Raw genomic sequence first — 226,066 nt, 5'->3', positions numbered from 1 at the left:
GGCATCTGCCGAACGCCGACGAGGCTGCCGCGCTCGACGGTGCCCCGAACTCGGTGGGGCCGACGGTCGACGAGGCGGTGGCGCTGTGGCGGGAGATGACCGGTCACGGCTACGAGGAGTCCGCGCCGTTGCTGCGCGCCGCCTTCATCGACTATCTGTTGAAGCACTGACCGGGGGCTGCTGACCGCGACATCCGCTTGTCCCGGCATACCGTCACAAAACGCGCCCTCGCGTTTGTTCATGTCGATCCGCTGGGAACTAGCGGGCCATGGCTCTCACCAACCGATACAAGTCCGCACCTGGAGCCGGCACCCTCGCCGCGCTCCTGCTGGTCCTGGTCTTCGGCAGCCCCTGGTACGCCGACTGGGCCGCAGACAACACCGATCCCGACAGCGCCGGCGGGTGGTTCCTCAGACTGCTCGCCTGGCCCGCCTGGCGGTTCGACTCGTCCGACTCCATTCAGGAGATCATCGCGGCGGACCTGAAGGCGATCCTCCTGGTCGTCCTGACCTTCGTCTTCCTCTACCTGCTTCCGGGTTCCCAGCTGGCCCGCGCCCGGGGCACGCTCAGCCAGTTCTTTGCCGGCTGGGCCGCGTACGTCTTCGCAGCGGCCCTGGCGGCCCTGCTCACCGCATTGATCCGGACCAACCCCTCGCTGCTCGGCGCGTTGCAGGCCGCCGGCGACGGTGCGGAGTACGGGCTGTTCACCGGCTGGATCATCGGCATCGCCACGCTGGGCGGTTGGCGGGGACGTCGTTGACGCCGTGGCCGGCCCCGTGACCTGTTCAGGTGGCCGGCCCGGTGCCAGTCACATCAGCCGGTCGGCTCCGCGAGCGCCAGGACACGTTCCCGGCTGAGCAGACCGACCGGCTGGCCCTGCTCGGTCACCACGGCCTGTCCACCGGCCGAGGTGAGCAGCACGGCCAGCGCGTCGTACGCCGAGCCGCCCAGTGCCACCGCCGGCAGGTCCGCCACACCGTCGCTGGGCAGCGGCGCGAGCACCTCCCGGGTGACCGGGGTGACCACCAGCCGGCGGATGCCCCGATCGGCGCCGACGAACTCGCGGACGAACGGGGTGGCGGGCGCGCCGAGCAGCGTCGCCGGGGTGTCGTACTGCTCCAGCCGACCCCCCTCGGAGAGCACCGCGATCCGGTCACCGAGCCGGACGGCCTCGTCCAGGTCGTGGGTCACCAGGACGATGGTCTTGCGCACCTCGGCCTGCAGGCGCAGGAACTCCTCCTGCAGCCGGGTACGCACGATCGGGTCGACGGCGGAGAACGGCTCGTCCATCAGCAGGACCACCGGGTCGGCGGCGAGCGCTCGAGCCACGCCGACCCGCTGTCGCTGACCACCGGAGAGCTCGTGCGGGTAGCGCCGGCCGAACTGCGTCGGGTCCAGCCCGACCAACTCCAGCAACTCGTCGACCCGCCGCCGGGCACGGTCCTTGGACCAGCCGAGCAGCCGGGGCACGGTGGCCACGTTCGCCGCCACCGTCTGGTGGGGGAAGAGCCCGACGTTCTGGATCACGTAACCGATCTGTCGACGCAGCCGCACCGGATCGGTCCGGGTGACGTCGGCGTCGCCGAGCATGATCCGCCCGCTGGTCGGCTCGATCAGCCGGTTGATCATCCGCAGCACTGTCGACTTGCCGCAACCCGACGGCCCGATCAGGACCACCAGCTCACCCGCGTCGACGTGCAGACTGAGGTCGCGGACCGCCTCGGTGCCGTCCGGATAACGCTTTCCGATGCCGTCGAGAGTGATCGACGCCGCGCGCTGGCCGTCGTCGGCGACCGGGGTACCGTCCACGTATGTCCTTCCGCCTGAGCTACCGGGCCGACCCGGGTAACCCGTGGTTCTCCTGGCAGTACGTGCGGGACAACTCTGACACGGTACTGGCCGCCCTGCGGGACCACACCACCCTTACCCTGCGCGCGGTGCTGATCGCCACGCTGATCGCCGTCCCGCTGGCCGTGGTGGCGTACTGGTTCCGACCGCTCACCGGGCCGATTGTCGCACTCACCGGGGTGCTCTACACCGTCCCGTCGTTGGCCCTGTTCGCGTTCGTCGCGCCCTATCTGGGCATCGGCGTCGCGACGGTGCTCAGCGTGGTGGTGCTGTACGCGCTGCTGGTGATCGTCCGCAACACCGTGGCCGGGCTCAACCAGGTGCCGGCGGAGGTGCGGGAGGCCGCCGAGGGCATGGGGTACGGCCGTTGGGGTCGCCTGCTACGGGTCGAACTGCCGCTGGCCCTGCCCGGCATCCTCACCGGCCTGCGGCTGGCCACGGTCTCCACGGTCGCCCTGATCACCGTGGGCGTGGTGATCGGGCGGGGCGGGCTCGGGCAGATCATCTTCGCCGGTTTCAACAACAACTTCTACAAGGCCCAGATCATGACCGGGACGCTGCTCTGCGTACTGCTGGCCCTGGTGCTCGATCTGCTCCTGGTGGGCGTCGGCCGGCTGCTCACCCCGTGGCTGCGCGGGCGGGTCGGATGAGGGTCGCCAGCCCGGCGGGCGTGATGCGGAGGTGCCGATGAATCCCGTACAGCAGGCGGTGGTCTGGCTCAACGACCCGCTGAACTGGACGAACCCGGGTGGCGTCCTGGACCGGCTCGGCGAGCACGTCACCATCTCGGCCGCTGCGGTGCTGCTGGGCTGCCTGGTGGCCTGGCCGCTGGGGCTGTGGCTGGGCCATGCCGGCCGGGGCGGCGGGCTGGTCGTGCTCGTCTCCAACGTGACCCTGGCGGTGCCCACCCTGGCCCTGCTCACCATCCTCCCGTTGACCTTCCTCGGCTTCGGTCGACCGGCCGTGGTCGTCGCCCTGGCGGTGTTCGCGGTGCCACCGCTGCTGGCCAACGCCTACACCGGCGTCCGGCAGGTCGATCCGCAGACCCGGGAGGCGGCCCGGGGCATGGGGATGACCGGGCCGCAGGTGCTGCGCCAGGTGGAGTTGCCGCTGGCGATCCCGTACCTGGCGGCCGGGTTCCGGACCGCCGCGGTCCAGGTGGTCGCCACGGCCGCCCTGGCGACCTTCGTCAACGGTGGGGGCCTTGGCGAGATCATCCGGCTCGGATTCGGTCTGAGCATCGCGGTGGGCGGCGGCCAGATCCTCGCCGGTGGCCTGCTGGTCGCCGGGCTCGCGGTCAGCGCGGAGCTGATCTTCGGGCTCGTCGAGCGGCTGGTCACCCCACGTCCGCTGCGCCGCGCCCGGCGCCGCGCCGCACGTCGCGCCGCCGACGCGGTCACCGGCGGCTGACCTGATCTCCCGCACTGCGGGCCTGATCTCCGACTGACCGCCGCCGCGCCTCGGTGGTTCCGCCATGGTGGTGACGGGCGCCACGATGCAAGGTCGTAGTTGCGGCGGAATGGCGGTCACCGGGGTGCCTGGTAACCACCATTCCGCCGCAACGGTGTCAAGCAAGGACGGGACGCCGGGCGCCGCCGGCGGATGGTGACGTTCCGGTGACGAACGCGGCGCAGAAGTTGTCGGTGGCGCTCGGCAGGATGTTGGGTGGATCAGCGGGCGGCCGGAAGGCGGGATCGGCGGGATGATCCGCCGCAAGATCGCCGCCCGTCGGACACGCGGCCGGCCCGAACGGGCCGCGCCGGGACACGGAAGGCGGGTCCATGCGCGCAGGTAGAAGACTGTCCATCGCCGTTGTCGGCGCCGTCGCGGCGGCAGGCGTGCTGGCGGGCTGCGGCGAGGCAGGTTCGTCCGGCACCGAGGCGCCACAGCAGTCCGCCTCGGGCGAAGGCTGCGCCCCGGTCGCCGGGGAGCAGTTGATCGCGCTGACGGACGACAAAGCCCTGCAGAACGCTGACAACATCATCCCGGCGATCAACACCAAGGTCGCCACCCCGCAGCTCGTCGCGGCGCTCGACAAGGTCTCGGCGGTGCTCGACACCCCGAAGCTGGTGCAGCTCAACAAGGCGGTCGACGTGGACCGCAAGAGCGCACAGGCGGCGGCGCAGGAGTTCAGCGCCGCCAACGGGCTCGCCGACGGGGTGGAGAAGGGCTCGGGCGGGAAGATCACGGTCGGCGCGGGCAATTTCACCGAAAGCGAGATCATCGCCGAGCTTTACAAGATCCAGCTGACTGCGGCCGGTTACCAGGTGACCGTGCAGCAGATCGGCAACCGGGAGCTGTACGAGCCGGCGCTGGAGAAGGGTGAGATCCAGGTCGTCCCGGAGTACGCGGCGACGATGGCCGAGTTCCTCAAGGGCAAGACCGGCGGGGGCAGTGACCCCGTCTCCTCGCCCGACGTGGAGAAGACCGTCACCGCCCTGCGCGGTCTCGGCGAGCAGGTGGGGCTCAGCTTCGGCCAGCCGGCACCGGCGCAGAACCAGAACGCCTTCGCGGTGACCAAGGAGTTCGCCGAGAAGTACGGCGTACGGACGCTGTCCGAGCTGGCCGCGAAGTGCTCGGGTACCGCCACGGTGCTGGGTGGCCCGCCGGAGTGCCAGGAGCGCCCGTTCTGCAAGCCGGGTCTGGAGCAGACCTACGGGCTCTCGGTCGGCTCGTTCTCCTCGCTGGACCAGGGTGGTCCGCTGACCAAGACCGGGTTGCGTAACGGCACGATCAGCGTCGGCCTGGTCTTCTCCACCGACGCGGCGTACGCCACGAGCTGAACCGACACCGCCCCCGGCCGGCCTGGTCGGGGGCGGCCCGTCGTTGCTGCTCACGGGTCGATCAGCGATCGGCGTCGAACTTCGGTAGCGATCCCTGCCACTGGCCCCGTTCCCAGCCAACGCAACTCTCGGTAGGCTCCGGACCCATGCCCGCAACGGTGCCCACCGATCCGCGCAGCAAGCAGTTGCTCACCGCCCTCTTCTGGGGTGGAGTGGCGTTGGCCCCGGTCGCGGCGCTGATTCTGCTGGTCGCCGACGGGAACGGTCCACTGCGGTTCGCCGCGCTGTTGGCCATCCTGGCGGTGGTGCTGATCGGGCTCTCCATCACGCTGCGCGGCGACAACGGTCACGAGCAATACACCGAGGAACTGCGCGAGGAACTCGACGAGCTGCGGCGGGAACTGCGTAGCGAGATCGTGGCGGCCGCGCAGCGGGGCAATCAGGCGTTGGACGAGCTCCAACGGGTCCAGCAGACGCTGGCCGGGTTGCGTCGCACTGCGGACGCTGCCGGTTCCTCAGCCGGTGATGCTGCGCCCGCCAGTGCGGAACCAGTCGGCGGAGGCCGCGCCCGGGTCGCGGCACCGGAACCCCCACCGCCCGCACCCTTCGCGGACCGGCCCACGTCGACCCCTTTCGGAGAGCGACCCGAACCGGCCCCTTTCGGAGACCGACCTGAATCGGCCCCTTTCGGAGACCGGCCCGCGCCAGCACCCTTCGGGGAGCGGCCTGCACCGGCTGGTGTGGGGGAGCGACAGACCCGCCCCGGCGGGGTCTACGGCTCGGCCCAACCGGCAGGCCAGGGCGTCGTCCGCCACACCGAAACGGTGCACGTCACCACCCGGCACACCATTGTGGACGGTGGTGGGATGGGTGAGGTGCCCCGGTATGGCGGCTACGCCGCCCCATGGTCGGCGGGTGAGCGACCACGCGGCGGACCCGGCGTGGACCCTGCCGAACGACACTGGCCCGACGGCGACGAGCGCCCTCGCCGCGATGACGACAGAGCCTGGTCGGGACCGGCCCGCGACGAGCATGCCGCCTGGTCGGAGCCCCGGGACGAGCGTCCCTGGTCCGGGCCTCGTGACGACCGGTCCACCCACCGCGACGACCGCTCCGCACACCAGGACGGCTCCGCTTACCAGGACCGCTCTGCTTACCAGGACCACTCTGCGTATCGGGACGGCCCCGCACGCCACGACGCCTCTGCACACCAGGGCGGCTCGACATTCCAGGACGGCTCCGGGTACCGGGACGAGCGGGACTGGGCAGCCCCGCGCGACGAGCGGGGCTGGGGTGACGGTGGGCAGCAGTGGGCGGCTGCCGCCGAGGTGGCACCTGGACCGTCGCGTCCGGACGACACCGGCGAGTACTGGGCGCAGCTACGTGCCGGGGACCGCTGGGCCGCCGTACGCGACGACGAGCGGGGGCGCGAACTGCGGGTCGGTGAACGCCACGCCGAGGTGAACGCGGACCACACCGGCACCGAGTACCGGATGGCGGACCGCTGGGCCAGCGTGCGCCACGGCGAACCACGTCGTGCCGCCGACGGCGACGAGGGATGGCGGGACGGCCGAGGTGAACCGGAGCGGCGGCCCGGCCTGCCCGCCGGCGGCGTGCCGGTCCCGGACGAGTGGCGTCCTCCACGACAACGCGGACACCAGCCCGAGCCGTCCCGGGCGTACCAGCCCGAACCAGCACGCGGATACCTGGCCGAACCAGCGCGCGGATACCAGCCGGAACCGGCGCACGGCTACCAGCCGGAACCGGAGCCGTACGGCCGGCGGCACGGGGCCGAGGACACCGGCTACGGGCAGCCGGTCCAGGAACCGAACAACCGCTGGCGCTGATCGGATCTCCGCGCCACCGGCCCCCGGATCACTTGTCGATGTCGCCGACCACGAAGAACATCGAGCCGAGGATGGCGATCAGATCCGGCACCAGGCAGCCGGGCAGCAGGGTGGCCAGCGCCTGCACGTTCGCGTACGACGCGGTGCGCAGCTTGAGCCGCCACGGCGTCTTCTCGCCCCGGGACACCAGGTAATAACCGTTGATGCCGAGCGGGTTCTCGGTCCAGGCGTAGGTGTGGCCCTCGGGGGCCTTCAGCACCTTCGGCAGCCGGGTGTTGATCGGCCCGGTCAGCCGGTCGACCCGGTCCAGACACTGCTCGGCCAGATCCAGTGAGGCGTACACCTGGTCGAGCAGCACCTCGAAGCGGGCGTGGCAGTCTCCGGTGGTGCGGGTGACCACCGGCACGTCGAGCTGGTCGTAGGCCAGGTACGGCTCGTCGCGGCGCAGGTCCAGGTCCAGCCCGGAGGCGCGGGCGACCGGGCCGGAGGCACCGAAGGCGGCAGCGTCGGCCGCGGAGAGCACCCCGATGCCGACCGTACGGGCCAGGAAGATCTCGTTGCGCCGGATCAGATTGTCCAGATCGGGCATCCGGCGGCGAACCTCACCGATGGCGGCCCGGGCCCGACCGGTCCACCCGGACGGGACCTCCTCCTTGAGCCCACCGACCCGGTTGAACATGTAGTGGATGCGCCCACCGGAGACCTCCTCCATCACCGCCTGGAGCGTCTCCCGTTCCCGGAAGGCGTAGAACATCGGCGTGATCGCGCCCATCTCCAACGGGTACGAGCCGAGGAACATCAGGTGGTTGAGCACCCGGTTCAACTCGGCCAGCGCCATCCGCAACCAGGTCGCCCGCTCCGGCACCTCCATGCCCATCAGCCGTTCCACGGCCAGCACCACGCCCAGCTCGTTGGCGAACGCCGAGAGCCAGTCGTGCCGGTTGGCCAGCACGATGATCTGCCGGTAGTCGCGTACCTCGAACAGCTTCTCCGCGCCCCGGTGCATGTACCCGACGATCGGCTCGGCGGCGACCACCCGTTCGCCGTCCAGGGTCAGCTTCAGGCGCAGCACACCGTGCGTGGACGGGTGCTGCGGTCCGATGTTGAGCACCATGTCCGTGCCGAGTTGCTCCCCGCCGGTGCCCGCCACCAGCCCGGCGCCGGTACCGACGGTCAGCTCACGCAGGTCGCCCGTGGTCATGCCCGCCATCGTGCCATGACCGGCCGGTCACGACGGCGCAGCGGTGTCGATCGGTCCGGCACACCCCGCCGGTAGCCGGTCCGCGGACAGGCCGACGGGCTGCCACAACCACCAGTGCCCGCCGAGCCCGGCCGCATCGGTCAGCTCGGCCGCCGCCGATGCCGCGGCCAACGCCCGCACATACCCGGCCGGGTCACTGACAGCCAGGCTCAGCGGCGGTCGCCCTCCGTCGGCCCCGAGCGCCCGCAGCCCGTCCCGCTGCGACCCCAGGAGGTACGCACACCGGGCGACCCGCTCACCGGCGGAGGCGACCGAGTCCATGGCCACGTGCGCGGTGACGTCACACGATCCGTCCGGCACCGGCGGCACCTGCCGCCCGGCCCGGTACCCGGTCAACGTCCCGTCGACCGGCCGCTCCGCACGCAGGTGCCCGTAGTCCACCGCCAACGCCAGCCCTCGTTCGACGTTGCCAACCGCGTCCGCCCAGGCTTCGTCCCTGTTCCTGCCGATCTCCACTCGTGCGTGCTCCGTGGGGGTTGCCCGGAAACCCGACTCGGTCGAGCTGTCACTGTCAGGTACGAGAGAGCTGGGCCACCAGGTGGAGAGCCAGTCGAGGTCTGCTCGGCTGAGCGGGTCGCCGATCGTCTCCTCGCCCGAGGTGGGGTCGACGAGGAGGTAGTGCCAGCCGTGCTGGGTGTGCACGGCGATGTCCAGGGGGACGTTGTCGAGCCACTCGGTGGCCAGCAGCAAGCCCGTGACGCCGGCGGGAATCCGGTCGGTCCAGGCGATCTCTTCGGGCAGGTCGTCGGGGCGTGCAGCCAGCTCGACGGCAGTGAACCGTACCCGCTGGGCCAACGGCACCCACCCGCCCACGGTGAGATCCGACGCGCAACTGTCGTCGCCGTACCCCGTCGTGGTTGTCAAAGGGTTGACGGGTGAGGGGCGGACGGTGGCCGTGGTGGTCGGGGTTTCCGGGGAGCCCACCCGCGCAGGGATCAAGCCTGACCGCCCGGAGCGGGTGGGCTCCCCGGAAACCCCCACCCCGACGAACAGCGCCCGAAGCAACTCACCTCGCCCCGCTCCCACATCCACCACGTCGAAGACGGAAGGATGACCGAGAACCCCGTCAAGGTGATGGATCAACCGGAGCAGCGCGTCAGCGAAGACCGGGGAAGCGTGCACGCTGGTGCGGAAGTGCGCCGCCGGCCCCGCACCCGAGACGAAGAAACCGTCGGTGCCGTAGAGCGCCCGCTCCATGGCCTGATGCCAGCGCATTGCCATCAGCTCAGCCCCCGCTTTCAGCGCTTCCACCGCACCGATTCAACGGCGGTGAACGATTTCACACATCCTTGTTTCGGATCCCCGTCGGCGACGCATACTTGCCTCGACCGGTACCCATCTCGAGGACTGGATCGTGACATGAGCGCACCGCTGCGCACGCGCCCGGCCGCCCGTCGACGGCCCGCGACCGTGCCATTCGCCACCATTCCCGCCGTGCTCACCGTCGGCATCGTCGGCGCTGGACGCGTCGGTGCCACGCTGGGGGCCGCACTCGCGGCCGTGGGTCACCGGGTGGTCGCCACCACCGGCAGTTCCGGGGCCTCGCAGGCGCGGGTGGCGCTGCTGCTGCCCACCGTCTCCCGCCGCGCGGCCGCCGAGGTCGCCCGGGCGGCCACCGATCTGCTGCTGATCGCGGTACCCGATGACGCCCTGGCCGGGGTGGTCGCCGGGCTCGCCGCCGAGGGGGCGTTGCGACCCGGCCAGGTGGTAGCGCACACGTCGGGGGCGCACGGCCTCGCGGTGCTGGCCCCGGCCGTCGCGGTCGGCGTCCGCCCGCTGGCGCTGCACCCGGCGATGACGTTCACCGGTACGCCCGACGACCTCAGCCGGCTGTCCGGCATCTCGTACGGGGTGACCGCGCCGGCCGAACTGCGCCCGTTGGCAGCCCGGTTGGTGGCGGATCTCGGCGGGGTGCCCGAGTGGATCGGGGAGGCCGACCGGCCGCTCTACCACGCGGCGCTGGCGCACGGCGCGAACCACCTGGTGACGCTGGTCAACGAGGCGGCCGACCGGCTGCGCGACGCCGGTGTGGCGCAGCCCGAGAAGGTGCTCGCCCCGCTGCTGCGGGCCGCGCTGGAGAACGCGCTGCGCCTCGGCGACGACGCGTTGACCGGCCCGGTCGCCCGGGGTGACGCGGGTACGGTCGCCCGGCACCTGACGCAGTTGACGGCCACCGCACCCGAATCGGTCCCCGCCTACCTGGCGTTGGCCCGGCGTACCGCCGACCGGGCGATGGCCGCCGGCCGACTGCGGCCGGTGGATGCCGAGCCGCTGCTCGGGGTACTCGACCGGGACCAGAGCGGGGTGGCGGCGTGAGCGGATTGGTGGACCAGATGGATCGCGTGACGAGGCTTGTGCACACCCGTGCCGAGTTGGCCGAGGCCCGGTCCGCCCTCACCGGAACGGTGGGGGTGGTGATGACCATGGGTGCTCTGCACGAGGGGCACGAGTCGTTGCTGCGGGCGGCCCGGGAGCGCGCCGATCACGTGATCGTGACGATCTTCGTGAACCCGCTCCAGTTCGGCCCGACCGAGGACTTCGACCGCTATCCCCGGACCCTCGACGCTGATCTCGAGGTGTGCCGACGGGCCGGTGCCGACCTGGTCTTCGCCCCGGCGGTGCCGGACATGTATCCCGGCGGCGCACCGCAGGTACGGCTCAACCCGGGTCCGCTCGGCGAGGACCTGGAAGGGCTGAGCCGCCCCGGCTTCTTCCACGGTGTGCTCACCGTGGTGCTGAAACTGCTCCAGCTCACCCGCCCCGACCTGACGTTCTTCGGGGAGAAGGACTACCAGCAGCTGACCCTGGTCCGGCGGATGTGCCGGGACCTGGACGTGCCGGTCGAGGTGGTCGGCGTACCCACCGTCCGGGAGTCCGACGGGTTGGCGCTGTCCAGCCGCAACCGCTACCTCTCCAGCGAGGAGCGGCAGGTGGCGCTCAGCCTGTCGCGGGCGCTGCGGGCCGGTGCCGAGGCCGCCGAGGCGGGCCGCGACGCCGGGGCGGTGCTGAGCGCCGCGCACGCCGCCTTCGGAGCCGGCGAGCCCGGTGCCCGGCTCGACTACCTGGTCCTCACCGACCCCGACCTGGAACCGGGGCCGGTGCAGGGGCCGGCCCGGCTGCTCGTCGCCGCCTGGGTGGGCCAGACCCGGCTGATCGACAACGCGCCCGTCCTGCTGCACCCGGCCTCCTGACCAGACACATCAGCGCGAAAGGCGTCCCGATGTACCGCACCATGCTCAAATCCAAGATCCACCGGGCCACGGTGACCCAGGCGGATCTGCACTACGTCGGGTCGGTGACCGTCGACGAGGACCTGCTCGACGCCGCCGACCTGCTGCCCGGCGAACAGGTGGCGATCGTCGACATCACCAACGGTGCCCGACTGGAGACGTACGTGATCCCGGGCCGGCGGGGCAGTGGCGTGATCGGCATCAACGGGGCGGCGGCGCACCTGGTGCACCCGGGTGACCTGGTCATCCTGATCTCGTACGGGCAGATGGACGACGCCGAGGCCCGCACGTACCGCCCCCGGGTGGTGCACGTCGACGCCGACAACAAGGTCGTCGACCTGGGTGCCGACCCGTCGACCGCCGCGCCCGGCACCGCCGGCAGCCCCCTCCCCAACCCGCTGGCGGTGTAAGGAAGGGCCCCTTCTTAACGCCTCGTGAGGTGAAAGGGCCCCTTGTTAACGCCTGCCTCCCGCAGTGCCCCGGAATCCGGTCTGTCACCGGAAGGTCATTTCTGGTTACGCTGTGACCGCCGTCGGGGGACGGCCGCTGGCTGGGGGAGGCGGCGTCATGCAGCGTGCGACGAGAACCCTGACCGCGGCCCTGGCCGTCGCGGCGGTGCTGGCGGGCTGCGGTGCGTCGCACGGGCTCGACGGCGACCTGACCGACGACTGGCCGGCCATGGCCGCGCCCGGCGCGTTCACCCCGGCGGCCGAGGTCTGCCACGAGGCGGACTTCGCCGACGCGGTGCCGGTGGCGGCGTACGCGCCGGTGGACTGCGCCACACCGCACCGGGTGGAGACGGTGCACGTCGGGGTCTTCACCGCCGAACGCAACGAACCGCCGCCGATCGCCTCACCCGAACTGCGTACCGCCTTCGCCGACTGTGACCAGCGGACCAACGGCTACGTCGGGGACAACTGGCGGGCCGGCCGGCTGCGACTGGCGGTGGCGGTGCCCTCCGGGGCCGGCTGGGCCGCCGGGTCGCGCTGGTACCGCTGCGACCTGATGGAGGTGACCACCGCCGAGGCGGGAGCCAAGGTGGTGACCCGCAGCGGCTCGCTGCGCAACGCCCTGCGGCCACCGTCACCGCTCTGGTTGGGGTGTCAACAGGCCCGTACCAATCGCTCCGGGGTGGTGCAGGCCCTGGTGCAGGTGGACTGCGCCGAGCGCCACAACGCCGAGTTCGCCGGGGTGTGGCAGGCACCTGACCGCCCGTACCCGGCGAACGGCGCGGAGTGGGCGCCGTTCTACGCCGGCTGTCGTACGGTCCTCGCCCGCTACGCCGGTCTGCCGGACAGCACCGACCTGCTCTACCGCACCGACCTGGTGGTCCGCCCGCCCAGCGCCGGTCGGTGGCGGGCCGGTGACCGGGGGGTGCGGTGCTACCTCTGGCTCAGTGACCGGCAGGTGACCGGCTCGCTCAAGGGGGCCGGTCCGGCCGGTCTGCCGGTTCGGACGAAGTAGCGGGAACCACTCGTCCCGCCCCCGCCGCCCGAGCCGAGTGACGTTCGGGTTGACTGAGGGGATGGAGCTACCGACCGTCGGCCTGCCGGCGCTGCCCCGCCTGCTGTCCGCTCCAGCGCCGGGTTGGGTGGAGACGACCGACGTGATCGTGGTCGGCTCCGGGGTGGCCGGGCTGACCGCCGCGTTGCACCTGCGCGAGGCCGGCCTGCACGTCACCGTGGTCACCAAGGTGAACATCGACGAGGGCTCGACCCGCTGGGCTCAGGGCGGCATCGCAGCGGTGCTCGACCCGGCGGACACCCCGGCGATGCACGCCTCCGACACCGAGATCGCCGGCGTCGGGCTCTGCGACCCGGCGGCGGTCGGTGTACTGGTGGAGGAGGGGCCGACCCGGCTGCGGGAACTCATCCGCATCGGCGCCGCCTTCGACCGCAACCCCGACGGCTCGTTGATGCTGACCCGGGAAGGCGGGCACCGGGCGGACCGGATCGTGCACGCCGGCGGCGACGCGACCGGCGCTGAGGTCCAGCGGGCCCTGCACGAGGCGGTCCGCCGCGACCCGTGGATCCGGTTGGTCGAGCACGCGCTGGTCTTGGATCTGCTCCGCGCCCCCGGTGACGGCCCCGACGGGCTCGGCAGGGCCTGCGGCATCACCCTGCACGTGCTCGGTGAGGGCAGCGAGGACGGCGTGGGCGCCATCCTGAGCCGGGCCGTGGTGCTGGCCACCGGCGGGATGGGGCAGGTCTTCGCGGCGACCACCAACCCCGCGGTCTCCACCGGTGACGGGGTGGCCCTGGCCATGCGGGCCGGTGCCGCGGTCACCGACGTGGAGTTCGTGCAGTTCCACCCGACCGCGCTGATCGTGCCCGAGCAGGCCCGTACGCCCGGCGACGGCCACGCCCAGCAGCCGCTGGTCTCCGAGGCGCTGCGGGGCGAGGGCGCGCACCTGGTGGACGCCGACGGCAAGCGGTTCATGCTCGGTCAGCACGAACTGGCGGAGCTGGCCCCCCGGGACGTGGTGGCCAAGGGCATCCACCGGGTGCTGCTGGCCACCGGTGCCGACCACGTCTACCTCGACGCCCGCCATCTCGGCGGCGACTTCCTGGCTCGCCGGTTTCCCACCATCGTCGCCTCCTGCCTGGCCATCGGCGTGGATCCGGGCGTGGATCTGATCCCGGTGGCGCCCGCCGCCCACTACGCCTCGGGCGGCGTCCGTACCGATCTGCACGGTCGCACCTCCATCCCCGGCCTGTACGCCTGCGGCGAGGTCGCCTGCACCGGCGTGCACGGCGCGAACCGGCTGGCCAGCAACTCACTGCTGGAAGGGCTGGTCTTCTCCCGGCGGATCGCCGACCACATCGCCGCCGGACTGCCCGAGCAGGCCCGCCCGGCGGAGACCGGGGCCTGGCGCGGTGGCGACGGCTGGGTGCTGCCGGCTGCGGCCACACCCGTCCTGCAACGGGCGATGACCCGGGGCGCGGGCGTGCTCCGCTCGTCGGCGACGCTCGCCGGGACCGCCGCCGAACTGGTCGAGCTGGGTGCGGGTCGCGGTACGCCTCGTACCGCCGACTGGGAGGCGACGAACCTGCTGACGGTGGCGACGATGCTTGTCGCTGCGGCGTACGCCCGGCAGGAGACCCGGGGCTGTCACTGGCGGGAGGACCACCCGTCGGCCGATGCGCGGTGGCACGGCCACCTGGTCGGCGCGATCGGGACGCAGAACCGGCTGGCCATGCGGTGGGAGGAGACACGATGAACGACAACGGTGCCGCGGGGGTGGGCATGAGCGCGGCGACTCAGACACTGCTGCGCGCGGCCGGGCTGGCGCCCGAGCAGGTGCGCCGGATCATCGAGACCGCGCTGGTCGAGGATCTCGGCCCGGACCTGCTCGACGTCACAAGCGTGGCGACCATCCCGGCGACGCAGACCGACACCGTCGACGTGGTGGCTCGGGCCGACGGGGTGGTGGCCGGGCTGGCCGTGGCCGCCGCCGTCTTCGAGCTGGCCGACGAGCTGACCGGCGGTGGTCGTACCGTCGAGGTGTCCGTGGTGGCCCGCGACGGCGATCGGGTGGCCCGCGGCGACGTGCTGGCGACGGTGACCGGCCCCACCCGGGTGCTGCTCACCGCCGAACGCACCGCGCTCAACCTGCTCAGCCGGATGTCCGGGGTGGCCACCCACACCCGGGCCTGGGCGGACGCCCTGGCCGGCAGCAAGGCGATGGTCCTGGACACCCGCAAGACCACGCCGGGCCTGCGGATGCTGGAGAAGTACGCGGTCCGCGCGGGCGGCGGCACGAACAAGCGGATGGGCCTGTACGACGTCGCCATGATCAAGGACAACCACAAGTACGCCGCCGGCGGGATCACGGCGGCCTACCGGCGGGTCCGCGATACCTTCCCGGACGTACCGGTGCAGGTGGAGGTGGACACCCTCGCCGAGGCGGTGGAGGCGGTCGAGGCCGGCGCGAAGTTCCTGCTGCTGGACAACATGTCCCCGCAGCTGCTCACCGAGGTGGTGGCGGCCGTCGGTGACCGCGCCGAGCTGGAGGCGACCGGCGGGCTGACCCTCGCCGACGCCGCCGAGGTCGGGGCGACCGGCGTGGACTTCCTCTCCGTCGGCGCGCTCACCCACTCCTCGCCGATCCTGGACATCGCTCTGGACCTGCGTACGGAGTGAGCCCCGCAGGACCGGCCGTCTAGGCTGCGTGGCGTGCTGCTCTGCATCGACATCGGGAACACCAACACCGTGCTGGCGACCTTCGACGGCGACCAGTTGGTGCACTCCTGGCGGATCAAGACCGACGCCCGCTCGACCGCCGACGAGCTGGGGCTGATGTTCCGAGGGTTGCTCGCCGGAGACGCCGTCGAGATCACCGGGGTGGCGGCCTGCTCGACCGTGCCGGCCGCGCTGCGGTCGCTGCGGACCATGCTGACCCGCTACTACGGGGAACTGCCGAGCGTGATCGTGGAGCCGGGGGTACGCACCGGCGTGCAACTGGCCATCGACAACCCGAAGGAGGTCGGCTCCGACCGGGTGGTGAACACGCTGGCCGCGTACACCCTCTACGGCGGCCCGTCGATCGTGGTCGACTTCGGCACCACCACCAACTTCGACGTGATCAGCGGTCGTGGTGAGTTCCTCGGCGGCGCGTTCGCGCCGGGCATCGAGATCTCCTTCGACGCGCTGGCGGCCCGCGCCGCCCAACTCCGCAAGGTCGAGGCGACCAAGCCGCGGTCGGTGATCGGCAAGAACACCGTGGAGTGTTTGCAGGCCGGGCTCTACTTCGGCTTCGCCGGGCAGGTGGACCGGATCGTCGAGCGGATGGCCGAGGAGATGGGCGAGCTGAAGGCGGTGATCGCCACGGGTGGGCTGGCGCCGTTGGTGCTCAACGAGTGCCGGACGATCACCCATCACGAGCCGATGATCACGTTGATGGGGTTGCGCATGGTCTATGAGCGGAACGTCTGATCTGTTGTGGGTGGGGTTTCCGGGCAGCCCGACCGGCTCCGGGCGGTCAGGCTTGATCCCTGCGCCGGTCGGGCTGCCCGGAAACCCCTCGGTGCGTGGGGTTCAGCCGTTCCTTGCGGGCTTCTCCAAGGGGTGGTGGTGGGGTTGGTCATGGGGGCGGGTTATCCGGTAACGGGGGTTCGGGGGCTTGAGTACGCTCTGGGCTTGACCCCGTCCGAATTCTCCCTCTGAGGAAGCGTGCCGTGACCCAGCAGAGCCCCGTGCCAGTCGACCCCGCCGACGACCTTCCCGAGCAGATGAAGGTCCGCCGGGAGAAGCGGGAGCGGATGCTCGCCGACGGGGTCGAGCCCTACCCGGTCAGCTTCCCGCGCACCAGCAGCCTCGCCGAGGTGCGGGAGCGCTACGCGGAACTGCCCACCGACACGGCGACCGGCGACCGGGTCTCGGTCACCGGCCGGGTGATCTTCGTACGGAACACCGGCAAGCTCTGCTTCGCCACTCTGCGGGACGGCGACGGCACGGAACTGCAGGCCATGCTGTCGCTGGACCGGGTCGGCGCGGAGCGGCTGGACGACTGGAAGCGCCTGATCGACCTCGGGGACCTGGTCGGCATCACCGGCGAGGTGATCACCAGCCGGCGGGGTGAGCTGTCGGTGCTCGCCGAGGAGTGGGCGGTCACCGCCAAGGCCCTGCGCCCGCTGCCGGTGGCGCACAAGCCACTCAGTGAGGAAGCCCGGGTACGGCAGCGTTACGTCGACCTGATCGTCCGCCCTCAGGCGCGCCAGATGGTGCGTACCCGGGCGGCTGCGGTGCGCAGTCTGCGCGATTTGCTGCACGACAAGGGATTCATCGAGGTCGAGACCCCGATGCTTCAGTTGCTGCACGGCGGTGCGGCGGCCCGGCCTTTCGTGACCCACAGCAATGCACTCGACACCGACCTGTATCTACGAATCGCGCCGGAACTTTTTCTCAAGCGCGCTGTGGTGGGTGGCGTCGAGCGGGTGTTCGAGATCAACCGTAACTTCCGTAATGAGGGCATCGACTCTTCGCACTCACCGGAGTTCGCGATGCTCGAGGCGTACCAGGCGTACGGCGACTACAACACGATGGCCGAGTTGACCCGGAATCTCATACAGCAGGCGGCGATCGCGGCAACCGGGTCGACCGTGGTGACGCACGCCGACGGTCAGGAGTTCGACCTGGGCGGCGAGTGGCGTTCGGTGAGCCTCTTCGGTGTGCTTTCCGATGCGCTCGGCGAGGAGGTCACGGTCCGCACCGAACGGGCCCGTCTCGTCGAGTACGCGGACAAGGTCGGCGTAAGCGTCGACCCCAAGTGGGGGCCGGGCAAGTTGGCCGAGGAGTTGTTCGAGGAGTTGGTCGTGCCCGGGCTTCAGGCACCCACTTTCGTGCGCGACTATCCGGAGGAGACCAGCCCGCTGACCCGTGGACATCGCAGTGAGCCGGGCGTGGCCGAGAAGTGGGACCTGTATGTGTTCGGGTTCGAGTTGGCCACCGCGTACTCGGAGTTGGTCGATCCGGTGGTGCAGCGGGAACGGCTGCTCGCCCAGGCGCAACTGGCCGCTCGTGGCGACGATGAGGCGATGCGGCTGGACGAGGACTTTCTCCGGGCCATGGAGTATGGAATGCCGCCGGCCGGTGGCATGGGAATGGGAATCGATCGACTCCTGATGGCGCTGACCGGCCTGGGAATTCGGGAAACCATCCTGTTCCCGTTGGTTCGCCCGGAGTAGTCGTACGGAACTCGTCGGCTCGTTACCGCGTCCTATTGACGTGACAAGCATCTGACAGGTTATTGTTGCTGTCGCAGATGGCAGTATCAGCCCTGCTCGAAAGGAATGTGGGACGTGGCCAAGCAGATCATTCACAAGCTGGTCGATGACCTGGACGGCGGGGACGCGGACGAGACCGTCAAGTTCGCCCTCGACGGCGTTCAGTACGAGATCGACCTGTCGAGTTCCAACGCCGACAAATTGCGTGATGCATTCGCGCAGTACATCGCGCACGGCACCAAGGTGGGCCGTGGCGGTGTGGTCGTCGGTGGGCGCGCCGCCCGTGGTCGGGGTGGAGCCACCGCCGACCGCGAGCAGAACAAGGCCATCCGGGCCTGGGCGCGCAAGGCCGGCAAGGACATCTCCGACCGGGGTCGCATCCCGCAGGAGATCGTCGACGAGTACCACGCCAAGGCGGGGCACTGAGACGACTCCTGCGAAGGTCATCGGCCGACGCCGGCCCGGAGGAACATTCCGGGCCGGCGTCGGCGTCGTTTCCGGCCCGGCCGCGGGGACTAAAGCCGACGGGTCGGGCGTTGTCCACAGCCGGTGGATGTGTTGTCCACACCCTGTGGATGGCGTCGGAAGGGATGCCGTCCGGTCTCCGGGGCCCCTCCGTGCATGGTTCCGGTGGCTTGCGGCTGTCCGCCGAATTTCGCTCTGCGCGTACAGACCCCCCGCCCGGAACACCCGCTGAGCGCGGAGGGTTGTGCAAAACGACGCGTACCGGGCCCACCGCGCAGACACACGAGGTCAGCCGAGCCGGTTCGCGGCGATAGAGTAATGAGGCGCGGACGCCCGTCCCGGGCGCTCGCGCACCGGCCCCGCCGAGAGTCTTGACCACCAAGATCGAGTGCGCACGGCACGTGAGGAGCACGAGGGCATGTTCGAGCGGTTCACCGACCGAGCGCGACGGGTTGTCGTCCTGGCCCAAGAAGAGGCCCGGATGCTCAACCACAACTACATCGGTACGGAACACATCCTGTTGGGCCTGATCCACGAGGGTGAGGGCGTCGCGGCCAAGGCCCTGGAGAGCCTCGGGATCTCCCTGGAGGGCGTCCGCCAGCAGGTGGAGGAGATCATCGGCCAGGGCCAGCAGGCACCGAGCGGGCACATCCCGTTCACGCCGCGGGCCAAGAAGGTGCTGGAGCTGTCGCTGCGCGAGGCGCTGCAGCTCGGCCACAACTACATCGGCACCGAGCACATCCTGCTCGGCCTGATCCGCGAGGGCGAGGGTGTCGCCGCCCAGGTGCTGGTCAAGCTCGGCGCCGACCTGAACCGGGTCCGCCAGCAGGTCATCCAGCTGCTCTCCGGCTACCAGGGCAAGGAGCCGGCCGCGGCAGGCACCGCGCCGGGTGAGGCCGCGCCGTCGACCAGCCTGGTGCTGGACCAGTTCGGCCGGAACCTGACCCAGGCGGCCCGCGAGGGCAAGCTCGACCCGGTGATCGGGCGCGAGAAGGAAATCGAGCGGGTGATGCAGGTGCTCTCCCGCCGTACCAAGAACAACCCGGTCCTGATCGGTGAGCCCGGCGTCGGCAAGACCGCCGTGGTCGAGGGGCTGTCCCAGAAGATCATCAAGGGCGAGGTGCCCGAGACGCTCAAGGACAAGCAGCTCTACACGCTCGACCTGGGCGCGCTGGTGGCCGGCTCCCGTTACCGCGGTGACTTCGAGGAGCGCCTGAAGAAGGTACTCAAGGAGATCCGCACCCGCGGCGACATCATCCTGTTCATCGACGAGATCCACACCCTGGTGGGTGCGGGTGCCGCCGAGGGCGCGATCGACGCGGCGAGCATCCTCAAGCCGATGCTGGCCCGTGGCGAGCTGCAGACCATCGGCGCGACCACCCTCGACGAGTACCGCAAGCACCTGGAGAAGGACGCGGCGCTGGAGCGCCGGTTCCAGCCGATCCAGGTGGGTGAGCCGTCGCTGGCGCACACCATCGAGATCCTCAAGGGCCTGCGCGACCGCTACGAGGCGCACCACCGGGTCAGCATCACCGACGCCGCGCTGGTGGCTGCCGCGACGCTTGCCGACCGGTACATCTCCGACCGGTTCCTGCCGGACAAGGCGATCGACCTCATCGACGAGGCGGGTGCCCGGATGCGGATCCGCCGGATGACCGCGCCGCCAGACCTGCGTGACTTCGACGAGCGCATCGCCCAGGTGCGTCGCGACAAGGAGTCCGCGATCGACGCGCAGGACTTCGAGCGCGCCGCCCAGCTGCGCGACAAGGAGAAGCAGCTGCTGGGCCAGAAGGCGCAGCGGGAGAAGGAGTGGAAGGCCGGTGACCTGGACGTCGTCAGCGAGGTCGACGACGAGCAGATCGCCGAGGTGCTGGGCAACTGGACGGGCATCCCGGTCTACAAGCTGACCGAGGAGGAGACCTCGCGCCTGCTGCGCATGGAGGACGAGCTGCACAAGCGCGTCATCGGCCAGGAGGACGCGGTCAAGGCGGTCTCGAAGGCGATCCGGCGTACCCGCGCCGGTCTGAAGGACCCGAAGCGCCCGTCGGGCTCGTTCATCTTCGCCGGCCCGTCCGGTGTGGGTAAGACCGAGCTGTCCAAGGCGCTCGCCGAGTTCCTGTTCGGCAGCGAGGACGCCCTCATCCAGCTGGACATGTCGGAGTTCCACGACCGCTACACGGTCTCCCGGCTCGTCGGCGCCCCGCCCGGGTACGTCGGCTACGACGAGGGTGGCCAGCTGACCGAGAAGGTGCGGCGTCGGCCGTTCTCGGTGGTGCTCTTCGACGAGATCGAGAAGGCCCACCCGGACGTGTTCAACACGCTGCTCCAGATCCTGGAGGACGGTCGGCTCACCGACGGTCAGGGTCGGATCGTGGACTTCAAGAACACGGTCATCATCCTGACCACCAACCTGGGCACCCGGGACGTGGCCAAGGCGGTCTCGCTCGGGTTCCAGGCCTCGGAGGACTCCGAGTCGAACTACGACCGGATGAAGCAGAAGGTCAACGACGAGCTCAAGCAGCACTTCCGGCCTGAGTTCCTCAACCGGATCGACGACACCATCGTCTTCCACCAGCTGCGTCAGCAGGAGATCCTGTCGATCGTCGACATCATGATCGCCCGCATCGAGACCCAGCTGCGGAACAAGGACATGGGTCTTGAGCTGACCGACAACGCCAAGAAGTACCTGGCTGCCAAGGGCTTCGACCCGGTGCTGGGCGCGCGGCCGCTGCGCCGCACGATCCAGCGCGACATCGAGGACAACCTCTCCGAGCGGATCCTGTTCAACGAGCTGATCCCGGGTCAGATCGTGGTGGTGGACTGCGAGGGCGACCCGAACGACATCGACAAGTCCAAGCTCGTCTTCAAGGGCTCCGAGCGCCCGGTCGACGTGCCGGACGCCGTCCCGGCTGATCTCGGTGGCACCGCTACCACCGGTGCGGACGAGACAGCAGCCTGAGTCCTACCAGCTCACATCGACGCCGGCCCGGTGGCATCTGCCACCGGGCCGGCGTGTTTCTGCGGCGCGGCATCGAAACCGGATTCTGATCCGGCACCCGTCTCATACCGGACAAAATGACAGGCCGGCCCCATGGGCGGGCAGACGTTCCGAGGCGTCGGGCAGAGCCGCCAATGTTGTGGTGGCGGTCACGGTTTGCCAGGGCATGTGCGCCCACCAACAGCGGTTGTACGAGGGGTACGCGACGGCACCCACCGGGTGAGGCCGTTGCCGTCCGACAGCCGCCTTGCCGAATCACGCCGAGGCATGCTGCTACTTCCCTCCGACGCGATTCCGCACCCCTCCCCTTTCCGGGTGTCGTGTCGATCCCCGAGATGGAAGGCGATGACCATGACGACTCTGATCTACAAGGCCGCCCTGACCGTCGCCGGTGCCGTTGTCGCTGGTGGAGTGGTCGCCGGTCCGACCGGCGCAGTCGCCGCTTCCCCGAACCCCAGCCAGCAGGCCGCCGACCGCGGTCACGCCAAGGGTGAGCGGCAGCTCAAGGTGCGCTATCAGGCGCAACCCAACTACTACTACTGTGGCCCGGCCGCAGTGCGCAACGCGCTGACGGCCATGGACAAGGACGTCCCGCAGGACGAGTTGGCCCGGGAGATGGGCACCACCGAGCGGGGCACCGACTCCGCGTACGACATCACCAAGGCGCTCAACGAGCGGGTCGGTAAGGACGTCTACCGCACGGTGGAGATCCCCGGCCGGGCCGCTGACGGTGCCGAGACCGATCGGTTGCGGGCCGACATCGTCCGCGCGGTCGACGAGGGGCGCAGCGTGGTGGCCAACGTCGCCGGCACGGCGCTCGACCTCGACGGCGGGACGCACTCCTTCGAGGGCGGGCATTACGTCTCGGTGACCGGCTACCGGGACGGCGGCGCCCAGGCGAAGATCGCTGACTCCGCCGACCCGGCGAAGGCCGAGTACTGGATCGGCATCGAGGCGTTGGCCGACTGGGTCGCCACCCGCGGCTACTCCGCCTGACCCGTCAGCCACCTGATCCGCTAGCCGTCTGATCCGCCAGACATTCAGGGCCGGCCTCCATCCGGAGGCCGGCCCCGACGCGTCGGATCCGGGCTCAGCTCGGGACGGGTGCCGGTGGGCCGTCGCCGATCAGGCGGAAGGACGCCTCGCCGACCGGCTCGACCAGGCCGTCGGTGACCAGGCCGGCCAGCGCCCGAGCCCGTTGCACGTCGTCGTCCCAGACCTGGTCCAGGCGTTGGTGCGGCACCGGGCCGGTCGCCTCCCGGAGCACCCCGAGCAGCAGGCCGCGTACCTGGCGGTCGGTGCCCGCGTACCGCTGCGGTCGCCGGGTCGGCCCGGCCGGGGCGACCCGGCCCGAGGCACGCCAGGCGCAGATCGACTCCACCGGGCAGGCCGGGCAGCGGGGTGACCGGGCGGTGCAGATCAGCGCTCCCAGCTCCATGATCGCGGCGCTGGCCAGAGCGGCGGCAGCCGGCTCGACGGGCAGCAGTTCCTCGGTGGCGACCAGGTCGGCGGGGCGGGTCGCCGGGCCGGCGTCCGGCTCGCCGGCCACCGCGCGGCAGACCACCCGGCGTACGTTGGTGTCGACCACCGGATGCCGCTGACCGTACGCGAAGGCAGCCACCGCCCGGGCCGTGTACGTGCCGACGCCCGGCAGGGCGAGCAGTTGGTCCAGTCGGTCCGGCACCGCGCCACCGTGCCGCTCCACGATCGCCACCGCGCAGTCGCGCAGCCGGACGGCGCGCCGCGGATAGCCGAGCCGTCCCCACATCCGGATCGCCTCGGCCGGACTGTCCTGCGCCAGGGCGGCCGGGGTGGGCCAGCGATCCAGCCACGCGTGCCAGGCGGGCAGCACCCGGACCACCGGGGTCTGCTGGAGCATCACCTCGCTGACCAGGATCGCCCAGGGGCTGACGTCGGGTTTGCGCCAGGGCAGGTCCCGGGCGTTGTGTTCGTACCACCGGCTCACCAGTCCGGCGAATGTCGATTCCGTCATCGCGTCGCTGATGATGTCACGCGCGCCGGTTCCCACGATTGGACACCTCCGGGCGGGCCGTGGCCAGTGGCGACTGACGATCGGGGAGAATGCCCGGATGAACGAGCTCGCGATCACCGTCATCGGCCGGGACCGGCCCGGCATCGTGGCCGACGTCGCCGAGGTGCTCGCTCGGCTCGGGGCCAACCTCACCGACAGCACGATGACCCGGCTACGGGGGCACTTCGCGATGACCCTCATCTGCGTCGGTCCGTCGGCCGCGGAGGTCGAGGACGCCCTGGGCCCACTGACCGCCGACGGCCAGCTGCTGGCGACCGTACGGCAGGTGCGGCCGGACGGGGAGACCGTGCCCACCGGTGAGCGCTATGTCATGTCGGTGCACGGCGCGGACCGGATGGGCATCGTGGCCGCGATGACCCGCGCGGTGACCGTGGCCGGCGGCAACGTCACCGACCTGAGCACCCGGCTGGTCGGATCGCTCTACGTGGTCGTCGCCGAGGTCGATCTGCCGGCCGACGTCACCGGCACGCTTCCGGGCCAGCTGGCGGAGGTCGCCGCCGGCCTGGGCGTGGAAGTCACTCTCCGTCCCGCTGACCCGGATCTGCTGTGAGCGGGCAGGTGGGCGGGCCGGATCTGGACCCGCAGACACCGACGGGCCTCGGTGACTGGACACCGGAGCTGCTCGGCCCGGGTCAGGTGTTGCCGGTGGTCTCCGCGCCGCACCCGGTGCTCAGCCGGGCCGGTGCGCAGGTCGACCCGACCGCCGAGGAGACCGTACGGCTGGCGGCCGACTTGGTCGCCACGATGCGGGTGTCGCCGGGCTGCGTCGGGCTGGCCGCGCCTCAGGTGGGTGTGGGTGCGCAGGTGTTCGCGGTGGACGTGACGGGGCACGCCAAGGCGGTCACCGTGCACGGCACGTTCGTGCTCTGCAACGCCCGAGTGGTCGAGGCGACCCGATGGAAGGCGGGCCGGGAGGGGTGCATGTCGGTTCCCGATCTCACCGGGGACGTCAAGCGCGCCAGCCGGCTCGTGGTCGAAGGGGCGTTGCCCGGCAGCGGCGAGCAGGTCCGCCTGGTGACGGACGGTTTCGAGGCGCGCGCCCTGCAACACGAGATCGACCACTGCGCCGGGCTGCTCTTCCTGGACCGGGTGGCCGGCGCACACGCGATCTACCAGCGCAAGGTCTACCTCTGAACCGGCCGCGCCGGTACGAAGAGTGACGACCCCGGGTCGGGTCTGTCGACAGTGGAGGATGTGTTCCGATGGCTCCGGTCTGCCTCGGCGCGTCGTTACCGTCCGTCGCGCACGACGCCGCTACGGTGGGGGCATCATGCGTCTGACGGTCGGCCCCCTGCCTCCCGCCGTGTACTGGCGGCGTCGCGCCGTCGTGCTCGGCGCGGTCCTGCTTTTCCTGATTGTGCTGCTCTACTCGTGCAACGGCCCGCGTGGCGGCAACGATGCGACCGGAGGCAATCAGCCCGATCCGGGCGTCTCCGGCACTCCGGAGCCCACCGGTTCGGTGCTGACTCCGCAGACCGGTTCGCCGCCGCCATCGTCGGGTGACGCCGGTGCCGGTCCGGCCACACCGACCGAGACCCCCGGCCCCGGGTCGAGCCTGACCAACAACCCGCCGGCCGTCGCACCCGTGGCCGACGAGGGCACCTGCACGGACGCGGAACTCTCGGTGACCGCCGTGGCGCTGCCGGCGAAGGTGGTCCGGGGTGCCTCGGTGGACCTGCACCTGAAGGTCCGCAACCGGGCGGACCGGACGTGCAATCGGGATGTCGGTGCGACCGCGCAGGAGATCTACATCAAGTCCGGTGCCGAGGTGGTCTGGTCGTCGGACACCTGCGGCACCGCCGCCGGGTCGGACGTGCAGTCCTTCACCTCGGGCTTTGAGCGTTCGTACCAGGTGGGCTGGAACGGCAAGGACAGCAGCCGGTGCGCCAACGGGCTGGCGAGCGGGGAAACCCCGCCCGCCGGGACGTACGAGGTCTTCGCTCGGGTGGGCACCAAGCTGAGCCAGCCGGTCAAGCTCGTCCTCACCGACTGAGCGAGCGTCAGACGTACCGCTCCAGGATGGACGCCTCGGCGAGGCGGGACAGCCCTTCGCGTACGCCTCGGGCCCGGGCGTCGCCGACGCCCTCGACGGCCTGCAGGTCCTCCACGGTGGCGCCGAGCAGCCGCTGGAGGCTGCCGAAGTGCACCACCAGCCGGTCCACCACGGCCACCGGCAGTCGGGGCACCTTGGCCAGCAGTCGGAAGCCGCGAGGGCTGACCGCCGCGTCCAGCGCGTCGGAGGCGGCCGGGTAGCCGATGGCCTTGGCGACCGAGACCAGGTCGATCAGCTCGGTGGCGGTGAGCAGGTCCAGCTCGACCAGGGCCTCGTCGAGCGTGCGGGGCTTCCGACCGGTCGGCAGGTAGTCCCGGATGACAAGCGTACGGTCGGCGTCCACCCCGGCCATCAACTCGTCGAGCTGGAGGGCGAGCAACCGGCCGTCGGTGCCCAGCTCCACCACGTAGCCGGCGATCTCGTCGGCGATCCGGCGGACCATCTCCAGCCGCTGCACCACGGCCACCGCGTCACGTACGGTGACCAGGTCCTCGATCTCCAGCGCCGAGAGCGTGCCGGAGACCTCGTCCAGCCGGAGCTTGTAGCGCTCCAGGGTGGCCAACGCCTGGTTGGCGCGGGACAGGATCGCCGCCGAATCGTCGAGCACGTGCCGTTGCCCGTTGACGTAGAGGCTGATGATCCGCATCGACTGGCTGACCGAGATCACCGGGTAGCCGGTCTGCCGGGCGACCCGCTCGGCGGTGCGGTGCCGGGTGCCGGACTCCTCCGTCGGGATGGTCGGATCGGGCATCAGGTGCACCGCGGCGCGGACGATCCGGGTGCCGTCACTGGACAGCACCACCGCGCCATCCATCTTGCACAGCTCGCGGACCCGGGTGGCGGAGAACTCGACGTCGAGCGGAAAACCGCCGGTGCACAGCCCTTCGACCACCTTGTCGTAGCCGAGCACGATCAGCGCGCCCGTCCGCCCGCGCAGGATGCGTTCCAGACCGTCGCGCAGTGCGGTGCCGGGTGCCATCAGGGCCAGATTGGCGCGCAGCGGATCGCCGGCGCTGCCACCCCCGGTCACGCTGATGCTGATCGGACGGGCGGGCGAGCCCACGGCGCCGGTGCGGGCGTGGGGCGTCGCGCCGGCAGGCTTGGTGGTATCGCGGTCGACTGGCACGGGCACAGTCTACGGACTGCCGTGCGGTGGGTGCTCCTGTGGTTACTGTGATGTGTCACGATCCGTCCCTCCGTCCGGGCCGGGCGGAATCACCCGGGACGTGGCTTTCATTCCGCCGATGCCCGGGCTGCCGCCTGAAGCGCCGAACGGACGTTGTCGACCTCGATCACCCGCATCTGGTCGGGACCGGCACCGGTGCTGGTCGGCCCGCAGCCCGGTGGCACCAGGGCCAGCCGGAAGCCGAGCCGGGCCGCCTCGGTCAGCCGGCGGGGCACCGCGCCGACCCGGCGTACCTCACCGGTCAGACCGACCTCGCCGATCGCCACGAGGTGGGGTGCGATGGCCAGGTTGAGGCCGCCGGAGGCGACGGCGAGCGCGACCGCCAGGTCTGCCGCCGGCTCCACCACCCGGATGCCCCCGACGGTGGCCGCGAAGACCTCCCGGTCGTGCAGGGTGAGCCGTTCGGTGCGGCGTTGCAGCACCGCCAGCACCATCGCCAGACGGGCCGAGTCCAGACCGGAGACCGTACGCCGGGGGGAGCCGGCCACCGTGGCACCGATCAGCGCCTGCACCTCGGTGACCAGAGCCCGCCGCCCCTCCATCGCCACCGTCACGCAGGTGCCCGGCACCGGCTCGGCGTAGCGGGTGAGGAACAGCCCGGACGGGTCGGCGAGGCTGCTGATGCCGCCCTCGTGCATCTCGAAGCAGCCCACCTCGTCGGCCGCGCCGAAACGGTTCTTGACCCCGCGCACCATCCGCAGCGACGAGTGCTTGTCGCCCTCGAAGTGCAGCACCACGTCGACCAGGTGCTCCAGCACGCGAGGGCCGGCCACCTGACCGTCCTTGGTGACGTGGCCGACCAGCACGGTGGCGATGCCGCGCTCCTTGGCGACCGAGACCAGCGCGGCGGTGACCGCCCGCACCTGGGTGACCCCGCCGGGCACCCCCTCGGTGCCGGTGGTGGAGATGGTCTGCACCGAGTCGAGCACCAGCAGGCCGGGCTTGACGGCGTCGAGGTGACCGAGCACCGCCGCCAGGTCGCTCTCGGCGGCCAGGTAGAGCTGGTCGTGCAGGGTGCCCATCCGTTCGGCCCGCAGCCGCACCTGGCTGACCGACTCCTCGCCGCTGACCACCAGCGACGGGCTGCCCGCGCCCGCCGCCCACTGCTGGGCGACGTCGAGCAGCAGGGTCGACTTGCCGACACCGGGCTCACCGGCGAGCAGCACCACCGCCCCCGGCACCAACCCGCCGCCGAGCACCCGGTCGAGCTCGCTGACGCCGGTGGGCCGGGCCCGGGCGGGTGCCGCGCTGATGGTGGCGATCGGCCGGGCCGGCTCGGCGGGCATCCGAGAGCTGACCACCCGTCCCGACACGGTGGGACCGGTGATCGTGCACTCGATCACCGAACCCCATTCGCCGCATTCGGGGCAGCGTCCCACCCACTTCGGTGGCTGGTGGCCGCAGGCGTCGCACTCGTACGCGGGCCGGGGCTCGCGGCCGGCAGCCTTGCTGCGCCCACCGGCGGTGCCTCGGGCCGGAGTCGATCGGGAGATGCTCACCCCAGCGACGCTAACCCCCGGGTACGACGACGGCGCCGCCGGCATGGGGTCACCACGCCGGCGGCGCCGAAATTCGGTCGGGCGGGACCTGCCGCCCGGTGGGTCAGTGGCCGCCTTCGCCCTCGAACTCGGTGTGCCGCTCGATGATGGGCGAGGGCGGCGGCGGCGGGGTGAGCGGCACGGCCACCGGGGCCGGGCTGGTGATCTGGTCGCCGCCACCGAAGTCGAAGTTGACTGTGACGTTCTGGCCCGCGAGCAGGGCCCCGTTCAGCCCGATGAGCTGGAGCACCCGGTCACCCTCGGTGTTCAGCTGCACGTAGCTCAGCGGCGGGATCTCGATCCGGGCCGGCTGGGTGTCCGGCGACGAGGTCGGGTCCGGCGAGGGCGAGCCGTCGGGCGACGGGGAGCCGGTCGGCGAGGGCGAGCCGGTCGGCGACGGGCTGGCGGTGGGCGACGGGCTGGTCGCCGCGCGGACCGTGGTGAGCACGACCTCGCGGGCGTCCGGCGAGGTGACAGTCACGGTGACCGGGTTGTGCGTGTCGTTGTAGAAGACCGCGTTCAGCACCGCGTTGTCGCCGGCCTGGTAGCCCTCGACGCCGGGGTACGCGACCAGCACGCCCAGCACGCCGTACTTGCCCTCGGCGCCCTCAAGGTTGACGCCCTGGACCGACGGCACCTTGTTGGCCGTCTCGGAGATCTGGCCGGCGCCGCACCCGGACAGCAGCAGCGCCGCTGCCGCCGCGATTCCGGGCAGCAGTACGGCAGCTCGCCGGGATCCCCTGATCGAGCGCGTCACGTCGGTCCTCCTCGTCACGATCACTACCCGGCTAACCCGCCGGACCCGCTGGCCATGCCCGCGCAGACCGCGCTCCAGGGTAGTTGGAGCTGATCGTGGCCCGCACGCCGACCCGGCGCAGCCACCTGCCAGGGTGAGGCTCAGACCAGCCGACCGCTCGTGACCAGCAGCACGACATCGATCAGCGCTACCAACATCATCGCCCGGAAGGCGGCCACCGGGCGGACACCCGCTCGTTCGGCGCTGCGACCGGCGTACCAGGCGCTTGCGGTGATCATCAGGGCGGCGGCGACGGTCGCGAGGCCCACGCCCGACGGCGGGCCGGGCGGGCCGAGCACCAGCGTGCCGGTCGCCGCGACCAGCAGCCCGACGGCCGCCAACCGGCTCCCCGCCGGACCCAGCCGGTGTGGCAGTCCGCGCACTCCGGTCCGGGCGTCGTCGGCGAAGTCGGGCAGCACGTTGGCGAAGTGTGCGCCCGCGCCGAGCAGAGCTGCGGCGGCGACCAGCCAGAGGGGCGGGGCGGGTGCGCCGGGCAGGGCCAGGACCACGAAGGCGGGCAACGCGCCGAAGGAGATCGCGTACGGCAGCACCGAGACCGCCGTCGACTTCAGCGGCCAGTCGTAGAGCAGGGCCGAGACCAGCCCGATGGTGGCGCAGAGCGCGGCCACCGGGTTCGTGGTCAGCGCCAGCGCGACGGTGGTGGTGGCGGCCACCGCCGCGGCCACCGCCACCAGCCGGCGGCTGACCAGCCCGGCCGCGACAGGTTTGTCGGCGCGGCCGACCAATGCGTCCCGGTCGGCGTCGACCAGATCGTTGGTCCAGCCGACGGCGAACTGACTGGCCGCCACGGTGATCGCCACCGTGGCGATGCCCTGGGGCGGGTGACCGATGCCGACGGCGAGCAGGGCGGCCACTGTGGTGACTGCCGCCGTCGGCTCCGGATGGCTCGCCCTGACCAGCCCTAACACCGTCGACGACATAACGGAAGTCTGGTCGTTACCCGTCAGTCGTGCCACGCTCGATGTCATGCGTGATGCCGGCCTGAGCCTGCCCCGCAACGATCCGCGCCAGTACGACGACCTGGCCGGGGAATGGTGGCGGCCGGACGGCGCCTTCGCCATGCTGCACTGGCTGGCCCAGGCTCGGGCGGCCCTGGTGCCCCCGGCGGCGCGTCCCGGCGCGCTCCTGGTCGACCTCGGTTGCGGTGCCGGACTGCTCGCCCCGCACCTGGTCGGCAAGGGTTACCGGCATGTCGGGGTGGACCTGACCCGCTCGGCGCTGATCCAGGCGGCCGACCACGGTGTGACAGTGGTCAACGGTGACGCCACGGCGGTGCCGCTCGCCGACGGCTGCGCCGACGTGGTCGCCGCCGGTGAGCTGCTGGAACACGTCCCGGACTGGCGCGCCGCGGTCGCGCAGGCGTGCCGGTTGCTGCGACCGGGCGGCCTGCTCGTGCTCGACACGCTCAACGACACCGCCCTGAGTCGGCTGGTCGCGGTCCGGATCGCCGAGCGGCTGCCGACCGTGCCGCGTGGCATCCACGACCCACGGTTGTTCGTGGACGATCGTGAGTTGGTCGCCGAGTGCGCCCGACACGGGGTGGACCTGCGGGTGCGTGGCGTCCGCCCGGCCGTGCCCGGCCTGCTGCGCTGGTTGCTCCGCCGGGCTCGCGGCATCGAGACGCCGTCCGGCCAGGTGCCGCGCATCGTGCCGACCGCGTCGGCCGCCGTGCTCTACCAGGGGCACGGGGTACGCGACGGATAGCGGAACTCGACGGGGGTATGGGGATGGCCGAGGAGGGTTCCATGAACGAGCGTCATCGGGTGGGTGATCGGCGGGGCGCGGTGGTCCGCGCCGGTGCGGAGCGCCGGCATGGGTGAAGCGGGGGCGGCTGCGGCTCGCAGGTTGGCGCCCCGGTTGGCGGCTCGGGCCGCCGAGCATGACCAGGCCGGCTCGTTCCCGGCCGATGACTTCGCCGATCTGCGCGCGGCCGGGCTGTTCGGGTTGATGGTCCCCGCCGAGCTGGGTGGTGCGGGCGCCACCTTCGCCGAGTACGCGGCCGTTGCCACCGAGTTGGCCCGGGGCAACGGTGCGACGGCACTGGTGTTCAACATGCACGCCTCGGTCACCGGCGCGCTGGGGGCGGTCACCGAGGAACTGGCCGAGGCGCTCGGCGTACCGCCGGAGGCACTTGCCGCCCGGGACCGGTTGCTGCGGGCGGCGGCCGACGGGGCGTGGTACGCCGTCGCGATGAGCGAACGCGGCGCCGGCGCCCGACTGTCCCAGCTCAGCACGGTGTACGAGCCGGTCGACGGCGGCTGGCGGATCAAGGGCAGCAAGACGTTCTGTTCCGGTGCCGGTCACGCCGACGGCTACCTGGTGGCCGCCCGGAGCGCGACCGACCCGTCGATCGTCTCGCAGTTCCTGGTCCCGGCGGGGGAGGGTCTCACCGTCGAACCGACCTGGGATTCCCTGGGCATGCGGGCCACCGCCTCGCACGACCTGCACCTGGACGTCACGGTGCCGGCCGATCGGCTGCTCGGCGGGGTGGAGGGTCTGGCCCTGGTGGTCGCCCAGCTCATGCCGCACTGGCTGGTGGCCAGCTACGCCGCCGTCTACGTCGGGGTGGCCCGGGCGGCGATCGACGCGGCGGCGGAGCACCTCAACGCCCGCAACCTCGCCGGCCTGCCGGCGGTACGCGCCCGCCTCGGTCGGGCCGACGCCGCCGTGGCGGCGGCACAGTTGACGGTGGCCGAGGCGGCCCGCCGGGTCGACGAGGCACCCGGTGACGCGGAGACCAACCGCTGGGTGTGGCGGGCCAAGCTGCTGGCCGGTACGACCGCCGCCGACGTGGCGGCATCCGTGCTGGAGGCGGCGGGCACCTCCGCCACCCGACGTGGCCATCCGCTGGAGCGCCTCTACCGGGACGCCCGGTGCGGGTCGCTGCATCCGGCCACCTCTGACGTCTGTGCCGACTGGCTCGGTGTCGCCGCCCTCGGTGGTGACCCGGACCGTGAGGGCTCGGCCCCTCGTTGGTGAGGGTGGTAAGTCCGACCAGAAGGAGGGTGAAGCCGTGTCGGTACCGGTGATCGCGGGCCTGGGCACGGCTTCGCCGCCGTCGGCGGACCAGGACGAGTTGTGGGAGCGGTTCTTCTCCCGGCACTACTCCGGCAGCACCCGGGCGCTCGCCGAGCGGATCTTCGCGAACTCGGGGGTCGACCGGCGACAGGCCGCGGTCAACCCGTTGATCGAGGACGTCTCCGACTGGCCGACCGAGCGGCGGATGCGTCGTTACCAGGTCGAGGCGCTGCCGCTGGGCAAGGAGGCGGTCGGCCGGGCGTTGACCAGCGCCGGGCTGGCGGCCGGTGACATCGGGCTGTTCGTCGTCTGTTCCTGCACCGGGTACGCGACGCCGGGGCTGGACATCCTGCTCGCCCGGGACCTGGGCATGGCGCCGTCGACCCAGCGGATGTTCGTGGGTCACATGGGTTGCTACGCGGCGTTGCCCGGGCTGGGCGCGGCGAGTGACTTCGTGACCGCGCGGGGACGGCCGGCGCTGCTGCTCTGCGCCGAGCTGACCAGCCTGCATCTGCAACCGTCGTCGGCGAGGGTGGACACCCAGCAGATCATCTCGCACGCGCTCTTCTCGGATGCCGCCGTCGCCGCCGTGGTGGTTCCCGGCGGCCGTGGGTACGCGGTGCGCTCGGTCACCTCGGTCACCGACTCGTCCACCGCCGACCACATGACCTGGGACGTGACCGACACCGGCTTCCGGATGGGGCTGTCCCCCAAGGTGCCGCAGGTGCTCTCGGCACACGTCCGGGGGCTGGTCGACGAGCTGCTGACCAGCCACGGCAGCCAGCTGTCCGACGTCGACGGCTGGGCGGTGCACCCGGGGGGGCCGCGCATCCTCAACGTGGTCGAGCGGGAGCTGGCCCTGGCCCCTGCCGCCTTGGCCGCCTCGCGGCAGACCCTCGCGGAGCACGGCAACTGCTCGTCCCCCACCGTGCTGCTGATCCTCGACCGGCTGTTGCGGTACGCGCCGTCGCCCCGTCGAGTGGTGATGCTCGCCTTTGGACCCGGGTTGACCCTTTACGCAGCGTTGCTGGAGCGTCACGTCTGAGCGGTACGACGGCGGCTACCCTTTAGGCGTGGACGTCGATGCCATCTACCGCTTGCGCGGCGCCTTGCTGGTCGGCGTCGGCGTCGTCGCGTTGGCCCTGGGCGGCTGGTGGTGGCGGGTGGAAGCCCCGGCGTCGCCGCCGGCGGGGGAGCGCATCGAGGCCGCGTCGGAGGATTCCTTCTGGCAGGAGGATCGGATCGACCGGAGCAGGTTCCGACAGGAGCCGGGCGCATCCTCGTCGATCGTGATCGAGTCCACCACCGGCACGGTACTTGTGGACCCGCACACCGGGCAGGTGATCGGGACGGTCTCCGAGAGCGACGCCGGCCCCGGTGCGGGACGGGGCACCGGTCGACAAGCGGCGGTGTGGACCGAGCGGGCATCGCTGGACGCGGGCACGGCGCTGGCCCGGGAGTCCCGGCTCGATCGCGGCGAGCGGAACGTGTTGATCTTCAGTTGCACCGGTCCCGGCGAGTTGCTGGTCACCGTCGTCGGCGCCAGAGCGGGCGATCCGATGACGGTGGGCTGCGACGGCACGGTGATCACGACGGAGATGGTCGGCACGGGCGCGAACGTGACAGTGCTGTTCTCCACCGCCGGTGCGGCGTCGCTGCAACTGGTGGCCCGCCTGGTCGACCCGTCCTGAGCGGGCGGGCTTCAGCCGGCCAGGGCGGTCAGTTCCCGCTGGTAGTCGGCGATCGAACCGACCTCGGGGACCACCAGCACGATTCGACCGGTGCGGTCGGCGAGCAGGGCGGTGACCGTGTCCGGGCGGGCCGGCAGGTGCAGGAAGGCGCGCAGTCCCCCGGCCGGGTCGCCGAGGGCGCGTGCGTCGCTGCCCGCAGGCGCTGCTCGGGGGCGTTGTGCCCCGACGGTGACGACGGTGACGCCGACGGGTGCCGCTGCGGCCGCCTCGGTGACCCGGTGCGGGCAGGCGCACCCGTCCACCAGCAGCACCACCGCCGGCAGCAGCCCACGCAGCGGCACCGGCGACTGTTCGGCGTCGACGAGGTCCAGCGCGGGCAACGCCCTGCCGTTGAACTGGGCGGGTGTGGGTTCGGGCCCGGCCGTGGTCGGTTCGGGAGTGCCCCGGCCGGCCCGGGGCCAGGTGACGGTGATCAGGCCGGCGACGGTGGCGATGACCGCGACGAGCAGCACCAGCACGGGCACCGTCGGGGGTCGCCACCGACGGGATCGGCTCACCACCTGCGTACGCAGCTCACGGCGGACCTGTTCGGCCTCGGCGGCCAGCGCGGAGGCGTCGTCCGGCACGACCACCCGACCCCACTCGGGAGGCAGGTCGGGCAGCCCGGGACCGTCGGCGTCAGCCTTGCCCATCACGACCCCCTGGTGCTTCCTGGGTACGCGGACAGTGGCCTCTCCAGCGTCCCGTACTGTGCCCGGTCCCGCTACCGCTGCCCACACTTGGGTACGGCGGGATATCATGGGGTGGGTGCGTAGCCTTTGATCTCTGGTTACTTGATCTTTGAGTGCCTGATCATTGGGTGTCTGAGCAATGAGGTACTTGATCTCTGGCGTGGGCGAAATCGCTGACGTAGAGGTATTGGTCTGCAGACGTATTGATCATTGGTGGGTTGATCATTGACGGGCACGCCGAGGTTCACGGCTTTTTCGTCAGCCATGCCCGATCGGTCATGTTCAGATTACAGAGCGTGCTCGAATCATCGGATCGGTCATATGTCAAGCCGAAGAAAGACCTCTCACAGGGCCCCTGAGCTGCGCCAACGGTCAGGACAGCGGTGAGACATCGGTGCCTGAGCGTGTTACCCTAGACACAGCGAAAGGGGTTTCGAACCTATGGTTTTCAGTGTCGGCGAGACCGTTGTTTACCCCCACCACGGGGCCGCACTCATCGAGGCAATCGAGACTCGGGTCATCAAGGGCGAGCCCAAGCAGTACCTCGTCCTGAGGGTCGCGCAGGGTGACCTGACGGTCCGGGTGCCTGCCGAGAACGCCGAGATCGTGGGTGTGCGCGAGGTGGTGGGCGAAGAGGGCCTCGGCAAGGTCTTCGACGTTCTCCGGGCTCCGCACACCGAGGAGCCGACCAACTGGTCGCGACGTTACAAGGCGAATCTGGAGAAGCTGGCCTCCGGCAATCCGCTGAAGGTGGCCGAGGTCGTCCGCGACCTGTGGCGCCGGGAGCGGGAGCGGGGCCTTTCCGCAGGTGAGAAGCGCATGCTCGCCAAGGCCCGGGACATTCTCGTCGGCGAGGTCGCGTTGGCCGAGAAGAGCACCAAGGACGAGGCGGAGACGCTGCTCGACAAGGTGCTGACCGAGGCCTAGTCCGCACAGCATCGTCGTACCCACTTCGTAGCGAAGAAACCATCGAGGACCGCGACGTGACCGCGCAGCTGAATCCGCGCGGTGACGTCGCGGTCCTCGTGCCTGCGGCCGGTGCCGGCGTACGCCTCGGCCCCGGTCGACCCAAGGCGCTGCGGCTGTTGGCCGGGGAACCGCTGCTGGTGCACGCGGTCCGCCGGCTGGCCGCCGCCGCGTCGGTGCACACCATCGTGGTGGCCGCCCCGATCGCCGAGGTCGCGGCCGTACGTGAGCTGCTCGCCCCGATCGCCCCGGTCACGGTGGTGCCCGGTGGGGCCGAACGGCAGGAGTCCGTGGCCGCCGCCCTTGCCGCCGTGCCCGTCGGGCCCGACATCGTCCTGGTGCACGACGCGGCCCGCGCCCTGACCCCGCCCGCCCTGGTGGAGTCGGTGGCCGCCGCGGTGCGCTCGGGCCACGACGCGGTCATCCCGGTGCTGCCGGTGGTCGACACGATCAAGGAAGTCGACGCGGACGAGCTGGTGCTCGGCACCGTCGACCGGCGAGCGCTGCGGGCGGTGCAGACCCCGCAGGGGTTCCGCAGGTCGGTCCTGGCCGCCGCGCACGCCGCCGCCGGTGACGCGTTGACCGACGACGCCGGGTTGGTGGAGAAGCAGGGCGTACCGGTGTTCTGTGTGCCCGGCTCGGATCACGCCCTGAAGATCACCCGCCCCTTCGACCTCGCGCTGGCTGAGCACCTGCTGGCGACCGGTCTCCGGACGCGTACCCTCAATTCATGATCGTTCCTCGGGTGGCCATCGGCACGGACGTGCACGCTTTCGAGGCCGGCCGACCCTGTTGGGTGGCCGGCCTGCACTGGCCGGGCCAGGACGGTCTGGCCGGGCACTCCGACGCGGACGTGGCCGCCCATGCCGCCTGCAACGCGCTGCTCTCCGCCGCCGGGCTGGGCGATCTAGGCGCGAACTTCGGGGTGGACCAGCCGGAGTGGTCCGGGGCGAGCGGGGTACGTCTGCTGGCCGAGTCCGCGCGCCGGGTCCGCGCCGCCGGCTTCGCCATCGGCAACGTGTCCGTGCAGGTGGTGGGGGTACGACCCAAGATCGGCCCACGTCGGCAGGAGGCCGAGCAGGTGCTGTCGGAGGCGGTCGGCGCCCCGGTCACCCTCTCCGCCGCGACCACCGACGGGCTGGGTTTCACCGGGCGCGGCGAGGGACTCGCCGGCATCGCGGTGGCCTTGGTGTACGCCCAGCCGAGCGCCTAGGCTCGCGCGATGTCCGCCGACGTCCCCGCCGACCCGCCCGCCGCCGACGGCTACCTGCAGCGCGCCACCCTCCTCGCCGAGTTGGGCCGCTATGACGAAGCGGTCGGTGAGCTCGGGTTCGCGCTCGCCCTCGACCCCGTCCACGTGGAAACGCTTGTCATGCTCGCCCGGGTGCACCTGGCCGCGGACCGGCCCGTCGAGGCGTTGGCCGCCGCCGAATCCGCCGCTGCCGCCGCACCGGGGCAGGTTCCCCCGCTCGTCCTGCGTGGCCTGGCTCTCGGCGACCTGGAACGGTACGGCGAGGCCGCGCGTACCGCCGACGAGATCCTGGCCCTGGGCCCGCAGGACGCGTACGCCCAACGCAGCGCGGCGGCGATCCTGGCGGGTTCCCGCAATGGCCAGCCGGCCCTGAACGCCGCCTGGCACGCGGTGGAGTTGGCACCCGAGGAACCGCAGGGACACCTGGTGCTGGGCCTGGTGGCGGCGAACATGCGAATGTTCGATCTCGCCGAGCGGGCCTACCGGGAGGCGTTGCGACTGGATCCGCGACTTGCCGAGGTGAGCGAGGACGTCGGCGTGCTGCGGTTGGAGCAGCGACGCTGGAGCGCCACGCTGGAGCGACTGGCCGAGGCCGCCGTGCCGACGCTGCCGCCGACCGATCCCCGCCGGACCGAGGTGAACCGTCCGGAACAGGCTCCCGACGATCTGCCCCGGCAGGGCCCGCACCCGTCCAGCGGTCCGGGCACCGACCAGCAGCCCGGCCGGCCGACCGAGGGTCGTACCGGGCCGGGCGGGTCGGCCGACGGGGGTACCTGGCCGAGTGGGTCGGCCGACGGGGGTACCTGGCCGAGTGGGTCGGCCGACGGGGGTACCTGGCCGGGCGGGACACCTGCGGGGTGGGACACGCCCAGCGGCGAGCGCCGCCCGGGGCCCGGTCCTCAGGACGGTGGGGAGCAGCCGAGCCACGGTGGGGCCGAGTTCCCCGAGCCGGGCCGGTTCGGCGGGCCGGTGGATGCGGGCCGGGCCGGCACCGGTCCGTTCGTCGCGCGTCGTCCGGTGCCGGCGGCGCTGCGGCAGTTCGTGCTCTGGGGGGCCGGCTGGTCGATGGTGGCCGCCCTCGTGATCGCCTGTTCGGCGACCACCGGTTCCGGGTTCTCCCGGTTCATGGCGGTACTGGCGGCCGTCGGCGGGGGCATCGTGCTCTGGCGGCACGCGTCCCGGCTGCCCGGCCTGACCCGGACGGTGCTGCCCGTACTGCAGCGAACCGACCGTCCGCTGGTCCTGGCCGTGTACGCGGCAGCCGCCGCGCCCGCGCTGATCCTGCTCTACGCCCTGGTCGGCACGCCCTGGCCGCTGGTGCTCTCCATCGGCATCGCCACCGTCGCCCAGTTGACGATCGTCTCGCGTCCGGTGGCCTGAGCCCCGCCGTCGCCGTGCGGCAGGCAGCGGGGCTGCGTTGGTGCGACGTGCGCAGCCCAACGCCGGCGACCTGGCGCGTTAACAAGGGGCCCCTTCACCTCGCGAGGCGTTAACAAGGGGCCCTTCCTTCGTCAGCGGCGGGACCAGGTCCAGGCGTAGGCGTCGTCCTCGCAGTCGGCTGCCGCGTCGCACAGGTCGAGCGGGCGGAAGGTGTCGACCATGACGGCCAACTCGTCGAAGAACTCGACGCCGATCGAGCGTTCCGCGGCACCGGGCTGGGGGCCGTGGGTGAAGCCGGACGGGTGCAGCGAGATGGAACCCTGCTCGATGCCGGATCCGCGCCGCGCCTCGTAGTTGCCGCCGGTGTAGAAGAGCATCTCGTCGGAGTCGACGTTGTGGTGGTGGTACGGCACCGGGATGGCGTCCGGGTGGTAGTCGACCTTGCGGGGGACGAACGAGCAGATCACGAAGTTCGGGCCCTGGAAGGTCTGGTGCACCGGTGGCGGCTGGTGGATCCGGCCGGTGATCGGCTCGAAGTCGTGGATGGAGAAGGCCCACGGGTACATGTGACCGTCCCAGCCGACCACGTCGAACGGGTGGTTGGCGTAGACGTGGCGGGTCCAACCGCGCCGGTGGCGGACCAGCACCTCGACGTCGGTGCCGTCGACCAGCAGCGGCGCGTCCGGCCCCCGGACGTCCCGCTCGCAGTACGGCGAGTGTTCCAGGAACTGGCCGCGTACGGAGAGGTAGCGCTTGGGCGGGCCGATGTGACCGGTCGCCTCGACGGCCAGCAGCCGGGTGGGGGTGTCGCCGGTGGGCACCAGTCGGTGCACCGTCGAGGTTGGAATGATCACGTAGTCGCCGGCCACCGCGTCCAGTACGCCGAAGGTCGACTCGACCCGCAGGGTGCCCGCCTCGACGTACAGGCAGTGGTCGCCGGTGGCGTCGCGGAACAGCGGGGACGGCTGGTCGGCGAGCACGTAGGCGATGCGTACGTCGTCGTTGGCGAGCAGGTAACGCCGACCCAGGATCGGGTCGGCCCCGGTGCCGTCGAGCTTGTGGGTGCGCAGGTGCCGGGGCTTGAGCGGCAGGTTGGGCACCCGGGTCACGGCCGGCGGGGTGAACTCCTCGGCGGCGACGATCGCGGTCGGGGCGTACCGGTGGTAGAGCAGGGAGGAGTCGGAGGAGAAGCCCTCCTGGCCCATCAGCTCCTCGGTGTAGAGGCTGCCGTCGGGCTGCCGGAACTGGGTGTGGCGCTTGCGCGGCAGTTCGCCGACGCTGCGGTAGTACGGCATGTCGCCTCCCGGTCACCAGCTCGATGCGTCCGATTATCGGACGCTGTTGTCCGCTCCTTGTAGCGTCCCGTACATTCTTGTCTCGTGTCAACGCAACTGCCCGCACTCGTCGCCGGCCTGGTCGACGATGCCGCCGTCTTCCCGCCGGGCAGCGCGTCGCTGCCCGACGCCGTCGCCGCCCACAGGCGACACCGCGCCGACTGGTACGCCGATCTCGTCGGCCCGTTGCTGCTGCCTGCCTCGAAGGTCGCGGCGGGCGAACTGAGCGGGCTGGTCGACCCGGCCGAGGGCTTCGTGATCGGGCTGATCGGCGACACCGGCCTCGACCGGCTGCCCCTCGCGCTGTCGTTCCTGCCGCCGCTCGGAGTGGCCGTCCGGCAGGTGGAGGCCCCGGTCGCCAAGCGGGGCGAGGACCCGCAGCCCGGCCTGGCCGAGCTGTTCAAGCTCACCGAGCGGCTGGCCGACGTCGCCGTCTTCGCGGAGATCCCGTTGACGTTCGGGCTGACGGCCGCCCTGGACACGCTGGCCGAGGCGCGCTCCCGTGGGCTGCCGGTCGCCGCCAAGTTCCGTACCGGCGGGTTGGCCGCCGAGCTGTTCCCCACTCCCGCCGAGCTGGCCGCGGTCATCTGCGCCTGCCGGGACCGGCAGCTGCCGTTCAAGCTGACCGCCGGGCTGCACCACGCGGTGCGCCACCTCGACCCGGAAACCGGCATCACCCATCACGGCTTCGCCAACGTGCTGGCCGCGACGCTGGCCGCCGCCGAGGGGGCCGGGGTGGGGACGGTGACCGAGCTGCTCACCGTCCGTGACGAGCGGCCGCTGGTGCAGCAGTTCGAGGGCCGGCACGACCTGGCGCGTCCGCTGTGGGTGGGCTTCGGCTCGTGCAGCATCGTGGAACCACTTACCGATCTGATCCGGCTGGGGCTGGTGAACGGGAGAAATCAGGCATGAGCGAGCGAGTGAGCTGGGTGGCGGGCGCGGAAGGGTCCGGTTTCGGCATCCAGCACCTGCCGTACGGGGTGTTCCGGGTCGGCGACGGGGAACCGCGCATCGGCGTACGCATCGCAGACGTGGTCCTGGACCTGGCCGCCGCGGAGGCCGCCGGTCTGGTGCTGGCCGGCGGGGCGCTGCGCGAGCCGACGCTCAACACGTTCCTGGCGCTGGGGCGTCCGCAGTGGACAGCGGTACGGCAGCGGATCACCGAACTGCTCACCGACCCGGCCCACCGGGCCGCCGTGGAGCCGCTGCTGGTGTCGCTGGAGCAGGTACGGATGGAACTGCCCATCGAGGTCGCCGACTACGTGGACTTCTACTCCTCCGAGCAGCACGCCTCGAACGTCGGCCAGATCTTCCGGCCCGGCCAGCCGGCCCTGCTGCCCAACTGGAAGCACCTGCCGATCGGCTACCACGGGCGGGCCGGCACCGTGGTGGTCTCCGGCACCCCGGTGGTACGCCCGCAGGGCCAGCGCCCGAGCAACGACGGGCCGGTCTTCGGCCCGTCGGTACGCCTCGACATCGAGGCCGAGGTCGGGTTCGTGGTCGGCGTACCGAGTCCGCTCGGCGCCCGGGTGGCCGTCGCCGACTTCGCCGAGCACGTCTTCGGCGTGGTGCTGGTCAACGACTGGTCGGCCCGGGACATCCAGGCGTGGGAGTACCAGCCGCTGGGCCCGTTCCTGGGCAAGTCGTTCGCCACCTCGATCGCCGCCTGGGTGACCCCGCTGGACGCGCTGCGGAGCGCGTACGTCGCCGCGCCGGAGCAGGACCCGTCGGTCCTCGACTACCTGCGCGACGAGCCGCACGTCGGGCTGGACCTGCGGTTGACCGTGCACTGGAACGGCGAGACGGTCAGCGAGCCGCCGTTCGCCGGGATGTACTGGACACCGGCCCAGCAGTTGGCCCACCTGACCGTCAACGGCGCCGCACTGCGTACCGGTGACCTCTACGCCTCCGGCACCGTCTCCGGTGACCGGCGCGACCAGGTCGGCTCGTTCCTGGAGCTCACCTGGGGCGGCGCCGAGCCGGTGACCGTGGGTGGGGCGGAACGCACCTTCCTGCTCGACGGCGACACCGTGACCATCACCGCCACCGCACCCGGACCGGACGGCTCCACCATCACGTTGGCCGAGGTTACGGGCACGATCGTGCCGGCTCGCTGACCCCTTTCCGACAGGTCTCCCGCTATCGCACCGGCTGTGCGAACGAGTCCCGTCACCGCTCGTTGATCGCCTCGGAATTCCGTCGCCACGTCGCGCCGGGCCGCCCGGCGCCCCCCCGTTCCGGTCGGTCCGGTCGCGGCGGGGCGGCATGTCGAAGCCGAGGGAGATGACGACGATGCACGATCTCGTGGGCGCGGTCTGGCGTACCAGCAGCCGCTCCAATGACCAGGGGCTCTGCGTGGAGGTGGCCGACAACCTGGCCCGCCGCCGCGGTGTGGTGGGTATACGTGACTCCAAGGACCAGGCCGGGCCGGTGCTGATGGTCAGCCCTCGGGGCTGGAGCGCGTTCGTCGGTGCGATCCGCGACGGCGACTTCGCCCGCTGACCGCCCAGGGTCTCCGGGGCGGACGATCTGCCCCGGGGCCCCGCATCATGATCTCGCCGGGTCGGCTGCCGCCCTCCGCCGTAGCGCAGCCTGACCGCAGCATCCGGGCCGTTCCGACTGGTGGGTAGGGTGCCGGGCGGGGAGGTACGGCATGGGGTGGACGACGGGGCAGCGGCGGATCGTGGCAGCGGTGGCGGCGACCGGGGTCGCGGCGGCACTCGCGCTCGTCGCGTACCGCGTCCTGGCGCCGGCCGAGGTCAGCACCGCTGCCCGAGGCGACCACCCCGCGCGCAGCCAGCCGGCACCCGGGGTGGTGGGCCGGCTGCCGGCCGCCCCGCTGATCGTGGACGGCCGGCTGCGGGTGTACGCGGCACAGCGCCAGGTCTACGCCGATCAGCCGGCCGACGGTCGGCACCGGAGCACGCCGTACTGGTCGTACCGCCGGTGGCCGGCGACGGTGGACGCGGTGGTGGCGAGCGGTACGACTGTGGTGAGCCGGTGGTCCGACGGCAAGCTGGTGGCCCTCGACGCGCGTACCGGGCAGGTCATCTGGCGCGCGGACGGCCCCGAGCCGGACCGGGAACGGGTCACCCGACGGACCGGGTCGGCGATCGTCTGGCAGCCGCGTGGCGTCTCCGTGGTCCGGACGGCCGACGGCCGGGATACGGTGGTGACCTCCGGTTCCGGCGAGGTGCGGGCTGTGGACCTGGCCGGCGGCGCGCAGCTGTGGCAGGCCGAGGTGGGGCGTGGTTGCCGGGAGCCGGTCGGTGGCAGCGCCGACGGCCAACTGCTCACCCTGGACCGCTGTGCCGGGCCGACGGTTGTCGAGTTCCGGGACGTGGCGACCGGGAAGGTGGGCGACCGGTGGCGTCCTCCGGCCGCCGGTGACGAGCTGACGGCGACCCTGATCGGCTGCGCTCCGACGGGCTGCGCGGCCTTGCGTACCGCCGGTCCGGACGACATGTCGGCCCGGGGTTGGTTGCTCGGCTCCGGTGAGCCGGTTGCGGCTCCGGTGCTCGACGCAGCGGACGCCGAACTGCTCGACGGGACGGCCGTCACCTTGACGGACGGGCTACTCGTCGGCCGCGCGGTGCGTAACGGCACTGAGCGCTGGCGGGCGTCGGTCGGGCCGGGCCGGTTGATCGCCGTTCAGTCCGACCGGGTGCATGTGTTGACCGCAGGGAACGAGCTGGTCACGTTGGATGCGGCCAGCGGCCGTGAGCTGTCCCGGTTCATCCTGAACGTGGGCTCCGACGGCACCGGGTGGCTGCCCGGGGCGGTGCACGCAGCCGACGGATACGTCGCGGTGGAGCGGCTGCGGCGGCCGGTCGACCTCGATGGGGACGATCACACTTATTACTTCACCGCAGAACCGGTGATCATCGCCGCGACCTGATCAGCGCGCAAATATCCGCAAAGCGGACAAAGAAGACATAAGCTGCTGGTGGTGGGTTTCCGGGCCGGTCCGCTGGGGGATGGCGGACCGGCCCGGTACGGCCTCGGGAGCCGGGCTCAGCCCAGCGCGGCCTCGGCGGCGGCCAGGAAGGCGTCGTTCTCGGCCGGGGTGCCGATGGTGACCCGGACTCCGTCACCCGGGAACGGCCGGACGATCACACCCCGAGCCTCGCACGCCTTGCCGAACTCCAGCGCCCGCTCGCCCAGCGGCAGCCAGACGAAGTTCGCCTGGCTGGCGGGCACGTCCGGGATCAGCTTGCGCAGCGCCTCGGTGACCCGCTCCCGCTCGGCCACCACGAGGGCGCACCTCCGCTCCATCTCGTCGGCCTGAGCCAGCGCGGCCAACGCCCCGGCCTGCGCCGCCATGCTGCTGGAGAAGGGGGTGACGACCTTGCGTACCGCCGCTGCCACCTGCGGCTGGGCGACCAGGAAACCGATCCGCAGACCGGCCAGCCCCCAGGCCTTGGACAGCGTGCGCAGCACCGCCACGTTGGGCCGGTCGGCGTAGGTGAGCCCGTCGGGCACCTCCGGGTCGGTGACGAACTCCCGGTACGCCTCGTCGATCACCACCAGCACGTCGTCCGGCACGTCGTCCAGGAAGCGGTCCAACTCCGCCCGACGGAGAGCGGTGCCGGTCGGGTTGTTGGGGTTGCAGACCAGGATCATCCGCGTCTGGTCGGTCACCGCCGCGGCCATCGCCGCCAGGTCGTGCCCGTGCCCGGCGTCGTTGGGCACCTTCACGCTTGTCGCGCCGCTTGTCGCCGCGATGATCGGGTACGCCTCGAACGACCGCCACGCGTAGACCAGCTCGTCACCGGGCAGGCAGGTGGCGCGTACCAGGTGCTCGGCCAGCGCCACCGAGCCGCAGCCGGTGGCGATCCGGTCGGGGTCCACGCCGTACCGGTCGGCCAGCGCCTGGCGCAGTGCCACCACGCCCATGTCCGGGTAACGGTGCACCCCGGCGGCGGCCTCGGCGACCGCCTCCACCACACCGGGCAGCGGGCCGTACGGCACCTCGTTGCTGGCCAGCTTGATGGCCTCCGGCAGACCCAGTTCGCGAGCCAGGTCGGCCGGGCTGCGGCCGGGCACGTAGTTGGGCAGCGCGTCGAGGTCGGCACGGGTCAGCCGCACTGTCGGCTGGCGTCCGGTGTCGGTCATGGGGCATCTCCGGGTGGGTTGGCGCCGTCGGCGGGGGTACGGGGAACCTTGACCACCACGGTCTGCGCCCGCTTGTCGTGCAGCGCCTGTCGCAGCGGGTGGTCGAAGAGCGGGGAGAGTGCGTCGATCAACTGGAGCAGCAGACCGAGGCCGCAGCAGTACCAGAGCAGGGTGGGCAGACCGAGGGTGTTCCACCGACGCAGCGCGCGGCCGAAGCCGAGCGGGGCGTCCGCCTCGACCGGTACCGCCCGGATGCCCATCAGCCGCTTGCCGAAGCTCTGCCCGCTGGCCGCCATCGACGGCACCTCGTACGCCAGCCAGAGCATCGTGGCGATCAGCAGGATCACCACGATCAACGACCCGGTCTGGTCGCCGGCCTGCGGCAGCGGTTCGGTGTTGCGTTCCGGGTTCTGCAGGCGGCGGCCGAACTCGTTGAGCGGCACCGAGATCTCGTCCAGCAGGCGTGCGACGAACCAGCCGTTGACCAGCACGTTGAGCAGGAACACGATGCCGAAGTCGATGAGTCTGGCGCCGAGTCGAGCGCCGAAGCCGGCCAGCGGCATACCGTGCGGCCGGGGCTCCGGTGGACGTCCGGGCCAGGTCGGGTACGGCCAGCCGGGCGGTGGGCCGTGCCGCGGATCGCTGGCCGGCGGCCACTGTTGCCAGCCAGCGGGTGGGGGATGTCCCGGGGGTGGGCCGCCGACCGGTGTGCCGGGCGGGGTGGTCGGTGTGCCGGGCGGGGTGCCTGGTGTGCTCGACGGGGTGGCCGATGTCACCGGCTCGGGTTCCGGTGTCGGTTCGGGCTCGGGCGGGGGTGGGCCCTCGGGTGGGGTGGCGTCGACCGGGATGGGCGCGCCGATCCAGCCCTCGCCGTCCCAGTATCTGCGGGTTTGCGGGTCGGCGGGGTCGACGTACCAGCCGGGTGCCACGCTCACGTCGCGGCCTTGCTGTGCTCGGTCACCTCGACACCTTAACGACGACGGTCCCGGCGAACTTGTCGTGGAGGCACTGCTGCCAGGGCTTGTCCCACAGTTGCCATAGACCGTCGAGGTAGCTGCCGCCCGGCACCAGCGACCCGCCCACGAACTCCACGAGGTACCGCTTCCCGGCCATCCGTCGATCGAGGGTGGCGGTCGGATCGAGCGGAACGACCCGCAGGTTCATCACCTTCTTGCCGATGGTCTGCCCGGTCCGCTTGAGGTACTCGACGTGGTACAGCCAGTAGAACGCGAACATGACCGCGAACAGCGCGACCTGGAGCAGCAGCATCGGCAGCAGGATCTCCGTGATGACGTCGGCGGGGGTGGGGTCCGCCAACGTGCCGTCCGGGTTCGTTTCCGGCAGGTTGGCGAGGAGTCCGACCATGAAGATCAGGAAGATCGGCGCGAACAGCACCAGCAGCACGGCGGTGGCGATCGCCGTGTCGATCAGGTACGCCAGCAGCCGGTCACCGAAGCTGGCCAGCGGCTGCCCACCCGGCCCCAGCACCGGCGGTGGCGGCCCGCCCGCCCACTTCGGTGGTGGCTGACCCGGATGCCAGCCGGGCGGCGGCTGACCTGGGGACCAGCCCGGGGGCGGCTGACCCGGCGGCGGGCCACCGGGGGACGCCCGGTGGGGGTGGCGAGTTGGCCCAACCTGCGGGGGGCGGGGCGTACTGCGGCGGGAGACCGGCGGGCGGCGGGGCGTCACCGGCGGCCGGTGGCGGCCCACCGATCGGTGCGCCGCCACCGGCCGGTGACGTGGGGTGGGGTGAGGGCTGGGTCACGCTCGACAGTGTTACAGGTTGCCGCGCTTCTCCTGCTCGCGCTCGATCGCCTCGAAGAGGGCCTTGAAGTTGCCCTTGCCGAAGCCGAGCGAGCCGTGCCGCTCGATGAGCTCGAAGAAGACGGTCGGGCGGTCCTGCACCGGCTTGGTGAAGATCTGGAGCAGGTAGCCGTCCTCGTCCCGGTCCACCAGGATCTTGCGGGCCTTCAGCTCCTCGATCGGCACCCGCACCTCGCCGATGCGGGCCCGCAACTCCGGGTCGTCGTAGTACGAGTCCGGGGTGTCCAGGAAGTCGACGCCGGCCGCCCGCATCGCGTCGACACTTGCCAGGATGTCGTTGGTGGCCACGGCGATGTGCTGCGCGCCCGGGCCCTGGTAGAACTCCAGGTACTCGTCGATCTGCGACTTCTTGCGGGCGATTGCCGGCTCGTTGAGCGGGAACTTCACCTTGCGGGTGCCGTTCGCGACCACCTTGCTCATCAGCGCCGAGTAGTCGGTGGCGATGTCGTCACCGATGAACTCGGCCATGTTGGTGAAGCCCATGACTCGCTTGTAGAACTCGACCCACTCGTCCATCCTGCCGAGTTCCACGTTGCCGACCACGTGGTCGACGGCCTGGAAGAAGCGCTTCGGCTGGATGCCGGCGTCGATCATCGGCTGCCGGTCCACGATCGGGCCGCGGGCGACGAAGCCGGGCAGGAACGGGCCGGTGTAGCGGGACCGGTCGACCAGGGTGTGCCGGGTGTCGCCGTACGCGGCGATGGCGGCCATCCGGACGGTGCCGTGCTCGTCGCTGACGTCGTGCGGCTCCAGCAGGCCGGTCGCGCCCTGCGCGGTGGCGTGCGCGTACGCGGCGTCCACGTCCGGCACCTCCAGCGCGATGTCGGAGACACCGTCGCTGTGCTTGGCCACGTGCTCGGCGCCGTCGGCGTCGGGGCGTACCACGCCGGTGAGCACGAACCGGGCCGAGCCGCTGGTCAACACGTACTGGGCGTGGTCGCGGTGGCCCTGCTCCGGGCCCCGGTACGCCACGCAGGTCATGCCGAAGGCGGTGGAGTAGTAGTGCGCGGCCTGCTTCGCGTTGCCGACCAGGAAGTGCACGTGGTCGAGGCCCTTGACCGGGAACGGGTCACGGGCGATGTCGTGGTCGACGGCGCCGACGAGGGCATCGACGTCGACGTCGTCGGTCGACTGGGGTCGGTCGATCGCCTGGGTCATGGTGGCCTCCCTTGCGTACCGGCCGGCCTGCTCGGCCGACGCTGTGCTCGTTCCCCGGACTATCACCGTGACCCCGCTCACTGAGCAACTGTCAGCTCTATCGCTGGTCAGGTTGCACAACAAGTAGGGTGGTCAGCCGTGAACCCTGGACAGGATGTACAGCTCGACGCGCTCGATGTCAGCCTGATCGAACTGCTCGCCGCGGAACCGCGGATCGGTGTGCTGGAGTGCTCCCGTCGCCTGGGGGTGGCTCGCGGCACCGTCCAGGCGCGGCTCGACAAACTCGTCGACCGGAAGGTGATCGGCGGATTCGGGCCGGAGGTGTCGCCCGCCGCGATCGGGTTCACGGTGACCAGTTTCGTCACCCTGGAGATCAGTCAACGGCACGGGCACGTCCCGGTGGCCAACCACCTGGCCGGGATTCCCGAGGTGCTGGAGGCGCACACCATCACCGGCTCCAGCGACCTGCTCTGCCGGATCGTGGCCCGCTCCAACGCCGACCTGCAACGGGTGATCGACCAGATCGTCGCGTACGAGGGCATCCGCCGCGCCTCCACCATAATCGCCCTGGACGAGCAGATCCCGTACCGCGTCCTTCCCCTCGTCCGCTCCGCCGTCCGGGGGGAAGGAAGGGCACCTTCTTAACGTCTCCGGTAGAGCAGGGGTCCCCTCTTAACACGGCTCAGTCCGGCTGAGACGGATCAGTCGGCGCACAGCGCGTCACCGAGCGGGGTGCGCCGGTAGCGCACGGCCCGACCGGTGCGGATCCGGCTGACCAGCCCGGCCTCCCGCAGCACCGTGAGGTGGTCGCCGACGCCGCCGAGGCTGAGCCCGAGTTGAGCGACGAGTTGACTGGTGGTGGCGGGCAGGGCGAGCGCCCGCAGCACCGCCGCCCGCGAGCGGCCGACCAGCCGATCCAGGGCGTCGTCGGGGCGGGCCGGGTCGGGCGGCCCGAGCAACTCGGCCACCCCGGAGGCCCGGTAGACGATCGCGTACGGCCAGGGCTGCTCGACGTACGCGATCAGGGTGCCGAAGACGGTGGGCACGAAGAGCAGGCCCCGACCGGCAAGCGAGTGGGTGTCGGGGTCGTTGCTGTCGATCTCGATGACGCCGACGTCACCGGGGATCCAGCGCAGCCGGGGATCCAGGTCCGCGACGGCCGCACCCCAGCCGTAGGCGAGCAGGCGACCCGCCCGACGGACCAGGTCGCGCTCCAGGATCGCGCGCAGACGCGGCCAGTCCGGCTCGACCAGCGCCTTCCACGACTCCTCGATCGCGTCCGCGATCAGGTCGACCACGTTCGGAGCGGCGTAGATCCGGCGGGCGTACGCCGGTGGAGTGGCGCGGGGCCCGGCGAGGTTGCGGGCCAACTCGTCGCGGGCCTGCGCCAACGGGGTCGCCCGGACCGCAGCCAGTTCGCCGTGGAAGTCCCGGGCCGTGCCGTCCGGCGGAGGCTGGATGAAGTCGGCGTTGTAGCCGCCGCGACGCAGCAGCGCCAGCAGCGCCCCGACCGCCGGCACCTCCCGGCGCAGCCGCTCGTACGCTGGCCTGGTCCGGGCCACCCACGGCCCCAGCCCGTCGGAGGCCCGTTGACCGGCGTGCAGCCGCAACGCGGACACCGTCTCGCCCAGCGGGGAGACGGCGTACCGACTGGCGGCCACGTCGGCCGGGGTGACCTCGATCCGCATGCCGCACCTTTCGCTTGACAGCGAAAGGATAGAGCGGACCGGGGCCTTCGACCACGCTGATCACCGTGACCGACACGCGTACGCCCACCGTCGAGCGGCCGGCGACCTTCGGCGACGTCTTCGCCGTGGCCGAGTTCCGGGTGATCTTCGGCAGCTTCGGGATCTTCATGATCGGCGAGACGGTGAAGATGCTGGCCCTCTCCGTGCTTGTCTACGAGCGCACCGGCTCCGGGCTGCTGGCCGCACTGGCGTACGTGACCGGGTTCCTGCCGCACGCGCTCGGCGGGGTGTTCCTGCTGGCCCTGGCGGACCGGATGCCGGCCCGCGCGCTGATCGTCGGGTACGACCTGTTGCGGCTGGCGGTGGTCGTGGTGCTCGCCACCGGGGCGCTGTCGCCGCCGCTGATGCTCGGCCTGGTCGCCGTCGTGGCACTGTTCGGCCCGGTCAGCAGTGCCGCGCGGACCGCGCTGCTGCCCGAGGTGCTGCACGGCGACTCGTACGTGTTGGGACGGTCGCTGCTCTCGGTGGCCGCCGGGGGCACCCAGGTGGCCGGCTTCGCCGTCGGTGGCCTGTTGCTCGGGCTGGTCGGGCCCTACGGCGCGCTCTGGCTGACCGCGCTGACCTGCGGCCTGTCCGCCCTGCTGGTGCGCCTCGGCCTCACTCGCCGTCCCGCTCGCGTCCGCACCTCCCCTGCCACCGATGCCGTAAGCACTGGCGCTGTAGGCCCGGCTACCGGTGCCGTGGGCACAGCCGCGGGCCGGGGCAGGGGTGGTGCCGTTCGGGAGACGCTGCGGGTCAACCGGGAACTGCTCGCCGATCGACGGATCCGGGGACTGCTGCTCGCCCAGTGGCTGCCCGGCTCGCTGCTCGTCGGTGCCGAAGGCGTGGCGGTGCCGTACGCGGCGGAGTTGGGACCGGGTGCCAGCGCCGGCGTGCTGCTGATGGCCGGTGCGGGCGGAATGCTGGTCGGTGACCTGCTGGTGGGTCGGTTCGTGGCACCGGCGCGCCGGGAGCGGTGGACGCCCTGGCTCGCGCTGCTGCTCGGCGTACCGATGCTGGCGTTTCTGGCCGGTCCGGGGTTGCTGCCGGCGGCGGCGCTCTTCGCGGTGGCCACCGCGGGCTTCGCCTACCAGCTCGGGCTGGCCCGGCGCTTCCTCGACGCGGTGCCCGAGTTGCGCCGTGGGCAGGCGTTCGGGCTGGTCAGCACGGGGATGATGGCGATGCAGGGGCTGGCGGCGGCGGGTGCGGGCGGGCTGAGCGAGTGGCTCGCCCCGGGCGTGGTGATGGCGGTGGCCGGTGCCGCGTCGATCGCCGCGACGCTGGCGCTGTGGCCGGTGCTGAAGCCTGCCGCTCACCCGCGTTAACAAGGGGCCCTTCTACTACCGGAGGCGTTAATAAGGTGCCCTTCCTTTCACGACACGCGGTGTGGTGCGCGCGGTGCGAGGGGCGGGTGGCTACCGTGTTCCGGTGGCGAAGGGCAGCGGCCTCGGCGTGCGTGGCTGGCTGCTGCTTGGCCTGACCACTGTCGTGGCGCTGGCCGCGACCGGAGTCTGGAACCCGTTTCCTGGCATGTGGGACTGGGTGAACAGGCGGTCGCCCATCTCCGAGCCGGACCTCGTCTGGCAGCAGCGCATCGGTGGCACCCCGCGCAGCGTCACCATCGCCGGGGAGACGGTGGTGGTCGAACAACGCACCCGGGTCGAGGCCCGCAGCCTGGCCACCGGCAGCCAACTCTGGGAGCGCAAGGCCGACTGGAGCGCGGTGGCCGGCGGCGGTGCCGAAGCCGTGGTCGCCGTCGGTCGCCTGCTGGTCAAGGGGTACGAGGTCCTCGACCCGACCACCGGTGTGACCCGTCGGCGCGACAACGACGCGGTGGCCGTGTGGACCTACCGCAACCTGCTGCTCGACGCGCGTTGCGTGGAGGCGACCGACTGCACCCTGAGCGCCTGGGAACCGCGCGGGGTCGCGCCGCTGTGGACCGCCTTCCTGCCCGGGGTCAGCAGCGGCCTGCTCGCCGACAACCCGAACCTGCTCGACAGCCGTCGGCTGTCCAGCCCTCGGATCCACGGTGAGGTGGCGGGCCCGGAGACCGTACCGGCGCTGCTCGGCTTCCCGGTCGACGGGCGGGTGCACGTGGTGGACACCGCGACCGGTCGGGTGTTGCAGGACGTGGAACCGGGACGCGACGAGCGGCTCGCGGTGATCGGTGGCCGGCTGCTGCGCATCGTCGCCCGCTCCCAGGACGGCAACTGCTACTTCACGATCTCCGGCCGGGACGCGGCCACCGGGCAGGAGACCTGGCAGCGTTCCGGGCTCAACCTGCGTACCGCCGACAGTGCCGGGTGCGTGCAGCGGGAGGATCCGTACGGTGCCCGCAACGTGCTGGTCGGGGTCGCCCCGGACGGCCGTGAGGCGATCCTCGACGGGTACGACGGGCGACTGCTGCTGGCCACCGAGAACTCCGAACGGGTGCTCGCCGTGGACGACCGGTACGCGGTGGTGCGCACCGCCGGCCGGGACGGGATCTCCGGCCGGGAACTCAGCTCCGGTCAGGTGCGGTGGAACCGGCCGAGCGGCGAGAAGGCGGGTGCGGCACTGACCCCGTACGCGGCCGTCGTCGCCGACGAGAAGCCGAACCGGCTGGTGGCTCTGGATCCGCGTACCGGCCGGGAACTGGTCGCGCTGCGGACCTCGGCCAACGCGCTGGCGGTCGGCCCGGCCGGCATGGTGATCGGTGAGGGCCGTGAGATCGGGTACATCCGCTTCGGAGCGGCGAGCGGCGACCCGGCCCGCAACGGTGATCCAGGTCGCAACGGCGACGGGAGTGTGCCGGGGCCGGCGGGCAGTCCCGGCGCGCCGGGCCCGCAGGGCACCTGCGGGCCGAAGAACGAGCTGTGCGACGCCCCTGATTCCGGCAAGTGACGCCGTCCGCCGGGTCGGACGAGGGTGAGCGGCACCACCCCACCCGGTGGGTAGGAGTGATCGAACCTTCTGCCCTAGGCTTTGCCGTCATGAGCGAGCGTCAGCGAGCGAATCACGGGTGTAGTGCGGTGGTGCCCCACGGCGGCACGGAGCGCAGTGGAGTGGCGGCATGAGCACGGAATTCTCGTACGCCCCGCTGTTGCCGACCGGGCCGGACCAGACGGAGTACCGCCTGGTCACCGACGAGGGCGTCGACGTGGTGAACGGTCCGGGTGGGCGCCGGTTCCTCACCGTCGACCCGGCCGCGTTGACCGCGTTGACCGCCGAGGCGATGCATGACATCGCTCACTTCCTGCGGCCGGCGCACCTGGCCCAGCTGCGGTCGATCATCGACGACCCGGCGGCCTCGCCTAACGACCGGTTCGTCGCGCTGGACCTGCTGCGCAACGCCAACATCGCCGCCGGCGGAGTGCTGCCGATGTGCCAGGACACCGGCACCGCGATCGTGATGGGCAAGCGTGGGCGGCACGTGCTCACCGACGGCAGCGACGCCGAGGCGATCTCCCGCGGCGTCTGGCAGGCGTACACCAGGCTGAACCTGCGCTACTCCCAGCTCGCCCCGCTGACCATGTGGGAGGAGCGCAACACCGGCAGCAACCTGCCCGCCCAGGTGGAGCTGTACGCCGAGGACCCGGACGGGCACCCGGACGCGTACAAGTTCCTCTTCATGGCCAAGGGGGGCGGCTCGGCCAACAAGTCGTACCTCTACCAGGAGACCAAGGCGCTGCTGAACCCGACGCGGATGATGCAGTTCCTGGAGGAGAAGCTGCGGCTGATCGGCACCTCGGCCTGCCCGCCGTACCACCTGGCCGTGGTGATCGGCGGCACCAGTGCCGAGTACGCCCTGAAGACCGCCAAGTACGCCTCCGCCAAGTACCTCGACGCGCTGCCGACCTCCGGCTCGATGACCGCGCACGGCTTCCGGGACCTGGAGCTGGAGGCGGAGGTGCTGGAGTTGACCCGCAACTTCGGCATCGGCGCGCAGTTCGGTGGGCGGTACTTCTGCCACGACGTACGGGTGGTCCGGCTGCCCCGACACGGCGCGTCCTGCCCGGTGGCCATCGCGGTCTCCTGCTCGGCCGACCGCCAGGCGGTTGCCAAGATCACCCCGTCGGGTGTGTGGCTGGAGCGACTCGAAACCGACCCGGCCCGCTACCTGCCCGAGGTCACCGACGCGCAGCTGGACACCACCGAGGTGGTACGCGTCGACCTGAACCGGCCGATGGACGAGATCCGCGCCGAGCTGTCGAAGTACCCGGTCAAGACCCGACTGTCCCTGACCGGCCCGCTGGTGGTCGCCCGGGACATCGCCCACGCCAAGATCGCCGAGCGGTTGGACGCGGGCGAGCCGATGCCGCAGTACCTGCGCGACCACGCCGTCTACTACGCCGGCCCGGCGAAGACCCCGGAGGGCTACGCCTCCGGCTCGTTCGGCCCGACCACCGCCGGCCGGATGGACGCGTACGTGGAGAAGTTCCAGGCTGCCGGCGGCTCGATGGTGATGCTGGCCAAGGGCAACCGCTCCGCTCAGGTGACCCGCTCCTGCGAGCAGCACGGCGGCTTCTACCTCGGTTCGATCGGCGGCCCGGCCGCCCGGCTCGCCCAGGACTGCATCAAGCACGTCGAGGTCCTGGAGTACGCGGAGCTGGGCATGGAGGCGGTCTGGAAGATCGAGGTGGAGGACTTCCCGGCCTTCATCGTCGTCGACGACAAGGGCAACGACTTCTTCGCCGAGGTCACCAAGCCGGTGCTTACGATCGGCCGCCGCTAAGAGAACTGAGGATCCTGAGTTCCCCTTGATTTTGAGGGGACGGCTGTTGCGCTGAAGATTCTGATGGCGTACTCTCCTGTGTGAGCAGGGGGGTGTGCACATGCCGCAGATCGAAGTTGACGACGCGACTGATAGGTACCTGACCTTCGCGGCGGGCATCACCGGCATGACGAAGGGGCAGTTGGTGGCTCGCCTTGTGGAGCAAGCCCAAGCGGCTGCAGCGCCGGAGCCGGCTACGCCAGATGGTGATGAGCCGGCTTCGGTGCGGGTCTACGCGGACTATGCAGGCCACCGCACCTATGGGATGTTCGTGCCCGGGCCAGGACGAATCGAGATCACATCGGGTCCGCTGGCCGGCCGTTCCTTCCGGACTCCCAGCCAGGCTGCGCGGGAAATCGTCCAGCACTACAACCCGGCCGTAAGCCCGCACCGCAACGGCTGGAGCTTTTTCTTCGTCGCCGCGACCGGCGCCCCGTTGCAGAGCCTCCGGCACCGGTCGGTCTGAGCGGCCGTCCTGCTGTTTCTGACAAGGCAATGCCCCGGGTTGCTTGCAAGCAGAGGCAACATCCGGGGCGTACGCATGAACTTTACCCCAGAACGACAAGAAGGGCGACTGTGATGGCCGACATCGTGGCGCTGGAGAGGGCTCTCTCGGCAGGTCGGCTTGAGCCGTACGTCAAGGCGGCCGGAGGCGGGCTCGCCGAAGGAATCCAACTCTACGAGTGGAACACGGCTGTGTCCGCTGCGTTCTTCGAGGTGCTGGGGCACTTCGAAGTGGTGCTGCGTAACGCGCTCCATGAACAACTCAGGGTGCTGGGCGGGCGGGAGGACTGGTGGTTGGCGCCGCGGTTCGACTTCACCCCTCCTGCCAACGACATGATCGCCAAGGCATGTGCCGAGATGGGGCGCAGAGGCGCCAGCGGCAGCCCGGGCCATGTGGTGGCAGCCTTGCCGTTTGGCTTCTGGGTCGCACTGCTGAGCGCCGGTGGCGACTGCAACTACGAGATGTCGCTCTGGCGGCCGGGTCTCCGCCAAGCCTTCCCTGGATACAGCGGAACCAGAGCGAGGCTGCACCCCCGCTTGAACACTCTTCGACTGCTCCGGAACCGGATCGCCCACCACGAACCGATCTACCGGCGGCACCTGGCGGCTGACCACGACACCGTGCTTGAGGTGGTGGGGTGGATCGTCCCCGGATTTGCCAATTGGATGCGGCAGCGGAGCCGGGTGCCCAACTTCCTCGCCCAGCGCCCGTTTTCTGCCGAGCCGCCCTGCGATTAGCTCTTGGTCCCGGCAGGATGGTAGGCGTGACGACTCCAGAGGCGACGGGTTACCGGATCGAACGCGACTCGATGGGCGAGGTGGAGGTGCCCGCCGATGCGTTGTGGCGGGCCCAGACCCAGCGGGCGGTGCAGAACTTCCCGATCTCGGGTCGGGGGATCGAGCCCGCCCAGATCCGGGCACTGGCCCAGATCAAGGGAGCGGCGGCCGAGGTCAACGGCGATCTGGGCGTGATCGATGCGAACGTGGCTGCGTCGATCGCCGCAGCCGCCGCGCACGTGGCCGACGGCGGGTACGACGACCAGTTCCCGATCGACGTGTTCCAGACCGGCTCCGGCACCTCGTCGAACATGAACACCAACGAGGTGATCGCCACGCTGGCCAGCCGGGAGCTGGGCCGCGACGTGCACCCCAACGACGACGTCAACGCCTCCCAGTCCAGCAACGACGTCTTCCCGTCCTCGATCCACCTGGCCGCCACCGAGGCCGTCGCCCGTGACCTGCTGCCGGCGCTGGACCACCTGGCCGGCGCGCTGGAAGCCAAGGCCACGGAGTTCGAGACAGTGGTCAAGGCGGGACGTACCCACCTGATGGACGCCACGCCGGTGACTCTGGGGCAGGAGTTCGGCGGGTACGCCGCCCAGGTCCGCTACGGCATCGAGCGGCTGGACGGGGTGCTGCCCCGGCTGGCCGAACTGCCGTTGGGCGGCACCGCGGTGGGTACCGGCATCAACACCCCCCTGGGCTTCGCCGCCCGGGTGATCGAGAAGCTGCGCGACTCCACCGGGCTGCCGTTGACCGAGGCACGTAACCACTTCGAGGCGCAGGGCGCACGGGACGCGCTGGTGGAGGCGTCGGGTCAGCTGCGTACCGTCGCGGTTGGTCTTTACAAGATCGCCAACGACATCCGGTGGATGGGCTCGGGCCCCCGCGCCGGCCTACGTGAGCTGCGCATCCCCGACCTCCAACCCGGCTCGTCGATCATGCCCGGCAAGGTCAACCCGGTGGTCTGCGAGGCGGTCCGGCAGGTCTGCGCGCAGGTGATCGGCAACGACGCGACGGTGGCCTTCGCCGGCTCGCAGGGCGACTTCGAACTCAACGTGATGCTCCCGGTGATGGGCCGCAACCTGCTCGAATCCATCCGGCTGCTGGCCGCGTCGAGCCGCCTGCTCGCCGACCGCTGCGTGGTCGGCCTGGTCGCGGACGCCGAGGTCTGCCTGTCGTACGCCGAAGGCTCGCCGTCGATCGTCACCCCCCTCAACCGCTACCTGGGGTACGACGAGGCCGCCTCGATCGCCAAGGAGGCGTTGGCCAAGCAGACCTCCATCAGGGAGGTGGTGATCTCCCGTGGCCATGTCGACTCCGGCAAGCTCACCGAGGTCCAGTTGGACGAGGCCCTGGACCTGCTCCGGATGACCCACCCCTGACCGACGTCACGGGCGCGCCCCGGGGCGGGGTACCCAGGCCAGGAACCGAGCGAAGAGGGCGGCCGGGGTAGGACCCTCGTCCGGGTCCAGGCGGTAGAGGTCGGCTGCCGCCTCGTGCAGTACGGCGCAGAGGTAGACGCTGAGGGCGATCCGGTCGTGGGCGTACTCGGCGATCAGCGTCAGTCGTGCCGTCGCGCAGGGCCAGGGTGCCGCGCAGGCCCGACACAGCCACAGTGGGCGCAAGGGCAGGTGGGGGCGCGTCACCGGTCCCTCGGCGGATGGGGGCATGGCGCAGCCTTCCGGTAGAGCTGACTCGTCACGGCCCCCGGCGATGGGACCGCCCGGCCGGGGGAGCGGGGCGGTCCCACCTCGACGCCGCCTCTCGGGGGAATGAGCGGCGAGCGTCGCTGCGCACAGTCTGCTGAGCACACCGTTACGGTCGGAAGGGTTTGGCCGTGCTGTCCGAGGCCCACTGTGGCCGGGCCGGGTTGCCGGTGGCGGTGCGCTGTAGTCGATCGACCGGTTCCTGGAGGGCGGCTGGAAATGGCGAGTGGACAGCTGACAGCGGCGGCCTTCCTGGTCGCGGAGCTGCGTCGGGCGCGGGTGCGGCAAGGCTGGAGTCAGGAGGATCTGGCCAAGGCCGTGAACTACTCGCCGTCGATGGTCAGCGCGGTGGAGTTGGGTCAACAGCCGCCCACCCCGAAGTACCTGGAACAGTTCGACAAGGCCCTGGACACCGGCGGCCTCTACGGCCGTATGCTCACCCACCTGGTAGCCCTCGACAAAGCCCAGGTCTGGCTTCGAGGATGGCGTGCCATCCTCGAAGGTGCCGACGAATTGCGGTGGTTTGAACCGCTGCACGTGCCCGGTCTACTTCAGACCGAGCCCTATGCTCGCGCGGTCTTCGAGGCCGACGACTCGTTGGCCCGTGCGGAGCGCGAGGAACGCCTTGCTGACCGCCTGGCGAGCCAGGGTGTTGTCTGCCAGGAGGACCCGCCCCGCATGGTGGTGGTGATAGACGAGGCTGCTCTGCGGCGGCGAGTCGGTGGCCGCAAAATCATGTTGGAGCAGATGCAACACCTGGTCCGGCTGGCCAATGATCATCCGTCGCTTCGGCTGCTTGTGGTGCCGCAGTCCGCCGATGAGTATCCGGGGCTCAACGGACCGTTCATGCTCGCCACCCTGAAAGACCGGACGGTCGTGGCCTACCTGGGTGGCCAGATCGGTGGCCGTGAACTTGATCGGCCGTCGGATCTGTCGATGCTGCAACGGGTTTGGGAGGCTACCCTTGGCGCGGCCCTACCAGCACAGGAGTCGATCGAATTGCTGAAGGAGATTGCCGAGTCATGGAGTTGAGCGGTGCGCGGTGGCGCAAAAGCAGCCGCAGCGGCTCCAGCGACCAGTGTGTCGAGGTGGCTACGAATGTGCCTGGGGTGGTGGGGGTGCGGGACAGCAAGGACGCTGCGGGGGCGGTGCTGACCTTTGAGGCGTACGCCTGGCGGGTTTTTGTCGCCGCACCGCCGCGCTGAGGTGATCACCGCGCCCGGCGCGGAGGCGGTGGAGCGGCTGGATCGGGAGCGCGTGGTCTGGCTCTGCACATTGCGGCCGGACGGGTCGCCGCACCTGACGCCGGTCTGGTTCCTGTATCTCGATGGTGAGTGGTGGATCGGCACCGCCGAGCGCAACCGGAAGGTCCGCAACATCGCCGCCGATCCCCGGGTGTCGCTGGCGTTGCCGGACGGGGATGCGCCGGTCGTCGCCGAGGGCGTGGCGAGCATCGTGCGCCAGCCGTTCCCGGCCGCCGTCGTCGACGGCCTGCGGCACCGGTACGACGGGTGGGACGTCACAGTGGACGGCCCGGACGGACGGTACGTGCTGCTCCGGGTCGCGGTGACCCGCTGGCTGATGGCCGGACGCGCCCATTGATCGCCCAATGCGGGGCCTCTGGGTGCGATTCCTGTTGCTCTGGCGGACAACGAACGCACCCAGAGGCGAGGGCTCAGCTGCGGGCGGCGGCCTTGCGGGCGCGGTAGGCGTTGACTGCTGCGCGGTTGCCGCAGCCGGCTTCGCAGAATCGGCGGGAGCGGTTCTTCGACAGGTCGACAAGCACGTTGTCGCAGTCGGGGTACTCGCAGGTGCGTAGCCTGCGCAGTTCGCCGCCGCGCACCACGTCGGCGATCGCCATCGCCGCCTCGACCGCCATCCTGGTGGCCAGCGGGGCATCCCGAGGCACGGCGTGCAGGTGGTACGGCTCGTCGTCGTGGGTGATGAGCTGGGGCAGGGCACGGTGTTCGCGGAGCAGTCCGTTGACGATCGAGACGATCTCGTCGACGTCGGCGTGCCAGATGCGGCGCAGCCGGGGGCGCAGGGCGCGTACGGCCCGCAGTTCCGCTTCGGTGTGTTCGTGGCGTCCGGAGTAGGAGTGGACGGTGAAGAAGTCGTTCAGAGCAGCCACGTCGGGCAGCCCTTCGTCGCCCTGGCCGGCGGTGTTGACCAACGCGGCGGTGGCGATCAGGGAGCTCTCGGTGTCATGAGCGAAGGGCAACTTGACTCCTGTCCTGGCCTGACTCTAGCGTCATCGGCGTAACCATAGTTTGCCTATGTCAAGGCGCCGTGCCAAGGAGAGCCATGCGTCAATCACCCGTCGCCGGTGCCGGCCTCGCGCTGGCCCTGCTCTCCGCGGTCACCTTCGCCACCTCGGGTACCTTCGCCCGATCCCTGATCAACGCCGGCTGGTCGGCCGAATCGGTGGTCATCGCCCGCGTCGGCCTCGCCGCTCTGGTGCTGGCGACACCCGCGTTGCTCGTCATGCGGGGCCGGTGGCCGGTGCTGCGCCGCAACCTCGCCTCGATCGGTGTCTTCGGGGTGCTGGGGGTGTCGGTCGCCCAGGTCTGCTTCTTCAACGCGGTGCGCTACCTGCCGGTCGGCGTCGCACTGCTGCTGGAGTACCTCGGCATCATCCTCGTCGTCGGGTGGACCTGGCTGGTGCAGGGGCAGCGTCCGCGTCGGCTGACCGTGGCCGGTTCGGTGGCGGCCCTGGCCGGCCTGGTCTTCGTGCTCGACCTGACCGGTGCGGGCCGACTCGACCCGATCGGGGTGCTCTGGGGGCTGGGCGCGGCGGTCGGGCTCGCCGGCTACTTCGTACTCGCCGGGCGGGTCGACTCCGCGCTGCCGTCGGTGGTCATGGCCAGTGGCGGCATGGCGGTCGGTGCCGCGGTGCTGCTGGCGCTCGGCCTGGTCGGCGCGCTGCCGCTGCGGGCCAGCTTCGGCACGGTGCAGTTCGGCGGGCAGGAAATGAGCTGGGTAGTGCCGATCGCCGGCCTGGTGCTTGTCGCGGCGGTGGTCGCCTACCTGGCCGGGATCGCCGCGACCCGTGTGCTGGGTGCCCGGATGGCCTCCTTCGTGGGGCTGACCGAGGTGATGTTCGCGGTGCTGATCGCCTGGCTGGTGCTTGGCGAACTGCCCACTGTGGTGCAACTGTTCGGCGGGGCGTTGATCGTCGCCGGAGTGGCGCTGGTCCGCATCGACGAACTACGCGCACCCGCCCTACCCGAGCAGCCGAAGGCAGCGGAGCCGGCCCTCACGTGACACCCTGGTCGGCATGCTGAGCGCGGTGGTGTTCGACGCCGACGAGACTCTGCTCGATCTGCGCCCGGCCGTCACCGGTGGGTTGGCGGCCGTACTCGACGAGATGCGGCGGCTGACCCCGGCGGCGGCCGAGGTGTCGCTCGCCGACCTCGAATCGGACTGGGGTGCCGTCTTCGGCGACATGGCCTCGGCGCCGGTGATGGAGATCCGTCGGGCGGCACTGCACCGTTCGCTGGCTCGGGCGGGCCTTGGCGACCACCTGGACGAGTTGGCCAAGGTCTTTTTCGCCCGCCGGTTCGCGCTCACCCGACCCTTCCCGGACGTGCTGCCCGCACTGGCCACCCTGCGGCAACGGTGGATGCTCGGCTTTGCCACCAACGGCAACAGCCGCGCCGAACGCTGCGGGCTCGCCGGTGAGTTCGCCTTCGAGGTGTACGCACACGAGAACGGCCTGCCGAAGAAGCCCGCACCGGAGTTCTACGCCGGGGTGTGTGAGGCGGCCGGAGTGGCGACACCTTCGCAGGTGGTGTACGTCGGCGACAACCTTGCCTTGGACGTGGTCGCCGCCCAGCGGGCCGGGTTGCGGGCGGTGTGGCTGAACCGCCGGGGCGAGTCGCTTCCCCCTGATGTGCTGCCGGATGCGGCAGTTTGCTCCCTCGCCGAGCTGCCCGCTGTCCTGGTCGGCCTTTCCGGCGAAGCGGACTTTTTACTTCCTAGCGGATATCGGTCTGGCGAAACGTCATGCGTTGATGTCTGATGACGCCACGTCCCTCAACGAGAGGATTCGATGTGGTGAGCAAGCGCTTCACCGTCGGTGTCGTCGCGACCGCGGCGGCACTGGCACTCACGGTGACCGGCCTGGGCGTGCCCGCTGGTGCCGAACCGTCCGGCGTTGCCCGGACCTTCACCGTGGTGGCGGAGGACGGGGTCTCCGCCGACGCCGCCATCGCCGCGATCCGGTCGGCCGGCGGGACCGTGGTGTCCCGTACCGACGAGGTCGGTGTGTACCAGGTGACCAGCGACCGGGCCGACTTCGCGACGAAGGCGACCGCCGCCGCCGCCCTGATCGGCGCCGCCGAGGAGAAGGCCATCGGCCGTAAGCCCAAGCTGGACCGGGTCGAGCAGGAACACCTGCTGGCGGTCGCCGCGGCCAAGGGGGCCGGCAAGCAGCGGGGCAAGAAGCTGGACCCGCTGGACGACAAGCTCTGGGGCCTGGAGATGATCCGGGCCGACAAGGCGCGCAAGATCGAGCCGGGTGACCGCCGGGTCACCGTCGGCGTCCTGGACACCGGCGTCGACGCCAGCCACCCGGACATCGCGCCGAACTTCAACTGGGCGCTGTCCCGCAACTTCGCGCCCGACATCCCCGAGATCGACGGGCCGTGCGAGGTGCCGAGCTGCCTCGACCCGGCTGGCACCGACGACGGCGGACACGGTACGCACGTCGCCGGCACCATCGGCGCTGCCGCCAACGGCTTCGGCCTCTCCGGCGTGGCCCCGAAGGTCTCCCTGGTCAATCTCAAGGGCGGCCAGGACTCCGGTTACTTCTTCCTCAACCCGGTGGTCAACGCGCTGCTGCACGCCGGCAAGTCGGGCCTTGACGTGGTCAACATGTCCTTCTACGTGGACCCGTGGCTCTACAACTGCACGGCGAACCCGGCTGACTCGCCGGAGGCGCAGGCCGCGCAGCGGGCCACCATCCGGGCCATGAAGCGGGCGCTGACCTTCGCCCACGACCGGGGCGTCACCCTGGTCGGTGCGCTCGGCAACAACCACGAAGACCTGGGCGACCCGCGTACGGACGTCTCCAGCCCGAACTACGGGGACGTCGCGCCGTACCCCCGCGAGATCGACAACAACAGCTGCTGGGACCTGCCCACCGAGGGGCCGCACGTCATCAGCGTCTCGTCGGTCGGGCCGTCGGGTAAGAAGGCGGACTACTCCAACTACGGCACCGAGCAGACCGCCATCGCCGCGCCGGGCGGTTGGTTCCGGGACGGCTTCGGCACCGACACGTTCCGCACCGACGCCAACATGATCCTGTCCACGTACCCCTTGAAGGTCCTCCAGGAGGAGGGCTCGGTCGACGAGGACGGCAACATCGTGCCGGGTGCGGAGACCTTCGTGTTCAAGGAGTGCAAGGCCAACCGGCAGTGCGCCTACTACACGTACCTCCAGGGCACCTCGATGGCCGCTCCGCACGCCTCGGGCGTCGCCGCGCTCATCGTGAGCCGGTACGGCAAGCCGCAGGGCCGGGGTGGCTTCGGCCTCGCGCCCGACGTGGTCGAACGGCACCTGCTCGGCACGGCCGCCGAGCGCGCCTGCCCCGAGCCGAGGTTGCAGACCTACACCAACGAGGGTCGGCCGGCCGAGTTCGACGCGTACTGCGCCGGCTCGCGCGACTTCAACGGCTTCTACGGCCACGGCATCATCGACGCCTACGCCGCAGTGACCACCCCGCTGCGCCGCTAGCCTCGCGGGCCCGCGCGTCCGCCGCGCGGGTTCGTGCGACCTGTCTGCGCGGCCCCGTCCGCGTTTTCGCCGAAGTGGCGGTTACCCGAGTGCTGGGTGACCGCCACTTCGCCGTAACGGAGTGGATCACCCCCGGGGCTGCCGGGCGAGGCGGCGGGATGGGCCACCGGCCCCGGCTTGCGGCGGGTGGTCAGCGGTGCCAGCCGGCGGCGGCGAGGGCGGTACGGATCTCCCGTACGAGTCCCGGGAAGTCGTGGTGCAGGCGTCGGCTGGTCACGTGCAGCACCCGCCAGCCGGCCGCCACCAACTGGTTGAGCCGCTGCCGGTCGAGGTGGAGCTGGTCGGGATCGCTGTGCCAGAGCCCGTCGTACTCGACGGCCACCCGGTATTCGGGCCAGCACAGGTCAGGGTGCAGGATCCGCCCGCTGGCCAGCCGCACCGGATGTTGGGTGACCGGTCGGGGCAGCCCCGCCAGGATCAGCCGGACCCGTAGCTGCGACTCGGGCGGCGACTGCGCACCCGCATCGGCCAGGCCGAACACCCACTCGGCCCGTCGGCCCCCGGGCCGGCCCGCGTTCGCCCTGGCCATGGCGTCCAGCCGGGTGTGGTCGACCAACTTCTGCCGGAGCATGGCGTCGATGATGCCGACCGCCTGTACCGGCTCCAGCCACACCGCGCATTCCCAGGCCGCGCAGATGACATCCGACCGGAGCAAGGGCTGCGAGCCCACCGGTCCCGCGACGGCGACAGGCCGGCAGGCGTGCTCGGCGGACGCGGGCGTGGGCGCGGGCGTGGGTTGCGGCGGCTGGCGTGGACCGAGGGTGTGCACCCGGATGCCGCGCTGGGAGCCGAGCCGGAACTGCATCGGTGCCAGCACGTGAACCTCGTCGGTGAAGGTCGCGGCGTGCTCGATGCCGTGCAGGTAGGCCGCTGAGGGTCCGGCCATCAGCACGCCGGGTGGTAATCGCAGCGAGGCCGCTCGGCAGAGCAACTCGTGATCGCGGTCGAGGCGGGCGTCGGCGTACACGTCGTGCATCAGGCGGACCCAGGACGCACCGCGTAGCTGGTGCCGGGTGATCAGGCGGTCGCGGATCGCCTCGGAACCGCGGAACACCTGCCACGCGAGGGCGGCCGGCCGGTACGGGGAAGGAGGCATGCCTCCACCGTGCGGCCTACCGTCAGCCCTGCGGCACCCCTGTGGACAACGGTCGCTCTCATGATCGACCACCCCTGTGGACAACACCCACGCCACAGCCCGGCCGTGGTATGGGCCCGCGCCACCCTGTCATGGACGTCCGGCACGCCACGGGCTCGCTGAGGTGGGGAGGCTTCCGCCGTTACGCCGGAATTGCGGTTTCCGGCGCTCCCGGATACCCCCGTTCCGCCGTGACGGTGCCGGCCAGAGGCCCGGGACCGGCCAGCCGGGCCGTTGGACCAGGCCGGCGGGGTGGGAGCGAGGGCCGGTGTCGGCGGAGGGCGAGGTGGTGTCAGCGGAGGGCGGCGGCGATCGCGGTGGCGGCGGCGAGGACCTGGGCGCCGACTGCGTCGGCGTCGAGTGGGGCGAGCGCGACCACGCCGACGCTCGCCTCCAGGCCGGGCACACCGAGGACCGGGGCTGCCACCCCGTACGCACCGGGTTGCAACTCGCCGACGGTGCTCACCGGGCCGGCGACGCCGGACCGCCCGGCGAGGATGGCCTGCCCGGCCGCGCCTCGTTCCAGCGGGTGCCGGGCTCCGGTGCGGTACGCCACGTGGAACGAGGTCCAGCTTGGCTCGACCACGGCCAGCGCGACCCCCTCGCCGCCCTCGACCACGGTCAGGTGTGCGGTCGCGCCGGCCTGCTCGGCGAGGCGTCGTAGGGCCGGCAGCGCGCCCTCGGCGAGCAGTGGTTGCGCGCGCCGGGCCAGGTGCAGCACCCCGGCGCCCAGGCGCAGCCGACCGTCAGTGTCCCGGCGAAGCATGCCGTGCCCGGCCAATGGTGTGACCAGGCGGTAGACCGCCGCCCGGCCGATGCCCAGCCGGTTCGCCGCCTCGGTGACGGTGAGCCCGCCGGGCGCGTCGGCGACGAGGTGCAGCAGCCGCAGCCCCCGGTCCAGCGTCTGCGAAGTCTCCCCACCCGGCACAACCACCCCGCCCCCACCCGTGCCGCCGGTGGCGCCCGGACCGCGGGTAGCGCCCGCACCGCCGGTGGCGCCCGGACCGCCGGAAGCACCCGTGCCGGTAACACCTGCACCGCCGGAGGCACCCGCGCTGGTAGCGGGGCCGCCGATGGCGGGGCCGGCGGGTTCGCCGCTCGGTACGTCTGCGGTCGGCTTGCTGCCGCCTGCCGTGCCGCGATGGGGCGTGGCAGGGGTGGGCGGGTCGGTGCCGGGGGCCGCGGGGGAAGTCACGATCAGCAGCGTACGACCCGGCTCCGGCGGACCGGGAAAACGACGGACGGCTACCCTTGTACGGTGACGCTTCGCCTGTACGACACCGCCACCCGATCGGTGCGGGACTTCGTCCCGCGGGAAGCCGGCAAGGTGGGGGTCTACCTGTGTGGGCTCACCCTTCAGGCGCCGCCGCACATCGGCCATCTTCGTTCCGGTGTGAACTATGACGTGCTGCGTCGTTGGCTGCTGGCCGCCGGTTTCGAGGTCACCTTCATCCGGAACGTCACCGACATCGACGACAAGATCCTGATCAAGGCGCAGGAGCAGGAGCGGCCGTTCTGGTCGATCGCGTACGCCAACGAGTTGAAGCTCGCCGAGGCGTACCGGGCGTTGAACGTGTTGCCGCCGACCTATGAGCCGCGGGCCACCGGGCACATTCCGGAGATGCACCAGCTGATCGCGCAGTTGATCGAGCGGGGGCACGCCTATCCGGCCACCGACGACTCCGGCGACGTGTACTTCGACGTGCGTTCGTGGCCGGCGTACGGCGCGCTGTCCAACCAGTCGCCGGACGAGATGCAGTCCGCCGCCGACGCCCCCGAGCGCGGTAAGCGCGACCCGCGTGACTTCGCGCTCTGGAAGGGTGTCAAGCCGGGCGAGCCGGCGGACGCCTACTGGCCGTCGCCGTGGGGGTTGGGCCGGCCCGGTTGGCACATCGAGTGCTCGGCGATGTGCTGGCGGTACCTGGGTGCGGAGTTCGACATCCACGGCGGTGGGCTCGACCTGATTTTTCCGCACCATGAGAACGAACTGGCCCAGTCCCAGGCCGCCGACCTGCCTTTCGCCCGCTACTGGGTGCATCACGGTCTGCTCGGCATCGGCGGCACCAAGATGGGCAAGTCCCTGGGCAACGCCCTCGACCTGGCGTACGTCGCCGGGCTCGGGGTACGCCCGGTCGAACTGCGTTACTACTACGTCGCCGCGCACTACCGCTCCCGGATCGACTACTCCGAGGAGGCGCTGCGCGAGGCGGCCGTGGCGTACCGGCGGATCGAGGGCTTCGTGCAGCGCTCCGTCGAGCGGGTGGGTGTCGGGCAACTCGGCGAGGTGCCGGCCGCGTTCGCCGCAGCGATGGACGACGACCTGAACACCTCCGCCGCGTTGGCGGTGCTGCACGACGTACTGCGGGACGGCAACAACGCGTTGGCCGGCGGTGACGATGTGACCGTACGCACGGCGCTCGCCAGTGTCCGCGCGATGCTGGATATCCTCGGCGTCGACCCCCTCGACCCGGCCTGGACCGGCGGTGCCCGGGCGAGTGACCTCCGTGGTGTGGTCGACTCCCTGGTCGCCCTCGCTCTGGAACAGCGTGCGCAGGCCCGTGTCCGCAAGGACTGGGCCGCCGCCGACGCGCTGCGGGACCAGCTCAAGCGGGCCGGAGTGGTGGTCGAGGACACCCCACAGGGCCCGCGTTGGACAATTGGAGAGCATGACTGATGGCCGGCAATTCGCAGCGCCGTGGCCGGCGGGTGGCGTCGAAGGCGAGCGCACCCAAGGGCTCCGGCGGCAAGAACAAGGATTCCCTCGCCGGTCGGGGCCGTACCCTGCCCGCCGACGAGCGGCCGTGGCACAAGGGGTACTCCGGCACGGAGAAGGTGCCCCAGCGCACCGCCTGGAAGCAGGAGAAGGAACGCCGGGCGGCGGCCGAGGAGGGGCGCGCTCCCAAGATCGGCAAGCCGGGCACCAAGGACACCACCTGGGGTCGGGGCGGCGGCCGGGGTACGCCCACCCCGAAGCCCGCTCGCGGCAAGCAGCCCGCCGGGCGTGGTGGTCCCCGGGTCGCGCCCGGGCGTAAGTCGAACCCGGCCAAGGACGCGCCGGAGCTGCTGGTCGGGCGTAACCCGGTGCTGGAGGCGTTGCGCGCCCAGGTGCCGGCGACGGCGCTCTACACCGCCCAGGGCATCGACATGGATGACCGGGTCAACGAGATCATCCGTACCGCCGCCGACCGGGGCATCGCCATCCTTGAGATCAGCCGTGCCGAGCTGGACCGGATGACCGGGGGCGTGCTGCACCAGGGCGTCGGCCTTCAGGTGCCGCCGTTCGCGTACGAGCCGTTCGAGGATCTGGTCGCCGCCGCGTTGGAGCAGTCGGCGCCGCTGCTGGTGGCGTTGGACGGGGTCACCGACCCGCGCAACCTCGGCGCGGTGATCCGGTCGGCCGCCGCGTTCGGCGCGCAGGGTGTCTTCGTACCGGAGCGGCGGGCGGCCGGGATCACCGCGACCGCCTGGCGGACCAGCGCCGGTGCGGCCGCGCGGGTGCCGGTGGCCCAGGTCACCAACCTGACCCGGTCGTTGAAGGCGTGCCGGGACGCCGGCTTCATGGTGGTCGGCCTGGACGCCGACGGCGAAACCGACCTGTACGACCTGGAGGCCGCGGTCGGTCCGCTGGTCGTGGTGGTCGGCTCGGAGGGACGCGGGCTGTCCCGGCTGGTCGGGCAGACCTGTGACCTGACCGTCAGCATCCCGATGGTCTCCGAGGTGGAGTCGCTGAACGCGAGCGTGGCCGCTGCGGTCACCCTCGCCGAGGTGGCGCGTCGCCGGGCCGTCGAGGGCTGACGCCAGGCTGCCGCAGGGAGACGAACGACGAAAGGGGCGGCCCGGCGGGCCGCCCCTTTGTCAGTTGCTGTCTCAGATGCGCTTGCCCGTGGTGGCGTGGAAGGCGTGGTTCTGGCCGGCGCGCGGCTTGACGAAGATCGTCTCGCCCATGTTCGGCATGGTCCGCCGGTCGGTACGCACCACGAACCGCTCGGAGGCACCGTCCAGCGCGGCGTGACCGTAGACGTTGGCGTCCGAGCCGAGGTCCTCGACCAGCTCGACCACGACCGGCATGCCGCCCTCGGTCGGGCTGACGATGTCGCAGTCCTCCGGCCGGAAACCGACGGTGACCTTGCCGGCACCGCCCTCGGCGTTGGCCGCCTCGACCTGCTCGCGGGTCAGCGGGATGAACATCTCGGCGAAGGCGGCACCCTGCTCGGTAAGCGGGACCGTCTTGATGTTCATGGCCGGCGAACCGATGAAGCCGGCGACGAAGACGTTGGCCGGGGTGTCGTAGAGCGCACGCGGCGTGTCGACCTGCTGGAGCACACCGTCGAGCATGACCGCCACCCGGTGACCCATGGTCATGGCCTCGACCTGGTCGTGGGTCACGTAGACGGTGGTGATGCCGAGCTTGGCCTGCAGCGACGCGATCTGGGTACGGGTCTGCACCCGCAGCTTGGCGTCGAGGTTCGACAGCGGCTCGTCCATGAGGAAGACCTGGGGCTCCCGGACGATGGCCCGGCCCATCGCGACCCGCTGACGCTGACCACCGGAGAGCGCCTTGGGCTTGCGGTTGAGGTACTCCTCCAGCTGGAGCAGCGCCGCCGCCTCCTTGACCCGCCGGTCGATTTCCGACTTCGAGGTCTTGCGCAGCTTGAGGGCGAACGCCATGTTCTCGTACACCGTCATGTGCGGGTAGAGCGCGTAGTTCTGGAAGACCATCGCGATGTCGCGGGCCTTCGGCGGCAGGTGGGTGACGTCCCGGTCGTCGATGTAGATCGCGCCGTCGTCGACGTCCTCCAGGCCGGCCAGCATTCGCAGGCTGGTGGACTTACCGCAGCCGGAGGGGCCGACCAGGACGAGGAACTCCCCGTCGCCGATCTGAAGGTCGAGCTGGTTGACCGCGGGGCGTTCGGTGCCCGGGTAGATCCGGGACGCCTTCGCGTAGGTGACCGTAGCCATGAGGGGGTGCATCCTTTCACCGGCAGGAACGTGCCGGACGATCCGAGTGAAGGAGCGACCGGTGCTTGGGCGCACCGGCGCCACGGCTGTCAAGGGACGAGCCCATGTCGGCCGTGTCACTGCACGGTAAACGGCTTTTGCCACGCTGCCAAGATGCGGAACAGTGGATGGGACGGACGGCATACGCATACCGGTCAGTCGGGCACGGTCGGACACGAATCGACGTTCGCAGGTCGGGATGTTGACGTTTCCCGTGCTGGGGACCCCTGCCGGGCGGGAAAAGCGGACGCCGGTCGCTATGCTGGCCTCGGACACTGCCCCTGTAGCTCAGCTGGCCAGAGCACCCGCCTTGTAAGCGGGATGTCGCCGGTTCGATCCCGGCCGGGGGCTCCATCCGTACCACGTACGCGGCCCACCGAGCTGACACCTCGGTGGCCCGGCCGCGACGCTCCCTGCCCGGCGGGGCGGCCGGGCGGCACCGCTATCGTCGCCGTACCCGGGCAGGCGCCCTTTGGCAGGACCGAGACCCGGCCAGAGGGGCGGTGGACAGTGGCGGACGCAGAGCTGACCGTGGCGGTGTCGGGTCAGGTGGCCACGGTGGTCATCCGTAATCCGGGCAGGCGCAACGCCATGACCCTCGCCATGTGGCGGCAACTGCCCGTACTGCTGGATCACCTGGAGGCGGAACCGGCGGTACGCGCACTGGTGCTCACCGGGGCGGACGGCACCTTCTGCGCCGGTGCCGACCTCGGTGACCTGGACGAGCAGTTGTCCACCGGCGACGCCGGCATCGCCGTTGCCGCCGAGGAACGCCTGGCCGCCTTCGCCAAGCCCACCGTGGCGGCCGTCCGGGGTGCCTGCGTCGGTGGTGGCTGTCAGCTCGCGGTCGCCTGTGACCTGCGCATCACCGCCGACGACGCCAGATTCGGGGTGCCCCCGGCCCGCCTCGGCCTGGTCTACCCGGCACCCACCACCCGCCGGCTGGCCCGGTTGGTGGGCCCGGCGGCGGCCAAGCACCTGCTGTTCACAAGCGAACTGATCGACGCCGAGCGGGCGCAGCGGATCGGTCTGGTCGACGAGGTGCTGCCCGGCGACCGCCTCGCCGCCCGCATCGACCAGCTCACCGGCATGATCGTGGAACGCTCGCAGCTCAGCGTCGTAGCCGCGAAGGAGATCATCGACGGGCGGGCCGACGACGCCCGGGTGGACTGGTGGTACGGGCAGGTGCGGGCCAGCGGTGAGGCCCGCGAGGGCATCACCGCCTTCCACGAACGCCGCCCGCCCCGGTTCACCTGGAGCCCTCCGCCCACAGGCTGACCGGACCGGGGGCCGGCGGGTGCCGCGCCGGGAATCCGACGCCGCCCCCCGTTCCCGCCGGCCCGGCCCGTCACCGCCCGGCCAGCGCCGCCCAGCTCGGCGCGACCGGTACGCGCCGCAGCGGCATGCCCGCCTCGGCCGGCGTACGGTCGCCCTTGCGCTGGTTGCAGGCGTAGCAGGCGGCTGTCGTGTTCTTCCAGGTGTTCCGGCCACCGCGCGAGCGGGGCAGGATGTGGTCGATGGTGCTCGCCGGGCCGTCGCAGTACGCGCAGCACCGCCCGTCGCGGGCCAGCACTCCGGCGCGGGACCAGGCCGGGCCGGACGTGAAGCGCCAGCGGGTCACCACGTACCGGACGAGCCGGACCACCCGGGGCACCGGGAAGACCCCGATGACCTGGTCCGGTACGGCCTCGTGGATCTCGGCGACCCGACGGCAGAGCATCCGGATCGCGTGTTGGACGGTGACCCGGTGCAGCGGGCCGAGGTCGGCGTTGACAACGAGGACGGCGTACACCGGTGTCTCCCTCCAGGACGGTGACGGGCGAAGCGGGCCGGACAGCGACGAGCCGCCCGGTCCCAGGGCGGGTGGGCGGCTCGACGGGTACGGGTACGCGCGTCAGCCGGGCCGGCCACCTCGGTGGTGTTCCGTCAGACAACCGTCGCCGAGCAGCCACGACGGCACAGCCGAGTAGTGCTGCTTCGACATGGCTTGCTCCCGGAACGGTGGTTGACCTTGCGCGATCACGGTAGGTGTGCCCCGAGTGCCACGGCAACGTATTTCGATGCGCCCAGCCGGGGTGCGGTCAGCGCGCCCTGCCGGGGTGCGGTAAGCGTCGGCTGTCTCGTGGGTCAGCCTCGGGCGAGCAGGCCACGGGGGCGGACCGACCAGAGCGGTTCGGTGGCCGCACCCGCCGAGCGCAGGATGTGGTTCGCCGCGAGGATGCCGGTCGCCGAGGCCCGTTCCATCAGGGCGCTGGGAAAGTCGGTGTGGATGCCGTCGCCGGCCAGGTAGAGCCTGTCGGCGTCGGTGCGTACGCCCGGTCGGCGGGCATGACCGCCCGGCGCGAACGCGGGTGCCTTCGCCTCCACCCGGGCGTGCAGCTCGCGCACCCGCAGCCGGCTCACCTCCGGCCACAGCGTGGTCAGCTCGGCCCACATCCGGGCCGCCAGCTCCGTCGCGGGCACGTCCGGTTCGCAGGCGTACGCGTGCAGTTCGAGCACGCAACCGCCGGTCTGCTCGGCCCAACGTCGGCTGCCGTGCTCCAACCGGTGGTACAACGTCACCGAGTCCAGGGTGGACTGCCGGGTCACCCCGCTGAAGACCGCGCGCTGCGCGGCGACGTCCCCGTCGCACCAGTAGCGTGCCACCGCGTACGGCGGACCGGGCCTGCCGAACGCGGGCATCGCCGCCACCAGTTGCGGTGCGGCGTCGGCCAGGCCGGGGGAGGCCGCGACCAGCGCGGCGAGCGCGGGCGGGTCGAGGGCGAGCACGACGTGCCCGGCCCGGTACGCCCCCTCGGTGGCCGTCACCCGCCAACCGGCCTGCTCCTGGTGCAGCCCGGTCGCCACGACGCCGGTCAGCACCCGGCCGCCATGGCGCTCGACGTGTCGGGTCAGCGGTGCCCAGATGGTGGTGGCGTAGTCGTCCTCCGGGCAGTCGAAGGCCAGCCCTTCCGGGTTGCCGAGCAGGTAGAAGTGGAACTGGGCGATCATCTCGGCGGCCGACATCTGCGCCTCGTGGTTGAAGAACGAGTGCGAGAAGACCTCGAACAGCATCGCGCGGGCCCGGTCCGGCAGCCGCAGCGAGGTGAGCAGGTCGTCGGCGGTGCGCTCGTCGAACTCGGCGTAGGTGCGTGTCGGGTGGTAGGTCAGCAGCGGCAGGGCGGCGTCCCGGTCCATCCCGCGCAGGTCCCGCAGCCGCACGCTGGGGCTGCGGGCCAACAGGGTGAGCAGGTTCGCCGGTGGGGCGGGCGGCAGCCGGCCGAACTCCTCGGTCGGCCATTGGGCGCTGAGCACCGGGTAGCTCGGTACGGGCCGCAGAAACCGCAGCTTCGGGTCGATTCGGCGCAGGATGTTGCGCCAGTTGTAGTACTGCCGGAAGAACGCGTGGAAGCCATGCTCGTTGACCTGCCGGCTGCCGTCGTCAAGCGTCTGCGGCCAGGCGCCCAGCCGGCCGCCCAGGGTCGGCGCGGCCTCCAGCACGGTCACCTCGACACCCCGCTCGGCGAGCACCACCGCGGCGGACATGCCGGCGATCCCGCCACCGACCACAAGCGCGCTCACCGGTTGCGGTACGCGGGGCAGGCCACTGCCGCCCGACGTCACCTCGTGCCGGCGTACGCCGAGGAGCCGACCCACCACCTGCGACAGTGCCACCCGCCACCCCCTGACCCCCTCAGTCTGCCCGAGATGCCGGGAACAGTCGCGTGTTAACAAGGGGTCCTTTCACCTCGCCAGGCGTTAACAGGGTGCCCTTCCTTGCACCTCAGAGGCAGCGGCGGGGGCGGTCGGAGGGCGGCCAGACGTATTCGAGGTCGGGCGGAACGTCGTCGCCGAAGATCGGACGGTAGTGGGCGGGATCCTTGCGGATCAGCGACGAGCGGTGGCTCAGGTGCAGATCGGCGCGGCCCAGCCAGGGTGGCAGTTCCCCGGCCACCGCCAGCTCCTGCTGGGACCGGACCTGCTCGATGCCGCAGGCGGTGGCCAGGTCGGCGGACAGTGTGCCGGCGCAGGTGTCGGCCCGGCCGGCGGCACACCAGACCTCGCAGACGTCCAGCCCGTAGCGGGTCAGGGCCTCCTCGTACCCGGCCCACATCTTCACCGCCGGGTGGTTGCGCCAGCCGTAGTCGGGCCGGGTAAGCCCGCGCAGCACCTGGATCGCCTCGACCCGTTGCTTGCCCAGCCGGCGCTGGTCCAGGGCCCGGGCGCTGGCCAGGAAGTCCGGATACGGCAGGAACGTCTGCATTCCGCTGGCCTACCCGCCACGGCCCGGCTCATGCCGATCCGCCGCTGACATGATCATTGCGGGGCTGCGCGGGTTGCGACCGGCTGACTACCATGCCGGACATGGCGGAGCCGCTGCTCGATCGGGCCCTGCGGGCCAGCCGCCGGTTGCGGGTCAACGGGGAGCCCCGGGCCCACTACGTGATCTGCGGTCAGGATCCCCTCGCCTACTGGGTGGTGCGCGCGTTGCGGGGCAGCGAGCCGCAGGCCGGGCGGCTGCGCATCACGCTGATCGTGCCGGACCGGCAGCGTTCCCCCGCACCGGACGGCCGGGACCTGCCCGGCATCGAGGTGATCCGGGCCGACCGGCTCGACGAGCACACCTTCCGTCGGGCCAACCTGGCCGGTGCGGCCGGGCTGGCCCTGCTGCACCAGGACGACGTGGGCAACATGCACGCCGCGCTCTGCGCCCAGGAGGTCGAGCCCGGGTTGCGCCTGGTGGTGCGGATGTTCAACACCGGCCTGGCCAACGGGGTACGGCAGATATTCCCCGACTCGGCGGTGCTGTCGGACGCCTCGATCGCCGCCCCGGCCTTCGTCGCCGCCGCGCTCGGCGAGGTCGCGCCGACCCATTTCCGGCACGGTGGTCGCACCCTCTACCTGGCGCGCCGGGAGGACGTACGCCCCAACGAGGTCGTCTGCGGGGTGGCCGACACCCGTGATCCGCAGCAGGACCTGGTGTTGCCGACCGACGACCGGGCCGCCGACGTGGTGCTCGCCGAGGCAGCGGGCCGGCCCGCCGGCACCGAGTTGGCCGCCCGTCGGCTGGCCCGGGCGCGGCGACGACGCCGACCGGTGGCCATGGTGCTCCGGGCGATCCGCAGCTTCGCCACCCGCAAGATCGGCATCACGGTCATCCTGCTGCTCGCGGTGGTGGGGCTCCTCGGCGGGTTGTACGCCAACGCGGCGCACGTCAGCCTGGCCGACGCGTTCTACCTGACCCTGGTCACCACCCTCACCGGGCAGGACCCGGACACCGCCAAAGGCGCCGCCGAGCAGGTCGTGCAGGTGATCCTCAACCTCGCCGGGCTGGCCCTGATTCCGTTGATCACGGCGGTGGTCGTCGACGGCGTGGTCAACGCCCGGCTGGCCCTGCACACCGGGCGGATCCTGCCCGAGCGGTCCGGGCACGTCGTGGTGGTGGGCCTGGGCAACATCGGCACCCGGGTGATGGCCCAGCTCAACGACTTCGGCGTCGAGGTGGTGGCGATCGACAAGAACCGGGACGCGCGCGGCGCCGGGCTGGCCCGCCGGCTCGGCGTACCGCTGGTGGTGGGGGACGCCGCCGAGGAGGAGACGCTGCGAGCCGCCTCGGTGGCCACCTGCCAGGCGCTGGTGGTGGTCTCCACCGACGACGGGGCCAACCTGCGGGCCGCCCTCAACGGCCGGACCATCAACGACCAGCTTCGCGTGGTGCTGCGGCTGTTCGACGGCCACTTCGCCGAGCGGGTCCAGCGCGCCTTCGGCATCGGCACCTCACGCAGCGTCTCCTACCTGGCCGCCCCGTCGTTCGCCGCCGCCCTGCTCGACCGGGCGGTGATCGCCACCATCCCGGTCGGCCGGCACGCCCTGCTGGTCACCGAGGTCGCGGTGGCGGCCGGTTCGGCCCTCGACGGCCGCCCCCTCGCCGCGGTCGGCAGGACCGGCAGCGTACGGCTGCTCGCGCACGCCCGCCCCGGCCAGCGCTACGACTGGTCACCCGACCACCGCCTGGTGATCGTGGCCGGGGACCGCCTGACCGTGGTGGCCCGACGCGCCGGCCTGAACGCCCTGCTCCGCGAGGCTGCCCCGCCCGAGGAGGAGATCACGCCCCCGGTCGGGACACCGCCGCTGCCGCGAGAGACCGAGGAGTCAGCGTGAGTCCGGCGTCTGTCCGCAAGATCACGCTCGATCTGGGATCGAGTGGCTTTGGTTTCACAACGAGACCACTCGATCCCGGATCGAGCGTGACCATCGTCGACGCTCTGGTTCAGCGACGGGCTGGGCGCAGGGCGTACCAGGCTGAGCCGAGGGCGAGGACGCCGAAGCCGGCGAGCACGCTGCCCAGCGGCAGGTTGACCGCGAGCAGGATGCAGCCGACCAGCCCGGTCCCGGCGAGGGCCTGCACCGGCAGCGTCCGGTCCCGGTCCCGGCCGAGGGTCAACGCCGCCGCGTTGGTGATCGCGTAGTAGACGAGCACGGTGACGCTGGAGAAGCCGATCGCGTTCCGTACGTCGGCCAGCATGACCACCAGGATCACGACGGCTGCCACGGCCAACTCGGCGCGGTGCGGCACCTGGTGTACGGGGTGCACGGCGGCCAGGGCGGCGGGCAGGTCACGGCGGCGGGCCATCGCCAGGGTGGTGCGGCCGACCCCGGCCACCAGGGAGAGCAGCACGCCGGTCACCGCGACGGTCGCTCCGGCGCGGACCACCCAGGCCAGGCCGGGCAGCCCGGCGGCGGTCACCACGTCGGCCAATGGTGCGCCCGAGGCGGCGAGCCGCGCCGGGCCGAGCACGCCGAGGGCGATCACGGCCAGCGCCAGGTAGATGACCAGCACCAGGCCGAGGGCAAGCGGCACCGCGCGGGGGATGGTGCGTTCGGGTTCGCGTACCTCCTCGCCGAGGGTGGCGATGCGCGCGTACCCGGCGAAGGCGAAGAAGAGCAGGCCGGCGGCGGTGAGGACGCCCCGGGCGGAGCCGCCGGGCGCGTCGATCCGGGCGATCGAGACGTCGGTCGCGCCGGCCACCGCGACCAGGGCCAGCACCGCCAGCACGACCAGCACCAGGATGCGGGTGGCGGTGGCGGTCTTGGCGATGCCGCGCAGGTTCACGGCGGTCACCGCGACGACGGCGGCGACGGCGACGAGCCGGGCCTGCCCGGGCCAGAGGTACGCCCCGATGGTCAGCGCCATCGCCGCGCAGCTGGCCGTCTTGCCGACCACGAAACCCCAGCCGGCGACGAAACCGGCGTACGGGCCGAGCCGTTCCCGGCCGTACACGTAGGTGCCGCCGGACTCGGGGTAGCGGGCCGCGAGTCGCGCCGAACTGGTCGCGTTGCAGTAGGCGATGAAGCCGGCCAGTACCAACGCGGTCAACAGGCCGATGCCGCCGGCCGCCGCCGCGGCCGGGGCGAAGACCACGAAGATGCCCGCACCCAGCATCGACCCCAGACCGATGACCACGGCATCGGGTACGCCCAACCGGCGCGCCAGCTGATTCACAGCGGCAGCCTAGACAGGCTTGGTGAACGGCCGGTCCCAGTTTCGTGACCGGGCCGGCAGCGGCAGTTCGTCCCAGGGCACCCGGTGCAGGATCCGGTCCAGCAGCAGCCCCAGCAGCAGCCCGGCCACCGAGTCGCTGAGCCAGTGCCAGCCCAGGTAGGTGGTGGTGCACAGCACCACGGCCGGCGGGACGATCCGGATCGCCGGCACCACCCGGCGCGGCAGCCTCCGGCCGAGGGTCGCCAGCAGGGGCGCGAGCAGCAGCGCGATGACGCCGTACCAGACGATGGCGTTGGCCACGTGCCCGGACGGGTACGACTGAGCGAAGCGGACCGGCAGGTCCTCCTGGAAGAGCGGGAGGGTCTGCTCGGGCGGCAGGAACGGTTCCTTGATGCTGGCGCTCGGTGCCGGCCGGGCGGTCCACACCTTCAGCGGGCCGATGGTGAACAGGGTGAGCACGAAGGCGGCGACCGGGACGAACAGCGGGCGCACCGAACGCAGCCGGATCGCCAACAGCACCGACAGGCCGGCGGCGATCAGGGTCAGCGGGGTGCCCTGACCGAGGTAGTTGAGGATGATCGCGACCCACCGGGCGGCGGTGGGCCGGTGCGCGTCGGCCCAGTCGGCGACCGACCGGTCGATGCCGAAGAACCAGCCGGCGGCGAGTGCCACGGTCAGCCCGACGAGGGCGGCCAGCAGCAGTGCGTCGAACCACCAGCCGGCCGGTCGGACCGGTGCCAGGCGTACGCGTCCGCGTACCGTCGTGGTTTCTCGCACCCGATCACGCTACCGGCCGCGCGCGGCGGCCGGGTTCGGGCGGTGATCGCGGTGACTGTGTGCCCAGCCACGCGGGGAGGCGTTCCGGCGGGGAAAGCGTCAGACTTGACTGCGTGCGGATCACTTCGGCCCTCGTGGACCCGGCGTTGCTCGACCTGCCCTGGTCGACACCGCTGGAGCAGTGGCCGGCCGAGCACCTGGTCGCCCTGCCGCAGGGCATCTCCCGGCACGTGGTGCGCTTCGTCCGCCTCGGCGGGTACGTCTACGCGGTCAAGGAGACCGGGGAGCGGGTCGCCGAGCGGGAGTACGACCTGCTGCGCGCCCTGGAGCGGATCGACTTCCCGTCGGTGCAGGCGGTGGCGATCGTCGCCGACCGGGAGTCCGACTCCGGTGAACCGCTCGACCCGGTGCTGATCACCCGGCACCTTCAGTTCTCCCTGCCGTACCGGGCGTTGTTCTCGCACACGCTGCGACCGGAGACCATGGGCCGGCTGCTGGACGCGCTCGCCGCGCTGCTGGTCCGGATGCACCTCACCGGCTTCTTCTGGGGCGACTGCTCGCTGTCGAACACGCTGTTCCGGCGCGACGCGGGCGCCTTCGCCGCCTACCTGGTCGACGCCGAGACCGGGGCGCTGCGCAACGGTCTCTCCAACGGTCAACGTGGTGAAGACCTGGAGATCGCCCGGGTCAACATCTTCGGCGAGGCACTCGACCTGCAGGCCGCCGGTCTGCTGCACGACTCGATCGACCCGGAGGTGGTCTGCGAGGAGGTCGTGCAGCGCTACGAGCGGCTGTGGCACGAGATCACCTACGAGCAGCAGGTCGAACGGGACGCCCGACACGACATCGAGGGCCGCATCCGCCGGCTCAACGAGATGGGCTTCGACGTGGCCGAGGTGGCCATGTCGACAATCGGCAACGGGCGTTACCTGATCCGGCCGAAGGTGGTCGACGCCGGCTACCACCACCGGCGACTGCTCCGGCTGACCGGTCTGGACGCCGAGGAGAACCAGGCCCGTAAGCTGCTCAACGACCTCGACGCGTACCGGGCCGAGAGCGACCTGACCGACGAGCAGCAGGCCGCCCACCGCTGGCTGACCGAGGTGTTCGAGCCGGTGGTCCGGGCCGTCCCCGCGCACCTGCGCCGCAAGCTGGAGCCGCAGGAGTTGTTCGCCCAGATCATCGAGCACAAGTGGCTGCTCTCCGAGCGGGCCGGCCGGGACGTCGGGATGCGTCACGCCGTGCAGTCGTTCCTCACCGAGGAGTTGGTGCACCGCCCCGACGAGCAGGCGGTGCTCGGCGTGGAGATTCCCGCACCCCGCTGATGCGGGGTCACTGGACCCAGGTGCCGCCGCGCATCACCCGGACGACGTTCAGGTCGTTGTCGAGCACCACCAGATCGGCGCGCAGGCCGGGTTGGAGGGCACCGACCTGGTCGCCGAGGCCGATGGCGAGCGCCGGGGTGGTGGAGACCATGCGTACCGCGTCGGGCACCGGGATGCCGGCGGCCACCGCGTGCCGCAGGGCCGCGTCCATGGTGAGGGTGCTGCCGGCGATCGCACCGTCGCCGGCCAGTCGGGCCACCCCCTCGGCGACGGTCACGGCCTGGCCGCCGAGTTCGTACTCGCCGTCGGGCATGCCGGCGGCGGCCATCGCGTCGGTGATCAGCGCGCAGCGTTCCGGCCCGGCGGTGGAGGTGGCGAAGGTGAGCGTCCCGTCGTGCAGGTGCACCCCGTCGGCGACCAGTTCGCAGATGACGTTCGGAGTGCTCAACAGCGCCACGACCGGCCCCGGCTCGCGGTGGTGCACCGGACGCATGCCGTTGAACACGTGCGTGCCGACGCTCGCGCCTGCCGCGATGGCGGCACGGGTCTGTTCGTACGTGGCGTCGGTGTGACCGACCGCGGCGACCACGCCGTGTCCGGTGAGCAGTTCGATGGCGGCCAGCGCGCCGGCCCGCTCCGGCGCGACGGTGACCATCCGCACCGCCCCGTCACCCAGCTTGATCAACTCGGTCAGCTCGTCGGTGGACGGGTCGCGGAGAAACTGCGGGTTCTGCGCGCCGCAGCGGGCGGCGGACAGGTACGGCCCCTCGAAGTGGATGCCGGCCAGCACCCCGTCGCGGACCAGCGGCGCGAAGGCCGACGTGGCCGAGCGCATCAGCTCGAAGGGAGCGCTGACCAGGCTGGCCAGCAGGCTGGTCGTGCCGTGGCCCAGGTGGAACGCGGCGGCGGCCCGGGCGGAGTCGGCGTCGCCGGTGGTGAAGGTGTGCCCGCCGCCGCCGTGGGTGTGGATGTCCACGAAGCCCGGCACGACCCAGTGCCCGTCGCGTACCGACGGGTACTCGGCGACCGCGGTGATCCGGTCGCCCCTGACCTCGACGCAGCCCTGCCGGACGACCCCGCTCGGGGTCACCACCTTGCCGTTCACCCGTACGGTCATGAGTCCTCCAACTGGTCGAGGGCGAGCAGGGCGGCACCGAGGCAACCGGCCTCGTCGCCGAGGGCGGCCGGGACGAGTCGTGGCTCCCGGTGAAAGGTCAGGCGCTCGCGCAGGGCGGTGCGCAGCGGGTCGAACAACCCGGGGCCGGCCTGGGCGAGGCCGCCGCCCAGCACGATCGTCTGCACGTCGTACAACGCCTGTCCGGTCGCGAGGCCGTCGGCCAGCGCCTCGACGGCCTCCCGCCAGACCCGGGTGGCCAGTTCCTCGCCGGCGGCCGCCCGGTCGGCGACCTCGGCGGCGGTGACCACTGTCGGTCCCGGTGTCGGCCCGGCAGCGGACCCGCCGTCCGACGTGGTGTCGGCGTCGCCGGTCGTGCCGGCGGCGAGTGCGGTGTAGCGGCGGGCCACGGCCGAGGCGGAGGCGATCGCCTCCAGGCAGCCGGAGCGTCCGCAGCCACAGCGTGGACCGCCCGGGCGGACCAGGATGTGGCCGAGTTCTCCGGCGGCGCCGTGTGCGCCGGTGGCCGCCGCTCCGGCGACCACGTGCGCGGCGGCGATGCCGGTACCGATCGCCACGAACAGCACGTGCCCGGCGTCGCGGCCGGCACCGAGACGCGCCTCGGCGAGGCCGCCGGCGCGTACGTCGTGGCCGAGCGCCGTGGGCAGGCCGAGCCGGTCGGTGGCCAGGTCCCGCAGCGGTACGTTCCGGAAGCCGATGTTCGCCGACCAGACGGCGACGCCACGGGTCTGGTCCACGATGCCCGGCACCACGATGCCGAGCGCGGTCGGGGTGAGCCCGGCCGTGCGCGCCGTGCTGACCAGCCCGTCGGCGACCGCGAGGATCGTGTCGACCACGGCCTCGGCCCCACGGTCGGCACCGGTGAGGTGCCGTTCGGCGTGCACCACGGCACCGTCCGGACGGATCAGCGCGCACTTCATCCCGGTGCCGCCCACGTCCAGCGCGACGACGACCCTGCCGTCGCGCTCGCTCACGCGAGCACCACGGACCGGCTCAGGTGCCGGGGCGCGTCGGGGTCGAGCCCGCGACTTGTCGCCAGTGCGACGGCGAAGCGCTGCGCCAGGATCAGGTCGGCCATCGGGTCGACCGGGTTGCGTCCGGCGGCCCAACGACCCAGCACGGTACGGACCCCGTGGGTGCGGCTGTGCACGAAGGCCGCGCCGGTGGCGGCGACGTCCTCGGGCAGTCCGTCGGGCAACTCGCCGAAGGCCCAGACCAGCCGCCCGGGGGCGGCCACCGAGATGGGGCCGTGCCGGTAGTCCATCGCGGGGTACGCCTCGGCCCAGAAGGTGGCCGCCTCCCGGCACTTCAGTGCCGCCTCCAGGGCCAGGCCGATCGTCCAACCGCGGCCGAGGAAGGTGACCTGCTCGATCAGGCTCGGGTCGATCGGCAGCGGGGCGCGGACGGCGACCTCCGCGTCGGCGACCAGCGCGTCGATGTTGTCGCCGAGCTGTGCACGCAGCAGCGCCAACGCGGTGGTGGCGAAGCGGGTCTGCACCACCGACCGTTCGTCGGCGAACGGCAGGGGCACCGCGGCGTCGGCGAGGCTCACCGCCGGGGAGGCGGGGTCACCGACCAGCACAGTGGTCGGGATTCGCCCGCGCAGCGCGGCGAGCAGGTCGAGTACCTCCGTGGTGGTGCCGGAGCGGGTGATCGCCAGCAGCCGGTCGTAGCGGCGGCCGGTCGGGAACTCGCTGGCCTGGAAGGCGTCCGTCTCGCCGTGGCCGGTGGCCTCGCGGCGGGCCGCGTACGCCTTCGCCATGAACCACGACGTGCCGCAGCCGACGACGGCGACCCGTTCACCGTCGCGCGGCAGCCGGTCGAGGACTGTCGGAGCGAGGTCGGCTGCCTGGTGCCAGCAGTCCGGCTGGCTTGCGATCTCCGCGTGGACGTACGCCATGAGAACTCCTCGCAGCGGCTGCGCAATATGGCTCGTTTGACCCGTCTTTCGCGCGTTATTCTGCGCGAAACTCGATGGAAATAGCAACCGCAGGCTTGATCGAGCAGTGTCGGGTTTTGCTGTTTCCGCGTTTTGAGCACTAGTGTGCACGCAACCAATCACATTCGTGCAGACACGGAGGTCCCGGGGTGGACCGTTACGCGAGATGGAACGCCCTGCTCGAGATGCTGACCGAGTCCGGTCGGGTCACCGTCGAGGAGGCCGCTGACCGGCTGGACGTTTCCCAGGCCACCATCCGGCGGGACTTCGACCAGCTCGCCCAGCAGCAGATGATCACCCGCACCCGGGGTGGCGCGGTCGCGAACGGGGTCTCCTACGACCTGCCCCTGCGCTACAAGACGGCCAAGAACTCCGCGGAGAAGCAGCGCATCGGCGCCGCCGCCGCGGCGCTTGTCACGCCGGGCACGGTGGTCGGCCTCAACGGCGGCACCACAAGCACCGAGGTCGCTCGGGCGCTGGCCGTCCGACCGGATCTCAACACCAACGCCGAGGGCGCCCAGCTGACCGTGGTCACCAACGCCCTCAACATCGCCAACGAGCTGCTGGTCCGCTCCCGGATGAAGGTCGTGGTCGCCGGTGGGGTGGTGCGACCCAAGTCGTTCGAGCTGGTGGGGCCCCTGGGTGGGGCGCTGCTGCGCGAGGTGACCCTGGACGTCGCGCTGCTCGGCGTGGACGCCATCGACCCGCACCTCGGTGCCGCCGCCCACCACGAGGGCGAGGCGGCGATGAACAACCTCATGGTGGCCCGGGCCAAGCGAGTGGTGATAATCGCTGATTCGTCCAAGCTGGGCGGTCACGCCTTCGCCCGGATCTGCCCGGTCGACCGGGTCGAGACGCTGGTCACCGACTCGGGCGCCACGCCCGACGTGGTCGACGCCTTCCGCGCCGCCGGCGTGCACGTCATCTGCGCCTGAGGCATTTCCTGGTCAAGCCTCCGGCGCGTCGCAGGGGGTCCTTCCAGCAGAACTTCGCGTGTTCTGGCAGGCTTCGGCGTGGCGCTGCATACCGGGTATTGCCTTCGGGTGCATACCGAGTATGGTGTCGTGGTCGCCCCCGCAACGGCGGGCGCCCCACACCCAACGGGGGAGGTGCAGCTTGCCAGCTGTCCTGGAAATCGAAGGTCTACGAAAGACGTACCGCAGTCGACGACGCGGCACCCGCAATGCCCTGGACGGCTTCGACATGCGGGTCGAAGCCGGGGAGGTGCACGGCTTCCTCGGCCCCAACGGGTCGGGCAAGACCACCACTCTGCGTACGCTGCTCGGGCTGATCCGCTCCGACGGTGGCCGGATGTCCATTCTCGGCCAGGAGGTGCCGGCGGCGCTGCCCCAGGTGGCCCGTCAGGTCGGCGCGATCGTGGAGAGCCCGCAGTTCTTCCCGCACTTCAGCGCCCGTGACACCCTCTCCCTGCTGGCCAGCGCCGATGAGGTGCCGGCCCAGCGGGTCGACGAGGTGCTGGAACTGGTCGGCCTGCGCGACCGGGCCGGCGAGCGGGTCAAGACGTACTCGCTCGGCATGAAGCAGCGGCTCGCCGTCGCCTCGGCCCTGCTCAAGAGCCCCAGGCTGCTGATCCTGGACGAGCCGGCCAACGGCCTCGACCCGGGCGGCATCCGGGAGATGCGTACGTTGGTGCGCAACCTCGCCGAGTCGGGAATGACTGTGGTGCTCTCCAGCCACATCCTCGGCGAGATCCAGCTGATCTGTGACTCGGTCACCATCATCTCGCTGGGCCGCCGGGTCGCCTTCGGCCCGGTCGACGAGGTGCTCGCCCAGCACTCCTCCGGCGGGGTCCGGGTCCGGCTGGAAGCCGTCATGGACCTGCCGCTCGCCGCGAACGCGCTGCACGGCAACGGTTACCGGGTGACCGCGAACCAGGACCACCTGATGGTCTCCGGAGTGGACAAGCCGGCCACGATCACCCGGCTCCTGGCCGAACAGGGCCTCTACGTCAGCGAACTCGCCCCGGTCACGGTCGACCTGGAGAGCGTCTTCCTCGAGTTGACCAACACCGCGCCGGTTCCCGGCCAGCACCGGCAGGTCGACCATTCCGTACGAGTCGATGGGGCGGCGCCGTCCGCGCCCACCGGGGGAGGTTGGGGCGCGTGAGTCTCTTCCGTACCGAACTGCGCCGGCTGGCCAAGCGGCGCTTCACCCGCTGGATGACCGCGGGTGGCCTGCTGATCCTGGCCCTCGTCGTGGTCGGTCTGTTCGTCACCAACGAGAAGATCGGCACCGAACAGTGGGCTGAGGCCAGGCGGGCCGCCGACAGCAGCCATGCCGAGCAGGTGCGGTGGGCCGAGCAGGAGCGCGCCAACTGCGAGCGGGCCAAGGCGGCGGGCGAGAACGTCGACTATTACCCGGCCGACTGCGCGTCGATCGCCCCACCGGCACGGGAGGACATCCAGGACGAGTGGTATCTCCCGTCGACCTTCGTCTTCAAGGCCAGCGTTCCGGACATGCTCGTCACTCTCGCGGGCATCCTGGCCATGGTCGGCTTCGTGGTGGGCGCCTCCTTCATCGGTGCCGAGTGGAACACCGGCGGAATGATGAACCTGCTGCTGTGGCGACCGAAGCGGTTGAGCGTCCTGCTGACGAAGCTGGGAGCGTTGCTCACCGGGATGCTCGCCGTGGCGCTGTCCGCCTCCGTGGCGTGGTTCGGCATTCTCTGGCTGATCGCCAGCTGGCGCGGGACAACGGACGGGATGACCTCCGGTGTCTGGCAGTCGTTCCTGCTCACCGGGCTGCGCGGGGTCGTGTTGGTGCTGGTCGCGGCAACCGTCGGCTTCGCCCTGGCCTCGCTCGGCCGGCACACCGCGATGGCACTGGGCGGGGCGGTCGCGGTCATGGTGGTCGGCCAGGCCGGGCTCGCCATCCTGCTCGACCTGGCCCAGGTCCGATTCGGCGAGGCGTGGCTGTTGCCCACGTACGTGTACGCCTGGATGACCAAGACCTTGACGCTTGAGGACTGGCGGTCCTGCAACGCCTCCTACACCGGTGAGTGCAACCCGGCCACCCTGGACATCACCTGGCAGCACTCGTCGATCCTGTTCACGGTCGCGGTGGTGATTTTCCTCGGCGGGGCGCTCTGGACGCTCCGTCGGCGGGACATCACCTGATGATCATGACCCGGTGAGGGGCCCGTGGGCGCGATCTCTCCCCGGATCGCGCCCACGGGCGGTGCCCTGGCCCGCCACCTGCCGGCGCGGCATGCGCATCGGCGCGCCGCGCTGCTGGTGCGTCGGCTGTGACCTGTGGTTAGGCTGGGAACCCGGTTGGCGTCGCCCGTGCCGGCCGCCCCCGTGAGGAGCCCCATGTCACCCGCCGACGCCACCCCGACAGCGGAGAGCCCCGACGCCCGGGTGTCGACCAGCGCCGGTGCGGACACTGCCGCGGTGCCGCCCCCGCGATCGGCCCCGGACGACGAGTCGCTACCCCCGAGCACCCCCGATGCCGTCACCGCCGAGGCGACCGACACTCTTGCCGATCGGGAGCGGGAGATCCTCGCGTTCGAACGGCAGTGGTGGCGGCACGCCGGTGCCAAGGAACAGGCCATCCGGGATCGTTTCGGTCTCTCCGCCACCCGCTACTACCAGTTGCTCAACGCGCTGCTGGACAATCCGGCGGCGCTGGCCGCCGACCCGGTGCTGGTCGGCCGGCTACGACGGCTGCGTGCGTCCCGGGCCCGCAACCGCCGCCGCTGAGCCCACCGCCCGCCGAGCCGAAACGGCACCGAGGGCATGTCGGGGCGTCGGGCGGGTAGCCGGGGCGCGGAGGTGGCGGCGATGACCCGAGGTGACCCCGCCGGTTCGAGGCGGACCGGGGTGCAGGTGACGCACCCGGGCAGCGGCACGGGGCCGCCCGAGGCGACGGCCGACGAGCGTCGGCGCGGCATGGCCGTCGGATCCGCGCCGACCATGCGGGTACGCTCCGCGTCCGCTCCACCACCCGGCAGTACGGTCAACGAGGACGTGGTGTTCCAGTTCGGCCCCCTGGTCGGAGTGCTGGACGGGGCGACCGTGCCGGAGGGCTTCGACACCGGCTGCGTACACGGGCCGCAGTGGTACGTCCGGCACCTGGCCGCCCGGCTGGGGCTGGCCGAGGCGGCTCGGCCGGCGGCGACGCTGGTGAGCAACCTGGCGGCGGCGATCCTGGCGGTTCGCGCCGATCACGGGGACCAGTGCGATCTAGATCATCCGGGTACTCCGGCCAGCACCGTCTGCCTGCTGCGCGACGGCGGTGATCAGGTGGACTACCTGGTGCTCTGCGACAGCCCACTGGTGCTCGACACCGGCGACCGGGTCGACGTGATCGTCGACGACCGGCTGGCCTCTGCGGCGGCCGGCCTGCGGGGCACCGCCGCCACGCTGCCCGAGTCGACCGACCGGGCCACCCGGTTGCGGCACGCTGTGTCGGTGCAACGGGAGCGGATGAACCGTACGCACGGTTACTGGGTCGCGGCCGCCGATCCGGACGCGGCGTACCACGCGGTGGTCGGCAGCCTGCCGTTGCGCGGCCCGTCGGCGCTGCGCCGCGCGGTGCTGCTCAGCGACGGAGCCTCCGTCGCCGTGGAGGAGTTCGGGCTGTTCGACTGGGGTGGCCTGCTCGACGTGGTGTCCGCCGAAGGGCCGGGTGGGCTGATCGCCCGGGTGCGGGCCGCCGAGCGGGACCATCCCGACCGGTTGCGCCGGCACAAACGGGCCGACGACGCCTCCGCCGTCTACTGCGAATTCGACCGGCCGGACGACACCGGAATGTGAGGCAGTACCCGATTTCGGCCCGACCGGCCGATCCATTGCACCAGAGGTGCACCTCCTCGCCAACCCGGTGGACTTCCGCTGCCGGGCGCGGAAGACTCCGGCACGTGACGGGTGCGGTCCGGTTGGAGCCGGTGGACGAGCAGAACCTCGAACCGTTGCTCTCCGTAGCGGTCGCCGAGGCGGAACCGGCCGACGTGATGCCGCCGGTGGCGGCACCGGCCGGCTGGTCGCACGCGCGGCGGGAGGCGTTCCGGGAGTTCCACCGGGCCAGCTTCGGTGGGCTCGACGCGGCCACCCGCACCGCCATGTACGCGATCATCGCCGGCGGCGAGGTGGTCGGGATGATCCGGATGACCCGACGTGACGAGCCCGACGTCGTCGAGGTGGGCATGTGGCTCGGCCGCTCCGCCCGCGGCCAGGGCATCGGCGCGGCGGCGTTGCGCGAGTTGTTGAACCTGGCCGCCGCGGCCGGCATGCGGGTCGTGGTCGCCGACACCACACCGGAGAATCGCGGGGCCCTGTCGGTGCTGGAGAAGTGCGGCGCGAAGCTGCGCGAGGACGGCGACCGGGTGCACGCTGAGATCCACCTCGACGCGACACCACCGGCACTCTAGGGCTCAGCCGCGCTGCTCGGCGTACGCGGCCAGCCACGCCACCTGGGCCGGGTCCAGGGACGGCCGCACCCGGGCCCGGGCGGTCTCCACGTGTGCGGCGGTGACCGTGGCGGCGGTCAGCGACTCGCGCATCGCCGCCAGGGCCGCCTCCCGCACCAGCGCCGCGCAGTCGGCGGCCGAGAAACCGTCCAGGTCGGCGCCGAGCGCACCGAGGTCGACGTCCTCGGCGAGCGGCACGTTGCGCGCGGCGGCGCGCAGGATCGCCGCGCGGGCCTCGGCGTCCGGTGGCGGCACGTAGACCAGCCGTTCCAGCCGACCCGGGCGCAGCAGCGCCGGGTCGATCAGGTCGGGCCGGTTGGTCGCGCCGACCACGACGACGTTGCGCAGGGCCTCCACCCCGTCCAACTCGGTGAGCAGGGCGGCGACCACCCGATCGGTGGTGCCGCCGTCGGTGGCCTGGCCGCGTACCGGGGCGAGGGCGTCCAGTTCGTCGAGGAAGACAAGCGTGGGTGCGGCCTCCTGGGCCCGGCGGAACAGTTCGCGTACCGCCCGTTCGCTCTCGCCGACCCACTTCGACAGCAGCTCCGCACCCTTGACCGAGAGCACGTTCGCCCGGCCCGACCCGGCCAGCGCGGTCACCAGGTAGGTCTTGCCGCAGCCGGGCGGCCCGTAGAGCAGCACCCCGCGCGGCGGCTGCACGCCGAGCCGGGCGAAGGTGTCCGGGTAGGTAAGCGGCCAGAGCACCGACTCGGTCAACTGCTGTTTGACCTCGACCAGGTCACCGACGTCGTCGAGGGTGACCCGGGCCAGTTCCAGGGTGGAGGCGGCCATGCTTGTCGGCCGGACCACCTCCAGGGCGGCGGTGAAGTCGGCCATCCGTACCGTCGGGTTCTCGTCCGACTTCTGGCGCAGCGCCGCGCGGATGCCGGCCTCGCGGACCAGCGCGGCCAGGTCGGCGGCGACGAAACCGGGCGTACGCCCCGCCACCTCGTCCAGCCGTACGTCGTCGGCGAGCGGGACCGGGCGGGTCAGCACGGTCAGCTGTTCCCGGCGCAGGGCGGCATCGGGCAGGGGTACGTCGATCCGCAACGAGAGCAGGTCCGGGGCGCGCATCGCCGGGTCGAGGGCCTCCGGCCGGCTGGTGGTGCAGACCACCGCCGCGCCGGCCTGCACGATCTGGGCGAGGCATTGACGGAACACGGTCGCCACCGGCCCCGGGGTGTCCGCCGGGGCGAGCGCCTCCACGTCGGTGACCAACAGCACGGCCGGGCCGTCGGCGATCACCTCCGCGGTGGTCGCCCGCAGCCGGGCGGCGGCCGAGGAGTTGCTCAGGGCGGCGATCTCGGGCGCCCAGAGGGCATGCACCCGGGCACCGACCTGGGCGGCGACTGCCCGCACCAACGCCGACTTGCCGGAACCGGCCGGACCGCTGACCAGCACCCCGAGCGCCACGGTGGTGCTCAACCGGCCCAGCACCTCGCGGTGGTGAAAGCCCAGGTCGAGCAGTTCGGTCAGCTCCTCGGCCTGGGAACGCAGGCCGGGCAGTTCGTCCACCGACGCCACGTGCTCGGTCGACTCGCCGCCCGACCAGCCTGCGGATGCCGCGTCGGCATCGACGTCACCGGCCTGGCCGGCATCGAACCCGCCGAACCGAGCGGCGGTGTCGAACCGGGACGTGTCGGTGGGCGACGGCGTGCCCATGCCACCGGCACCGGCCAGGGACGCGGCGCGACCGGCCAGCGAGCCGGCGACACCGTGGGTGCGGGCCCCGTGCTCCCAGCCGACTGTGGTGTCCATGGTGACCAGGGCACCGACCTCGGGTTCGGCGGCAACGACCCGCAGCAGGGTGCTGGTCCAGGCATAGCCGACCCGGGTCGACAGGCTGCGCCGGGCCACTTCGACCAGGCTGCGCGTCGCGGCGTCGGGCAGCACGTCCTGGGGCAGCAGCGACACGTCGTCCCCGGTGGTGACCACCTTGCCCAGCAGCGCCAACCGGAGCATCTCCGGGGAGACCACCGCGACGACCTCCGCCGGCCCGGCGAGCAGCACCCGGGCCGCCGCGACGGTCGGAGCGGCGCTGACCCGCACCTGGCCGCCGTCGCGTACGCCGAGGTTGCCCAGCATCAGGTCGTCGGCGTGCAGCAGGGCGCTGCTCGCGGTCGGCTCGGCCGGGGCGACGATCCCGGCGGTCACCCGCCGGCCGGTCAACCGGACCGGATCGCCCGGCCGCAGGCCCAGCGCGGTGAGCACCTCGGGGTGCAGCCGGACGATGCCGCGCCGGGCGTCCAGTGCGGCCGCTCGCAGGCTCGCGGTCAAGGTCAACTCGGGTTCGCCCATCGCCCGACCCTAAACGGCCCGATCATCCCGTGTGCGGTCAGCCCGGCGGACCCTCGCTGGTGAGCAGGGACGGGTCGCGGCGGATCAGCTCGGCCAGCCGGGCCGCCGGGTCGCCGGTCAGCGACTCCTGGCGGGCGGGCCAGCCGGCGACGGTGTTCGCCGACAACGGCCAGGACGGCGGTGCCGCCACCGGTTGCCCGGTGACGGTCACCTCCTGGCCGGTCCAGGCCACCCGCAGGTCGTACGCCTGCCCGTCGTGGTCGATCCGGGCGGTGACCGCCGTGCCCGGATGGACCGCGACGGCGGCCCGCAGCGCCTCGGCGACATCGTCGAGCACGTGCCCGCCCGCCTCCCGGGGCGGAGCCCAGCCGGTCCCGTCGTTCCGTCCGCCGGCACCGGACGGGGGTGTCCCGTCCGCCGACCCGGATTCGCCGTCGGCCGGTTCGGTGGACCGGAGACGCAGTGCCTCCTCGCGCCGCCGCATCCGGGCCAGGGTTTCGTCCAGCCCGCCTCGCATCCGCCTCACCCCTTCCCACGAGGGGCTCCGAGCCGGTCGGCTCAGGCCCGCTTGTCCCGGGTGGCCCGGGCCAGCGCCCGGTCCAGGACGACCAGAAGGGCGTCCCGTACCGAGAGCCGATCCCGGGCGTCGAACTGCACCAGAGGTACATGGTCGCCGATCGCCAGGGCCCAACGGATGGCGCCGAGGTCGTGCGCCAGCCGCCCGTCGAAGGCGTTCACCCCGACCACGAAGGGCAGCCCGGCCCGTTCGAAGAAGTCGATCGCCGGGTAGCAGTCGTCCATCCGGGCGCTGTCGACCACCACGAGCGCGCCGAGTGCGCCGCGCGCCAGGTCGTCCCACATGAAGCCGAAGCGGGCCTGACCGGGCGTGCCGAACAGGTACAGCTTGAGACTGCGGTCGATGGTGACGCAGCCGAAGTCCATCGCCACGGTGGTGGTGGTCTTGTCGAAACGCTGTCCCGGATCGTCGACCCCAATTCCGGCGATGGTCATCTCCGCCTCGGTGGTCAGCGGATCGATCTCCGAGATCGACGCCACAGTGGTCGTCTTGCCGACCCCGAACCCACCCGCGATCAGGATCTTGACCGGGATCGGTGGCGCGGGACGCGATGGCGTACCGGTCGCGGCCGGCGCGGCGGCCGGCGGATGGTACGGCTGAGGCGGCGGCAGACTGGCCCGCCCCACCACCGGTGGCGGGGTGGGTGCCGGACCGCCGTAGCGGGCGGTGGCGCTGTTGGCGGAGAGCGCGCCCTGCGGGGCGACCGGCCAGTCAGGAGATTGCACGGAGTCCATCAATCACTCGCAGGATGACGTCGGGGTCGAGGGCGTCGTCGGTGTCGGTGACGTGCACGTCGAGATGGCCGGCGGCGCGCAGGTCCCCCACCAGCACCCGGGTCACGCCGAAGTGCAGCCGGGTCTTCGCGGAGATCTCGGCGACCGAGATCGGCTCACTGCAGAGCGCCACGATCGCCTGAAGCTCCGGAGCCAGCCGGGCGGCTGACAGGTGCCACGCCTCGGCGTCCGACCGGACTGTCACCTGGGTTTCCAGGCCGATCGTCGGGTCCGCCCCGGCCACCCGGCCGGCGGTGAGCACGAACGGGCGCAGGCCGGTCGGCTCGGCCGTCTCCGGCTCCGCCCCGAACGCCGCCGGTGCCCCCTCGGCGTCACCGACCGGGGAGGACGCGCGCAGATAGGGTCGGATCCGGGGCTCCGGCCCTGTCTGCTCACCGGCGGCGTCGTGAGTCACTGCTGGACGGAATTCTTGAGTTCGGCGATCAGACGCGGGGTGAGAGCACTGCCGGCCCGACCGGCGAAGAGCGTCATCTCGTAGGCCACGGTGCCGAGGTTGGCCGACCGGTCGGCCACCACGCCGAGCACCGAGCCGCTGCTGATCGCGCTGATCAGCAGGTACCCCTCGGCCATGTCCACCACGACCCGGTTCAGCCCGCCGAGGGCGTACCAACTGGCGGCGCCGCCGGCCAGGCTGGTCATGCCGGAGACCACGGCGGCGAGCCGTTCCGCGTTGGACCGGTCCTTGATCGCGGACATGGCCATCAGCAGCCCGTCCGACGAGACGGCGATCGCCTCCAGCACGCCCGCCGTGCTGGACGTGAAGGTGTCCAGCAGCCAGTTGAAGGTGCGGGCCTCGGGGCTGAGGTCACCGACCGGGTGGCTCGAGTGGTCGAGGTTCTCGTGTACGTGCGGACTGGTCAATGTGGCGTTCCTTCGTCGTTGCTGCGGTCTGGACGGACATCGCGCAGAGCCCGGGCGACGCCGTTCTCGAACGCGTTGATGAGATCGCGCACCTCGGCCGGGTCGCCGGGGTGGTCGGTGAGCTGCTGCCGGTTGGGCGTCGTGACCAGATTCGCGCCGGGAACCCGCCGGGTCAGGTGGGCCGGAGCGCCGGACGGTGCGGGAGCCACCGGCTCGGGATGAGCGTGCCCCCGCTGCTGTTCGGCTCGGCGTACCCCGGACTCGAACTGTTCGACAAGGGTGCGTGCGGCGGCCGGGTCGGCGGTGGTGGCGTCCGCCGGACCGACCCGGGGGGTGATCCTCGGCAGGCTGGCGCCGGGAACCCGCTGCCGGATCCCGGGCGGCGGGGTGGTGGCACCGGGCGGTGCCGGCGGAACTGGTGTCTGCTGCGTCACAGCCGGGTCGGCTTCGACGCGGGCAGCGGTGGCGAAGGCGTCCCACGACTCGGCCAACTCGATACTCGCGGTGGCCCGGGTCAGCAGCCGCTGGTCGAACCCGCCCGGCCCGCCGGTACCGGCCGCCGCCAGCCCGTCCCCGGGCCGGGCAGGGCTGGCGGGTACCGGTTGCGATGGCGTCGGCAGGGCGGGCCGGACGGTGATCGGGGTGGTCCGCAGATCCGGCTCGGGCGTGCCGAGCACCAGGTCCGGCCGAGCGATCGACAGGGTGGCGGAAACCCCGCCGCCCGGGGTGGCGGAGAGTACGACCCGCCAGCCGTGTCGACGGGCCAGCCGACCCACCACGAACAGCCCGAGCACCTCGGTCGGGACGAGGTCCAGCCGCTCCCGCCGGGTCAGCCGGGCGTTCTCGTCGGCCAGCCGAGCCTCGGTCATGCCGATGCCGTGGTCGACCACGGTCAGCCGGGCACCGTCCTCGGTCAGTTCGCCGTTGACCACCACCCGGGTGTGCGGCGGGGAGAAGACTGTGGCGTTCTCCATCAACTCGGCAAGCGCCAGCACCAGGTCACCGACGATCGCCGGCGCCGCCGAGACCTCGCCGGGAACCTGCACGTCAACCCGGGTGTAGTCCTCGATCTCGCCGAGGGCCAGGCGGACCACGTCGGCGAGCGGGACCGGCGCGGCGTGCACCACGTCGCCGGCCGCGCCCGAGAGCACCACCAGGTTGCCCGCGTTGCGCCGCAGCCGGCTGGAGATGTGGTCGAGCCGGTACAGGTTCTCCAACCGCCCCGGCTCGGTCTCCTGCTGCTCCAACCGGTCGATCAGGGCGATCTGGCGGCCGACGAGGTTCTGCGTACGCCGACCGACGTGACCGAACATCTGGGCCACGTTGCGTCGGCTCGCCACCTGCCGTTCCACCAACTGGGCGGCCGTGGTCTGGACCCGTTCGAAGGCCCGGGCCAGGTCGCCGATCTCGTCGCGGCCCCGGATCTCGACCCGGTCCAGACGGATCGACTGGGCCTGGTCCGCCTCGTCGTCGGCGACCCGCAGCAGCTCGGATTCGGCGACCCGGGCGACCCGGTCGGCGGAGCGGGTGAGCCGGGTCAGCGGCCGGGCGACCGCCCGGCCGATCACCAGGGCGAGCAGCCCGACGACGAGCAGGATCACCAGGACCAGGGCGGTCACCCAGTACGCGGCGGACAGCGCGGCCTGCCGCTCGGCGCGTACCTCGGCGGTGACGTCGGTGACCAGCTTCTTCTCCACGAACTGACCCAGGGTGATCAGCGAGGAGGTGGTCGGGTAGAGCGCCTCGATGGGAATCCGGGACGCCGCGGTGACCGGGTCCAGGGCGCTCTGTTCAAGGAAGTCCTCACCGGCACGGGCGTCCACCGCGGCCTGCTCGATGTCCATCAGCACCAGCTGTTCGGGGGTGAGCAGGCCGAGCATCTGGTTGCTGTCCGCCCGCAGGGTGGCCATGTTTGCCACGAAGGCGGTGGCGAGCGCCGGATTCGGGTCGGCGGCGATCAGCACGATCAGGGCGGCGCCGGCGCTGATCCCTTCGCTCTTGCGCAGGATGCGGTCCAGGGCCAGCACCTGCCGGCCGACCGAGGTGCGGGTGTCCACGTCGTACGGCAGCCGCAACGAGTCGATGAGTGCGAGGTGCACCGGCGCGTACGTGCCCAGGATCTGGTCGACGGTGGCGTGGTTGGCGAGCAGGGCCGTGCGTACGGGTGCCAGTTGCCGGACCCCGTCGAGCGCGGCGGTCACCGCGGGGGTCAGGTCGTCGCCCAGCTCCGCCCGCAGGTCGGCGACCAGGTCGTCCACCTTCGCGATCTCCTGGACCAGGTCGCTGCGGTCGGCCTGGCGCAGCAGCAGACCGACGGCGAGCATTCGTTCCCGTTGCAGGTGTTGCAGCAGGGTGCCGACCCGGTTGGCGACCTGCACGGTGCCGGCGATGTCGTCGGCCCGCTGTGCCACCCCGACCCGCTCCCAGACCACCGGCAGGGTCAGCCCGAGCATGCAGAGCACGGGGACGAGCACCAACAGGGCGAGCTTGCCCCGGATCCGAAGCCTATCGAGCAGCATCGAAGGGCCTCCAGCGATCCGGGTCGGATCCCTGTCCGACCGGCACCGGCGGTCGTTGCGCCGCCATCTGCTCCCAGTGGCTGTCGGACGGCCGGTCCGAACCGGCACGCTCCGGCTCGTTGCCGGACGCGTCGACGGTGCCCGGGTTGTCCCTCGGACGAGACAGCCAGCTGGTCACCGCGAGCGCGATCAGCAGCAGCCCGGCGACCCCACCCGCGCCGAGGACCAGCAGGTTGTCCCGGTTCAGCTCGTCGATCCGCTCGGCCAGCAGTCGGTCGATCTCGTCGAGCAGGACCGGCTGGAGCTGCTTGGCGGCTTCCTGCGCCTCCAGTCGGGCCCCGGTGAGCCGGACCACGTCGAGCTTGCCGGTCTGGTCGGGTTGGGAGGTCAGCGCCATCGCTTCGACTCCCCGCTGGTAGGCGTCGAACGAGCTGAGCACGTTCGCGCCCAGGTCGGCGCTCTCCGAGCTGTCCATCACCGCCCGAAGGTTGTTGACCAGGTCGTTGGCGGGTTGGAGGGCGGCGACCCGGTGGGCGGCCAGCTCACCGAAGGAGCGCAGCTGGTCGGTGGCGGGTCGCCGTTCGATGAGCGTGGCCAGGTCGGTGAGCCGCCCGGCGGCGACCAGGGCCTCCGGCATTTCCTCGCCGACGCCGTCCTGGAGGAAGTGCGAGTCGGCGCCGGCGTCCCGGATCAGACCGCTGCTCTCCCGCACCTTCGTGTGCAGGGCCAGCAGCAGGTCGGTGACCTCGCGGTAGGCGGCGAAGGCGGCCTCCGGGTCCGTCAGCGAGCGTTCCGGCAGCGCCTCCAGCTTCGCCCGGATGCCGGCCCACCGTTCCCCGGTGCGTAGCTCGCCGCCGATCCGGGCGTCGACCGCCGCGACCTGTTCGATCGCCTGTTCCAGGACCTGCCGGGGCAGCGGTCTGCGGGCGATGGCGGCGCTCTGCGCGTTGACAAGCGCCTCGGTGACCGGCGCGAGGGCTCGCAGGTACTCCACCCCCAGCCGTTCCCGCTCGACGACCTCGCGGTCGGCGTCGACGAGCCGGTGGGCCTGCACGGTGAGCAGCGCCACCGGGAGTAGCAGCGCGATGCTGAGCAGCAGCGGCAACAGCCGACCCCGGGTCCGGGGTCGGCGACGGACCCGCGGAGCGGGAACGGTCATGATGATCTCCTTGGGCGGTCGGCGCAGGTGCGGCAGCGGCGTCGACGAGCCGGTCCCGTGCGCCGGACCGGAAACTAATCGAACACCGTTGGTCCGGTACCGGCCTCTCGGGTCGGCTTTGCGTCACTTCCCGCGAGGTGACGCAGCCTCATCGGATCGATCACCGTGGGTGCTGTTCTTGCGAGGTATTAGACGTACTTCCATATGGATTCCGATAGAAGGTAGGAATTTCCACAATGGGAAGTCGTCCCAAAGGTTGGCCCGATGGACGATGTGCGGTCGACCCCCTCCCGGGTGACGTTCGGCTGAACAGAACGGACGTACGGCGGAACTCAGCTAATACACAGGTTTCGCGCCGTACCGTGTGGCGAATGAAATCGCCGATCTCGGCCGCGCGGCTGCGCCGTGCCCTGCCCACCGGTCGCCGGGCCGTCGCGGTGTCGGTGGCCGTCGTCCTGCTGGCCGCCGTCGTGGTCTGGGCCGCCTGGCCGGATCGCCCGGGTTTCCGCACCGAGTCCGCGATGCTCACCGTCGCGTCCGGACCGAGCGGCAACGAGCCGGTCGACCTGGACACCACGTTGTACCTGCCGAATGACGCCGAGGCGGACCGGAAGGTGCCGGCGGTGCTGCTCGCCCACGGCTTCGGCGGCACCAAGAACTCGGTCCGTACCGACGCCGAGGAGTTGGCCGACCGGGGCTACGCGGTGCTGACCTGGACCGCGCGAGGGTTCGGCCGCAGCGGGGGCCAGATCCATCTGGACAACCCCGACTACGAGGTACGCGACGCCCAGCGCCTGCTGGACTGGCTGGCCGCGCGGCCGGAGATCCGTACCGACGGCGACGGTGACCCGCGGGTGGGCGTCGTCGGCGGCTCCTACGGCGGCGGCCTGGCGCTGCTGCTGGCCGCCCAGGACCAGCGGGTGGACGCGATCGTCCCGATGATCACCTGGAACGACCTGTCCCGCGCGTTCCTGCCGGAGAGCACCGGCGGGGAACCGACCCGTGGGGTGTTCAAGTCCGGCTGGGCCGGCATCTTCTTCGGCGGCGGCGGGAACGTGGGCTCCGGTCCGGCGGGGATCTCCGGCAACACCGCCGAGGCCCCGGAGGGGGCACCGGCACCGGGCCCGCCCAGCCCGGCACCCGGGCAGGGGCCGGGCACCGCACCGGGCGCCCCGACCACCGCCGCCATCCCGGACCCGGCGTGTGGCCGGTTCGCCCCCGACGTGTGTGCCGCGTACCTGAGCATCGCCGTCACCGGGCAGGCCGACCAGGCCGCCGTCGACCTGCTGCGGCGCTCCAGCCCGGCCGGGGTGCTGGACCGGATCAAGGCGCCCACCCTGCTGGTGCAGGGGGCGGCGGACACCCTCTTCCCACTCGGCGAGGCCGACGCCAACGCCCGGGGCATCGCCGCCAACGGCACCCCGGTGCGGGTCGCCTGGTTCACCGGCGGCCACGACGGCGGGGCGGGTCCGCGTACCGACTCCGACCGGGTGAAGTTCCTGACCGCCCAGTGGCTCGACCACTACGTCGCGGGAACGGCCGCCACGCCGGGAGACAGCTTCACCTTCTCCCGGATCGCCGGCTTCGACGCGCTGGACCGGGGACTGGTGGCGACCGGCTACCGCACCACCGACTACCCGGGCCTGAACGGGCAGTCCCGGCAGGAGGTGGCGCTCGCCGGGCCGCCCCAGCCGGTCGCCAACCCGCCCGCCGGCAACCCGGCGGCGATCTCCTCGGTGCCCTTCGCCGGCTCGCTGAGCTCGCTGCTCAGCGGGGTGGCCGCCGACATACCGGGCCAGCACGCCCGGTTCGACTCCGAGCCGCTGACCGAGGCCGTCGACGTGGTCGGGTCGCCCACCGTGCAGATCCGCGCGGCGTCGCCCACCGGCGAGGCGGTGCTCTTCGCCAAGCTCTACGACGTCAATCCGGAAGGGGCGGCCACCCTGCCGAGTGGGCTGATCGCTCCGATCCGGTTGACCGGCCTGCCGACCCAGGTCGCCGAGGCCACACCGGTGACGGTCACCCTGCCGGCGATCGTGCACCGGGTCGAGGCCGGGCATCGCCTCCGGTTGGTCCTGGCCACCTCGGACCAGGCGTACACCACCCCGGTCGAGCCGACCGTCTACCAGGTCGCGGCCACCGGCCCGGTGAGCCTGCCCGCCGTCGACGCCGAGCCGATCCCCACCGAGGCGGTGCTCTGGCGCTGGATCCTGGTCGGGCTGCTCGCCGCGATCGTGCTCGGGCTCGTCGTGCTCGTGCTCCTGTTGCGCCTGCGGCACCGCCGCCAGGACACCTCCGTGCACCCGGAGTACGCGGACACGCCGCTGGCCGTGCGCCATCTGCGCAAGGAGTACGCCGACGGCTTCGTCGCCGTCTCCGAGGTGGACTTCGAGGTGCACCCCGGTCAGGTGGTCGGCCTGCTCGGGCCGAACGGTGCCGGCAAGACCACCACCCTGCGGGTGCTGATGGGGCTGACCCAGCCGACCGCCGGAGAGATCTACGTCTTCGGGCACCGACTGGTCCCCGGCTCGCCGGTGCTCTCGCGGATCGGCGCACTGGTCGAGGGACCCGGCTTCCTGCCGCACCTGTCCGGGCTGGAGAACCTGAAGGCGTACTGGCGGGCGACCGGGCGACCGGAGGCCGACGCGCACTTCGACCAGGCGTTGGAGATCGCCGGGCTCGGCTCGTCGGTGCACCGCAAGGTGCGCAAGTACAGCCACGGCATGCGCCAGCGGCTGGCCATCGCCCAGGCCATGCTCGGCCTGCCCGAGTTGCTGGTGCTCGACGAACCCACCGACGGGCTGGACCCGCCGCAGATCGCCGAGATGCGCCGGGTGCTCCAGCGCTACGCCACCGACGGGCGAGCGGTGCTGGTCTCCAGCCATCTGCTCGCCGAGGTGGAGCAGACCTGCACCCACGCCGTGGTGGTCAACAAGGGCCGGATCGTCGCCTCCGGACCGGTCGAGGAGATCGTCGGTGACTCGCCAAGCGTGCTGTTCGAGGTGAGTGATCCGGCGGCGGCCCGGGAGGTGCTTGCCGATCTCGGCGGGGTGCGGGTGCTCGACGACACCGACGGGCAGCTGGTGGTCGACACGAACGGCACCGCCCGCAGCGAGGTGGTGGCCGAGTTGGTCCGGGCCGGGATCGGAGTGGACCGGGTGGTGCCTCGGCGCCGCCTGGAGGACGCCTTCCTCGCCCTGGTGGGGGAGAACTCTCGGGGAAGCGGGGACCGGTGATGGCGGGATCGACTGTCGAACCCACGCGCGGCGGAGGCGAGCCCACGTCGGCCGCCGGGGTGGCCGCCTCGGGTGCCGGGGCCGGTTACCGGCCCTCGCGGACCCTGCCGTTCGCGGCGGAGTTCCGGCGGCAGGCGTCGCGGCGGCGTACCCAACTGGCGCTCGGCTTCATGGTGCTGCTGCCGTTGATCATTCTGATCGCCTTCCAGTTCGACACCGGGGACGACGACAGTGGCCGGGGTGAGTTCGGCAGCCTGGTCTCCTTCGCCACCTCCGGCGGGTTGAACTTCACCCTGTTCACCATCTTCGTGTCCGCGTCGTTCCTGCTGGTCGTGGTGGTGGCGCTGTTCTGCGGCGACACGGTGGCCAGTGAGGCGAGCTGGGGCAGCCTGCGTTACCTGCTGGCGATTCCGGTGCCGCGGGCCCGGCTGCTGACGATCAAGCTGTTGGTCGCGTTGACCTACTCGGGGTTGGCGCTGGTGCTGCTCGCCGGCACGGCCCTGCTCATCGGCACCCTCCGGTACGGCTGGTCGCCACTGCGCAGCACGGTCGCCGCCCAGTTGGAGCCGGGCGAGGGCCTGCTGCGGCTGCTCGCCGTCCTCGGCTACCTCGCGGTGGTGCTGCTGGTCGTCGCCGGTCTGGCGTTCCTGCTCTCGGTGATCACGGACGCCGCACTCGGTGCGGTGGGTGGTGCGGTCCTGCTGTGGATCCTGTCCAGCATTCTGGACCAGATCACCGCGCTCGGCGCGATCCGGTCCTTCCTACCCACCCACTACAGCACTGCCTGGCTGGGGCTGCTCTCCACACCGGTGCAGACCGACGACATCGTCCGTGGTGCCGTCTCCGCGATCTGCTACGCCACCGCTTTCTGGGGGCTGGCCTTCTGGCGCTTCACCCGCAAGGACGTCGTCTCGTAGCCCGGCCGCGCCGCAGGCTCCTGGTCGGTGCGCCCTGTATCAGGACGTCGTCGCACCAGGAGCTCGCGGCGGGTCAGTGCTGCGGTGGGACCGTGGTCGGGGCGAGGGGGGTGGCGGGCGGCAGTGCCGAGGTGGGGGGCTGCTTCTTCCAGGCGCTCACGCCGACCCGGTTGGTGTTGCCGAGATCGATCGGCCCTTCGACGGCGACCTCCTGCGTCGGCTCTCCCTCCGCCGGGGCGACCTCCAGCCGCTGCGCGTTGGTGGCGACCACGGTCGGGTCGTCGACCAGGTTGCGCCAGAGCACCGCTGCGCCCGCGGCTTCGCCGGGCGCCAGCGTCAGGGGTCGGGGCGGGTCGTCGAAGCCCGAAGTGATCCCTCTGGCCCCGGCGATCACCCTGACTTTGATCGGGTTGTCGTCGCTGTCCAGCAGCCGGAGCTGCGGATAGCCGTGCAGCCGGTACGGGCGGCTGCCGCAGTTGACAAGTTCCAGGCCCATCGCCCGCAGGCCCATCGCCGCGCTCACCCCGAGGGAGTTGATCCGTACCCCCTCGGCCGGGCAGGGGCCCGGTGCGGTGGTGCCGGCGGTCGGCGGCGTACCTGTCGACGGGGTGGCGACCGGTGGTGGGGCGTCGGTCGCGCCGGCGGTGGTGTCGCCGGCGTCGGGGGTCGAGGCGCACCCGGCGAGCAGGGCCAGCGTCGCGAGCGCCCCGACCGACCGACGATACGGCCGGGTCCGGCGCTTGGTGGCCGTTGCTGGAGTTGTCCTACGTATCCCGCACATCGGGACATCGTCACATCGCCCGATACCGCGCGTGGCCCCGACGTCCCGGATTCGTGATCGAGGAGCACACCCGCCCCAATAAGGGGATTCCCGTCGCGCGAGCCTTCCGCGAACCGGTTGGACGCTGAGTGACGGGACAGCGCCCGGAAGTTCCAGCCGCTAGCATGGCTTGGGAGCGTTCCCACAGTCAGAGATTGCATCGACAACAATCTATACATCTCGCATTCTGGATCCCCCATCGGATCTACTACGGAGGTATCCGAATGCGTATCGACCGGTTCGGCGGGCCGGCACTGTCCCTGTTCCGCATGGTTGTCGGCCTGCTCTTTCTCTGTCACGGCCTGGCCTCGTTGTTCGGCGTCTTCGGCGGTAACCGGGGCACCGGTGAACCTGTGCCGCTCGGCCAGTGGCCGGGCTGGTGGGCCGCACTGATCCAGGCGCTCTGTGGTGCGCTGGTGCTGGTCGGCCTCTTCACCCGACCCGCGGCGCTGCTGGCATCGGGCTCGATGGCGTACGCGTACTTCGTGGTCCACCAGCCCGAGGCGCTGCTGCCGCTGCGCAACCACGGCGAGCTGTCCGTGATGTTCTGCTGGTCGTTCCTGCTGATCGCGATCCTCGGTCCGGGAAGCTGGGCGCTGGACAACCTGCTCGGTCAGCGCGGCGGGCGGGAACTCGCCCTCGACGCAGAAGCACGCAGCTCCGTGCCGGCCTGACCCTCCGTGCGAGAGTCGCGATCATGCTCGGACCTGGATCGAGTGGTCATCCGGCGGCGCTGATGCCACTCGATCCAGGAATGGGTGTGACCTGCGGAGCAATCCGCGATCTCGCTCACAAGCTGGGACAGTCAGGCGACGGCCCCGGCGCTACTGCCTAGAATCGGCAGCACAACTGCATACCTCATCCAGAGGGGCTGAGGGATACGGCCCGACGACGCCCCGGCAACCACCTCGCGCGCTCATCGTTGAGCGTCCGGCGGGGCAGGTGCCAATTCCGTCCCCGCCGCAGAGTGCGATGCGGGGAAAGATGAGAGGACTTCGACATGACGTCGACGCTCGCCCCCTCCGGCATCAACACCGCCACCAGCCCGGCCCGCGCTCTGGTCTGTCGCGCCTGTTCGGCCCGCTACCCCCTCGCCGCCCAGCACGCCTGTTACGAGTGTTTCGGCCCGCTGGAGGTCGACTACGACCCGGCTGCCCTCGCCGCCGTCACCCGGGAGCAGATCGAGGCCGGGCCGCGCAACATCTGGCGGTACGCCGCCCTGCTGCCCGCCGGTCAGGACCCGACCACCCGGGTCACCCTGGAACCGGGGTTCACCCCACTTGTCGCCGCCGACCGGCTCGCCGCCGAGTTGGGCATCACCGCCCCGCTGTGGGTCAAGGACGACAGCGCCAACCCCACCCACTCGTTCAAGGACCGCGTGGTGTCGGTGGCGCTGACCGCCGCCCGGGCGCTCGGCTTCTCCCGGTTCGCCTGCGCCTCCACCGGCAACCTGGCCAACTCGGTCGCCGCGCACGCGGCCCGGGTCGGCGTCCCCTCGGTGGTCTTCATCCCCAGCGACCTGGAACAGGGCAAGGTGGTGACCACCGCCGTCTACGGCGGCGAACTGGTCGCCATCGACGGCTCCTACGACGACGTGAACCGGCTCTGCGGTGAACTGGTGGAGACCGACGAGTTCGAGGACACCGCCTTCGTCAACGTCAATGTCCGGCCGTACTACGCGGAGGGTTCCAAGACGCTCGGCTACGAGGTGGCCGAACAACTCGGTTGGCGGATTCCCGCCCAGGTGGTCGTCCCGATGGCCTCCGGTGAACTGCTCACCAAGATTGACAAGGCATTCACCGAACTGGTCGAGATCGGGCTGGTCGAGGCGCCCGCGGGCGGTTGGAAGGTGTTCGGCGCGCAGTCGGCCGGCTGCAACCCGATCGCCACCGCCCTGCACGCCGACAGCGACGTCATCACTCCGGTCAAGCCGACCGGTATCGCCAAGTCGCTCAACATCGGCGACCCGGCCGCCGGTCTGTACGCGCTGGAGGCGGTACGTCGCACCGGCGGCTGGATGGAGTACGCCGACGACGACGAGATCCGCGCCGGAGTGCGGCTGTTGGCGCGTACCACAGGGGTTTTCGCCGAGACGGCCGGTGGCGTGACCGTGGCGGTGCTGCGCAAGCTGGTCGAGTCCGGCCGGTTGGATCCGACCGCCGAGACGGTGGTGTTCAACACCGGCGAAGGGCTCAAGACCCTCGACGCGGTGGCCGGCGAGGTGGGGCCGACCCATCGGATCAAGCCGTCGTTGCGGGCCGCCCGCGATGCCGGCCTGCTCGGCTGAGTTGACCATCGGGCACATGATCAGCGGAAATGCTGTGACCAGCGGTAAATGATCAAGCGGGATCGCCGGTGATCGAAGTGGATTCACGTTTCTTCAGAAATGCGGAAAACACGCCGACGAGGACTTGACGGCAAGAACCGCACAGCGGAAGATGCTCCGTGCGGGAGGGCGTATCGCCGTAGACTTTCAGTCTGTACGACCCAACGCCGGAGGCGTTGTGCGATCGACCCTCCCGACCAGCGTCCGAACGGGCCAGCGAGAAATTCGCTGGCCCGTTCGTCTTTCCCTCACGCAGGCTGCCGACATGACCCTCACCATCGCGCCCTTCGGTGCCGGCGACGACACCGCCATCGAGCAGGCGTACGAGATCGACACCGCCGCCTGGGCGGTGGACGTGCCCGACCTGCCCAGCTGCCGGCAACGGTTCTTCGGCATGATCCGGCACCCGATGCCCGGCGACGTGGCGGTGCACCTGCTGGCCCACCTAGACGGTGCGCCCGTCGGCTATCTGCTGCTCGACCTGCCGCAGTTGGACAACACCGAGAACGCCTCCGCCGATCTGGTCGTGCATCCGGCGTACCGTCGCCGGGGGGTGGGGCGCGCGCTGCTCGACCGGGGCCTCGACGTGCTGCGCGAGCGGGGACGCGTGCGGGTGAGCACGATGAGCGCCGCGCACCTGCCCGGCCAGCCGGACCGCCCCTCGCCGGCAACCGCCTTCGCGACCACCGTCGGCGCGACGGACGCCCTGGTCGACGTGCGGCGGCGACTCGACACCCGCCACCTCGACCAGGCGCGGCTCGACGCGCTGCTGGCCGAGGCGCGGGCCCGGACGGCCGGGTACGAGCTGCTGTTCTGGCAGGGCGGTACGCCGGAGGAACACCTCGCCGACGTGGCGTACCTGGACGGTCGGTTGCTTGCTGACGCGCCGATGGGTGATCTCGCCTGGGAGCCGGAGCAGATCGACGCCGAGCGGGTGCGCGGCACCGACCGGGCGCTGGCGGCCCGCGGCCGGCGGCGCTACCACGCGGGCGTACGCCATCAGGCGACCGGGCGGCTTGTCGCGTGGACGTTGCTGGACGTCGGCGCATCCACCGGCTGGCACGCCTTCCAGCAGATCACCATCGTGGACCCCGAGCACCGTGGGCATCGACTCGGCCTGCTCGCCAAGATCGAAAACCTGCGTCACCTGCTCGCCCACGAGCCGGCCGTCCAGGCCATCGACACCTTCAACGCGGACAGCAACGAGCACATGATCGCGATCAATGAGCAACTCGGCTTCCAGGTGCGGGACAGGTGGAGCAACTGGCAGCTGACGGTGTGACGGAAAACCGGTGGCGGGGCCGGGCGGCGGCGGGCAGGCTCGCGGCCATGGATATCGCCGTAGCCCCGTTCGACCCCTCCGACGAGGCGGCGCTGGACGACGCGTACCGGATCCGCGCGGCGGCCCAGGTGGTCGACACGCCTGACGTGCCGGCCGGTGACCGCGCAGAGTTCGGCCTGGTGGCGGCCCATCCGCCGTACGGCAATCTGATCCATCGCGCGTTGGCCCGACGGGGCGGCGAGGCCGTCGGATATCTGTGGCTACGCCTGCCGCAGTTGGACAACACCAGCACCGTCCTCGTCGAACTCTTCGTCGACCCGGCTCACCGGCGGCGCGGGGTGGGCCGAGCCCTGCTCGCCCACGCCCGGGAGGTGGCCCTCGGGCACGGCCGCAAACACCTGATCGCAGAGGTCGACGGGGTGCCGCCGGGAGAGGACCGGCAGCCGCCCGGTGCGGCGTTCGCGGCGGCGGTCGGCGCGCAGGCCGCCCTGCCGATGGTGCGCCGCCGGCTGGACACCACAGGGCTGGACGAGGCCGCGCTCACCGCGCTGCACGAGCAGGCACGGTCCCGGGCGGCCGGCTACCGCACGGTGGCGTGGCAGGGTGCGGCCCCGGAGGAGTACGTGGCCGACGTGGCCCGGCTGGAGGCCCGGCTGCTCGTCGATGCCCCTACCGGCGATCTCGCCATGGAGGCGGAGCGGGTGGACGCCGCGCGGATCCGCGAGATCGAGCGGTTCCAGGCGCTGCGCGGTCGGCGGCGCTACCACCTGGGGGCGGTGCACGAGCAGACCGGGCGGCTGGTCGCCTGGACGATGATCCAGACCGGCCCGTTCACGAACTGGTACGCCTCGCAGGAGATCACAATCGTCGACCCGGCACACCGTGGGCACCGCCTCGGCCTGCTGGTGAAGATCGAGAACCTGCGTCAGGTGCTGGCGCAGGAACCGGAGCTGCGAGTGATCGACACCTGGAACGCGGCGGTCAACGACCACATGGTCAACATCAACGAACAGCTCGGCTACCGGGTGGCCGAAAGCGCCGCGGACTGGCAGTTGACCCTCTGAGTTTGTGACAGCCCTCTACTGATCGCGGGGCTTCCTGTTGCATGATGGCGGCATGACGGACACCCCGCACCCCCACTACGACAGGCACGCCGAAACTCTCAACCGCGCGCTGACCGCGATCACGGAGCGCGGGTACTGGTCCGCCTACCCGGAATCACCGAGCCCCCGGGTGTACGGCGAGACCGCGGCGGCCGACGGCAAGGCCGCCTTCGAGGCGTACCTGGGCGGGAACTTCCCGCTCGACCAGCCCACCGACGGCAAGTGGATCGCCACCGAGACCAGCCCGTTCGGCGTCGAGCTGAACGTGACCTACCCGCACGCCACCGCCGACCAGCTGGTCGCCGCCGCGTCCGCCGCACTGCCCGCCTGGCGCGACGCCGGGCCGCAGACCCGGGCGGGCGTCTGCCTGGAGATTCTCGACCGGCTGCACAAGAACGTCTTCGAGCTGGCCAACGCGGTGCAGTTCACCAGCGGTCAGGCGTTCGTGATGGCCTTCCAGGCCGGTGGCGCGCACGCCCTCGACCGGGCCCTGGAGGCCATCGCCTACTCCTACGCCGAGATGACCCGGCACCCGGGCACCGCCGGCTGGGAGAAGGCCGCCGGCAAGGGCGACCCGTTGCGGATGACCAAGACCTTCCACGTGGTGCCGCGCGGCGTCGGCCTGGTCATCGGCTGCAACACCTTCCCGACCTGGAACTCGTACCCGGGTCTGTTCGCCTCCCTGGTCACCGGCAACCCGGTGGTCGTCAAGCCGCACCCGCGCGCCGTGCTGCCGCTGGCCATCACCGTGCGGTACGCCCGCGAGGTGCTCGCCGAGGCCGGCTTCGACCCGAACCTGGTGCTGCTCGCCCCGGAGGCCGCCGACGAGAAGCTGGCCACCATGCTGGCCCTGCACCCGGCTGTCAAGATCGTCGACTTCACCGGTTCCACCGAGTACGGCGACTGGCTCGAAGCCAATGCCCGGCAGGCGGCCGTCTACACGGAGAAGGCCGGCCTCAACACGGTCGTCATCGACTCCACCGACGACTTCGCCGGCATGTGCCGCAACCTCGGCTTCACCCTCGTCCTCTACAGCGGCCAGATGTGCACCACCTCGCAGAACATCCTCATCCCCCGGGACGGGATCGACACCGACCAGGGGCACAAGAGCTTCGACGAGGTGGCCGCCGGCATCGCCGCCGCCGTCGGCAAGCTGACCGCCGACCCCGCCCGGGGTGTCGAGCTGACCGGCGCGATCGTCAACGACGGCGTACTGGAGCGGCTGGACGAGGTCACCAAGGTCGGCGAGCCGGTGCTGGAGTCCCGTACGGTCGAGCACCCGGCCTACCCCGGCGCCGTCGTGCGTACGCCGACGATCGTCAAGCTGGACGCGGGCGACACCGCGACCTACTCGCGGGAGTGGTTCGGGCCGATCTCCTTCGCCATCGCCACCGACTCCACCGCACACAGCCTGGAGATCCTGCGTTCGACGGTGGGGGAGAAGGGCGCCCTGACGGCGGCGGTCTACTCCACCGACGAGTCGGTGCTCGCCGCCACCGAGAACGCCGCGATCGAGGTCGGCGTGCACCTGTCGGCCAACCTCACCGGCGGGGTATTCGTGAACCAGTCGGCGGCGTTCTCCGACTTCCACGGCAGTGGGGCGAACGCGGCGGCCAATGCGGCGTTGACGGACGGGGCGTACGTGGCGAACCGGTTCCGGATCGTGCAGAGTCGTCGGCACTCGTCGTAGGTGGTTGCGGTGGGGGGTTCCGGGGCAGCCCGACCCGCTCCGGGCGGTCAGGCTTGATCCCTGCGCGGGTCGGGCTGCCCCGGAACCCCTGCCGGTCGGGCTGCGTCCGGCGATGCCGGGTGAGGTGGGGTGCGGTGGGTGTGGTGGTCAGGCGGGGCGGCGCATTTGCAGTTCGCGGAGGGTGGGGATGGTGGGGTGCGGGACGCGTAGGCCGGTGTCGACGAAGCCCAGTCGCTGATACGCCCGGTAGGCGCGGTCGTTGCCGACCACCACTTCGAGCATGAGGTTGTCGCGCCGTTCGGCTCGGGACCAGGCTGCCACCGCCGTCACCAGGTCCGCGAGCAGGCCGGTGCCGCGCCACATCGGGGTCACGTAGACCGCGTAGATCAGGGTGACCCCGCGCTCGGTGGGGTGGGCGACGCCGCCTATGTGGCCGACCAGGCGGCCGCCCGGATCGGCGACGAACTGGGCATTTGTGGGGCCGGTCGAGGTCTGACGAATCCGGGCCGCGTACTCCGCGTGCGGGCGGGCGGCGGCCTCGGCGAGCGTCTCCAGGAAGGCCAGCGGCGCGTCGGCGAGCATCTCCAGACGCAGCGCGCGCATCCGGGCGGCGTCCGTGGGTCGGACCCGCCGTACCTCGGCCCGCAGGGGGGCCTCATCGCCCGGGGCGCTGATCATGTCGCATACCTATCACAATGACGAGCGACGATGTCGCTGGTCAGAATATGTCCGATTTGTGGTCGTGCGCCGCCGTCACGCCTCGTGTACCGTGCGATTTCGGTCACCCTATTCCGTGGTCGTCGATGACTGCCGAAGACGGTGAGTTTCGGGCCGTCCCGGCGTGCCGCCGGCCCGGCCCGGAGGTAGTGGAACGCCGCGCAGAGTGAGGACAACACCGTGGCACAGGGCACCGTGAAGTGGTTCAACGCCGAAAAGGGCTACGGCTTCATCGCCGTCGACGGCGGGCAGGACGTGTTCGTTCACTTCTCCGCGATCGAGATGGACGGCTACAAGGCGCTGGACGACGGCCAGCGGGTGGAGTTCGAGATCGCCCAGGGCCAGAAGGGCCCCCAGGCCGAGCGGGTACGCGTCATCGCCTGAGTGCGTTCCACCCACGCCGGCAGACCGCCGGTACGGGTGGCGTGGTCGCGGCCGGAGGGGGGCTGCGGTGCGGATACCTCACAAGGGAAGATCGTGAGCCGGAACCAGCTGTCGCTGAGGAGGGTTCATGTCCGACCAGCCGCCCCCGGCAGGTCCACCGCATTCGTCACCAGATGAATCGGCCCCGTCCGTCGGTGCTTCCAGCTGGCAGCCCACCGACCCGACGGCACCTGCCTCGCCGCAACGAGACCCGGCCACCGCCGGCCTGCCGTCCCCTCCGCCGCAGGGGTACGGCCCGGCCCCCGCGACGCCGCCGGGTGAATACGGCCCGCCCGCTGCCGCACCGCCAGCCGGGCACGGCCCGCCGCCACCCGGATACGGCCAGCCCCCGGTCGGATACGGCCAGCCAACCGGCGGGTACGGCCAGCCTGCTGCCCCGCCACCGGGCGGGTACGGTCCGCCGCCGGGTGGGGGGCCGGGTGGTCCGCCGCCCTGGGCTGGGTATCCCGCCTATCCCGGCCAGCCGGTCGGCCATCCTCAACAGTCGGTGCCGGTCTATCCCGGCCAGCCCTTCCAAGGCTGGTACGACCCGGCGGCGTACGGGTTCGATCCCGCCGATGCCCTGGTCACTCCGCCGGGTGCGGGTCTCAATGGTTGGTTCAGCCGCTGCTGGGGTGCGGTGCGCCGGGGCTGGAGCCTGCTGCTGCCGATCGTCGTGCTGACCCAGGTGCTGCCGGCGGCGGCGCTGTCGGTGCTCGGGCTGATCTTCGACCCGTCGGCCCGCTGGGAGGCCGAGCTCGCCGCCGACTCTGCGGCCCTGCCCGCCAACTTCGGTGTCGACCTGGCGAAGTGGATGGGAGTGCTGGTCGCCGGGAGCCTGATCTTCGGTCTGGTGCAGTGCGTCGGGTGGGCCGCCGGCACGTGGGTGATCGCCCGGCAGGCGGCCGGTGCGCAGGTCAGCCTCGGGGGCGCATTCGGCTACGGCATGCGCCGGGCGTTCGGCCTCTGGGGCTGGACGCTGCTGCTCACCCTGATCGTGCTCCTCGGTTTCTGCCTCTGTTTCCTGCCCGGTGTCTACGCGGGCTTCGCGTTGGCCATGGCCGGCCCGGTCTACCTCTTCGAGCGCCGCGACCCGTTCGGCCGCTCGCACCGGATGCTGCGCGACCGGCTGGGGCTGCTGCTCGGCCGGGTGGCGTTGACGGCCGGCGTGGTGATCGCTGTCGGGTTCGTCGCCGGCGTGGTGGAGGGGGTCTTGCTCATGCCGTTCGGTACCGCGCCGCTCGAAGCCGTGGACACCGCCGTCGGCGCGGTCCTGGTGATCGTCGGGGCGGCGCTGGTGGGACTGCCGGCATACCTGGCCCAACTGGTCGGGCTGCTGGTCACGTACGCCGAACAGCGGGCTCACGAGGGCCCGGTGAACAGCGGGCAACTGGCTGCCGAACTCGGCTGAACCGGGCCATCGTGCTTGCACTCGGCAGGTGAGAGTGCTAAACAAGTCATTGGCACTCGCATAGCGTGAGTGCCAACTGGTCGGGACGGTGGGGCTGCGGCCGCGCTCGTGGCATAACCGCGGGTGAGGCACGTGGCCGGTCGTCGCGGGCTATCCGGCCCGGCCGAGGAGACGTCGTCGTCGCCAGGTGGCGACGTCCCAAGGTGCGTACACCAGACGGTTCATCCGGGGCACACACTCGGGTGGCCCGTGAGTGTCCAGGAGGACAACGCCGTATGGCCAAGATGATCGCGTTCGACGAAGAGGCGCGCCGCGGCCTCGAGCGGGGCATGAACCAGCTCGCCGACGCCGTGAAGGTGACCCTCGGCCCCAAGGGCCGCAACGTGGTGCTCGAGAAGAAGTGGGGTGCCCCCACCATCACCAACGATGGTGTGAGCATCGCCAAGGAGATCGAACTCGAGGACCCGTACGAGAAGATCGGCGCTGAGCTGGTCAAGGAGGTCGCCAAGAAGACCGACGACGTGGCCGGTGACGGCACGACGACGGCGACCGTCCTGGCCCAGGCTCTCGTTCGCGAGGGTCTGCGCAACGTGGCAGCCGGCGCCAACCCGATGGCCCTGAAGCGGGGCATCGAGGCTGCGGTCACGAGCGTCTCGGAGGAGCTGCTCAAGCTCGCCAAGGACGTCGAGACCAAGGAGCAGATCGCCTCCACCGCCTCCATCTCCGCCGGTGACAACACCGTCGGCGAGATCATCGCCGAGGCGATGGACAAGGTCGGCAAGGAAGGCGTCATCACCGTCGAGGAGAGCAACACCTTCGGGCTGGAGCTGGAGCTCACCGAGGGTATGCGCTTCGACAAGGGCTACATCTCGGCCTACTTCATGACCGACCCGGAGCGTATGGAGGCCGTCTTCGACGACCCGTACATCCTGATCGCGAACAGCAAGATCTCCTCGGTCAAGGACCTGCTCCCGATCCTGGAGAAGGTCATGCAGTCGGGCAAGCCGCTGCTGATCATCGCCGAGGACCTGGAGGGCGAGGCCCTGGCCACCCTGGTGGTCAACAAGGTCCGGGGCACCTTCAAGTCGGTCGCCGTCAAGGCGCCGGGCTTCGGTGACCGCCGCAAGGCCATGCTGACCGACATCGCCATCCTCACCGGTGGCCAGGTCATCAGCGAGGAGGTCGGCCTCAAGCTGGACGCCGTCGGCCTCGACATGCTGGGCCGCGCCCGCAAGGTCGTGGTGACCAAGGACGAGACCACCATCGTCGACGGTGCCGGTGACGCCGAGCAGATCCAGGGCCGGGTGAACCAGATCCGGGCCGAGATCGACAAGAGCGACTCCGACTACGACCGGGAGAAGCTGCAGGAGCGCCTGGCCAAGCTGGCCGGCGGTGTTGCGGTGATCAAGGTCGGCGCGGCCACCGAGGTCGAGCTCAAGGAGCGCAAGCACCGCATCGAGGACGCGGTGCGCAACGCCAAGGCCGCCGTCGAGGAGGGCATCGTCCCGGGTGGTGGTGTCGCGCTGGTGCAGGCCGGCAAGACCGCCTTCGACAAGCTGGACCTGACCGGCGACGAGGCGACCGGTGCGCAGATCGTCAAGATCGCGCTGGACGCCCCGCTGCGGCAGATCGCCGTCAACGCCGGCCTTGAGGGCGGCGTCGTGGTCGAGCGGGTTCGCAACCTCGACGCGGGTCACGGCCTCAACGCCGCGACCGGCGAGTACGTCGACCTGCTGGCCGCCGGCATCATCGACCCGGCCAAGGTGACCCGTTCGGCGCTGCAGAACGCCTCGTCGATCGCCGCGCTGTTCCTCACCACCGAGGCCGTGGTGGCGGACAAGCCGGAGAAGACCCCGGCCGCTCCGGCTGGCCCGGGTGGCGGGGACATGGACTTCTGAGTCCAGCTCCAACCTGAAGGGCGGGCCGCGTCAGCGGTCCGCCCTTTTCCTATCCGGGCAACTTCGCTATCGGGGCAACGGGCGCTGGTTGCGCCGTTTCTGCGCCCGGCCGTACGGCGGACGGTGTGGCACCGGCTCGTCCACCAGGATGAGTGGCTCCTCGGGTGCTTCGGTCGTCCCGGTCATCTCCGCCAGCTGCTCGGCGTCGCCGTAGTCCAGCCGGTTGATCGGCAGTGTGCCCGGCAGGTCGTGGACCGGGGCCCAGCCGGCAGGCAACGCCTCCGAGGCCTGATCGTCGTCCGTGGTCATGGCTGCCTCCTCTATACCGAACGGTAAGGGGCGTCGATGACCCGGGCGGGCGAACGGCGCTATCGGCGACTATGCGCCTTTCACCCGGTTATGCCGAGCCGAGGCTCTTGCGATACAGGAAGAACACCCGCTCGATCCGGGCTCCCGCACTGCGTGAGTAGAACGGCACCGGACCGACCCAGCCGATCTGCGCGGCCTCGATCCCGGCGGCCCGCTGGTCGGCCAGGCAGCGCCGCAGCAGGACGCCACCGATGCCGGATCCCTCGGCTGCGGGGGCCGTACCCATCGGCCCGAACCAGCTCGGCCGCGCCGAGCCGTAGGCGGCGAAGCCGAGCAGATCGCCGTCGCGTTCGGCCAGGTGGCAGCCGGCGTCCGGGCGTCCGAGCGAGCCGGCCAACTCGGCGTCCCAGGAACCGCCGAAGGTGGTGCGGGCGAAGGCGGCGAGCGCCGGCAGGTCGGCAGGTTCGGCACGGCGTACGGTCACCCCCTGCCCGGCGAGGCGGGTCTCGGCGGCCTCCGTGGAGCGCAGCGCCGGTGACCCGTCGTACGACAGGTCGGCGGTCATGTTCCAGGCCGTGCGGTCCTGCGTGTAGCCCAGTGCGAGGGCCAGGCAGACCGCCGGGGTGTACCGGACGTCCACCCCGGGCCAGGCGTAGTGCGGCGGATTTCCGGCGAGAAGCACCTCGACCGCACCCAGTTCGGCAAGCGCCTGCTCGGCGTGCCCGAGCAGCGCCCGGCCGACGCCCTGACGCCGCCGGCGTGGCTCCACAGCCACCAGGTCCACGTGCCCCGTGCGGCTGTCACCGTCGGCCAACGAACAGATCAGTACGCCGATCAACTCACCGTCCCGGTAGGCCCCGAACGCCCGCACCGTCCGGTCGGCCTCGGCGCGTACCCAGAGGGTCGTCACGAGCGGCTCGGCCTCGGTCGCGTCCTCCGGCAGGTCGAGCGCCCGTCGACACAGCCGCACCACCTCGGGAACCCGTTCGAGGGTCAACTCGGAGACGGTCGTCTCGGTATCCATGGTTGTCGACCCTAGATCATCGCCGATCCGGCGTCAGGCTCGCTCATGGCGAGGTGCTGATGCCGCCTCGAACACTCAACGGGTCGTCGACGCTGGACTTGGTGACCACCTGGATCACTCCGCAGCACAGGGCCACGACGAGGGCGGGCACGCCCAGCAGGACCAGCAGCGCCATGCCGCGCCACCGGGCAACCGACGGCGCCAGGGGAGCCCCGGGTGAATGACCGTGCATGAGCCTGCAAGATAGCAGTTCACGAACCGTTTGTGACCCCGTGGCGAGAGCTGCTCACATTGCGTGAGGTCAGCCGCGGGCGGCGCGTACGGCCGCGTACGCGTCGACCAGGCCGGCGCCGATCACGTTGCGGGTACCACCGCAGGCGTCGGTCCGCTCCGCCGAATCGGTACCGGTCGGCACGACGGTGGCCGTGTCGCGCAGCAGTTGCCGGGTCCGATCGAGGTCGCCGATCAGATCCGGATCGGCCGACCACATCAGCGCGACCACGCCCGCCACCTGCGGGGTGGCCATGGACGTGCCGTCGAGGGTGGCGTACCCGCCGCCGGGCATCGCGGAGAGCACGTCAGCTCCCGGGGCCATCAGGTCCGGTTTGGCCACCCCGCCGGGCGCCGGGCCCCGGGAGGAGAAGGCGGCGACCTGACGCCGCTGATCCACCGCGCCGACGGTGAGCACGTCCGGGTACGGCGCGGGCGGGTCCTGTACCGAATCGCAGAGCGGTCCGCTGTTGCCGGCCGCCGCGACGACCAGGATCCCCGCCGCCTCCAGCGCGTCCGTGGCCGGTCGTAGCGCACCCGGATCGCAGCCCTCGATCGGCGGGCAGCCCCACGAGTTGGTCAGGATCTCCGGTGCGCGGGACGGCCGACCGTCGGTGAACGGGTCACCGCCGGGTGGGAAGGGCGCCAGCATGAACTGGAGGCAGTCGAGGTAAGAGGCCGGATTACCGAGATTGCGGTCGAGGTTGACGCAGCCCACCCAGTTCGCCCCCGGCGCGACACCGATGCCGCCCCGGCCGACCGCGCTGCCCACCGTGTGGGTGCCGTGCCCGCTGCGGTCGGTCGGCGTACGGGTGCCGTTCCACGGATCGAACCAGGAATCGTCGCCGCCCCGGAAGTTCCCGACAAGCGTCGGATGCCGCCCGTCCACCCCGGAGTCGGAACTGCCCACGGTCACCCCGGCCCCGGTGACGCCCAGCGCGGACCAGACCCGGTCAGCGCCGATCATGGTGATGTTCCAGGGCGGGCCGTCCGGTGCCGGTGCGTCACCGACCGCCGGCGCGGCGGGCGCGGGCAACGGGCGCAACCGTTGGCTGACCAGCACCCGAGCCACCTCGGGCCGGCTGGACAGCCAGGCCCGTACCACCGGCCCACCGTCCACCTCGATCGCGTTGACCAGGTAGTACGGCCGGTGTTCCAGGCGCAGCCGGCGCAGGTCGCGACGCAACTCGGCCTGGGTCCGCTCGGCGGTGGCGACCAGTCGCCGGTACACCTGCTCGGCGCGGGCGTCGCGGCCTGCCTTACCCGTCCCGGCCGGCAGGTCGGCGAGATCCGCCTGTTCGTGCAGCAGCACGAAGAGCCGCTCACCGTGCAGGCCGGGCTGACCGACCCCGACTCCGATCGCACCGACCGCGACCAGCAGGACCAGCGCGGTCAGCCCGGCCAGCGCGGGGCGGGGCGGGCGTGCCGCCGGACGGGCCAGCAGCAGGCCGTACGCGATGGCCAGCACCAGCGCGACGACGAGCCCGGCACCGGTGGCGACCGCCACCCAGAACGGCACGTCCCGGGTGCTGGCGAGCAGCAGGCTGATCTCCTCCGGGTCGGTGAACGCCAGCGGACCGAACACGGTGAGCCCGACCAGCCAGGCGGTCCAGGTGCGGCCCGCGGTCCGGGGGTGTCGACGGGTCAGCGCGTGCAGCGCGGCAAGCGCGAAGCCCACCGGTGGCAGCGCCACCAGCAGCGGCAACTGGGCACCGGACTGGCCGGTGCCGGCACCGACCAGCAGCAGCACCACCCCCGCGACCAGCCCACCCAGCAGGACCAGTCGAGCCGGTCGGGGCGGCTGGCCACCGGTGAAGTGACCCCAGAACCGGGCATCGAGCAACGCCGCCGCCAGCGCTCCGACGGCCGCTGCGGCCAGCCCGGCGACTACGGTTTCCAGCAGACCACCGAGCGCGCCCAGCCAGACCCAGGGCACCAGCAGGGCCAGCCCGGCGGCCAGCGCCAGCCAGGTCGCCACCGATGGCCGCAGGGCGCGCGGCTGCGCCGGTGCCGGCCACCGGTCGGCCCCGGCCACCCGGCCCGACGCCCACCTGGCGACCAGCGCCAGCAGGGTGGCCGTGACGGCCAGCACGGCGAGGTACGCCTCGTGGTGCACCGGGGGGATCGCACGCAACAGCCCGAGTACGCCAAGCGTCAGCGTCCCGGCCAGCCACACCCGACCGGTGCTCCGGATCGTCGCCGAGCGGGGCACCATGGCCAGCGGCAGGGCGGCCGTGCCGATCGCGACGACGGTGAGCAAACTGACAAGTGGCCAGAGCAGCACCAGTCGATCCAGTGCGGTGAGCAGCAGCACCTGGTCGACCGCCCACCCGCCGGTCTGCGACACGACGGTGACCCCGACCGCCCAGCAGCCGATCAGCACCGTGGCGACGACCGCCCCAGGGCTGCTGGCACTGCCGGATGAGTAGTCCGCCCGCATCCGCACACCCTACGACGCAGGCAGTACCCGGCCGGTGGGCTCGGCACGAAGGGTGGACGAGGAGGGACCGGGCCAGCCCTGGCGGCGAAGGTCGCGGGTACGGCGGGACGGCTACGGTGGAGCGATGCGCGATCCACACGTACTGCGATCCGTCGCCGGACAACTCTCGTCCTCCCGCCGGGCCGGCGATCTGCGTCGGCTGCGGGCCGAGCGCTTCGACGTGCTGATCATCGGCGGTGGCGTGACCGGTGCGGGCGCGGCCGTCGACGCCGCGTCGCGAGGGCTGAAGGTGGCCCTGGTGGAGGCGCGGGACTTCGCGGCCGGCACCTCCAGCCGGTCCAGCAAGCTGATCCACGGCGGCCTGCGCTACCTGGAACAGTTGGAGTTCAACCTGGTGCACGAGGCGCTGACCGAGCGGGGGCTGCTGGCCACCCGGTTGGCGCCGCACCTGGTACGCCCGGTGCCGTTCCTGGTGCCGCTGCCCGCCGGTGACGGCGTACGCGGCCTGCCCGCCCGGATCGTCCGGCGGGCCTACTACGGCGCCGGGGTGGCCGCGTACGACGCCTTCGCGGGTCTGTTCGGCGGGGGTCGGGGCATGCCGTTGCACCGGCACCTGAGCCGGGAGGGGGCCCGCCGGATCTTCCCGAGCCTGCGCGCCGACGGGCTGGCCGGTGCGATCCGCTACTACGACGGACAGGTGGACGACGCCCGGCTGGTGGTCACCCTGGCCCGCACCGCCGCGAGCCTGGGGGCGACAGTGGTCAGCAGTGCCCAGGCGGTCGGCCTGATCCGGCAGGCCCGGGAGGTCACCGGGGTGCGGATCCGTGACCTGGAGGCGCCGGCCGGCTCCCCGGACGCCGAGTTCGAGGTGCAGGCGCGATCGGTGATCGCGGCGACCGGGGTGTGGACCGACGACATGTCCCGGATGCTCAACGACGTCGGGCTGCGCCCCGGCATCCGGGTACGGGCCTCCAAGGGCGTGCACCTGGTGGTGCCCCGCTCGGCGATCACCGGGGACACCGGGCTGATCCTGCGGACGGCGACAAGCGTGCTGTTCGTCATCCCGTGGGGCGGGCACTGGATCATCGGGACCACGGACACCGACTGGCGGTTGGACCGTTCCCACCCGGCGGCCTCCGCCAGCGACATCGACTACCTGCTGCGGCAGGTCAACACCGTGCTCGACCGGCCGCTGACCACCGCCGACATCGAGGGGGTCTACGCCGGGCTGCGCCCGCTGCTGGCCGGCGAGGCGGACTCCACCTCCAAGCTGTCCCGGGAACACGCGGTGATCGAGCCGATGCTCGGCCTGCTGCTGGTCGCCGGGGGCAAGTACACGACCTACCGGGTGATGGCCGCCGACGTGGTCGACCAGGCCGCGCGTCGGCTCGGCTGGCCACGGCCGTCGCGTACCGCCGACCTGCCGTTGCTCGGCGCCGACGGGTACGCGGCCATGTGGCGGGACCGGGCCGACCTGGCCCGCCGGCACGGGTTGCCGGTCGGCGTGGTGGAACACCTGCTCGAACGGTACGGCAGTCTGACCCTGGATCTGCTCGCCCTGATCGACGCGGATCCGCTGCTGGCCTCTCCGCTGGCCGGGGCGCCGGAGTACCTCGCGGCCGAGGTGACCTACGCGGCTCGGGCCGAGGGCGCGCTGCACCTGGAGGACGTGCTGACCCGGCGTACCCGGATCTCGTTCGAGACCACCCACCGGGGCCTGGAGTCGGCCGAGCACACGGCCGAGTTGATGGGCGCGGTGCTCGGGTGGGACGCCGACCGGCGGGCCCGGGAGGTGGCGCACTACCGGGCCCGGGTGATGGCCGAACGGCAGTCGCAGTTGATGCCGGACGACGCGACCGCCGACGCGGCCCGGCTCGGTGCGCCGGACGTGCGCGGCTACGCCGCCGACCGGGGTGCCGACGATGCCGGACTTCCACGCTGAGCAGTCCGCTTCGGGCATTGTTCGCGGTAGATGTCCACATGACGGGTTCCGCTCGCTACCTACGGTGGGGTAAGTTCCGCGCGTGATGGCGCTTTCCTGGTCACGGCTGGCTCACCTCTGCGCTTCCGCCCTACTGGCGGTTGCTGTCACAGGGTGCGCCCCGTTCGGCGACCAGCGCGACCCGGCGGGCCAACCGGCGGCGGCCGGTAACGCCGCCGGCAGCAGCGGCAAGTACCGGGTCAGCCTGCTGCAGAACGAGGGCACGGACGGCCCGCTGCGCACCCTGAACGTGGAGCCGGACGGGCGCTGGGAGTGCGTCGACTGCGCGGGCGACGGGGTGACCTCCACGGGCGCGTTGAGTCAGGAGCACTCGGAGCGGCTGCAGCTCCTGCTGGCCGACCCGGCGTTGGTGATGGAGACCGACGAGGCGCGCGGCTACAAGGTCACCTGCATCGGCGCGCTGACCTCCAGCCTGCTGACCACCGCCGGGCTGATCACCTCGCAGGACTGCCCGGGTGAGGAGCGCCCGCCGGTGGCGGAGGAGATCCTGCTGCTGCTCACCCAGAACACGCCCGCGCAGCTCACCTCGTCCTAGGCGGAGCGGGCCGACAGGCCCGGGTCGACCGCTTCAGAGCACCTTGCCGGGGTTGAGCAGCCCGGCCGGGTCCAGCGCGTTCTTGATCGCCTGGTGCACCCGTACGCCGACCGGCCCGATCTCCCGGGCCAACCAGTCCCGCTTGAGCAGACCGACGCCGTGCTCCCCGGTGCAGGTGCCGCCGAGCTCCAGACCGAGGCGCATGATCTCGTCGAAGGCCCGCCGGCCGCGTTCCAGGCTGGCCGGGTCGTTGCGGTCCACCACGATGTTGGGGTGCATGTTGCCGTCGCCGGCATGACCGACGACACCGATCGGCACCGCACACTCCGCAGCGATCCGGGCCACCCCGTCGAGGAGGGCGGCCAACGCGCCCCGGGGCACCGCCAGGTCGTCGATGATCAAGCCGCCGTTGCCGCCCGGGTACGTGTCGGCGGCGTACTTCTCCATCGCCGGATGGGCCAGCCGGCGGGCCTGCAACAGGGCGGCGGCCTCCGCCGCGTCGGTGGCCGCGTACACCTCCTCGGCGCCGGCCGCCGTGCATACCGCGGCCAGTTCGGCCAGGTCCTCGGCGGCCCGTGGGCCGGTGTCGGCGGCGGCCAGCAGCAGCGCCTCGGCGTCGGTCCGCAAACCCATCGGCCGGTACGCCTCGATCGCCACCAGATGGGTGCGGTCGAGCAGTTCGAGCAGGCTGGGGGAGAGGCCCTGGGCGGCGATCCGGGCCACCGCCTCGCCGGCCGCGCCGGTCGAGCCGAAGACGGCGACCAGGGTCAGCGACGCCGCCGGGGCGGGTCGCAGCGCCACCGTCACCTCGGTGATCACCCCGAGGGTGCCCTCCGAGCCCACGAAGAGCCGGGTCAGGTCGTACCCGGCGACCCCCTTGGCGGTACGTCGTCCGGTGCGCAGCACCTCGCCGGAGGCGAGCACCACCTCCAGCCCGAGCACGTACTCGGTGGTCACGCCGTACTTGACGCAGCACATCCCGCCCGCGTTGGTGGCGACGTTGCCGCCGATGGTGGACGACTCCCACGAGCCCGGATCCGGCGGATACCAGAGCCCGTGCTCGGCCACTGCGGCGGTGAGCGCCGCGTTGACCACGCCGGGCTGCACCACGGCGATCCGGCTCACCGGGTCGATCTCCAGGATGGCGTCCATCGCCGTGGTGCTGAGCACCACCGCGCCGTCGACCGCGTTCGCCGCCCCAGCCAGCCCGGTCCGCGCCCCCTGCGGCACCACGGGTACGCCGTACCGCCCGGCCGCGCGGACCACGGCGGCCACCTCCTCGGTGCTGCGCGGCCGGGTTACCACCACTGGCGTGCCGGAAGCGCACAGGTCGGCCTCGTCGCGCTCGTACCCGCGCAGCAGGTCCGGATCGGTGAGCACTGCGTCCGGCCCGAGGGCGGCGCGCAGGTCGTCGAGGAGGAGGGAGGCGGCCATGTCGCCGAGGCTACGGCCGGCCGCCGGTGATCATCAAACGGATGCCCGGTCCCGGGTACCGTGGCTGCCGTGATCTACCTGGACCGGCCGGCCTGGCCGGCGCGTGGTCGTCTCTGGTCACACCTGATCAGCGACGTCTCCCTCGCCGAACTGCACGTCTTCGCCGAGGCGCTGGGCGCACCCCGGCGCGGCTTCGACCGCGACCACTACGACATCCCCGCCGACCGGTTCGACATGGCGGTCTGGCTCGGTGCCGAGGTACGGCCCAGCCGCGACCTGGTCCGCCTGCTGTACGCGGCGAACCTCCGCCGCCCCAAACACCTGCACCGGGTGCCGAGGTCAGCCGGTCAGTCGGCCGTGACGTCCTGATCCGTCGCCTGGAGGGTGCCCAGTTCGCGGGCGAGGTTGGCCCGGGCTCGGGGCTCCCAGCGGGTGGCCGGCTCCAGCAGGCGGAAGATGCCGGGCAGGGCGAGCAGGTGGGTGAGCACCTGGGCGCGGCCGATCCGGTAGGCGGCCGGCGGCACGTGGGCGTACTCGCGGCGGATCGCGCTCGCGTACCTGTCGTACTCCGGCTCGGCTGCGGCCAGCACGGCCAGGTCGGCGTCGCAGAGCAGCACCCCGTCGGCGTCCGCCGGATCCACCTGGTGCCCGGCGGTGAGCAGCACCAGCCGGCGCACCTCGGCCACCTCGGGACCGGGCAGCCCGGCGCGGGTGAGCAGGGTATCGGCGAGCGCGGCGCTGTCGCGTTCGTTGCGGTCGCCCGGCGCCCGTGGGTCGTACACCGCGTCATGGCACCAGGCGGCGAGCCGGACCAGGTCCGGGCGCTGCCCGGCCGAGGCGTACCGGTCGACGACGTCGAGTACGGCGGTCAGGTGGTCGACCGTGTGGTAGTGCCGGTGCGGCTCCCGCCACCGTTCGAGCAGTTCGCTCCCGGTCGCCTCGATCGCCGCAGGGTCACTCGCCCCGGCGGCCCGGACGGTAGTACGCCACCGCTCGATCAGTCCCGCCATCCGGTCAGTCTGCCGTATCGGGGGACATCGTCGGCCCGACGGTGCGATCGGTACCGCTGCGCGAGGATTGTCCCGGCGCGCGGCGGGTAGTAGCGGCCATGGCGGAGGCCCAGGAGCGACGTTTTCGAGTGCTGCGCCGTGACCGGATACGCCAGAGCCTGTCCGACGTGGGCACGGCACGGATCACCGAAATTGCAGCGCAGGTGCGCCAACGGGGCAAAGCGACCCTGCACGACCGCCTGCACCGGGTCCGGATGTCGCTCGCCCTGGCCGTACAGGCGGGTCTTGCGGCCGGACTGAGCTGGGTGGCCGCGCACGAACTGCTGGGCAACCCGCAGCCGGTCTTCGCCCCGATCTCCGCAGTGGGCACCCTCGCCGTCTCGGTGGGGCAGCGATTCCGGCGGACCGTGGAGCTGATCATCGGAGTGGCGGTCGGGGTGGCGGTCGGCGACATCCTCGTCCACTTTCTCGGCACCGGTCCGTGGCAGCTCGCGCTGGTCGTCACCGTCGCCATCCTGCTGACCATCTTCGCCGGAGGAAGCGTCGCCATCGTCATCCAGGCCGCCGCGACCGCGGTCCTGATCGTGACCCTCAGCCCGACGGTCGAAGCCCTGGAGATACCCCGGTTCGTCGACGCGTTCGTCGGCGGTGGCATCGCGCTGCTGGTCACCGCGATCCTGCTGCCGCTCAACCCGTTGCGGGTGCTCAACCGGGCCGCCCGGCCCGCCCTGGACCTGCTCGCCGACCAGCTCGACGCCGCCGCCGACGGGCTGCGCGCCCGGGACCGGGACAAGGTCCAGACGGCGCTGGACCGGCTGCGCGACAACAAGGCGGAACTGGCCACCCTCACCGAGGCGATCGAGGGCGCCAAGGAGACCGCCCTGCTCTCCCCGGCGCGCTGGCACCGGCGCAGCGAACTCACCCACTATGCCGAGGCGGCCGACCCGATCGATCGGGCGATGCGTAACAGCGGCACCCTGATCCGGCGTGCGGTCACCCTGATCGAGGACGCCGAACCGGTGCCGGAGCCGATGCCGGACGCGGTCGCCCATCTCGCCGAGGCGGTCCGCCTGCTCAAGCGCGAGTTCGCCCAGGGTGAGGAGCCCGAGCGGGCCCGGGAACGCTCGCTGCGCGCGGTCAGCGATGCCGGCCGGGCGTACGCCGAGGGGGTCGGCTTCTCCGGCAGTGTGGTGGTGGCCCAGGTGCGTACCACCGCCAGCGACCTGATTGTGGCCTCGGGGATCAGCCAGGAGGAGGCGAACCGGATGGTCCGGCAGTCCTTCGGCGAGACCGACAGGCCCGGTTCCCCGGCCGGCCCGGAACCGGAAGTGAAGCAGCCCACCGCGCCGCCGGTCGGCTGAGCACGTCCGCCCGGCTCTGGAACACCCCCGCCCGGTGTGAAGCGCGCCCGCCCGAGCCCGGAGCACACAGGTGGCCGGCGTTGCCGCCGATGTCTGCGGCTCGGCGAGCCGGCCATGACTACGCTGACCGTATGGCCGACACCCCGTCCGGCGGTCCCCTGCCGCCGTCGCCGCCCGTGCCCGCCGCGCCGCCCGGGGGGAACGGGGCACCTGGAGTGCCCCGTCGTCGGCTGGGTTGGCGCCGCGCCCTGGTGCTGAGCGGGGCGATCCTGCTGATCGCGGCCTGTGCGATCTTCATGCTCTTCACGCTCGGCACCAACCTCGGTACGGAGGCGCTGCTGATCGGTGCCGCCGCCGCGATCCTGCCGGTTCCGGTGCTGGTGGCCTGCTTCCTCTGGCTGGACCGGTACGAACCGGAGCCGCTCAAATACCTGATCTTCTGCTTCGGCTGGGGTGCCTTCGTCTCCACCGCGGCATCCCTGCTGGTCAACGAGACCGCCGCCGGGTGGTTCGAGGATCAGGGCCTGCCCGTCGCGCTCACCGCCGTGCTGGTCGCCCCCTTCATCGAGGAGCTGACCAAGGCGATCGCCCCGATCCTGCTGCTGGTGTTCCGGCGTCGGGAGTGGTCCGGCATCACCGACGGCCTGGTCTACTGCGGGTTGTCCGCGATCGGCTTCGCGATGGTGGAGAACATCCTCTACCTCGGTGGGCACGGGTACGCCTCGGGTGCGGAGCAGTACGGCCCGGCCACCGGGGCGCAGCAGGTGATCGCCATCTTCATCGTCCGGATCCTGCTGTTCGGGTTCGCCCATCCCCTGTTCACCGCGATGACCGGTATCGGGCTCGGCATCGCCGCGCGGACGGCGGACCGTCGGGTCCGGGTGTTCGCACCGATCGCCGGTCTGCTGCTGGCGATGATGCTGCACGGGGCGTGGAACCTGATCCCGACGCTCACCCAGGCCACCGGCCAGGTGCTGATCTCGCTCTTCGGCTTCGTCGGCGTGATGGTGCCGATCTTCTTCGGCATGGTCGGCCTGGCGGTGTGGCTACGGGCCTGGGAGGGTCGCCTCACCGAGCGGATCCTGCCTGACTACGTACGCGCCGGTTGGCTCACGCCACCGGAGGTGGCGGCGCTGAGCAGTCTCGGTCGCCGGCACGCGGCCCGGGCCTGGGCCCGGCGGGTGGCCGGCGACGCCGGTCTGCGCGCCATGCGCGGCTACCAGTTCGCGGCGACCCGGTTGGCGCTGCTGCGCGACGGCTCCCTGCGCGGACTGGACCGTCGACCCGTCGACCGGGAGCGGACGGCGCGGGAGGAACGGGAGCTGCTGGACTCGATAAGCGTCTACCGGTCGTTCTTCGTGGGACGGGACCCGCAGACACCTGTCGGCGTCTGGGACGGTCACCGTTACCATCTGCGCTTTCCGGACGGATCGAAGCGTACGGTGGACGCGCCGGAGGATCCGGTGGTCCCGATCCCGGTGGTGCTCGCCGCGCCCCCGCCGCCTGCGCCCTACCCGGGTCACCACCCTCCGCCGGGCTGGTACGGACCGCGCCCGGTGACACCCTGGCCACCGCACCGCTGACCGGTCCGTCGAGGCTGCCGGTCGACTCGGCGCGTGGTCAGGTCATCAGGCTGGTGAGGAAGTCCCCGAACCCCTGGGCCATCATCACCAGGGCGCCGCCGATCGCCTTGAACATCTGCGCCGCGCCCTCGGGGCGGAACGCCATGAAGTAGATCAGGAACGCGAGGCTTCCCCAGGCCAGCACCTTCTTCACGAATACCGGCATCGTCCCTCCCCAGGGCCGGTGGTGCGGCTGGCTTCCCGCCGGGGAGCGTGGCAAACGACGCGGACCGTGTCGGTGCGGTACCGGGGAGGCTCAGAGGTAGAGCCCGGTGGCGTCTTCCTCGACTCGTTCGGCGGCCACCGCGTGCACGTCGCGCTCGCGCAACAACACGTAGCCGCGCCCGTGCAACTCGACCTCGGAACGGTCGTCGGGGTCGAAGAGCACCCGGTCGCCGGAGACGATGGAGCGGACGTTGGGCCCCACGCCCACGGCGGTGGCCCAGGCCAGTCGCTTGCCCACGGCTGCGGTGGCCGGGATCACGATGCCGGCGGTGGAGCGGCGCTCCCCCTCGCTGCCCTCCATGCGCACCAGGACCCGGTCATGCAGCAGCCGGATGGGGAGGCCGGAGTCGAGGTTGTGGTCGGCTGTCACGTCGCAGACGCTACCGTGTCGTTTCCGGCAAGCCGCCGGTGGTCTGCGATTCACCGGACCGTCAGCGGGGCAATGTGTGGTGGAAACCTGACCTACTGTCGAGTCGCCGGGCGTATCCTGTCCGCCCTGGCGCCGTGCACGGGCCGAATCCTGCCGGGAGGTGCGCTTGAGCCGATTCGAGCGGTTACGTGGACGGTTGCGCCGCGCGTACGAGTCGGGCCGGGACACGGTCCGCGCCGCCCGCAGCACGCCGCCCGATGTGCCCACGCCGGCCCGGGCGGCCTCGCCGTCGGAACCGGGGCCGGTGGCACCGCCGGCCGCCACCGTGGTCGGCGCGGAGCCACCGTCCCCGGCCCTGCACCACTCCACCTCCAGTCGCGACGACGCGGACGTGCCGCACGCGCTGCGCATCGCCGCCGCCTGGTCGTGGCGGCTGATCGTCGTCGGCGTGGTGTTCTGGGCGCTGGTGAAGCTGGTCAGCACCATCAGCATCGTGATCATTCCGCTCGCGGTGGCGATGCTGCTCTCGGCGTTGCTGGCACCGGCGGTGGGTTGGCTGCTGCGGGCCCGGCTGCCGAAGTCGCTGGCGACCGCGGTGGTGCTGGTCGCCGGGCTCGCCGCGGTGGTCGGCACGCTGACCCTGGTGGTCAACGAGTTCATCAAGGGTGTGCCGGAGTTGGCCGCGAAGTCGAGCCAGGGCCTGCAACAGATCCAGGACTGGTTGAAGACCGGGCCGCTGCACCTGTCGGACAACGACCTCGACCGCTATCTCGAAGAGGCCCAACAGTGGGTCAACAACAACACCGAGCAGTTCACCAGCGGGGCGCTCTCCACCGCGACGACGCTGGCAGAGGTGCTGACCGGCACGATCCTGGTGCTGTTCGCGGCGTTCTTCTTCCTGCGTGACGGCAACATGATCTGGCGCTTCGTGGTCCGGCTGCTGCCGGTCGCCGCCCGTTGGAAGGTCGACGACGCGGGGCGCGCCTCCTGGGCCACCCTGGTCGCCTACGTCAGGGCGACGGTGCTTGTCGCCTTCATCGACGCCGTGGGAATCGGCATCTTCCTGGTCATCTTCGACATCCCGTTCGCCTTCCCGCTGGCCGCCCTGGTGTTCCTCGGTGCGTTCATCCCGATCATCGGCGCGACGCTCTCCGGTGGCGTGGCGGTGCTCGTCGCTCTCGTCGACAGCGGGCCGGTCACCGCGCTGATCATCCTCGGTGTGGTGATCGGGGTGCAGCAGGTCGAGGGGCACATCCTCCAGCCGTTGATCATGGGCCGGGCGGTGGCCATCCACCCGCTCGCGGTGATCATCGGGCTGGCCGCCGGTGTGGTGCTCGCCGGGATCACCGGAGCGCTGGTCGCGGTCCCGCTGATCGCGGTACTCAACACCGCGGTACGTCGGCTCGCCGCCCGTACCGTTCCCGACACCCCGCCCGACGCGGTCGTCGTCGCCTCCCGCGCACCCTGACCGCGCTGGTCGGTCAGCTGTCGGCCAGCCGGGTCAGCGCACCCCGGACCACTTCCCTGCGGGTGGTGTACCAGAACGGCGGCAGCGACCGGCGCAGGAACGGGCCGTAGCCCCGGGCGGTTTCCAGCCGCGAGTCGAGCACGGCCACCACGCCACGGTCGCCGGAGGCGCGAATCAGCCGCCCGACGCCCTGCGCCAGCCGGACCGCGGCGATTGGCACGCTGACCGCGGCGAACCCGGACCCACCCTGCGCGTCCACCGCCGCCGCCCGGGCCGCGGCCAGCGGCTCGTCGGGCCGGGGAAACGGCAGCCGGTCGATCACGACGAGCTGGCACGAGTCACCTGGCACGTCCACGCCCTGCCACAGGGACATCACCCCGAACAGGCAGCTCGACCGTTCCTCCCGGAAGCGGCGGACCAGCAGCGGCAGGGCCTCCTCACCCTGCAACAGCACGGGCAGGTCGGTGCGGGCCCGCAGCAGCTCCGCGGCCTGGGTGGCGGCCCGCCGGGAGGAGAACAACCCGAGCGTACGACCACCCAGCGCGGTGACCAGTTCGAGCAACTCCTCCCCGGCGGCGTCGGGCAGCCCGGAGACGCTGGGGCGGGGCAGGTGCGCGGCCACGTAGAGGATCCCCTGGCGGGGGTAGTCGAACGGAGAGCCGACGTCCAGCGAACGCCAGCCCGGCCCCGAGTCGGCGTACTGGTTGGGGGAGTCCTTGGCGCTGCCGCCGGCGGTCGGTGCGGTGCCGCCCGGTCGTACGGTCGAGGCGGCGAGCGCCTCGGCGGCCGGCGACGGCGGGCCGGGCGGTGGCGCTTCGAGGCCCAGCGCCCGGGCCACTGTGTCGAAGCGCCCGCCCAGTGCGAGCGTCGCCGAGGTGGCCACCACCGTCCGCTCGTCGTACAGGTGGGTGGCGAGCGTACCGGCGACCGACAGCGGTGCCACCACCAGCGCCCGGCGGCCGGTGTTGTCGTTGCGTTCCACCCAGGCGACGTCGTGCTCTGCCTCCTCCAGCAGCCGCTGGGCGGTGGTGGACATCTCGTCGAGGACGGCTTTGGCCTGCTGTTTGCGGACCGGGTCCGGGTCGTCGGCCTTGATGTCGCCGATGGCGTCCAGGGCGGCCCGGGTCGCGGCGTCCAGCAACGTGCACGCCTCCCGCAACGGGCCCGGGAGGCCGCTGGTGATCCGTCCGGCCGGGGCCTCGGCCAGCCCGATCGCGAGAGCGTCACCGGCCTCGGTCAGCATCTCGGCCGTCTCCGGACGCAGCAACGGGCGGGCCCGCCGGGCAGAGCGGTCGATGAGATCCGGGGTCAGTTCCGCCTGCGCCGCCGAGGAGACCCGATCGGCCAGTTCGTGCGCCTCGTCGACGACCAGCAGCCGGTGCGGCGGGACGATGTGTCGTCCGGCGAGCATGTCGACCGCGAGCAGACTGTGGTTGGTCACCACGATGTCGGCCTCCCGGGCCCGGGCGCGGGATGCCTCCGCGAAGCACTCCGCACCGTACGGGCAGCGGGCCGCGCCGACGCACTCGCGGGCCGGCATCGAGGCCAGCCGCCAGGCCTGGTCGTCGACGCCCGGGTCGAGTTCGTCCCGGTCGCCGGTGTCGGTCTCCAACGCCCAGTCCCGCAGGCGTTGGATCTGCTTGCCGAGGCGGCCCGCCTCACCGAGCCAGCGGGCGCCGCCACCGGGCCGCTCGGCCGGAGCGTCGAAGAGGGTGTCCGCCGGCTCGTCCTCGGTCGAGTTGTCCAGGCGGGCCAGGCAGAGGTAGTGGTGACGGCCCTTGAGCACGGCGTACGTCGGGCGTCGTCCCAGCAGCGGCTCGACCGCGTCGGCGAGCCGGGGCAGATCGTGCTCGACCAGCTGGGACTGCAACGCCAGGGTGGCGGTGGAGATCACCACCGGGCCGTCGACGGTGAGCGCGGGAGCGAGATAGGCAAGCGACTTGCCGGTGCCGGTGCCGGCCTGCACCAGCAGGTGCTCACCGGAGGCCACGCACTCCTCGATCGCCGTGGCCATCTGCTGCTGACCCGGACGAGCGCTGCCACCGGGCACCGCACCGACCGCGGCGGCCAACAACTCGGCCCCACCCGGGCGATCACCGGACCGACGGGCCCTGCTGCGGGTCGAGGCGGAGCCGGTGGCGGTGCGGGGCGGGGTCACCGTGGCACGGTACCCGCCGGGACCGACGCGGGCGGTACCGATCGGACCGTGTTGCGGTTCACGCAGCGGATACCGCCCTTGCGTCCGGTAACTTCCCGACGGCGCGGCGTGGGCGTAATCGGTTAGGGTGCGACTCATGCCGAGCGACGTGGTCCGAGTGATCTACCGCAAGTACGACGGCAGCGCCCACCGGGACTATCCGGCTCGCCGGCTGGCAGAGGACGACCTCGGCATCTGGCTCGGTGTGCCGGCCGGCACCAGCTCGGTATATCACGGTCGCCCCTCGGTGGAGCAGATCCCCTTCGTCCTGCTGGTGCCACACCAGGCCTGGTGGACGGGCATGTTCAACCCGCCGCCGCGGACCAGCGAGGTCTACTGCGACATCGCCACCCCGGCGCGCTGGGAGGGCGAGGAGACCGTACACCTGGTCGACCTGGACCTGGACGTGGTCCGCCGCCGGGAAACCGGCCTGGTCGAGTTGCGCGACGAGGACGAGTTCGCCGAGCACCGGGCCCGGTTCGGCTACCCGGACGATCTGGTGGTCGAGGCGGAGGCGGCGTCCCGCTGGCTGCTCACCGCGCTGGGCGATGGCACGGAGCCGTTCGCCACCTCGTACCGTAAGTGGCTCGCCCTGGTGGTCTGACCTGGCGAAGGTCCTGGTCAGGCCGGGGCCGACCCGCCGCGCATCTACCCGGACGCCGAGCGGACGCGCCGGCGACGGGTGATGATGCAGCGATGGAGCACGACGGCGTGAGACGTTCGACACCCTGCTCTCGGGGGATCCACCGCCCGGCTTCGACGTCGTGTGGGCGTGCGAAGGCGCGTTGTCGGGCGCGGTGGAAAGCGGTGAAGGTGAACGGAAGTTGAACGACCGGTGAATGACACCTGGCCAGGGGTGGGCCGCCGAATCGCCGGTCGAACCGTTCCCTAGCATTCCCTCAGCAGAGCGCCGGACAGCGCGCTGACACCCCTTCCGCCGACACGACGAGGTCCGTGCTGTGAAGTTTTCCTTCCGCCCCAACGAGGGCGCCTTCTACGAGCTCTTCACCAGGGCCGCGCAGAACCTGGTCCGGGGTACCGAGCTGCTCAACGAACTCGCCCTGCCCGACGTCGAGGTGCAGTCGGTCAGCGAGCGGCTCACCGAGGTCGAGCACGACAGCGACAAGATCACACACGAGCTGTACAAGAAGATCAACTCGACCTTCGTCACCCCGTTCGACCGGGAGGACATATACCGACTCGGCTCGCTGCTCGACGACGTGATGGACCACCTGGAGGCGGTGGGCAACCTGCTCTACCTCTACGGGCTGACCAAGCTGCCGTCGCTGCCGCGGGAGATGCACGAGTTGGTGCACGTGCTGGACCAGCAGGCGAAGCTGACCGCCGAGGCGATGCCCCGACTGAAGTCGATGAAGGATCTTGAGGATTACTGGATCGAGATCAACCGGCTGGAGAACGACGGCGACCAGGCGTACCGGATGCTGCTGGTGCGCCTCTTCTCCGGCGAGTACGACGCGTTGACCGTGCTGAAGATGAAGGAGGTCGCGGACGAGCTGGAGGCCGCCTGCGACTCCTTCGAGCACGTGGCCAACACCGTCGAGACCATCGCGGTCAAGGAGTCCTGATCCGGTGACTGTGACTCCCGAGCTCATCGCGGTGCTGGCGGTGATCGGGGTAGCCCTGGTGTTCGACTACACCAACGGCTTCCACGACGCTGCCAACGCCATCGCGACAAGCATCTCCACCCGGGCCCTGACGCCACGGGTGGCCCTGGGCATGGCGGCGATCGGCAACTTCATCGGCGCCCACTTCGGCGCCGAGGTGGCCAAGACCGTCGGCAGCGGCCTGGTCGAGTTGCCGACCGGGGTGTCCAGCCTCGGCATCGTCTTCGCCGGTGTGATCGGCGCGATCGTCTGGAATCTCATCACCTGGTACTTCGGGCTGCCCTCGTCGTCCTCGCACGCCCTGATCGGTGGTCTGGTCGGCTCGACCGTCGCGGCGTCCGGCACGGTGCTCTGGAAGGGCATCGGCGAGAGCGTGATCATCCCGATGATCCTGTCGCCGATGGTCGGTTTCATCCTCGGCTACATCGTGATGATCGGTGTGCAGTGGCTGTTCCGCAACGGGCACCCGGGCAAGCTGAACCGCGGTTTCCGGTGGGCCCAGACCGCCTCCGCGGCGGCCATGTCGGTCGGTCACGGCATGCAGGACGCGGCCAAGACCATCGGCATCGTGGTGCTGGCCCTCTTCGTCGGCGGCTACCAGAGCGACCCGACCCACATCCCGGAGTGGGCGTTCTGGACCTCGGCCGCCGTGCTGGCCGCCGGTACGTACGCCGGTGGTTGGCGGATCATCCGCACCCTCGGTCGCAAGATCATCGACCTGCGTCCGCCGGAGGGCTTCGCCGCCGAGACGGTGGCCAGCGGCGTTCTCTACTTCAACGCCCTCGTGCTCGGTGCCCCCATCTCGACCACCCACACGATCACCTCGGCGATCATGGGTGTGGGTGCCACCAAGCGGCTCTCCGCCGTCCGGTGGGGCGTGGCCGGCAACATCGTCGGCGCCTGGATCCTGACCTTCCCGGCCGCCGGCTCGATCGGTGCCCTGATGTACTTCCTGGTCCGCCCCCTGTTCAGCTGAGCGGTAAGGAAGGGCCCCCTGTTAACGCCTCGCGTAGTACAGGGGGCCCCTTTTAACACGCAGCACCTCAGAGGTACGAGACACCGATCTGCGCGCGGACCTCGTCGAGCAGCCCCATGATCTCCAGCGTGGCGGAGTGCGGCACCAGCGGACTCTCGGTCAGCCCCTCGGCCAGGCAACGTTGCACCTCGATGGCCTCGTACTGGTAACCCGAGCCGACCAGCTCGGCGGTGAACGTCTCCGTCTCGGCGCCCTCCCGGTGCAGGTGGAAGGCTTCCGGCCGGAAGAACGGCTCGGGCAGGTCGATCCGCCCGGCGGTGCCGGTGATCGACGCGGTGACGCCGGTGGCCCCGACCAGGCCGCAGCTCAGCGTGGCAATCGCGCCCGAGTCGTACCCGAGGACCAGGCCGGTGTTCTCATCCGTGCCTTCCGGACCCAGCTTCGCCCACGACCGCACGTGCTGCGGCACGCCCAACAGCAGGTGGGCCAGGCTCACCGGATAGATGCCGAGATCCAGCAGGGCGCCACCACCCAGCGTCCGGGCCCGCAGCCGATGCTCGGGCGGGAACGGACCGGCCAGGCCGAAGTCGGCCCGGACGCTGGTCACGGTCCCGATCGCGCCGTCCGCGATCAGCTCGCAGACCCGCAGGATGAGCGGGTTGCAGCGCATCCACATCGCTTCCATCAGGAAGACCCCGGCCGCGCGGGCGGTGTCGACAAGTTCGGTGCTGGTGGGCAGGTCGAGGGTGAACGGCTTCTCCAGCAGCACCGCCCGGCCGGCGGCCAGGCAGGTGCGGGCCGCCTCGTAGTGCGCGACGTGCGGGGTGGCCACGTAGACGACGTCCAGGTCGGTGTCGGCGGCCAGGTCCGCCCAGGAGGCGTACGCCCGGGCAGCGCCGTGCCGGTCGGCGAAGCGCTGCGCGCTCTCGGCGGTTCGTGAGCCGACCGCGACCAGCTCGGCCCCCGGCACCAGCCGGAGGTCCTCGGCGAAGCGGGCGGCGATGTGGCCGGTGGCCAGGATGCCCCAACGAGTCATGGCGTGACGCTACCGAAGATCACCACTGCGTCGTACGGCTGATCCACCCGTCGAGACCGCGACGAGCGCCCGGCTAGGCTGCTGGGCGATGACGACCGACCGTGGATACCCCGCCCCGCCTGCGTTGGTGGAGCACGCCCGCCGGTTCTGGACCAGTGGCGATCAGCCGCCGGTACCCCGGGTGGCGGCCACCGTTCTGCTGCTGCGTCCGGCCCGGGAGGGCTACGAGGCGTACCTGATCCGTCGGGTCGCCGCGATGGCCTTCGGCGGCATGTACGCCTTTCCCGGCGGCGGGGTCGACCCCTCGGACTCCACCACCGGAGTCGACTGGGCGGGCCCGACGCCGGCGAGCTGGGGCGAGACCCTCGCCCTGGCCCCGGCCGCCGCACAGGCGGTTGTCTGCGCGGCGGCCCGCGAGGTCTTCGAGGAGGCCGGGGTGCTGCTCGCCGGGCCGGACGGGAGCCGGGTCGTCGGTGACGTCAGCGACGACAGTTGGGAACGCGCCCGCGTCGACCTGGAGCAGCGCCGTACCGGCTTCGCCGAACTGCTCGCCCGGCGCGGGCTCACCCTCCGATCGGACCTGCTGTTGCCGTGGAGCCGGTGGGTGACGCCGGAGTTCGAGCCGCGTCGGTTCGACACGTACTTCTTCGTGGCGCTGCTGCCCGAGGGGCAGCGAACCCGGGACGTCTCCGGGGAGGCCGACCACACGCTCTGGATCCGACCCGCCGACGCCTGCGCGCGTGCCGGGGCCGGTGAGCTGAGCATGCTCCCGCCCACCCTGGTCACGCTCGGCGAGGTGGCCGCCTGCCCGGACCTCGACGCGGTGGCGCGAGCCGCCTCGGCCCGGGACGCGGCCACGCCGATCACTCCCCGGCTGGACCTGTCCGACCCGGACGACCCCCGATTCCACCTGACCTGAGCCGGTGAGCCCTCAACCGAGCTGGTAGTTGACGTGGGCGGACCAGCGGGCGAAGCCGATCCGCTCGTAGAGCGCCACCGCCGCGGTGTTCGACTCGTCGACGTAGAGCATCACCCGGTCCAGGCCGCGCTGCTCCCGCAGGTACGTCAGCCCGGCCGTGGTCAGCGCGCGGCCGAGCCCGCCGCCGTGCGCGGACGGATCCACGCCCAGCACGTACACCTCACCGATGCGGGCCGAGCCGGGACGCTCGTGCACCTTCGTCCAGTGGAAACCGAGCAGCCGGCCGGTCGCCGACTCGACCGCGAGCAGGAAGCCGGCCGGGTCGAACCATGGCTCGGCGAGGCGTACCCGCAAATCGTCGGCGGTCCACCGGCCCTGCTCGGGGTGCTCGGCGAAGGCCCGGGCGTTGAGGGCCAGCCAGGCCTCGTCGTCGACGCCGGGACGGAACGCGCGCAGGGTCACCCCGTCGGGCAGGCGGGGTTCGGGCTGCGGGGAGGAGAGCGGCCGACGCAGTTGCCAGAGCACGCGGGCGCGACGGAAGTCGAGGTCGACGGCGAGTGCCGCGGCGGAGGGGTGGTCGCCGTGCGCCCACGCCCGCACTGGTCGGGCGGCGTTCGCCAGTACCTGCTGCGCCAGCGCCCGCCCGATGCCCCGTCGCCGGTACGCCGGATGCACCACGAGTCCTACCCCGACACCCGTGCCCGGGTCGGTGGTGTCGAGGTGCGCGTACCCGGTCAGCGTCTCGTCGGTGCCACGGGCGACCAGGTGGATCGCCGGGGCCCGCTCGTCGCGGAGTCGAAGCAGGATCTGCTCGTCCAGCGGGTCCGCGCCGTCGGTGTCGCCGGCCGCCCGGGCGAGGTCGACGACCTCGGCGATCTGTGCGGGATCGAGCCGGTCCAGCCGGCTCACCTGCGTACTGGTCATACCCGCGCTCCAGGGGCCTCGGTCTGCGTTCGCTCGCTCATCCCCGAAACGGTATCCGCACCCGGCAGGGTCCCTCACGTACCGTGCTTCGGCAGGGCCTGCAGGTCGAAGCGGGCGGTCAGGTCGGGCAGGATGCGGTAGAGCGCGTCGACGGTGCCCTGCCGGTCACCGCCCGCATCGTGCAGCAGCACGATCGATCCGGGGCGGGCCTCGGACAGCACTACCGAGGCGATCCGGGTGGCGCCGGGCGCCCGCCAGTCGGACGGGTCGAGTGTCCAGTGCAGAGGCGTCATGCCGAGGTCGCGGGAGACGGAGATGACCGGGTAGGTCCAGGCGCCGCCGGGCTGCCGGTACCAGGTGACGGGGGCGTCCGGCGCGGCGGCGTGGATCGCGGCGTTGGTACGCAGCAGGTCGTCGCGGATCCGATCCGGCGACCGGCCGCCCAGGCTCACGTCATGGTTCCAGCTGTGGTTGCACAGGGTGTGGCCCTCGTCGACGATCTGCTGGACGAGCCACGGGTAGGCCTGGGCGTTCTGCCCGACCACGCAGAAGGTGGCGGTGACGTGGTACTCCCGCAGGATGGCGAGGATCTGCGGGGTGTAGTCCGGGTTCGGGCCGTCGTCGAAGGTGAGCGCCACCTCGTTGGTGCCGGTGCTCAGCCGGGTGCCCATCGGGCCGAAGTTCGGGTCCGTCCCGTCCGACGGGCTCGGCGGGTTCGACGGGCTGGCGGACGGGTGACCGGGGTCGGCCTCGGCGGACTGGTCGGCGTATTCGGGGTGGTCAGCGCCGGTGGCGGTGACCGCCGAGTCGTGGCGCGGTGGATCGGGGACCAGGCTCCGGCCGAGCAGGTACGCCGAGCCGAGCACCGCCGTCACGACGAGCGTGATGATCCCGAGCACTCGGCCCGTGCCCCCGTGATAACCGCGCACCGCTGCCCCTCCCGCTGGCCAACTTGGCAGTCACCATATGACTGCCAAGCCGCCCAAAAGGGGCATATGCGAAATTAGCCCTCGACGGTGAGGGGCCGTGCAGCGAGCGACGCCGACTCGACGGCGTCGGAGAGCGAGTTGCGCGAGGACGGCACGACGAACTTGTAGCCGACCTGCCGCACCGTGCCGATCATCGACTCGTACTCCGAGCCGAGCTTGGCCCGCAGCCGCCGGACGTGCACGTCGACGGTCCGGGTGCCACCGAAGTAGTCGTACCCCCAGACCTCGCGCAGCAGCTGGTCGCGGGTGAAGACCCGGCCCGGGTGCTGGGCGAGGAACTTGAGCAGCTCGAACTCCTTGTAGGTCAGGTCGAGCGGGCGACCCTTGAGCTTCGCGGCGTAGGTGTCCGGATCGATCATCAGCTCGCCGGCCCGGATGGAACCACCGACACCGGCCGTCGCGTTGCTGAGCCGACCGACCGCGAGCCGCAGCCGGGCCTCGACCTCGGCCGGGCCGGCGGAGGCGAGGATGACGTCATCCACTCCCCAGTCGGCGTTCAGGGCGATCAGGCCGGCCTCGGTCACCACCGCGACAAGCGGTACGCCGAGCCCCGTCGCGTGCAGCATCCGGCAGGTGGCCCGCGCCTCGCTCAACTCGGAGCGGGCGTCGACCAGGACGGCGTCCGGGCTCGGCCCGGCGACCAGGGTGCGAACGTCGCGCGGTGCGGTGCGTACCGAGTGCGGCAGCAGGTCCAGTGCCGGCAGCACTGCAGATGGTTCGCCGGCTCGTGCGGTCACCAGCAGCAGGATCTCCACGATCACCTCCGTCCCGGCGGCCCCGTGCGGCCGCGCGCGACCAGCGGCACTCCTTGGCGGATATGGCGCTGGGAACATCCGTGGGTCCCGGCGTCGCTGACGGGCGGGTTTCGGCATGAGCGTAACCGATCGACTGCGCCGAGCCCGGGCGTGATTTCCCGTTTGCCCCATCTGCCCTCGATCGCGGCTCAGGTTTTAACCTGGCGGAAACGCTGGCACCCGCGATCTGCGGTCGGTCTGGCACCATCGGTGGGTGTTTCCCTCCAGCTCACCTGAGACCGGCCGCGAGCCGTGGGCGGACGACCCGCCCCCGGCCGGTGGCGCGGCACCGTCGACCGGCCCGACCGTGGAGAACGACGAGGCGCGTCGCTCCGGCGGCCCGCGACGCCTGCGCCGTGGCGGCTCGGCACGCCGCTCCGACGAGGCGCTCGACGGTGACGACGAGGAGGAGACGGAGCCGCCGGTCGAGGTCAGCCGGCAACTCTCGCTCGCCATCGCCGGGTTCGCCGCGCTCCTCGGCCTCGGCCTGGTCCTCGGTGCGCACACGTCGGGGCCCGACCACCGGTTGCCCTTCACGTTCGTCGTGCTCACCGTGCAGATGCTGTTCCTGCTGGGCTGGACGATGGTCACCCGACCACCCGCCCTGCCGGTGGTGCTCGGCGTCGGCGCACTGTCCGCGTTGGCGGCCGACGCGGTGGCCGTACGCAGCTCCGAGGCGCGACTCGGGCCGCTGCTCTACATCGCGATCGGCGCGGTGCTCGCCACGGTGCTCGGTCAACTGGTGCGCCGGGTGGACCGGGTCCGGGTCACCGACTCGCTGCGGACCACCGCCACCATCATGTTCGGCACGGTCGCCTTCGCCACGCTGATCGTGCTGAGCCGGATCCCCGCCGGCACCCAGGCCATCGTCGTCTGCCTCACCGCAGGCGCGGTCACGGTGGCGGTCGCCCGCGCGACCGACGCCTTCGCCGCCTGGCCCCGCCTCGCACCCCAGGTGCCCCGGGGCGCAGCGGGCGTGGTCGGCGGGGCGATGGTCGGTACGTTGGTCGGCGCGGTGCTCGGCAGTTACCTGGTCACCCCGTTCACTCCGACCAGGGCCGCGATCCTCGGTCTGGTCGCGGCGGGGGTCGCCGTGCTGGCCGACCTCGCGGTCAGCTACGCCGAGGCCGGCCGGTTGATGGCGGGTGAACAGCCCACCGTGTGGGCGGCCCGGCATGTGCAGGGGCCGTTGGGCGCGCTGGCGATGGTGGCACCGGCCGCGTACCTGATGTGCCGGCTCCTGCTGTGACCGACCGCTGCGGCACCGGCGGTGATTGAGCAATTCGGGCTCCGGGTAACACTCGTGCGCCGGCATCGGCGTACGTCAGAGACAGTCGGCGTACGCGCCGGCGTACGTGAAGACAGGAGGCGGCGTGGACCACGAGCAGACGTACGACCGGCGACCGCGGCGACGGGGTCGCAAGCTACTGATCGGGTTCGTCGTCCTGCTGCTGGTCCTCGCCGGGCTGGTCGTCATCGCCGACCGGGTGGCGGCCAGCGTGGCCGAGCGCAGAATCGCCGACGAGGTTCGCCAACAGGTGGCTCGCCAGCAGGCGCAGTCCGCGCCGCCGGAGGTCGAGGTGGGCGGGTTCCCGTTCCTCACCCAGGTCGTCGACGGGCGGTACGAGCGCATCACCATCCGGATGCGTGACGTGCAGGGCGCGGTGCAGGGCGACGCGATCTCGCTGCCCAGCCTCGACGTGGACGCCCGCAACGTGCGGGCCTCGCTGGACACCCTGCGTACCGGTCAGGGCGACGTGGTGGCCGAGACGGTCAACGGCACCGCCACCATCAGCTACCAGAGCCTGGCCGCCCTGCTCGACCGGGAAGGGCTGACCCTCGGTGAGCGCAACGGGCAACTCGCCGTCACCGCCCCCCTGGACGTCCTCGGTCAGCAGCTCACCGTCACCGGCGTCGCCGACATCGTGGTCAGCGACGAGGGGCAGATCGCCCTGCGGTTCGCGGACCTCGACGCCGAAGGGCTGCCCAGCGCCCCGCTGGCCCGTACGTTGCTGAACAACTTCGCCCGCAGCATCTCGGTCGACGTGCCGCTGCCGGAGTTGCCGTTCCAGCTCACCGTCCGGGAGGTGCTCCCGCAGCCCCAGGGGCTGACGGTGACCGCCGATGCGCGGGACGTACCGATCAACTCGGTTGGCTGACCTCGGGCTCAACGTCCCGGATGCTGGTCGGGCCCCTGGAGAAAATTGGGATCACTGGTAGGCTCCCTGGTCATGGGGACGCTCCTCACCAAACGGCGCGCGGTCGACCTGTGCCGCGTGGCCACCTGCCTGTGTCGCCCCGTCATCTGACGGCGGGGCTGCTTCCGGCCGCATAGCGGCCATCGGCACTCGGGGTTTGCGTACTCCATCCCGGTGCACCCACCGGACGCCCGGCAGCGGCGCCGTCGCACAAACCCGTGATCCGTTCCTAGCTATGGGTCCCGCGCGTGGTGCGACAACTTGAACATCCCACAGCCTCCGCGCGCTGGCTCACCATCCATCCTCACCAGGGAGTGATCTGATGAGTCGCGACACCGCACTCGTCTCGGCCGACTGGGCCGAGAAGAACCTCGACGCCCCGGGCGTCGTCTTCGTCGAGGTCGACGAGGACACCTCGGCCTACGACACCGGCCACCTGGCCGGCGCCATCAAGCTCGACTGGAAGACCGACCTGCAGGACCCGATCCGGCGGGACTTCGTCAACAAGGCCCAGTTCGAGGCGCTGCTCTCCGAGAAGGGGATCAGCAACGACGACACCGTCATCCTCTACGGCGGCAACAACAACTGGTTCGCCGCGTACGCGTACTGGTACTTCAAGCTCTACGGCCACCGCGACGTCAAGCTGCTCGACGGCGGTCGCAAGAAGTGGGAGCTGGACGCCCGGCCGCTGGTCAAGGACACCGTGACCCGCCCGGCCACCCAGTACGTCGCCAGCGAGCCGGACAACAGCATCCGGGCCTTCCGCGACGAGGTCGTCGCCGCGATCGGCACCAAGAACCTGGTCGACGTGCGCAGCCCCGACGAGTACGCCGGCCGCCTGCTCGCCCCCGCCCACCTGCCGCAGGAGCAGGCGCAGCGCGGTGGCCACATCCCGACCGCGATCAGCGTGCCGTGGTCCAAGGCGGCAAACGAGGACGGCACCTTCAAGTCCGACGACGAGCTGCGCAAGCTCTACGGCGAGGCGGGGCTGGACGACGGCAAGGAGACCATCGCGTACTGCCGGATCGGCGAGCGCTCCTCGCACAGCTGGTTCGTCCTCCAGGAGCTGCTCGGCCACCCCAACGTGAAGAACTACGACGGCTCGTGGACCGAGTACGGCTCGCTGATCGGCGTGCCGATCGCGCTCGGCGATGAGCCGGGGGAGGCCTGAGATGACCGCACCCACCGCCGCTGGTTGCGCCGCACCCGACCAGGCCGCGCCGCTGCCTGCCAGCATCGATCTGGAGAAGGAAACCGTCATCACCGGTGTCGTCCACTCCGCGCAGGGCGAGGCGGTGCCGGGTGCGTACGTCCGACTGCTCGACTCCACCGGTGAGTTCACCGCCGAGGTGGTGACCTCACCGGTCGGCCAGTTCCGCTTCTTCGCCGCGCCCGGCAACTGGACCCTGCGGGCCCTGTCCCGCCACGGCAACGGCGACATCGCCGTCACCGCCGGTCGGGGCATCACCGAGGTGACCGTCACGGTCGGCGACTGACCCCCCGTACCACTGGCCGCGTGGCCCGTGTCCCTCCCATCGTCGGGGGACCCGGGCCACGCGCCGTTCCCGCCCCGACGAGGGCAGGGCAGGCGGTTTCGCAACAACGCCGAAGTTGCTGGGTGCGGGACCGGTCGATACCGCAACATCGCCGTACCTGCTGGGCGTGGTCCGGGGCGATGCTGCTGGCCTGGGAAGTGCGTACGGCCGCCGGGTTGCCCCGACGGCCGTACCGCGTGTGGTTGTTGCTCTTTCGAGCTGGCGCTCGCGCGATCAGCTGATCTTGCGGCGGGCCTTGGCGCCCAGGTTGGCGACGGTCACCAGCAGGGCGCCGAGCCCCAGCAGGATGCTGCCGACCAGGCCGACGGCGGCCGTCGAGGCGCCGGTCAGCGGGAGGTCCTGGTTTGCGGACATGTTCTCACCTCCCTCACCCCTTTGCACCGACGGCGATGCGGGCCGGGGAGTCCCAGACGCATCGTTCGACGGTGGGTTGACGGATCGCCTTCACCAGGGCGTGCACGAGGATCACCCGGTACAGCAGGTCAGCGACGATGATCACTGGTAGGAAGAGCGGAAGCTGCGGGTGGCGGAGCCGCCAGGCGGCGATCCCCACCCAGATGCCGTGGCCGGCCAGCAGGAACAGCAGGCCGGGGAGCAGCCCGGGGCCGGCGGTGGCGATCAGCCAGAGGGTCAGCGGGCCGCCGGCCACGTAGAGCAGCCAGTGCAGGATCAACAGAAGGTACGCGTAGTCGAAGCGGGTCGCGTACCGGCCGACGCGGTGACCGATGACGCCCTGGAAGGTGCCCCACATCCAGCGCAGGTTCTGCCGGTACCAGTCGCGCAGGTTGGTCGGGTCCTGCAGGTGGGCCAGGGCGCGGGGTGCGTAGACGACCCGGCCGAGGTTGCGTCGGTGGGTCTCCAGCACCCAGTAGGTGTCGTCGACGATGTACGGCGGCTGCGTGGGCAGCACCACGTCGAGCAGTTCGGTCCGGTAGATGGAGTTCGAGCCGGAGATGCAGTTCATGACGTTGAAGTGGCTCTGGATCCGGCGGATCACCGCCTGGTACATCCAGTAGCTGTACGCCCGCTTGGCCAGCCACGGGTTCCAGCGTCGCTCGGGCGGCCACCAGGTGGCGTTGTGCCCCACCACGATGCTGACCTCGTCGGTCATCTTGTCCAGCGCGGCGGTGACGAAGTCCGGTGCGACCACCACGTCGTCGTCGAGGATGGCCACTGCCCGGTAGCGACGGCCGAGTTCGAAGGCCTCGTAGGCGGTATGCAGGGCGGCCGGCTTGCCGACGTTGTGGGTCAACGGCAGCACCCAGGCACCGGCCCCGGCGGCGAGTTCGGCGGTCTCGTCGGTGGAGGCGTCGGAGACCAGGTAGACGTCGCTGCCGGTGGCCCGCGCCGCGCGTACCGTCGCGGCGATCGTGGCGGCGCCGTTGCGGCAGGCGATCAGGATGGCGACCTGGTCCGCGCGTACCGGCCCGTAGAGCGGGGGGCGGGCGGCGTGGCGCGGCTGGTAGCCCACGGCCGGACGGAGGAAGCCGTACCCGAAGGAGCCGATGATGAGGAGCAGTACGAGACTACTCACAGTAATCGATACGGTCAGCAGAACTTCGGGCATAGGGGGTCAATTCGCAGGTAGGGGGAGGTGAGCGCTACTCGCGTTGGAGGTTCGCCGATAACGCTAAGTGATATTTGATAGATCGCCAAGTCTGGTGATCAAATTCGGCCGATCGGACCATCCGTGAATGTCCTCGCGGCGGCGCGGAGCCGCGAACCAGCAGGCCAGGCTGGCTGGCCGGGCTGCCCGAAGTGCCACCGACCCGCCCGTTTGACCGGGTTCAGGACCCTCCGCGACCAGGCGCTCCCCGCCGAAGTGGTCTTCGCCACCCCGGCCGTTCCGCGCGGATCCCCCTGGCAGAAAGCGGTGGCCGCCGGTCGATGAACGACCGGCGGCCACCAGAAGGTTGTCGGATCAGATGCCGGTGGCTCTGGTGCAGGTGGAAGCCGGGTCGAGGGCGAAGTTCAGCGTGCCCACGATGCCCGCCTCGATCTGGTGACGTTGCACCTGCGGAACCCAACCGTCCTTGGCGACGATCACCTCGTACCGGCCTCGCGGCAGCCACCAGGCGTACTTACCGCTGGCGTCAGCGGTAAGCGTGGTGCCGGTGCCGGCCGAGATCAGGTTCACCCGCACGATCGCCGGGATGCCGACGGTGACGCCGCCGCAGGTGGTACCCGTGACCGTGCCCTGGATCTTGCCCCAGTTGTTCGGCGGGGACACGTTCATCTCCACCGACACCGGGGTCACCGGATAGGGGGTGTTCGAGGCGATCGCCAGCTCACCGGCGTACCGGCCCGGCTGGAGGACGCCTGCCTCGGTGGTGGCGTCGAGCGTCACGGTCACCGTCCGGGACGCGCCCGGAGCGAGCGTGAAGGTGCTCGGCGACGTGCTCAGCCAGGGCAGGTCCGCCTCGGCCGCGCAGAGGTCCAGGCCACCGAGCCGCTCACTGTCCGGACTGCCCACGAACGAACTGGGCGAACCACCGATCTTGTACGCGCCGCAGGCGGCGGCGCCCCGGTACCTGCCGAACCGGGCGTTCGGCAGGTCACGCCACGCCCCGGTGGCCGGGTCGAAGGCGACGGTGCGGTTGGTGACCGCCGTCGACCCGTCGGTCACCCCGCCGGCCAGCACCAGCAGCCCGCCGGCCGCCGCGTACTGCGAGCCCCACAGCTCCAGCGGCATGCTCGGCAGCGGGCTCCAGTTGTCGGCCGCCGGGTCGTACCGGTAGGCGTCGGTGTACTCGGTGCTGCCCGTGCCACCGGCACAGTAGACCGAGGATCCGATCCCGCCGCAGGACAGCCAGGACACCGGATGCGGGTAGTTGGCACCGGTACGGAAGGAACCCGTGGCCGGGTCGAAGATCACTACCCGGTTGCTGTCGGTGCAGGTGGCGTCGGCGCAGCCACCGACCAGGTAGACCTTTCCGCCGAGCACCGCCGCGCCGGCCGCCGCGACCGGGGTCGGGTTGGTGGCACCCGGGACAGTGCTCCAGGTGCCGGCGGCCGGGTCGAAGACGTCGACCGTGGCTACCGTGTTACCACTGCCACCCCATCCACCGATCACGTAGAGCTTGCCGTTGACCGCTGCCGCCGCCGGCTTCGAGCGGGCCACCGGCAAATCGGGCAGAGCGGTCCAGGCGTTGGCCCTCGGGTCGTACACCCAGGCCTTGCGTTCGGTGCCGGTGCTGCTGCCACCGCCGACCGAGTAGACCTTGCCGTCCAGCCACGCCCCCGCGTTGTCGTAGATCGACGCGGGAAGCTTGGCGATCTCAGTCCACGCGTCGTCGGCGGCGGTCGAAGCGGACTCCGGCGCGGCACCGCCGTACGCGATACCGGACCGCTCCTTGCTGATGCCCTTCATCTTCTGCACCTGCAGAGGCGCGCCAGCACCCTGCGTGAGCAACGCGAACTGGCCGGAACGCTCCAGCAGATCCACCTCGGCCGGCGCGCTACCGGTGTTGCGTACCGTCACCGTGGTGGTCCGTACGAGGCCGTGCCGCTGGTGCGACTCGATGCTGGTCGGGCTGACCGTCACCCGCCCGGCACCGAGGGCGAAGTTCGTCCGCTTCACCCCGTCCTCGACCACCGCGACGTCCTTGGTGACCGACTGGTACGGCGTTCGGCTGGCGGTGAACGGCCGGGTGCCGGTCAGGGTGGAGAAGATCCAGTAGAAGCCGTCCGGCTGGGCGCCGTCCTCCGGGGTGGCCGCCGAGACCGCGCTGTCCTGCGGCTGGTCGTCGCTGACCACCGTCACCCCGTTGATCGCCTCACCGGTGTTGCGGTCGGTGGTGTTGCCCACCACCAGGCCGCCCGGCACCGGCGTGCACTCCCGGTTGACCACCTCCACGTCGTCCACCTGCCACCACCAGGCGAAGGTGCCCTTGAACCGGAATCGGACCAGCGCCGACTCGGCGTTGGCGGCCGGAGTCAGCGGCACCTCCTCGACCCGGGGCCCACGCCGGCTCGACGTCTGGTGCCAGACGTTGGTCCAGGTCGCTCCGGCGTCGGTCGAGACGTCGATGTCGGCCGTGTCGGTGATGCCGACCGCCCGCCAGTCGCTGCGGAAGCGCAGCACCGGTGCGGTCGCGCCGGACAGGTTCAGCGGCGGGGCGACCAGGTCGGTGTCCTGGGTGTTGCCGCTGCCCAGGGCGTCACTGTCGATGATGGCGAACCCGCCCGAGCCGCCGGTCAGGTTGCCGCGCGAGCGCGGGTCGTTGAAGACCCAGCCACCGGAGGCGGTGCGGTTGGTCACCGTCCAGCCCGACGGCGCACTCGTGCCGTCGAAGCTCTGGGTCAGCAGCGGAGCACCGAACTGGCCCGAGTAACCGGCGGCGACGCAGCTCGCCTCGACCGGTACGGCGATGTTGGCCGTCACGTCCCGAGCGGCCACCGCCACGTCGCGGGTGACGGCCTGATAACCCGGGTACCGCGCGGTGACGGTGAGCCGGTACGAGGTGCCACCCGGCGCGGTGAATGAGTAGCGCCCGGTCACCGGGTCGGTGAAGATCGGACCGCCGGGTCGACCGGCCACCTCGATCCGCGCGTACAACGGCCAGCCGTGACCGGAAGCGTCGGTGACCTTGCCCTTCACGGTGACCGTCGGGTTGGCGGTCAACGCGAAGTCGCGGGTGACGGCGCCGCCCTCGGCGACGGTGACGGTCGCCGACTGGCCGACGTAGCCGTAGGCGCTGACCGTCACCGTGCTCTCGCCGGCCGGCACGCTAAGCGTGTACCGACCGTCGGGGCCGGTGCTGGTGGTACGGGTGCCGTCGGTCACGGTCGCCCCGTTGACCGGGTCGCCGTCGGCCGCGTCGGTCACCCGGCCGGTGACCCGGCCGACCGAGCCTCGGGGTGCGTCCCGGACCGCCGCGTACGCGTCCAGCCGGCCCTCGCCGAAGATGTTGTTGTCGGCCGGGGTGCCGCCGCAGGTGGTCGCGTCGACGTCGCGGGCCGTGCGGTCCAGCAGTTCCTCGGTGCCGGCGATGTCCCCGCGCAGGCTCGGCGCGGCGGACCAGACCAACGCCACGGTGCCGGACACGTGCGGGGCGGCCATCGAGGTGCCGCTGGCCGAGGCGTACCCGCCGTTGCGGACGCTGGAGCGTACGTTGCTGCCGGGCGCCGCGACGTTCGGCTTGATCAGGTCGGTGCCGGAGCCGCGACCGGAGAAGCTGGCGATGGCGTTGTTGACGTCGTAGGCCCCGACCGCGTACGCGTTGGCGTTGTCGCCGGGGGAACCGGCGCTGCCGCAGCTCGGGCCGTCGTTGCCGGAGGAGAAGACAGGGAACATCCCGGCGGCCCGCCAGGCGGCGATGGTCTGCTGGTACCAGGGGTCACCGCCGTCGCCGCCCCAGGAGTTGTTGACGATGTCGGGACGCAGATCCGGCCGGGGGTTCTGGCCGTTGGCGTCGGTGGGTGCGAGCACCCACTGGCCGGAGGCGAGCAGGGAGGCGTCGGAGCAGCTGCGTGCCTCGCAGCCCTTGGCGGCGATCCACTTCGCGCCCGGTGCCACCCCGATCTGGTTGCCGGCCCCGTCGTCGCCGACCATGGTGCCCATCGTGTGGGTGCCGTGGTCGTTGTTGTCGCAGGGCGCGGTGCCGGTGCAGATCCCGGCCGGGTCGAACCAGTTGTACGCGTGGTCGAAGCTGCCGCCGAGGTTGCCCCGGTAGGAGGCGACAAGTGCCGGGTGGTCGTACTGCACACCGCTGTCGATGTTGGCCACCACGATGCCCTCACCGCGGTCGCCGAACTCCTCCCAGACCCGGGGTGCCCCGATGTTGGTCAGCCCCCACTCGACGGCGGCGGTACGCGCCCGGGTCGCCTCGCTGGAGGTCGGCAGCAGCAGGGGGTAGCTGCGACTGGGCGCGATCCGGGACACCTCGGGCCGACCGGCGATCTCGTCGACCAACGCCTTGTCGCCCTCGACCCGGATCGCATTGGCGATCCAGTACGCCGTGTGCGGCACCTTCCGCTCGTCGAGCAACTCGCGCAGGTCGGCCTGGCTGCGGGCGGCGGTGCTGGTGAGCAGCCGGTGCACGGCGCGGGCCCGCTCATCGGCATCGCGCGTCCTGGCGGCCTCGGCCAGCGGTGCGGTCTCCCGCAGGTAGACCAGGAACGCGGTGGTGTCGCTGGTGGCGAGCCGGTCCACCAACGCCTCGTCGACGGTGGCCCGCTGTGGTGCCGGCTGCGGTGCCGGCGCGGCGACCGCGGGCTGTGCGGTGACGGCCAGCAGCGCAGCGGTCGCGATCGCCACCGCCCGCCATCGTGGTGACCGTGCGGATGGTCGTGTGAACAAAGGTTCCTCCCCCACGTCGTCGTCCCGATCGACTCGGGCCGGGCATCCGCGGGCCGGGTCGTGACACCGCGGAGCGGTCGGACGATGTGGGTGGCTGGTGGTGGTGCCCGCCCGCTGAGAGTCATGCTTCTGCGCCGACGATCAGTGATCAATGGAAGATGTCGGTCAGTACTCGGTCAGTGACGAGGCGCAATCCTGACCGTTAGGCTCACTGCCGGGAGCCATCGGTGGCCGTCGTTGTCGATTGGTGGGAAGTCGCAGGTCAGCGCGGGCTCGTGGGGAGGCAACGTGTCCGGTGTGGAGATCCCGATCCTGGTCTGCGTCAGCTCCGACGCCGCTGTTCGGCAGCGCGTGGTCCAACGACTCGACGGTGTGGGTCCGGTGGTGATCTGCGCCGACCTGGCCCAGTTGCGAGCGATGTTTCCCGAGCCACCGGGCGAGCCCGACCTGACGGATGTCCGACCTCCTGAACGTCGGCCCGACGCCGCGGACGGCTGGCTCGATCTCGTCATCGACCGGGCCGGGCACCTGGTCAGCTGGCGAGGCGTACCGCTGGGGCTGACCCGTACCGAGCGGGAGCTGCTCGCCCGGTTGGCCAGCTCGCCGGTCAGCCTGTGGAGTTACGAACGGCTGTTCGCCTCGGTCTGGGGCGGCGCCTACCTCGGCGACACGGCGATCCTGCACTCGGCGGTCAAGCGACTGCGCCGCAAGCTGCGGGCCCTCCCCGGTGGGCCGCAGGTGCAGACCGTCCGCGGAGTCGGCTACCGCCTGACCGCACCCCCCGACGCCGTCGAGGACCAGAACTGACACCGCACCGCTGACCCGGCCCGGGAAGAGTCGCCGCGCGTGACACCATGGCCCGGTGAGCAGTACAGCCCCGACGGGGTACGCCCCTTCCGCCGGCCCGCCGCCACCCGATTCCGGCCCTGGCTGGCCGCGGTGGCTGGTCGCGCTGACCGTGGCCTGGGCGGTGCTGCTCGCCGGCCTGACCTGGCACTCGGCCCGCAACGATCCGCCGACGGTCCGCGAGCAGCGCACCCTGGCCCAGGCCGTGCCGCGGGTGGACGCCGCGATCGGCGAGCTGGTCGCGGCGGCCTCCGGCACCGTGTACGCGCTGGCGCCGGCCGAGATCGAGCAGGGCTGCCGGGTCACCCCGTTCGCCGATGGCGCGATCCTGCGCCGCCACGTCGAGCTGGCCGTGCCGGCCGATGAGGAGCGGGCCGTGCTGGAGCGGGTCGCCGAGGGACTGCCCTCGACCTGGCGGGCCGGCGTCCGGCTCACCTCCGACGGCCCCCGGCTGCGCGCCGACGCGGGGGAGTTCGTCACCGTTTCGGGTCGTACCGTCGCCGACGGCCGGGTGCGCCTGAGCGTCGAGACGGGCTGCCGCCCCGCCGACGTCGTAGTCGCTTCGTTCCTGCCGGGGTACCCTCCGGGCCCCGAGTCGACGGCCCTGGCCGCCGCGCTGGCCGCCCTCGGCGTGGAGGCCGGAGAGCCGGACGAGTGGGTGCAGGTGGTCTGCCCGAGCGGCGGGGTGGCGCGTACCCTCCGGGTCGACCTCACGACGGCGGCGGAGTCGCCCCAGGCCGCGCTCGCGCCCCTGGCCGGTGGGACACCCGTGGTGGCCACCGACGAGCTGTACGCCTACCGGCACGACGGTGTGGCGGTGCTGGTGGAGCTGTACGAGGACCGAACGGTCCTGGCGGCCACCACCGGCTGCGCCGGCTGAGGCGCTGCCCTCACTCGTCGTCGCGGTTGCGGCTGCGGCCCAGCGCGTCCACCCGACCCCACCGGCCGGGAATGTCCAGCAGTTCCACCCGGCCCATGCCCTGCGGCACGTACGGGTCGATGATCAGGTGTTCACCCTCTGGTTCGAGCCCGAGCAGGACCCGCAGCAGCAGTAGCGGGGTGCCCGCCGACCATGCCTGTGGGCTGCACGCGGTCGGGTACTGCACCGGAAACTCGGTGAGGTCGCGTTCGTAGCCGGCGAACGCCTCCGGCAGCCGGCCGTCGAAGTAGCGCGAGGCGCCGAGCATCGACTCAGAGATCTGCCCGGCCTCCTGCCGGAAGCCGTACTTCCACAGACCCCAGGCGATGATCGAGTTGTCGAACGGCCAGACCGTCCCCACGTGATAGCCGATCGGGTTGTAGCGGCTCTGGTCGTCGCCGAGAGTGCGGACCCCCCAGCCCGAGAACAGCCGCGGTCCCAGCAGGTGCTCGACGACCCGGGCGGCCCGCGACTCGTCGACGATGCCACTCCACAGCAGGTGCCCCATGTTGGAGCTGAGCGCGTCCACCGGAGTGCCGTCGCCGTCCAGCGCCAGCGCGTAGTACTCCTTGTCCGGCAGCCAGAAGTCCCGGTTGAACCGTTCCTTCAGCTCGGCGGCCTCCCGCTCAAGCTGGTCGGCGTACTGCGGGTCGTTCCAGAACAGCCGGGCCATCCGGGCGCCGCGCAGCTTCGCGTCGTAGGCGTAGCCCTGCATCTCGCAGGTGGCGCGGGGAAAGCCCGGCAGCCGCCCGTCGGAGTAGGAGATCCCGTCCCAGGAGTCCTTCCAGCACTGGTTCTCCAGCCCGTTGCGAGGGTTGCGGGTCTGATACCAGAGGTAGCCGGTGCCGAGCAGATCACCGTACGTGTCGATCCAGGCCAGCGCTGCCCGGGCGGTGTACTCCAGCTGTTTGACGAGCTGGCTGTCGCCGGTCCACCGCTCGTACTCGTCGAGCAGGATCAGGAACAGCGGGGTGGAGTCGGCTGAGCCGTAGTACGGCGAGTGCGGCTGCTCCTCGAACCCGGCGGTCTCGCCGTAGCGCAGCTCGTGCAGGATCTTGCCCGGCTCCTCGTCGCGGAAGTCGTCGATCCGGTGGCCCTGAAGTCCGGCCAGCATCATCAGTGTGGGCGGAATGGTGTCCGGCAGGAACGGCAGCACCTGCAGTGAGGTGATGATGCTGTCCCGACCGAACAGCGTCATGAACCACGGCAGCCCGGCGGCCATCAGCCGGACGCCGAGGGCGATGGACTCGTACCGCAGCGCGGCCAGGTCCTCCAGGCTGCGCTGGTACGCGGTGGCCAGCGGCTCGCAGTCGCAGCCGAGTTTGGGCGCGTTCGCGACGAGCTCCGCGTGTTCGGCCTGAATGGCCGCCGTGCTGCGGCTGCCCGCCATCGGCAGTCGGGTCCGGACGTCCTGACCCCGCGGGCCGTAGATCACCGTGGTGATCCCCAGCCGGGTGGTCCATTCGCCGTGCGGACCGATCCGGATCGAGAAGGTCATTCCCCGCTTGTCGATCGCCGCGGGTGCGCTGCTGCGGACCACCGTCTCGCGGTGGAACGCCTCCCGCCGGTACGCCAGGCGCAGTGCTTGATCCTCGACCGTGACGGTGAGGTCGCCCTGCTTGCCCCGCGTGTCCTTGATCTCGAACAGGTCGGCGAAGTCGGCGGCGATCTCAAGCCGGACGGTGAACGTCATGTCCTGCCCGGAGTGGTTGAGCACGGTCAGGTCCTCATCGAAGCTGTCGCCGATGGCCCGGCTCCGGATGATCGAGACCTTCGTGTCCAGGAAGTGGGTGGGTTCGCCCGGCACGAGGAAGTAGCGGGTCCGGTAGGACTCCGCGTCGTCGACGGACAGGGGCTGCAACCGCTCGCCGTCGAGCAGCAGCAGCCAGGTGGAGAGGAACCGGGTGTCGAAGGCGAACAGGCCGGTGGGAAAGTCGAGGGAGGGCTCGATGTCCCCACAGCGATCACTGACCAGGAAGGTGTTGCCGTCCAGGATGCTGACAAGCTCCTTCACCGGGTCCGCCTGACCTTCTCCCGGGCGACCTCGCGCGGGTCCCTGGTGTCGGGCGCGGGCGGGAAGAACCGCCGGAACGCCAGGAACAACATCACCCTGCCGCTGAACGTGCTCTCGTTGCGAAACAGCGCGGCCAACGCATGAGCCCGGCCGGTCACCAGCCGGTCGAACAGGTCCACGCTGCTGTACCAGATGGCGTCGGCCTCGGCCGGCCCCTGGTCGACGTCGACAGCGCCCGGCCGCATGCGGAGCACCCAGTGCTCGGTACGGCCATCGTCGGCGAGGTCGATCCGTAGCGTGCCGGTGAGCGGGGCGCGCAGCACCTGCGGGGCGCGGGCGGGCAAGGTTGCAAAGAACTGCTCGATCGCCTCGGTCACACCCGAATCGTAGGCATTCGTCCGAGTTGCCGGGCAGGTTCCGTCGGGCTCAGTAGACGAGCGCCTGCGCTCCCTCGGTCATCGTCTCCTCCACGAACACCGCCGCGCCGGCGATCCGGATTCCCGGGATGACGTCGTCGGTGCCGATGTCCCGGCGGGCCGCGCACTGGGTGCAGGCGGTCACCGTGCCGGTGGTGAGAATCACGTGCAGCAGCTCGGCCAGCGGCGCCGAGTGCGGCAACTCGAAATTCTGCGCCCGTCCGGGCAGCGCGAACCAGGTCGACTCGCCGGTCAACCAGAGCGAGACGTGCACACCGGCGGCAGCGGCGGTGGCCGCCACCGTGAACGCCTGGGCACAACGCTCGGGCGCATCGGCTCCGGCGGTGGCCTTGACGACGAGAGAGCGGGCCATGGTGCCCAGCATAGGATGAGCCCGATGGTCACCGAGATCGGGTTCGTCAGCCTGCTGGTCGCCGGCCTGGGCGCGCTCGCCGGTGGCCTGATCTATCTGGCCGTCCGCATCTCAAGAGGCAAGTGAAGCGCGAGGAGTGAGCCGGTTCTGCGAGCCCCGCAGTCGCGAACGAAGGTAAGTGCCGTGAAGCGCGAGGAGCGAGCCGGTTTTGCGAGCCCCGCAGTCGTGAACAAAGGTGATGCTGTGAGTGACGACAATCCGTTGGCACCGCCGCCGTGGCTGAACGCGCCGCCGGTCGACCCGTACCCCTACGAGGAGAGCCACGACCTGCGGGTGGGGCCGAAGCTGCACCCGAGCCTGGACGGCCTGCTGCCGTACATCGGGGTGTGGCGGGGTCGGGGCCGGGGTGGTTTCCCCACCATCGAGGACTTCGACTTCGCCCAGGAGATCCGGATCAGCCACGACGGACGGCCGTTCCTGTCGTACGAGTCGCGGGCGTGGATCCTCGACGAGCAGTCCCGCCCGGTACGCCCGGCGGGACGGGAGGTCGGCTGGTGGCGGCCGGTACTCGACGGTGACCGGGTCACCGACGAACTGGAGGCGCTGCTGACCGTCCCGACCGGGGTGATGGAGCTGCACATCGGTCGGCGCAAGGGCACCCAGATCGAGTTCGTGACCGACGCGGTGGTGCGTACCGCCACCGCCAAGGAGGTCACCGCCGGGCACCGGCTCTTCGGCATCGTCGAGGGTGCCCTGCTGTACGCGCAGGACATGGCCGCCGTGGGCCAGCCGCTCTCGCCGCACCTGTCCGCCCGGCTCATCCGGGTCGCCGGCTGACCCGGCGGCGGTCAGGGCAGCGGAAAGCCGAGCAGTTCCCGCAGCGCGTGGGTACGCGGGCTGCGGGGCAGCGGCTCACCGTCGAGGGCGTGCACCTCCACCAGGCCGCGGACGGACGAGGTGAGCCAGACGGCGTCGGCGTCGCGTAGCCCGGCCGGGGTGACCATGCGTTCGGCGGCCTGGCAGCCGACCTGGTCGGCGTTGGCGAGCAGCCAGGCGACGGTGGTGCCGGGCAGGATGCCGGTGCGCCCGGCCGGCACCGTGCAGAGCGTGTCGCCGGTCGACCAGACCACGTTGGCGGTCGGCCCTTCCAGCACGTAGCCGTCGGAGGAGACCCAGAGCACGTCGTCCACCCCGGCACGGGCGGCCCACCGGCGGGCCGCCGTGCTCGCCCCGTACGACGTCGACTTGATGCCGGCCGGCAACCAGTCCAACTCGGGGCGGGCGTCGGCGGGTACCCCCAGGCTCAGTGTGGCCACCCGTACCCCGTCGTGTCGGGCCTGCCGGACCGCGGCCGGGACGGCCGTGAGGGTGGCGTACACCGTCGGTGGGCCGCCGCCCTCGGGCCCGCGGGTGCAGACCAGCCGCAAGGCGCCCTCGACCTCGGCCGGCCACCCGGCGGCGACGGTTTCCAGGAGCTCGACGAGCGCCGCGTCGTCGGGCAGGGTCAGCTCCACCGCTGCGGCGCCGGCGCGCAGCCGGGCCAGGTGCGCCTCGCGCAGCCAGGGCCGTCCGTCCCGCAGGTGCATGGTCTCGAACAGCCCGTCGCCGCGCAGCACCCCGAGGTCGTCGCCGCGCAGCACCGGCTCGGTGACCGGTAGCAATCCCCGACCGAGTACGCCGATCCGTGTGACCTCCACAACTGGGCAGGATAGTGGGCAGTGGTCTCCGTCGAACGCTTCGGAGACGGCCGAACTATGATCGGAGGGTGTCCGAATCCTCCCTCGCGGAACTGCTCCGCTCCCGTGGCCTGCGGCTGACGGCGCAGCGGCAGCTGATCCTGCAAGCGGTGCTGGACCTGGGGCACGCCACGCCGGAGCAGGTGCACACGGCGGTGCGCGAAGTCGCCGCCGGGGTCAACATCACCACCATCTACCGCACTCTCGAACTGCTGGAACGACTCGGCCTGGTCACCCACACCCACCTGTCGCACGGGTCGCCGACCTATCACGCGGCCGGTGAGCACCAGCATGTCCACCTGGTCTGCCGCGAGTGTGGCGCGATCGACGAGATGGACCCCGAGTTGATGCGCCCGCTGGCCGAGCAGTTGGCGCGGGAACGTGGCTTCCGGATGGACATCGGCCACGTCTCCTTCTTCGGCAACTGCGTACGGTGCGGGGACGGGAGTCCGAAATGATCGACATCGCGGGTGCGGTGGCCGTGGAGAGCATCGACGAGTCCAGCCGCGACCAGCCGGAGCCGGCGCACGTGGCGGCCGGCGTGCGCCCGGTGGCGGCCCACTACGGCGACCCGATGCGCGAGCAGCGCCTGCTCGACACCGAGGTCGGCCTGGTGGACCGATCCCACCGGGGCGTGATCGCGGTGCCGGGTGCGGACCGCATCTCCTGGCTGCACACCCTCACCACCCAACATCTGGCCGAGTTGGGCCCTTGGCAGGGCACCGAACTGCTGGTGCTCTCGCCGAACGGGCACATCGAACAGCACGCCATGGTCGCCGAGGACGGCGACACCACCTGGCTGGACACCGAGCCGGGTGCGACCGAGGGCCTGTTGACCTACCTGGAGAAGATGCGGTTCTTCAGCCGGGTCGAGCCGCGTGACGTCACCGCCGATCAGGCGTTGCTGTCGCTGGTCGGGCCCCGGGTGGCCGAAGCGCTGGCCCTGCTCGACGTGCCCACGTTGAACGCACCGGACGTCAGTGGCGTGCCGGGGCCCAAGTTCCGCTCCGGCGAGGTGCCGCCCCGACCCACCGCCCGCTACGACGTCAAGCCCCTGCCGTCGGGCGGGTGGGCGCGACGCGGGCCGCTGGGCGTGGACCTGCTGGTGCCCCGGACCGCGATGGACCAGGTGGTCACCCGGTTGCGCGACGGCGGGGTCGGGGTCGCCGGGCTGTGGGCGTACGAGGCGGTGCGGGTGGCCGCCCGACGGGCCCGGGTCGGTGTCGACACCGACCATCGCACCATCGCGGCCGAGGTCGACCTGATCGCCCCGGCCGTACACCTGGACAAGGGCTGTTACCGGGGGCAGGAGACGGTCGCCCGGGTGCACAACATGGGCCGTCCGCCGCGTCGGCTGGTGCTCCTGCACCTGGACGGGGTGACCACCGACCAACTGCCGGTCGCCGGCACCCCGGTCGACCTCGCCGGGCGTACGGTCGGCTTCGTCGGCACCGCCGTGCACCACCACGAGCTGGGTCAGGTCGCGCTCGCGGTGATCAAACGTTCGGTGCCCGACGACGCGGTGCTGCGCGTCGGCGAGAGCGCCGCCGCCATCGACCGGGAGTAAGGAAGGGCACCCTATTAACGCCTCCGGTAGAGGCCGGGCCCCCTGTTAACACCAGTACCTTCAGCGGGCGTTCTAGGATCGCCGGCATGACAACAGGGACGTTGATCACGGTTGCCCCCACCGGCGCGGAGTCGGCCAAGACGGAGGTACCGGCGCTGCCGGTGACCCTGGACGAGCTACTGCTCACCGCCAAGGAGTGCGAGGCGCTCGGCGCTTCGATCATCCACGTCCACATCCGCGACGACGACGCCCGACCCACCCTCGACCTGGGACGACTGCGGGCCACCGTGGCGGCGTTGCGGGAGAGCACCGACCTGATCGTGCAGCTCTCCACCGGCGGCGCAGTCACCGACCCGGAGGCCGACCGGCTCGCCGTGCTGGACGCCGCCCCGGACATGGCCTCCTGCACGATGGGCACCGTCAACTTCGGCGACGACGTCTTCCTCAACCGCTGGGAGTTCATCGTCGACCTGCACACCCGGATGCAGGAACGCGGCATCGTGCCGGAGTACGAGATCTTCGACCTCGGTCACCTGACCGCGCTGCGCCGCCTGCTCGACAAGTACGGCCTGCCGCACGGCGGTCACGTGCACGTGGACTTCGTGATGGGCGTACCCGGCGGGATGCCCGGCACCACGGCGACCCTGGTCGCGGCCCAGCAGATGCTGCGCGACCTGCCCGAGGGCACCACCTTCTCGGCGACCGGCATCGGGCGCAGCAGCATCCCGGTGATGCTGGCCTCGCTGTCGGCCGGCGGCCACCTGCGCGTCGGCATGGAGGACACCGTGACGTACGCCAAGGGACGCCCGGTGGAGTCGAACATGCAGCTGGTCGCCCGGGCGGTCGGCTTCGCCCAGCTCGCCCAGCGTCCACCGCTGAACACCACCCAGGCCCGCGAACTGCTCGGCCTGTAAGGGCTGACCCCGCCCGGCGTTGCTGTACACCCGGAGGGGGAGTCCCTGCTCACCCCGACGTCGGCACGCCATCAACCGTCGGTACCGTCCACACCGTGGGAAAGACGTACGCGGGCGGGGTGCCGCTCGCCGAGGTGGTCCGGTCCGACTTCGTGGAGGGCGTGCACCGCGGCTCGGTGGTGGTGCTCGACGTGACGGGTGCCGTGCTCGACGCGGCCGGTGACGTGAGCGGGCCGATCTTCCCGCGATCTGCCAACAAGCCGATGCAGGCGGTCGGCATGCTCCGGGCCGGGCTGCCGCTGACCGACCCCGCCGACCTGGCGTTGGTGGCGGCCAGCCATGCGGGGGAGGAGTTCCACCTGGCCCGGGTCGCCCGGCTGCTCGCCGATGCCGGGCTCGACGAGGAGGCGCTGCACTGCCCGCCGGACCTGCCCGTCGGCGAGCAGGCGCGGGAGGCGGTGCTGCGAGCCGGCGGCGGCCCCACCCGGATCCAGATGAACTGCTCCGGCAAGCACGCCGGGATGCTGCTGACCTGCCGATCCGCCGGCTGGCCGGTGGACGGTTACTGGCGGCCGGAGCACCCGTTGCAGCAGCGGTTGCGCGACGCGATCGAAGACCTCACCGGTGAGCAGGCGGCGGCGGTCGGCGTGGACGGGTGCGGCGCACCCGTGTTGGCGGTGTCGTTGACCGGGCTCGCCCGGGCGTACCTGCGGTTGGTGTCGGCTGAGACTGGAACCGTGGAGCGGACGGTGGCCGACGCGATGCGGGCGTACCCGGAGATCGTCGGCGGCACCGAGGCGGACGACACCCGGCTGATGCGCGGCGTGCCGGGACTGCTGGCGAAAGTGGGCGCGGAGGGCGTGATCGCCGCGGCCGTGCCCGGTGTCGGTGCCCTCGCGCTGAAGATCGACGACGGTGCGGGGCGGGCCCGGATGCCCGTGGTGACCTCCGCGCTCCGCCGACTCGCGATCGACGCCCCGGTGCTGGCCGAGTTCGCCGAGATCCCCCTCTTCGGCGGCGGCCTCCCCGTAGGCACCATCCGCCCCCTCTGGTAACCCCACCCCCCTCCTTCCCCCCTCCTTCACGCCCGCCCGTGCCCTGGTCCGCCCGTGCCGCTGTGGTCCGCCCGGCGCTGTTGTCGGCGCGCGCCCTGTTGCCCGCGATCTTGCACTTTTGGTCGCTGATTCGCGCCGTTTGTGGCATTTGCCCCGACAGAAAGTGCAAGATCGCGGGTGGGGGTGGGGTGCGGGGGGGTGGGGTGAGGCTGCTAACTGTGGCTAGCGGATTGCTTGCAGGTGCTAGCAGAGCGAGCTAGCGTTGAGTCATGGCCACTTCCAAGGACCTTCCCGACGTCGGCGGGTTCATTCGTGACCTGCGGCGAAACGCGAAGATCTCGTTGCGGCAGCTTGCCGAGCAGGCCGGGGTCAGCAATCCCTACCTGAGCCAGATCGAGCGAGGGCTGCGCCGACCAAGTGCCGAGGTGCTCCAGCAACTCGCCAGCGCGCTGCGGGTCTCGACGCCGGCGATGTATCTGCGGGCCGGCCTGCTCGATGACAAGGAAGGCCAGGGCGTGCTGGCCGCCATCGCGGTCGATCCGGACCTGACGATGGCGCAGAAGCAGTCCCTCACCCAGATCTACGAGACCTTCCGCCGGGAGAACGCCCGGCTCGCCGAGGCCACCGCTGCCGCGGCCGATGCTGCCCCGGGTGGACCGGCCACCGCCACCCCAGGCGGAACCGCCACCACCGGGTCCGCCCCGGTCGGCCCCGTCCACGGTACGGACACCAGTGGCGAGGAGATTGTGCCGATCACCGCGCCCGACGTGGCCAACCTGGCCGCGACCGGCCCCACCACCCCTGAGGGCACACCGACCGAGGCCGTCCTTGAATCGGTCGCCGTGACCGAGGCGGGTCCCGCTCCGGCACCGGCCCGCCCCCCTGCCAAGAAGGCCGCCCGCAAGGTGGTCCGCAAGGCCGCCGTCGCGGCCGAAGAGGAGAAGTCGTGACTCAGCCGAAGACGAACCGTATCCCCGCTCCGATCTACGCTGCCGCCGGTGCCGGTGACCTCGCCCTGGAGCAGCTGCGCAAACTGCCCACGGTGGTCGCCGAGCTGCGCGAACGGGTCGCCAGTGACGGCAGCCGGGTCGCCAACGACCTCGGTGGCAAGGCCGTCGTGGCCGGGTTCGAGCTGCGCCAGAAGGCCAACGAGAAGCTGCGCAACGCCAACCTGACCGCCGAGTCGCTGCGGCGCAACGCCGACCTCAACCGCCTGCGCGAGGCCGCCGATCTCAAGCGCCTGCGTGAGGCAGCCGACCTCAACCGGCTGCGTGAGGCAGCCGATCTGGACCGGCTGCGTGAGGTCGCCGACTTCAACCGGCTGCGGGAGGCGGCCGACCTGGATCGGCTGCGGGAGAGCGCCGACTTCAACCGGCTGCGTCAGGCGGCTGATCTGGACCGGCTGCGTGGCCTGGCGGCCCGTAACGCCGCCGTGGTCGTCGCCGGTGCCCATGCCGCGCAGGAGCGCGCGTTGGCCGTCTACAGCAAGCTGGTGACCCGGGGCGAGCGGGCGGTCGGCACCGGAGTGCTGGAGGCCGCCGACACGGTCAACGCCGACATCGAGGCCACCCAGGCCAGCGTGCAGGCCGCGCCCGCCACCACCGAGGCCGCCGCGACGACCGAGATGGCCACGACGAAGAAGCCGGCTGCCAGTGTCGAGTCGGCCGAGGTGCCGAGCCCGGCCGAGGTGGCCGAGATCGCACAGGCCAAGCCGGCCGCTGCCAAGAAGGCCACCCGCGCCAAGGCGACGACCCGGCAGCCGGCCGCGAAGCGGACGGCAACCCCGTCGGCGAAGCTGCCCGGGGCCACCAAGCGGACCCGTCCGGCCGCCGAGTGACCACCTGCCGGCGACCCCGGTGACCGTCCTGTCGGACGGATCCGGGGTCGTCGGCATAAGCTTGCCGTCATGGCCTACGCCGCGCCGATCTTCGCCTTCGATGTTCGCCTCGTGATCGATCTGATCCTGTTCGTGTTCGCACTGATCGTGCAGGGGGTCGCGCTCGTGCACGCCATCACGCAGCGCTCCGACGCCTTCCCCGCCATCGGCACTCTGCCCAAGGGCGGCTGGATCGCGATTCTCGCGGTCACTCTCCTGCTGACTCTGCTCACCCAGACCACGCTCAGCATCTTCGGGCTGATCGGCATCGCGGCGGCCCTGATCTACCTGCTCGACGTCCGGGTCGGCCTACGCGAACTGGGTGACAACAGAGGGTCGTGGTGAGGGCTTTCCGCTGGCCACCACCACCTGACGGCGGGCCTCGCACCTGGGGGCCCGGACCGGGTGGGCCACGCAGCGGACGTCCGGCGCTACCCGAGCCGGACACCGAGCTGGTCGCCACGCCGCACGGCGTACGGCTGGAGCGGCTGGTCACCGGCACCGGTGATCCGGTGACCGTGTTCGCTCACGGGCTGGGCAACGGCATCGCCGTCACCCGCCCCTTCGGCAGCGGCGTCACCGGCCGCAAGGTCTTCTTCCAGTTCCGTGGGCACGGTCGCTCGGACGCGCCGGAAGGTCTGTGGAGCTATCTCGACCTGTCCCGGGATCTGCGGGCGGTCGCCGACCTGTCCGGTGCGACCCGGGCGTTCGGTGCCAGCCTCGGCGCGGGTGCGCTGTGTCGGCTGCTCGTCGAGAGCCCGGAACGCTTCGAGCGGCTCATCTTCTTCCTGCCTGCGGCGCTCGACCAGCCGCGGCCTCCAGTCGCCCGGACCCGGCTGCTCGAACTGCTGTCCGCGGTGGAGAGTGGGGACGCCTCGGCGGTTGCCGAGGTGGTCGCGGCGGAGATGCCACCGGCAGTACGCAACACGCCGGCCGGATGGGCGTACCTGCGACAGCGGCTCGATCACCTGCTGCGCGACGGTCTCGCCGCAGGCCTGGCCGATCTGCCCGGGCAGGCACCCGTCACCGATGCCGGGGCGCTCGGCGCGGTCACCGCTCCGGCGCTGATCATCGCCTGCGAGGGCGACGACCTGCATCCCGTGGAGGTCGCCGAGCAGCTTGCCGCCGCGCTGCCCCAGGCCACCCTGCACCGGTACGCCCGCCCCGGGGTGCTCTGGACGGAACGCGCCGACGTACGGGCCCGGATCTCCGAGTTCCTCAACGGGTAGCCTGCCCTGTCATGGGCGTCACACACCATGGCCGTACGCACCGGCTCGATCTTGCTGATCCCAGCCTGCGCGAGTGGCAGTGCACGGTGCTGCACAGCGACCCCGAGCAGGGCATCGTGCTCGACCGCTCGGCGTTCTACCCGGGCGGCGGTGGGCAGCCGCCGGATCACGGCGTACTGCTCTGGCAGGGGGTGCAGACCCGGGTCGTGGGCACCCGCAAGGCCGACGACCTGTGGTTGATCCCCGCCGAGGGTGACCCGTTGCCGCCGACGGGCACCACCGTCACCGGTGCGGTGGAGGACGATCGACGCACTCGGCTGATGCGTACCCATTCGGGGTTGCATGTGCTCTGCGGGGTGGTGTTCCGCGACTTCGGTGCCCTGGTCACCGGCGGCAACATGGAACCCGGCGAGGCCAGGATGGACTTCAACCTGCCCGAGGTGCCGTCGGACTTCAAGAGCCGGATCGAGGAGCTGGTCAACGCGGAGGTGGCCGCCGATCGCGCGGTCGCCACCCGGGTGCTGCCGCGCGTGGAGGCGCTGGCCCTGCCGGACATCATCCGTACCCAGTCGAATCTGATTCCGCCCGACGAGGCGGAGGTCCGCATCGTCGACATCGTCGGGTTGGATGTGCAGGCCGACGGGGGTACGCACGTCGCCTCCACCGCCCAGATCGGCAAGGTGCGGGTGGTCAAGGTGGAGAGTAAGGGCCGGGCCAACCGTCGGGTCCGCATCCGCCTGGCCGACTGACCCGGGCCGGACCGACCCGGCAGGTGTGCCCGGTCAGCGGGGCAGGTGGGCGGCGCGGACGTCGAGCAGCCAGCGCTCCACCGGCTTCTCGTCCGGCCGGTCGGGCAGTGGCGTCCGGATCCGATCGAAGTCGAGTTCGGCCTCGGCGAGCAGGGTGCGCGCCTCGTCCAGCGCGCCCTCGGCGACCCGGTTCCCGAAGCCGCGGAACCACTCCGGGTCGGCGAGCCGGATCTCCAAGATCCCGGTGGCGTAGAGCAGTCGGCCCTGGTGCACCAACCGGGCCAGGTGTCGGGCGTGCTTCGCGGTGCGCCGCCGGGTCTCCGACGAGAAGGTCCCGTCGCCCCGGGACTCCAGCTTGCGGAACTGCTGGGCGGCGTAGCCGAGGTAGGCCTCGCGGACCCGGGGTGCACTGAGGAACGCGGACCGGATGCCGATCAGTCGCTCGCCGAACTCGGTACGGGTCTCGTAGCAGTCGTCGGGGAGCCAGGCCAGCTCGCTGGCGGTCGGATTGCCGCTCAGCGCCAGCCGGCACCACTTGCGGGCCTCGTGCAGCGTGGTGTCCGGGTCGGTGGTGACCACCGACTCGCGCGGCGGGTGCAGACCGTGGAAGGCGACCGTGGGTGCGGCGAAGACGCCGATCCGGTCGACGTCCGAGCCCGGCCCCGCCAGCCCGTACGCCACCGAGCCGACGATGCCGGAGAGCAGCAGGTGCATGCGGGGAGCATGACGGATCACCGGTCGTCCGCGAAACCTGACATCGGCTGTCATGTTTTGCTGGCAGCGTGGCAGCCATGACGAAACCGCTTACCGCAACGGTGGCGCTGGTGGCCGGGGCGACCCGGGGCGCCGGCCGACAGATCGCCGTGCAACTGGGTGCCGCAGGCGCCACCGTCTACACGACCGGCCGCAGCAGCCGGGCCGGCCGCTCGGAGCTGGACCGGCCGGAGACCATCGAGGAGACCGCCGAACTGGTGACCGCCGCCGGTGGCACCGGCATCGCCGTCCGGGTGGACCACCTCGTGCCCGACCAGGTACGCGACCTCATCGCGCGGATCGACACCGAACAGGGCCGACTCGACGTGCTGGTCAACGACGTGTGGGGTGCCGACCCGCTGATCACCTGGGAGAAGCCGGTCTGGGAGCAGCCGCTGGACGCCGGTTTCCGTACGCTGCGGCTCGCGGTGGACACCCACATCATCACCAGCCACTTCGCGATGCCGCTGCTGATCCGCCGCCCGGGCGGCCTGGTGGTGGAGATCGGCGACGGCACGCGGGCGTACAACGAGCAGAACTACCGCCTGTCGGTCTTCTACGACCTCGCCAAGACCTCGGTCAACCGGCTCGCCTTCAGTTGGGCGCACGAACTCAGGCCGTACGGCGGCACCGCCGTCGCGCTCAGTCCCGGCTGGCTGCGCTCCGAGGCGATGCTGGAGCACTTCGGCGTCACCGAGGCCAACTGGCGCGACGGCGCGGCCAAGGACCCGCACTTCCTCATCTCGGAAACCCCGGCGTTCGTCGGCCGGGCGGTCGCCGCCCTGGCCGCCGACCCCGACCGCGCCCGGTGGAGCGGGCACTCCGTGTCCGCGGGCGACCTGGCCAAGGTGTACGGCTTCACCGACGTGGACGGCAGCCAGCCGGACGCGTACCGCTACATCACCGAGGTGGTCGACGCCGGCAAACCGGCCGACGTCACCGGCTACCGCTGACCGAGCGACCAGCGGGGTCAGCGGTCGCCGGGGGCGGTGTAGAGGGCGGCGGCGCGGGCCGCCGCCTCGGCCAGCCGGGCGCGCAGGTCGGGCGGGTCGAGCACCTCCACCTCCGGGCCCAGTCCGAGCAGTTGGGTGTACGCCACGTCGACGGACTCGACGGGCAGCCGGGTGGTGACCCAGCCCTGCTCGTCGGGCTCGTCGGCGGCGGCGACCGCCTCGGCGTACCCGAACGGGATGTCGCTGCGGTGCTTGAGCTGGCGCAGGCCGGCGGGGCTCAGCCGGATCCGCACCTCGGCCCGCAGCATGCCGCGCAGGAACGCCTCCGCCTGCGCGTGCCAGTACGCCGGCAGGTCGAAGTCCGGCTCCCGCTCGAAGGCCTCCTCGTCTGGCTCGACGTCGACGATCCGGTCCACCCGGTAGGTGCGCAGGTCCGCGTCGACCCGGCCGACGAGATACCAGATGCCGTTCTTGAGGACCAGACCGTACGGGTGGACCCGCCGGGTCACCTCCCGATCGCCACGCCGGTAGTGCAGGGTCACCACCCGGTCCCGCCAGACCGCGCCGGCCAGGTCGGCCAGCCACGGCGGTGGGGCGTGCTGCGCGTACCAGCCGGGCACGTCCAGGTGGAAGCGTTGCCCGGTACGGGTCGGTGCGTCACGCAGGCTGGGCGGCAGCGCGGCGAGGACCTTCAACTCGGCTGCGGCGACCGCGTCGGCCAACCCCATGTCCCCGGCCGGTCCGGGCAGCCCGGCGAGGAAGAGCGCCTCCGCCTCGTCCCGGGTCATCCCGGTCAGCCGGGTCCGGTAGCCGCCGAGCAGCCGGTAACCCCCGGCCCGACCCCGGTCGGCGTAGACCGGCACCCCGGCGGCAGAGAGCGCCACGATGTCCCGGTACACCGTCCGCTCGGAGACCTCCAGCTCCCGGGCCAGCTCCGCCGCCGTCATCGCCTCCCGCGCCTGCAACAGCAGCAGCAACGAGATCAGCCGCGCCGCCCGCACGGTCAGCGTCCGCCGGGGGTCAGCAGACCCCGGTCGTACGCGACGGCCACGGCGGCGGCCCGGTCGTTGACCCCGAGCTTGGCGTACACGTGTAGCAGGTGGGTCTTGACGGTGGCCTCGCTGATGAACAGTTGCGCGGCGGCCTCCCGGTTCGTCGAGCCGCGCGCCACCAGGGTGAGCACCTCCAGTTCACGCTGACTCAGCGGCTCCTCCGCCGGGGCACGCAGCCGTCCCATCAGCCGTCCCGCCACGGCGGGAGAGAGTACCGATTCGCCTCGGGCGGCGGCGCGTACCGCCCGGACCAGTTCGTCGCGGGGGGCGTCCTTGAGCAGGTAGCCGGTGGCACCGGCCTCGATCGCCGGCAGCACATCGGCGTCCGTGTCGTACGTGGTGAGCACCAGCACCTTCGCCGTACTGCCGGAGCGGACCAGCCGACCGATCGCGGTCACCCCGTCCATGCCGGGCATCCGAAGGTCCATCAGCACCACGTCGGGACGGTGCCGGGCGGCCAACGCCAGCGCCTCGGCCCCGTCGGCCGCCTCACCGACCACCTCGAACCCGGGATCACCGGTGAACATGCCGCGCAGCCCGTCCCGCACCACCGGATGGTCGTCGACGATCAGCAGGCGTACCGGATCGGTCACCCCACACCCCCTGGCAACGCCGGTACGGACGCCGAGATCGCGGTGCCGCCGCCCGGCTCGGACTCCACGTCCAGGCGGCCGCCGACCTCGGTGACCCGTTGCCGCATGGCGGTCAGCCCGTAGCCGCCGTCCGGCTTCGGTGCGGCAGCCTCGGCGTCGAAGCCGGTGCCGTCGTCCCGTACGTCAAGCGTCACCACATCCGACATGTAGGACAGGGTCAGCCCCACCCGGGAGGCAGCGGCGTGCCGAGCCACGTTGGCCAACGCCTCCTGGGCGGCCCGCAGCAGGGTCACCTCGACCTCCGGATGCAGCGGCCGAGGGGTGCCGGTGGTGTTGACCTCGGCCCGTACCCCGTGCCGCGCGGACCAGCGTCCACCCAGCTCGGTCAGGGCATCGGGCAGCCTAGCGGCCTCCAGCGGCTCCGGACGGATGGCGCGGACCGAGCGACGGGCCTCGGTGAGGCTCTCCCGGGCCAGCGCCAGGGCATTGTCCACGTGGCGCCGCCAGTCGCCGGAGCGGTCGCGGGTCTGCTCGGCCGCCTCCAACTGGGTGATGATGCCGGTGAGCCCCTGCGCCAGGGTGTCGTGGATCTCCCGGGCCATCCGTTGCCGTTCGTCAAGCACCCCGGCCTCCCGGGCCTGGGTTACCAGTTGGGCGTGCAGACCCTCGTTCTCCCGTACCGTCTCGGTGAGCTGGCGGTTCGCGGCGGCCAGCTCCGCCACCAACCGCTTGCGCTTGGCGTCCTCCCGTTCGGCGACGATGTTGAACCAGATCACCGCGCCCGCGACAAGCACGTTGAACAGCACCAGGACCAGCCAGAGCTGCGAGCCCGACAGGGCGGCGGACACGCCACCGCCCTGCGCGGTGGCGAGCAGTACGGCGGTGACGGCCACCCCGCCGATCCGCCATCGCCAGGACAGCACCGGGAAGGCGTGCACGTAGCCGATCCAGGCGAAGTAGCCGTACCACGGGCTGGCCACCACCAGCACCGCGGCGAAGGTGAGCAACCCCGCGTAGTAGACCGCCATCCGGGTACGACGGCTCTGCCAGCCCGGATGCAGGTTGATGAACCAGGCGACCCAGGCCCCGGCCGCCACGACGACGGTGAGGGTGAGCCATATCGGAAGGCCGCGAGGTGCCGGTGTGAGCAGGGCCAGCAGCGTGCCCACGGCCAGCCCGCCGTAGGGCAGCAACCGGTAGAGGGCGGCCTCCCGTGCCTTCCAGGTGGCCAACCGGTCGTCGCCCTCGCCGCTGCTGGTCATCGGCTCCCCGCTCACTGCCAGCGGAACAGTTTCGTCGCGAGAGCACCGGCGGTCACCGCGACCACCGCCATTATCGCCAGGTGCAGCGGGTGCGGGGCGGTGCCCGTCCAGGCGTCCAGCAGGGCCTGCACACCGGGCGGAGTGTAGGCGCCGATCTCGGCCAGGAAATCGGGCAGCAGGAACCTCGGCAGGTACACGCCACCGAAGAACATCACCGCCATGAACACCGGTACGGTCAGCGCCTGGGCCGACCTGGCGGTGGGCGCGACCGCCGCCACCAGCAGTCCCAGCGCGAGCAGCGCCGCGGTACCGAGGATCAGGGCGGCGGCGAAGCCGAGCGGGTGCTGCGGCAGCGGTACGCCGAACGCCAGCCGGGCCACCACGGCGAGCAGCACCGCGCTGGCCAGGATGCCGATCAGCGCCAGCACCAGTTGGGCCAGCAGCAGGGCCAGCGGGCTGGCCGGGGTGGTGGCCAGCCGGCGCAGGATGCCGCGCTCCCGGTAGGTGGCCAGCACGGTGGGCAGGACGTTCACGCCGACCATCGCCAGGGTGACCACCAGCAGGGACGGGGTGAAGTAGGTGACGAAGGACTGGCCGCCGAGATCCGGAGTGGGCTTTCGGAGGGTGGGGATGAGTCCGAGGACCACCAGGATCAGGGTGGGCAGTGCGATGGTGAGCACCATCGTCGAGGTGTCCCGCAGGTAGAGCCGGGCCTCGGTCTTGAGGATCTGGCTGAAGGCGTGCATGGCGTTCCCCTCAGTCGGTGAGCCGGCGCCCGGTCAGTTCGACGAACGCGTCGTCCAACGTGGCCTGCTCCAGCCGCAGGTCGGCGGCGATGATCTGGTTACGGGCGAGGACGGAGGTGACCGCGTGCAGCACGTCACCGGTGCCGGTCACCACCACCTGGGCGCCGCTGCGGGTCACCGAGGTCACCTGCGACAACCCGGTGAGCAGGTGATCGTCGAGCGGGGTGGACGGGCGGAACCGGATCCGTTGCTCGGGTACCACGGCCGAGACCAGCCCGGCCGGGCTGTCCAACGCCACCACCCGCCCCTTGTCGATCACGGCAAGCCGGTCGCAGAGCCGCTCGGCCTCCTCCATGAAGTGGGTGACCAGCACGATGGTCACGCCGCGATCCCGGACCCGCTCGATCAGGTTCCAGGTGTCGCGGCGGGCCTGCGGATCCAGCCCGGTGGTCAACTCGTCCAGGATGGCGATCCTCGGGTTGCCGACCAGCGCCAGCGCGATGGAGAGCCGTTGCTTCTGGCCGCCGGAGAGCTTGTCGTACGGGGTGTTGCGCTTCTCGCCGAGCCCCAACTCGTCGATGAGCTGGGCCGGGTCCGCCGGGTCGCGGTAGAACGAGGCGTACAGGTCCAGCGCCTCGGCGACCCGGAGCCGATCCGGCAACCGGCTCTCCTGTAGCTGCACCCCCACCAGTTGTCGCAGCCGGGTGGCGTCCCGGCGAGGGTCCAGCCCGAGGACGGACACCTCGCCCCCGTCGGGGACGCGCAACCCGGCGACACACTCCACGGTGGTGGTCTTGCCCGCACCGTTCGGGCCGAGGACGCCGAAGATCTCGCCCGCCGCGACGTCGAACGACACGTCCTGCACCGCCACCGTCTCGCCGTACCGCTTGTGCAGGTGGGACACCTCGATCACCGGCATCGCATCGCCCTTCGCTCGGTTACCCGTACAGCGTCGCGGCGGCGGGCCGGTGTGGGATCGACCAGCTGTAGATGATCTCGTTCGGCTCCGGTTGACCCGAACGATCCGTCGATCGGTTGATGTGCCGACCGGTGACTAGGCTCAGCGGCGTGAACGTTTCCGAGATGTCCGGCACCGCCACGAGCACCGCGCGGCGGTTCGCCGACGGTGCCGGGTTCCTGCTGCGTGGCATCGGGCTGTACGTACGCAATCCCGGTCTGATGCTGCTCGGCGTGGTGCCGGCGCTGATCTCCGGCGTGCTGTTCCTGACCGCGTACGCCATCCTGGTCGTCTTCGTCGGCGACCTGGCCACGGCGGTGACCCCCTTCGCCGACGACTGGTCGACGGCGACCCGCAGAGTGGTCCGGGTGATCGCCGGCCTGGCCATCCTCGGCCTCGGTGGCCTGCTCGCCGTGCTCACCTTCACCGCCGTCACCCTGGTCATCGGCGATCCGTTCTACGAGAAGATCTCCGAGCGGGTGGAACAGCGGTACGGCGGCGCGCCCGACGCGGTCGAGGTACCGTTCTGGGCGTCCCTGCGGCGCAGCGCCGTCGACTCGATCCGGCTGGTCGCCCTGGCGGCGCTGTTCGGCATCCCACTGTTCGCGGCCGGGTTCATTCCGCTGCTCGGCCAGACGGTGGTACCGGTGATCGGTGCCGCTGTCGGCGGTTGGCTGCTCGCCGTGGAACTGGTCGGCGCGCCCTTCTACCGGCGCGGCAAGGGGCTGCGGGAGCGCCGGGCAGCGCTGAAGGTCGACCGTCCGACCGCGCTCGGCTTCGGGATGGCGGTCTTCGTCTGCTTCCTGATCCCGCTCGGGGCGGTACTGCTCATGCCGGCCGCGATCGCCGGTGCCACCCTGCTCGCCCGCCGCACCCTCGGCCAGCCCGTCACGGAGGACTGACCCGTGGACATCACCACCGAACAGGTGTACGCGGTGGTCAACGCCGCCAACTCGGCACTGCTCGGCGGCGGTGGAGTGGACGGTGAGGGCGGGTTCAGGAGGCGGGGACGGCGGCGATCGCCTCGACCTCGACGAGTTGGTCGCGGTAGCCGAGCACGGTCACCCCGAGCAGGGTGCTGGGGGCGTCGTGGTCACCGAAGGCCGCCCGTACCACCTCCCATACCGTGACCAGGTCCTCCTGGCGGGTGGAGGCCACGTACACGGTGCTCTTGACGACGTCGGACAGGGTGGCGCCGGCGGCGGCCAGGGCGGTCTTCAGGTTGGCCATCACCTGCCGGGCCTGGGCCTCGTGGTCGCCGGGGGCGACGGTGCGGCCCTCGGCGTCGAGCGGGCAGGCGCCCGCGGTGAAGACCAGGCGGGTGCCGGGTTCCACGGTGGCCAGATAGGCGTACGGGGCGACGTCGGCGAGTGCGGGCACGGGCAGCAGGCGAACCGGGTGGGACATGCGGGGCAGGCTAGCCGCCCGCCGAGCCGGGTGCCACGCGATAAGGGTTGTTAACAAGGGGCCCTTGCTCTACCTGAGGCGTTAACAAGGTGCCCTTCCTTACAACTCAGGCGGAGTCGCGGAGGATGAGTTCGGTGGGGAGGATGAGGGCGGGCTCGACCTCCTCGCCGGCCGCGAGGCGCAGCAGCAGACGAGTGCCCTGTCGGCCGAGTTCCACGATCGGCTGCCGCACGGTGGTCAGCGGCGGTTCGGTGTACGCGGCGGTCTCGATGTCGTCGAAGCCGATCACGGCGACGTCCTCCGGCACCCGCCGTCCCGCCTCGCGCAGGGTACGCAGGGCGGCGTGCGCCATCAGGTCGGAGGCGGCGAAGACGGCGTCCAGGTCGGGGTGGGCGGTGAGCAGTTCCCGCATCGCCGCCGCACCGGACTCCCGGGTGAAGTCGCCGACCGCCACCATCTGCGGCAGCCCGGCGGCGGCCACCGTGTCCCGGTAGCCGGCCAGCCGTTCGATGCCGGCGACCATGTCCTGCGGCCCGGCGATGGTGGCGATGCGTCGCCGACCGGTGTCGATCAGGTGGCGTACCGCCTTGGTCACCCCGGCGACCTGGTCGACGTCGACGTACGGCACGTTCGCGCCGTCGAGGGGTCGGCCGCTGCACACCACCGGGATGCCCAGCGCGGCGAGCTTGGCGGGCAGCGGGTCGGCACCGTGCAGCGAGGCGAACAGCACACCGTCGACGTGCCGCCCGGTGGTGTACCGCTCGACCCGTTCGTGCCCGGCCGGTGAGCCGGCGAGCATCAGCACCAGCTGCTTGTCGGCGGCCTCCAACTCCTGCGCGGCGCCCCGGATGATGCCGGGGAAGACCTGGTCGTCGGAGAAGACGCGGGTCGCCTCCTCGGGCATGACCAGGGCGATCGAGTCGGTCCGCTGGGTGACGAGGGAGCGGGCGGCGAGGTTCGGCACGTACCCCAACTCGGCCACCGCCTGGCGGACCGCCTCCCGGATCGGCTCGGCGACCGTGGTGGAACCGTTCACCACCCGGGAGACGGTGGCCCGGGACACCCCGGCCCGCCGCGCCACCGCTTCCAGAGTGGGCCGTTGCGCGCCCGTCATCGGAGAAACCACCGCCTTGTCACAGCCCGTTCCGGGAGATCACCTCCTGGTACCACCGGGCGCTGGACTTCGGTGTACGCCGCTGGGTGAGGTAGTCGACGTGCACGATGCCGAACCGCTTGCGGTACCCCTCGGCCCACTCGAAGTTGTCCAGCAATGACCATACGAGATAGCCGCGCAGGTCGACGCCCCGGGCGATGGCCTCGTGCGCGGCACGCAGGTGTCCGTCCAGGTACGCGATCCGATCGTCGTCGCGTACCGGGCTGGTCCCGTCCGAGCTGCTCTTGTCCGGAAACGCCGCGCCGTTCTCGGTGACCATCAGGGGCACCGGCGGATAGTCGGTGGCGATGCGTTCCAGCAGCCGGGTCAGCCCCGCCGGTTCGATCATCCAGCCCATGTCGGTCAGCGGACCGACCGGCGGCAGGAACTCCACGGCTGCGGCGGTGCCCGGGTACGCGCCGCCGCCACCCGCGCCGTCCGGTCGCCCGGCGACGTAGGTCGGCGCGTAGTAGTTGATCCCGAGCAGGTCGATCGGCGCCGCGATGATCTTCTCGTCGCCGTCGACGACGAACACCGGCTCGACGATCCGGGCCACGTGCTCACGCACGTCGTCGGGGTAGCCGCCGACCAGCAGCGGATCCAGGAAGATCCGGTTGTGCAGGCCGTCGACCAGGCGTACCGCGTCGGCGTCGGCGGCGCTGTCCGCGTCGGCGGGGCGTACGTCGGCCGGGTTGAGGGTGATGCCGACGCGCTCGGCACCGCCCGCGCGCAGCGCCTGCGTGGCCAGGCCGTGCGCCAGCAACAGATGGTGTACGGCGCTGAAGGCGGCGCCCGGGTCCTGCACCCCGGGGGCGTGCACGCCGTTGCCGTAGCCGAGGTACGCGGAGCACCAGGGCTCGTTGAGCGTGGTCCAGGTGTCGATGCGGTCACCGAGTCGGGCGTACACGGCGGCGGCGTAGGTGGCGAAGTGCTCGGCGGTCTCCCGCGCCGTCCAACCACCCCGGTCCTGCAACGTCTGCGGCAGGTCCCAGTGGTAGAGGGTGACGATCGGGTCGATGCCCCGACCCAGCAGCGCGTCGGTCAGCCGGTCGTAGAAGTCCAGGCCGCGCGGGTTGACCGGGCCGCTGCCGTCGGGCTGGATCCGGGGCCAGGAAACCGAGAAACGGTACGCCTGCAGGCCCAGCTCGGCCATCATCGCCACGTCGTCGGCGTACCGGTGGTAGTGGTCGCAGGCGACGTCACCGGTGTGTCCGGCGTACACCTTTCCCGGTGTGCGACTGAAGGTGTCCCAGATCGACTCCCCGCGCCCGTCGTCGCGGGCCGCCCCCTCGATCTGATAGGCGGCCGTCGCCGCTCCCCACAGGAAATTCTCCGGGAACCGGATTCCACTCACGATTTGACCGCACCTTCCATGATTCCGCCGATGATCTGGCGTCCGAACAGTACGAACACCAGCAGCAGCGGCAGCGTGGCGATTGCCGTACCGGTGAACACCTGGGACATGTCCTGGTAGTAGCCGTCGGACAGGGCCCGCAGGGACAACTGCACGGTGGGATTCTCCGGATCGTTGAGCACCGCGTACGGCCACAGGAAATCGTTCCAGGTGGTCATGAACGTGAGCAGCCCGAGCACCGCGATGGCCGGCCGCAACGCGGGCAGCACCACGTTCCAGTAGATCCGTGCGGTGCCGCAGCCGTCCACCCGCGCCGCCTCGATCAGCTCGGTGCTGATCGCCTGTCCGGCGTACTGCCGCATCATGAACACACCGAAGCCGGTGACCAGGGCGGGCAGGATCACCGCGGGCAGCCGGTCGTTGAGGTTCAGCTTCGTCATCAGCATGTACAGCGGGATGATGCCGAGCTGGGTGGGCACCATCATCGTCGCGATGATGATCATCAGCAGCGCGTTGCTGCCCCGGAAGCGCAGCTTGGCGAAGGCGAACCCGGCCAGCGAGGAGAAGAACACCACCGAGATGGTGACCGTGATCGCCACGATCGCCGAGTTGATCAGACCGGTCAGGAAGTACGCGTCGGTGTTGGCGAACAGCCGGGAGATGTTCGCGCCCAGGTTGCCGCCCGGCGTGACCGGCGGCGGCAGTTGCCCCATCGCGTCGCTGGAGCGGCTGGCCACCACGAACATCCAGTAGATCGGGAAGACCGACAGGACCCCGGCGGCGACCAACGCGAAGTACGTGAGCGGGCTGGCCCGCCACAGCCGGCTCATCGCGCCACCTCGCTTCGCTCGGCACCGCGACGAGGCTCCACCGCACTGAGCCGAATGATTCGCTCGCTGCGCTCGCTCATCGGAACCCTCCCTTTCGGTTGCCCTCCGGCGGTCGGGCGGAGGAACCGAGCCGGCGGATGATCAGTACGTTGATCGCGGCGACGATGGCGATCAGGGCGAACAGCAGCCAGGCCACCGCCGAGCCGTAGCCGAAGTTGTAGTACGGCGCGAAGGCGTTCTCGAACATGTACATGGTCATCGTCTGCGACTCGCGCAGCGGCCCGCCCCGGATCGCGTTGGTGCCCGAGTGGAACAGCCGGGGCTCGGTGAACAGTTGCAGCCCGCCGATGGTGGAGATGATGACGCAGAAGATGATCGTCGGCTTGAGCAGCGGCACGGTGACCGACCAGAACTGCCGGGCCCGGTTCGCGCCGTCGATCGCCGCGGCCTCGTACAGGTCGCGGGGGATGGCCTGCATGGCGGCCAGGAAGATCAGGGCGTTGTAACCGGTCCACCGCCAGTCGACCATCGTGGAGATGGCCACCCAGGAGGCGAACCGGTTGGACTTCCACTCGATCCCGTCGATGCCTACCAGGTCGAGCAGCCAGTTGATCATGCCGAACTCGCGACCGAACAGCACCCCGAAGACGATCGCCACGGCGGCCGTGGAGGTCACGTTGGGCACCAGCACCGCCATCCGCCAGCCGGTACGCATCCGCAGCTGCCGGTTGAGCAGGTTGGCCAGCCAGAGCGCCAGCAGCAGCTGCGGCACCGTACTGAGGACGAAGATGCCGAGGGTGTTGACCACCGAGTGCCAGAAGTCGCCGTCGGCCAACAGCCGGGTGTAGTTGTCCGCGCCGATGAATGTGGGATTGCTGCCCAGCAGGTCCCAGTCGTGCAAGGAAACCCAGAAGGTGTACGCCAGCGGCCAGGCCCCGAAGATCGCGAAGATCACGAAGAACGGGGCGATGTAGAGGTAGGGCGAGTACTTCGCGTCGATCCGGCTGAGCCGGCCGGCCCGCAACAGCCGGGACCGGCCCGGTGCCGGCGCGGTCGGCCCTCGCGCGTCGAGCTGCAACGCCATGACCCGTTGACTCCTTTCCACGCCCCCGCCCCGCGCCGATCCGGGGCCGGTGGCCACGCGCGCCCGGCGAGCGTGGCGGTCCTGGATCGGCGGCGGGGGTGGAGGCCGTCGGGCCGGTTACTTGGCGGCGGCCTTCTTGGCGTTGTTGACGGCGTCCTGCCAGCCCTGCTCGGGCGTACGCTGTCCCAGCTCGACGGTGCGGACGGCGTTCTCCACCTCGGTGCGTACCGCCTGGTTCTTCGGGCCCATGTAGACCGGCTTCAGCGTCTTCGCGCCCTCGGCGAAGATCGTTCCGATCGGCGCACCGGAGAAGTACGCGTTCTTGGCATCGGCGATCGCCGGGTCGTCAAGCGCCTGCGGCGAGGACGGCAGCGGGCCCTTGGCCTTGAAGGCACCGATCTGACCCTGCGGGCTGGTCAGGAACTTGACCAGCTTGATGGCCTCTTCCTTGTTCTTGCTCTGTGCCGGCACGGCCAGGTGCGAGCCGCCCCAGTTGCCGCCGTCGCCGGGCACCCGGGCGATGTCCCACTTGCCGCTGGCCTCCGCGCCGGCGTTGCCCTCGATCACCCCGGTCATCCACGCCGGGCAGGCGATGGTGGCGAACTTGGCCTGCTTGAAGGCCGAGACCCACTCCTCCGACCAGGAGCCGTACTTGCCGGACAGGCCGGCACCGATGATCTTCATGGTGGTGTCCCAGGCCTGCTTGACCGCCGGGTTGCTGTCCACCACCAGGTTGTTGCTGGTGTCGTAGTAGTGGTAGCCCTGCGCCTTGCCGGCGGTCTGCAACACGATGGTGTTGAACGTGTTGGTCGCCGCGTCCAGGAACGACGCACCGGTGTCGGCCGCCTTGAAGCGTTCGCCGACCGCGATGTAGTCCTCCCAGGTCGGCCAGAGCTTGGAGACCTCGTCGCGCTCGGTGGGCAGCCCCGCCTTGGCGAACAGGTCCGTGCGGTAGCACATCGCCATGCCACCCACGTCGGTGCCGAGCCCGATCAGCTTCTGCCCGTCGGCGGTCAGCCCCTGGTTCCACTTCCACTCCAGGAAGTTGCCCTTGAGCTCGGCGGCGCCGTGGTCGAGCAGGTTGACGAAGTTGTCCGGGTTGGCCTTGTACTCGACCATCAGGCCTTCTTCGATGGCGACGACGTCACCGGCGCCCTTGCCCGCGGCGAGCCACTGGGTCAGCTTCGGCGAGTACTCGTCGAGGTTGCCGCCGGTGCCCCGCTCGACGATCTTCACGTTGGGGTTGGCGTCCATGTACTCCTGGTAGAGCTGTTCGTAGCCGAGCTGTCCGAAGACGTCGACGGTGAGCGTTATCTTGCCGTCGCCCGCGGCGTCCTCGTCGCCGGCGCAGCCGCTGGTGGCGAGTAGCGCACCAACGGTTGCCAAGGCGACCGCCGCAAGGCGATGGCGGGGAAAAGTGGCCATGGTCTGGTGACCCCTCTCAGGTGGGTGAGTGGTGGTGGATGAGTCTGAGAGCGCTCTCACGTAGCCTGCGTCCCTCGCCGGGGCGGTGTCAAGAGAGCGCTCTCTCGGCTGGGTCACAGAATGGCCACGGCCAATCGGTGCGAGGTCACCGTTACAGCGGAATGGCGGCTACCAGGGTGTCCGGTAACCGCCATGCCGTCGTAACGGTGTCAATCAATCAGCCGGTGCGTACCCCGTCGAGGAGGGTGGGGTCGCCGGCCACGGACAGGGTGTCGAAGCTGACCCGGCCCCAGAGCGCCAGCAGCAGGTCGCTCGCCGTGCCACTGACGTGCACCCGGGCGTGGTGCTCGTCGTGGTCGAGGATGGTGCCGGTGTCCAGCAGCGCCACCCCCTCACCGCGCAGCCGCAGGTACCACTCCTGCGCCGCGTCGGTCGCGCTGAGTCGAACCACCCCGCGCCACTGACCACTCGCCGCCCGGCGGCCGGCCGGCAGCCAGGTGTCGAGCACCTCGCTCACCCCGTCGGCCGCGAGCTTGGCCTCGATCGGTTCGCCGGCGGCGATGGCGAGCTGGGCGTCCCAGCGGTGCAGGGCGGTCTCGTGCGCCATCCGGCGGGGCCAGAAGCCGGCCTTCTTCGGCTGCGGGGCCCAGTTCCAGGCCGGGGCCTCCGGGTCCAGGGTGTCGAAGAGGACCATCAGGTCGTCGTACGCCTGCTGCCACTGCTGTGCGGCGGTGAGCCCCGGCAGGAGTTCGGGGCGCTGCGACCGGCGTTGCTCCGGCGCGGTGGCCCGGCCTGACCCGGCGACGTCGCGTACCCACTGGTAGATGCCGGTGAGGTGCAGGGCCAGGTCGGTCACCGTCCAGCCGGGGCAGGACAGCACGGGTGTCTCGGGCGGGGCGTCGGCGACCGCGGCGGCGAACGCCGGGCCCTCCGCGCGGAGTGCACCGATCCAGAAGTCCTTGCTGCCGTGCATTCTGCTCATCGCCATCCTCCCGGGGGTGACCGGGCCACCAATGGGTGCCACGGCTACCTCTCAGCCTAGGGTGAAAGATGTGCCTGACGTCTACGCCCAGCCGACAGCCGCCGCCCAACCCGTCATTTCCGGCGAACTGTCGCAATACACCACATTGCGCCTAGGTGGACCCGCCCGGCGGATCGTCACCGCAACCACCGCCGAGGAGATTGTCGCTCACGTACGCCAGGCGGGCGAACATGCGCTTCTGCTCGCCGGGGGCAGCAACGTGGTGATCGGCGACGCCGGGTTCCCGGGCACGGTGATCCTGGTCCGCTCCCGGGGTCTGCGGGTGCTGACCGAGGACGAGCAGACCGTCACCATCCGCGTCGAGGCCGGCGAGCCGTGGGACGACCTGGTCGCCGCCACGGTGCGCAACGGCTGGTCCGGCCTGGAATGCCTGTCCGGCATCCCCGGCTCCACCGGCGCCACCCCGATCCAGAACGTCGGCGCGTACGGCCAGGAGGTCGCCGAGACCATCGTCGGCGTGCAGGTGTACGACCGTTCCACCGGGACGATCACCCAGCTGGACGCCGCCGACTGCGGCTTCGCCTACCGGGCCAGCATCTTCAAGTACAGCGAGCGCTGGGTGGTGCTCGCTGTCGACTTCCGGCTGGCCCGCTCGGCGCTGTCCGGCCCGGTCCGGTACGCGGAACTGGCCCGCGCGCTCGGCGTCGAGGTCGGTGACCGGGTGCCGCTCGCACACGCCCGCGCCACCGTGCTGGAACTTCGCGCGGGCAAGGGCATGGTGCTGGACGCCGCCGACCCCGACACCCGTTCGGTCGGTTCCTTCTTCACCAACCCCGTCCTCGATGCCGCCGAGTACGAGGAGCTGCGGCAGCGCGCCGCCGACATCGGTGAGCCGCCCGCCTGGCCGGGCGCGGGCGACCTGGTCAAGGTCAGCGCCGCCTGGCTGATCGACAAGGCCGGCTTCGGCAAGGGCTACGCCGGCCCCGAGGGCGTCGCCATCTCCAGCAAACACACCCTCGCCCTCACCAACCAGACCGGCACCGCCACCACCGAGGCCCTCCTCACCCTGGCCCGCGAAATCCGCGACGGCGTCCACGCCCGCTTCGCGGTAACCCTCCACCCCGAACCCGTCCTCATAACCTGCACCCTCTGACCCACCCACCCGCCCACCCCGCGCTTCTGCGCCCACCCCGCGCTTCTGCGCGTTGATCAAAAGGGGTGGGGTGGGGGTTAGGGGGTGGGGGAGGGCCAGGGGAGGGTCAGTTCGCCTTGGCGCCAGCGGCGGGGGCGGTGGAGGATGGGCCAGCCCTGGGCGCGTACGGCGGCCACGGTGTGCAGCCAACGCTGGCGGGGGCCGTACGGGGCGTAGCCGGCGGCGGCGTGCCAGGCGTCGTCCAGGGCGCGGATCAGGTCGTGGATGGGTTCTCCGGGGACGTTGCGGTGGATCAGCGCCTTGGGTAGCCGTTCGGCCAACTCCGCCGGGGTCTGCAGAGTGGACAGGCGGGCGGCCAGGGTCAGCGTGCGCGGGCCGGTGGCGTCGAGCAGGATCCAGCCGGCGAGGCGGCCCAGTTCGTCACAGGTGCCCTCGACGAACAGTCCGCCGGGTGCCAGTCGGCTGGTGACGGTGGCCCAGGCGGCGGCCACCTCGCTCTCGTCGTACTGGCGTAGCACGTTGAACGCGCGCACCAGGGCCGGGCGCAGGCCGGCGAGTTCGAATCCGCCCCGGGCGAAGGTGAGGCCGGGTGGGTCGGCGGCGGGTTGGGCGTCCGCGACGCGGATCGGGTCGATCTCCAGGCCGACCACCCGTACGTCGGTACGTACCCCGGCGGCCAGCCGGGCGCGCAGTTCCACCGCTGTCACCGGGCTCGCGCCGTATCCCAGGTCCACCACGAGTGGGTCCGGTGCGGCGCGTAACGCGTCGCCGCAGGTGTCGACGATCCAGTTGTCCACCCGTCGGAGCCGGTTGGGGTTGGTGGTGCCGCGGGTGATGGTTCCGAGCGGCCGGGGCGTACGCGCCGCCATGGCTGTTTTCCTCAGGCTCCGGCTGGTGACCGGTCACCGGCACCTGTGCCGCTCACCCGGTGAACGATGTGGGCGGCCTGCACCAGTGGGCGTACGACGAGACGGTCCACGTTGACGTGTGGTGGCCGGGTGGCGCACCAGGCGATGCAGTCGGCGACGGTCCCGGCGCCGAGTCCGCTGGATGTCCCGGTGACGACGGCGACACGACTCATCCGGCCATTCTCGCCCCTGTCGCGCCGAGGGTCGGAGCTTCCCCGGTGATGAGGTCGGTCACGCCCGTCGCCCTGGGCGACGTATTACCAGCCGCCGATCGGGAAGATGACATCTGGCGCGGAGGTTGACGCAGAGGCACGTCGGTCGTGCAGTACGGCATCAACCCTGGCATAGGGAGCAAAAGTGGCGGAATTGCACACCGGCGTCGGTCGTCAGCGAGGTGCCCTGCCGTGGCCGAGACCCCGGCGGATCGCGACGATCTCAGTGCACACCTCGCCCCTGCACCAGCCCGGCACCGGGGACGCGGGCGGCATGAACGTCTACATCCTGGAGGTCGCCCGGCGGTTGGCCGAGGCCGACGTCGAGGTGGAGATCTTCACCCGGGCCACCTCGGGTGACCTGCCGCCGGTGGTGGAGGTCGCCCCGGGGGTGCACGTCCGGCACGTGATGGCCGGCCCGTTGGAAGGGCTGACCAAGGAGGAACTGCCCGGCCAGCTCTGCGCCTTCACCGCCGGCGTACTGCGTGCCGAGGCGGCCCGCCCGCCGGGCCACTACGACCTCATCCACTCCCACTACTGGCTCTCCGGCCAGGTCGGCTGGCTGGCCAAGGACCGCTGGGGAGTGCCGCTGGTGCACACCGCGCACACCCTGGCCAAGGTGAAGAACGCGCAGCTCGCCGCCGGTGACCGGCCCGAACCGAAAGCCCGGGTGATCGGCGAGGAGCAGGTCGTCGCCGAGGCCGACCGGCTGGTGGCGAACACCCGGGTCGAGGCGCAGGACCTGATCGACAGGTACGCCGCCGACCCGGCCCGGGTCGCGGTGGTCGAGCCCGGGGTGGACCTGGACCGCTTCCGCCCACCGGTCGGTGACCGCGACGCCGCGACAAGTGCCGCGCGGGCCCGGCTGGGCCTGCCCACCACCGGTTACCTGGTGGCCTTCGTCGGTCGGATCCAACCGTTGAAAGCCCCGGACGTGCTGATCCGCGCGATCGCCGCGTTGTGCGAGCGGGATCCGGCGCTGGCCGAGGAGGTCTCCGTGGTGATCTGCGGTGGCCCCAGCGGCAGCGGACTCGACCGCCCCACCGCCCTGATCGAGTTGGCCGCGTCGCTCGGCGTCGCCGACCGGATCCACTTCCTGCCGCCGCGTACCGGTGCCGAGCTGCCCCTGCTGTACCAGGCGGCCGACCTGGTCGCGGTGCCGTCGTACAACGAATCCTTCGGCCTGGTCGCCCTGGAGGCCCAGGCCTGCGGTACGCCGGTGGTGGCCGCCGCCGTCGGCGGCCTGGTGACCGCGGTACGCGACCAGGTCAGCGGGATGCTGGTGCGCGGACACGACCCGGTCGACTGGGCGAACACCCTGGCCCGCCTGCTGCCCGACCGGTCCCGTCGGGCGGAGCTGTCGCTCGGCGCCGCCCGGCACGCCCGCAACTTCTCCTGGCACCGTACGGCCGAGGGTCTGCTCGCCGTGTACGGCGAAGCGATCACCGCCCACCGCGCCCATCTCACCTCCGCCCTCGCCGCCTCCTGCTGATGGAAGGAAGGGCACCCTTTTAACGCCTCGTGCATAGGAAGGGCCCCTTGTTAACGCCCGCCGGCCCGCCCGCGTGACGCCGCCCCGCCGCCCCGTCGCCGGGCAGCGGCAGGTTGGGCGGCCGTAGAGTGGAGCCGATGAGTGACCTGGGTGCTCTGATCGAGTCGGTCTGCGCCGAGCGGGAACTGCCCTGCGAGCCGACCGGTCCCGGCGCGTACGCGGTGACCCTGCCCGGCACGCACAAGCTCAAGACGATCTGCAACCTGATCGTGGGCGAGCACGCGCTGCGGATCGAGGCGTTCGTGATGCGCCAGCCGGACGAGCGCCGCGAGGAGCTCTGGGCCTGGCTGTTGCAGCGCAACGCGCGGATGTACGCCGTCTCCTTCTCCATCGACGCGGTCGGCGACATCTACCTCACCGGTCGGGTCAATCCCGCCGGAGTGGACGCCGACGAGTTGGACCGCATCCTCGGTGCGGTGCTCAGCTACGCCGACGAGTCCTTCGACACGATGCTGGAGATCGGCTTCGGCAGCTCGATCCGGCGGGAATGGGAGTGGCGGGTCAAGCGGGGCGAATCCACCGCGAACCTCGCGGCCTTCGCGCATCTCTTCGAGCAGTCGGGGCAGACCCCTGCCGACAACCCGGCAGCCGCCGCTGGCGCGGCCCCGGAGGGTGGCGCGGGCCGACCCTGATCGGGGGGCCGCGGCACGGCAGCCGGCAAACGCGTTGACCGCGATGTGGTTTAGCTCGCCGTCACGGGGTAAGCCGCACCGCGCGGTGCGGCTTTGGGACCCGCCGCGCGCCGAGACTTCAGTGTCGAGGAGCGTGAGCGTCCATGGCTCAGCGAAACAGCGCGGGTCGCGGCGGGACCGCGACCAGGACCAAGCGGCAGGCCAGCAACCAGACCCCGAACACGCCACGGATCTCCGAGTCGGAGATCTCCCGGATGCGGGTGGACGACATCCGTGGCCAGTTGCGTCGGTACGGGGTCTCCGGCATCTCCGCCCTGCGCAAGCCGGAACTGGTGAAGAGGCTCGCCAGTACGCTGCGTTCGGGTGGGGCGGCGCGCGGCAGCAGCGGACCGGCCGGCCGTGCCAGCAGCACGAAGACCACCGCGACGAAGCAGTCGGCGTCGGCTCGTACCGCCACGGGACGGGCGAAGGCCGCACCCGCCAAACGGACCGGCCCGGCGCGGACGGCGTCGACGGGCACCGCCCGTAACGCCGGCACGGCCCGCACGGCGAGCACCGCCCGCAAGGCCAGTACCGCCCGTAAGACGACGGCGGCGGCGCGCAAGGCCAGCACGGCCCGCAAGACGACAGCGACTGCGCGGACGGCCACCGCCGGGGCCAGGAAGGCGGCCCCTCGCAAGACGGCGCCGGCCGCGAAGACCGCGCCGGCCGGCAAGGCCACCGCCGCCCGCAAGACCGCCCCAGCCCGCACGACCACGTCCGCCCGCACGGCGACGTCGACTGCGCGGACGACTGCGGCCGGGGCCAGGAAGGCGGCTCCCCGCAAGACCGCAGCGGCCGCGAAGACCGCGGCGGGCAGCACCGCCAAGACGGGTACGACGACGCGCGCGGCCACCCGGCAGGCACCCGCCCGTGGCGCGGCGAAGGCGGCGCCCGCTCGCGGTGCGGCGAAGGCTGCACCCGCCTCCCGTAGTGCGGCGAAGACGGCCGCAGCGGGTGGCGGGGTGCGGACCGGGAGGTCGACGGCCCGTTCGACGCGGTCGTCGCAGATGATCTCGTCGTTGCAGGACCGGCCGGAGCGCCCGGGGCGGAGCCTGGTCACCACCAACCACGACGTGATCCAGCGGTGGGCCCGGGAGCGTGGCGCGAAGCCGGCGACGATCAGCGGGACCGAGCGGGACGGTCGGGCCGGGGTGCTGACCTTCAACATCCCGGGATACCGGGAGAGCAGCCGGATCCGCGAGATCACCTGGGACGAGTGGTTCCACACCTTCGACCTGCGCCGGCTGAACCTGATCTACCAGGAACAGCTGCGGGACGGCCGGCAGAGCAACTTCTTCCGTACGGAGTCACCCGATCGGGAGGATGCGTGAGGGTTTGCGGGAATCCCCGTCGGGTATGCGCTGTTGGCCGTGAACGAAGCCCCATCAAGCAGCCCAACGGGACACGGGCGCGCTGTGACGGGCGAGACAGCCAACCAGGTTGAATCCGTCCCATGGGGCGAACTAGCGTTATTGCACCGCGCCACGCTTGGAACCGTTCGGGGGAGCGGCGGATCGATCAGATCTGTGCACCAAGCGAGGTGTCGGGGGACGGGTGGATCCACCGTTGGGGGACGGTGCCCGCCTGTTTGGACCGGCGGCGCGAGCGGGCGTCGCTTACGGGGGTGAGTGCCGCCCGCCGCCGCCGGTCGTAGCGATGAACCGATGTGCCCGGTGCCCACGTGCCGGGCACATCGTCTTGTCCGCGCGCGGCCCATCGCCGTTACGCCGCAATGGCGGTTACCAGGGCATCCGGTAACCGCCATTGCGCCGTAACCGTGTTGATCAGCCGCCTGGGGGATCAGTTGGGTGCGGGGAGGGGGGCCCGAGCGGCCTCGTCCGCGGCCGGGGTCGCGGAGGTGCGGCGCAGGGCGGCGACCCGCCGCTCCCGGGGCGGCCCGGCGAGCAGATGGCCACCGGCGGCCAACAGGCCCAAAGCGCCCATGACCAGCCAGTGGCCGTCGCCCCACGATTGCAGGCTGAACCCGCCGAGCGTGGGCGCGACGAACGACGCCGCCGGGAAGGCCAGGTAGAACACCGACTGGTAGCGCGCCCGCAGAGCCGGTGGGGCCAGGTCCGCGTTGATCTGCGCGTTGGGGGGTGCGGCCAGCATCGAGCCGACCGTCCAGACCACGCAGGCCCCGAGGTAGAAGACGAGGTCGTCGGCGACGGCCAGGGCACCGAAGCCGACCGCGAGCAGTGCGGTGGAGACGGCAAGTACGGTCCCCTTGCGCCGCCGGTCGATGAGCCGGGGTACGAAGAGTTGCCCCAGCACGATCAGCACCCCGCCCAGGGCCACCACCGTGCCGTACGCCGACGGGCCGAGCCCGTCCGCGCGCATCGTCAGCGGCATGATCGTCGACGCCTGCATGGTCAGCACGGCCAACACGAAGGTCAGCCCGACGAAGATCATGAAGTGCCGGTCGGTCAGCGCGGTGTGCAGCCCGGGCCGGCGACCGGCGGCAGCCGGTTTCGTCGGCCCGTACGCCCGCAGGCTGGGTAGGGTCTCCGGCACCTTCCAGGCGATCAGCACCGCGGTGGCCAGGGTGGCGGCGGCGTCCACCAGGAAGAGCGCGACGTAGCTCGCCTCGGCCAGCAGGCCGGCCAGCAGCGAGGCCACCGCCATGCCCAGGTTGAACGCCCAGAACTGGAGGTTGAACGCGCGGGACCGGCGTTCCTCGGGCACCACGTCGACGATCGCCGCGACGAAGGCCGGGCTCGGCATCGAGTGGGTGACGCCGACCAGCAGGGCGAGCGCCGCGATCACGCCCAGGTGCTGACTCAGCGCCAGCGCGACCATCAGCGCGGCGGTGACCAGGTGCGCCGCCACCAGGGTCGAGCGTCGTCCCCACCGGTCGGCCAGCACCCCACCGAGCAGTACCCCGGCCGCTCCGCCCGCGCCGTATGCGCCGACCACCACTCCGGCCAGCGACTCGCTGGCACCCCGGGCGGCGGTCAGGTAGAGCGACAGGAAGAGCATCGCGAACGCGCCGGCCCGGTTGATCAGCAACCCGACCCAGAGGTACCAGAAGGTGGCGGGCAGCCCGCCGGCCGTGTCGGCGAACCACCCGCGTACGGCTGTGGCCACCTGACGCTCGCGCACCCGACCCCCCGGATCTGTTCGGTCACCTAACAGATCTTGCCTGATCGGAGTTCGGGCTCCTCTGCGGCCTACCCGCCGGTGGTCGCGACCGGCTCGGCCGTCTTCGGCGCGGCCGGCTGGGGTGCCGTCGACCGGGGCGTGACCACGGGCGGGGCGCCGGTGGTGCGCAGCGCGAGGGCCCGCCGCTCCCGGGCGGGCCCGGAGAGCAGATGACCCACCGCCATCACCAGTCCGATGACGGCGCAGCCGAGCCAGAGCGTGGCATTGCCGGCCTGTTCCCGGACCAGGCCGCCGAGGATCGGCGCGGCGGCACCGGCCAACTGCCAGGACAGCGAGAAGACCCCCTGGTAGCGGCCGCGCAGTTCACTCGGCGAGAGTTCGGCGATGAGGGTGGCGTTGGACGGCGAGTTGAGCATCTCGCCGAGCGTCCAGATCAACACCGTCAACCCGTAGAACCAGGCCACGTCGGCGAACGCGGTAAGCCCGAAGCCGACGCCCATCACCACCGCCGCCAGCGCGAGTACGTGCGACCGGCTGCGGCCCCGGATCAGCCGGGGTACGAAGAGTTGACCGATCACGATGAGGACGCCGTTGAGGGCGATCACCGAGCCGAACGTGGCGGGGCTCAGCCCGGAGTCGGCCATCGCGATCGGCAGCATCGAGATGTGCTGGAGGAAGACCAGCGCGCCGAGCAGGTTCAGTGCCACGAACCCCAGGTAGACCCGGTCGTTCAGGATCGTGCGGAGCGCGCCGACGCCGGCCGCGCCGACCCGCGTACTGACCGTGATCGTCCGGGTCTCCTTCACCTTGACGAAGATGATCACGGCGGTGACCAGCGTGGTGCTCGCGTTGACCGCGAAGAGCAGGAGATAGCCGGCCTGGGCGGCGAAGCCGGCGAGCACCGCGGCGCAGGCGAAGCCGAGGTTGACCGCCCAGTAGTTGAGCGAGAAGGCGCGCAGCCGATCCCGTTCGGGCACCACGTCGATCATCATCGCGCCGAACGCGGGGCGGGCCGCCTCGGCGAAGAGGCCGAGCAGCAGGGCACCCAGCCCGACCGCCCACAGTTCGTGGGCGAAGCCCAGCGCGAGCATCATCACCGCGCCGCCCAGGTGGGCGACGAGCAGAGTCGGCCGCCGCCCCCACCGGTCGGTCAGGGTGCCGCCGACGGTGGTGCCGACCGCGCCGCCGGCTCCCCAGAGGCCGAGCACGATGCCGGCCTGGGTGGCGGAGAATCCGCGTTCCTGGGTCAGATAGATGGCGAGGAAGACGAGGACGAACGAGCCGAGCCGATTGATCAGCGTGCCGGTCCAGAGGTACCAGAAAGTCCTGGGTAGGCCGCCGGTGGTGTCCCGGAACCAGCCCCGTATCGCGTGCACTCCGGCGTCCCCGTCCGTAATGAGTGATGATCTAGCCGACCCTTACAACCTAGTGGTGCGCCGAGAGCAAGGTCATCCGGTTTTCCACGTGGTGGTCGTCACGACCCTTCCCGCGCGAGCGATCCCGGGTTGCGGCAGGATGATCGGCATGACAGCTAGCGAGGGACCCACCGTCGGGACGCTGGTCCTGTTGCGGCACGGCGAGAGCGACTGGAACGCCAAGAACCTCTTCACCGGCTGGGTCGACGTGGACCTGACCGAGAAGGGTGAGAACGAGGCGCGCCGCGGCGGCGAGCTGCTGCGCGAACACAACCTGCTGCCGGACGTGGTGCACACGAGCCTGCTGCGCCGCGCCATCCGGACCAGTGAACTGGCGCTCAACGCGGCCGACCGGCACTGGATCGCGGTGCGTCGGTCGTGGCGGCTCAACGAGCGGCACTACGGCGCCCTGCAGGGCAAGGACAAGAAGCAGACCCTGGAGGAGTACGGCGAGGAGCAGTTCATGCTCTGGCGCCGCTCCTACGACACCCCGCCCCCACCCATCGCCGACGATGACGAGTGGTCCCAGGTGGGCGACCCGCGGTACGCGCTGCTGCCGACCGAGCTGATGCCCCGTACGGAGTGCCTCAAGGACGTCGTCGAGCGGATGCTGCCGTACTGGTACGACTCGATCGTGCCGGACATCCTGGCCGGCCGGACGGTGCTGGTGGCGGCGCACGGCAACTCGCTGCGCGCCCTGGTCAAGCACCTGGACCAGATCAGCGACGAGGCGATCGCCAAGCTGAACATCCCGACCGGGATTCCGCTGCGCTACGACCTCGACCCGCTGCTGCGTCCGCAGACCCTGGGCGGCACCTACCTCGACCCGGAGGCGGCCAAGGCGGCCGCCGCCGCCGTCGCCAACCAGGGCCGCTGACCCGGCAGTCGTTCCGTTGTTAAGAAGGGCCCCCTGCTATACGCGAGGCGTTAACAGGGGGCCCTTCCTTGCACCTCAGACGGGTTCGCCGGTGATCAGGTAGACGACGTGCTCGGCGCTGTTGACCGCGTGGTCGGCGAACCGCTCGTAGAAGCGGCCGAGCAGGGTGGCGTCGATGGCGGTCTCCACCCCGTACGGCCAGTCCGCGCCGAGCAGCACCCCGAACAGGCCCTTGTGCAGCTCGTCCATCGCGTCGTCGTCGCGGTCCAACTCGGCGGCGAGGTCGGCGTCCGGGTGGGCCAGCACCGCCGCGATCTTCTCCGCCATCCGGTCGGCGATACCCGCCATGTCGGTGAAGACCGGCCGCAGCTCCGCGGGCACGGCGGGCGAGGGGTGCCGGCGCAACGCGGTCTTGGCGACGTGATCCGCGAGATCACCCATCCGTTCCAGATCCGCTGCCACGTGCAGCGCGGTGATCATGGCTCGCAGGTCGGAGGCGACCGGCGCCTGGCGGGCCAGCACGTCACACACCCGCTCCTCGACCTGCCGGTAGAGCGCGTCGATCCGGGCGTCCTGCTCGATGACGGTCTCGGCGGCCTGCCGGTCGGCGGTGAGCAGGGCCCGGGTGGCCTGTCGTAGTGCCGCCCGTACGCCTTCGGCCATCTCCACCAGCAGTTGGCTGACGGCCTGCAGTTCGGCCCGGAACTCGTCGCGCATACTCACGTCCTGTCGATCGTCGGTGCGCCCGCGCCGTTCGGCTGCATCAGCGCAGGTCGCCGCCAAAGTAGGGCGGGCGGGAGGCGCGGAGGTGAACGCCGGTGAACTAAGCCGGACGCGAAAGTGAACTTTCCCGGAAGTGAGCGTGCTTCGTCCTATTTTCGCCCGGTAGTCGAGCGAGGATTGACCCTACGATCACCGAGTGACATGGGCGGTGGCGGTGAGCGTGGCCGGGGCTCTGGCGGCCGGAGTGGTCGTCGGGTTGTTGCTGGCCCGGCTCGTTCCCGACGCACGTCGTACGGGCAGTTCCCGCCGGAGCGGCTCAAACCGGCTCCGGTTCGGCAAGGGGAGGCACACGATCGTCGAGGATGTGCAGGTCGGGCTCGGCCGACGAGCGATCGACTCGCTGCGCGTGGGGGTCGTGGTGCTCGACGCCGAGGACGTGCCGGTGCTCGTCAACCCCGCAGCGCGGGCCCTGGGTCTGCTGCGTACCGGCGCTCGGCCGGGTTCGGTCATCGCCCATCCGTTGGTCCGTACCCTGGCCGGGCAGGTCCGGCGCACCGGCGTGCGTCGCGAGATCGAGCTCGACCTGCCCCGGGGTCGCGACAACGGCGGGGAGAACCCGCTGGGCGTGCATCTGCGGGCGATGGGGCTGGGCAACGACCACGTGGCGGTGGAGGCGGTCGACGTGACCGAGTCCCACCGCCTCGCCCGGGTCCGCCGCGACTTCGTCGCCAACGTCAGTCACGAGTTGAAGACGCCGATCGGTGCGCTGCAACTGCTCGCCGAGGCGCTGCTCGACGCCACCGAGCCGGCCGGGGCGGGGCCGCCGGACCGTTCCGAGGACCTGGTCGCCGCCCGACGGTTCGCCGAGCGGATCCAGCACGAGTCGACCCGGCTGGGACGGCTGGTGCAGGAGTTGCTGGAGCTGACCCGGTTGCAGGGCGCCGAACCGCAGCCCGCCCCGGAGCCGGTCGCGGTGGACTGGGTGATCTCCGAGGTGATCGACCGCACCCGGACCGCGGCCACCGCCCGACGGGTCACCGTGACGGTGGACGCGCAGCGCGGGCTGACCGTGTACGGCAGCGACAGTCAGTTGGCCACGGCCGTGGCGAATCTGGTGGAGAACGCCGTCAACTATTCGAGCGAGGACACCACTGTCCTGGTCACCGCACGGGCCACGCCGGAACATGTCGAGATCGCCGTCACCGACCAGGGCATCGGCATCGCCCCCACCGACGTGGACCGGATCTTCGAGCGGTTCTACCGCGCCGACCAGGCGCGTTCCCGCGCGACCGGCGGCACCGGGCTCGGGTTGGCGATCGTCAAGCACATCGCCAGCAACCATGGCGGACGGGTCGAGGTGACGAGCACTCTTGGTGGTGGGTCGACGTTCACCCTCCGGCTGCCGGCCCGTCCTCCGGACGACCTGCTGTCGACACTGCCGTCGGTTGGTATCGAGCCTGGTCCGGCCGAGGCCCGGCAGAGCTGAGCGCACATGGAAAGGAAAGGCCGTTGAGCCGCGTACTGGTGGTCGAGGACGAGGAGTCGTTCTCCGACGCCCTGTCGTACATGCTTCGCAAAGAGGGCTTCGAGGTCTCCGTGGCAGCCACGGGCACCTCGGCGCTCACCGAGTTCGACCGGGCGGGCGCCGACATCGTGCTGCTCGACCTGATGCTGCCCGAGATGTCCGGCACCGAGGTCTGCCGCCAGCTGCGCCAGCGCTCGCACGTGCCGATCATCATGGTCACCGCCCGGGACAGCGAGATCGACAAGGTGGTCGGCCTGGAGATCGGCGCCGACGACTACGTCACCAAGCCGTACTCACCCCGTGAGCTGGTCGCCCGGATCCGGGCGGTACTGCGCCGGCAGAGTCCCGAGACCGTCGAGTCGGGCACGGCGACGTTGGCTGCCGGGCCGGTCCGGATGGACATCGAGCGGCACGTGGTGACCGTCGACGGGAGCACGGTGCAGCTGCCGCTCAAGGAGTTCGAGCTGCTGGAACTGCTGCTGCGCAACGCCGGTCGGGTGCTCACCCGGGGGCAGTTGATCGACCGCGTCTGGGGCGCCGACTACGTGGGCGACACCAAGACCCTGGACGTGCACGTCAAACGCCTGCGCTCCAAGATCGAACCGGAGCCGTCCTCGCCGCGGCACATCGTCACCGTGCGTGGTCTCGGCTACAAGTTCGAGCCCTGATCCCACCGGCCCGGCCGGTCAGGCCGGGTCGGCGGGGTGCGGGGCGACCATGCCCTGCCGTAGCCGGGTCGCGCACAACTCGGCCAGCTTCGCGTACGCGGGCGCGCCGATCAGCGCGGTCAACTCCGGGCCGTACGACAGGTACATCGGCTCGGTCCCGACGTGTGCGTCCGTGGACGAGGTGCACCACCAGTCGAGGTCGTGGCCGCCGGCACCCCAGCCCCGGCGGTCGAACTCGGCAAGCGTGGAGACCAGCACCTTGGTGTTGTCCGGCCGCTTGACCCAGTCCTGGTCCCGGCGGATGGGCAACTGCCAGCACACGTCCGGCTTGTACTCCAGCGGATGCGCCCCGTCGCGCAGCGCCTGGGCGTGCAGCGCGCAGCCGCCACCACCGGGGAAGTCGGCGTCGTTGAGGAAGACGCAGGGCCCTTCCGCGTCCCGGGTGGCGGTCCGCCGGGCCGGGTTCTTGCCGTCCACGGTGTCGTTCTCGGTCCAGTTCTTGAACCCCCGGCGGAAGTGCTGCCAGGTCGCCGGGGTGAGCCGCTTCACCGCCGCGCGGACCCGCTTCTCGTCGTCGGAGTCGGTGAAGAACGCGCCGTGCGAGCAGCAGCCGTCGGCGGCCCGCCCGGCGATGATGCCGTGGCAGCCCTGACCGAAGATGCACGTCCAACGGGAGAGCAACCAGGTGAGGTCGGCGCGCACCACGTGCCGCTCGTCCGCCGGGTCGACGAATTCGATCCACTCGCGGGGAAAGTCCAGCGGCACCTCACGGCTGCGCGGGTCCGCCGGGTCGTCCACCAGCACGTGAAGCTCGATCTGCCCTGTCACCCGGCCCAGCGTACGCGTGGTGCGCCCGGCAGGCCGGGCAGTGACGCGAACGGGTTGCCCTAGGGTTCTCCCATGCGACTGGGTGTCCTCGACGTCGGTTCCAACACGGTGCACCTGCTTGTGGTCGACGCCCATCGCGGCGCACATCCGTGGCCGGCGCACTCCGAGAAGGCGGTGCTGCGACTCGCCGAGCAACTCGGGCCGGACGGTGCGCTGCCCGAGGCCGGTGCGGACGCCCTGGTCGAGGCGGTCGGCGCGGCCCGCGCCTCGGCCACCGCGCTCGAGGTCGACGAACTGCTCGCCTTCGCCACCTCCGCGGTACGCGACGCGACGAACAGCGCCGAGGTGCTCGCCCGGGTTCAGGAGGCCACCGGCGTACGCCTGGAGGTGCTCTCCGGGGCCGACGAGGCGCGGATGACCTTCCTCGCGGTCCGGCGGTGGTTCGGCTGGTCGGCGGGGCGGCTGCTGGTGCTGGACATCGGCGGCGGCTCGTTGGAGATCGCGGCCGGTGTCGACGAGGATCCGGACGTGGCGGTCTCCCTGCCGCTCGGCGCGGGGCGACTGACCCGGGACCGGCTCGTCGTCGATCCGCAGAGCGCGGCTCCGCCCGGCCCGCAGGTGGTGGAGGAGCTTCGGGAGTACGTCGACAGCCTGCTCGACCCGGTGGTCGAGCAGATGGCCGAGGTGAGCTGGGAACGCGCGGTGGCGACCTCCAAGACGTTCCGTACCCTCGCCCGGTTGGCCGGGGCCGCGCCCAGTGGCGCCGGGATCTGGGCCCGCCGCCGGCTCACCCGCGGTGGGCTGCGCCAGGTGTTGGGATTCATCCGGCACATCGCCCCCGCGCAGGTGGCCGAGTTGGAGGGGGTCAGTGCCGCGCGGGCCCACCAACTGCTGGCCGGTGCGGTGGTCGCCGAGTCGGTGATGCGGCGACTCGGTGTCGACTCGTTGGACATCTGCCCGTGGGCGCTGCGGGAGGGCGTGATCCTCGACCGGCTGGATCGGTTGGCTCCGGAGTGACATCGGATGCCAGTTTTGCCCGCTTCATGGAGTTCTCGTCATATTGGTTCAATCGACGGCGGCTACCCTCGGTGGTGTGACTTCCCGCGTTCCGGTGCTCCTGTCCACGTCCTCGGTCTTCCCTGAGCGGACTGCGGCGGCGTTCCAGCTGGCCGCCGAACTCGGCTACGACGGGATCGAGGTGATGGTCTGGACCGACGCCGTCAGCCAGGACGCCGGTGCGCTGCGCGGGCTGGCCGAGCACTACGGCGTGCCAGTGCTCTCCGTGCACGCCCCCTGCCTGCTGGTCACGCAGCGGGTCTGGAGCCCGGACCCGTGGGAGCGGCTGCGTCGTTCGGCCGTCCTCGCCGAGACCCTGCAGGCGCCGACGGTGGTGGTGCACCCGCCGTTCACCTGGCAGCGGGACTACGCGCGTACCTTCGCCGACGGGCTGGACAAGGTGACAGGCGAGTTCGGCGGACTGCACATCGCGGTGGAGAACATGTACCCGGTCCGGATGGCCGGCCGGCAGTTCGTGCCGTACGCGCCCGGATGGGATCCGACGGAGGTCGGTTACCCCTCGTACACCCTCGACCTGTCACACTGCGCCGCCTCGCACACCGACGCGCTGGCGATGGCCGACCGGATGGGTGCCGGCCTGGCGCACGTGCATCTCGGCGACGGCACCGGCGAGGGCCGCGACGAGCACCTGGTGCCCGGTCGGGGCGGCCAGCCCTGCGCCGAGCTGCTGCGCTCGCTTGCCGGTCGGGGCTTCACCGGCTCGGTCGCGGTGGAGGTGACCACCCGGGGCGCGAAGAGCCGGCAGGTCCGCGAGGCGGACCTGCGCCAGTCCCTCGCCTTCGCCCGCGAGCACCTCAGCGCCGCGTCGCCGGTCGACGCCTGAGGGCAGGTCAGGAGACGGGCGTCAGCGGGTCGGTCTGCGTCGGCACGGCGGCCCGCTTGCGGGCCCGGTGCGCGGCCACGTGCGAGCGGGTGGCGCACCGCTCCGAGCAGAAACGGCGGCAGCAGTTCGAGGACGTGTCCAGGTAGACGTTGCCGCAGCGGTCGTCCGCGCAGACGCCGAAACGGGCGCTGCCGTACTCGCAGAGCCAGACCGACAACCCCCACACCGCGCCGGCGAGAAATTCCGAACTCACCGAGGCGCCCCGGCTGGTCACGTGCATGTGCCAGTCGCTGGAGTCGTGGCCCGAGATGCGTGGCTGCACCGGGAACGCCTCCAGCAGCGAGTTCAACTCGGCCACCGCCTCGGCATCGCGCCCGGACGTGCCGTACTCGAAGACGTCGCGCAACCGCTTCTGCGCCCGCCGGAACACTGCCAGGTCGCGTTCCACGACCTCGTCGCGCATCCAGGCGTTGTCGTCAGGGAAGATGGACCGCAGGTCGTCGAGGCCGTCCAGACGGGCGTTGACAAGGTCAACTCCGGTCCGGGCGTACGCGTCGAAGTTCACCCCTCCAACGGTAGACGACTCACCCGCCTCGCGGCGCGTCGATGTAGTGCGGCAGGAACCGCGCATAGCCGTCGGTGATCAGGCTCGCGCTCTCCCGCAGCCCGGTGCCGGCCGACTCGCCGTCGACGATCCAGCTGCCCAGCACCAGCCGGCTGCCGGCGAACTCGGGCAGCGCCCGGAACTGCTGGTAGCAGAAGCCCTCCTCACCGTAGTCGCCCGGATTGTTGATCTCACCGGTCGCGGTGACGATCCGTACCGACGCGCCTTCCCGGCCGAGCAGCGGCTTGGCGACGTACTCCGACATGCCGCGCGGCGAGTCGAGGTACGCCGGCAGCAGCAGTTCGTGGTCGGGGTACAGCTCCCAGAGCACCGCCAGCAACGCCTTGTTGGACAGCAGCAGCTTCCACGCCGGCTCGATCCAGGTGGTCGGCGTGCCCGGCTGAAGGGCCAGCGGCCCGTACGGCTCGGCGAGCATCCACTCCCAGGGATACAGCTTGAAACAGGTGGTGATCGGCTGGTCGGCGCGGTCGACGAAGCGGCGGCCGTCCCAACCGACCTCCTGGATCGGCAGCAGTTCGACGTCCAGCCCGGCCTGGCGGGCGGTCTCGGCCAGATAACCGGCGGTCATGTGGTCCTCGCCGGTCTCCTCCTCGTTCGACCAGACCACGTGCACCCGCCGGTCGTGCAGGCCGGCGCCGATCTTCGCCCAGGCCCCGACGAGTCGCTCGTGCAGGCTGTTCCACTGGTCCAGCTCCGGCCGGGTGTGCTCCAGCCAGTACCACTGGATGATGCTCGCCTCGACAAGCGCGGTCGGGGTGTCGGCGTTGTACTCCAGCATCTTCGGCGGCCAACTGCCGTCGTACCAGAGATCGAACCGGCCGTAGAGCGTGGGCGGGGACTCACGCAGCGACCGGGCCACCGCCTCGGCCGCCCACCGGGGGATGCCGAACTCGGCGTACCGGTTGCGGGCCACCACGTGCTCGGCGGCGGCCACCGACATCCGGTGCAGCTCCTCGGTGGCCTCCTCCAGCCGCAGCACCTCCGCCAGGTCGAAGGCGTAGGCGGCGGTCTCGTCCCAGTACGACATCACCCCGCCGTCGGGCAGTTCGGTGTCCACGTACACCAGGCCCTGGGCGCGGATGGTGGCGTCCCAGTCGGGGCGCGGGTCGACCCGCTCGCGGCGCATCTCAGCCCCCGCAGGAGGCCTGGTGGGAGCCGAACCCACCGCGGTCGGGCACGGCCGTGGCCACCGGCTCCGTGATCGGGCTGCCGACGCCCATCTCGGGTACGGGTGCCGGAGTCCGCAGCGTCATCGCCACGGTGTCACCACCCCCGCCCGGACCCATCGCGCAGTCGTCATCGTCGTCGTCGGAGACCAGGTTGCAGCCGGAGAGAGCGAGCGCCAAGGCGGTGAGCGCGCCAAGTTGCACGGAGGTCGAGCGGAGGCGGCGTCGGGGGTGTGATTTCACGCCATCGTTGTAACCGATGAACGCCAGGCTCGTCGCCCCGGGCTACCCCTGCGCTGCTGGTGCGCTGCTTGTGTGCTGCTGGTGTAAGGAAGGGCACCCTGTTAACGCCTGCGGTATAGAAGGGTTCCCTTCTCACATCCAAGTGTTAAAAAGGGGCCCTTCCTTACAACGCGGGCGGGGTGGGCCGGGGCCGCAATTGCGCGGTGGGGTGGGCGTTACGCTCGGCTCATGCTCCGTTCCGTCATCCTCGCCGCCTCCCGGTCATCCCGGGTCGAGCGGCTCGTCGCGACGGCCCCGTTCTCCCGGGACGTCGTACGCCGGTTCGTCGCCGGCGCGCAGACCGACGACGCGTTGCGCGCAACCCGCGAACTCGTCGACGGCGGCCTCGCGGTCACGCTCGACCACCTCGGCGAAGACACGGTCAGCCCCGAACAGGCCACCGCCGTACGCGACGAGTACCTCACCCTGCTGGGGCGGCTCGCCGAGGCGGGACTGACCCCTGCCGCCGAGGTGAGCGTCAAGCTCTCCGCGCTCGGTCAAGCCTTCGACGAGCAGCTGGCCTACGACAACGCCCGGGCGATCTGCGCTGCCGCCGAGGCCGCGCAGACCACTGTCACCCTGGACATGGAAGACCACACCACCACTGACTCGACCCTGGACATCCTGGCCAAGCTGCGCAAGGACTACCCGTCGACCGGGGCGGTGCTCCAGGCGTACCTGCGGCGTACCGAGTCGGACTGCCGTGATCTGGCCACGGCCGGGTCGCGGGTGCGGTTGTGCAAGGGGGCGTACAAGGAGCCCGAGTCGGTGGCCTACCAGTCGCCTCGTGAGGTGGACAAGTCGTACGTCCGGTGCCTGAACATCCTGATGTCGGGTGATGGCTTTCCCATGCTGGCCACCCACGACCCGCGGCTGATCGCCATCGCCGAGGACCGGGCCCGCTGGTTCGACCGTGCGCCGGACCGGTTCGAGTTCCAGATGCTCTACGGCATCCGGCCCGAGGAGCAGGACCGGCTGGTCGGTGACGGCTACACGGTGCGCACCTATGTGCCGTACGGCGACGACTGGTACGGCTACCTGATGCGCCGGCTCGCCGAGCGCCCCGCCAACCTCGCCTTCTTCGCTCGCGCCCTGACCTCGCGCAAGTAGTCGCCGCCCGGGCGTCGGGACTCCCCCGCAGGACCTCGCTGTGGGTTCGCCTTGACGCGACTGGCTAATGGCATTAGCTTTATAGCTATGGCAGCTAGCTTTGTGGGGCGCGACGGCGGACGGATCGCGTACGAGGTCCACGGTCAGGGGCCCTTGGTGGTTCTCTCGCACGGCATGGGGGAGAACCACCACTCCTACCGGCACCTGATTCCGCTGCTGGTGGCAGCCGGCTACCAGGTGGCTTCGGTCGACGTGCGGGGCCACGGCGACTCCACCACCGGCTGGGCGACGTACGCCCCGGCCGAGGTGGGGCGCGATCTGCTGGCGGTGGTCCGTGACCTGGGTGGCCGCCCGGCCACCCTGGTCGGCAACTCCTCCAGCGCCGCGGCCGTGGTCTTCGCCGCCGCCGAGGCACCCGACCTGGTCAGCGGGATCGTGCTGGAAGGCGCGTTCGTCGAGCAGCCGAAGCTCAACCCCGTCATGCGGCTCGGCGTGTGGGCGGTGGTCCGCAGTCCCCGACTGTTCGGCATGTTCCACCGCACCCTGTTCCCGGTCCACCGGCCGTCGGACGACGCCGCGTACCGCAAGAGCCTGGTGACCGCGCTGCGCCGACCGGGCCGGATGCTGCCGGTACGCGAGGTGGCCGCCCCGGTCGACCCGCACTGGACCACCGTCGCCCCGCAGGTGCGTCAGCCGGTGCTGGTGCTGATGGGCACGAAGGACCCGGACTTTCCTGACCCCGGCGCCGAGGCCCGGGCCGCCCGGCGACTCTTCCCGCTCGCCGAGGCGCGGATGGTCACCGACGCCGGGCACTACCCGCACGCCGACCGTCCCGAGGCGACGGCCGCCGCGCTCACCGACTTCCTGGCGGTGACCGATCGTGCCTAGGGCCGGGCTCAACCCACAGGTCGTGGTGCGCGAGGCGGCCGTGCTGGCCGACGAGGTCGGCTACCAGAAGCTCACCCTCGCCGCGCTGGCCAACCGACTCGGCGTCGCGTTGCCGAGCCTCTACAAGCACATCAAGGGCGCCGACGCGTTGGCCCAGAAGCTCTCCGCGCTGACCACCGCCGAACTCGCCGAGGAGATGACCACGGCCGCCGCCGGTCGCAGCCGCGAGGACGCGCTGCGGGCCGTCGCCACCGCCTACCGGTCGTACGCGCGCCGGCATCCCGGCCGCTACCCGGCTGCCCAGCGGGTGCCGGATCCGACCGACCCGGCGCACGTGGCCGCCAGCGAGCGCGCGGTCGGCGTCGTCTTCGCCATCCTGCGCGGCTACGGCATCGAGGGCGACAGCGCGGTCGACGGGGCCCGCATGTTCCGGGCCGCCGTGCACGGCTTCGTCGCCCTGGAGGCGGCCGGCGACTTCGGCCTGCCCCGCGAGGTCGACCGCTCCTTCGAACAGATGATCACGGCTCTTGGCGTGGCCTTTGCTGCCTGGCCGGGTCGTGGCGACGTCGACTGATCTGCCGTCACTCGGCATGGCGGGTCATCGACGGTTCGCGGCGGGCTCGTAGCATGAGCCGGTGCGCCGCCTCGACCCGCCGCGGCTGCTCGCAGCCCCGCGGCCCCGTCTGCTCACCGCCCTGCTCGCCGTCGCCGTCCTGACTCTCACGAGCGCCGCCTCCTGCGGCAGCGACGAGCCACCGATCGCGCTGGCCTCGGCCGTGCTGGCACCCGTGACGGAGGAGATCGACGCCCCGGCCACTGTCGTCGCCCGGGCAGCGGCCACGCTCACCGCCCCCGCCGACGGGACGCTGCGCAGCCTCCGCGTCGAGCCGGGTCAGCAGGTCAAGCGTGGCCAGGTGCTCGCCGTGGTCGACTCGCCGTCGGCCCGGGAGCGGCTGCGGCAGGCCCGCGCGGCGCTCGACGCCGCCAAGCGGGCCGGCGGTGGCGGTGGCGGCAACCTCACCGGTTCGCTGCGGGGCACCGACCGGGCCGCCGCGCAGGCGCACGCCGCCGCACGCGCCGCCGCCGGGAAGATCAGCGATCCGAAGCTGCGCAAGGCACTGCTCGCCCAGGTCGAGTCCGCGCAGCGGCAGTACGACGCCGCCGCCCGCGCCGCCGACCGCGCGGTACGCGAGGTGCAGCGCGGCGTACGCAGCCTGAACTCCGCCGTCGGCGCGCTGGCCACCGCCCAACGCCTCCAAGCCCAGCAGGCGTACGACCTGGCCAAGGCGACGGTCGACGCGTTGACCCTGCGGGCACCGATCGCCGGTGTCGTGCAGCCGGGCGGCGTCAGCAGCGGTGCCGGCTCGACGGGTGCGCTGGCCGGGTTGCTCGACGCCGCCGGTGGTGGCCTGCCGTCCGGGATCGACCCGGGCGCGCTCGGTGCCCCGGCCGCCGGCCCGCCCGCCGGGGTGGACACGGCGATCCCGGTGGGTGGTCGGGTCACCGCCGGCACCCCCGTGCTGACCGTGGTCGACACCCGTGAGCTGGGCCTGCTGGCCGAGGTGGACGAGACCGACGTGCTGCTGGTCCAGGTCGGACTCACCGGCACCGTCGAGTTGGACGCGGTCACCGGTGCGACCTACCCGGCGACGGTCCGCTCGATCGACGTGCTGCCCAGCACCTCGGCCCGAGGCGGGGTCAGTTACCGGGTCCGGCTCTCGCTCGGTGCAGGCCGGTACGGCGAGGCGGAACCGGCACCGGCGCCGCGACCCGGGATGAACGCGGTGCTGCGACTGCGGGTCCGTGAGGCGAGCGACGCGGTGACCGTACCCGCCTCCGCGATCTTCTCCGCCGACGGCCGGGACACCGTCTGGGTGGTACGCGACGGTCGGGTGGGTCGGGCCTCGGTTACCGTCGGGGTGCAGGGCCAGGATCTGGTGCAGATCGTCGACGGGGTGCAGCCCGGTGACCGGATCGTGGTCCGCGGCACCGACCAGGTGCGCGACGGCCAGGAGGTCGGGTGAGCGTAGGCGCCGGCCGGGACCGGGACGGCTCGGCGTCCGCCCCGGCGATCGAGGCGGTCGACGTGTCGCGGACGTACCAGCTCGACGGGGTCTCCGTACCGGCGCTGCGGGGCGTGTCGTTGACCGTCGCGGCCGGTGACTACGTGGCCCTGATCGGGCCGTCCGGCTCCGGCAAGTCCACCCTCATGCACCTGCTCGGCGGTCTGGACCGGCCGACCGGTGGCCGGTTGGTGATCGGTGGACGGGAGGTGGGCGCACTCTCCGCGCCCGAGCTGGCCCGGCTGCGCAACGAGACCATCGGCTTCGTCTTCCAGGCGTTCCACCTGCTGCCACGGACCACGGCGGTGGACAACGTGGCGCTGCCGCTGGTCTACCGGGGAGTGGGCGCCCGCCAACGGCGGGAACGGGCCGCCGCGATGCTCGGCCGGGTCGGCCTGGGGCACCGCCTGGACCACCGGCCCAATCAGCTCTCCGGCGGCGAGCAGCAGCGGGTGGCGATCGCCCGCGCCCTGGTCACCGACCCGACCGTGCTGCTCGCCGACGAACCGACCGGCAACCTGGACAGCACCACCGGCGCGGCCGTGCTGGAACTGTTGGAGCGGCTCAACGCCGAGTCGGGGGTGGCGCTGGTGATGGTCACCCACGACGCGGAGGTGGCCGCCCGGGCCCGCCGCCGGATCACCATGCGCGACGGCGTCGTCGTCGCGGACAGCGCCCAGGACGCGGACAGCGCCCAGGACCCGCTGACCGGCGGCGTTGGCTTCGACGAACCCGGCGCGGTTGGGCTGGGCACGGCCCGTGCGGGTGGACTCGGCGCGGCCGGTGCGGGTGGGGGCGGGTCGTGAGGCTGGCCGAGGCGTGGCGGGTGGCGGCGGACGCGCTGCGGGCCAACCGGATGCGCAGCCTGCTGACCATGCTCGGGGTGATCATCGGGGTCGCCTCCGTGGTGCTGCTGGTGGCGATCGGCACCGGCACCAAACAGACGGTCGAACAGCAGGTCGAAGGGCTGGGCTCCAACCTGCTGCTGGTCGTGCCGGGTCGGCTGGACGTGGGCTCGGCCCCGGCGGTCTCCCCGCTGACCCTGCAGGACGTGGACGCCGTCGGCCGGGTGGTCGGTGACCCTGCCCGGGTTGCCGTGACGGTCGCCTCGGGTGCCACCGTCCGGGCCGGCAACCGGCAGGATTTCACCACCGTGCAGGGGGTGCTGGAGACCACCCCGACGGTCTTCGCCCGTGACCTGGGCCGGGGCCGCTACCTGACCCGATCCGACGTGGACACCGGCCGCCGGGTCGCCGTGCTGGGCGACTCGGTCGCCCGGGTCCTCTTCCCCGACCGGGAGGCCGTCGGACAGCAGGTGAACGTCGCCGGGGTGCGGTTCCGGGTGATCGGTGTGTTCACCCCGCTCGGGCAGAGCCTCGGCGTTGACCGGGACGACGAGGTGCACATCCCGGTGACCGCGGCGCAGCGGCTGTACGGCACCCAGCGGGTGGACGCGATCGCGGTCCGGGCACCGGATCGGGATCGGATCGACGAACTCGGCCAGCGGATCGTCACCGAGTTGAACGGTCGCCACCCGGGCACCGAGTTCAGCGCTGTCACCCAGGAGCAGATCCTCGGCGTACTGGGCGACATCCTCGGCATCCTGACCGGGGTCCTGGCCGCCATCGCCGGCATCTCGCTGCTTGTCGGCGGGGTGGGCGTCTCCAACATCATGCTCGTCTCGGTGCGCGAACGGACCAGGGAGATCGGGCTGCGCAAGGCGGTCGGGGCCCGCCCCCGGGACATCGGCGTGCAGTTCCTGCTGGAGGCGGTGCTGCTCACCTCGATTGGCGGGCTGACCGGGATGGCCCTCGGGGTGGGCGGCGCACTGCTGGTGGCCGCGGTCTCACCCATCCCGGCGGCGGTGACCTGGTGGTCGTTGGCGCTGGCGTTCGGCGTCTCGGCAGCGGTGGGGATCATCTTCGGGGTGGTACCCGCTCAGCGGGCCGGTCGGCTCGACCCGGTGGTCGCGCTGCGGGCCGAGTGACGTCGCCGGCACCGGTGGCCGAAGATGATCATTGCGGGCGTTTCGGCTGTAGGCCACCCGACCAGGGGTTTTTCGTCTGCGGCCCGGTTCCGGATCGTGATCAGTTGCAGGAAGGGATCGCGCCGGTCACAGCCGTCCCGCTACCGTACTGGTAACACGCGCGTCGCCGGCCGCGCGGGAGAACCCGTGGGGCGGCACGCGCAGGGCATGGGATGGGTCGGGTGAGCCATGGCCGGGTCACCGTCCGACGGTCGGCTGTCGGATGTCAAGTTCCTGACCGTCGCCGAGGTGGCGACCGTCATGCGGGTGTCGAAGATGACGGTTTACCGCCTCGTGCACAGCGGTGAGCTGGCGGCTGTGCGGGTCGGCAGGTCGTTCCGGGTGCCGGAGCACGCGGTGCACGAATACCTCCGTGGGGCCTTCCAGGAGACTGCCTGATCCGCGTGTCAGGCCGATCCGAGAGGCCCGCCTGACGGGCATCGACCGGGGGCGCGTTGGCCCGGTCGACGCGGTCCCGCTACGCTGGAGCGTGATCGTGACCGCTGGTGCGCCCTGCCGCCCACCCCGCCGGTCCGGTCCGTTGTCCGTAAGCGGTCGCCGACGTCACCGGTTCGTGGCGTCTCGCCGGTCGCGCCGCATGTTGCATCGAAAGGCTTTCGTATGGGCTCGGTGGTCAAGAAGCGCCGCAAGCGCATGGCTAAGAAGAAGCACCGCAAGCTGCTGCGCAAGACCCGCGTCCAGCGTCGCCGTCTCGGCAAGTGATTGATGCCGGGCGCTGACCCGGCATTCGTCGCTTGCCAACTGTCGACCCTCGGAGGCCCAGGTGATCAGGCCGTGGCTGTCCCGGCTCGGTCCCGACCGTCGGGGTGGGTGCGAGACATGACCCCCGGTGACTCGTCGAGTCTCCCGGGGGTTGTCGTCGTGACCGGGGTCAGCCGATACCTCGGTGCCCACGTCGCCGCCCGACTGGTCACCGATCCCCGCATCGAGCGGGTCATCGGCATCGACCTGCGCGACCCGAGCCCGGAGGTCGCCGGCCTGCTGGACCAGGTCGAACGCATCCGGGTCGACGCCGGCTCGGTCGGCGGGCTCCTCGCCGACCTCGACGTCGACACGGTGGTGCATCTGGCCCTGGCCAGCGCCCCGGATCAGCAGCAGGGTGGCCGGGCGGCGATGAAGGAACAGAACGTCATCGGCACCATGCAGCTGCTCGCCGCCTGTCAGCGGGCACCTCGGCTACGCAAGCTCGTGGTGCGGTCCTCGACCGCGGCGTACGGGGCCTCGTTCCGGGACCCGGCCGTCTTCACCGAGGAGACCGAGCCGCGCGAGGTGCCGCGCGGCGGCTTCGGCCGCGACATCCTCGACATCGAGGGGTACGTCCGGGGCTTCCGACGGCGGCGACCCGACGTGACGGCGACGGTGCTGCGGTTCGCCCCGTTCATCGGGTCGACGGCCGACACCACGTTGACCCGCTACTTCTCGCTGCCGGTGGTGCCGACCATCCTCGGCCGCGACGCCCGGTTGCAGTTCCTGCACTTCGACGACGCGCTGGAGGTCGTACACCGCTCGGTCACCGAGGACCATCCGGGGACGTACAACGTCGCCGGGCCCGGGGTGCTCGCGCTGTCCCAGGCGATCCGTCGGGCCGGCCGGCTGGCCGTGCCGATGCTGGAGCCGGGGCTGTCGGGCGCCGCGGCGCTCGCCCGGACCATGGGACTCGGCCGCTACGGCCTCGACCAGGTCGACCTGCTCGTGCACGGCCGCGTCGTGGACACCACCCGCCTGGAGCGCGAGTACGGCTTCACGCCGCGATCCACGGCCGCCGCCTTCGACGACTTCATCCGCGCCCACCATGGCCGGTCCGTGGTGACGCGCGAGCAACTGGCCGCCGCCGAGCAGCTCGTGCTCGACCAGATCCGCCGGGTGCGGGCGGCTGTGCAGGAGCAGCCGTGAGCGAGCCGGACATGCGACGTGACGAGACGGGCCCCGACAACGGTCAGGTGGCGCGGGCGCAGCCCGACCCGGCTCGGCACAACGGGCGGCGACCAGCGGCAGCGGGCCAGCCCGCTCTGCCCGCCGAGCCGCATCCGCCGGCCGTGCCGGACCGGCCCGGCGACGTCTGGGATCAGCGGATCGCCGGTGGGTTGGCGTTTCTTCGGCGCAGGCTGGCCGGCGACTACGAGGTGGACGAGTTCGGTTTCGACCCGGAGCTGACCGAGGCGGTGTTCCATCCGCTGCTGCGGCGGCTCTACCGGGACTGGTTCCGTACCGAGGTGACCGGGCTGGAGAACGTGCCCACCGAGGGTGCGGGACTGGTGGTCGGCAACCACTCCGGCACCGTGGCCCTGGACGCGCTGGTCCTCTCCACCGCCCTGCACCACGAACACCCCGCGCGGCGTTACCTGCGGCTGCTCGGTGCCGACCTCGTCTTCCGGATGCCGGTGGTCTCCGAGATCGCCCGCAAGACCGGCGGCACCGTGGCCTGCAATCCGGACGCCGAGCGGCTGTTGCGCGGCGGCGAACTGGTGGGTGTCTTCCCGGAGGGCTTCAAGGGCGTCGGCAAGCTGTACGCGGAGCGTTACAAGCTGCAACGCTTCGGGCGCGGTGGCTTCGTCTCGGCGGCGCTGCGCACCGGCACCCCGATCATCCCGGTCGCGATCGTCGGTGGCGAGGAGATCTACCCGATGCTCGCCGACATCAAGCCGCTCGCCCGGCTGCTCAAGCTGCCCTACTTCCCGGTGACGCCGACCTTCCCCTGGCTCGGGCCGCTGGGCATGGTGCCGCTGCCGAGCAAGTGGCTGATCGAGTTCTGCCCGCCGATCCCGACGGCACACCTGGTCGACTCCGCGGACGACCCGCTTGTCGTGTTCAACCTCGCCGACCAGGTCCGCGAGACCATCCAGCAGACGCTGCACGAACTCCTGGAACGGCGTCCGGATCCGTTCGGTCCCTAGCTCATCGAAGCGCCGACACCGTCTCAGCGGGTGGCGCGCCGTTCTGCGGCGGCCCGGCTGTCGCGGCGGCGACGCTGCAACGCCATGCCGGCGGTGACCGCTCCCGCCACCAGCCCGGCGGCGGCCGTCGACGGTACGGCGATCTTGACAGCGCGACGGCCCGTACGGAAGTCGCGTACCTCCCAGCCGTGCTGGCGTGCCTGACGCAGCAGCGCGGCATCCGGATTCACCGCCACCGCCCGGCCCACCGCCGACAGCATCGGCAGGTCGTTCGCGGAGTCGCTGTAGGCGCTGCACCGACCCAGGTCCAACCCCTCCACCGCGGCGAGCGAGGTGATCGCCTCGGCCTTGGCCGGCCCGTGCATGAGGTCACCGACCAACCGACCGGTGTACGCCCCGTCGACGACCTCGGCGACGGTGCCGATCGCGCCGGTCAGCTTCAGTCGAGCGGCGATCACCCGGCCGATCTCCACCGGGGCGGCGCTGACCAGCCAGACCCGCTCACCGGCGTCGAGGTGGCCCTGCGCCAGCCGCCTCGTCCCCGCCCAGATCCGCGGCGCCATCAACTCGTCGAAGATCTCCTCTGCGAGGACTTCGATGTCGTCGACGCGCCAGCCCTCGATGAAGGCGAGGGCGGCCTCCTTGGCCTGCGACATGTCCCCGGTGTGCTCGCGGGCGAGCAGCCGGTAGCGCAGCTGTTGCCAGGCGAACCGGGCCAGGTCGGTGGTGGTGAAGTAGTTGCGTGCGGCGAGGCCGCGAGCGAACCAGTAGATGGAGGCACCCTGCATCATCGTGTTGTCCACGTCGAAGAAGGCGGCGGCCCGTGGATCCGGGGCGACCGGGGGAGCGGGCTCGGTCTGGGCCCAACCTGCGGTGTGCCCGTGCACGTCGGTGCTGACGGTCACCTTCCGGCTGCGCCCCACCGACGCTCCCCCTCACATCGCCCGCATCTCTGCTGCCCCTCCGCGAGGGTAACCGCCGTCCGGCCCGCGAACCGGGCCGGCGGTCTGGTTACGTACCGTCAGGTGCAGGTGCCCGGCAGGGGGCCGAGGCTGTCGCTGGCGGAACCGACCGGCTGGCCGCAGGCGATCGTGGTCCGCAGGGCGTCGCCACGTTCGGTCACCGATGCCAGCAGCTTCAGCGACTGGGCGGTCCGCTCCCGGTCGGCGCGCGAGCCGCTGTCGCGCAGCGCGTCGAGTGCCCGGCGTTGCGGGACGAGGAAGGCGTCGACCGCGTCGAGCGCCGCCGGATCCGAACGCTGCACCGCCGCTGCGGTCAGCAGGCGTACGCCCTGACGGGTGTCGGCGTCCATGTCGTCGAGCACCGCGCCGTAGCCGGAGCGGCTGCCGTGCAGCGCGGACGCTTCGGCCAGTCGGGTACGCGCGAAGTCGAGGAAGAGCTGCCCGCGGCTGATCTCGGAGCTGGCGAGCGCGAGCTGGGCCCGTTCGGTGCCGCGCTTCATTCCGTACAGCGCGTCGCCGGGAACCGCGTTCTCGCTGGCGGCCGAGATGCCGGAGACGGCGATGGCACCCGCGGCGATGCCGACCAGGATGGCACCCCGGGCACGGGCCCGGCGCGCGGTGACGGCCGGTAGCAGGGCGCCTCGGCCGGTGCCGACCTTCTCGGTCGAGGCGGGGGCGGCGATGCCCTCACGCTCGGCGGTGGCCAGCAACATGGCCCGCAGGCCGGCCCGGAACTCCGGATCCACCTCGGGCTCGGGCGGGCCGGCCGTCAACTGCCGGCCGAGCCCGACCAGCGGCGTGAGCCGGTCGTCGACTCGGGAACGGACGTGATGGCGTCGGCCACCGTTCGCTTCGTCGAGAAGCTGCGCGAAGCGCTCGGCGCGCCGACGGGAGAAGAGGGCGTTGTCCACCGCGGCACCTCCTCTCGCTGGGCGCGGCCGGTCGGCCGCGATCACCGCCAGCGACCGATGACCGCAGAACGCGAGCCGGACGCCGCTGGCGTCGTTGCCCGTCGTCCGTAGCCCGGGGCCGGGCTGTCGCCGGTCGCACCCGGAGAAACGCGCCGTGCCGGGATCGGGTTACGGGCCTGCCGGAGTCGGAAATCACGCAAAGTGATCGCTGTGACTGCCGCGCACGGACGCGCAGCTACCGGCGACGACCGTACGGACGGCGTCGAGAGCTACGCCTGGAAGCCGTCGGGCAGCAGCCGGGCCAGGGCGCGGACCGCACGGTACTGGAGGGCCTTGATCGCGCCTTCGTTCTTGCCCATCGCCCGCGCGGTCTCCGCCACCGAGAAGCCCTGGAGGAAGCGGAGCACGATGCACTCCTGCTGTTCGGGATTGAGGCGTTTGACGGCGGTCAGCAGCGCGACGTTCGTGATGTGTTCCACCACTGCCGCCTCCGGGCTGCCCTCCGGGCCGCGATCCTCGCGATCGGCGTCGAGCACGTCACCGGTGGTCACCTCCAGCCGGTAGCGACCCGACTTGAAATGGTCAGCGACCAGGTTGCGGGCGATGGTGACCAGCCAGGCGCCGAGGTCACGGCCCTGCCAGGTGAAGCTGCCGATGCGCTTGAGCGCCCGCAGGAACGTGTCGGAGGTGAGGTCTTCGGCGAGTTGCCGGTTGCCGACCCGGAAGTAGACGAAGCGGAAGACGGTGTCGACGTAGCGGTCGTAGATCAGCCCGAACGCCTCGGCCTCACCGGCCTGGGCGCGTTCGACCAGGGCCCACACCTCGGTGGCCGGATCGGACGGGTCAGGGCGGCTCGGGTAGCCGGTGGAGGTGTTGACCGGGTCGGTGACCGCGGGGATCACCGCGGTCTCGGCCGCCGGCACGTCGGTGACCGGCGCGTCGCCGCCGCTGCGTCGGGCCTGGGCCGGCATCGTCGGCCGGCTCGGCGTGGCGACCCCGCCACCGGTCGGCATCGCGTTCGCGCCCGGCACCGCTGGTCGGTGTGGTGGCTCGTTCGGATGTGGTCGGTTACCGGCCCGCGTGCTGCTCTCACCTCGGTTGACCAGGTTGCCCGCCGCGTTCTGCTGGGCATGGGCGCCGCCGCGTTCGTTGACCGGGGTGCGCGCCGCCGGACCGGTCAGGCCCGTCGGGCGGTGCGTGAAACCGAAGGTGGTCATCGGGACACCTCCGATTCATCACTGGCGCACGCGCCGGCGGTGGCCGGGTGACCGGCCAGATCACCGCCGGGCAGGGCGGCTCCGGGGTGTGCCGACGGGCGGCAGTTCCCCTTGAGGTGCTGGTCCAATGCGCTGACGGGCACGGGGGCCTCCTCGGGCTGAGGGGTGTCGACTCACGGCAAATGGGGTGAGCCGACCCGAGTGATGATAGGGCCAACGTCACCCGCGCGTGGCAAGTCCGTTACACAGGGCCGAAGTATTTCCCGACGTGTCGCACCGGTGCCGGACCGGTTGTCCGTCGAGTGTGGTTGACAATCGCTGGTCCACCTGATCTGAGACAGATAAGCAGGTCAGATCGATGATGGTGGTCGCTGTGAACATACCTCGCGAGTCCGGTCGTGGTCGACAGGCGTCCCCGCCCGGACAGTGTGGACCGGTGGTGATCCGTACCCACGGTGACGCTGCCTGGTCCCGTTGACGGGACTGGACGCTGCGGGGGCACCGGGTCGGCCGGGTGCAATGTGTACCCGGACGACGTCGAGATGCTCCTCTCCGCCCATCCGGCGGTGACGGAGTCGGCGGTAGTGGGCGTGCCGCACCCGGGTACCGGGGAGACTGTCCGGGCGTACGTGGTGTCGGGGTCGGGCAGTCAGGTGGCCGGCGTCGCACTGATCGCCCACTGCGCGCGTAACCTGGCGAGGTTCAAGTGCCCGACCAGCCGGCACCACCCGGCACGACGGAGGAGACCGATGCGTGAGCCCCGCCTGACCCTGATCACCCGCCCCGGCTGTCACCTGTGCGAGGACGCCAAGGCGGCGCTCGACCGAGTGGTCGCGGTCACCGGCGACCGGTGGACCGAGCGGGACGTCAGCGGTGACATCGAGCTGGAGCGCGAGTACGGCGACCGGCTGCCGGTGGTGCTGCTCGACGGCAAGGAGCACGGCTACTGGCGGGTCGAGGAGGAACGGCTGCTGCGTGACCTGACCACGCCGCAGCTCTAGGGCGCTCCGGCGCGCCCCACCGGCACCCGGCGTCGCCGATAGAGTGCGCCGATGACCCCTTCGAAACCCCATCTGGTCTGGGACTGGAACGGGACGCTGCTCGACGATCTGAGCCTGGTGGTGGCCTGCACGAACGCCGTTTTCACCCGCGAGGGTGGGCCGACGGTGACCGCGGAGGAACACCGGGTCCGGTTCCGCCGGCCGATCGCCGACTATTACGCGGAAGTGCTCGGCCGGGCGGTGGACGACGAGGCGTTCGGCCGGCTCGACCGGATCTTCCATGACGCGTACCGGCTGGGTCTGACCAGTTGTGAGCTCGCCCACGACGCGGTGGACGCGATGGCGGCCTGGCCGGGCAGCCAGTCGCTGCTGTCCATGTGGTTCCACGACGAGTTGGTGCCGGCGATCCAGACGTACGGACTGACCGGCCGCTTCGCCCGGGTCGACGGGCTGCGGGCCTCGGTCGGCGGTGATCGCAAGGCCGAGTCGCTGGTCCGGCACCTGGCCGAGTTGGGCGTCGACGGCCGCTCGGTGGTGCTGATCGGCGACTCGCTGGACGACGCCGACGCGGCCCGCGCCGTCGGCGGGCGTGCTGTTCTCTACGCTGGCGGCTTCACCGACCGCGCCCGCCTGATGGCCTCCGGCCACCCGGTCGCCGACACCCTCACCGAAGCGGTGACCCTCGCCACCACCCTCGTCGAGCCGGCGCAGTGATCACGAAATCGCCGTATCGAGCATTAACGTCATGATCAACAAATTGGGATGGACCGATGGCGCGCGTGTGATTGGTCAGAGAAGTCGGAATTGAGCAATAATCGCGCGGGCGGTCCCGGGAAGTGGGCGCGCGTCGATCTTGTTGGACGGAGGGGCTGGTGGGGGCAGGGGGCGGGGCAGCAAGATCGCGATTTGTGCACGTCTTCACAAGCGCCTACTCTGTAATTCCGACGCGCCCTGCTAGCACAGCCGGCAATTTCGGTCGCCAGCGGGAGTCCCGAACGGCCGGCCGGTGGAGTTGGTCAAGGATCGCACCGCACGGAGTCTCATGAGTCAGCACCGTCACCCTGGCACGCCCGGTCGCGCCGGTGGCGTCCCGGCGCTCCCGGACCTACCCGAGGCGACGGTGGCGCGGCTCCCCGAATACCTCCGTGCCCTGCACAATCTCGCTGAAACCGGTAACGAGACGGTGTCCAGCGAAGGGCTGGCCAACGCCGCCGGGGTCAACTCCGCGAAGCTCCGCAAGGACCTGTCCCACCTCGGCTCGTACGGCACCCGGGGCGTCGGCTACGACGTGGCGCTGTTGATAGAGCAGATCGAGTACGTGCTCGGGCTCACCCAACGTCGGGCGGTCGCCCTGGTCGGGGTGGGTAATCTCGGTCACGCGCTGGCCGGCTACGACGGCTTCGCCAGCCGTGGCTTCCGGATCGCCGCCCTGCTCGACGCCGACCCGGCCCGGGTCGGTGAGGAGATCCACGGGATGGTCGTGCGGCACGTCGACGAACTGCCCCAGGTGGCAGCCGAGGAGTCGATCGCGATCGGCGTCATCGCGACTCCCGCCTCGGCCGCCCAACGGGTCGCCGACCAACTCGTCGCCGTCGGCGTGACGAGCATCCTGAACTTCGCGCCCTGCGTACTCTCGGTTCCGGACGGAGTCGACGTACGCAAGGTCGACCTCGCCATCGAGCTGCAGATTCTGTCGTTCCACGAGCACCGCAAGGCATCCCTGACCGGGCTGCCCCGCACCGGCGGATCCGCCCTGACCGCCCTGCCCGGCGGTCTCGCGGTCACTGAGGGTCAGGAGGCGATCGGAACGTGAAACTCCTCGTCGTGGGTGCCTCCTACCGCACCGCGCCGGTCGCCACCCTGGAGCGGCTCGCGGTCGCCCCGGAGAGCCTCACCCGCATCCTGAACCGCCTGGTCGCCCAGCCGTACGTCAGCGAGGCCGCGCTGGTCTCCACCTGCAACCGGGTGGAGGTCTACGCGGCGGTCTCCGGTTTCCACGGCGGCCTCGGCGACATCTGCGCCGTCCTCGCCGAGCAGGCCGACTGCCAGCCGTCCGCGCTGGCCAACAACCTCTACGTGCACTTCGACTCCGCCGCGGTCGACCACGTCTTCCGGGTCGCCGCCGGCCTGGACTCGATGGTGATCGGCGAGGCGCAGATCCTCGGTCAGCTCCGGGACGCCTACCACGGGGCCACCGGCGCGGACACCACCGGCCGGCTGCTGCACGAGCTGATGCAGCAGGCGCTGCGGGTGGGCAAGCGGGCCCACTCCGAGACCGGCATCGACCGGGCCGGCCAGAGCGTGGTCACCGCGGCGCTGGGACTGGCCGCACGTCATCTCGGCGACGAACTGGCCGGTCGGCCCGCGCTCGTCGTCGGCGCCGGCGCGATGGGATCGCTGGGCGTGGCGACGCTGTCCCGGCTCGGCGCCGGCCCGTTGACCGTGACCAACCGCAGCGCCGAGCGGGCGGTACGGCTGGCCGAGTCGTACGGCGCTGCCGCGCGACCGATGGCCGAGCTGGCCGACACGCTCTCCACAGTGGACATCGTAGTGGCCGCCACCGCGGCCAGCGAGCCGGTCCTCACCCGCGACGTCGTCGCCGGTGCGCTGGCCGGCCGGGACCCGGAGCGCGGGCCGCTGGTCCTGCTCGACCTGGCCGTACCCCGTGACGTCGGGTCCGGTGTGGCCGAGCTGCCCGGCGTCGAGGTGATCGACATCGACCGGATGGCCGAGCTGCTCGCCGACGGCCCGGCCGCCGCCGACGCCGCCGCCGTCGAACGGATCGTGGCCGGCGAGGTGGAGTCCTTCCTCACCTGGCTGCGGGGCGCGGACGTGGCACCGACCGTGGCTGCCCTGCGGGGCCGGGCCGAGGACGTGGTCAGCGCCGAACTGCGCCGCCTCGCCCAGCGCCGTCCCGACCTCAGCGACGACCAGCGCGCCGAGGTGGCCCGCACCGTGCACCGGGTGGTCCAGCGGTTGTTGCACCAGCCGACCGTACGGGTCCGCCAACTCGCCGCCGAGCCCGGCGGTGACCAGTACGCCGCGCTGCTGCGCGAACTGTTCGACCTGGAGGTCCCGCAGACCTCCCAGGTGGACACGGTCCCCGACATCACCCCGACCAGTGGAGGTGAACGATGAGCCAGCGGCAACCGAGTGGCCCGCTGCGTCTCGGCACCCGGGGCAGCAAGCTGGCGATGGCCCAGTCCGGGCACGTCGCCGAGGCACTGACCGCCCGCACCGGACGCCCGGTCGAGTTGGTCGAGGTGATCACCGCAGGTGACCGGTCCAGCGCGCCGGTGCACCGCCTCGGCGTCGGGGTCTTCGTCTCCGCGCTGCGCGACGCGCTGGTCGCCCGGGAGATCGACTTCGCGGTCCACTCGTACAAGGACCTGCCGACCGCGATGCCGGCCGGGCTGCACATCGCCGCAGTGCCCCCGCGCGAGGACCCGCGTGACGCGCTCGTCGCCCGCGACGGCAGGACGCTGGCCGAGCTCGCCCCCGGCGCGTCCATCGGCACCGGCGCGCTGCGTCGGATCGCCCAACTGCACGCCCTGGGCATGCAACTGTCGGTCAGCCCCATTCGCGGCAACATCGACACCCGGCTGGCCCGGGTGCTCGGCCCGGACGCCGACCTCGACGCGATCGTCCTCGCTCGGGCCGGGCTGGCCAGGATCGGCCGGCTCGACGTCATCACCGAGACGCTCGATCCGATGTTGATGCTGCCGGCCCCCGCACAGGGCGCGTTGGCGGTGGAGTGCCGGGTCGACGACCCGGAAATGGTCGAACTGCTAGGTACGCTTGACCACGCAGCGTCACGCGCCACGGTCACCGCGGAGCGGGCAATGCTGGCCACCCTGGAGGCCGGATGCTCCGCTCCGGTCGCCGCCTATGCCGTCGTCGCCGAAGGCGAGCCAACCGGCTCCGGTGTCGAAGGTGATGTTGTCCAGGAGATCTACCTGCGCGGGGCGGTGATCAGCCCGGACGGCAGTCGCGACATCCGGCTGTCCCGCACCGGAACGCTCGCCGATGCGGCGGAGATCGGTAAGGCCCTCGCCACCGAACTCCTCGACCTCGGCGCCGACTCGATCCTCGGCCCGCAAGGACACAACGGCCCGGGGACCCAGCAATTTGGGAGCACAGAATGACCCGCACCCGTAAGCCCGTAGGCCGGATCGCGTTCGTCGGGGCTGGACCCGGCGACCCGGGCCTGCTGACCCGCCGGGCGCACGACGCCCTGGTCGACGCCGACCAGGTGGTGTACGACCGGGGAGTCCCCGAGTCGTTGCTCGACGTCGTCCGGGCCGAGGCCAAGGCCGAGACCGAGTTCACCCCGGCCGAAGGCGTGCCGGGCGATGTGGCGAAGGTGCTCATCTCGGCCGCCCGCGCCGGGCAGAACGCGGTGCACCTGGTGGCGGGCGACCCCTTCGGCCACGACTCGGTGGTCAAGGAGGTGCAGGCGGTGGCGCGTACCGCCGCGCACTTCGAGGTGGTGCCGGGCGTCAGCCAGGCCGAGGGTGTGGCCACCTACGCCGGTGTGCCGCTGCCCGGCGTACGCACCACCGCCGACGTCGAGGACGTCAGCACCCTGGACTTCGACGCGCTGGCCGCGGCGGTGCAGCGAGGCTCGCTGGCGCTCGCCGTGGACGCCGGTGACCTGGCGGCGATCCGCGACGGGCTGCTCGCCGCCGGAGTGGACGGCGGGACCGCCGTCGGAGTCACCGGTGACGGCACGGGCGAGACGCAGTACACCACCACGTCGAGCGTGGACTCGTTCGTCGCGGCGGCACTCGGCTTCACCGGCCGGGTGGTGCTGACCGTCGGTGAGGGTGTGAGCCAGCGGGACAAGCTCAGCTGGTGGGAGAACCGCCCGCTGTACGGCTGGAAGGTGCTGGTTCCCCGGACCAAGGAGCAGGCCGGGGTGATGAGTGCCCGGCTGCGCGCGTACGGTGCGATCCCGTGCGAGGTGCCGACCATCGCGGTCGAGCCGCCGCGTACCCCCGCTCAGATGGAGCGGGCGGTCAAGGGCCTGGTCGACGGCCGGTACGCCTGGGTGATCTTCACCTCGGTCAACGCGGTCCGCGCGGTCTGGGAGAAGTTCGCCGAGCACGGCCTGGACGCCCGGCACTTCGGCGGCGTGAAGATCGCCTGTATCGGTGAGGCCACCGCCGAGGCGGTCCGCGCCTTCGGCATCCAGCCGGAACTGATCCCCACCGGGGAGCAGTCCTCCGAAGGGCTGCTGGCCGAGTTCTCGCCGCACGACGAGGTGCTCGATCCGGTCGGCCGGGTGCTGCTGCCGCGCGCCGACATCGCCACCGAGACCCTCGCCGCCGGGCTCACCGAGCGCGGCTGGGAGGTCGACGACGTGACCGCCTACCGTACGGTCCGGGCCGCCCCGCCGCCCGCCGAGATCCGGGACGCGATCAAGTCCGGTGGGTTCGACGCCGTGCTCTTCACGTCAAGCTCGACGGTGCGCAATCTTGTCGGTATCGCCGGCAAGCCGCACGCGCGTACCGTTGTCGCAGTGATCGGGCCCAAGACCGCGGAGACCGCCACGGAGTTCGGCCTGCGGGTCGACGTCCAGCCGCCGCACGCCTCCGTGCCCGACCTGGTGGAGGCGCTCGCCGGCTACGCCGTCGAGCTGCGGGAGAAGCTCGCCGCGATGCCGGCGAAGCAGCGCCGTGGCTCGAAGGTTCAGGGGCCGACCGCGCTGAGGTTCCGGTAACGCTAGGAGACTCACCATGTCGTACCCCGAGCACCGGCCCCGCCGGCTGCGTCGCAACGCAGCCGTGCGGCGGCTGGTCGCCGAGACCCGTCCCGCCCCGGCCGAACTGGTCGTACCGATGTTCGTCAAGGAGGGGCTGACCGAGCCCCGCCCGATCGGCTCGCTGCCGGGTGTGCTTCAGCACACCCGGGACTCCCTGCGCAAGGCCGCGGTGGAGGCGGTCCAGGCCGGGGTCGGCGGGATCATGCTCTTCGGGGTGCCGGCGGAGCGTGACGAGTGCGGGGCCGGCGGCATCGACCCCAACGGCATCCTCAACGTGGCCATCCGGGACGTGGTCTCCGAGGTCGGCGACGCGACAGTGGTGATGAGCGACCTCTGCCTGGACGAGTTCACCTCGCACGGGCACTGTGGGCTGCTCACCCCCGACGGCTCGGTGGACAACGACGCCACCCTGGCCGCGTACGCCGAGATGGCGGTCGCCCAGGCCGCCGCCGGAGTGTCGGTGGTCGGGCCGTCCGGGATGATGGACGGCCAGGTCGGCGCGGTACGCCGGGCCCTGGACGCGGCCGGGTACACCGACGTCGCGGTCCTCGCCTACGCGGTCAAGTACGCCTCCGCGTTCTACGGCCCGTTCCGGGAGGCGGTCGAGTCCTCGCTGGAGGGGGACCGGCGCACCTACCAGCAGGATCCGGCGAACCTGCGCGAGTCGCTGCGTGAGGTCGAGCTGGACGTGGCTGAGGGTGCCGACATGGTGATGGTCAAGCCGGCCCTGCCCTACCTGGACGTGGTCTCGGCGGTCCGGGCCGCGGTGCAGGTCCCGGTGGCCGCCTACCAGGTCTCCGGCGAGTACGCGATGGTCGAGGCGGCCGCCGCGAACGGCTGGATCGACCGCGAGCAGGTGATGTTGGAAACTCTCACCTCGATCCGGCGCGCGGGCGCGCAGATCATCCTCACCTACTGGGCGGTCGAAGCCGCCGAACTCCTTCGCCAGCGCTACTGACCCACACCGCGAGCCCAGCCGGACCCGTGGTCCGGTCGCCCGGCCACCACCGGTTCGTGGGTCACCCTGATCACCGTATGCCCAGCCTGTCGGGGTAGCCGATTCCCTCGCGGGCCCCTTTGCTCTGCTTCACTCCACGCACCGGTTTCGGCACCAGACCTGTGCGTGGGTTGAAGCAGAGCAAAGGACCCTCGGCACAGATGGTCGACCGAGTTATCCACAGGCATGTCCACAGGGGTCGCTCTGGTGGGGACGGGGTGGGCAGGGTGGGGCATGGCTTCCGTCTTCGAACCTTCGGACAAGGGTCCTACGCTCGGGTCGTTCCCCATCGCAGGTCTGGTGCGTCGGGCCCGGCGCATCGTCGGGCTCAGCCAGCTGCGGATGGCCCGTTTCGCGAAGGTTGCCCCGTCGACGGTTGCGCGGGTCGAGGTGGCTCGCCCGCCGGAGACGTTCCATCGCTGCCCCGCCGATCGGGAGGCCCGGCGGCGGCGCAGCCAGTGGGAGGTGCGGGTGGCGAAGTATCGCAACGTGCCCCCGCCTCCGGACCCTGGAAGCGGGCGCTACTGACCCCCGCTCAGCGGGACTGGAAGCGGAGGCTTCTGAGCCCGCTCAGCGGGAGCTGTCGAGGCGGTGCACCAGGTCGGCCACGTCCACGCTGTATTCACACCACTCGCGGTCCGGTCGGTAACCCAGCTCGGCGTTGACCTTGAGCATCGTCTCGTTGGCCTGGGCGTTCCAGGTCTGCACCTCGGTCAGCTGCGGCTCGGTCGAGCGCAGCTCCAGCAGCATCCGGGCCTTGATCGCCCGGTCGATGCCGTAGCCACGGTGGTCCTGCACCACGATCGTGTCGTACTGGTCGGCACGGGTGGGGTGCTGCACCGGCACCACCACCTCGGTCAGCCCCGCCACCTCGCCGGTCTGCTCGTGCAGGGCGAGCACGATGTAGGGCTTCATGCCGCGTCGGTGCAGGCAGTCCAGGCTGTCACGGAGCCGCTGCGGATCGTACGAACTCGGCCGCAGTTCGCCGTCCTCGATGTCCCGGATCTCGGCCTTGGCCCGCGCGTACGCCTCGATCAGCTCGTCCGGTGGCCCACCCGGGTGGAACTGGACGTGGTAGCCCGCCCCGACCCCGGTGGACATCTCGGCCAGTTCGGCCCAGTCGACGCCGGAGAGGTCGAGCACGCTGCGAGTCTCGACGTACTCTCGGGCGAAGCCCAGCGACTCGTAAAAGGCGATGGCGGGCGTCCCGCCGACCACCTCCACCCCGATCGACTCGAAGCCCTCCTGGTAGACCCGACGGGCGGCGCGCAGGACGAGCTCCCGGCCGAGCCCGCCGCGCCGGACGGAGGGGTGCACCAGCACTTCCAGCACACCGATGCTGCCGAGCAGCAGCACGTGCACATGCCCCAGGATCGGCCCCGGGGTGCCGTCGGCGGCCGGCTCGGCCTGGGCCACCCAGGAAATCCGCCGCTCGCCCGGCATCACCTCGGCGAGATATTCCCGCAGGCAGGTCTCGCGCCATGGCGGATCCTGCGGGAGATCGGTCGCCAGGACCGCGTTCAACGTGTCCAGCAGCGACGCGATCTCGGCGGACGACGCGTTCCTGGGGTCCCACTCGCGCACCATCACCCGTCTAGCTTGCCGTCAAGAGCAGCCTGGGGGAAGTGTCCAGTTCTCCAATGTATGGGGACGATCACTTCACGTACGACTGGCCTGTCCGTACCTGTTGGCAGTGTTGAACACGTCCTGGGCGTACGGCCGCACGTTGTTGTACGACAGGATGGCGTTCCACCAGTCGCCCGGGATCGTCAGGTTGCGGTTGCCTTTGCACAGGTAGATCCCGGCGGCCAGGGCCGCGTCGTGGATGTTGTGCGGGTCCTTGCGGCCGTCGTTGTCCGCGTCCGTGCCGACCTCCTGCCAGGTGGTCGGGATGAACTGCATCGGCCCGACGGCCCGGTCGTAGGTGGTGTCCCGGTCCAGTTCACCTCGGTCGGTGTCGGCGATCCGCATCCGGCCACCCTGGCCGTCCAACGGCAGGCCGATGATCTCCGGTACGGCTCGACCGTCCGCGCCCAGGGTTGCGTTGTTGGCCTGCCCGTGGCGTGATTCGACGAAGCCGATCGCGGCCAGGGTCGTCCAGCTCAGACCGCAGCTGCGGTTGGTCTCGGCGAGGACCAGCTCGGCATAGCCGTACGCCTGCATGGCGATCGGGTCGATGCCGGCCTTGGCGCCGACCTCCCGGGCCCAACCGGCGAGTGCGTCGGAGGGTCGTCCCCCCACCGGCAGGCCACCGGGTGACGCGGTGGCGCCCGGTGCGTTCGGCGGCACCACGCCCGGCGGTAGCGTCGCGTCGGGCGGCGGGAACGCACCGGTCGGTGGCGCCTCGTTCGTCGGCGGCAGGTCGCCGGCGGTCCCGCCCGCGGTGGCGTCGGCGGCGACCGGCCGCTGTGCGCCGATGGTCGCCGGCACCAGCATCGCGCCGACCGTGGCGGTGGCCGCCACCAGCGCGAGGAGGAACACCCCGGGCAGGGTCAGTCGGCCACTCGGCCGCCGCGACCAGTCCCGGGTCGCTTGAGCCGCGGCGCGCGGACCCGGCAGGCGTACGGCGTGCGCGAACCGCGTCCGCCGACGTCGAGCACCCGACGCCCCACCCTCCGGCGTGGACGCCACCGCCGAACCTTCGCCGACCGGCTTGCTCTCGGTCTGGTCGGCCGGCTCGTCTCCAGCCTTGCCGTCCAGCTTGCCTTCGGCCTTGTCCGCCGGCTCGTCTTCGGCTTTGTCGGCGGGTCGGTTGGCTGCCTCGCCCGGGGGTTTCTCGTCGACCTTGGTGCTCGGGGCGGCCTCGGCGGCGCTGCTCTGTGGAGTGTCGCTGTCGGACTTGTCGGGTGCGGCCGGTTGTTGAGCCGTGGGCGCGACGTCGACAGCTTCGGCACCGGCGTCAGCGCTGGGTGGCGCGGGTGCCTCGCTCGCCGGCTCGCTGGTCGGCTCGGTGGCGCGTAGCCAGGGCCGGCGAGGTCGCGGCAGCCTGCGGGTCGGCCGGTCCGCTGCGACGTCGGATCCGGCGCGCGGCGTGGCCGGCCGGAGGGGGCGTAGGGGGGTGCTCTCGTCGCCGTCTGCCACCCGTCGAGTATCACCCATGTTCCGGTGGACGTCAGGTCCGGTCGTACCCTGATGTCATGCCCCGGTACGAGTTCCGTTGCCGCGCCTGCGGCGACACCTTCGAGGTCAACCGCCCGATGGCCCAGGCCGGTGAGCCGGCGTCCTGCCCCGCGGGGCACACCGACACGGTCAAGCTGCTCTCCACCATCGCCGTCACCGGCCGTGGTGCGGGTGCGGCCGGTGCCGCGCCGGCGCCGTCCGGTGGTGGCTGCTGCGGTGGCAGCTGCGGTTGTTAGCCCGCTTCCGTACGGTTTTTTGCAGCGTCAGTTGCTGAAAAGGATGATGACTGTCTTGCCCGGACGCCCGGTCTGATGGCACCTTGGGGCGTAGCCTCGGCCGACCGTTCTCGCGATGCGTGACGATTCGGCTTCGTGAAGTATGAGGTCGAGGCCAGGGGGGAGGTGCCACGGGTGTCGTCACGGATCCACCTCCCGAGCGGCTGGGTGACGTTCGTCTTCACCGACATCGAGGGTTCCACCCGACTGGCACAGCTGCTCGGCCCCGGATACCGGCCGGTGCTGGCGGAACACCGCCGGCTGCTGCGCCGCACCATCGCCGCCACCGAGGGGGCGGAACTGCTGACCGAGGGCGACTCGTTCTTCCTGGCCTTCGGCGACGCCGGTGCCGCCCTGACCGCATGCCTGACCGCCCAACGTGCGCTGCGCGAACACGAATGGCCCACCCCGGAGGCCGCGCCCCGGGTACGGATGGGCCTGCACACCGGTTGGGCCGAGCCCCGCGACGGCGAGTACGCCAGCCCCGAGGTGCATCGGGCCGCCCGGGTGGCCGCCGCCGCCCATGGCGGTCAGGTGCTCTGCTCGGCGGCGACCGCGCAGCACGCCGATCCGTTGCCGGCCGGTGCGTCCCTGCTCGACCTCGGGCTGCACCGGTTGCGCGGTTTCGACGACCGGGAACGCCTCTTCCAACTCGTCGCCGCCGGACTGGAGCTGCAGTTCCCGCGGCCGCGTACCGCCGACGCGGAAGCGCACAACCTGCCTGTCCAGGTCACCTCGTTCATCGGCCGGCAGGCCGAGCGAGCCGAGCTCCGCCAGCTTGTCGCCCGGCATCGCCTGGTCACCGTGCTCGGTGCCGGTGGCGGTGGCAAGACCCGGCTGGCCGTGGAACTCGCCACCGACCTGGTAGAGGAATACCCGGACGGTGTCTGGTTCGTCGACATCGCCTCGGTCACCGACCCGGGGTTGGTGGCCTTCGCGATCGCCGCCGTGCTCGGGCTGCGTCCGGAGCCGGGCCGCCCCATGGTCGACACGCTTGTGGAGTACGCGGCCAACCGCCGGATGCTGATCGTGCTGGACACCTGCGACGCCCAACCGGCGGCCTGCGCGGACGTGGTGACCCGGTTGCTGGCCGGCGGGGGTGGGGTCCGCGTGCTGGCGACCACCCGGGAACCGCTGGCGCTGCCCGGTGAGGTGGTGTGGCGGATCCCGCCGCTGTCGGTCGACCCGTCCCCCGACGGTACCGAGAGCGATGCGGTCGCGTTGCTGCTGGACCGTACGGCGGCGGCCCGGGGCGGCCGACAGCCGGATCCGGCGGAGTCTGCCGACCTGCGTCGGGTGGTACGGCGGCTGGACGGTCTGCCGCTGGCCATAGAGCTGGCCGCCGCCCGACTGCGGGTGCTCTCGGTCGGGCAGCTCGCCGAACGGCTCGACGATGTGCTCGGCACCCTCGACGCCGGTCGGGACGACCCACCGTCGTCGGCCGCCGGTGTGCCGGTCGGCAGCTGGGGTGACGGCGCCGGAGCCGCCGAACACGACCGGCCGGAGCGGTCGGCGCGGACGGCGGTCGAACGGCACCTGACCATGCAGGCGACCGTGACCTGGTCGTACCGGACGCTCGGCCCACGCGCCGCGCGGCTGCTGCGCTGGCTGGCGGTCTTCGCCGGCCCGGTGGATCTCGACACGGTGGAGTGGCTGCTCGGCGACGATCCACTGGACCCGCTCTCGGTGCTGGTGGACAAGTCCCTGGTCCTGGCCGAGCCGCACGCCTCGGGCTACACCTACCGGATGCTCGATCCGATCCGGGCGTACGCGGCCCGCCGGCTGATCGAGGCCGGCGAGGAGCAGGACGCCCGGAACCGGCACGTGGCCTGGTCCGTGCACGCTCTGGAGCAGGCCCATCTCGGCGCCGACGGGCAACCGGTGACCCTGTCGCTGTACTCGCTGGATCCCCTGGCCGGTGAGTTGCGCGCCGCCCTGCGCTGGTGTGCCACCGGTGGCAGCGCCCGGATCGGGCTGCGGTTGGCCGGCGGCCTGGAGCAGTGGTGGCGTGAGCGTGGGCTGGCGCGGGAGGGTCGGCTCTGGCTGTTCCGCCTGTACAGCCGGATCGCGGAGACCGGCGAGGTGATCCCGGAGGGGGAGCTGGCGGCGGCGTACCACCTGCACTCACTGCATGCCGGCGCCGACGGCGAGTACGCCGAGGAGCTGCGGTACTCGCAGCGGGCGGAGGCGGCGGCCCGGCAGGCCGGCGACGTCGGCCTGCTGGCCCGGGTGCTCGCCGGACGGGCCGCCGCGCTCGTCGACATGGGGCAGTTCGCCGAGGCCGAGCGGATCTGCCGGGAGGTCATCGACTGGGCGCACGACCAGGGGGTGGAATCCGAGGCGCTGTTCGCCGTGTGTCGGCTCGCCGAGTTGCTGTGGCTGCGCGGCGCGTTGGACGAGGCAGCGGAGCTGCTCGGTGCGGCCCGACCGGTCGAGGCGGCCCGGCCGGTCGAGCGGGGCCGCCGGTCGGTGGACATGCTCCTCGGCATGGTCGCCCTGGCCCGCGGTGACCTGGTGGCCGCACACGAGCACCTGCTGGCGGCGTTGCGCTCCCGGATGAACCACGGCTTCCACGGCCGCGCCTGCGACACGTTGAACGCCATCGCCGTACGCTGTGCCGTCGGGGGTGCGCCACTGACCGCGGCCCGTCTGTTCGGTGCGGCGCAGGCGACCCGGGCGAGTCTGCGCTCGACGCCCGGGATCTACGACGCCTACTGGACACAGCAGCAGGTCGCGCTGCGACGCGTCCTGGGCGACGCCACCTTCGACGAGGCGTACGGCGAAGGTGCCGAGTTCGGCCTGGACGAGGCGGTCGCGTTGGCGCTCGGTGTCGAGCATCCGGACCTGGCGGCCGATTCCGCGCGCTTCGCGGGACGGGCCGGCGCCGGTGTGCCCCGCCAGTCGGCTGCCGCTGCCGATCGCCACAGCGAACACGCCTGAAGCGGTTCGTCTCACCCTGTTCACACCGGCACCGGGCCCCGGTCGGGGACCCGGTGCCGGTACGCGGTCAGAGTCGGGCGTGGCGCTCGGCGTCGGCCTTCATCCGGGCGGCCCGGTCGATGTCGGCCTGTTCGACGGCGGCAACCGAGCCGAAGATGGAGACGGCCTGGTAGTAGGTCCAGGCGAGGCTGGTGCAGGCCGGCCGGACGACGGAGTTGTAGGTGGCGCAGACCCGCTTCAGGTCCTCGTAGAAGGCGCTGTCCAGGCGGGACTTGTTGGCGCTGAACTGGCCGACCGCCTTGTAGTTGCGGTAGCCGAAGTCGTGCCGGAAGCAGGAGAGGGAGAAGTTGAATCCGAGCGGGTTGTCCGGGCTGGACGAGCAGTAGTCGGTGGACCAGTCGAACTTGTACTCCGCCCAGGCGGCGCGGTTCTGCCGGGCCGAGTTCCAGGCGTTGTAGCTGCTGACGCTGGTCTGCGTCCAACTCGACAGCACGGACAGCTTCTGTGCCGGAGTGACGGCCGCTGCCGCGGGGGAGGCGGTGGCGAACGCGGTGAGCAGCGCGAGAATGCCCGAGGTGAGGAGGGTGGCGAGTCGTTTGAGCACGAGGGGGACCTCCGCTGGGGGTGTGCGGTGGACGGGTGGTTACCGGTGAGTCACCGGCTTCATCAGTGTCGATCAATGCGCTGGCGGCTGGGTGTTACTCGCGGGAAATATTGATGACCTGCGCTGAAACAGACGAATGCCCCGGGAGCCAGGTGCTCCCGGGGCATTCGCCACCAGCGTGGCGTGCCGGCCTAGTCGAAGAAGCGGGCCAGATGGGTGGGGGAAGGGCCCTCGTCATCGGGCCCGAGCGGGGTCAGGTCCGCAAAGATCGAGGCGCCGTCGGTGCCGGCGTGCAGCGGATACCAGCGGGGTGTGCCCGGTGGACGCATGACGCAGACACCCTTGATCGTCTGCACGTCCAGCAGGCGGACATGAGTCGGATCGGCCACCGCGTTCACGTGGCCCCACCACGGGCTCATCACGTGCAGTACGCCGCCCGGGCGGAGCACCCGGTGGCATTCGTCCAGCAGCGGCAGGAAGTCGATCAGGTGCTCCAGGATGTGCACCGCGAAGAGCACATCCACGGAGCCGTCGGCGAGCGGGAGCGAACCCGACAGGTCGGCCACCGCATCCACCCCGGGCGCCGGGAAGATGTCCAGACCCAGGTTGCCCGGCCACTGCTTGGTGGCCCCGCACCCGAGGTCCACCACCACCGGATCGCGCCCGCCCACCCGTACCCGGCACCAGATGCCGAAGACCCCGGCCAGCCGGCCGACTTGGTCGCGTACCAGCCGTAGCTGCGCCGGCTCGTCGACCTCCCCGGTCAGGTGGGCGACACCCCGGTCGAAGCGCACCTCGACCCGCAGCGAGCGCAGTCGATCGTCGTGACCGACCTGGTCCGCCCACGCCTCGGTGAGGAATCCGTCCACCGCCCGCAGCCGCTCGGCCGAGGGCGGAGTGTGTGCCAACGCCACCATCCAGGCCACCTCCGGCCGCCCGTTACCCGGATCTGTGACCGGTATGCGTCGGATGTCCCAGAAGATGCCGCGCGCCTCGGCTCAGGACTCCACGATCCGCCCGGCGGTCACCTCCAGCCGGCGGTCGAGGCGTACCGCGTCGAGCATCCGTCGATCGTGGGTCACCAGCAGCAGCGTGCCCGGGTAGCTGTCCAGCGCCGATTCCAGTTGCTCGATGGCCGGCAGATCCAGATGGTTGGTCGGCTCGTCCAGCACCAGCAGGTTGACCCCGCGCCCCTGCAACAACGCCAGGGCGGCCCGGGTGCGTTCACCGGGCGACAACGTCGCGGCCGGGCGCAGCACGTGCTGCGCCCGCAGACCGAACTTGGCCAGCAGCGTCCGCGCGTCGGCGGGCGACAGATCCGGTACGGCCGCCCGGAAGGCGTCCAACAGGGGTACGTCCCCGAGGAACAGCCCTCGGGCCTGGTCCACCTCGCCCACCACCACCCCCGGGCCGAGCGCGGCCTGACCGCCGGTCAGCGGCAGTCGGCCGAGCAGGGCACCCAGCAGGGTCGACTTGCCGGACCCGTTCGCCCCGGTCACCGCCACCCGGTCGGCCCAGTCGATCTGCAGGTTCACCGGCCCGAGAGTGAACTCGCCCCGACGTACCACGGCGTCGCGGAGGGTGGCCACCACGGCGCCGGCGCGGGGTGCGGCGGCGATCTCCATCCGCAGTTCCCACTCCTTGCGCGGCTCCTCCACCACGTCCAACCGTTCGATCAGCCGCTCGGTCTGCCGGGCCTTCGCGGCCTGCTTCTCGCTCGCCTCGGAGCGGAACTTGCGGCCGATCTTGTCGTTGTCGGTGGCCTTGCGCCGGGCGTTGCGGACACCCTTGTCCATCCACGACCGCTGGGTCCGGGCACGCGCCTCCAACGACGCCTTCGTGTCGGCGTACTCCTCGAACTCGGCGCGTGCCTGGCGGCGCGCCACCTCCCGCTCCTCCAGGTACGCCCCGTACCCGCCGCCGAACTGGTTGACCTGCTGCTGATGCAGGTCCAACTCCAGCACCCGGGTCACCGTGCGGGACAGGAACTCCCGGTCGTGACTGACAAGCACCGTGCCGGCCCGCAACCCGGTGACGAACTGCTCCAACCGGTCCAGCCCGGCCAGATCCAGGTCGTTCGTGGGCTCGTCGAGCAGGAACACGTCGTACCGGCTGAGCAGCAGTGAGGCCAGCCCGGCGCGGGCCGCCTGACCACCGGAGAGGCCGGTCATCTCCTGATCGAGGTCGACGGTGAGCCCCAACTCGGCGGCGACCTCCTCGGCCCGCTCGTCCAGATCCGCCCCGCCCAGGCCGAGCCAGCGCTCCAGGGCGTCCGCGTAGGCGTCGTCCGCGCCCGGCGTACCGGCGGTCAGCGCTTCGGTCGCCGCGTCGAGAGCGGCCTGCGCGCCGGTCACCCCGGTGCGCCGCGCCAGGAACGCCCGTACCGTCTCGCCGGGTCGCCGATCCGGCTCCTGCGGCAGGTGCCCGATGCTCGCGCCGGGCGGGCTCACCGTGACGCTGCCGGCCTCCACCGGCAACAACCCGGCAAGGGTACGCAGCAAGGTCGACTTGCCCGCACCATTGGGCCCGACCAGGCCGATCACGTCACCCGGAGCCACCACCAGGTCCAACCCGGTGAACAGGCTCCGGTCCCCGTGCCCGGCGGCAAGATCCTTGACGATCAACGTGGCGCTCACAAGCAGCCGAGCCTACCCGTGGACCCGTCAGTGGTCGCCGGATTAACCTCCCGGCCCGTCCCTCGTCGCCCACCTGCCGCCGGCTTCGCCTGTCGGTCGGGGGTGGTTGCGGTGACCTGCCGTGCCAGCCGGCGGCGCACGAGGCAGACTCACGGTCGTGCAGACCACTCTGGCGATCGACTGCGGCGGCGGTGGGATCAAGGCGTCCGTGCTCGACGGCGCGGGCACCATGCGGGCGCAACCGCTGCGGGTGCCCACGCCGTACCCGCTGCCGCCGGAACTGTTCGTCAAGACCCTGCTCGACCTGGGGACCCGGCTGCCGTCGGCGGACCGGGTCACGGTCGGGATGCCGGGCATGATCCGCCACGGCGTGGTGGTCGCCACCCCGCACTACGTGACCCGCTCCGGCCCTCGCAGCCGCGTCGACCCGACACTGCTCGCCGAGTGGTCCGGGTACGACGCGCGCACCGCCCTCGCCGGCGCGTTCGGGCTGCCCACCCTGGTGCTCAACGACGCCGAGGTGCACGGTGCCGGGGTGGTCGCCGGTACCGGCTGCGAACTGGTGCTGACCCTCGGCACCGGGCTGGGCAGCGCGCTGTTCGACGGCGGGCGGCTCGCCCCGCACCTGGAGCTGTCGCACGCCCCGGTGCGCTGGGGCACGACGTACGACACGTACGTCGGCGAACCGGAACGCCGTCGCCTGGGCGACGCGTTCTGGTCCCGGCGGATCCGGCAGGTGGTGGAGGGGCTGCGCCCGGTGTTCCGCTGGGACCGGCTCTACCTCGGCGGCGGCAACTCCCGACTGATCCGCCCCGAACAGCTCGCCCGGATGGGTGACGACGTGGTCGTGGTCCCGAACAGCGCCGGCATCGTCGGCGGCGTCCGCGCCTGGGACCTCGCCCCCGTGTAAGGGCCCCTCGCCCGCCGCCGGGGCCCGCAAGGAGCGGCCGGGGAACACTCGCGGTACGTCCGGTGTTGTGCCAGCGTCGGGACAGTGCTGCGGCACGGAAGGGGTGGTCGGAGTGGATCTTTTGACCGAGTACCGGCGGGCGACCCTGTTCTTCGAGTCGGGCGACCCGACCGGAGCGGCCCGGCTGCTCGAACCGATCATCGAGGCCGAGCCGGACAACGCGGCGGTACGGCAGCTGCTGGCCCGGGCGTACTTCCAGTCCGCTCAGCTCGGCCGCGCCGAGGAGCACCTGCGGGAGCTGGTCGACCGCAACCCCAGCGACCACTACGCCCACCACGTGCTGGGCCGGACGCTGGAACGGCTCAACCGGCACACCGACGCGCTGCGTCACCTGCGCATCGCGGCGGCCATGCACAACGCCAACAACGACTACACGACCGCCCTGCGGCGGGTCGAGACCCGGCTCGGCGCACGCGCCCGCTGAGCACCGGCAGATCCGAAGGGGCAGCCCGCACGGGCTGCCCCTTCGGCGCGTCCGGACCGGCCACCGCCCTGCCTACCATGGCTCCCAAGGGAACCGACCGGACGGTGGACGCGGCATGAAACTGAAGCTGGACCTGCACGACATCTTCAACAAGGGCCACGACATCGACCGCGCGCTGCGCGGGATCATGGACGAGGCGGTGGCGAAGAAGGCCACCCTCGTCGAGATCATCCCCGGCAAGGGCTCCGGCCAACTCAAGAAGCGGGTGCTGCGCTTTCTCGACCAGAAGGACGTCAAGCAGCTCTACCACCGGGTCGAAAAGGACTCCAAGAACTTCGGCCGCCTCTTCGTCCACTTCCGCTGGAAGTAGTGACGAAATCACCTTTGACCTGCACTTTCGGGCGCTGGTAGGGCCGCTGAACCATGATCATGCCGTCTCCAGGCCGTCAGTGGCGCTGGAGTCGTTGTCGGCCTGGTCCTCGCCGAGTGCCCTGTCAATGGCGCGTCGGGTGCGGTCCTCACTGGCTGGCAGCAGGTGCGTGTAGGTCCGGAGGGTGAAGCCGGGGTCGGCGTGGCCCAGGTACGCCGACAGGGCCTTGATGCTCTCTCCGGCGTCGAGCAGTACCGAGGCGTAGGTGTGCCGGAGTACGTGCATTCCGTTGTGCCGGTCGTCGGGGATGCCTGTCGCGCGGACCGCCGGCTTCCAGACTCCGGAGTTGAACATCGAGCGCGTGAGCGCCGTCCCGGCCGGGTTCGTCAGGTACAGCTCGACGGTCCGAGGCTCGCCGGTCAGAGAGCCCCACGGCAGCGTCACCGCAACAGGTTGGCAGTCCTGAGCGTGTTTCCGGAGCCTGCCCGCGACCGAACTCGGCAGGGGGACCTCCCGGGACTTGCCGCCCTTGGGTGGAGCGAAGATCAGCACGCCGCGAACGAGCTTGATCTGACGGGTGACGTGTAGAACCGGCCGTGTCGGGTCGATGTCGCCGGGACTGACCGCGAAGATCTCGCCCTGCCGTAGGCCGCAGCCCGCGCCCAGGTCCACCGCCACCCGGTACCGGAGAGGCAGGTTCTCGCGGAACGCGGCCAGCCGGTCGACGGACCACGGCACGACCCTGGTGGGGGCGGGTTTGGGCCGACGGATGCTCTTGGCCGAGAAAGGGTTGCTGACAATCTTTCGGTCATCAACGGCAGCGTTGAAAATCATCGACACGTCCGTGAAGAGGACCCGGCGGTAACCGACTGACAAGCCGGACTCCTGTATCCGGCGTGCCCATTCCCGGATGGTGGCGGGTTGAATCGAGGCCATCGGCTTGTGACCGAGGACCGGGTAGACGTGCAGTCGGAGTTCGTACTCGATACGGTCGCGGGTCAGGATGTCGGTGGTGGCGGCGGCGAGCCATTCGTCGGCGTACTGTTTGAAGGTGGTGCGGCCGGCGTCGGGATCGACGTACGTTCCTTTGAGGATGTCGGCCTGGACGTTGGCGAGGAACGCCTGTGCCTCGCGTTTCTTCCGGTCGGGGAAGGACTGCGACTTCTCTTTGCCGTCGGGGGCGATGTAGCGGACCCGGTAGCGCATTCCCTGTCCGCATTCGGGCTTGGGTTCCTGCCGGGTTTTGCCGTCGGGGCCGACGATGCTGCGGTACCAGCGGTCAACGATGTGGGCCATGTCAGGCCGCCTTGGACTGCTCGGCGAACCAGGCGCGCACGACGTCGGGGTCGTAGCGCAGGTGTCGGCCGACACGGGCGGCGGGTGGGCCGTACTTGCGTTTGCGCCACTGGTAGAGCGTCTGCACGGGGACCCGCAGGTAGGCGGACACGTCTTCGATTTCCCAGAGCGGTTCCGGGGTGGCGGGTGGGGTCATCGGGGCTCCTTCCTGGTGAGGGTGATGTAGGCGCGGCTTTCGCCGCTGTAGCCGGCGGGGCGGGTGCTGGTGCGGCAGGTGACCCGCTGGTGGCCGTAGTGGGCGGTGAGTTGGGCCGCGATGGTCGCGGCGTGGGCGGTGACGGTGGCGGTCGGTCCGATGAGGCGGACCGCGATCAGGGGTCGGGGACGGGTGGGCATAGTGAGGCTCCTTCCTGCTGGCCGGTTGCTTTTGTGTGTCGCTGTGGAGTTGTCAAGGAACGGCTTCACGGGCGTTGACACGTACGTGTCAAGCGGCCAGGGGTTGGGCGGCGGTCCGGTGGTGGTCCGCCTGCTCGTCGGCGAGGGCGTCGAGTCCGGCAAGGTGTTGGGCGCGGGCCATGGCGGCGGCGGTGTTGGCGAGTAGGGCGTCTCCGGTGGTGATCCAGCCGGTGGCTTGGTAGCCGAGTTCGTAGATGACTCGTTCGGCTTGTTCGTCGTCCCAGGTGTGGGGGTGGCCTTCGGTGCGTCGCCAGATGGTGCGCTGCATGCGCAGGAAGCCGAGGGTGACGGAGAAGGCGCGGCTTTTGGTGGTGATGTGGCCGCCGTAGCCGAACTGGTGCGCCCAGCGCCGTAGCCGCTGGTAGTCGGGGTGTTCGCCGAGGTCCCAGCAGGCCCGGATGAGTCGGCCGAGGTGCGTGGTCGGGTCGCCGTGGATTTCCACGGACAGGTCGTCGACGCGGCGCAGGTTCAGGCCGGTGACCTCGGTGCTTTTGGTGACGTACTTGGCGATGTAGCCGGTGATCTGGGCGAGGTTGACCTCTCCGCCGGGGGCGTTGACGTGTTTGATGTCCAGGCCCTTGTCACCCCAGGCGATCCGCCATCCGTGCCCGTCGTTGGCCGGGTGCGGGTTGGAGGTGTATGCGGTCTTGACGAAGGCGGCCTGCACGGCGTCGGCGAACATGTCGCGGGTGATCACGGGTGGGGGTGGGACGACCGCGCCGGGGCAGTCGGGATTCTCACCGTCGAGGCGGATCAGGGCGTGGTAGTGGACGACGCCGCGTACCTGGAATTCGTAGACCTTGATGTAGCGGCGGCGTAGCTCGACGCCGTGGGCGCGGCCGAGGCGGCGTAGTTCGCGGTCGACTTGTTGGATGGTGCGGCGCCACAGTTCGGGTGCTTCGTGGTTCCACACGACCTGCCCAGCGTGGTCGTAGCAGTCCAGACACAGCGGCTGTCCGAGCTGGCTGTCGCCGGCCTTGTGTCGGTTGCCGCAGCGCACCTCTACGCCGTGGGGGCAGGTGCGGCCGAACGGGTGGCAGACGGCGGGTCGGCAGGTGCAGCCGTCCTTACGTCGGCAGTCGGCGGCGTGGACCTTGACCACCCGGTGATGCACCGGCCCGAAGGACGGCGCGGTGGCGGTCAGGAAGATGGCGATGTGTTCGTGCAGCGGGGGCAGTCCCCACCGGTCACCTTGCAGCCCGGCTTTGATCAGGTGGAACGTGTCGCGGCGGTACAGCTCAGCGCAGGACGGGCAGACCGAGGCCCGGCGGTTGCCGCAGGGAGTGTAGATCGCGCCGTCGGGCATGTCGTCGGTGTCGACGGTGGCGACCCGGTTGCCGTCGCCGTCGGTGACGTGGATCTGCCCGGCGAGCCGGATCGGGTGCTTGCACGCCGAGGCCGCCCGAACGTGGTTGAGCCAGTCGGGGTAGTCGGGGTCCTGGGCGCGGGCGCGTCCGGAGGCGACGGTGCGGGGGTCGTGGCCGCGTACCCAGCCGTCGTCGGCCGGGTTGCGGGTGGTGCGGGTGGGGGTGGCCCACGGCCAGTACTCCGCCGTATCGCGGATAGGCATGCCTGACGTAGCACTCATGCGGCAGCCCCGAGAGGGCACGACGCCAGCAGCCGCGCCGGCGGCCGGCAGCGTGAGAGGCTGCGGCGATGCGAATCAACTCGCGGGCGTTGGACTACTTCCACCCAAAGCCGTGGGACGTGATCGCCGACCAGATCGGCAGGTACACCGCCCACCATTCGCCGTTCATGGCAGAGATCGTGGACAGCATCCGAGCCTGTGGAGCGGCGGGCCGTCTGGCCGGATTCATGTCGATGCACGACCTGGCCGTCACCCCGGTGCCCGTTCCGTCGCAGGGACCGATCGAAGTGGTCTGGGTACGGCCCCAGCCTCACAGCGGTGCTCCCGAGGAGCGCGAGGTTCTGATCGAGCACTATGCCCCAACTGGTCACGACGATCGGATCTGGAGACCAGGCACCGAAGCCGTGGCGCTGTTCTGGCGCTTCATGATTGAAAAGTTCGGCATCGAGCCGAATCGTGCCGACAACCGAGATGGGGCTTCGGCGAGCTAACTCGGCGCATGCTCCCGTGCCCGAAACCGTGGTGGTTTCGGGCACGAGAGGCAGCGTCGAGGAGGTCACGCGGTGGCTCCGACGGCGGTGCCGTTGTGGGTCTTGTTGGTGGCGGTGGGAGTGTTGGTGTTGAGGGCCGTGAGGATGTCGGCGGCCGTGTTGGTGGGTACGCGGAGCCGGACGGCGAGTTGGCCGGCGGTGATGGGCTCACCGTGGGCTTTCTCGTGTGCGGCGGCGACGATCCGGGCGTTGGGCAGCAGCGCTGCCGGTGGGCCGGTGGTGACCGTCGCGGGTACCGGGGTTGCCGGGGTCGGGTCCTTGTCGGTGGTGTCCGGGGTGGGCTCGACCGTCGTCGCGGTTCGGGTGTCCTCGCCAGAGGTGGGCAGGTTGATGGGTTCGGGCGTCGGTTCGCTGGTGGGTTCGGGGTTGGTGGCCGGGGTCGCGGCGGCCGGGCGGACCTTCGGTGAGGCCGTGATGTCGGTTGACGGGGCCTCAGCGATGGTGGCCGGCGCAGGTGCCGGGACGGTTTCGGTTGGCCGGTTGGCGTGTTTGTTGGCGAGTAGCGCGGCGGTGGCCTTGAGCATCAGGCCATCGACGGCGAGGGGACCGAGCCAGACGACGAGGGTTTCCTCGTTGTAGTGGTCGAGTAGTCCGGACAGGTGCCGGTAGGACACGAACGCGGCGACCAGGGCCACGGGCGGGAAACCGACCCAGCGGAGCAGGTTCCAACCCAGACCGGTCGGCCAGGGGGTGCGGGCAAGGATCTCGATGGCGATGAACAGGAACAGCGGCCACACGATCGCGG

The 226,066-nt window shown here is 71.4% G+C and carries 218 protein-coding genes, 1 tRNA gene, 3 pseudogenes and 1 riboswitch (2 of these 223 cut by a window edge); of the genes and pseudogenes, 130 read left to right on the top strand and 92 right to left on the bottom strand.

The window, feature by feature from the left end; genetic code table 11:
- Together VAB18032_RS27815 and VAB18032_RS27810 are read left to right on the top strand one after the other, a co-directional pair.
- Positions 1-170, top strand: partial view of a hypothetical protein gene (locus VAB18032_RS27815; protein WP_013736271.1) — the 3' portion only. It extends 136 nt beyond the left edge of the window; only the last 170 of its 306 coding nucleotides appear in the window; its start codon lies off the left edge, out of view; its stop codon occupies positions 168-170.
- Positions 171-268: 98 nt separating this feature from the next.
- A complete protein-coding gene (locus VAB18032_RS27810) occupies positions 269-760 on the top strand; it encodes a hypothetical protein (RefSeq protein WP_013736270.1) in 492 nt (163 codons plus the stop codon).
- 53 nt (positions 761-813) lie between these two features.
- Here the strand turns inward: VAB18032_RS27810 and VAB18032_RS27805 are convergent, their stop codons facing one another.
- On the bottom strand, positions 814-1,809 hold the full coding sequence (locus VAB18032_RS27805) for an ABC transporter ATP-binding protein (RefSeq protein WP_013736269.1): 996 nt from the start codon (positions 1,807-1,809) through the stop codon (positions 814-816).
- Between the two features lie 2 nt (positions 1,810-1,811).
- On the opposite strand from VAB18032_RS27805, the gene VAB18032_RS27800 reads away from it, so the two are divergent.
- The 4 genes from VAB18032_RS27800 to VAB18032_RS27785 all read left to right on the top strand — a co-directional run bounded on the left by VAB18032_RS27800 (position 1,812) and on the right by VAB18032_RS27785 (position 6,478).
- On the top strand, positions 1,812-2,498 hold the full coding sequence (locus VAB18032_RS27800; protein ID WP_013736268.1) for an ABC transporter permease: 687 nt from the start codon (positions 1,812-1,814) through the stop codon (positions 2,496-2,498).
- Between the two features lie 37 nt (positions 2,499-2,535).
- Positions 2,536-3,258, top strand: a complete 723-nt coding sequence (locus VAB18032_RS27795; protein WP_013736267.1) for an ABC transporter permease — start codon at positions 2,536-2,538, stop codon at positions 3,256-3,258.
- Positions 3,259-3,629: 371 nt separating this feature from the next.
- On the top strand, positions 3,630-4,631 hold the full coding sequence (locus tag VAB18032_RS27790; RefSeq protein WP_043722165.1) for a glycine betaine ABC transporter substrate-binding protein: 1,002 nt from the start codon (positions 3,630-3,632) through the stop codon (positions 4,629-4,631).
- 146 nt (positions 4,632-4,777) lie between these two features.
- Entirely contained in the window at positions 4,778-6,478 is a 1,701-nt protein-coding gene (locus VAB18032_RS27785) for a hypothetical protein (RefSeq protein WP_013736265.1), read from the top strand.
- A gap of 28 nt (positions 6,479-6,506) precedes the next feature.
- Here the strand turns inward: VAB18032_RS27785 and VAB18032_RS27780 are convergent, their stop codons facing one another.
- On the bottom strand, positions 6,507-7,688 hold the full coding sequence (locus tag VAB18032_RS27780; protein ID WP_193386279.1) for an NADH-quinone oxidoreductase subunit D: 1,182 nt from the start codon (positions 7,686-7,688) through the stop codon (positions 6,507-6,509).
- Between the two features lie 18 nt (positions 7,689-7,706).
- Positions 7,707-8,954 (bottom strand): SAM-dependent methyltransferase, encoded by a 1,248-nt coding sequence (locus VAB18032_RS27775; RefSeq protein WP_013736263.1) that lies wholly within the window; start codon positions 8,952-8,954, stop codon positions 7,707-7,709.
- A 144-nt stretch (positions 8,955-9,098) separates the two neighbouring features.
- Here VAB18032_RS27775 and VAB18032_RS27770 point away from each other — a divergent pair, with 144 nt between their 5' ends.
- From VAB18032_RS27770 to VAB18032_RS27720, 11 genes are all read left to right on the top strand, one after another.
- Positions 9,099-10,055 carry a Rossmann-like and DUF2520 domain-containing protein gene (locus tag VAB18032_RS27770; RefSeq protein WP_013736262.1) on the top strand — a complete coding sequence of 319 codons (957 nt, stop codon included), beginning with the start codon at positions 9,099-9,101 and terminating at the stop codon, positions 10,053-10,055.
- 26 nt (positions 10,056-10,081) lie between these two features.
- Complete coding sequence (panC, locus tag VAB18032_RS27765) at positions 10,082-10,930, top strand: pantoate--beta-alanine ligase (RefSeq protein WP_043725926.1); 849 nt, start codon at positions 10,082-10,084, stop codon at positions 10,928-10,930.
- Positions 10,931-10,959: 29 nt separating this feature from the next.
- Positions 10,960-11,379, top strand: a complete 420-nt coding sequence (gene panD / locus VAB18032_RS27760; RefSeq protein ID WP_013736260.1) for an aspartate 1-decarboxylase — start codon at positions 10,960-10,962, stop codon at positions 11,377-11,379.
- Between the two features lie 157 nt (positions 11,380-11,536).
- Entirely contained in the window at positions 11,537-12,433 is an 897-nt protein-coding gene (locus tag VAB18032_RS27755) for a septum formation family protein (protein WP_013736259.1), read from the top strand.
- Positions 12,434-12,494: 61 nt separating this feature from the next.
- Positions 12,495-14,189, top strand: a complete 1,695-nt coding sequence (locus VAB18032_RS27750; RefSeq protein WP_013736258.1) for an L-aspartate oxidase — start codon at positions 12,495-12,497, stop codon at positions 14,187-14,189.
- Positions 14,190-14,215: 26 nt separating this feature from the next.
- On the top strand, positions 14,216-15,112 hold the full coding sequence (gene nadC, locus VAB18032_RS27745) for a carboxylating nicotinate-nucleotide diphosphorylase (protein WP_043725923.1): 897 nt from the start codon (positions 14,216-14,218) through the stop codon (positions 15,110-15,112).
- Between the two features lie 33 nt (positions 15,113-15,145).
- A complete protein-coding gene (locus VAB18032_RS27740) occupies positions 15,146-15,904 on the top strand; it encodes a type III pantothenate kinase (RefSeq protein ID WP_013736256.1) in 759 nt (252 codons plus the stop codon).
- Between the two features lie 242 nt (positions 15,905-16,146).
- On the top strand, positions 16,147-17,655 hold the full coding sequence (gene lysS, locus VAB18032_RS27735) for a lysine--tRNA ligase (protein ID WP_013736255.1): 1,509 nt from the start codon (positions 16,147-16,149) through the stop codon (positions 17,653-17,655).
- A gap of 114 nt (positions 17,656-17,769) precedes the next feature.
- The gene (locus VAB18032_RS27730; RefSeq protein ID WP_013736254.1) at positions 17,770-18,120 is read left to right on the top strand and encodes a histone-like nucleoid-structuring protein Lsr2; all 351 of its coding nucleotides are present in this window, start codon (positions 17,770-17,772) and stop codon (positions 18,118-18,120) included.
- A 457-nt stretch (positions 18,121-18,577) separates the two neighbouring features.
- Positions 18,578-21,118, top strand: a complete 2,541-nt coding sequence (locus VAB18032_RS27725; protein ID WP_013736253.1) for an ATP-dependent Clp protease ATP-binding subunit — start codon at positions 18,578-18,580, stop codon at positions 21,116-21,118.
- Positions 21,119-21,502: 384 nt separating this feature from the next.
- The gene (locus VAB18032_RS27720; RefSeq protein WP_013736252.1) at positions 21,503-22,153 is read left to right on the top strand and encodes a C39 family peptidase; all 651 of its coding nucleotides are present in this window, start codon (positions 21,503-21,505) and stop codon (positions 22,151-22,153) included.
- Positions 22,154-22,247: 94 nt separating this feature from the next.
- Here the strand turns inward: VAB18032_RS27720 and VAB18032_RS27715 are convergent, their stop codons facing one another.
- Positions 22,248-23,150 (bottom strand): HhH-GPD family protein, encoded by a 903-nt coding sequence (locus tag VAB18032_RS27715; protein WP_043725917.1) that lies wholly within the window; start codon positions 23,148-23,150, stop codon positions 22,248-22,250.
- 97 nt (positions 23,151-23,247) lie between these two features.
- On the opposite strand from VAB18032_RS27715, the gene VAB18032_RS27710 reads away from it, so the two are divergent.
- The 3 genes from VAB18032_RS27710 to VAB18032_RS27700 all read left to right on the top strand — a co-directional run bounded on the left by VAB18032_RS27710 (position 23,248) and on the right by VAB18032_RS27700 (position 25,203).
- Positions 23,248-23,760, top strand: a complete 513-nt coding sequence (locus VAB18032_RS27710) for a glycine cleavage system transcriptional repressor (RefSeq protein WP_013736250.1) — start codon at positions 23,248-23,250, stop codon at positions 23,758-23,760.
- A gap of 23 nt (positions 23,761-23,783) precedes the next feature.
- Positions 23,784-24,344: a peptide deformylase gene (locus tag VAB18032_RS27705; RefSeq protein WP_043725914.1), complete on the top strand. Its 561-nt coding sequence runs from the start codon at positions 23,784-23,786 to the stop codon at positions 24,342-24,344.
- A gap of 136 nt (positions 24,345-24,480) precedes the next feature.
- The gene (locus VAB18032_RS27700; protein WP_013736248.1) at positions 24,481-25,203 is read left to right on the top strand and encodes a hypothetical protein; all 723 of its coding nucleotides are present in this window, start codon (positions 24,481-24,483) and stop codon (positions 25,201-25,203) included.
- A gap of 7 nt (positions 25,204-25,210) precedes the next feature.
- On the opposite strand, the gene disA is transcribed toward VAB18032_RS27700, so the two are convergent.
- The 4 genes from disA to VAB18032_RS27680 all read right to left on the bottom strand — a co-directional run bounded on the left by disA (position 25,211) and on the right by VAB18032_RS27680 (position 29,772).
- On the bottom strand, positions 25,211-26,389 hold the full coding sequence (gene disA, locus VAB18032_RS27695) for a DNA integrity scanning diadenylate cyclase DisA (RefSeq protein WP_013736247.1): 1,179 nt from the start codon (positions 26,387-26,389) through the stop codon (positions 25,211-25,213).
- A 107-nt stretch (positions 26,390-26,496) separates the two neighbouring features.
- Positions 26,497-27,948, bottom strand: coding sequence for a DNA repair protein RadA (gene radA, locus VAB18032_RS27690; protein WP_043722151.1), 1,452 nt, complete (start codon positions 27,946-27,948; stop codon positions 26,497-26,499).
- 103 nt (positions 27,949-28,051) lie between these two features.
- Positions 28,052-28,744, bottom strand: a complete 693-nt coding sequence (locus VAB18032_RS27685) for a hypothetical protein (protein ID WP_043722147.1) — start codon at positions 28,742-28,744, stop codon at positions 28,052-28,054.
- 140 nt (positions 28,745-28,884) lie between these two features.
- Complete coding sequence (locus VAB18032_RS27680; protein WP_050814660.1) at positions 28,885-29,772, bottom strand: UbiA family prenyltransferase; 888 nt, start codon at positions 29,770-29,772, stop codon at positions 28,885-28,887.
- Between VAB18032_RS27680 and VAB18032_RS27675 the strand changes: the two genes are divergently transcribed.
- The 4 genes from VAB18032_RS27675 (at position 29,771) to VAB18032_RS27660 (ending at position 33,513) form a co-directional block, all read left to right on the top strand.
- On the top strand, positions 29,771-30,508 hold the full coding sequence (locus tag VAB18032_RS27675; RefSeq protein ID WP_013736243.1) for a methyltransferase domain-containing protein: 738 nt from the start codon (positions 29,771-29,773) through the stop codon (positions 30,506-30,508). The two genes, VAB18032_RS27680 and VAB18032_RS27675, sit on opposite strands and share 2 nt — an antisense overlap.
- A 108-nt stretch (positions 30,509-30,616) precedes the next feature.
- The gene (locus VAB18032_RS27670; RefSeq protein WP_043725911.1) at positions 30,617-31,783 is read left to right on the top strand and encodes an acyl-CoA dehydrogenase family protein; all 1,167 of its coding nucleotides are present in this window, start codon (positions 30,617-30,619) and stop codon (positions 31,781-31,783) included.
- 34 nt (positions 31,784-31,817) lie between these two features.
- Positions 31,818-32,867, top strand: a complete 1,050-nt coding sequence (locus tag VAB18032_RS27665) for a type III polyketide synthase (protein ID WP_013736241.1) — start codon at positions 31,818-31,820, stop codon at positions 32,865-32,867.
- 28 nt (positions 32,868-32,895) lie between these two features.
- On the top strand, positions 32,896-33,513 hold the full coding sequence (locus VAB18032_RS27660) for a hypothetical protein (protein ID WP_013736240.1): 618 nt from the start codon (positions 32,896-32,898) through the stop codon (positions 33,511-33,513).
- Between the two features lie 11 nt (positions 33,514-33,524).
- Here VAB18032_RS27660 and VAB18032_RS27655 read toward each other — a convergent pair whose 3' ends face one another.
- On the bottom strand, positions 33,525-34,205 hold the full coding sequence (locus VAB18032_RS27655; protein WP_013736239.1) for a hypothetical protein: 681 nt from the start codon (positions 34,203-34,205) through the stop codon (positions 33,525-33,527).
- 480 nt (positions 34,206-34,685) lie between these two features.
- On the opposite strand from VAB18032_RS27655, the gene VAB18032_RS27650 reads away from it, so the two are divergent.
- The 4 genes and pseudogenes from VAB18032_RS27650 to VAB18032_RS31935 form a co-directional block, all read left to right on the top strand.
- Positions 34,686-35,171 (top strand): CarD family transcriptional regulator, encoded by a 486-nt coding sequence (locus tag VAB18032_RS27650; RefSeq protein WP_007073334.1) that lies wholly within the window; start codon positions 34,686-34,688, stop codon positions 35,169-35,171.
- 56 nt (positions 35,172-35,227) lie between these two features.
- Positions 35,228-35,944 (top strand): 2-C-methyl-D-erythritol 4-phosphate cytidylyltransferase, encoded by a 717-nt coding sequence (ispD, locus tag VAB18032_RS27645; protein ID WP_013736238.1) that lies wholly within the window; start codon positions 35,228-35,230, stop codon positions 35,942-35,944.
- Positions 35,941-36,423, top strand: coding sequence for a 2-C-methyl-D-erythritol 2,4-cyclodiphosphate synthase (ispF, locus tag VAB18032_RS27640; protein ID WP_043722137.1), 483 nt, complete (start codon positions 35,941-35,943; stop codon positions 36,421-36,423). The genes ispD and ispF overlap by 4 nt, the downstream gene beginning before the upstream one ends.
- A 9-nt stretch (positions 36,424-36,432) precedes the next feature.
- Positions 36,433-37,059, top strand: a pseudogene (locus tag VAB18032_RS31935) (tetratricopeptide repeat protein); the annotation flags it as partial.
- A gap of 914 nt (positions 37,060-37,973) precedes the next feature.
- Here VAB18032_RS31935 and VAB18032_RS27630 read toward each other — a convergent pair.
- Positions 37,974-39,137, bottom strand: coding sequence for a homogentisate 1,2-dioxygenase (locus VAB18032_RS27630; RefSeq protein ID WP_013736235.1), 1,164 nt, complete (start codon positions 39,135-39,137; stop codon positions 37,974-37,976).
- An 84-nt stretch (positions 39,138-39,221) separates the two neighbouring features.
- Between VAB18032_RS27630 and VAB18032_RS27625 the strand changes: the two genes are divergently transcribed.
- From VAB18032_RS27625 to VAB18032_RS27610, 4 genes are all read left to right on the top strand, one after another.
- Positions 39,222-40,088 carry a hypothetical protein gene (locus VAB18032_RS27625; protein WP_013736234.1) on the top strand — a complete coding sequence of 289 codons (867 nt, stop codon included), beginning with the start codon at positions 39,222-39,224 and terminating at the stop codon, positions 40,086-40,088.
- Between the two features lie 8 nt (positions 40,089-40,096).
- A complete protein-coding gene (gene fahA, locus VAB18032_RS27620) occupies positions 40,097-41,293 on the top strand; it encodes a fumarylacetoacetase (protein ID WP_043722132.1) in 1,197 nt (398 codons plus the stop codon).
- A gap of 175 nt (positions 41,294-41,468) precedes the next feature.
- Positions 41,469-41,678, top strand: a complete 210-nt coding sequence (locus VAB18032_RS27615; protein WP_013736232.1) for a DUF397 domain-containing protein — start codon at positions 41,469-41,471, stop codon at positions 41,676-41,678.
- A gap of 151 nt (positions 41,679-41,829) precedes the next feature.
- Positions 41,830-43,074 carry an outer membrane protein assembly factor BamB family protein gene (locus VAB18032_RS27610; protein ID WP_013736231.1) on the top strand — a complete coding sequence of 415 codons (1,245 nt, stop codon included), beginning with the start codon at positions 41,830-41,832 and terminating at the stop codon, positions 43,072-43,074.
- Between the two features lie 116 nt (positions 43,075-43,190).
- On the opposite strand, the gene hisC is transcribed toward VAB18032_RS27610, so the two are convergent.
- The 4 genes from hisC to hppD form a co-directional block, all read right to left on the bottom strand.
- Positions 43,191-44,291 carry a histidinol-phosphate transaminase gene (hisC, locus tag VAB18032_RS27605; RefSeq protein ID WP_013736230.1) on the bottom strand — a complete coding sequence of 367 codons (1,101 nt, stop codon included), beginning with the start codon at positions 44,289-44,291 and terminating at the stop codon, positions 43,191-43,193.
- Positions 44,288-45,226: an RDD family protein gene (locus VAB18032_RS27600; RefSeq protein ID WP_043722128.1), complete on the bottom strand. Its 939-nt coding sequence runs from the start codon at positions 45,224-45,226 to the stop codon at positions 44,288-44,290. Before VAB18032_RS27600 ends, hisC begins: the two co-directional genes overlap by 4 nt.
- A gap of 22 nt (positions 45,227-45,248) precedes the next feature.
- Positions 45,249-45,779, bottom strand: a complete 531-nt coding sequence (locus tag VAB18032_RS27595; RefSeq protein WP_013736228.1) for an RDD family protein — start codon at positions 45,777-45,779, stop codon at positions 45,249-45,251.
- Positions 45,780-46,067: 288 nt separating this feature from the next.
- On the bottom strand, positions 46,068-47,273 hold the full coding sequence (hppD, locus tag VAB18032_RS27590) for a 4-hydroxyphenylpyruvate dioxygenase (RefSeq protein WP_013736227.1): 1,206 nt from the start codon (positions 47,271-47,273) through the stop codon (positions 46,068-46,070).
- Between the two features lie 138 nt (positions 47,274-47,411).
- Here hppD and VAB18032_RS27585 point away from each other — a divergent pair, with 138 nt between their 5' ends.
- Positions 47,412-47,918 (top strand): Lrp/AsnC family transcriptional regulator, encoded by a 507-nt coding sequence (locus VAB18032_RS27585; RefSeq protein ID WP_013736226.1) that lies wholly within the window; start codon positions 47,412-47,414, stop codon positions 47,916-47,918.
- A gap of 56 nt (positions 47,919-47,974) precedes the next feature.
- On the opposite strand, the gene VAB18032_RS27580 is transcribed toward VAB18032_RS27585, so the two are convergent.
- Positions 47,975-48,961 (bottom strand): ArsR/SmtB family transcription factor, encoded by a 987-nt coding sequence (locus tag VAB18032_RS27580; protein ID WP_013736225.1) that lies wholly within the window; start codon positions 48,959-48,961, stop codon positions 47,975-47,977.
- A gap of 65 nt (positions 48,962-49,026) precedes the next feature.
- On the opposite strand from VAB18032_RS27580, the gene VAB18032_RS27575 reads away from it, so the two are divergent.
- From VAB18032_RS27575 to VAB18032_RS27550, 6 genes are all read left to right on the top strand, one after another.
- Entirely contained in the window at positions 49,027-50,325 is a 1,299-nt protein-coding gene (locus VAB18032_RS27575) for an MFS transporter (RefSeq protein ID WP_013736224.1), read from the top strand.
- A 103-nt stretch (positions 50,326-50,428) separates the two neighbouring features.
- On the top strand, positions 50,429-51,883 hold the full coding sequence (locus tag VAB18032_RS27570; protein ID WP_050814803.1) for a collagen-like protein: 1,455 nt from the start codon (positions 50,429-50,431) through the stop codon (positions 51,881-51,883).
- A gap of 169 nt (positions 51,884-52,052) precedes the next feature.
- A complete protein-coding gene (locus VAB18032_RS27565) occupies positions 52,053-53,714 on the top strand; it encodes a fumarate hydratase (RefSeq protein WP_013736222.1) in 1,662 nt (553 codons plus the stop codon).
- A 100-nt stretch (positions 53,715-53,814) separates the two neighbouring features.
- A complete protein-coding gene (locus VAB18032_RS27560) occupies positions 53,815-54,219 on the top strand; it encodes a hypothetical protein (RefSeq protein ID WP_043725901.1) in 405 nt (134 codons plus the stop codon).
- 113 nt (positions 54,220-54,332) lie between these two features.
- Positions 54,333-54,995: an Abi family protein gene (locus VAB18032_RS27555; RefSeq protein WP_013736220.1), complete on the top strand. Its 663-nt coding sequence runs from the start codon at positions 54,333-54,335 to the stop codon at positions 54,993-54,995.
- Between the two features lie 17 nt (positions 54,996-55,012).
- A complete protein-coding gene (locus VAB18032_RS27550; RefSeq protein WP_193386278.1) occupies positions 55,013-56,422 on the top strand; it encodes a class II fumarate hydratase in 1,410 nt (469 codons plus the stop codon).
- 6 nt (positions 56,423-56,428) lie between these two features.
- Here the strand turns inward: VAB18032_RS27550 and VAB18032_RS27545 are convergent, their stop codons facing one another.
- Entirely contained in the window at positions 56,429-56,710 is a 282-nt protein-coding gene (locus VAB18032_RS27545) for a hypothetical protein (protein WP_043722118.1), read from the bottom strand.
- A gap of 255 nt (positions 56,711-56,965) precedes the next feature.
- Between VAB18032_RS27545 and VAB18032_RS27540 the strand changes: the two genes are divergently transcribed.
- The 3 genes from VAB18032_RS27540 to VAB18032_RS27530 are packed head-to-tail and all read left to right on the top strand — an operon-like array spanning position 56,966 to position 58,348.
- On the top strand, positions 56,966-57,778 hold the full coding sequence (locus tag VAB18032_RS27540) for a helix-turn-helix domain-containing protein (protein WP_013736217.1): 813 nt from the start codon (positions 56,966-56,968) through the stop codon (positions 57,776-57,778).
- A complete protein-coding gene (locus VAB18032_RS27535) occupies positions 57,769-57,951 on the top strand; it encodes a DUF397 domain-containing protein (protein ID WP_013736216.1) in 183 nt (60 codons plus the stop codon). Before VAB18032_RS27540 ends, VAB18032_RS27535 begins: the two co-directional genes overlap by 10 nt.
- A 1-nt stretch (position 57,952) precedes the next feature.
- Positions 57,953-58,348 carry a pyridoxamine 5'-phosphate oxidase family protein gene (locus VAB18032_RS27530; protein WP_043722116.1) on the top strand — a complete coding sequence of 132 codons (396 nt, stop codon included), beginning with the start codon at positions 57,953-57,955 and terminating at the stop codon, positions 58,346-58,348.
- A gap of 73 nt (positions 58,349-58,421) precedes the next feature.
- On the opposite strand, the gene VAB18032_RS27525 is transcribed toward VAB18032_RS27530, so the two are convergent.
- A complete protein-coding gene (locus VAB18032_RS27525; protein WP_013736214.1) occupies positions 58,422-58,967 on the bottom strand; it encodes a CGNR zinc finger domain-containing protein in 546 nt (181 codons plus the stop codon).
- 83 nt (positions 58,968-59,050) lie between these two features.
- On the opposite strand from VAB18032_RS27525, the gene VAB18032_RS27520 reads away from it, so the two are divergent.
- From VAB18032_RS27520 to VAB18032_RS27510, 3 genes are read left to right on the top strand one after another with little or no spacing between them, the layout of a single operon-like run.
- Entirely contained in the window at positions 59,051-60,010 is a 960-nt protein-coding gene (locus VAB18032_RS27520; protein ID WP_013736213.1) for an EamA family transporter, read from the top strand.
- A gap of 13 nt (positions 60,011-60,023) precedes the next feature.
- Positions 60,024-60,767, top strand: a complete 744-nt coding sequence (locus VAB18032_RS27515) for an HAD family hydrolase (RefSeq protein WP_013736212.1) — start codon at positions 60,024-60,026, stop codon at positions 60,765-60,767.
- Positions 60,768-60,802: 35 nt separating this feature from the next.
- Entirely contained in the window at positions 60,803-62,482 is a 1,680-nt protein-coding gene (locus VAB18032_RS27510; protein WP_050814802.1) for a S8 family serine peptidase, read from the top strand.
- Positions 62,483-62,672: 190 nt separating this feature from the next.
- On the opposite strand, the gene VAB18032_RS27505 is transcribed toward VAB18032_RS27510, so the two are convergent.
- Positions 62,673-63,638, bottom strand: a complete 966-nt coding sequence (locus tag VAB18032_RS27505; RefSeq protein WP_013736210.1) for a PDDEXK family nuclease — start codon at positions 63,636-63,638, stop codon at positions 62,673-62,675.
- 331 nt (positions 63,639-63,969) lie between these two features.
- The gene (locus VAB18032_RS27500) at positions 63,970-64,605 is read right to left on the bottom strand and encodes an IclR family transcriptional regulator (RefSeq protein WP_013736209.1); all 636 of its coding nucleotides are present in this window, start codon (positions 64,603-64,605) and stop codon (positions 63,970-63,972) included.
- A gap of 330 nt (positions 64,606-64,935) precedes the next feature.
- Between VAB18032_RS27500 and cysS the strand changes: the two genes are divergently transcribed.
- Both cysS and rlmB read left to right on the top strand, forming a co-directional pair.
- Positions 64,936-66,351, top strand: coding sequence for a cysteine--tRNA ligase (gene cysS / locus VAB18032_RS27495; protein ID WP_013736208.1), 1,416 nt, complete (start codon positions 64,936-64,938; stop codon positions 66,349-66,351).
- Positions 66,351-67,472 carry a 23S rRNA (guanosine(2251)-2'-O)-methyltransferase RlmB gene (gene rlmB, locus VAB18032_RS27490; protein WP_013736207.1) on the top strand — a complete coding sequence of 374 codons (1,122 nt, stop codon included), beginning with the start codon at positions 66,351-66,353 and terminating at the stop codon, positions 67,470-67,472. Before cysS ends, rlmB begins: the two co-directional genes overlap by 1 nt.
- A gap of 72 nt (positions 67,473-67,544) precedes the next feature.
- Here rlmB and VAB18032_RS27485 read toward each other — a convergent pair whose 3' ends face one another.
- Complete coding sequence (locus tag VAB18032_RS27485) at positions 67,545-68,636, bottom strand: ABC transporter ATP-binding protein (RefSeq protein ID WP_013736206.1); 1,092 nt, start codon at positions 68,634-68,636, stop codon at positions 67,545-67,547.
- Positions 68,637-68,952: 316 nt separating this feature from the next.
- Between VAB18032_RS27485 and VAB18032_RS27480 the strand changes: the two genes are divergently transcribed.
- Positions 68,953-69,029, top strand: a tRNA-Thr gene (locus VAB18032_RS27480).
- 156 nt (positions 69,030-69,185) lie between these two features.
- On the top strand, positions 69,186-69,953 hold the full coding sequence (locus VAB18032_RS27475) for an enoyl-CoA hydratase/isomerase family protein (RefSeq protein ID WP_013736205.1): 768 nt from the start codon (positions 69,186-69,188) through the stop codon (positions 69,951-69,953).
- A gap of 70 nt (positions 69,954-70,023) precedes the next feature.
- Here VAB18032_RS27475 and VAB18032_RS27470 read toward each other — a convergent pair whose 3' ends face one another.
- The 3 genes from VAB18032_RS27470 to VAB18032_RS27460 all read right to left on the bottom strand — a co-directional run bounded on the left by VAB18032_RS27470 (position 70,024) and on the right by VAB18032_RS27460 (position 72,918).
- On the bottom strand, positions 70,024-70,467 hold the full coding sequence (locus VAB18032_RS27470; protein WP_013736204.1) for an HNH endonuclease: 444 nt from the start codon (positions 70,465-70,467) through the stop codon (positions 70,024-70,026).
- Between the two features lie 335 nt (positions 70,468-70,802).
- Positions 70,803-72,329 (bottom strand): FAD-dependent oxidoreductase, encoded by a 1,527-nt coding sequence (locus tag VAB18032_RS27465; RefSeq protein WP_013736203.1) that lies wholly within the window; start codon positions 72,327-72,329, stop codon positions 70,803-70,805.
- 109 nt (positions 72,330-72,438) lie between these two features.
- The gene (locus tag VAB18032_RS27460; protein ID WP_013736202.1) at positions 72,439-72,918 is read right to left on the bottom strand and encodes an MSMEG_6728 family protein; all 480 of its coding nucleotides are present in this window, start codon (positions 72,916-72,918) and stop codon (positions 72,439-72,441) included.
- 101 nt (positions 72,919-73,019) lie between these two features.
- On the opposite strand from VAB18032_RS27460, the gene VAB18032_RS27455 reads away from it, so the two are divergent.
- On the top strand, positions 73,020-74,816 hold the full coding sequence (locus tag VAB18032_RS27455; RefSeq protein WP_043725897.1) for a potassium channel family protein: 1,797 nt from the start codon (positions 73,020-73,022) through the stop codon (positions 74,814-74,816).
- A 109-nt stretch (positions 74,817-74,925) separates the two neighbouring features.
- On the opposite strand, the gene VAB18032_RS27450 is transcribed toward VAB18032_RS27455, so the two are convergent.
- Together VAB18032_RS27450 and VAB18032_RS27445 are read right to left on the bottom strand one after the other, a co-directional pair.
- Positions 74,926-76,158, bottom strand: a complete 1,233-nt coding sequence (locus VAB18032_RS27450; protein WP_013736200.1) for an APC family permease — start codon at positions 76,156-76,158, stop codon at positions 74,926-74,928.
- A 9-nt stretch (positions 76,159-76,167) separates the two neighbouring features.
- Entirely contained in the window at positions 76,168-76,935 is a 768-nt protein-coding gene (locus tag VAB18032_RS27445) for a phosphatase PAP2 family protein (protein ID WP_013736199.1), read from the bottom strand.
- A gap of 59 nt (positions 76,936-76,994) precedes the next feature.
- Between VAB18032_RS27445 and VAB18032_RS27440 the strand changes: the two genes are divergently transcribed.
- Positions 76,995-78,260 carry a DUF4032 domain-containing protein gene (locus VAB18032_RS27440; RefSeq protein WP_081476211.1) on the top strand — a complete coding sequence of 422 codons (1,266 nt, stop codon included), beginning with the start codon at positions 76,995-76,997 and terminating at the stop codon, positions 78,258-78,260.
- 7 nt (positions 78,261-78,267) lie between these two features.
- On the opposite strand, the gene nagA is transcribed toward VAB18032_RS27440, so the two are convergent.
- Genes nagA through VAB18032_RS27425 form a run of 3 tightly spaced genes read right to left on the bottom strand, consistent with a single transcriptional unit; the run spans position 78,268 to position 81,295 of the window.
- A complete protein-coding gene (gene nagA / locus VAB18032_RS27435) occupies positions 78,268-79,377 on the bottom strand; it encodes an N-acetylglucosamine-6-phosphate deacetylase (protein ID WP_013736197.1) in 1,110 nt (369 codons plus the stop codon).
- Positions 79,374-80,315 (bottom strand): ROK family protein, encoded by a 942-nt coding sequence (locus VAB18032_RS27430; protein WP_232510917.1) that lies wholly within the window; start codon positions 80,313-80,315, stop codon positions 79,374-79,376. Before VAB18032_RS27430 ends, nagA begins: the two co-directional genes overlap by 4 nt.
- Positions 80,316-80,365: 50 nt before the next feature.
- Positions 80,366-81,295: an SIS domain-containing protein gene (locus tag VAB18032_RS27425; RefSeq protein ID WP_013736195.1), complete on the bottom strand. Its 930-nt coding sequence runs from the start codon at positions 81,293-81,295 to the stop codon at positions 80,366-80,368.
- A 188-nt stretch (positions 81,296-81,483) separates the two neighbouring features.
- On the opposite strand from VAB18032_RS27425, the gene VAB18032_RS27420 reads away from it, so the two are divergent.
- From VAB18032_RS27420 to VAB18032_RS27395, 6 genes are all read left to right on the top strand, one after another.
- A complete protein-coding gene (locus VAB18032_RS27420) occupies positions 81,484-82,269 on the top strand; it encodes a DeoR/GlpR family DNA-binding transcription regulator (protein ID WP_013736194.1) in 786 nt (261 codons plus the stop codon).
- A 181-nt stretch (positions 82,270-82,450) separates the two neighbouring features.
- On the top strand, positions 82,451-83,461 hold the full coding sequence (locus tag VAB18032_RS27415; RefSeq protein WP_043722103.1) for an ABC transporter ATP-binding protein: 1,011 nt from the start codon (positions 82,451-82,453) through the stop codon (positions 83,459-83,461).
- Entirely contained in the window at positions 83,458-84,471 is a 1,014-nt protein-coding gene (locus VAB18032_RS27410) for an ABC transporter permease subunit (protein WP_013736192.1), read from the top strand. The genes VAB18032_RS27415 and VAB18032_RS27410 overlap by 4 nt, the downstream gene beginning before the upstream one ends.
- Before the next feature lie 195 nt (positions 84,472-84,666).
- Positions 84,667-85,056: a DUF3263 domain-containing protein gene (locus tag VAB18032_RS27405; RefSeq protein WP_013736191.1), complete on the top strand. Its 390-nt coding sequence runs from the start codon at positions 84,667-84,669 to the stop codon at positions 85,054-85,056.
- Between the two features lie 81 nt (positions 85,057-85,137).
- Positions 85,138-86,112, top strand: a complete 975-nt coding sequence (locus VAB18032_RS27400) for a hypothetical protein (RefSeq protein WP_013736190.1) — start codon at positions 85,138-85,140, stop codon at positions 86,110-86,112.
- A gap of 104 nt (positions 86,113-86,216) precedes the next feature.
- Positions 86,217-86,726 (top strand): GNAT family N-acetyltransferase, encoded by a 510-nt coding sequence (locus VAB18032_RS27395; protein ID WP_013736189.1) that lies wholly within the window; start codon positions 86,217-86,219, stop codon positions 86,724-86,726.
- Between the two features lie 3 nt (positions 86,727-86,729).
- Here the strand turns inward: VAB18032_RS27395 and VAB18032_RS27390 are convergent, their stop codons facing one another.
- From VAB18032_RS27390 to VAB18032_RS27360, 7 genes are read right to left on the bottom strand one after another with little or no spacing between them, the layout of a single operon-like run.
- Positions 86,730-89,063 carry an AAA family ATPase gene (locus tag VAB18032_RS27390; RefSeq protein ID WP_013736188.1) on the bottom strand — a complete coding sequence of 778 codons (2,334 nt, stop codon included), beginning with the start codon at positions 89,061-89,063 and terminating at the stop codon, positions 86,730-86,732.
- Positions 89,064-89,100: 37 nt separating this feature from the next.
- A complete protein-coding gene (locus VAB18032_RS27385) occupies positions 89,101-89,580 on the bottom strand; it encodes a hypothetical protein (RefSeq protein ID WP_013736187.1) in 480 nt (159 codons plus the stop codon).
- 41 nt (positions 89,581-89,621) lie between these two features.
- Positions 89,622-90,374 carry a GTP-binding protein gene (locus VAB18032_RS27380; protein ID WP_013736186.1) on the bottom strand — a complete coding sequence of 251 codons (753 nt, stop codon included), beginning with the start codon at positions 90,372-90,374 and terminating at the stop codon, positions 89,622-89,624.
- Positions 90,352-90,828, bottom strand: coding sequence for a DUF742 domain-containing protein (locus VAB18032_RS27375; RefSeq protein ID WP_013736185.1), 477 nt, complete (start codon positions 90,826-90,828; stop codon positions 90,352-90,354). Before VAB18032_RS27375 ends, VAB18032_RS27380 begins: the two co-directional genes overlap by 23 nt.
- Positions 90,825-91,295, bottom strand: coding sequence for a roadblock/LC7 domain-containing protein (locus VAB18032_RS27370; RefSeq protein WP_013736184.1), 471 nt, complete (start codon positions 91,293-91,295; stop codon positions 90,825-90,827). The genes VAB18032_RS27375 and VAB18032_RS27370 overlap by 4 nt, the downstream gene beginning before the upstream one ends.
- Entirely contained in the window at positions 91,292-93,814 is a 2,523-nt protein-coding gene (locus tag VAB18032_RS27365) for a sensor histidine kinase (RefSeq protein ID WP_013736183.1), read from the bottom strand. The genes VAB18032_RS27370 and VAB18032_RS27365 overlap by 4 nt, the downstream gene beginning before the upstream one ends.
- The gene (locus VAB18032_RS27360; protein ID WP_013736182.1) at positions 93,801-94,973 is read right to left on the bottom strand and encodes a hypothetical protein; all 1,173 of its coding nucleotides are present in this window, start codon (positions 94,971-94,973) and stop codon (positions 93,801-93,803) included. Before VAB18032_RS27360 ends, VAB18032_RS27365 begins: the two co-directional genes overlap by 14 nt.
- A gap of 371 nt (positions 94,974-95,344) precedes the next feature.
- Here VAB18032_RS27360 and VAB18032_RS27355 point away from each other — a divergent pair, with 371 nt between their 5' ends.
- Both VAB18032_RS27355 and VAB18032_RS27350 read left to right on the top strand, forming a co-directional pair.
- Entirely contained in the window at positions 95,345-98,209 is a 2,865-nt protein-coding gene (locus tag VAB18032_RS27355; RefSeq protein ID WP_013736181.1) for an alpha/beta fold hydrolase, read from the top strand.
- The gene (locus VAB18032_RS27350) at positions 98,209-99,126 is read left to right on the top strand and encodes an ABC transporter permease (RefSeq protein ID WP_043722097.1); all 918 of its coding nucleotides are present in this window, start codon (positions 98,209-98,211) and stop codon (positions 99,124-99,126) included. The genes VAB18032_RS27355 and VAB18032_RS27350 overlap by 1 nt, the downstream gene beginning before the upstream one ends.
- Before the next feature lie 73 nt (positions 99,127-99,199).
- Here VAB18032_RS27350 and VAB18032_RS27345 read toward each other — a convergent pair whose 3' ends face one another.
- The gene (locus VAB18032_RS27345; protein WP_013736179.1) at positions 99,200-99,907 is read right to left on the bottom strand and encodes a DUF4232 domain-containing protein; all 708 of its coding nucleotides are present in this window, start codon (positions 99,905-99,907) and stop codon (positions 99,200-99,202) included.
- 263 nt (positions 99,908-100,170) lie between these two features.
- Between VAB18032_RS27345 and VAB18032_RS27340 the strand changes: the two genes are divergently transcribed.
- The 5 genes from VAB18032_RS27340 (at position 100,171) to paaN (ending at position 106,347) form a co-directional block, all read left to right on the top strand.
- Complete coding sequence (locus tag VAB18032_RS27340) at positions 100,171-100,620, top strand: DoxX family protein (RefSeq protein WP_013736178.1); 450 nt, start codon at positions 100,171-100,173, stop codon at positions 100,618-100,620.
- Positions 100,621-100,801: 181 nt separating this feature from the next.
- A riboswitch (SAM riboswitch) is annotated at positions 100,802-100,937 on the top strand.
- Positions 100,938-100,946: 9 nt separating this feature from the next.
- On the top strand, positions 100,947-102,233 hold the full coding sequence (gene thrC / locus VAB18032_RS27335; protein WP_013736177.1) for a threonine synthase: 1,287 nt from the start codon (positions 100,947-100,949) through the stop codon (positions 102,231-102,233).
- Between the two features lie 304 nt (positions 102,234-102,537).
- Positions 102,538-103,554, top strand: a complete 1,017-nt coding sequence (locus VAB18032_RS27330) for a GNAT family N-acetyltransferase (protein ID WP_013736176.1) — start codon at positions 102,538-102,540, stop codon at positions 103,552-103,554.
- 47 nt (positions 103,555-103,601) lie between these two features.
- Positions 103,602-104,618, top strand: a complete 1,017-nt coding sequence (locus VAB18032_RS27325; RefSeq protein WP_013736175.1) for a GNAT family N-acetyltransferase — start codon at positions 103,602-103,604, stop codon at positions 104,616-104,618.
- A gap of 52 nt (positions 104,619-104,670) precedes the next feature.
- On the top strand, positions 104,671-106,347 hold the full coding sequence (paaN, locus tag VAB18032_RS27320; protein ID WP_013736174.1) for a phenylacetic acid degradation protein PaaN: 1,677 nt from the start codon (positions 104,671-104,673) through the stop codon (positions 106,345-106,347).
- Between the two features lie 147 nt (positions 106,348-106,494).
- Here paaN and VAB18032_RS27315 read toward each other — a convergent pair whose 3' ends face one another.
- Entirely contained in the window at positions 106,495-107,025 is a 531-nt protein-coding gene (locus tag VAB18032_RS27315) for a GNAT family N-acetyltransferase (protein ID WP_013736173.1), read from the bottom strand.
- 219 nt (positions 107,026-107,244) lie between these two features.
- On the opposite strand from VAB18032_RS27315, the gene VAB18032_RS27310 reads away from it, so the two are divergent.
- The 3 genes from VAB18032_RS27310 (at position 107,245) to groL (ending at position 110,796) form a co-directional block, all read left to right on the top strand.
- Positions 107,245-107,448, top strand: coding sequence for a cold-shock protein (locus VAB18032_RS27310; RefSeq protein WP_013288855.1), 204 nt, complete (start codon positions 107,245-107,247; stop codon positions 107,446-107,448).
- 547 nt (positions 107,449-107,995) lie between these two features.
- Entirely contained in the window at positions 107,996-108,898 is a 903-nt protein-coding gene (locus VAB18032_RS27305) for a hypothetical protein (RefSeq protein ID WP_013736172.1), read from the top strand.
- Positions 108,899-109,173: 275 nt separating this feature from the next.
- Positions 109,174-110,796, top strand: a complete 1,623-nt coding sequence (groL, locus tag VAB18032_RS27300; protein WP_013736171.1) for a chaperonin GroEL — start codon at positions 109,174-109,176, stop codon at positions 110,794-110,796.
- Between the two features lie 66 nt (positions 110,797-110,862).
- Here the strand turns inward: groL and VAB18032_RS27295 are convergent, their stop codons facing one another.
- From VAB18032_RS27295 to VAB18032_RS27285, 4 genes are all read right to left on the bottom strand, one after another.
- The gene (locus VAB18032_RS27295; RefSeq protein WP_013736170.1) at positions 110,863-111,105 is read right to left on the bottom strand and encodes a hypothetical protein; all 243 of its coding nucleotides are present in this window, start codon (positions 111,103-111,105) and stop codon (positions 110,863-110,865) included.
- Between the two features lie 88 nt (positions 111,106-111,193).
- A complete protein-coding gene (locus VAB18032_RS27290; protein ID WP_013736169.1) occupies positions 111,194-112,129 on the bottom strand; it encodes a GNAT family N-acetyltransferase in 936 nt (311 codons plus the stop codon).
- A 43-nt stretch (positions 112,130-112,172) separates the two neighbouring features.
- Positions 112,173-112,304 (bottom strand): hypothetical protein, encoded by a 132-nt coding sequence (locus VAB18032_RS33255; RefSeq protein ID WP_013736168.1) that lies wholly within the window; start codon positions 112,302-112,304, stop codon positions 112,173-112,175.
- A 126-nt stretch (positions 112,305-112,430) separates the two neighbouring features.
- Complete coding sequence (locus VAB18032_RS27285) at positions 112,431-114,839, bottom strand: S8 family serine peptidase (RefSeq protein WP_013736167.1); 2,409 nt, start codon at positions 114,837-114,839, stop codon at positions 112,431-112,433.
- Positions 114,840-114,963: 124 nt separating this feature from the next.
- Between VAB18032_RS27285 and VAB18032_RS27280 the strand changes: the two genes are divergently transcribed.
- Together VAB18032_RS27280 and VAB18032_RS27275 are read left to right on the top strand one after the other, a co-directional pair.
- On the top strand, positions 114,964-116,781 hold the full coding sequence (locus tag VAB18032_RS27280) for a glycerol-3-phosphate dehydrogenase/oxidase (RefSeq protein ID WP_013736166.1): 1,818 nt from the start codon (positions 114,964-114,966) through the stop codon (positions 116,779-116,781).
- Between the two features lie 85 nt (positions 116,782-116,866).
- The gene (locus tag VAB18032_RS27275; RefSeq protein ID WP_013736165.1) at positions 116,867-117,376 is read left to right on the top strand and encodes a hypothetical protein; all 510 of its coding nucleotides are present in this window, start codon (positions 116,867-116,869) and stop codon (positions 117,374-117,376) included.
- Between the two features lie 33 nt (positions 117,377-117,409).
- Here VAB18032_RS27275 and VAB18032_RS27270 read toward each other — a convergent pair whose 3' ends face one another.
- Positions 117,410-118,810, bottom strand: a complete 1,401-nt coding sequence (locus VAB18032_RS27270; RefSeq protein ID WP_013736164.1) for an FAD-binding oxidoreductase — start codon at positions 118,808-118,810, stop codon at positions 117,410-117,412.
- Between the two features lie 69 nt (positions 118,811-118,879).
- On the opposite strand from VAB18032_RS27270, the gene VAB18032_RS31340 reads away from it, so the two are divergent.
- Positions 118,880-119,179 carry a DUF4031 domain-containing protein gene (locus VAB18032_RS31340; RefSeq protein WP_043722087.1) on the top strand — a complete coding sequence of 100 codons (300 nt, stop codon included), beginning with the start codon at positions 118,880-118,882 and terminating at the stop codon, positions 119,177-119,179.
- Here VAB18032_RS31340 and VAB18032_RS31335 read toward each other — a convergent pair.
- Entirely contained in the window at positions 119,158-119,820 is a 663-nt protein-coding gene (locus VAB18032_RS31335) for an HD domain-containing protein (protein WP_013736162.1), read from the bottom strand. The genes VAB18032_RS31340 and VAB18032_RS31335 overlap by 22 nt on opposite strands.
- Before the next feature lie 98 nt (positions 119,821-119,918).
- Here VAB18032_RS31335 and VAB18032_RS27255 point away from each other — a divergent pair, with 98 nt between their 5' ends.
- Both VAB18032_RS27255 and VAB18032_RS27250 read left to right on the top strand, forming a co-directional pair.
- On the top strand, positions 119,919-121,181 hold the full coding sequence (locus tag VAB18032_RS27255; protein WP_043722083.1) for an FUSC family protein: 1,263 nt from the start codon (positions 119,919-119,921) through the stop codon (positions 121,179-121,181).
- Between the two features lie 89 nt (positions 121,182-121,270).
- Positions 121,271-122,764, top strand: a complete 1,494-nt coding sequence (locus tag VAB18032_RS27250) for a PrsW family intramembrane metalloprotease (protein ID WP_081476210.1) — start codon at positions 121,271-121,273, stop codon at positions 122,762-122,764.
- A gap of 37 nt (positions 122,765-122,801) precedes the next feature.
- Here VAB18032_RS27250 and VAB18032_RS32430 read toward each other — a convergent pair whose 3' ends face one another.
- Both VAB18032_RS32430 and VAB18032_RS27245 read right to left on the bottom strand, forming a co-directional pair.
- Entirely contained in the window at positions 122,802-122,969 is a 168-nt protein-coding gene (locus VAB18032_RS32430; RefSeq protein ID WP_013736159.1) for a hypothetical protein, read from the bottom strand.
- 90 nt (positions 122,970-123,059) lie between these two features.
- Positions 123,060-123,398 carry a GroES family chaperonin gene (locus VAB18032_RS27245; protein WP_013736158.1) on the bottom strand — a complete coding sequence of 113 codons (339 nt, stop codon included), beginning with the start codon at positions 123,396-123,398 and terminating at the stop codon, positions 123,060-123,062.
- A gap of 160 nt (positions 123,399-123,558) precedes the next feature.
- Between VAB18032_RS27245 and VAB18032_RS27240 the strand changes: the two genes are divergently transcribed.
- Entirely contained in the window at positions 123,559-124,866 is a 1,308-nt protein-coding gene (locus VAB18032_RS27240; RefSeq protein ID WP_148272344.1) for an AI-2E family transporter, read from the top strand.
- Between the two features lie 13 nt (positions 124,867-124,879).
- Here the strand turns inward: VAB18032_RS27240 and VAB18032_RS27235 are convergent, their stop codons facing one another.
- Positions 124,880-127,024 (bottom strand): ATP-dependent DNA helicase, encoded by a 2,145-nt coding sequence (locus tag VAB18032_RS27235; RefSeq protein WP_043725882.1) that lies wholly within the window; start codon positions 127,022-127,024, stop codon positions 124,880-124,882.
- A gap of 136 nt (positions 127,025-127,160) precedes the next feature.
- On the opposite strand from VAB18032_RS27235, the gene VAB18032_RS27230 reads away from it, so the two are divergent.
- The 3 genes from VAB18032_RS27230 to VAB18032_RS27220 all read left to right on the top strand — a co-directional run bounded on the left by VAB18032_RS27230 (position 127,161) and on the right by VAB18032_RS27220 (position 129,664).
- Positions 127,161-127,667 carry a DUF402 domain-containing protein gene (locus VAB18032_RS27230; protein WP_013736155.1) on the top strand — a complete coding sequence of 169 codons (507 nt, stop codon included), beginning with the start codon at positions 127,161-127,163 and terminating at the stop codon, positions 127,665-127,667.
- Positions 127,668-128,022: 355 nt separating this feature from the next.
- Positions 128,023-128,649: a DUF47 domain-containing protein gene (locus VAB18032_RS27225; RefSeq protein WP_013736154.1), complete on the top strand. Its 627-nt coding sequence runs from the start codon at positions 128,023-128,025 to the stop codon at positions 128,647-128,649.
- A gap of 10 nt (positions 128,650-128,659) precedes the next feature.
- The gene (locus VAB18032_RS27220) at positions 128,660-129,664 is read left to right on the top strand and encodes an inorganic phosphate transporter (protein ID WP_013736153.1); all 1,005 of its coding nucleotides are present in this window, start codon (positions 128,660-128,662) and stop codon (positions 129,662-129,664) included.
- 67 nt (positions 129,665-129,731) lie between these two features.
- Here VAB18032_RS27220 and VAB18032_RS27215 read toward each other — a convergent pair whose 3' ends face one another.
- The gene (locus VAB18032_RS27215; RefSeq protein ID WP_013736152.1) at positions 129,732-130,700 is read right to left on the bottom strand and encodes a Gfo/Idh/MocA family protein; all 969 of its coding nucleotides are present in this window, start codon (positions 130,698-130,700) and stop codon (positions 129,732-129,734) included.
- Between the two features lie 88 nt (positions 130,701-130,788).
- On the opposite strand from VAB18032_RS27215, the gene VAB18032_RS27210 reads away from it, so the two are divergent.
- Positions 130,789-131,619, top strand: a complete 831-nt coding sequence (locus VAB18032_RS27210; RefSeq protein WP_043722079.1) for an NUDIX hydrolase — start codon at positions 130,789-130,791, stop codon at positions 131,617-131,619.
- Positions 131,620-131,631: 12 nt separating this feature from the next.
- Here the strand turns inward: VAB18032_RS27210 and mshD are convergent, their stop codons facing one another.
- From mshD to VAB18032_RS27195, 3 genes are all read right to left on the bottom strand, one after another.
- Entirely contained in the window at positions 131,632-132,543 is a 912-nt protein-coding gene (gene mshD / locus VAB18032_RS27205) for a mycothiol synthase (RefSeq protein ID WP_013736150.1), read from the bottom strand.
- Positions 132,544-132,617: 74 nt separating this feature from the next.
- Complete coding sequence (locus VAB18032_RS27200) at positions 132,618-133,442, bottom strand: polysaccharide deacetylase family protein (protein ID WP_013736149.1); 825 nt, start codon at positions 133,440-133,442, stop codon at positions 132,618-132,620.
- A gap of 104 nt (positions 133,443-133,546) precedes the next feature.
- A complete protein-coding gene (locus VAB18032_RS27195) occupies positions 133,547-134,287 on the bottom strand; it encodes a winged helix-turn-helix transcriptional regulator (RefSeq protein ID WP_043725879.1) in 741 nt (246 codons plus the stop codon).
- Positions 134,288-134,540: 253 nt separating this feature from the next.
- Here VAB18032_RS27195 and VAB18032_RS27190 point away from each other — a divergent pair, with 253 nt between their 5' ends.
- The 5 genes from VAB18032_RS27190 (at position 134,541) to VAB18032_RS27175 (ending at position 138,020) form a co-directional block, all read left to right on the top strand.
- Entirely contained in the window at positions 134,541-135,575 is a 1,035-nt protein-coding gene (locus VAB18032_RS27190; RefSeq protein WP_013736147.1) for a hypothetical protein, read from the top strand.
- Between the two features lie 124 nt (positions 135,576-135,699).
- A complete protein-coding gene (locus tag VAB18032_RS27185) occupies positions 135,700-136,485 on the top strand; it encodes an LmeA family phospholipid-binding protein (protein ID WP_013736146.1) in 786 nt (261 codons plus the stop codon).
- Between the two features lie 72 nt (positions 136,486-136,557).
- On the top strand, positions 136,558-136,635 hold the full coding sequence (locus VAB18032_RS33390) for an Ms5788A family Cys-rich leader peptide (protein ID WP_311202345.1): 78 nt from the start codon (positions 136,558-136,560) through the stop codon (positions 136,633-136,635).
- 211 nt (positions 136,636-136,846) lie between these two features.
- A complete protein-coding gene (locus VAB18032_RS27180; protein WP_013736145.1) occupies positions 136,847-137,695 on the top strand; it encodes a sulfurtransferase in 849 nt (282 codons plus the stop codon).
- A gap of 1 nt (position 137,696) precedes the next feature.
- The gene (locus VAB18032_RS27175) at positions 137,697-138,020 is read left to right on the top strand and encodes a DUF1416 domain-containing protein (protein WP_013736144.1); all 324 of its coding nucleotides are present in this window, start codon (positions 137,697-137,699) and stop codon (positions 138,018-138,020) included.
- Between the two features lie 273 nt (positions 138,021-138,293).
- Here VAB18032_RS27175 and VAB18032_RS32425 read toward each other — a convergent pair whose 3' ends face one another.
- The 3 genes from VAB18032_RS32425 to VAB18032_RS27165 form a co-directional block, all read right to left on the bottom strand.
- On the bottom strand, positions 138,294-138,434 hold the full coding sequence (locus VAB18032_RS32425) for a hypothetical protein (RefSeq protein WP_013736143.1): 141 nt from the start codon (positions 138,432-138,434) through the stop codon (positions 138,294-138,296).
- 13 nt (positions 138,435-138,447) lie between these two features.
- The gene (locus tag VAB18032_RS27170; RefSeq protein WP_013736142.1) at positions 138,448-139,614 is read right to left on the bottom strand and encodes a glycosyltransferase family 2 protein; all 1,167 of its coding nucleotides are present in this window, start codon (positions 139,612-139,614) and stop codon (positions 138,448-138,450) included.
- Between the two features lie 387 nt (positions 139,615-140,001).
- Positions 140,002-144,381 carry a S8 family serine peptidase gene (locus VAB18032_RS27165; RefSeq protein WP_043722069.1) on the bottom strand — a complete coding sequence of 1,460 codons (4,380 nt, stop codon included), beginning with the start codon at positions 144,379-144,381 and terminating at the stop codon, positions 140,002-140,004.
- Between the two features lie 288 nt (positions 144,382-144,669).
- Here VAB18032_RS27165 and VAB18032_RS27160 point away from each other — a divergent pair, with 288 nt between their 5' ends.
- Together VAB18032_RS27160 and VAB18032_RS27155 are read left to right on the top strand one after the other, a co-directional pair.
- Positions 144,670-145,188, top strand: coding sequence for a winged helix-turn-helix domain-containing protein (locus tag VAB18032_RS27160; protein WP_013736140.1), 519 nt, complete (start codon positions 144,670-144,672; stop codon positions 145,186-145,188).
- Positions 145,189-145,243: 55 nt separating this feature from the next.
- Positions 145,244-146,107, top strand: a complete 864-nt coding sequence (locus VAB18032_RS27155; RefSeq protein WP_043722064.1) for a hypothetical protein — start codon at positions 145,244-145,246, stop codon at positions 146,105-146,107.
- Positions 146,108-146,117: 10 nt separating this feature from the next.
- On the opposite strand, the gene VAB18032_RS27150 is transcribed toward VAB18032_RS27155, so the two are convergent.
- From VAB18032_RS27150 to VAB18032_RS27140, 3 genes are read right to left on the bottom strand one after another with little or no spacing between them, the layout of a single operon-like run.
- Positions 146,118-148,160 (bottom strand): amylo-alpha-1,6-glucosidase, encoded by a 2,043-nt coding sequence (locus VAB18032_RS27150; RefSeq protein WP_013736138.1) that lies wholly within the window; start codon positions 148,158-148,160, stop codon positions 146,118-146,120.
- Positions 148,157-148,537 (bottom strand): SCP2 sterol-binding domain-containing protein, encoded by a 381-nt coding sequence (locus VAB18032_RS27145; protein WP_013736137.1) that lies wholly within the window; start codon positions 148,535-148,537, stop codon positions 148,157-148,159. Before VAB18032_RS27145 ends, VAB18032_RS27150 begins: the two co-directional genes overlap by 4 nt.
- A 49-nt stretch (positions 148,538-148,586) precedes the next feature.
- Complete coding sequence (locus tag VAB18032_RS27140) at positions 148,587-148,961, bottom strand: DsrE family protein (protein ID WP_013736136.1); 375 nt, start codon at positions 148,959-148,961, stop codon at positions 148,587-148,589.
- A 12-nt stretch (positions 148,962-148,973) separates the two neighbouring features.
- Here VAB18032_RS27140 and mtfM point away from each other — a divergent pair, with 12 nt between their 5' ends.
- Together mtfM and VAB18032_RS27130 are read left to right on the top strand one after the other, a co-directional pair.
- On the top strand, positions 148,974-149,075 hold the full coding sequence (gene mtfM / locus VAB18032_RS33250) for a small membrane protein MtfM (RefSeq protein ID WP_013736135.1): 102 nt from the start codon (positions 148,974-148,976) through the stop codon (positions 149,073-149,075).
- 117 nt (positions 149,076-149,192) lie between these two features.
- A complete protein-coding gene (locus VAB18032_RS27130) occupies positions 149,193-149,786 on the top strand; it encodes a heme-binding beta-barrel domain-containing protein (protein ID WP_013736134.1) in 594 nt (197 codons plus the stop codon).
- A gap of 11 nt (positions 149,787-149,797) precedes the next feature.
- Here the strand turns inward: VAB18032_RS27130 and VAB18032_RS27125 are convergent, their stop codons facing one another.
- On the bottom strand, positions 149,798-150,646 hold the full coding sequence (locus VAB18032_RS27125; RefSeq protein WP_013736133.1) for an aminotransferase class IV: 849 nt from the start codon (positions 150,644-150,646) through the stop codon (positions 149,798-149,800).
- Positions 150,647-150,714: 68 nt separating this feature from the next.
- Between VAB18032_RS27125 and VAB18032_RS27120 the strand changes: the two genes are divergently transcribed.
- The 9 genes from VAB18032_RS27120 to VAB18032_RS27080 all read left to right on the top strand — a co-directional run bounded on the left by VAB18032_RS27120 (position 150,715) and on the right by VAB18032_RS27080 (position 158,075).
- Positions 150,715-151,143, top strand: a complete 429-nt coding sequence (locus tag VAB18032_RS27120) for a Fur family transcriptional regulator (RefSeq protein WP_013736132.1) — start codon at positions 150,715-150,717, stop codon at positions 151,141-151,143.
- Entirely contained in the window at positions 151,140-152,252 is a 1,113-nt protein-coding gene (gene ygfZ, locus VAB18032_RS27115; protein ID WP_013736131.1) for a CAF17-like 4Fe-4S cluster assembly/insertion protein YgfZ, read from the top strand. The genes VAB18032_RS27120 and ygfZ overlap by 4 nt, the downstream gene beginning before the upstream one ends.
- A gap of 86 nt (positions 152,253-152,338) precedes the next feature.
- Positions 152,339-153,166, top strand: a complete 828-nt coding sequence (locus VAB18032_RS27110) for a beta-keto acid cleavage family enzyme (RefSeq protein WP_043722058.1) — start codon at positions 152,339-152,341, stop codon at positions 153,164-153,166.
- A 95-nt stretch (positions 153,167-153,261) separates the two neighbouring features.
- On the top strand, positions 153,262-154,221 hold the full coding sequence (locus tag VAB18032_RS27105; RefSeq protein ID WP_043722054.1) for an asparaginase: 960 nt from the start codon (positions 153,262-153,264) through the stop codon (positions 154,219-154,221).
- Positions 154,222-154,490: 269 nt separating this feature from the next.
- Positions 154,491-155,171, top strand: coding sequence for a helix-turn-helix domain-containing protein (locus tag VAB18032_RS27100; protein ID WP_013736128.1), 681 nt, complete (start codon positions 154,491-154,493; stop codon positions 155,169-155,171).
- Positions 155,168-156,058, top strand: a complete 891-nt coding sequence (locus tag VAB18032_RS27095) for a hypothetical protein (RefSeq protein WP_013736127.1) — start codon at positions 155,168-155,170, stop codon at positions 156,056-156,058. Before VAB18032_RS27100 ends, VAB18032_RS27095 begins: the two co-directional genes overlap by 4 nt.
- Positions 156,059-156,127: 69 nt before the next feature.
- Entirely contained in the window at positions 156,128-156,442 is a 315-nt protein-coding gene (locus VAB18032_RS27090; RefSeq protein WP_013736126.1) for a DUF2516 family protein, read from the top strand.
- The gene (locus VAB18032_RS27085; RefSeq protein ID WP_043725877.1) at positions 156,439-157,326 is read left to right on the top strand and encodes an alpha/beta fold hydrolase; all 888 of its coding nucleotides are present in this window, start codon (positions 156,439-156,441) and stop codon (positions 157,324-157,326) included. Before VAB18032_RS27090 ends, VAB18032_RS27085 begins: the two co-directional genes overlap by 4 nt.
- Positions 157,327-157,337: 11 nt before the next feature.
- The gene (locus VAB18032_RS27080) at positions 157,338-158,075 is read left to right on the top strand and encodes an alanyl-tRNA editing protein (protein ID WP_013736124.1); all 738 of its coding nucleotides are present in this window, start codon (positions 157,338-157,340) and stop codon (positions 158,073-158,075) included.
- A 33-nt stretch (positions 158,076-158,108) separates the two neighbouring features.
- On the opposite strand, the gene VAB18032_RS27075 is transcribed toward VAB18032_RS27080, so the two are convergent.
- A complete protein-coding gene (locus tag VAB18032_RS27075) occupies positions 158,109-158,789 on the bottom strand; it encodes a nucleotidyltransferase domain-containing protein (protein WP_013736123.1) in 681 nt (226 codons plus the stop codon).
- A 77-nt stretch (positions 158,790-158,866) separates the two neighbouring features.
- On the opposite strand from VAB18032_RS27075, the gene VAB18032_RS27070 reads away from it, so the two are divergent.
- Positions 158,867-159,781 (top strand): SDR family oxidoreductase, encoded by a 915-nt coding sequence (locus tag VAB18032_RS27070; protein ID WP_013736122.1) that lies wholly within the window; start codon positions 158,867-158,869, stop codon positions 159,779-159,781.
- Between the two features lie 17 nt (positions 159,782-159,798).
- Here VAB18032_RS27070 and VAB18032_RS27065 read toward each other — a convergent pair whose 3' ends face one another.
- From VAB18032_RS27065 to VAB18032_RS27045, 5 genes are read right to left on the bottom strand one after another with little or no spacing between them, the layout of a single operon-like run.
- Positions 159,799-160,782: a helix-turn-helix transcriptional regulator gene (locus VAB18032_RS27065; RefSeq protein WP_013736121.1), complete on the bottom strand. Its 984-nt coding sequence runs from the start codon at positions 160,780-160,782 to the stop codon at positions 159,799-159,801.
- 2 nt (positions 160,783-160,784) lie between these two features.
- Positions 160,785-161,426: a response regulator gene (locus VAB18032_RS27060; RefSeq protein ID WP_013736120.1), complete on the bottom strand. Its 642-nt coding sequence runs from the start codon at positions 161,424-161,426 to the stop codon at positions 160,785-160,787.
- Complete coding sequence (locus VAB18032_RS27055) at positions 161,423-162,688, bottom strand: sensor histidine kinase (RefSeq protein ID WP_043722049.1); 1,266 nt, start codon at positions 162,686-162,688, stop codon at positions 161,423-161,425. Before VAB18032_RS27055 ends, VAB18032_RS27060 begins: the two co-directional genes overlap by 4 nt.
- A gap of 11 nt (positions 162,689-162,699) precedes the next feature.
- Positions 162,700-163,434 (bottom strand): ABC transporter permease, encoded by a 735-nt coding sequence (locus VAB18032_RS27050; protein WP_013736118.1) that lies wholly within the window; start codon positions 163,432-163,434, stop codon positions 162,700-162,702.
- Positions 163,435-163,444: 10 nt separating this feature from the next.
- On the bottom strand, positions 163,445-164,353 hold the full coding sequence (locus VAB18032_RS27045) for an ABC transporter ATP-binding protein (protein WP_013736117.1): 909 nt from the start codon (positions 164,351-164,353) through the stop codon (positions 163,445-163,447).
- Positions 164,354-164,517: 164 nt separating this feature from the next.
- On the opposite strand from VAB18032_RS27045, the gene VAB18032_RS27040 reads away from it, so the two are divergent.
- Positions 164,518-165,294 (top strand): EI24 domain-containing protein, encoded by a 777-nt coding sequence (locus VAB18032_RS27040; RefSeq protein WP_013736115.1) that lies wholly within the window; start codon positions 164,518-164,520, stop codon positions 165,292-165,294.
- A gap of 94 nt (positions 165,295-165,388) precedes the next feature.
- On the opposite strand, the gene VAB18032_RS27035 is transcribed toward VAB18032_RS27040, so the two are convergent.
- The 7 genes from VAB18032_RS27035 to VAB18032_RS27005 form a co-directional block, all read right to left on the bottom strand.
- Positions 165,389-165,799, bottom strand: a complete 411-nt coding sequence (locus tag VAB18032_RS27035; protein WP_013736114.1) for a RidA family protein — start codon at positions 165,797-165,799, stop codon at positions 165,389-165,391.
- A 106-nt stretch (positions 165,800-165,905) separates the two neighbouring features.
- Complete coding sequence (locus tag VAB18032_RS27030) at positions 165,906-166,913, bottom strand: LacI family DNA-binding transcriptional regulator (protein WP_013736113.1); 1,008 nt, start codon at positions 166,911-166,913, stop codon at positions 165,906-165,908.
- A 19-nt stretch (positions 166,914-166,932) separates the two neighbouring features.
- The gene (locus VAB18032_RS27025; protein WP_013736112.1) at positions 166,933-168,306 is read right to left on the bottom strand and encodes a GH1 family beta-glucosidase; all 1,374 of its coding nucleotides are present in this window, start codon (positions 168,304-168,306) and stop codon (positions 166,933-166,935) included.
- Complete coding sequence (locus VAB18032_RS27020; protein ID WP_013736111.1) at positions 168,303-169,136, bottom strand: carbohydrate ABC transporter permease; 834 nt, start codon at positions 169,134-169,136, stop codon at positions 168,303-168,305. The genes VAB18032_RS27025 and VAB18032_RS27020 overlap by 4 nt, the downstream gene beginning before the upstream one ends.
- Positions 169,137-169,212: 76 nt before the next feature.
- Positions 169,213-170,220, bottom strand: a complete 1,008-nt coding sequence (locus VAB18032_RS27015; protein WP_013736110.1) for a carbohydrate ABC transporter permease — start codon at positions 170,218-170,220, stop codon at positions 169,213-169,215.
- 117 nt (positions 170,221-170,337) lie between these two features.
- Complete coding sequence (locus tag VAB18032_RS27010; protein ID WP_043722037.1) at positions 170,338-171,645, bottom strand: ABC transporter substrate-binding protein; 1,308 nt, start codon at positions 171,643-171,645, stop codon at positions 170,338-170,340.
- Between the two features lie 217 nt (positions 171,646-171,862).
- On the bottom strand, positions 171,863-172,627 hold the full coding sequence (locus tag VAB18032_RS27005; RefSeq protein ID WP_043722034.1) for a maleylpyruvate isomerase family mycothiol-dependent enzyme: 765 nt from the start codon (positions 172,625-172,627) through the stop codon (positions 171,863-171,865).
- Between the two features lie 31 nt (positions 172,628-172,658).
- Here VAB18032_RS27005 and VAB18032_RS27000 point away from each other — a divergent pair, with 31 nt between their 5' ends.
- Positions 172,659-173,780 carry a UDP-N-acetylmuramate dehydrogenase gene (locus tag VAB18032_RS27000; protein WP_081476209.1) on the top strand — a complete coding sequence of 374 codons (1,122 nt, stop codon included), beginning with the start codon at positions 172,659-172,661 and terminating at the stop codon, positions 173,778-173,780.
- A 77-nt stretch (positions 173,781-173,857) separates the two neighbouring features.
- On the opposite strand, the gene VAB18032_RS26995 is transcribed toward VAB18032_RS27000, so the two are convergent.
- Positions 173,858-174,649 carry a class I SAM-dependent methyltransferase gene (locus VAB18032_RS26995; RefSeq protein WP_013736106.1) on the bottom strand — a complete coding sequence of 264 codons (792 nt, stop codon included), beginning with the start codon at positions 174,647-174,649 and terminating at the stop codon, positions 173,858-173,860.
- An 11-nt stretch (positions 174,650-174,660) separates the two neighbouring features.
- Positions 174,661-174,861, bottom strand: coding sequence for a short-chain dehydrogenase/reductase SDR (locus tag VAB18032_RS26990; RefSeq protein WP_013736105.1), 201 nt, complete (start codon positions 174,859-174,861; stop codon positions 174,661-174,663).
- 184 nt (positions 174,862-175,045) lie between these two features.
- Here VAB18032_RS26990 and mshA point away from each other — a divergent pair, with 184 nt between their 5' ends.
- The 3 genes and pseudogenes from mshA to VAB18032_RS33385 form a co-directional block, all read left to right on the top strand.
- A complete protein-coding gene (gene mshA, locus VAB18032_RS26985) occupies positions 175,046-176,392 on the top strand; it encodes a D-inositol-3-phosphate glycosyltransferase (protein ID WP_043722033.1) in 1,347 nt (448 codons plus the stop codon).
- Between the two features lie 128 nt (positions 176,393-176,520).
- Positions 176,521-177,084 carry a type III secretion system chaperone family protein gene (locus VAB18032_RS26980; protein ID WP_013736103.1) on the top strand — a complete coding sequence of 188 codons (564 nt, stop codon included), beginning with the start codon at positions 176,521-176,523 and terminating at the stop codon, positions 177,082-177,084.
- Positions 177,085-177,839: 755 nt separating this feature from the next.
- Positions 177,840-178,457: pseudogene (locus VAB18032_RS33385) on the top strand (hypothetical protein); the annotation flags it as partial.
- A 469-nt stretch (positions 178,458-178,926) separates the two neighbouring features.
- Here VAB18032_RS33385 and VAB18032_RS26970 read toward each other — a convergent pair.
- Positions 178,927-180,228, bottom strand: a complete 1,302-nt coding sequence (locus tag VAB18032_RS26970) for an MFS transporter (protein ID WP_013736100.1) — start codon at positions 180,226-180,228, stop codon at positions 178,927-178,929.
- Between the two features lie 68 nt (positions 180,229-180,296).
- Positions 180,297-181,595: an MDR family MFS transporter gene (locus VAB18032_RS26965; protein WP_043725873.1), complete on the bottom strand. Its 1,299-nt coding sequence runs from the start codon at positions 181,593-181,595 to the stop codon at positions 180,297-180,299.
- A gap of 157 nt (positions 181,596-181,752) precedes the next feature.
- Between VAB18032_RS26965 and VAB18032_RS26960 the strand changes: the two genes are divergently transcribed.
- Positions 181,753-182,520, top strand: coding sequence for a phosphoglyceromutase (locus VAB18032_RS26960; RefSeq protein ID WP_013736098.1), 768 nt, complete (start codon positions 181,753-181,755; stop codon positions 182,518-182,520).
- A gap of 75 nt (positions 182,521-182,595) precedes the next feature.
- Here VAB18032_RS26960 and phoU read toward each other — a convergent pair whose 3' ends face one another.
- Positions 182,596-183,237, bottom strand: coding sequence for a phosphate signaling complex protein PhoU (gene phoU, locus VAB18032_RS26955; protein ID WP_013736097.1), 642 nt, complete (start codon positions 183,235-183,237; stop codon positions 182,596-182,598).
- Between the two features lie 202 nt (positions 183,238-183,439).
- On the opposite strand from phoU, the gene VAB18032_RS26950 reads away from it, so the two are divergent.
- Both VAB18032_RS26950 and VAB18032_RS26945 read left to right on the top strand, forming a co-directional pair.
- Positions 183,440-184,729, top strand: coding sequence for an ATP-binding protein (locus tag VAB18032_RS26950; RefSeq protein ID WP_013736096.1), 1,290 nt, complete (start codon positions 183,440-183,442; stop codon positions 184,727-184,729).
- 23 nt (positions 184,730-184,752) lie between these two features.
- Positions 184,753-185,436, top strand: coding sequence for a response regulator transcription factor (locus VAB18032_RS26945; RefSeq protein WP_013736095.1), 684 nt, complete (start codon positions 184,753-184,755; stop codon positions 185,434-185,436).
- Positions 185,437-185,454: 18 nt separating this feature from the next.
- On the opposite strand, the gene VAB18032_RS26940 is transcribed toward VAB18032_RS26945, so the two are convergent.
- Positions 185,455-186,264, bottom strand: coding sequence for a DUF3109 family protein (locus VAB18032_RS26940; RefSeq protein WP_043722015.1), 810 nt, complete (start codon positions 186,262-186,264; stop codon positions 185,455-185,457).
- A gap of 72 nt (positions 186,265-186,336) precedes the next feature.
- Here VAB18032_RS26940 and VAB18032_RS26935 point away from each other — a divergent pair, with 72 nt between their 5' ends.
- Both VAB18032_RS26935 and VAB18032_RS26930 read left to right on the top strand, forming a co-directional pair.
- A complete protein-coding gene (locus tag VAB18032_RS26935; RefSeq protein WP_013736093.1) occupies positions 186,337-187,281 on the top strand; it encodes a Ppx/GppA phosphatase family protein in 945 nt (314 codons plus the stop codon).
- A gap of 76 nt (positions 187,282-187,357) precedes the next feature.
- Positions 187,358-188,164: a sugar phosphate isomerase/epimerase family protein gene (locus VAB18032_RS26930; protein WP_193386277.1), complete on the top strand. Its 807-nt coding sequence runs from the start codon at positions 187,358-187,360 to the stop codon at positions 188,162-188,164.
- A 7-nt stretch (positions 188,165-188,171) separates the two neighbouring features.
- Here VAB18032_RS26930 and VAB18032_RS26925 read toward each other — a convergent pair whose 3' ends face one another.
- The 3 genes from VAB18032_RS26925 to VAB18032_RS26915 are packed head-to-tail and all read right to left on the bottom strand — an operon-like array spanning position 188,172 to position 190,159.
- Positions 188,172-188,729, bottom strand: coding sequence for a CGNR zinc finger domain-containing protein (locus VAB18032_RS26925; protein WP_013736091.1), 558 nt, complete (start codon positions 188,727-188,729; stop codon positions 188,172-188,174).
- Between the two features lie 19 nt (positions 188,730-188,748).
- Positions 188,749-189,915 (bottom strand): glutathionylspermidine synthase family protein, encoded by a 1,167-nt coding sequence (locus VAB18032_RS26920; protein ID WP_013736090.1) that lies wholly within the window; start codon positions 189,913-189,915, stop codon positions 188,749-188,751.
- A gap of 1 nt (position 189,916) precedes the next feature.
- Entirely contained in the window at positions 189,917-190,159 is a 243-nt protein-coding gene (locus tag VAB18032_RS26915; protein WP_013736089.1) for a hypothetical protein, read from the bottom strand.
- A 267-nt stretch (positions 190,160-190,426) separates the two neighbouring features.
- Here VAB18032_RS26915 and VAB18032_RS26910 point away from each other — a divergent pair, with 267 nt between their 5' ends.
- From VAB18032_RS26910 to VAB18032_RS26870, 10 genes are all read left to right on the top strand, one after another.
- Positions 190,427-191,347, top strand: a complete 921-nt coding sequence (locus tag VAB18032_RS26910) for a proline dehydrogenase family protein (protein WP_013736088.1) — start codon at positions 190,427-190,429, stop codon at positions 191,345-191,347.
- 87 nt (positions 191,348-191,434) lie between these two features.
- Positions 191,435-192,235 (top strand): alpha/beta fold hydrolase, encoded by an 801-nt coding sequence (locus VAB18032_RS26905; RefSeq protein WP_050814658.1) that lies wholly within the window; start codon positions 191,435-191,437, stop codon positions 192,233-192,235.
- On the top strand, positions 192,228-192,809 hold the full coding sequence (locus VAB18032_RS26900) for a TetR/AcrR family transcriptional regulator (protein WP_043722012.1): 582 nt from the start codon (positions 192,228-192,230) through the stop codon (positions 192,807-192,809). The genes VAB18032_RS26905 and VAB18032_RS26900 overlap by 8 nt, the downstream gene beginning before the upstream one ends.
- Before the next feature lie 61 nt (positions 192,810-192,870).
- Positions 192,871-194,259: an efflux RND transporter periplasmic adaptor subunit gene (locus tag VAB18032_RS26895; RefSeq protein WP_013736085.1), complete on the top strand. Its 1,389-nt coding sequence runs from the start codon at positions 192,871-192,873 to the stop codon at positions 194,257-194,259.
- Complete coding sequence (locus tag VAB18032_RS26890; protein ID WP_013736084.1) at positions 194,256-195,104, top strand: ABC transporter ATP-binding protein; 849 nt, start codon at positions 194,256-194,258, stop codon at positions 195,102-195,104. The genes VAB18032_RS26895 and VAB18032_RS26890 overlap by 4 nt, the downstream gene beginning before the upstream one ends.
- Positions 195,101-196,285 (top strand): ABC transporter permease, encoded by a 1,185-nt coding sequence (locus tag VAB18032_RS26885; protein ID WP_013736083.1) that lies wholly within the window; start codon positions 195,101-195,103, stop codon positions 196,283-196,285. The genes VAB18032_RS26890 and VAB18032_RS26885 overlap by 4 nt, the downstream gene beginning before the upstream one ends.
- A gap of 228 nt (positions 196,286-196,513) precedes the next feature.
- A complete protein-coding gene (locus VAB18032_RS26880; RefSeq protein WP_013736082.1) occupies positions 196,514-196,723 on the top strand; it encodes a helix-turn-helix domain-containing protein in 210 nt (69 codons plus the stop codon).
- A 222-nt stretch (positions 196,724-196,945) separates the two neighbouring features.
- Entirely contained in the window at positions 196,946-197,047 is a 102-nt protein-coding gene (locus VAB18032_RS30985) for a 30S ribosomal protein bS22 (RefSeq protein WP_007465623.1), read from the top strand.
- A gap of 117 nt (positions 197,048-197,164) precedes the next feature.
- On the top strand, positions 197,165-198,238 hold the full coding sequence (locus tag VAB18032_RS26875; RefSeq protein ID WP_043722010.1) for an NAD-dependent epimerase/dehydratase family protein: 1,074 nt from the start codon (positions 197,165-197,167) through the stop codon (positions 198,236-198,238).
- Positions 198,235-199,239, top strand: coding sequence for a lysophospholipid acyltransferase family protein (locus VAB18032_RS26870; protein ID WP_013736080.1), 1,005 nt, complete (start codon positions 198,235-198,237; stop codon positions 199,237-199,239). The genes VAB18032_RS26875 and VAB18032_RS26870 overlap by 4 nt, the downstream gene beginning before the upstream one ends.
- A gap of 23 nt (positions 199,240-199,262) precedes the next feature.
- Here the strand turns inward: VAB18032_RS26870 and VAB18032_RS26865 are convergent, their stop codons facing one another.
- The 3 genes from VAB18032_RS26865 to VAB18032_RS26855 form a co-directional block, all read right to left on the bottom strand.
- Positions 199,263-200,162: an HAD family hydrolase gene (locus tag VAB18032_RS26865; protein WP_013736079.1), complete on the bottom strand. Its 900-nt coding sequence runs from the start codon at positions 200,160-200,162 to the stop codon at positions 199,263-199,265.
- Between the two features lie 98 nt (positions 200,163-200,260).
- A complete protein-coding gene (locus tag VAB18032_RS26860) occupies positions 200,261-201,112 on the bottom strand; it encodes a DUF5667 domain-containing protein (protein WP_013736078.1) in 852 nt (283 codons plus the stop codon).
- Positions 201,113-201,381: 269 nt separating this feature from the next.
- Positions 201,382-202,329, bottom strand: coding sequence for an ECF subfamily RNA polymerase sigma factor, BldN family (locus tag VAB18032_RS26855; protein ID WP_013736077.1), 948 nt, complete (start codon positions 202,327-202,329; stop codon positions 201,382-201,384).
- Between the two features lie 542 nt (positions 202,330-202,871).
- Here VAB18032_RS26855 and VAB18032_RS33045 point away from each other — a divergent pair.
- The 8 genes and pseudogenes from VAB18032_RS33045 to hemB form a co-directional block, all read left to right on the top strand.
- Positions 202,872-203,033, top strand: a pseudogene (locus VAB18032_RS33045) (AMP-binding enzyme); the annotation flags it as partial.
- Between the two features lie 45 nt (positions 203,034-203,078).
- On the top strand, positions 203,079-203,330 hold the full coding sequence (locus VAB18032_RS26850; RefSeq protein WP_013736076.1) for a glutaredoxin family protein: 252 nt from the start codon (positions 203,079-203,081) through the stop codon (positions 203,328-203,330).
- A gap of 51 nt (positions 203,331-203,381) precedes the next feature.
- A complete protein-coding gene (locus VAB18032_RS26845) occupies positions 203,382-204,044 on the top strand; it encodes an HAD family hydrolase (RefSeq protein WP_013736075.1) in 663 nt (220 codons plus the stop codon).
- 328 nt (positions 204,045-204,372) lie between these two features.
- A complete protein-coding gene (locus VAB18032_RS26840) occupies positions 204,373-205,143 on the top strand; it encodes a redox-sensing transcriptional repressor Rex (RefSeq protein ID WP_013736074.1) in 771 nt (256 codons plus the stop codon).
- The gene (locus VAB18032_RS26835; RefSeq protein ID WP_013736073.1) at positions 205,140-206,468 is read left to right on the top strand and encodes a glutamyl-tRNA reductase; all 1,329 of its coding nucleotides are present in this window, start codon (positions 205,140-205,142) and stop codon (positions 206,466-206,468) included. The genes VAB18032_RS26840 and VAB18032_RS26835 overlap by 4 nt, the downstream gene beginning before the upstream one ends.
- Positions 206,465-207,475, top strand: coding sequence for a hydroxymethylbilane synthase (gene hemC, locus VAB18032_RS26830; RefSeq protein ID WP_013736072.1), 1,011 nt, complete (start codon positions 206,465-206,467; stop codon positions 207,473-207,475). Before VAB18032_RS26835 ends, hemC begins: the two co-directional genes overlap by 4 nt.
- Positions 207,472-209,052, top strand: a complete 1,581-nt coding sequence (locus VAB18032_RS26825; protein WP_013736071.1) for a bifunctional uroporphyrinogen-III C-methyltransferase/uroporphyrinogen-III synthase — start codon at positions 207,472-207,474, stop codon at positions 209,050-209,052. The genes hemC and VAB18032_RS26825 overlap by 4 nt, the downstream gene beginning before the upstream one ends.
- A gap of 16 nt (positions 209,053-209,068) precedes the next feature.
- Positions 209,069-210,052: a porphobilinogen synthase gene (gene hemB, locus VAB18032_RS26820; protein WP_013736070.1), complete on the top strand. Its 984-nt coding sequence runs from the start codon at positions 209,069-209,071 to the stop codon at positions 210,050-210,052.
- 609 nt (positions 210,053-210,661) lie between these two features.
- Here hemB and VAB18032_RS26815 read toward each other — a convergent pair.
- Positions 210,662-211,678, bottom strand: a complete 1,017-nt coding sequence (locus VAB18032_RS26815; RefSeq protein WP_043722003.1) for a GNAT family N-acetyltransferase — start codon at positions 211,676-211,678, stop codon at positions 210,662-210,664.
- Between the two features lie 72 nt (positions 211,679-211,750).
- Positions 211,751-213,190, bottom strand: a complete 1,440-nt coding sequence (locus VAB18032_RS26810; RefSeq protein ID WP_415878008.1) for a lytic murein transglycosylase — start codon at positions 213,188-213,190, stop codon at positions 211,751-211,753.
- Between the two features lie 38 nt (positions 213,191-213,228).
- On the opposite strand from VAB18032_RS26810, the gene VAB18032_RS26805 reads away from it, so the two are divergent.
- Both VAB18032_RS26805 and VAB18032_RS26800 read left to right on the top strand, forming a co-directional pair.
- Positions 213,229-213,447, top strand: a complete 219-nt coding sequence (locus VAB18032_RS26805) for an FmdB family zinc ribbon protein (RefSeq protein WP_013736067.1) — start codon at positions 213,229-213,231, stop codon at positions 213,445-213,447.
- A gap of 174 nt (positions 213,448-213,621) precedes the next feature.
- Positions 213,622-216,426, top strand: coding sequence for an ATP-binding protein (locus VAB18032_RS26800; RefSeq protein ID WP_013736066.1), 2,805 nt, complete (start codon positions 213,622-213,624; stop codon positions 216,424-216,426).
- Between the two features lie 67 nt (positions 216,427-216,493).
- Here the strand turns inward: VAB18032_RS26800 and VAB18032_RS26795 are convergent, their stop codons facing one another.
- The 3 genes from VAB18032_RS26795 to VAB18032_RS26785 form a co-directional block, all read right to left on the bottom strand.
- On the bottom strand, positions 216,494-217,030 hold the full coding sequence (locus VAB18032_RS26795; RefSeq protein WP_013736065.1) for a phospholipase: 537 nt from the start codon (positions 217,028-217,030) through the stop codon (positions 216,494-216,496).
- A 191-nt stretch (positions 217,031-217,221) separates the two neighbouring features.
- Entirely contained in the window at positions 217,222-217,947 is a 726-nt protein-coding gene (locus VAB18032_RS26790; protein ID WP_013736064.1) for a methyltransferase domain-containing protein, read from the bottom strand.
- Positions 217,948-218,028: 81 nt separating this feature from the next.
- Positions 218,029-219,666, bottom strand: a complete 1,638-nt coding sequence (locus VAB18032_RS26785) for an ABC-F family ATP-binding cassette domain-containing protein (protein WP_013736063.1) — start codon at positions 219,664-219,666, stop codon at positions 218,029-218,031.
- Between the two features lie 157 nt (positions 219,667-219,823).
- Between VAB18032_RS26785 and VAB18032_RS26780 the strand changes: the two genes are divergently transcribed.
- The 3 genes from VAB18032_RS26780 (at position 219,824) to VAB18032_RS26770 (ending at position 221,430) form a co-directional block, all read left to right on the top strand.
- On the top strand, positions 219,824-220,576 hold the full coding sequence (locus VAB18032_RS26780) for an ROK family protein (protein ID WP_013736062.1): 753 nt from the start codon (positions 219,824-219,826) through the stop codon (positions 220,574-220,576).
- Between the two features lie 112 nt (positions 220,577-220,688).
- On the top strand, positions 220,689-221,060 hold the full coding sequence (locus VAB18032_RS26775) for a tetratricopeptide repeat protein (RefSeq protein ID WP_013736061.1): 372 nt from the start codon (positions 220,689-220,691) through the stop codon (positions 221,058-221,060).
- A 115-nt stretch (positions 221,061-221,175) separates the two neighbouring features.
- Positions 221,176-221,430 carry a Smr/MutS family protein gene (locus tag VAB18032_RS26770; protein WP_013736060.1) on the top strand — a complete coding sequence of 85 codons (255 nt, stop codon included), beginning with the start codon at positions 221,176-221,178 and terminating at the stop codon, positions 221,428-221,430.
- A 57-nt stretch (positions 221,431-221,487) separates the two neighbouring features.
- Here VAB18032_RS26770 and VAB18032_RS26765 read toward each other — a convergent pair whose 3' ends face one another.
- The 4 genes from VAB18032_RS26765 to VAB18032_RS26750 form a co-directional block, all read right to left on the bottom strand.
- On the bottom strand, positions 221,488-222,636 hold the full coding sequence (locus VAB18032_RS26765) for a tyrosine-type recombinase/integrase (RefSeq protein WP_415878022.1): 1,149 nt from the start codon (positions 222,634-222,636) through the stop codon (positions 221,488-221,490).
- 91 nt (positions 222,637-222,727) lie between these two features.
- Positions 222,728-222,922 carry a helix-turn-helix domain-containing protein gene (locus VAB18032_RS26760; protein ID WP_013736058.1) on the bottom strand — a complete coding sequence of 65 codons (195 nt, stop codon included), beginning with the start codon at positions 222,920-222,922 and terminating at the stop codon, positions 222,728-222,730.
- Positions 222,919-223,122 (bottom strand): hypothetical protein, encoded by a 204-nt coding sequence (locus VAB18032_RS26755; protein WP_013736057.1) that lies wholly within the window; start codon positions 223,120-223,122, stop codon positions 222,919-222,921. Before VAB18032_RS26755 ends, VAB18032_RS26760 begins: the two co-directional genes overlap by 4 nt.
- Before the next feature lie 88 nt (positions 223,123-223,210).
- Positions 223,211-224,752, bottom strand: a complete 1,542-nt coding sequence (locus VAB18032_RS26750) for a replication initiator (protein ID WP_013736056.1) — start codon at positions 224,750-224,752, stop codon at positions 223,211-223,213.
- A gap of 86 nt (positions 224,753-224,838) precedes the next feature.
- Between VAB18032_RS26750 and VAB18032_RS26745 the strand changes: the two genes are divergently transcribed.
- Positions 224,839-225,261: a hypothetical protein gene (locus VAB18032_RS26745; RefSeq protein WP_013736055.1), complete on the top strand. Its 423-nt coding sequence runs from the start codon at positions 224,839-224,841 to the stop codon at positions 225,259-225,261.
- Between the two features lie 65 nt (positions 225,262-225,326).
- Here the strand turns inward: VAB18032_RS26745 and VAB18032_RS26740 are convergent, their stop codons facing one another.
- Positions 225,327-226,066 carry the 3' portion of a DUF2637 domain-containing protein gene (locus VAB18032_RS26740; protein WP_013736054.1) on the bottom strand. The gene runs 151 nt beyond the window's last position, so only the last 740 of its 891 coding nucleotides appear in the window; its start codon lies beyond the right edge, outside the window; its stop codon occupies positions 225,327-225,329.

This window comes from Micromonospora maris AB-18-032 (assembly GCF_000204155.1).
GTDB lineage: Bacteria > Actinomycetota > Actinomycetes > Mycobacteriales > Micromonosporaceae > Micromonospora > Micromonospora gifhornensis.
Note: the sequence above shows the minus strand (reverse complement) of the source record. Positions and strands in the feature narration are given on the sequence as shown.

Coding starts and splice junctions, on each gene's coding strand:
- VAB18032_RS27810 (WP_013736270.1), top strand. CDS start 269: ATGGCTCTCACCAACCGATACAAGTCCGCACCTGGAGCCGGCACCCTC.
- VAB18032_RS27800 (WP_013736268.1), top strand. CDS start 1,812: ATGTCCTTCCGCCTGAGCTACCGGGCCGACCCGGGTAACCCGTGGTTC.
- VAB18032_RS27795 (WP_013736267.1), top strand. CDS start 2,536: ATGAATCCCGTACAGCAGGCGGTGGTCTGGCTCAACGACCCGCTGAAC.
- VAB18032_RS27790 (WP_043722165.1), top strand. CDS start 3,630: ATGCGCGCAGGTAGAAGACTGTCCATCGCCGTTGTCGGCGCCGTCGCG.
- VAB18032_RS27785 (WP_013736265.1), top strand. CDS start 4,778: ATGCCCGCAACGGTGCCCACCGATCCGCGCAGCAAGCAGTTGCTCACC.
- VAB18032_RS27780 (WP_193386279.1), bottom strand. CDS start 7,688: ATGGCGGGCATGACCACGGGCGACCTGCGTGAGCTGACCGTCGGTACC.
- VAB18032_RS27775 (WP_013736263.1), bottom strand. CDS start 8,954: ATGCGCTGGCATCAGGCCATGGAGCGGGCGCTCTACGGCACCGACGGT.
- VAB18032_RS27770 (WP_013736262.1), top strand. CDS start 9,099: ATGAGCGCACCGCTGCGCACGCGCCCGGCCGCCCGTCGACGGCCCGCG.
- panD (WP_013736260.1), top strand. CDS start 10,960: ATGTACCGCACCATGCTCAAATCCAAGATCCACCGGGCCACGGTGACC.
- VAB18032_RS27755 (WP_013736259.1), top strand. CDS start 11,537: ATGCAGCGTGCGACGAGAACCCTGACCGCGGCCCTGGCCGTCGCGGCG.
- VAB18032_RS27750 (WP_013736258.1), top strand. CDS start 12,495: ATGGAGCTACCGACCGTCGGCCTGCCGGCGCTGCCCCGCCTGCTGTCC.
- nadC (WP_043725923.1), top strand. CDS start 14,216: ATGAGCGCGGCGACTCAGACACTGCTGCGCGCGGCCGGGCTGGCGCCC.
- VAB18032_RS27725 (WP_013736253.1), top strand. CDS start 18,578: ATGTTCGAGCGGTTCACCGACCGAGCGCGACGGGTTGTCGTCCTGGCC.
- VAB18032_RS27720 (WP_013736252.1), top strand. CDS start 21,503: ATGACCATGACGACTCTGATCTACAAGGCCGCCCTGACCGTCGCCGGT.
- VAB18032_RS27715 (WP_043725917.1), bottom strand. CDS start 23,150: ATGACGGAATCGACATTCGCCGGACTGGTGAGCCGGTGGTACGAACAC.
- VAB18032_RS27710 (WP_013736250.1), top strand. CDS start 23,248: ATGAACGAGCTCGCGATCACCGTCATCGGCCGGGACCGGCCCGGCATC.
- VAB18032_RS27700 (WP_013736248.1), top strand. CDS start 24,481: ATGCGTCTGACGGTCGGCCCCCTGCCTCCCGCCGTGTACTGGCGGCGT.
- VAB18032_RS27675 (WP_013736243.1), top strand. CDS start 29,771: ATGCGTGATGCCGGCCTGAGCCTGCCCCGCAACGATCCGCGCCAGTAC.
- VAB18032_RS27680 (WP_050814660.1), bottom strand. CDS start 29,772: ATGACATCGAGCGTGGCACGACTGACGGGTAACGACCAGACTTCCGTT.
- VAB18032_RS27670 (WP_043725911.1), top strand. CDS start 30,617: ATGGGTGAAGCGGGGGCGGCTGCGGCTCGCAGGTTGGCGCCCCGGTTG.
- VAB18032_RS27655 (WP_013736239.1), bottom strand. CDS start 34,205: ATGGGCAAGGCTGACGCCGACGGTCCCGGGCTGCCCGACCTGCCTCCC.
- VAB18032_RS27650 (WP_007073334.1), top strand. CDS start 34,686: ATGGTTTTCAGTGTCGGCGAGACCGTTGTTTACCCCCACCACGGGGCC.
- ispF (WP_043722137.1), top strand. CDS start 35,941: ATGATCGTTCCTCGGGTGGCCATCGGCACGGACGTGCACGCTTTCGAG.
- VAB18032_RS27630 (WP_013736235.1), bottom strand. CDS start 39,137: ATGCCGTACTACCGCAGCGTCGGCGAACTGCCGCGCAAGCGCCACACC.
- VAB18032_RS27615 (WP_013736232.1), top strand. CDS start 41,469: ATGCACGATCTCGTGGGCGCGGTCTGGCGTACCAGCAGCCGCTCCAAT.
- VAB18032_RS27610 (WP_013736231.1), top strand. CDS start 41,830: ATGGGGTGGACGACGGGGCAGCGGCGGATCGTGGCAGCGGTGGCGGCG.
- hisC (WP_013736230.1), bottom strand. CDS start 44,291: ATGACCGACACCGGACGCCAGCCGACAGTGCGGCTGACCCGTGCCGAC.
- hppD (WP_013736227.1), bottom strand. CDS start 47,273: ATGACCCAGGCGATCGACCGACCCCAGTCGACCGACGACGTCGACGTC.
- VAB18032_RS27580 (WP_013736225.1), bottom strand. CDS start 48,961: ATGCGGATCGAGGTCACCCCGGCCGACGTGGCCGCCAGTCGGTACGCC.
- VAB18032_RS27565 (WP_013736222.1), top strand. CDS start 52,053: ATGAGCACGGAATTCTCGTACGCCCCGCTGTTGCCGACCGGGCCGGAC.
- VAB18032_RS27560 (WP_043725901.1), top strand. CDS start 53,815: ATGCCGCAGATCGAAGTTGACGACGCGACTGATAGGTACCTGACCTTC.
- VAB18032_RS27555 (WP_013736220.1), top strand. CDS start 54,333: ATGGCCGACATCGTGGCGCTGGAGAGGGCTCTCTCGGCAGGTCGGCTT.
- VAB18032_RS27550 (WP_193386278.1), top strand. CDS start 55,013: ATGGTAGGCGTGACGACTCCAGAGGCGACGGGTTACCGGATCGAACGC.
- VAB18032_RS27545 (WP_043722118.1), bottom strand. CDS start 56,710: ATGCCCCCATCCGCCGAGGGACCGGTGACGCGCCCCCACCTGCCCTTG.
- VAB18032_RS27540 (WP_013736217.1), top strand. CDS start 56,966: ATGGCGAGTGGACAGCTGACAGCGGCGGCCTTCCTGGTCGCGGAGCTG.
- VAB18032_RS27535 (WP_013736216.1), top strand. CDS start 57,769: ATGGAGTTGAGCGGTGCGCGGTGGCGCAAAAGCAGCCGCAGCGGCTCC.
- VAB18032_RS27520 (WP_013736213.1), top strand. CDS start 59,051: ATGCGTCAATCACCCGTCGCCGGTGCCGGCCTCGCGCTGGCCCTGCTC.
- VAB18032_RS27515 (WP_013736212.1), top strand. CDS start 60,024: ATGCTGAGCGCGGTGGTGTTCGACGCCGACGAGACTCTGCTCGATCTG.
- VAB18032_RS27505 (WP_013736210.1), bottom strand. CDS start 63,638: ATGCCTCCTTCCCCGTACCGGCCGGCCGCCCTCGCGTGGCAGGTGTTC.
- rlmB (WP_013736207.1), top strand. CDS start 66,351: ATGGCCGGCAATTCGCAGCGCCGTGGCCGGCGGGTGGCGTCGAAGGCG.
- VAB18032_RS27485 (WP_013736206.1), bottom strand. CDS start 68,636: ATGGCTACGGTCACCTACGCGAAGGCGTCCCGGATCTACCCGGGCACC.
- VAB18032_RS27460 (WP_013736202.1), bottom strand. CDS start 72,918: ATGCAGACGTTCCTGCCGTATCCGGACTTCCTGGCCAGCGCCCGGGCC.
- VAB18032_RS27455 (WP_043725897.1), top strand. CDS start 73,020: ATGGCGGAGCCGCTGCTCGATCGGGCCCTGCGGGCCAGCCGCCGGTTG.
- nagA (WP_013736197.1), bottom strand. CDS start 79,377: ATGACCGTACGGGTGAACGGCAAGGTGGTGACCCCGAGCGGGGTCGTC.
- VAB18032_RS27430 (WP_232510917.1), bottom strand. CDS start 80,315: ATGAAGTGCGCGCTGATCCGTCCGGACGGTGCCGTGGTGCACGCCGAA.
- VAB18032_RS27425 (WP_013736195.1), bottom strand. CDS start 81,295: ATGGCGTACGTCCACGCGGAGATCGCAAGCCAGCCGGACTGCTGGCAC.
- VAB18032_RS27405 (WP_013736191.1), top strand. CDS start 84,667: ATGTCACCCGCCGACGCCACCCCGACAGCGGAGAGCCCCGACGCCCGG.
- VAB18032_RS27400 (WP_013736190.1), top strand. CDS start 85,138: ATGACCCGAGGTGACCCCGCCGGTTCGAGGCGGACCGGGGTGCAGGTG.
- VAB18032_RS27390 (WP_013736188.1), bottom strand. CDS start 89,063: ATGGGCGAACCCGAGTTGACCTTGACCGCGAGCCTGCGAGCGGCCGCA.
- VAB18032_RS27385 (WP_013736187.1), bottom strand. CDS start 89,580: ATGCGAGGCGGGCTGGACGAAACCCTGGCCCGGATGCGGCGGCGCGAG.
- VAB18032_RS27380 (WP_013736186.1), bottom strand. CDS start 90,374: ATGGACTCCGTGCAATCTCCTGACTGGCCGGTCGCCCCGCAGGGCGCG.
- VAB18032_RS27365 (WP_013736183.1), bottom strand. CDS start 93,814: ATGCTGCTCGATAGGCTTCGGATCCGGGGCAAGCTCGCCCTGTTGGTG.
- VAB18032_RS27360 (WP_013736182.1), bottom strand. CDS start 94,973: ATGACCGTTCCCGCTCCGCGGGTCCGTCGCCGACCCCGGACCCGGGGT.
- VAB18032_RS27355 (WP_013736181.1), top strand. CDS start 95,345: ATGAAATCGCCGATCTCGGCCGCGCGGCTGCGCCGTGCCCTGCCCACC.
- VAB18032_RS27350 (WP_043722097.1), top strand. CDS start 98,209: ATGGCGGGATCGACTGTCGAACCCACGCGCGGCGGAGGCGAGCCCACG.
- VAB18032_RS27345 (WP_013736179.1), bottom strand. CDS start 99,907: ATGTGCGGGATACGTAGGACAACTCCAGCAACGGCCACCAAGCGCCGG.
- VAB18032_RS27340 (WP_013736178.1), top strand. CDS start 100,171: ATGCGTATCGACCGGTTCGGCGGGCCGGCACTGTCCCTGTTCCGCATG.
- thrC (WP_013736177.1), top strand. CDS start 100,947: ATGACGTCGACGCTCGCCCCCTCCGGCATCAACACCGCCACCAGCCCG.
- VAB18032_RS27330 (WP_013736176.1), top strand. CDS start 102,538: ATGACCCTCACCATCGCGCCCTTCGGTGCCGGCGACGACACCGCCATC.
- VAB18032_RS27325 (WP_013736175.1), top strand. CDS start 103,602: ATGGATATCGCCGTAGCCCCGTTCGACCCCTCCGACGAGGCGGCGCTG.
- paaN (WP_013736174.1), top strand. CDS start 104,671: ATGACGGACACCCCGCACCCCCACTACGACAGGCACGCCGAAACTCTC.
- VAB18032_RS27315 (WP_013736173.1), bottom strand. CDS start 107,025: ATGATCAGCGCCCCGGGCGATGAGGCCCCCCTGCGGGCCGAGGTACGG.
- groL (WP_013736171.1), top strand. CDS start 109,174: ATGGCCAAGATGATCGCGTTCGACGAAGAGGCGCGCCGCGGCCTCGAG.
- VAB18032_RS27295 (WP_013736170.1), bottom strand. CDS start 111,105: ATGACCACGGACGACGATCAGGCCTCGGAGGCGTTGCCTGCCGGCTGG.
- VAB18032_RS27290 (WP_013736169.1), bottom strand. CDS start 112,129: ATGGATACCGAGACGACCGTCTCCGAGTTGACCCTCGAACGGGTTCCC.
- VAB18032_RS33255 (WP_013736168.1), bottom strand. CDS start 112,304: ATGGCGCTGCTGGTCCTGCTGGGCGTGCCCGCCCTCGTCGTGGCCCTG.
- VAB18032_RS27285 (WP_013736167.1), bottom strand. CDS start 114,839: ATGCGGGCGGACTACTCATCCGGCAGTGCCAGCAGCCCTGGGGCGGTC.
- VAB18032_RS27280 (WP_013736166.1), top strand. CDS start 114,964: ATGCGCGATCCACACGTACTGCGATCCGTCGCCGGACAACTCTCGTCC.
- VAB18032_RS27275 (WP_013736165.1), top strand. CDS start 116,867: ATGGCGCTTTCCTGGTCACGGCTGGCTCACCTCTGCGCTTCCGCCCTA.
- VAB18032_RS27270 (WP_013736164.1), bottom strand. CDS start 118,810: ATGGCCGCCTCCCTCCTCCTCGACGACCTGCGCGCCGCCCTCGGGCCG.
- VAB18032_RS31335 (WP_013736162.1), bottom strand. CDS start 119,820: ATGGCGGGACTGATCGAGCGGTGGCGTACTACCGTCCGGGCCGCCGGG.
- VAB18032_RS27255 (WP_043722083.1), top strand. CDS start 119,919: ATGGCGGAGGCCCAGGAGCGACGTTTTCGAGTGCTGCGCCGTGACCGG.
- VAB18032_RS27250 (WP_081476210.1), top strand. CDS start 121,271: ATGTCTGCGGCTCGGCGAGCCGGCCATGACTACGCTGACCGTATGGCC.
- VAB18032_RS32430 (WP_013736159.1), bottom strand. CDS start 122,969: ATGCCGGTATTCGTGAAGAAGGTGCTGGCCTGGGGAAGCCTCGCGTTC.
- VAB18032_RS27230 (WP_013736155.1), top strand. CDS start 127,161: ATGCCGAGCGACGTGGTCCGAGTGATCTACCGCAAGTACGACGGCAGC.
- VAB18032_RS27215 (WP_013736152.1), bottom strand. CDS start 130,700: ATGACTCGTTGGGGCATCCTGGCCACCGGCCACATCGCCGCCCGCTTC.
- VAB18032_RS27210 (WP_043722079.1), top strand. CDS start 130,789: ATGACGACCGACCGTGGATACCCCGCCCCGCCTGCGTTGGTGGAGCAC.
- mshD (WP_013736150.1), bottom strand. CDS start 132,543: ATGACCAGTACGCAGGTGAGCCGGCTGGACCGGCTCGATCCCGCACAG.
- VAB18032_RS33390 (WP_311202345.1), top strand. CDS start 136,558: ATGGGGACGCTCCTCACCAAACGGCGCGCGGTCGACCTGTGCCGCGTG.
- VAB18032_RS27180 (WP_013736145.1), top strand. CDS start 136,847: ATGAGTCGCGACACCGCACTCGTCTCGGCCGACTGGGCCGAGAAGAAC.
- VAB18032_RS27175 (WP_013736144.1), top strand. CDS start 137,697: ATGACCGCACCCACCGCCGCTGGTTGCGCCGCACCCGACCAGGCCGCG.
- VAB18032_RS32425 (WP_013736143.1), bottom strand. CDS start 138,434: ATGTCCGCAAACCAGGACCTCCCGCTGACCGGCGCCTCGACGGCCGCC.
- VAB18032_RS27140 (WP_013736136.1), bottom strand. CDS start 148,961: ATGCTGGGCACCATGGCCCGCTCTCTCGTCGTCAAGGCCACCGCCGGA.
- mtfM (WP_013736135.1), top strand. CDS start 148,974: ATGGTCACCGAGATCGGGTTCGTCAGCCTGCTGGTCGCCGGCCTGGGC.
- ygfZ (WP_013736131.1), top strand. CDS start 151,140: ATGATCGACATCGCGGGTGCGGTGGCCGTGGAGAGCATCGACGAGTCC.
- VAB18032_RS27110 (WP_043722058.1), top strand. CDS start 152,339: ATGACAACAGGGACGTTGATCACGGTTGCCCCCACCGGCGCGGAGTCG.
- VAB18032_RS27100 (WP_013736128.1), top strand. CDS start 154,491: ATGGCCACTTCCAAGGACCTTCCCGACGTCGGCGGGTTCATTCGTGAC.
- VAB18032_RS27090 (WP_013736126.1), top strand. CDS start 156,128: ATGGCCTACGCCGCGCCGATCTTCGCCTTCGATGTTCGCCTCGTGATC.
- VAB18032_RS27080 (WP_013736124.1), top strand. CDS start 157,338: ATGGGCGTCACACACCATGGCCGTACGCACCGGCTCGATCTTGCTGAT.
- VAB18032_RS27075 (WP_013736123.1), bottom strand. CDS start 158,789: ATGCACCTGCTGCTCTCCGGCATCGTCGGCTCGGTGGCGTACGGGCTG.
- VAB18032_RS27070 (WP_013736122.1), top strand. CDS start 158,867: ATGACGAAACCGCTTACCGCAACGGTGGCGCTGGTGGCCGGGGCGACC.
- VAB18032_RS27055 (WP_043722049.1), bottom strand. CDS start 162,688: ATGACCAGCAGCGGCGAGGGCGACGACCGGTTGGCCACCTGGAAGGCA.
- VAB18032_RS27050 (WP_013736118.1), bottom strand. CDS start 163,434: ATGCACGCCTTCAGCCAGATCCTCAAGACCGAGGCCCGGCTCTACCTG.
- VAB18032_RS27045 (WP_013736117.1), bottom strand. CDS start 164,353: ATGCCGGTGATCGAGGTGTCCCACCTGCACAAGCGGTACGGCGAGACG.
- VAB18032_RS27040 (WP_013736115.1), top strand. CDS start 164,518: ATGTCCGGCACCGCCACGAGCACCGCGCGGCGGTTCGCCGACGGTGCC.
- VAB18032_RS27035 (WP_013736114.1), bottom strand. CDS start 165,799: ATGTCCCACCCGGTTCGCCTGCTGCCCGTGCCCGCACTCGCCGACGTC.
- VAB18032_RS27030 (WP_013736113.1), bottom strand. CDS start 166,913: ATGACGGGCGCGCAACGGCCCACTCTGGAAGCGGTGGCGCGGCGGGCC.
- VAB18032_RS27020 (WP_013736111.1), bottom strand. CDS start 169,136: ATGAGCCGGCTGTGGCGGGCCAGCCCGCTCACGTACTTCGCGTTGGTC.
- VAB18032_RS27015 (WP_013736110.1), bottom strand. CDS start 170,220: ATGGCGTTGCAGCTCGACGCGCGAGGGCCGACCGCGCCGGCACCGGGC.
- VAB18032_RS27010 (WP_043722037.1), bottom strand. CDS start 171,645: ATGGCCACTTTTCCCCGCCATCGCCTTGCGGCGGTCGCCTTGGCAACC.
- VAB18032_RS27005 (WP_043722034.1), bottom strand. CDS start 172,627: ATGAGCAGAATGCACGGCAGCAAGGACTTCTGGATCGGTGCACTCCGC.
- VAB18032_RS27000 (WP_081476209.1), top strand. CDS start 172,659: ATGGGTGCCACGGCTACCTCTCAGCCTAGGGTGAAAGATGTGCCTGAC.
- VAB18032_RS26995 (WP_013736106.1), bottom strand. CDS start 174,649: ATGGCGGCGCGTACGCCCCGGCCGCTCGGAACCATCACCCGCGGCACC.
- VAB18032_RS26990 (WP_013736105.1), bottom strand. CDS start 174,861: ATGAGTCGTGTCGCCGTCGTCACCGGGACATCCAGCGGACTCGGCGCC.
- VAB18032_RS26960 (WP_013736098.1), top strand. CDS start 181,753: ATGACAGCTAGCGAGGGACCCACCGTCGGGACGCTGGTCCTGTTGCGG.
- phoU (WP_013736097.1), bottom strand. CDS start 183,237: ATGCGCGACGAGTTCCGGGCCGAACTGCAGGCCGTCAGCCAACTGCTG.
- VAB18032_RS26935 (WP_013736093.1), top strand. CDS start 186,337: ATGCGACTGGGTGTCCTCGACGTCGGTTCCAACACGGTGCACCTGCTT.
- VAB18032_RS26920 (WP_013736090.1), bottom strand. CDS start 189,915: ATGCGCCGCGAGCGGGTCGACCCGCGCCCCGACTGGGACGCCACCATC.
- VAB18032_RS26910 (WP_013736088.1), top strand. CDS start 190,427: ATGCTCCGTTCCGTCATCCTCGCCGCCTCCCGGTCATCCCGGGTCGAG.
- VAB18032_RS26905 (WP_050814658.1), top strand. CDS start 191,435: ATGGCAGCTAGCTTTGTGGGGCGCGACGGCGGACGGATCGCGTACGAG.
- VAB18032_RS26880 (WP_013736082.1), top strand. CDS start 196,514: ATGGCCGGGTCACCGTCCGACGGTCGGCTGTCGGATGTCAAGTTCCTG.
- VAB18032_RS30985 (WP_007465623.1), top strand. CDS start 196,946: ATGGGCTCGGTGGTCAAGAAGCGCCGCAAGCGCATGGCTAAGAAGAAG.
- VAB18032_RS26875 (WP_043722010.1), top strand. CDS start 197,165: ATGACCCCCGGTGACTCGTCGAGTCTCCCGGGGGTTGTCGTCGTGACC.
- VAB18032_RS26855 (WP_013736077.1), bottom strand. CDS start 202,329: ATGACCACCTTCGGTTTCACGCACCGCCCGACGGGCCTGACCGGTCCG.
- VAB18032_RS26850 (WP_013736076.1), top strand. CDS start 203,079: ATGCGTGAGCCCCGCCTGACCCTGATCACCCGCCCCGGCTGTCACCTG.
- VAB18032_RS26845 (WP_013736075.1), top strand. CDS start 203,382: ATGACCCCTTCGAAACCCCATCTGGTCTGGGACTGGAACGGGACGCTG.
- VAB18032_RS26840 (WP_013736074.1), top strand. CDS start 204,373: ATGAGTCAGCACCGTCACCCTGGCACGCCCGGTCGCGCCGGTGGCGTC.
- hemC (WP_013736072.1), top strand. CDS start 206,465: ATGAGCCAGCGGCAACCGAGTGGCCCGCTGCGTCTCGGCACCCGGGGC.
- VAB18032_RS26825 (WP_013736071.1), top strand. CDS start 207,472: ATGACCCGCACCCGTAAGCCCGTAGGCCGGATCGCGTTCGTCGGGGCT.
- hemB (WP_013736070.1), top strand. CDS start 209,069: ATGTCGTACCCCGAGCACCGGCCCCGCCGGCTGCGTCGCAACGCAGCC.
- VAB18032_RS26815 (WP_043722003.1), bottom strand. CDS start 211,678: ATGGTGCGCGAGTGGGACCCCAGGAACGCGTCGTCCGCCGAGATCGCG.
- VAB18032_RS26810 (WP_415878008.1), bottom strand. CDS start 213,190: ATGGGTGATACTCGACGGGTGGCAGACGGCGACGAGAGCACCCCCCTA.
- VAB18032_RS26805 (WP_013736067.1), top strand. CDS start 213,229: ATGCCCCGGTACGAGTTCCGTTGCCGCGCCTGCGGCGACACCTTCGAG.
- VAB18032_RS26790 (WP_013736064.1), bottom strand. CDS start 217,947: ATGGTGGCGTTGGCACACACTCCGCCCTCGGCCGAGCGGCTGCGGGCG.
- VAB18032_RS26770 (WP_013736060.1), top strand. CDS start 221,176: ATGAAACTGAAGCTGGACCTGCACGACATCTTCAACAAGGGCCACGAC.
- VAB18032_RS26765 (WP_415878022.1), bottom strand. CDS start 222,636: ATGCGCTACCGGGTCCGCTACATCGCCCCCGACGGCAAAGAGAAGTCG.
- VAB18032_RS26760 (WP_013736058.1), bottom strand. CDS start 222,922: ATGACCCCACCCGCCACCCCGGAACCGCTCTGGGAAATCGAAGACGTG.
- VAB18032_RS26755 (WP_013736057.1), bottom strand. CDS start 223,122: ATGCCCACCCGTCCCCGACCCCTGATCGCGGTCCGCCTCATCGGACCG.
- VAB18032_RS26750 (WP_013736056.1), bottom strand. CDS start 224,752: ATGCCTATCCGCGATACGGCGGAGTACTGGCCGTGGGCCACCCCCACC.
- VAB18032_RS26745 (WP_013736055.1), top strand. CDS start 224,839: ATGCGAATCAACTCGCGGGCGTTGGACTACTTCCACCCAAAGCCGTGG.